The organism is Cyclobacteriaceae bacterium (assembly GCA_025808415.1).
Taxonomy (GTDB): Bacteria; Bacteroidota; Bacteroidia; order Cytophagales; family Cyclobacteriaceae; genus UBA2336.
The window spans coordinates 1,207,888-1,438,573 of sequence record CP075525.1 but is presented as its reverse complement, the minus strand read 5'-3'; the positions used below and the strand labels follow the sequence as shown (position 1 = coordinate 1,438,573).

Here is a 230,686-nt window from a genome sequence, read left to right as displayed (position 1 = left end):
AACTTCCGTCCGCATAAGTATATCTACATATTGAGCCCGTTTGTAGGCAAACGGATCAATCATATTTTCTTTGGATAAGGCACCTTTGAAATCATTAATCGATACATATCCCTTTCTGTCCATCCATTTTTCCAGATCATCCAGCATGGTTTCAATCTGGCTGATACCACGCTTGTAAATAGCACTTACCACCTGCACGGCATCGGCTCCGGCCAACAGCATTTTCACCACATCAGCTCCTGTAAAAATTCCGGTGTTGTTAATGATGGTGGCATCAATTTTACTGTACAGCAAACCTGCAAAGCGCAGCGCCAGGCGGTTATCATTTTCGCTGCTGAAGTTGTATGGAAAATGATGTCCCTCTTTTTCAATATCAATATCCGGTTGAAATAATCTGTTGAACAAAACAAAACCCGAAGCACCCAGCTTATCCATTTTTGAAATCACCGAAAGGGTATTGGTATAAAACGGACTGAGTTTTACAATTACCGGTATGCGGATGGCGTGTTTAACAGCCTGTAACGTTTCCAATTGTTTCTGCACGATAGCCGCACCGTCAGCTTCAAAGTCCAGTTCGCTGGCATAAAAATTCAACTCCAGGGCATCAATACCTGTTGCGGCCATCTTTTGCGCATACTCTACCCATGTATCTTCATACACACAATTCAAACTTCCGATTAACGGGATGGAGATGGCGTTACGTGCTTGCCGTAACTTTAATAAATGTTCAGAAGGACCTCCATGCTTAAGTTTTGGAAAAAAGGATTCATGTTCTGCATCCCAGTTGCTGTACTTTTCATGGGTTTGTTCCATATCCAGCGATTCAAGCTGAATCTGTTCTTCAAATAACGATTTATACACAATGGCAGCGGCTCCTGCTTTTTCAAGCTTCACCAGGTTATCCAGGTCGGTAACCAGGTTGCTGGCTCCAACAACGATTGGGTTTTTCAATGTTAACCCGCAGTATCTTGTTTTTAAGTCGGCCATAATATTTTGATTAAGGAGTTACTTGTTCTGATAAATGTTTGATATCCTGAAAGCGTTGCGTATTATCTTTCTTAGCCAATTCAGCTAAACGTTCAGCTTCTTCCGGATCGGACAGGTTGAGCGTTTTGTACCGGATTTCTGCTTCCAGATAATCGTTAAAGGTTACCACATCTTCAGTAGCAGGTACATCCCAGCTAAATGGATCCTGACCTTCAGCACGTAAATCGGGATTGAACCGGTACATCGGCCAGTAACCACACTTCACGGCTTTTTCTGATTGCTTTTTCGCAAACTTCATATCGTAGCCATGTGCAATGCATGGTGAATAGGCAATAATGATGGAAGGACCATTGTGTTTTTCTGCTTCTACAAAAGCCAACGCTGTTTTCTCCCGGTCCATACCCATGTTCACAACGGCCACATAAGCGTTGCCATAGGTTGTCATCATTAAGCCCAGGTTTTTCTTACCCATCTTTTTACCATCGGAAGCAAACTTGGCCACGGCTCCTCGCGGTGTTGCTTTTGATGCCTGACCACCCGTGTTGGAATAAACTTCAGTATCCAGCACCAGGATGTTTACATTTTTATTGGACGCCATCACATGATCAAGTCCGCCAAAGCCGATGTCGTAGGCCCAGCCATCGCCACCAAAAATCCACACACTCTTATCTATAAAATAATCCTGCAGTTCAATTACCTTATCCAACAAAGGCTTGTCTTCTTTTGCGATTGATTTTAATTCCTGTGCCAACAATGTTTTTAATTGATCGGCATGATCTTTTGCCTCATTGGTGTGTTCATTAAACAACGCGAGTGCTTTTTCAAGCGCTACTTTTACTTCCTTGTTTGTCAGCTTTGGCAATAATGCCTCTGCATTTGTCTTCAGTTGTTTACGATTTGCATCAACCGCCAGGCGCATACCAAAACCAAACTCGGCATTATCTTCAAAAAGTGAGTTGGCCCAGGCCGGACCCCTTCCCTTTTTATCTTTAGTATAAGGTGTAGTGGGGAATGTTCCGCCATAAATTGAAGTACAACCAGTTGCATTTGCGATGATCATCCGATCACCAAAGAGTTGCGTGGCCAAATGGATGTAAGGCACCTCACCACAACCGGAACAGCTTGGAGGATATTCAATGTACGGTTCCGCGATATACGGTTCCTGAACAAACGGAAGTTTATCAATCCAAATGGCAGGGTTGCCGGGCACACCGCGATACTCGAGTTTTTTGGTACCGGTGGGCACCGCGCCATTCAGCGGCATGCGCGACACCGGAATACTATCACCTTTTAGTCGAAGAATCGGGTCAATCACCAGGCGTGCATAATCATCTGAACCGGCTGGTATCAGTTCACTGATTTCAGCAAACTTTTCAGCTTCAGCCGGAATAGGCACTTCAATAATATTTTCACAGGTAACATCAATAGCTTTCCAGTTCATCTCCACTATTTCTTTTCCCTTGCGGGCGAATTGCTTTTCGATGTGATCTTTAATAAGTTCAATCGCCTCCTTCTCCGGCACAACACCAGAAACTTTGAAGAACGCTGTTTGCATAACCGAATTTATTCTTCCGCCCAGGCCAACACTCTTGGCAATTTTGGAGGCATCAATAGCGAAAACTTTTATTTTTTTCTTCCAGATGGTTTCCTGCATGTCGCGGGTGAACAACCGGAAAATATTTTCGGGTTTCTGACTGCTGTTGATCAAAAAGGTTCCGCCTTCGGTAATACCTTCCAGGATATCGTACTGGCCAATGTATTGCGGACGGTGCAGTGCTACGAAGTCAACCTTATTCAACAAGTACTCCGATTGAATTTTATTCTTACCAAAGCGCAGGTGTGAAACCGTATAGCCTCCTGATTTATTTGAATCGTATTGGAAATAGCCTTGAACAAAAAGATCGGTACTCTCACCAATAATTTTAATAGCGTTTTTATTGGCACTTACCGTACCGTCAGAGCCATAACCCCAGAACTTACAACGAACAATTCCTTCCTGCTCGGTATCAATCTCTTCCTTTACCGGAATTGATTTATGGGTAACATCATCGTTGATGCCCACCGTAAATCCATGCCAGCCATTGTTATCTAAATGATCGAATACCCCTTTTACCATTGACGGTGTAAACTCTTTGGATGACAAACCGTAACGGCCACCAATGATTTGAATTTCTGGTCGCGTGCGAAGTGCGGCTACTACGTCTAAGAAAAGTGGCTCACCCAGCGATCCGGGTTCTTTAGTACGGTCGAGCACAGCAATTTTCTTCACACTCGCGGGTATTACTTCCAGAAAATCTTCCAACGCGAAAGGCCTGTACAATCTTACTTTTACTGCACCCACCTTTTCGCCTTTCTTGGTCAGGTAGTTGATCGTCTCCTCAATGGTTTCAATCGATGATCCCATGGAAATAAGAATTTTTGTTGCTTTCGGATCACCTACATATTCATAGAGCTTATACTGCCGCCCTGTTTTTTTGGCAAACAAGTCCATGTACTTCTTTACAATTGCCGGGCAGGCATCATAATATTTGTTAACCGTTTCCCTTCCCTGGAAATATACATCCGGATTTTGTGCGCCTACTTTACACACCGGTGCTTCAGGCTTTAAAGCGAGCTTGCGAAACGCTTCAACATACTTCATGTCGAGCATGGCTTTCAACTCGCTGTATTCGATAGGAATTATTTTTTGTATGGAGTGCGATGTACGGAAACCATCGAAGAAATGAAGGAAAGGAATCCGGGCTTCTAAAGTCGAAAGGTGTGCGATCACAGCCATATCCTGCGCTTCCTGCACATTACCGGAGGCCAGCAAAGCGAAACCTGTTCCGCGGGTGGCCATCACATCAGAATGATCGCCAAAAATGGATAAAGCCTGGCAGGCCAATGATCGTGCTGAAACATGAAATACCGTAGGTATCATTTCACCGGCAATCTTAAACATGTTGGGCACCATAAGCATGAGCCCTTGCGAAGCAGTAAATGTTGTGGCCATGGCTCCACCCGACAGCGCGCCATGAATGGCACCGGCAGCACCGGCCTCCGATTGCATCTGCACTACATCCACACGCTCACCAAAAATATTTTTGCGTCCCTCGGCCGACCACCCATCCGCTCGTTCGCCCATATCGGAAGAAGGGGTAATAGGATAGATGGCTGCAACTTCGCTGAATGCATAGGCAATGTTGGCAACAGCAGTGTTCCCATCGGTATTAATGTAAGTGGATTTCTTTTCCCTGGCCATGGCAGTAATATTTAACAGCAGGAAGTTATTTCATAAAGAAGGGAGGTGACCTGTCGGTCATCAGAACAACGGATGATTTATGTCAGGTTAAATATTTCAACCGTTTTAAATGAATAATCTGAATGCAAAGAATTGAGAATAGGCGCTGCAATCCTTAACTTTCAGCAATCATCGCCACGTGATACCCATTAAATTACTAGAGCAGTACAACGCCCGTTCCGTGCGCATGCGGAAAGACCAGGTGCTTTTTGAGGAAGGCGATACCGCGCATGAATTTTTTCAGGTTGATGAAGGCCAGGTGCGCATGTACATTCTCAACCACGAAGGCCAGGAATTTACACAAGGCATTTTCAATGCGGGCGAAAGCTTTGGGGAGCCTCCTCTGCTGGGCGATTTCCTTTACCCCAGCACAGCCATAGCCCTAACTGCAGGAAAAGTGTGGCGTTTGCCAAAAAAAGATTTTCTGGAATTACTAAAAAACAATTTCGAGTTACACCTGAAACTCGATCATGTATTGTGCAACCGGCTTCAGTACAAGTCGATGATATTAACCGAAATTTCATCGCATGATCCCGAGCACCGCATCCTTACCATTTTAAAATACCTTAAATCAAAAATGAATGTTGCCCAGTCGGGCAAGATAGTAATGCCCTACACCCGCCAGCAACTGGCCGACATGACCAGCCTGCGTGTGGAGACGGTTATCCGTACCATCAAGCGCATGGAGAAGGAAGGGAAACTTGAGTTGCAGGGGCATAAGATTTTGTTTTAAAATCACAGCTGCCTGGATAGCGCTATTTGCATAAATTTGGTTTATGCTATACTTCACCCTTAGCATCATCATCCGCATTGCCCTGAAAATATTTTTCAGGAAGATTACCATTCACGGCAGGGAAAACATCCCCAAGACCGAGCCGCTTATTGTCATGGGTAATCATCCAAACACATTTATGGACCCCATTTTGGCAGCACTGGTTATCCTGCCACGGCAGGTCCACTTTCTGGCCAATGGAAGTATTTTTAAAACAGCCGCTGCGCGTTTGGTATTGAATCAGTTTAATACCATACCGGTATACCGCAAGCAGGATATTACCGATAACCGTGACGAAAAAAATTTATCAGCATTTCAAAAATGCTTCGAATTCCTGACCGGTGGCGGTATCCTGTTGGTATTTCCGGAAGGCAACAGCATTAACGAGCGGAAATTACGGCCCATAAAAACAGGAACCGCGCGTATTGCCCTGGGTGTTGAACAACAACAGGACTTTAAACTGCCGCTTAAACTTCTTCCCATCGGGTTGAATTATTCCAACCCTACCCGCTTCCGCGAATCGGTAGAGATAAACATTGGAAAAGCATTCGATGTTAAAAATTATCAGCAACAGTATCAACACGATCCGGTAGGTGCCGTAAATGCCCTCACGCAGGAAATTCAACAACGACTGGCTGAATTGATCGTAATCACGCAAGATAAAGAAGCGGATGACCTGGTGCGGAAAATTGAACTGATCTACAAGAAACAAATAAGCATCGACAGCACGCTTAAAAACCTGAACACAAACCTGACCCAAAACATCGTAAAGGCCTTGCATTATTTTCAGGATACCGATCCTAAACTAGTGCGTGAGGTGAAAGAAAAAATCGATAGCTATTTTGCCACCATAAAAGAATTTAAAGTAAGCGATTACCTGGTCGAGAAATCGGAAAAAATTGGTATGAGTAAACTCATCCGGTATGTATTGTACCTTATCAGCGGCTTTCCGGTCTATATAACGGGTCTACTCTTCAACTACATTCCTTTTATCATTCCTTCAAGAATCGCGCGATGGATTTCCAGCGATGAAGAATACCGGGCACCCATTATGATGACAGCCGGTATTTTTACCTTTCCAATATATTACGCTATCATGTACATTTTAGGCTGGCAGGTTGCTCCCGGCATCATCACCATGTTGGTGCTTACAGTGATCATGCCTTTAAGCGGGTTTTTTGTGCTTCGGTACTATAAACGACTTCGTAATTCACGAAGCACCTTTGCCTACTACAGAATTTTCAAAAAGGAAAAGAATGCGCTTCATTGGTTCAGTCAGCAGCGGCAGGAAATCATTGCCTTACTGGAAAGTGCACAACACCAATACCGGTAATATTCCATACAACAAATTAACTGTATAGCTTTTATCTTTACAGCAACTGCAGGTTATTAAACATGCCTCTAACCAACGTATAAGCATTTCATCTATTAACTTGAGCATATAAGTAAAAACAAGCAAATCTCTTAGTTTATGAAATCCCGTGTTGCCTTACTACTAATTTTCCTTACCCTTTTATCCTGTGCCCGACAAAATGTTGAGTTGAGGCAACAAGAAGTTGAATCGCTCATGCAGCAATGGCTTAAGCTTTGGAGCAGCTATGATACCAATCAGTTGGATGCCATTTTCTGGAACTCACCTGACCTTACCTATTTCTCATCCGAGAAAAAAGGGCTCATCAAAGGATTTGAACAACTCAAACCCCACCATGAAGGATTTGGATTTGTTACCGGTGGAAAGACTCCTGCCAAAGCTTTATGGCTTGATGAGATGAATATTACGTTGCATGGGAACACTGCCGTGGTAGATGGTATATGGTTGTTTGGCGATCAGCAAATGCCCCGGGATAGTGTACAGCAGGGTCCCTGTACTTTTGTCATCATCCGGGATGAAGAGGAAGAAGTCAAAATTGCGCATGTGCATTTTGGAAATTACTAGGTAATCAACATGCATTTTAGAACGAGCAAATCCTGTTTGGGACTGACTAATCCATTCTCCATTTTGATTATTTTGCGCACATCTATCACCTTCTTATGGAACCTTTTCATCTAAAAATCATTGAAACCGTATTAGTACTTGTTGGGTTGGTTATTCTTAGTTTTCTCATCAAAGGAGCCATTCAAAAGATTGGAAACCGATACCACCTTCAAAAAGACCGCACTGTTTTTACCCTTAAAGTAATAACTATCGGTCTGTATCTGGCGGCTGCAGTTACATTGCTTTTTATTTGGGGGGTTGACCAGAACGAACTTGTGTTGTTCCTGTCTTCATTTATAGCCATTCTCGGCATTGCACTGTTCGCACAATGGTCAATGCTCTCGAATGTGACCGCCAGCATTTTGTTATTTGTGAGTCACCCGGCTAAAGTAGGTGACAGCATCAGTATCTTAGATAAGGACTATCCACTCACCGGAAAGATAAAAGACATTGGCGCCTTTTTTACCATCATTGAAACTGAGACAAATGAAGTAGTCACGATCCCAAATTCATTACTGTTCCAAAAGATGATCAAGGTAATTTCGCTCTAGAAAAAATAATGGTAATCAAATTCGGCCAGGAGATAGCTTCTATTTTTCTAACAACCCCATCTTAAACTGAAACAAATCAGCCACCGTTCGGGCACGGTTCTTCGCTTCATTGGCGTTGAAGCCTTCAAAGTGCTCATCTACGGTCACCGTGAACAATTCCAGCCATCGTGTGAAATGCTCCATCCCTATTTTTAAGTTCATGTGTTTAGCCAACGGGTTTCCACTATACGACCTATCCCCCAACAATACCGATGACCAAAAGTTGTACATAATGGGTAGATGGTGCGGCCAGTCTACATGAGCAAATACCGGGGCCAACAGTGGGTCAGCATTAACCTTTGCATAAAATTGATCCACCAGCACTTTTACATCATTGTGGTTTGAAATATCGTGACGTGTAGTATTCACCATTTGATCAAGGCTGTTTTAATACTTCTGGATTCCGAGTCCGTCCACGCCATCATGGCGCCATCTTTTGTTTTGGTGAGCTGCGGAAAGCCGCTGGCACGAGCTTGTGACGAAGAAGCCACAATCATAGATTTTCCTTTTGATCCATTTTTATTTACCTGTAAAATCTTGATTTGCGAACCTTCCATCCAGCTTACCATTGCGGTATTTTCATCCAGCATCACCAAATCCACCCTGCCAATGGCTTCGCCATCATCAATTCGAATTGGTGCACTGAAAGTTTCGCCACCATCAGTTGAAAAAACAACCTTCACCGCAGGATCATTATTTGCCATAGTGAACCAGGCGATCGCTAAAGTATTCCCAATAGCTTCACAGCGAGGACCATTTACCGGGCAACCTTTGATTTCCCAATTATCCTGATAGATTGCCTTTGGTTTTGTCCATTGATTGTTAACCAATCTAACAATGGAAATATCGCGAACTTCTTCATCCGACCGATCACGATAGATCACTACAGGGCCGTTGGTTGTTATCGTAGAAGTTGTCTGGCAGCAATCACAGGTGCGTGTATCCAGTTCCCATTCTTCAATTTTCATTCCTTCAGTATTTAAAACGGCAGCACGAAGACTCATCTCGCCATGATGACCATGATCAGAGTGGTTGGTGGTATCATCACTAACTGTATTACGGCCATCAAGCCAGGAAACAAAAAAGTTTTCTCCGTAAGGAACCCACGAAACAAAACCATGCTCTGCTTCCTTTCCGTCATCATGAAGCGTAAATGGTGTTGACCATGTTATTCCATCATGAGATGTGGCGACTTTTACATCGTATGTAAATGTTCCGTCAGCGGATTTTTCAAGATAATGCGCAATAAATTTTTCCTGATCATTGGAAATAGCCATGGGGTAGTCGGCCCAGTTCACAAACCAGTTGGTGCCCGAAGTGATAAGGCGTGGCTCAGACCAGCCTTCACCTTCCCATGCAGCCATCTTCAAAAAGTTAATGGAATCCTGTTGTTCAATCCACGAAAGAAAAACCTTACCGGATGGAGCGGTAAAAAGATAGGGTTCTGAAGAAGGTGATTGCCCAGGTGAAGCAAATGGCAGAATGCTAGACTTTTCTTCTTTTGCCGTGCATGAAGAAAGTAGTGCTGTGATGATGAGAATACAGTGGCGAGTCATGCTTTAAAAATAAACAAACCTAAAGCTTAATCCGACTAATACAAAGGAAACAGCAAGGACAGTAACCAGTACAATGTGAAAAGCGAGTTGCGGCAATTTCTCAACCGTTAGTTTTGGGATAATAAAAAACCGGGCATGAACCGCCAACACTAATGTGCCTGCCAGTAAAGCAAATTTTGTCCATAAATATACATGATGCGGTGAGGCCAGTGTAAGCCAACAACTAACCGGAACATAGATTAACGCCATCCACACACCTGTTATCACTTGAATAAGCAAAGCCGGAATGCCTACACGCTCGTAATGTTTTTCAAAATTTTGAATAATGGAAAGGTCTCGATGCTTCAACGCTTGAGGCAAAAAACCAAGTGACAGCACCAAATGCCCGCCTGCCCACACACAAGCCCCGAGCACATGGAGAAGAACCAGCCATTTCATGTTAGAGATCTTTGCGCTTAAAAATATGAAGGGCAACTACCACTGGAAGTATAATCCAGATAGCTAATACACTTGTAGAAAAAATCACACCTAGCGAACTGCCGAAGAAATCTTTGTAGAAGGCACCGGTATACCCCATCAGCGCAGAGATATCCAGTTGCAATAGCATTAAAATCCTGGCCAGGTCTACCGGGTTAAGTGACACCAGGGCAAGCGTAACTTTCTCCAACGGATAATCACTGTAGGAATAGATAATCCACATTAATAGCCCATCGTAGATCAATGAAAAATAAAACCAGAATAACAGCGCTACCCCAATGGCTTTCGCCTTATCACGTGTAAGTACGGAGGATAGGAACGCCAGCGAAACAAAAACCAGTGTGAGCATTAAACCGGAATATAGTAATGTAAATCCCTGAATACCTGCTCCATACATAACCATGGGTATGCCTACACCTGCCGTAAACGCAAAACATAGCGACAAGGCTACCGCAAAATATTCACCCAGAAAAATTACCGGTCTGTTCACAGGCTGAGCCAGCATCAGTTCGATAAACTCATAGGAATTGTAGAAATGAATGGTTGTAAACACCACACTTACCAACGGAACCACCATGAGTACCACATTCATTAAACTCAAAATTACCTTCGAACTATCCGTGTCCAGTTGAAACATGGCGAAGGTGCTTAAGAGAAGAAACATCGTATACAGCAGAATGAATCTTGTTCGGAGGATATCGTAGAAAACGTATTTGATTATTCGGGGCATTTTCGTTGTTCGTTAATAGTTGTTGGTTGTTGGAATTTCTATCATTTCAAATTTATTGCTTCAGGTATTCTTTTTTTTTCCAAGCTACGGATCATTTGTGCTATGGCTTTACCCAGGCGTGCTTCACCGGTAATATCCTTCAAGTCAGCAATAGAATTGTTGTAGCGCACATTGCCTTCATGCAGGTATACTACTTCGGTTGCCAGTTCATCCAGGTCGTTCATAATATGGGAGGTAATAATCAACAGCTTACCTTTTTCCTTTTCCTGTTGGATTTTATCTTTCAAGATCTCCACTGAAACCGGATCTAATCCTGCCGTGGGCTCATCCAAAATCAAAATCGGTGGGTTGAATAAAAAGGCCAGTGCCGCGCTCACCTTCTGGCGTGTTCCACCAGAAAGGGTATGCATGCGCTTATCCTGTATAGCCGTTAAAGCAAAAGCTTCCATTAGCTCTTCGTCCAGTAACAGTGGATTTTTTCGGATGTTACGCACCATATCAAATAACTGGCCGATGCGCATGTTCTCCGGGTAGTGACCAATTTGCGGCATATACCCAATCTTCTCACGGTACAACCAACTGTTATGGATGTTCGCACCATCAACTTCAATTTTACCTGTGGTGGGTACTACCATTCCCAATACGCTTTTAATCAACGTTGTCTTTCCTGATCCATTGGGCCCGATGAGGGCATATGATTTACCCAACGTAAAATCCAGACTTACCTCATTAAGCGCGCAAAGCTTACCAAATTGCTTAGATAATTTATAGATTGAAATCATAGGGTTTCATTCGTGGAAAGTCATCTTTTAAATTTTCAGGTGTTACGGCCGGCATAATGCGTTCGGCCCGGTCGAGCAGGAAAACCAAAAAGCTACGCCACAACAATACGGCTGTTGGTATTCGTTCAACGATCATGGCATACAAGTTTACCGGACGAAAGGGTACATCTCCGATTCCATCACGATTTAAATCATAGCCCTGGTATTTGTCCCAATAGTTATGGCTGATCGTATTGAGCACCATCGTTCCATTGGTAACCATATCAAATGTATTCGATTGAAAGTTGTTTTCAGAGAAAACATTATCATCGCAACTCGCCTGTAGCTTTATGGCCCAGCCGTTTTTTGAGAAAACATTATTCTTAAAACTGGTACGGCTGGTGCCTTCCATATAAATACCAATCGTATTCTGGTCGAATAAATTGTTTTCAACAAAGCTATCGCGAATGTCTTTGAGCAATAAACCGTATGCCGATGTTCCCCAGTTTTTCTCAAAGCGGTTATTCACCATTTTTACATTCTTTGTGTACATAACGGCTACCCCTGCTCCATTATCTTTGAACGTGTTGTTGGTGTAGTCGTCATCGTTTGAAAACATAAAGTGCAGGCCATAGCGTAAATTACCTTCACTTACATTTCCATCAATTACTGAGTTTGTTACAAACTCAAAATATATTCCATCGCGATGGCCATGGATAAAGTTATTCTTAATAACTGCATTGGAGCATTGCCATAAATGAATGCCGTTTCCGGTTTCATGATCGCTTCTTACGATTGCCCGTAAGGCATTGTCAACAACTTTAATATGATTCGAGTTAGAAACATGAATACCAAAGTAAGTACCAACTAGTTCATTGTTTCTAACTACCAGAAAATCAGCCTCGACCGCACCTATACCAGCCGGATCGTGCATGCTTGCCACACGGCTATTAATAATTTTAAAACCACTGATGGTAACGTGCCGCGCTTTCACCGTGATGACTTCGTGCCGGAACTCAGCGTCCAGCACTGGCTTGCTCTCCCCAATCAATACCAGCGATTTATTGATAAGTATATTCCCTTCGCGATACGTACCTGGCTTAACCAAAATAGTATCCCCTGCATCGGCTAACGCAATAGCTTGTGTAATGGTGGCTATTTTTCCATTAGGCTGGACAGTTAACCTTGAAGGTTGGGCATACGTCCAACCAAGGGTAACAATAAGGGTGATATGAAGCAGCGTATATTTCATATTGCGTGGCGACAATACTAAACCTGCAGGCGCTATTTAAACTGTGTTGTTAGTTCGCCCCACGTCAGGTAAATACCTTTCCATTGCTGGTTGTATTCATTTTTAGATTCATTCGTTTCAAAAGAAGCTACCTGGCTGGCCATGGGGGTTCTTATTTCAGGTGATCTGATAAAAAAAGCCAACGGTGCATCGATCAATTTTTCAGGTTGCGAAAAATCAATTACCAGTTTATGGGCCACATCGCGTTCTTCCAGGTAGCCCGAATTCAAAAAATTGATCATGCAATTCACATCATCGAATTTATAGATTTTACCTTTTGTGGTTACTACTTCAGCGCCAAAATGCTTATCCATTATCGTCATCTTGCACAAATGACAATTATCCTTTCCGTAAACGATAGGTTCGGGTTTAACGCTACACGCAGCCCCCAAGGCTATAAAAGTAAGTAAGAGAAAAATTTGAATCAGGTTATCCTTTAGCTTTTCCATATTTAAATATTTCGAGACCTAATACGACAAATATTGTTACACCAATAACTACAAAAATCCAACTGCCGATATCTGGTCCGGAAAAGGCCGTGAAGTTTAACAGTTGCTTAGTACCAATTAATGGAGGCTGATACGACATACCTGGCACAACTATAGGTGCCGTAGGATCAAGGTTGTGGCCATAATCATAACCCCACATATAAAAATCAACAAGGGCAAGAACTCCGGTTGCTACAATCAATAAAGCAAAAAATACCAGTACAATCCTTCTCCCTATCAGTGCTGTTAACAAACCTATACCCATCAAGGCCATTACAATATACTTCATGTACACAAACTCCGGGAACATGCTTACTTCAATATGCTTCATGCCGATGTAGTGGTTCAATGCGCTGATGATTTTTACGTCACCGGTAATATCGTCAATCCAGATTTTCATCTCCAACCCTTCCGGATATTGTGGTGCCCACATGAGTATTTGCCACAGCGGCACATACAGTGCACTAAGCATGGCCAGTGAAGCCACCGCGATGATGATGCGGGTTGATGTTTTTAATTTTTTCATTTTTTTCAGTTTTGGTAAGCGCCCCATCCCGATTCCATTAGCACAGCACCAGGATCGGGGCGCTTTTTTCAACCTGCAAACTATGAAAACACAAGCCGGTCAGTGCCACTATTTCTGACCACCTGTATCCCCGGTTGAAAACTTCAGTGGTGTGTTTGAGCCTGCAGGTGATACACGGGCATAGCCTTGCATCTCCTGGTGCAATGCCGAACAAAAGTCGGTACAGTAGAACGGGAACACACCTGCCTTTAGTGGCTTCCATAACAGGGTTTGTGTTTCACCCGGCATAATCAGTATCTCAGCATTTGTTGCCCCTTTTACGGCAAAGCCATGCGGAACGTCCCAATCTTGTTCAAGGTTGGTTACATGGAAATAAACATTATCACCCACCCGTATACCTTCAATGTTATCGGGTGTAAGGTGCGAGCGTATGGCTGTCATATACACATGAACATCATTTCCTTTGCGTTCAACGCGCGCCATTTTTTCACCTTTGGCGGCATACGGATGTTCATTGTGTTCAATCGGATAGATCTTCACGGATTTATCTTTAATCAAACTTGCCGGCAACGCTTCGGCATAGTGTGGCTCACCGATGGTAGGGAAGTCAAGCAATAATTGCATCTTATCACCATCAATTGAGTACAACTGAGCGCTTTGTGTTAGTTCAGGGCCAGTGGGTAAATAACGATCTTTAGTGATTTTGTTATAGGCAATTACATATTTACCATGGGGTTTAGCTGTTGGGCCGCCTGGTACACATAAGTGACCAATAGAGTAATAGGTAGGAACACGGTCAAGTACTTCCAATGTTTTTACATTCCACTTAACAATCTCTGAAGAAACAAAGAAGGATGTATAGGCATTTCCGTTTGCATCAAATTCGGTGTGCAAGGGGCCAAGGCCAGGTTTCTTCACTTCACCATGTAATGCCGACTCATATTTGATTACCGGAATACCACCAAAATCACCCTCATAATCTTTATTGGTAATAGCCGTTTGGATTTTCCCGAAAGAGAATACCGGCATAACAGCGGCAAGTTTTCCGCTACCTACAATGTATTCACCGCTTGGATCAACATCGCAACCGTGTGGCGATTTCGGACACGGAATGAAATAAACCACATCAGGCAATTCCATAACATCCAACACAGTTACTTCTTCTATAATGTTGCTGGTTGCTGTGTGTGTTTTTTCATCATAAACATTATGGGCATATCTGACTTTTTCTTTCTTACCCTTTCCCTGGGCTAAATATTCCTCAGCTTTCTTCCAGTTTACGGCCATAATAAAATCTTTATCATTACGGGAAGCATTTACTTCCAATAATGTATAGGCCTGTTCGGTATTGTAGCACGAGAAGAAGAACCAACCGTGTGACGGACCCTTGCCGGCACGGCTCAAATCGTAGTTGAAGCCCGGGGTGCGTAACTGAAACTCAATGTTCATGCGACCGGTTTCGGGATTAACTTTAATGAAGCTGATAGAGCCTTTGAAGTTTTCTTTGTAAGAACTGATGGGTACATCGCGGTTTTCCCCTAGCGGAACGCTAAAGCGTGTACCGGCAACAACATATTCAGTATTTTCAGTAATGAAAGGAGATGAGTGGTTTCCTCCACTATTCGGTATCTCAATAATTTCAACGGTGCGGAATGTGGTTAAGTCAATTCTACCAACCCTGGGTGTGTTGTTGGCATTGCCAAACAACCAACGGCCGTCATGTTCGCCTTTGGTAGTTGAAAGGGCCGGGTGGTGTAGGTCATCCCACGGAACAAAACCATGCGAAGTATTTAACATCGCCTTTGTTTCTTCGCTATAGCCATAGCCACTTTCGGGGTTAACGGAAAATACAGGAATATTTCTGAACAATCTGCCGGAGGGCAAACCATACACCGCCATTTGGCCATTGAATCCCCCTGAAACAAAGTTGTAAAATTCATCATATTGCCCGGGGGCCACATAAACTTTTGATGCAGCATCGCCCGTGGTAACAGCACCCGGGCCTTTTGGTTTACAACTTTCCACGATATAGAGCATGGAAAGCAAACCAAGTGAAAGAACAATTCGGTTCATTATTTTCATAGCATTACAGGATTTTAAATTAGTTACAGGTTATTTTTTATCAGGTGGAAGCAGTACCGCATCAATAACATATACTGTTCCGTTCGATGCACTTACAGAACCAATTACATTGGCGCCATTAATTGTGATTTTTCCATCCGGTGAAACATTTAAAATGACATTTTCCAGGTTGACCTGATTCAGGGTCATGCCATCACGTATCTGCTCTTCGCGTATGTTGCCAACATAAACGTGATACTCTAAGATGTGTTGAAGTGTTGCTTTGTTCTCCGGCTTCACCAGGTTTTCAACCGTACCGGCAGGCAGTTTAGCAAATGCATCATCGGTTGGGGCAAATACAGTAAAAGGCCCCGCGTTCGACAAGGCATCAACGTATTCCGCAGCCTGCAGTGCTGCCACCAATGTTTTATGAACATTGGAGTTTACCGCGATGCGTACCACATCCGGTTTGGAGGTTTCATCCTTAACCGTGGATTGACCACCGCCTGCCGGGGCAGCGGCTGTTGCCGTGCTGCTGTCGGATGCTGGTTGTCCGCAAGCCATCAGCCACAGCATGGGAATGTATATAAATAAATGTTTCATATAAGTTTGGGTTTTAGTTGCTATTGTTCGCCATCGTTTTTCCGCATAAACTCCAGTACATCGCGGGCATCACCGATCGAAACATTTTGGTTAGGCATGCGGGTTAAGCAGAGTTCGAGTAATTTCTGTGCCTCCTCATCCTGGTCCAGCATCACATCCACATTGGTAATCATGTTCATGATCCATTCTGGTTTTCTGCGTTTGGTTACGTCCTTAAAGCCTGGGCCAACCACACGTTGATCATCCAGCTTATGGCAGGCTGAACATTTCATTTCATAAATGTCCAGGCCTCGTTGTACCCTTTCCTGATCTAACGGGTTGTGTAGCGTGACATTTTTTACCTGACCAATACCTTTGGTTGGGTCAACAACTTCTGCCACGGCACTTTTGCTTTTCTCGGCAGTTTCCAATTTAGGTTTGTCGGGTGCACAAGCAGCCAACATCACCAGGGCGATAAACAGAAGAATTACATTTTTCATAGGCATTTGTATTTAGTTTGCAGTTGAAGTCGCTTTAATTTTGGCTCAAGTTAGGTTTGCCAAAACGCCTAACCTTATGACCCGAATCATAAAGTCGCTTTGATTTACATCATCCTAAACCGGTCAAAACCAGAATAACATAAAACCGAAATGCAGGGCTTAATACCCGCTTACCAACTGTAATTTGAAAGCGAAAAGCGAAACCTGAAAAAAGAAAATGTTATTGAAACTTTCTATGACAAAAGTCAGGAAATCAGGCAGGGTATGGTTAGCCGAAAAATACGGTCTAAAAAATTTAGGATTTGGTTGCTTCCTCCTTTACATCAGATTTTTTCTTTGTCTTATCTTCGAAGAGCATCCTTACCGAAGGTGTGTAGGTGTCATCGTACTGTCCGCTCTTCATGCTCCAATAAAATATTAACAGGAAAATGAAAGCAATGGAGATACTGATAAATATGAGCAGGATAATGATGGACATAACTCAGGTGTTTACTGTATAGCTTTTTAGCTGACTTTTGGCGGCAATATTTACCGCAACGGTAGTGAACACCACTACACTAATGCTGCTAAGCGGCATAAGTATAGCCGCCACCAATGGGGTAAGATGACCTGACACTGCAAAACTCAAGGCAATGGCATTATACATAAATGACAATACGAATCCGGCTTTTACAATAGTGGTTGCCGATTTGGCCAAAGTCAAAAAACGATCCAGTATGCCAATCTGATCACCCTGTAAAATCCCATCGCAAGCTGGGGTAAACACCCCGGTATCATCGGTTACAGCAATGCCCACATCGCTTTGCTTCAAAGCTCCGGAATCGTTCAATCCATCCCCCAGCATCATAACCTTTTTGCCGGCATGTTGCAGGTTGCTGATGAAATCCAGTTTATCATGCGGGCTTTGATTAAAAAGTAGTTGAGCGGTTGGGTGAAACAATGTACTCATCAGCACCTTATCAGCTTTACTGTCCCCCGAAAGCATCGCCTCACATTTATCCCCCAACCGGCCCAACATATTTTGAATATTTTTCCGGACTGCGGTACGGATACTAAAGTACCCGCGAACCTCTCGATTTATGGCAACAAACACCGTTGATGACGCATCGTCTATCCGTTCGTGAAACCCGGTAAATGCTGCGGAACCAAGGCGTATAAAATTGCCTTGCAAGTTACCTTCTATTCCTTTACCCGGCAATTCTTTAAAACCGGTAACAAAGCCAGTTGACCGCCTAAGTATATTTTTATGAATTAATTTGCTTAACGGGTGGGTAGAGTACCCGGTAAGCGTGCTAATCCAACCCAATTCTTCGTCCGAAAGTTCTCCAGTAAATTCAACTTCCGGATCAGTTCCATGTGTTACAGTGCCGGTTTTATCAAACACCACCGAATTAACGGTGGCCATCCGTTCTATAACATCGGCATTCTTTAAGTAAAGTTTATTGCGACCAAACACCCTCAGCATATTACCATACGCAAATGGTGCAGTTAAGGCCAGCGCACATGGACAAGCCACAATTAACACCGAGGTTATTATCAGCCATACTTGCGCAGGATCAACAATGTACCAATAAAGGGCAGTAACCAGGGTCAATCCAAGAATCACCCAGGTGAACCTTCGGGCTGCCCGATCAATTAACCGCTTGTATTTGCTTTCTTCCGGTTTTTGAAAGGCTTCGTTATTCCATAAACTGGTTAGGTGGCTTTGTGAAGTTTTATTCTCTACCACTAACCTAACCGGTTGGCCAATCAGTTTGCCCCCGGCATACACCAGTTCGCCTTTGCCTACTTTTACTGGTTTAGATTCGCCTGTAACAAAACTGTAATCGATAAATGCTTCATCATCAAGCAGGAGGCTATCAGCCGGAATAATTTCCATGTTACGGATTTTTACCTGGTCGCCCTTGTCCAGGTCGTAAACAACAACCGGCACCCACTCGTTTTCAGGGGTCGTGTTTTTTTCAAGGCGCAAAACAGCCAACGGAAAGTAAGCCTTAAAGTCACGATCGAATGCCAGGCTCTCGTACGTTTTGTTTTGAAACCATCGGCCAATTAACAGAAAGAACACGAGTCCGGTGAACGAATCCATGTAGCCGGGCCCATAGCCGGTTACAATATCCCATGTGCTACGCAGGAACAAAGCAACCAAACCCACCGCTATCGGAACATCAATGTTGATCTGTCGCTGTTTGAAACTTTTCCAGGCTGCGGTGAGGTAATCGATGTCGCTATACAGAAAAACCGGGATAGCCAAAGCGATATTCAACCACGAAAAAATATGGATAAGGTCTCCGTCAGCGGCTTTATCCAACCCAAGATACTCCGGAAAACTCAGCAGCATGATGTTGCCGAAGCAAAAACCAGCGATCGACAATTTCAATAACAATGGCTTATCGAACGTAGCAGATGCGTAGGTTTTAGTTTCAGCATCCAGGTTGATTTTAGGGGCATAGCCAATCGAAGCCATCAGTTTGGATACCGTACTTAAGGCAACCGCCTGCGGTTTAAAATCAATGGTAACGGTTTTCTGCACAAAGTTTACTTCTGAACGCAGGATCCCCCGCTCTAGCTTTTGCAGGTTTTCCAGCAGCCAAATGCACGAAACGCAGTGTATGGCCGGTACATAAAACTGAACCCTCGCAAATGTTTCGGAATCAAAAGTCAATATTTTCTTCCGGATGTCTTTCTCATCCAAAAAAGTGTAGGTTTCTTCTGAAACATAACGCAGTTGTGTACCGGGGTTTTTCTCAAAGTCGTAGTATGCACACAAATCGTTTGCGCTAAGTATCTCGTAAACGGTTTGGCATCCGTAACAGCAAAACGATTTATCATCCTTCCATAACGTATCGTCACAAGGCTGGCCACAATGATAACACGTAAGGTCTGTCTTAATCAGCGTTTCCATCAGGAAGAAGTTCGAACCCCGGGTTGGTTAAAGAATATGGAATACTTTATTTCTTGATTGTGCTGGTCCAGATCGGGCATTCAACGTGATTGACAACATCTTCTGCCACGCTTCCGCTAAAGAAGTGTGCCAAACCTTTACGGCCATGGGTGCCCATCGCGATCATATCGGCTCCAATTTCCTGTGCGAAATTGTTAACCCCGGCTTCTTCGTATGGATCGTTGAAGACATTAATCGTAAAATCCTTAAGCATGAAACGTTTGGCAAAGGCATTCAGGCGTTTCAGCGTGATGGTATCACGTGTAAAATTGGTAGGGGTATTAATCCACACAATATGCAGGGTAGCCTTAAAGAAATTCTGTAAAGCTTTTACCTTCAAAACCAAATCCTCCTGGTTTTCAGTATTCAGGGTATTGGGAAATACAATATTCTTGATGGAAGTGCCCTTAACATATTTTTTAATGGCAATTACAGGAACCGGTGAATTGCGAACCATTTTCTCTGCATTTGAACCAATCAAAACCTCCCGCACACCACTGGCACCTTTGGTTCCCATAACTACAAGGTCAATACCCTTCTCTTCTATGTAATCAAACAGCATGCGGCTTACAGGACCAAAAATTACTTTGCTCTCCACCTTCACTTTACCGGCAGCATATTTGTCGATAATTTTTTTAAACTGCTTCTCAGCCTTTTCGCGCAGTTCTTTAAACAAAGCTTCCTCAAATGCCATTACGGGCATCAGCACTGAATCGTGCAATACCGGTACTTCAACAACATTGATTAAATGAATCTCGCCCTTTGCCTGGGTGGCAATATCGAATGCAAACCGAAAAGCATTTACAGCTTGTTCTGAAAAATCGCAGGGAACCAGTATCTTTTTCATGACTTTCGGGGATTTATTTCTGACCTAAAATTATTAACCTTAAATTCTGTATTTAGTGACTGTAATCATAGCTAAAACTGATTAAAATCAATTAAAAATAAGCCACAACCCGCTAATGACAGAATAGAAATTTTGTGGTAAAAATGCCTCTTAGGCCATTAATTGGCCGAAACCAAACAAAAGCACAAACAACAAAGTAGACAATGCCATTTGCTTGAGGTAGGGATCCAATTCGTGCTCAGCTTTTTTTTGAACAGCCATACCGTTGCGAACAAAAAGCGGCACAATTAACAAAAAAAGGAATTGCCAGGCTGACGAAAATGCGACCAGGTTATAAATCACTGCCGACAAAAGACCACCCATCAACAAAAGCCAATGATAGCGCGCAGCCTTTTGCTTTCCGATGCGAACAGGAATAGAAAATTTTCCGGCAATCCTATCGGATTCAATGTCGCGTATATTATTAATATTGAGTACACCCATTGAAAAAAAACCGCAGCTCATGGCCGGTAAAATCTGTAGCGGGTTAACCTGCCTGGTAAACAGGTATACCGAACCCAGCACGCCCACCAATCCAAAGAAGATCAATACAGAAACATCCCCTAATCCCATGTAGCCATAGGGCTTTCTTCCTACCGTGTAGGCTACTGCTGCTAAAATGCTTAACAACCCCAAGCCAAAAAAGAACAGAAAGGCATTCCAGTTAAATCCGAAAGAAAGGAGGAGTAAACTAATTCCACTGGTAAGGCACAAGCCCACGAAAACAAACACAGCATTTCTCATTTGTGTAGGTGAAATGGCCCCGGTTTGGACAGCCCGGTTTGGTCCCTTTCTTCCGGCATGGTCTGCTCCGTGCACAGAGTCGCCATAATCATTGGCCAGGTTAGACAATACCTGAAGGAAGATGGTGGTTAATGCACACAGGATAAAAATGTCTGTTCGAAATGCGCCTTGCGAAGCAGCTAAAAATCCACCCATACCGATGCAGGCCAATGCCAAAGGCAAGGTGCGTAATCGAAAGGCCGAAATCCAGTTTTTTATTTCCATGGTTGCAACAAAAATAATTATTTATTCCTTAGGGCATCTATGGAATAACGGCCAGGTCCGATGAGAAAGATTGCCAGGTAAGGTATTAGAAATGAAATAGCGTGCTCGCGCTCAATAATGGATTGGCCGGCATGGGCATAAAATGTTGCTACCAGCATGGTAATGATGGATGGAATGAGTGACAAACGCGTGAATAAACCAAGAACAATAAAAACCGGGCAAATCAGTTCTCCAAAAATGGTAAGGCCTAACGAGGCAGGGCTTCCAATGTGAAAGGGATCAGGGAAAGATTGGGCACGTTCCGCAAAACCGGTAAATTTTTTCCAACCGTAGTGCATCATGAACAGGCCAGAAAAAAGCCGGAGTAAAAGTACACCGGCATCGATAGAAAAGGGTTTTATACTTATTAATCGGCCTAACACTATCCTTACAGAATTTTATCCATAATAGGCTTTTCGAAAGCCTTTGTGCTGGAGTTAAAAAAAGTAACGGTTACCCCATCTTCACTTACCAGGTATTTTGCAAAATTCCAATCAGGGGTTTTTCCGGTCTTTGCTTCCAACCACGTGTATAAGGGATGTCTATCCTTTCCTTTTACCGAGATTTTCTCAAACATTTGAAACGTTACACCGTAATTACGCTCACAGAATTCAGCTATATCCTGATTACTACCAGGCTCCTGCCAAAGAAAGTTGTTAGCCGGGAAACCAAGCACAATTATTCTATCACCATATTGCTCGTGTAACTTTTGTAAATCGGCATATTGTGGTGTTTTACCACACTTCGATGCCGTGTTCACAATCAACAACTTCTTCCCCTTGAATTTCGAAAAATCGATAATTTCACCATCAAGGCCCGGAATTTTAAAATCATAGATTGATCCTGTTGCCTGTAAAGGTTCAGATTTCGAAAGTTTGTTCGATAAGAATGCAGCTAATCCCATAGCGATAACAGTGAAGAGTATGATCTTAGTTAATTTCATCCAGTATCTGCTTATCCATCGGATTCACCTTTGAAGCAAAAAACTTCACGGTACCATCAGGTTTAACAAGGTATTTACAGAAATTCCAGGAAGGTTCGCTTCCGGTTTTCTCTTTTAAGAATTTATAAAGTGCATGTTGGTCATCACCCTTTACCGAGATTTTTTCAAACATCTGAAACTTCACACCATAATTTTTCTGGCAAAATTCAGCAATTTCAAGATTGCTGCCAGGCTCTTGCCCCCCAAAGTTGTTTGCCGGAAATCCCAGCACCACGATTTTGTTGCCATGCGTTTCGTGAAGTTTTTCCAGGTCGGCATATTGTGGTGTATAGCCGCACTTAGAGGCCACGTTTACAATCAGCAGGGTTTTGCCTTTGTATTTTGAGAAATCAATCAACTCACCATCAATGGAATTGATTTTAAAATCATAAACAGAAGTTGCACTTAGCATAAAGGAAGCAAAAAGTGTAATCAATAATTTCATAGCGGGAAGGGTTATGGTGAATAAACAAGCAGGATTGACAAAATGTTCAGAAAATAAAGTTACGGCTTTTAAGGGTTAACAGGCCGAAAAATCCTGAAAATATAAACGGGTATATTCTTGTAAAGGCTTTGTTTTTCAATTGTCATACCGTTTTTAAGGGCAACCTTTTGAGAAGGAACGTTGGGCAAACTAATAATCGAAATGAGCGACTCAGCGAAATCATTTTCAAAGGCATACTCCTTGCATTTCATAGCCGCCTCTGTGGCATAACCTCTACCCCAATAAGTTGGCAAAAGTGAATAAGCGATTTCAAGTTCTTGCTTGCCATCAACTTCCTGAACCAATAACCCTGCATAACCCACCAATAACCCTGATGATTTTTCAATCAGCGCATTCATTCCACCGAGATCGTTTTCGTATCGGTAAGCCTGTTTTTCAAACCACTTACTGCATTCTTCCTCGGGTGTACCCCGCTCTTCCGGCCAGTACAGATGGTTGTTGGGGTCGGTAAAAAACGGAAACCACTGATCTGCGTCAGAGGATTGGATTTTCCGAAAAAACAATCGTTCTGATTGCTTGTTTTCAAGAAGGTATTTCATGGCGCTATTTTAATTACATGCGCTCTGGAACATGGATACCCAACAGGTTCATGGATTTTTTCAAAACATTGGCAACAACAGCCGACAAGGCAATCCTGAATTTTAATTTAGCCGGGTCTGTTTCATTAAAAATTGGAATAGACTGATAGAACTGGTTATAAATTTTTGCCAGTTCATAGGCATAGTTAGCCATTATTGCCGGGGAATAAGCAAGTGCTGCTTCTCGTAACTTATTTTCGAATGTACTCAGTAAATAGAGTGCCGTACGCTCAGATGGCTCAAGCGATGCAACCGATGAAAAATCACCTTCGGATGTAGTGATATTCATCGACTCAGCTTTGCGCAGAATAGCACGGATGCGGGCATGTGTGTATTGAATAAACGGTCCTGTAAAACCTTGTAGTTGTATTGATTCATTCGGATCGAACAACATTCGTTTTTTAGGATCAACTTTTAGCAGGAAAAACTTTAACGCGCCCAAGCCAATCATCTCAAATAATTGTTGCGCTTCATCATCACCAAAGCCTTCTATCTTACCTAACTCACGCGTTTGCTTTTCGGCCTCTTTAATCATCTCTACCATCAAATCGTCCGCATCTACCACCGTACCTTCACGTGATTTCATTTTGCCGGTTGGCAAATCAACCATGCCGTACGACAGGTGATAACACTTCTTTGCCCACGCGTAACCAAGCTTTACGAGAATCAGGAACAACACTTTGAAGTGGTACTCCTGCTCGTTGCCTACTGTATATATCTGGCCTTCAATTTTAGGAAAATCGCGAAAGCGAAGAATGGCGGTACCAATATCCTGCGTCATGTACACCGATGTTCCATCAGAACGCAACAGTACTTTCTGATCCAACCCGTCTGCCGAAAGGTCAACCCAAACGGAGCCATCCTCTTTTTTAAAGAACACACCGGAATCAACGCCTTTCAGTACTTCATCTTTGCCAAGTAAATAGGTGTCTGATTCGTAATACAGTTTATCAAAATCAACACCCATTTTTTTATAGGTGGCCTCAAAGCCTGAGTATACCCAACCGTTCATCAACTTCCATAGGGCAACGGTTTCTTCATCCTTTGCTTCCCATTTACGCAGCATATCCACGGCCAATTGCATTATGGGCGCTTGCTTTTCGGCTTCCTCCTGGCTTAATCCTTTATCGACAAGTTCCTTTGTTTGGGCTTTATAATTCTTGTCGAACTCGACATAGTATTTACCAACAAGATGATCGCCTTTGATACCGCTACTCTGAGGTGTTTCACCGTTACCAAAAAGTTTCCACGCAGCCATGCTTTTACAGATGTGGATACCGCGATCGTTGATGATCTGCACTTTATGAACGGTGTAACCGATGGCTTTGTACAGTTCGGCTACGCTCCAGCCTAAAAAATTATTGCGCAAATGCCCGAGATGAAGCGGCTTGTTGGTATTAGGCGAAGAATATTCCACCATAATTTCCTTTCCATTCGCTGGAAGGGTTCCAAACTGCTTGTTTGCATAAATCGTTTGAAACATGTTTATCCATGCAGCATCGGCAATTACCAAATTCAAAAAGCCTTTCACAACATTGTACCGTGTTACAATGGTTGTGTTCGCAACCAGGTACTCCCCTATTGCTTTCGCAGTTTCTTCCGGATTTTTTTTAGAAACCTTCGTTAACGGAAAACATACCAACGTATGCGATCCTTCAAACTCAGCATTGGTCGGCTGCAATTGAAACTGATCAGCTGTATTATTGAAAAGTTGTAGAACAGCTTTTTGTATTTCGGAGCGAAGGGTAATATCTAAATTCATTAAACAAGAGTTGTTAGTTATTAGTTGTTAGTTGTTCGTGCGACACCAATATCTAACAACTAACAACCAACAACCCAATTTTACATATCAAGAATGTACGCAAAAATCAACGGAGCAACAATGGTTGCATCCGACTCTATGATATACTTAGGCGTATCAATGCTGAGCTTACCCCACGTTATTTTTTCGTTCGGCACGGCTCCGGAATAAGAACCGTATGATGTTGTTGAATCACTGATCTGGCAAAAGTAACTCCAGAACGGAACGCCATCACGCTCTAAATCCTGGTGCAACATGGGCACAACGCATATCGGGAAATCACCGGCTATACCACCACCTATCTGGAAAAAGCCTATACCTTCGGTACCGGCATTTTCAGTATACCAGTCGGCCAACCAAACCATGTATTCAATACCACTCTTCATGGTAGAAGGTTTAAGTTCACCGGTAACACAATAAGAAGCAAAAATATTTCCCATGGTTGAGTCTTCCCATCCCGGTACCACCATCGGTAAATTTTTCTCTGCGGCAGCAATCATCCACGAGTTCTTCGGATCGATCTCGTAGTATTGCTTCAACTCACCACTGTTGAGCAGGCGGAACATAAACTCATGGGGGAACAACCGCTCACCTTTGTCTTCAGCATCTTTCCAAACTTTAAACAGATGGGCTTGTAATCTACGGAAAGCTTCTTCTTCAGGAATGCAGGTATCGGTAACCCGGTTCAAGTGGTTTTGTAAAAGGTCCCATTCCTGTTCGGGGGTAAGGTCGCGGTAATTCGGGATTCTGCGATAGTGCGAATGCGCCACCAAATTCATAATATCTTCCTCCAGGTTGGCACCGGTGCAGGAAATAATATGAACTTTATTTTGGCGGATCATTTCGGCAAAGCTGATCCCAAGTTCGCCTGTGCTCATAGCACCGGCCAGGGTAACCATCATTTTCTTGCCCTCGGCAAGGTGTTTTTTATAACCCTTGGCTGCATCAACCAGTGCAGCAGCGTTAAAGTGCAGGTAATGCTTTTCAATAAAGGCTGAGATGGGGCGGTTTTGGCTCATAATTCTGAAATTTTGTGGGTGCGAAAATACAGAAACCCAGCAACATTTAAGATGTTGAACTTTGAATAATGAATTTGAGATTACTCCACCGTTACCGGCCGGTTAATGATCGCTTGCGTAGTGGCCTCTAAAATTTCAAAAGCATTTTCAGCCATTTGATTCTGGCTGTCTAATGTCGGGTTTACTTCCACAATTTCCCATGCTACCAATTTGGGGCTTTTTGCCAACTCTGCATTAAGGGTTTTCGCCTCATCAACCGTTAAACCATTTGGTACCGGTGTGCCCGTTCCGCTTGATATGCGGCTGTCCATGCTGTCAACATCAAACGAAACATAAATGTGGTCGCAGTGATCGAGCATTTGAAGTGCTTTGTGCGCAACAACCGCGGGCCCAAACTTTTTCACTTCATCCGTCTCTATAAAATTAATGTTGTACTTATTGATCAGGTAGTTTTCAGGTTTCTCCAGGTCGCGCACCGCGATGTACACGATATCTTCGGGATATACCTTTGCCCCCGGCATACCTACGTTTTTTATTTGTTCCCAGTACTCCAGGGTTTCTCCCCGTGGGTCGTTTACCTTACACTCCAGGTTATCGATGCCGCATGCCATGGCCAAAGGCATACCGTGCATGTTGCCCGAAGGGGTTGTAAACGGTGTGTGGATGTCGGCATGGGCATCAATCCATATCACCCCGAGCCGGGCGCCCGGGTTTGATTTTTTAATACCGGCAATTGTTCCATAGGCTGTGCTGTGATCACCGGCAAGTATCACCGGGAAAAAATCATCCCAAATGGTTTCGTACACTTCTAAGCAAACGCGCTCCTCCATAATCATTACGCCATCAATAAACTTGGCATAGGCGTGCTTGGCGCCATCGAAAAGCAGCTCGTTTACGTGTTCCACTTCAACGGATTCGTGCTGTTTAAAAAAATCCGATTTAAGGTCAAGGCTGGCAATTTTCATAGCCTCAACACCTAAGCTTGCGCCCCGGGTACCTGCCCCGATTTCAGACTTTACTTCTATGATTTTTATGGATTTCACGACTAAAGAGTATTTAAACAAATCTTAAAACAAACCAACCAACATGGAAAAAACAGGATAAAGTTTATCCGCCCTTAGAAATCGGGCAGGGCACGTAACCCAATGTAAATCAGGTCTAAAGGCAGTTTGTTGTATCGATTTATCATGCTTAGAATGCGTTGCAAAGATGGCAAATTTATGGCAATATTGCATCCTTTTTTAATTCGTTAATGGTTGCTGGTTATTCGTTGGTCACCTTCTAAGGGCGGCAACCCTAACTAAATACCAATAACGAATAACGAATAACGAACCACCACAATGAAGAGCTACCGCGAACTGATTGAACAAACCTTTGAGTTCCCGCAAAAAGAATTTAAAGTACGCGATCACGAATTACTGTTTAATGATGTACCGTTGATGGACATTATAAAAGAGTATGGCACACCGCTGAAGCTCACCTATCTGCCCCGCATAAGTGAAAACATCCGGTACGCCAAGGCCACTTTTCAGGCGGCCATGGAAAAGTTCAAATACAACGGAACGTACACCTATTGTTACTGCACGAAATCATCACACTTTTCGTTTGTGTTGGAAGAGGCCCTGAAGAACGATGTGCATATAGAAACTTCATCATCGTTCGATATTCCGATTGTGCGAAGCTTATTTGATCAAGGTAAAATCTCGAAAGACACCTATATTATTTGCAATGGTTTTAAAATGCCATTGTACCGGCAATACATCACCGAATTATTGAACGATGGCTTCAATAATTGCATTCCGATACTGGACAACCTGAGCGAGATTGATCATTATGAAGCACACGTTAACAAACCTTACCAGGTTGGCATACGGGTAGCAGCGGATGAAGAACCTAAGTTTGAATTTTATACCTCACGCTTGGGCATTCGCTACAGTGACATTAATTCGCTTTATAGAGAGAAAATAGAAAAAAGTGAAAAAGCATCCCTTAAAATGCTTCACTTCTTTATCAACACCGGGATAAAAGACACGGCCTATTACTGGAGTGAACTAAGCCGTTTCATTTTTAAATACTGCGAACTCAAAAAAATCTGCCCAACACTTGACTCCATTGATATTGGTGGTGGTTTCCCCATCAAGCAGTCGCTTTGGTTCAATTACGATTACAAGTACATGATCGAGCAGATTGTAGAAAACATCAAGTGGATTTGCGAAAAGAACAATGTAGCCGTTCCGAATATCTTTACCGAGTTTGGAAGCTACACCGTAGGCGAAAGCGGTGCCGTGTTATACCAGGTGGTGGATCAAAAACTGCAAAACGATAAGGAGCTTTGGTATATGATCAACGGCTCGTTTATCACACATTTACCCGATGCCTGGGGATTGAACCAAAAATACATCTTGTTGGCGCTCAATAAATGGGATGATCCCTACCATAAAGTAAACATGGGTGGCTTAACCTGCGACAGCCATGATTATTACAACTCCGAAGCACATACCGGGGAAGTATTTTTACCAATGATCAACGATGAAGAGCCATTGTACATTGGCTTTTTCCACACCGGTGCATACCAGGAATCATTAGGCGGGTATGGTGGCATTCAGCATTGCCTGATTCCTGCACCCAAACATGTGCTGATTGACCGGAATGAGGATGGCGAAATTTCAACCAAGCTATTTGCACCTGAACAAACGCAGGAGAGTATGCTTAAGCTTCTCGGTTTTCAGAAGTAACCTGAACAACATTCATAAAATTAAAGTCTATAACAAAAAAGGCCGGTTGATTAAACCGGCCTTTCACTTCATTATTAAGCTCTACTAGAAGGAGATTGCACCTTGAATAACGAATCCTTTAAAGTTACCTTCAAAAAACCTGTTGTTGGCACCCGTGTTCGGGAAACCATCATAATTTTGGTTCACATACTCACCCTTCAATAAAATGTTGCGGGTAATGAACCAACCACCACCAATGGACAGACGGTCAATGGTAACATCATATTGAATGCCGGCATTCGCTGCGGTAACACCTTCGGCAACAGTGGCATTTACGGTTATGTAACGGCCACCGAAATAGAATTTTTCGTTCTTACCAAAACGGTAGAGGGCTTCAGCGGCAATCTGGTCGGCTTTGCGATCGTCAATGGCCGCGCGGGCAGGGTTAGTGCCCTCACCATTTTCAAATTGGTTTTTGCCTTTCGCAAATTCAAACGTCCCGAATACTTCAAGTCCGCTGAATTTTATAAAAGGATTGATCACAAAGGTAGTTACGTTGTCGCGGAAACCAGGGTTAAAGCGACCAGAGGTATAATTACCGGTAACCGTAACGGGTGCATTGTCCATAACAAACTGGTAATTGGAGCCCGTACGGTCGCCACCAAAAATGGTATTGTTTACAGAGGATTTTGTGGAATAGAATGACCCAGTTAAACGCACCCTTAGGTTATCTTGCAATTGTTTATCGTATCCCAGTTTACCATAAATGGCAGGTTTACGTTTTGCACCGGCCGGTTGTGAAGGAGCAGCAACGTTGCCTTGTATTTCACCATCGGTCATGGCTATCATGGCTATGATACCATCTTTTTTCCAGTATAACTCGGCACCAATTTCAGTAGTAAATGCATCCATGATGTTGTTTTCAATCCAGGGGTTCCATAACGTATGGCCACCATCGCTTCTGCGGAAGTGAGCATCACCATAGTTTATTTCCATGTGGCCTACTTTCAAGGTTAAGTTTTTCCACAGGTTGTTCATAAACTCACTATTCAGGAAAGTAACTTTATCTACTTGCAGGTAACCACCTTTCACCCAAAATTCGTTGTGGTGGTGAGATGACATGTAAGAAACAAGGTTCAATGCTACACCATCGTACAGTTGCACATCAATGTTAAAGTTAGCTTGTGCCAGCGGAAAACCTCCACCCATTTCATACAATCCGGTGGGATCAATTCCGTTTTTATGCTTCAATTTTTGATACCCTTGGGTAAAGCCCGCACCGATGCGAAGCTTGAAACCATCATACTCAACAGTATCTTCCTTAGTAGTTTCGAATACATTTATTCCGCGTTGGTCATACGGACGGAAATATTGTATGGCCGGTTGTTGGGCCATTACACGTGAACCAAAAACCATTAGCATGGCTATGCCCAATAGTTTTATTTTAGTGACATTGGTTTTCATATTTGTTTTATGTTAAAGGTTAATTGTTAAAGTTTAAAATTCAGTTTGGGTTATTTGTTTGGTGTTAAGGTGATATCAAACCTTACGGTTACTTCTTCGCCAACTTTTATGGCTCCCATCATGGCCGTAGGCGGTGTCATATTAAAGTCTTTCATGTTCAATTTTTGTGAGCCTGAAATCTGCACATCGCCATTGGCAAGCACTTTAGCCTTGGCAACAAGCTCAATGGGCTTGGTTGCTCCTGCCATGGATAAGTTTCCATTTGCCGTTACCGTATACTCGCCACTTCCTGAAATCCTGGCGCTGGTAAGTTTATACTGAATGGTGGGGTTTTTATCGGAGTTAAAGGCTTCATAGGTTTTATTATCCATGGTTCTGCCTTTGGTGCTTTTTATTCCGGTAACCGGCATTTTTACCACAACATCTTTAATGGCTGTAAGCTGGCTACCATCAAGGGTTAGCGTTCCATTGCTCTCTACCTGGGTTACTTCCGATTCCCATTCGTGCAGGGTTGAACTGCCAATAACCGACATTTTAACTTGCTTACCTTTATAAAGCGTCTGTGCCTTAAGCATATAAGAAAATAAAAGCAATCCGGTAAGCAGAATGAGGTGGGGTACTGTTTTCTTTGTCATGGTTTTCTCGACCTGTTTATGTGCATAAAATTAGGTGTGGCTACACCGCAGCATGCTGATGGTAGTCAGTATAACCCTTGATTTAAATCATTAAATAACGGTGTTTTTATCAGTTTAAAGCCATTTGAACTGAAGGTTCTGTTTTTGAATATTTATTCATAAATTCAATTCCCTTTTCTCAAAATCGTCTCACGTAACCATTTGCTTATGGAAAATCATTGTGAGCGCATTTCCACATCAAACTCAAGGTTGACACAACATACGTGTGCGCTATTGACAGGCCATACGGTCTTATCCCAAGTAACATTAAAACTTTATGACTATGAAGGTATATGACGAAAAACACCTGAAGAACATCGTACTGCTGGGCGCCCCAAAAAGCGGCAAGACCCTGCTTGCCGAAGACATGATTTTTGAGGCGGGTATCACCCATCGCAGGGGCACAATCGAAGGACAGAATACCGTTTCTGATTTTCACGAGATAGAACACGAACGCGGCAACTCAATTTTTGCTACAGTTTTACACACCGAATGGCGTGATTATAAAATCAACATTATCGATACACCCGGCTTTGATGACTTTGTTGGTGAAATGGTTTCGGCCTTGCGCGTGGCCGATACATGTGTAGTCGTGATCAACGCCCAGCAAGGCGTAGAGGTAAGCACTGAATTGATCTGGAATTATGCCGACCAGTTTAGTAAGCCGGTCATCTTTGCCATTAACCAGGTTGACCATCCGAAATCGAATTTTGATCAGGCACTTGAATCCCTGAAGCAATCTTTCGGCAATGCCGTAACCCAAATGCAATACCCGGTAAATCAAGGCGAAGGATTTAACGCCATCATTGATTTACTGAAAATGGTGATGTATAAATTTCCGGCAGAAGGTGGCAAGCCCGAAAAACTTCCTATCCCAGATAGCGAAAAAGAAAAAGCCAATCGTCTGCACAATGAACTCGTAGAAAAAGCTGCTGAGAATGATGAGAAATTAATGGAGAAATATTTTGAACAAGGCACGTTGGATGAGGATGAAATGCGTGCCGGGCTAAAACTCGGCATGATCCACCACGATGTGTTCCCTGTTTTTGTCATGTCAGCCAAAAAAAATATGGGCAGCGGTCGCATGATGGGTTTTATCGATAACGTTGCGCCCTCACCGCTGGAGGCAAAACCTGAAACTACAATCGATGGAAAAGAAATTGCTTTTGATTCAACCCAACCAACGGCACTCTTCGTGTTTAAGACACACCTTGAACCTAACCTTGGAAAACTTACCTTCTTCAAAGTAATTTCCGGAGAGGTCACCTCATCTTCCGAACTGATCAACAGCCAAACAGGTGCGGTAGAAAAATTCCACCAACTCTTTATAATGGACGGAAAAACACGAAACCCTGTCGATAAGCTTGTGGCCGGTGACATCGGTGCCACACTAAAACTTAAAGACACCTATACCAACCAAACCCTGCGCGCCAAAGGATTTGACATTACCATAAAACCGATTGAATACCCCGAGCCTCGCATACGGACAGCCGTTGTGGCACAAAGTAAAGGTGACGATGAAAAAATTGGTGAGGTGCTGAATAAAATACACCAGGAAGATCCAACGGTTGAAGTTGGTTACTCCCGTGAACTCAGGCAACTGATTATTGCCGCACAAGGCGAAATGCACCTGGCCGTTTGTAAATGGTTTTTGGAAAATGTTTACAAACTACATGTTGATTTCATTGCCCCGCGCATTTCGTATCGCGAAACCATTCGCAAACCGGCACAGGCCATGTACCGTCATAAAAAACAATCGGGTGGTGCCGGGCAGTTTGGTGAGGTGCACCTGAAAATCGAACCCTATGCTGAAGGGATGCCTGAACCCACAGAATTTTCCGTACGGGGCAAAGAAGTAATCGACCTGGAATGGGGCGGTAAGTTGGTATTCTATAATTGTATCGTGGGGGGTGTAATCGATACGCGGTTTATCCCTTCCATACAAAAGGGCATTATGGAAAAAATGGAGCAAGGCCCTGTTACAAATTCCTACGTACGCGATGTGCGCGTAATGGTGTACGATGGCAAAATGCACCCGGTAGACTCAAACGATATTTCCTTTAAAATTGCCGGCATGATGGCCTTTAAAGAAGCCTTTATGAATGCCGAACCTACCCTGTTGGAACCTATCTATGATCTTGAAATTCTGGTACCTGAAGAAATTATGGGTGAAGTTATGGGAGACTTGCAAACGCGAAGATCCATGATTATGGGAATAGACTCGAAAGGTAAATACCAGGTAATTAAAGCGCGTACGCCCTTAGCCGAATTGGATAGATACTCAACAACCTTACGTTCATTGTCGCAAGGGCGGGCCAGCTTTACGCAACGCTTTGCCGAGTTTGCACAAGTGCCGTTTGAAATACAGCAGAAGCTGGCGAAAGAACTGCATGAAGTAGAACTGGCGTGAGCTACACTTTTCGATAGCCGCTCATCGCAAACCAACTGGACGGGGTAAGCAAATTGATTAACTTTACGCAAAATTTGACTACCCCACATTGAGCAACGCTATAGTTATAATCCCTACGTATAACGAACGGGAAAACATCGGGTTAATGGTTAACGCGGTGTTTTCCCTTGATCGCCCCGTAGATATTTTAGTGGTTGACGATAATTCCCCTGACGGCACCGCACAACTGGTTGAAGACCTGCAAAAAAAATATAACCAGTTAACTACACGCCTGCATTTACTAAAGCGGCAAGGCAAACAAGGACTCGGTACAGCCTATATAGCCGGCTTTCACTATGCCCTCGAAAAGGGTTATGCCTTTGTTTTGGAAATGGATGCTGATTTTTCGCATGACCCCAAAGACCTCTTGCGGTTGATTGAGGCTTGTGAAACCGAAAATTACGATATGGCCATTGGTTCGCGTTACGTCACCGGGGTAAATGTAGTGAACTGGCCCATGGGGCGCGTACTGCTTTCGTGGTTTGCCAGTTGGTACGTTCGCCTTATTACCTCCATGCCCGTGCACGATACCACGGCAGGATTCATTTGCTACCGTAGAAAAGTACTGGAGACCATTCCCCTGCAGGAAATTAAATTTGTAGGGTATGCGTTTCAGATTGAGTTGAAATTCAAAACGTGGAAATACGGTTTCAGGCTTAAAGAAGTACCGATAATCTTTACCGAACGCACCCGCGGACAATCGAAAATGTCGGCCGGCATTTTTAAAGAAGCCTTTTTTGGTGTCTTGCAATTGGAGGTACAAAGCTGGTTTAAAAAATACCGTAAACTGCGAGCATGAAGAGGCTAAAGATTCTGCTGCGGATTTCAATACCGCTCATCGTAGCTTACTTATTGCTTATGATCCCCGATGGCGAGTCGCCATCCTTTCTTGTTGCCGAATCAGAACCCTTTGTCTGGAATATGGACGGGCATTGGAAAAGTCTTGAGGCAGAATTCACAAGTTTAAAAACCCGTTACCGTTCATTTGTGGATTCGCTCGAGTACACCAGACGAACTTCAGTAAACATTCTTTTTACACAACTGGAAAAAGACGACTCAATAAAGTTCAATGACAATCGACTCAAGCAGTTATTAATTGAATTTTTTGAATGGTCGGCCGTGGTGGCTGCCTCCGGTCAATCAAAAGAATACCTCGAACAATACACTACTATCAGGCATTTTATCAAACGACAATCCCGGTACTGGAATGTAAATGATCCTGCACAGCGTGCAACACTCTATTCATTACTCTATGGTATGCGGGCAGCCATAGAAGAAGTGTTACTACAAGCGGATACTGTGAACTTCAATCCTGTTCAATACGTAACAATCGAACCTTCTGTAACACCCTCCGCAACCCTACAAGGCATTACGGTGCATAGTGGCGACTTGTTTGTTTCGCGTGGTGGGGCTGAAGTATCTGCTTTTATTTCGCGTGGCAACGACTACCCGGGAAATTTTTCGCATGTAGCACTGCTGCATGTTGACGAAACGGGTAAGGCCAGTTTCATTGAAGCACACATTGAAAAAGGTGTAGCCATTGCCACGGCAGAAGAATACCTGGGAGATAAAAAACTACGCTTTATGGTTTTACGGCCCCGGGCTGATTTACCGCAATTGATCAACAACCCTATGCTTCCGCACCATGTTGCAAAAACTGCACTGGACGAGACTAACCGCAGGCATATCCCCTACGATTTTAAAATGGATTTTTACGATTCCTCAGCCATGTTTTGTTCGGAAGTTGGCTCTTTTGCCTACCAAAAACATGGGCTAAAATTATGGCGGGCTGAATCAACCATTTCTTCGCCTGGCACAGCAAAATGGCTTAACACCTTTGGCGTTGAAAATTTTGTTACCCAAATGCCCTCTGACCTCGAGTACGATCCGCAACTTTCCATAGTCGCGGAATGGAGTGACCCGGAAACACTTATGAAAGATCATATAGACAATGCCGTTATGGATGCCTTGCTGGAGCGCGCCAATGCCGGCATGGATATTTCCTACAACCCATTTCTATTACCGCTTGCCCGAATAGTAAAAGGCTATTCCATTTTACAGAACAAGTTGGGCAAGCCGGGCATTATCCCGGAAGGCATGAACGCCACCCGGGCGTTGAAGAATAATTCGTTTGTTGACATCTATCAAAAAGTAAAAATCCCTACGGAACAAAAAATTGCAGCGTTCATTGAAAAGAACGGGTACCGACCACCCTACTGGCAAAAGGTGGAGTTTGCACAAGAATCCTTTCCGCATTAATCAAACCGGATAGCCTTTATCGGGTTAACCCGGGCTATGATGGCCGTGGGTAAAAGCAACACTACAGAAACCACAAAAAAGGTAAGCACATTAAGGATGACTACCATCTCCCAATGCCAGCTAATGGGCACAAAACTCATGTAGTAGTCTTGTGGGTTAAGGGAAACAATTTTAAACCGATCCTGGATAAAACACAAACCCAGGCCAATGAAATTACCCAGCAACAATCCTTTTAGTATTAAACCCACACCATTGTAAACAAAAATACTTCTGATCAGGCGGTCGTGAGCGCCCAGGGCTTTTAACATGCCAATCATTTGGGTGCGCTCCATCACCAATATTAAAATGATAGAGATCATATTAACACATACAACCGCCAGTATCACACCCAGCAATATATTTACTTGCCTGCTTAAGAGGTGAAGCCACTCAAATACCTGGATATACTTGTCGTTTACCGAAACAATGTTTAGATCAAAATCTATCCTCTCCCCTATGGCATATCCAACATCATCAATTTTATTATTATCCCGAACAAAAACTTCAATGCCCCCCGCCACACTGTCAGCCCATTCATTCAGGCGGGCAATCATCCGGAGGTCGCCAATCACCATTTTACCATCAAAATATTCGGAAAGGTTTGTTTCATAGATGCCTACGACTTTTAACCTCCTGAAGCGGGGTGGGTTCTGAAAAAAATGGATCACCACCTGGTCATCCAGGTTGGCTTTGATTTTATTCGCAATCGTTTTGCTGAGTACAACTTCATTGGCATAACCGCTGTCGGGCAAATGGATAAACCTGCCCAGTACCATATTGGATTGAAAGGTGGTTGTATCATAACTTTTGCCTACTCCTTTTACCACAACACCCAGCACTTCGTCATCAGTTTTAATCAACCCGGCTTTGTGTGCATATTCCTGAACATGCCTTACCCCGGGATAAGCTTGCGGGTTATTGTATATATCGATGTTGGTTAACATGGGCGTTTCCTCCATCGAATTATTCATGGTAAACTTAGTAATCAGCAAATTGCCACTAAAGCTGTAAATTTTGTTTTTGACGGTGTCCTGGAATCCCCGCATCACCAAAAAGGCAACAATTGCGGCACCCAACCCAATACCAATGCTGGCAACCGCTATTTTATAAATTGTTGCTGCAAAACCTTCTTTGGTTTGTCGACTTATCCGTTTGGATATGAAGTATGAGAGGTTCAACTTTGGTAAAATATTTTAAACCGTGGGCAAGATAAAGTTTTTACTCTTTCTTTTAATAGCCTTTCAATGCGGCAACAAGCCGCAAGCTGTTTCCGTGCCATCTGCCTCAAATATCGCGGTCGAAAAGGCCGATGTTATTACCGGGGCGCAGCAGCTTAACCTGCTTTTACCAACTATCGGATCGCAGCGTATAGGCATTGTAGTCAACCATACTTCCTTAATCGGTAAAACACACCTGGTCGATTCCCTGAAATCGCGTGGTGCAAACCTCGTTAAAATTTTTGCGCCCGAACATGGCTTTCGCGGAACAGTTGAGGCTGGTGAAGAGATAAAAGACGGCTATGATAGCAAGACGGGATTGCCCGTAGTATCGCTGTACGGCAACAACAAAAAACCAACACCCGAACAACTCGGTGATATTGATTTGATAATCTTCGACATTCAGGATGTTGGCGTGCGTTTCTATACCTACATCAGCACACTTCACTATGTGATGGAAGCGTGTGCCGAAAATAACAAGAAGCTAATCGTGCTTGACCGGCCCAACCCCAATGGGAGTTATGTTGATGGACCCATAATGGAAAAGCAGCACATGTCATTTGTTGGGATGCACCCCATTCCCATTGTACATGGCCTTACCATGGGAGAACTGGCGAACATGATTAATGGTGAGCGCTGGCTTGGAGAAAATAAGAAATGCAGCCTTGAAGTAATTACACTAAAAAACTGGAAACACAGTGACACCTACTCCTTACCGGTGAGACCCTCACCTAACCTGCCTAATGATCAGGCGATTAAACTTTATCCATCGATATGTTTATTTGAAGGCACGGTGATCAGCTTAGGCAGGGGAACCCAAATGCCCTTTCAGATTATTGGCCATCCTGAACTAAAAAATATGCCGTTTCAATTCACACCGGTAAGCATTGAGGGTATGTCGAAAAATCCACCGTTGGAAAATAAATTGTGCTATGGGTTAGACTTACAACACGTAAACGTTAAACCTTATATTGACTTAAGCTACCTGATTAGTTTTTACAGGGCTTTTCCGGATAAGGATAAATTCTTTAACAACTACTTTGAAAAACTTGCGGGCACCTCAAAACTCCGTGAGCAAATCCGTCAGGGTCTTGATGAAACGCAGATCAGGGAGAGCTGGCAAGATGAATTGAACCATTTCAAAGAACTTAGAATAAAATATCTTTTGTATAAGTAGCCACGAGCTGCGAGCTACGAGTTTAGGGTAGTAATACAAAGCTTGAAGCTCGCAACTTGTAGCTTGGAGCTTTATAACCCATGACCAAATCCGAAAAAGTAAAAGACATACTCAGGCTGTTGGATAAATACATTCCGGAAGCACCGGTACCGCTCCATCATAAAGATGCCTACACCTTATTGATTTCTGTTTTGCTTTCCGCTCAATGCACGGATGAACGTGTGAACAAAACCACCCCGCATTTATTTAAGCTGGCGGATAATCCGTACGACATGATCAAACTTTCAGTGGAAGAGATCAGAGAAATTATTAAGCCCTGTGGATTATCGCCTATGAAATCAAAAGGGATTTACGGTCTTTCAAAAATCCTGGTAGAAAAATACAACGGTGAAGTTCCTGCCTCTTTTGAAGCCCTGGAAGAACTTCCGGCTGTTGGACATAAAACAGCATCCGTAGTAATGACCCAATGGTTTGGCATACCCGCCTTTCCGGTTGACACACACATTCACCGGCTTGCCTACCGCTGGGGACTTTCCAATGGAAAAAGTGTTGAACAAACTGAGAAAGATCTAAAGCGATTAATTCCGGAGAATAAATGGAACAAAGCACACCTGCAGATTATCTATTACGGTAGAAAGTTTTGCCCGGCCCGTGGGCATAACTGGAAGGAATGCCCCATCTGCTTGAAATATATGCGAAGGGCTTTGAGGGATTAAATACTTGTTAGTTTTGCGTTGATTACGATCAGAAATTAATGAACATCTTAAAAATCATATTCATGGGCACCCCCGAATTTGCTGTGCCCAGCCTTGAAATACTGGTTGAAAATAAATTCAACGTTGTAGCTGTAATTACAGCACCCGATAAACCCCAGGGACGTGGACAAAAAATTAGCTTCTCGCCTGTAAAGGAATGTGCACTTAAACATAATATTCCGGTACTTCAACCAACCAACTTAAAGTCACCACAGTTTTTAGAAGAACTGAAAAGCTACCAAGGCAACCTGCAGATCGTTGTTGCGTTTCGCATGTTACCCGAAGTAGTCTGGTCAATGCCTGAATTTGGTACTTTTAATTTACATGCTTCCCTCCTGCCTCAATACCGTGGCGCTGCACCCATCAATTGGGCCATTATAAACGGAGAGAAGGAAACCGGGGTCACCACATTTTTTCTCAAACATGAAATCGATACGGGCAGCATCATCTTCCAGGAAAGCGAACCCATTTATGCTTCAGACGATGCCGGGTTGCTATATGAAAGATTAATGAAAAAGGGTGCCTGGCTTGTGCTGAAAACGGTACAAGCAATAACTGACGGGAATTATCCATCACAGCCGCAGCCTGAATCGGTTCCGATCAAACACGCTCCGAAAATTTTTAAGGAAACGTGTCAGATAAACTGGAATCAAACCGCTGAACACATTCATAATTTTATTCGTGGATTAAGTCCGTACCCCGGGGCCTGGACTTTATTAAATAATACAACCTATAAAATCTTCAGCACTGAAATTGTAAATGATTTGGAAATTATTCCGGGACAATGGAAGACCGACAATAAAACGTATTTTTATGTTGGTACTTCAAAAGGTTCAATTTCTATAAAACAACTTCAACCCGAGGGAAAAAAACGGATGACAATTGAAGAGTTTTTCAGGGGAAATAAAATTTAAGATATGAACAAAACCATACTGTTGATTCTCTTCCTGTTCCCAGTTGCCGCGAATGCACAACTTCGCAAATACGATTGGTGGCTGGCCGGAACAGCCGAGCGCGCAGACTTCCAAGGTTTCCGTGCTTACAACGCAATTGGCATACGCGGAGAGGTTATGCTTACCAAGGTATGGGGAATTGAAACCGGGCTTGCCGGTGGGCAGGATTATTTTCACCTCAACCCGGGAACGGTGGTAGCGCCAATGTTGATACTTTTTTTAGCAATTTCTAATGGTAGCGAAAGTGAGGGAAGCCTGGGAGGTCTTGCTTTACTGCTTCTTTCCATAGCCTCTATGGCCGAACATTCAAACTTTCACATACCGTTAGGTGGTGGCGTAGAAGTTGTGCCATTCTTTAGCTTAATCCGATACCGTTACATGTACGATATGCAGTTATCCCCGGCAGGCGGACACAATTATGCTTCATGGTCGGTAGGCTCAAAGCTTAGTTTTATAAGCAGCAAAAACTGGCTGGTAAATGCAAGTATAGAGCGCAGCCAGTTGTATTACCCGGGAAGACCCTATGGGATTCACGCAGGTATTAATATCGGATATATTTTCAGGAGCAAGTCTGAATCAAAATTTTTAAAGTAACCCAATCTTTTTTCAATACGGTAAATGACTATCTCTATTATTGCAGCACTCACTCAAAACCGCGTAATCGGAAAGAACAATGACCTGCCCTGGCACCTGCCCGATGATATGAAGTACTTTATGCAAACCACCAAGGGGCACCCCGTAATTATGGGAAGAAAAAATTACAAGTCCATTCCTGAAAAATTCAGGCCGCTTCCCAACCGCACGAACATTGTTGTTACACGCCAGAAAAATTTCACTGCTCCAGGCTGTTTGGTCACGCATTCGTTGAATGAAGCACTTGATGCTGCGGCATCGGCTGGGAGCGATGAAATATTTATTATTGGTGGTGCCGAGATTTACCGCGAAGGCATGCATAAGGCAAACAAACTTTACCTAACCGAAATAAAGGGAACTATAGAAGGCGATACATTCTTTCCGACATACGACAGCAGTCAGTGGAATGAAATATCGCGTCTCCATCACCCGGCTGACGTCCGGCACCGTTTTGCGTTTGACTTTGTTGTGTATGAAAAACCGAACTAACCCGTGTGCTCTATGGAATCGCATAAAAAAATATTAGGCATCCTGTACATTATTTCCGGAATGCTTCAACTTTTCATATTCGGTTTGTTAGCCACATTTTTGGCTTCCTTATTTCCCTTTCTTGCAAATGAAGCTGGCCCTGATGGCGCGTGGGCGTTGGAGTGGTTGGGGGCATTTATACCCATTTTATTATGGGGACTTATTATCCTCTTTGCGGTGCCGTCCATCATCGGAGGTATTGGTATGCTCCAGCAAAAGTCGTGGGCGCTTACCTTGTTGTTAATAATGGGGTGCTTCAAATTATTTTCATTCCCGGTAGGTACCGCGCTTGGCGTTTATACCATTTGGGTGTATGCCGAATGCAACAAAAAATAATCTAATCACTAACTTTCTTCATGACTAAACTCAAAAACAAAGTAATCTGGATAACGGGAGCCTCCTCCGGCATTGGCGAAGCGCTTACGTACGAACTGGCCAAACGCGGGAATAAACTTATCTTATCCTCGCGTAGAAAAGAGGAATTGGAACGTGTGAAAGGAAACTGCCCGGCCCAGGCGCAAGCCGATATCCGAATCCTTCCACTTGACCTCGGCCAGCCCGAAACACTTCAATTATCTGCACAGGCAGCCATTCAAATGTTTGGCCACGTGGATGTGCTGGTGAACAATGGTGGCATCAGTCAGCGTAGTTTGGCCAAAGACACCATACTGGATGTTGACCGCAGGGTAATGGAAGTAGACTACTTTGGGCAGATCGCGTTAACCAAAAATCTTATCCCACACTTTATTGAACGTAAGCGAGGCCACTATGTAACGATCACCAGCATTACCGGAAAAGTGGGTACACCGTACCGCACCGGTTACTCGGCTGCCAAGCACGCCTTACACGGTTTTTTTGATGCGTTGCGTGCTGAACTCTGGAATGAAAGCCCGACAATTTATGTAACACTGGTATGCCCGGGGTGGATCAGGACAAATGTTTCGATCAATGCACTCGTAGGCGATGGCTCCATAAACCATAAAATGGACCCTACTACTGCGGCCGGGCTTCCGCCCGAAGTACTTGCCGTAAAAATGGTTCGCGCCATCGAAGCAAAGAAGAATGAAGTGTACATTGCAGGTTTGAAAGAAACTACAGCAGTTTATTTGAAACGCCTGTTCCCTGGTTTATTGGCGAGCATAATTCGTAAAGCACAGGTGCGTTAAGCTTCCTTATTTCGTGCATGGAAATCCTTAACGCTGCCTTTCTCATTTTCATAGGGTTCATCTCGGGCTTCCTGAATACCGTGGCCGGTGGGGGCTCCCTCATCAGCTTACCGGTTTTGATTTTTATGGGCTTGCCTGGTTCAGTGGCCAATGCCACCAGCCGTGTGGCCATACTTGCCCAAAATATTTTTGCCGTTACCGGCTTCAACAGCAAAGGTATTAAGCTTCCGTTTCCGTATAGCCTGTACCTTGGCCTTGCATCGCTTGCCGGAGGATTTGTTGGTGCTAAACTGGCCGTTGATATCAGCGACTCGCTGTTCAATCGCATACTCGCCATAATTATGGTGCTGGTGGTAATAAGCATTGTGGTTGAACCGAGAACCAAAAAAGCCGATCAGCCCGAACGACTTGGCGTAAAACACCAGGTGTTTGGTGTACTGGCCTTTTTTCTATTGGGTGTTTATGGCGGATTCATCCAGGCGGGCATTGGCTTTTTGGTAATTGCCGTGCTTACCAACATTAACCACTTTGGGCTTGTAAAAACAAATTATGTTAAAGTGTTTGCTGCCATTGTGTACACAGGCGTAGCCATCGTAGTTTTTGCTATTGAAGGAAAAATTGAATGGCTTATGGGGCTTACCCTTGCCGTAGGCCAGGGATTTGGAGGTTGGTATGCCAGCCGTTGGAGTGTAGACAAAGGTGAAGTTTGGATAAAACGCGTACTGGTGGTTACTGTTATTGGTTTGGCTGTTAAACTTTGGTTTTTCTGATGGTTGATATTACCCTGCTTACAGATGCACGCTATGTTAATCCGGTCAATCCGGATTGGTACAAACAAAATATTCTGGATGATGATAAACGGGTGCGCGATGCATTGGAAAAAAGGGGGCTGACCGTTGCACGCACCAACTGGGACAACCCGGCATACGACTGGTCGCAAACGCATTTCGCAGTTTTTCGTACCACATGGGATTACTTCGATCGCTTTCAAGAATTTTCAACATGGTTAGACCGCATAAGTAAACAAACAAAACTCATCAACCCATTACCGTTGGTGCGTTGGAATATCGATAAGCATTACCTTCATGATCTGGAGCTGCACGGTATTCGAATTCCACCAACCGTATTCATTAAACCAAGAACCTCCAAATCACTAACTGAAATTGTTGAGCAAACCGGCTGGACGGACTGCATACTAAAACCAGCCATTTCCGGAGCAGCCCGTCATACTTACAGACTGAATGCTTCAACTTTGACCGATCATGAAATGATTTTTCGGAAGTTAATTACACATGAATCCATGCTTATTCAGGAATTTCAAAAGCCCGTGCTGGAAAAAGGTGAGGTAGCCTATATGTTATTTGGTGGAAAATACAGTCATGCCGTGCTAAAAAAAGCCAAGCCCGGTGACTTTCGTGTACAGGACGACTTTGGCGGAACCGTGCATGAGTACATACCCACCCAAAAAGAAATTGAGTTTGCCGAACGCGCAGTAGCCTACTGTAACCCTGCGCCTGCGTACGCCCGTGTAGATGCTATTTGGGATAACCATGGACAACTTTGCGTTTCCGAGCTTGAGTTGATTGAACCGGAACTTTGGTTCAGGAAACACCCGCCTGCAGCAGAAATGTTTGCAGAGGTGTTGGGTAGATTACTTTAAAGTCAGGCACGCTTTTTTAAGCGCAAATGGTATATTGGAAATATATTCAATGAATATACCCCGGTGTTGTGCACCATGCGAATTGCGGGCTTCGCAATGGGTGACAACATTGAATTCATAAACCGTTTTTCAATCGTAGTTTTCGGCAGACACGCTTTCTATTCCATTCATCTCCACTGCCATCGCGCGACAATAAAGTTTCAAAATTATGTTTGCTGACTGCGAGACAATGTCGGCTTCGGTAGACGGCTCCGCGACTGTATCAAAAGACAAATTAAGACACGTGTGCGCAGACGGTCTTCGGTTTGATAATCAAAATTATCGTCCGCAGATAGTTTAGGCTTTTGCCCGCGCGCACGTGTTGACACCGCACATCTGTCTACTTCGGGCGACAAGGACTTGGTTTCATGATAACGTTTGGTGACGGTAGACAAACCCGTTTCTTTATAACGTTCGACAGAATGCACGGTGCACAACACTGTGCATATTGCATGGCGGGGGACGCTTGGCTAATTCGCGCTTCTCTCCTATCTTCGTTCTGCAACGGTGGACATTGCGCATTTCATAAACGCCACGCAATATGCACCCACGTTGGCGGTCAGGCTGTAACGACATTCAGGACTACGGACAAACAGACAATGAAAAAAGTAATTTGGATAGGATTAACTTTAACGACAATAATTTTATTATCAATGGGACTATTTAGTTTCTTAAAAAAATCACCGACAACGACTGACCCGTACAAGGACAGCGCTACGAATTTGATTTATAACTTGTTGTTCTGTGACAACATTGAGTTATTTAAAGCAAACACTCAGACACCGCACACTTATCCGTTTGACATTTTATTCTCAGAGACAAGTACAATTGAGGACTATCAAAAAATTATAAACGACCCAAATTCGGACTCAAGACTAAGAGTGCTCGCTTACAACGGACAACTTGTAAAGGGACACAAATCAGAGAAAAAAGAATTACTGGGAGTAATAATTGAAGTTGGACTTGATGACGGACTTGACGTTTTAGCTTCATTCAGTGACGGGACGGCTCGATACATTAATCAGACTGGTAAAATGATTATTTGGGAGACGACTGACGAAACTTCAAATAAATTAACGAGTGACTTATTTACAAAGAGTCAAGAAATTGTAAAACAGATTGGCCCTTGGGACAAACCGAGACGGCCACATCCGACAAAAGGAACAGTGAGAATTACATTTTTAGTTTCAGACGGACTTTATTTTGGTGAAGGACCAATGGACATTCTTTCCAACGACCCATTAGCAAGTCCAGCATTGACAAGTGGGACGGAATTGATGCAGTATTTGATGAAGAAAGTGGAGAACAGCCCGAACCGCTAACAAAGTGCATAATCAATGGCGGGTTCAGTGTAAATTTGTAGTTTAGTTTTTCAAAATACGTTTGGTGTCGTGGGACAGTGACGCGCTTCGAACACCCGCCACTGCTTATGCACAAACGTTAGCGGTCAGGCTAAATCACAACCAACAATAAAGATGAAAGAGATATTAATGCAATTTTTATCCCAGTTCAAGGAACTGTCTCCAGACCAAGTCCAAGAACTGTCGCGACTCATGACCACCATAGAAGCCAAAAAAAATGAGACTTTGGTCAAAGATGGTCAGTTGTGCAACTTGTGTTATTTTGTGCTTAGGGGTTGTTTGAGACAATATGTAATCATAGATGGAGCCGAAAAAACCATTTCGATCTACACCGAAAACCAAGCCGTAAACTATTACACCAACCAAGGCACGCAAAACAAATCTGACAGCTACCTTACCTGTATCGAAGACTCCATTTTATTGGTCGGAAACCCGGCAAATGATGCAAAATTGTTTTCAAACTACCCTGTATTAGCAGAGATAACAAGAAAAATGATAGAGTCTGATTTTGGAAAAACTCAAAATACACTTGCAAAGTTTATCACTTCTACACCCGAACAACGATATTTGAATCTGCTCAACGAAAAACCCGCACTTTTGCAACGAGTACCACAGCATATTATTGCCAGCTATTTAGGCATGACACCAGAGTCTTTGAGTAGGATAAGAAAACGCCTTATAAAAAATAAATGAGCTGAGCATTGACTTGCACCTCCCTATTTCCTCTCTTTTTAGCCTGTATTTATGTAGCGATGAGCTTCTGGTATGTTATACACTGTATATATTCTATTCATGCCTGGATTATAAAACCCCGTTTCAAATAAATTCTTCAAAAACATAATTTGAGATATACTTTCCAGGGCACAATCTAGTCCGACTGTACTTTTAGAACATCCCATTTTTCATTTTTATGACTATTAGAATAAAAATTATGGTTCTCTTCTTTACCAAGTAAGTTTTTCGCTCGGTTTCTTAAATCAATATTCCCAAATTAACACGTTGTACTCAGTAGGAATTTGAACCCCTTTAAAATTATTGGTCAGTCCATAAAGGATTATAAGTGTCAAAAAAATTCCAAAGGTCAGAATAAACTTTGATTGTTGATTTGGTGTAAAGCCAAATAGATTTTTTTGCATTTTGGTGCTATGGATAGCTGAAATATGTCCAAAGAAGAAAATGATTGCCAGTGAATAATAAGGTATAAAAAACAAGTTGATCGGAAAACTATTCAGTCCTGCCACACCAAAGTAAAAGTTGGTGTCAATATGCAACAAAAGCCGTCCTGCAAAAACAGCACTCAGGTGAATCACAAAAAAAACGGCTAAATAAAGTCCGGACCAAACATGCATTTTCTCAAATACTAGTTGGGCAACTTTTCTTTTGGCTTTAAATAGTCTTAGCCCTGAATAAATTTGTATGGCAACTGCTAGAAGCAAAATTATCTCCACAAAAATGTTTCGATATACAGATCGAAAAGTTGCCATTACTTCAATGTGCTTGTCTGCACCGACAATGCTAACGCAGTGATTAAATAAATGCAGCCCAACAAAAAGTGCAATTATCAGTCCTGAAATGTGATGCATTTTTCTAAGGTTCATATTTTCTTTAAATTTTTGATTTCCTTTGAATGATGTTGCGGTGATATCTTAGTAACAGATTACTTTATTTCTTAAATTATTCCGATGCACAGTTGTTTCATTAATGCTTGTCAAAATATATAGTAACGCCAAAAGCATTGCACCTGGCAATAAGTATACAGCGACAAACACAATTCAAAGTTTCCTAAGACTGTAAAGGCCTGGAATTATTTCAACACCATCTTCTGCAAAAGTTGATTTTATTTCCAAGAAGGCAGCAATTGAAGCAAAATAAAATCCATTCCACTCTTAAAACTCGTGCTGTTTTCTACAAACGCATCTTTCCAAGCACAACAATATGAACTACCTCAAATAAAATCCATATAAAACCATGTCACACAGCTTTATTGTTCTTTAATCCTTCCTCCTTTAAGAATCATCCACAATGCAAACAGGATTTCTCCTAATATCTGGGGCACAATAAATACAGGCTGTATTAAAGCCGTGAAGGCTACGGGATTTGCAGTAAATAATAATCCAACATTTAGTAACATATAACCAATACCAGCAATGATTAATAGCGATTTAATAGTGTAATTAACCCATTTTTTACCGCCTTCATTATTAAAAAGTATCCCTAATGCTACGAGATGAATTCCAAAAGCAATAAGACCAAGTGACCAAAATTTATTGAACATTGCTACATTACCTAACATATGATAGCCTATGCCAACACCAAAAATTGCGGAATAAATTAACCGCAAATAACCAGTTGCTTTTGCAAGTTTCGGTTTCTCGTTTCTATAGTATCTAATAATCCCAATTGAAATTAATACATCAAGAAACAAAATAGCTACTAGACCTATACTCGCAGTAGATGTTCCCAAAACAGGGATAGAAATACCCGCTAATAGGGCCATTAAAATAATTGCTCCACCTTTGAGGATTGCTCCTTTCCGTCTTGATTTTTTATGATTTAAAGCATCTTGGATAGTGTTGAGAGTTTCCTTTTTTTCAAAAACCTCATTTAGAGACAAATATGAAGTTGTATTAATAATTTTTATTTTTTTATCTAAATTCAGTTTTCTTAAATTCTCCACTTTATTTTCGTGACGATGATTCTGCTCGATTAAATTAGATAGAAAGAAATCGTGTGAATCAATTTCCTTATTTGATGCTAATAAATCTAATTCTACGACACCTAAACCTTCAAAATGGTTATCCACGAAATTTGGACGTGATATTTTTTCCCGTTTAGACTTACTTCCTGTGTTTAAAGCAAATGCCTTACGTATTTTAAAAGTGCTAATTCCACTTTTGTACTTCTTGCTTTTGGTCACTTTTCCTGAGCCAAAAGATGGGCAGCCGACATTACTTGGAGTAGCACATGAGGACAAAATGAGTACTGCGAAAGTTATTACGATTTTTGTACTCCTGAATATTCTCTTCATTAAGAGTATTAATTATTTTCACAAAGGTACCTTTGCAAAAAATTCCATTCATTGACTTAAGATAAGAAATGTATATGGAGGAAAATGACTAACAAAAAAGCCCGAACCGCTAACACGGATTTTGCGTCAGGCGGGGTGACGTGCAAACTTGGAGCTTTGTGCTTCTATTCAAGTTCAGTGCAGGTTGACAGTTTTGTGCTCCTCTGCCTGTGTGACGCAGTCAGGCAGGGAAACCCGCCACTACGCCAAGCCGAAAAACGTTAGCGGCAAGTGTAACAAATACGACAGCGAAACATAATTTGAAGTGAAGATTATAATTACAATACTCGGACTTTTAAACGGTGGCTTCATGCTACTTGACGGAATATTTGTAACAGTTAAGGTGAAATACATTGGACCTGAAAAACCTGGGCCTTGGGCTGAGATTTTCTATAAAATGAATGTTAATGTTTTTAAACTTGGGTGGCTTTTTATTTTGTATGGAATACTTTGGCTTATTTGGATTTATGCTTTATGGACAAACAAAGATTGGACTTATTTATTTGGACTAACAATCAGTATTTTAACAATGTGGTATTTGCCTGTGGGGGCATTGATTTCTGTTGTAGTTTTAGCAACACTTTTATTTTGGCGACATAAAATCGGGGCCATGAAAGTATTTATCATTGACTTTTCAACCGACACGGAAATCGAAAAACGAATTTCAAACGACATAGAAATTCATAGAGAAAGTATTGACGGTGGACGGGCTTACAAGTCAATTAGCGAGATAATGCCTGACCTAATATTGGTAAACTATAATAAAAAACCAAGTCACGGATTACAAACAGCAATATCAGTAAGACAAAGAAAAAAGACTTCAGAAATACCAATAATATTTATAAACAACGGCAAAAAATATGATGAGAAAGCGGACGAAATTGGGGATGTAATAACGTATGACCATATCGAAACCTACATTCATAAGACAAGAAACACCAGCCGCTAACACGGGTTTGCTTCAGGCGGGGTGACGTGCAAACTTGGAGTTTTGTGCTTCTATTCAAACAGCGCCAAGCCGCAAACCGTTGGTAGCAAGTGTAACAAACAATCGTAACCAAACTAAATAATGCAAAACAAACTATTTGACTTTATCTCAAAATACATTTCCCTGACAGAAGAAGAAGAGAAAGCTATCTTTTCTTTGGACATATTTCGCTCCGTAAAAAAAGGCACGATTTTATTGCGCGAAGGACAAAAATCAAAAGAAAGCTACTTTGTACTTAATGGATGTATCAGAACATATTTCATAGTGGACGGTGAAGAAAAAACAACCGCGTTCTATACAGAAATGGAGGCTTTGACTCCTCCGTGTGTGATAAGCCAAACTCCCTCTGAGTATTATGTAAGTTGTTTAGAGGACACTATTCTCGTTGCTTCAAATTCCGATATGGAAGCCGAAATGAACAGTAAATTTCCAAAGTTTGAGATTATGTGCAGAAAACTCTCAGAAGAACTATTGGCAAAAGAAAGGATAGATTTTGACGAGTTCAAAACATCTTCTCCCGAACAGCGATACCTGAATTTATTGCATAAACGCCCCGACCTTATTCAACGAGTGCCACAACACCAGTTAGCAAGCTATCTTGGCATAACACCGCAATCATTAAGCAGACTTAGGGCAAGAATTATGGAAAAAAGCAAGGGCTAATTTCGTTTCTTAACTTAGGTGAACGAATTATTGTAGGTCGCCAATCTACTTTTGCAGTATCGTTTAACAAGTAAAAAATACAGATATGCAAAAGAAATTTTTTTGGATTGGACTTGCCTTTGTTTTGGCTAGCAGTTTACAAGTGAATGCTCAATATTCCAAAACAGACAGCACCTACAAAAAGTGGTTTATTGGGACTTCTTTATTTGTTCTACTAGGTAATTTTGACAAAGAAAACCCACCCAATTTTGCTCAATTAGATATAGGTTATCGGATTACAGGAAAAGATGTAATTAGATTATCTCCGAAAACCTGGAAATATGCCTGGCCCAATGGTATTCACCCATTTTTAAACAAAGCCTACAAAAAGCCTGAGGAAAAATTTCCCGGGTATGTCCGTGAGATAGGTATAACAATGTCATACCAACGATTTTTATGGAAAGGTTTATATGCCCAATTAGACGTAATGCCCACCTGGCAAATTTTTGTGAATGACAATGGCAACAAAATAAAAGACGGTTTTCAGATTTTCAATTCTTACCGTTTTGGTTATCACATCAAACTCTTTAAAGACAAATTTTTCTTCCAACCCTCAATATGTGTAACCCACCGTGCTTATCATACAGAATTACCCGCTGGGTTTAAGGAGTTAGATGATAAGTGGTCTAAGTTTGTCTTTCCTGAACCGGGGTTTAATATTGGATTTAATTTTTAACAAAAATGAAAGCAGCCATTTGCACAAAATATGGCTCACCTGAGGTAATAACCATTCAGGAAGTATCCAAGCCGATTTCTGCCAAACATCAAATCCTTGTCAAAGTGATGGCAACGGCTGTCAATTCGGGTGATGTACGTACAAGAAGCCTTGATGCAAAGGGGATTTTGAAATTTTTGATGAGGATAGTTTTAGGTTGGTCAAAGCCAAGAAAATCAATTCTGGGAACGGTGTTTTCTGGCGTAGTTGAAAGTATCGGTAGCCACGTTACAAAATTCAAAGCAGGTGATAAAGTCTTCGGCATGACGGGTTTTCAATTTGGCACCCATGCAGAGTATATAGTCGTCAATGAAAAAAGCCATACGCTGCCAATACCAATAAATGCAGGTTTTGAGGAAGCGGCAGCTATTATTTTTGGCGGGCAAACCGCAATCTATTATTTACATAAAGCTAAAATCAATCAAAAACAGCAACCAAAGATGATGATTTTAGGGGCTACGGGTTCGGTAGGTGTTGCTGCCGTACAAATCGCTCAATATTACAAGGCTAAGGTAACTGCCGTTTGCAGTTCGGAAGGTAAGGAATTGATAAAAGATTTGGCAGCTGACAGCATTTTGCTTTATGACAAAGTAGATATTGCTCAATGCACAGAAAAATTTGATATTGTTTTTGATGCCATTGGAAAGTATCATAAAAAACAATACAAGCGTCTATTGAATGAAAACGGTGCTCACATAAGTGTAAGCTCAGGCTATGCTTCTGAAAGCCTTGAACAATTACAACTGTTGAAAAAACTTTTTGAGCTTGGACACCTAAAAGCGGTTATAGACAAAACCTTTTCGTTGGATCAAATAAGGGAAGCCCACGGCTATGTAGATACAGGACATAAAAAAGGTAATGTGGTAATAAAATTTAATTAAAAATACAGTAGTTAGTAGTTATCGTAAAGCGATAGTACTTTAACATGAAGGATAAAGAAATGAAAAAGAAGATAATAACTTTCATCTTACTACTCAGTTCAGTCTTTGCGTTTGGACAGGTAAATTATGTATCGGACAAAGAGAAGATTCAAGGCGTGATTACCGACTTTATGGAAAGCATAAAAACGAAGGATAGCTTAAAATTTTATAGCCTTTTTCATGAAGAGCCTGTCTTGTGGTTAGGCATTGCAAAAGAAAAATCTTATCTGGCAGATTTAAAGCATAACCCAAATGTAAAAGAATACTTTACCAGCTCTTACAAAAGGTTTTTTAAGAGTATTTCAGATAGCAATAATGTTTACGAGGAAAAATTTTATAATATTCAGATTGTAGAAGACGGCAGCATAGCAGATGTTAGTTTTGATTACTCCTTTTGGAAAAATAATAATAAACAAAATTGGGGCAAAGAAAGCTGGGGGTTAATTAAAACAGACAATCAGTGGAAGATTTGTAGTGTGCTATTCTCTTATGAATATGAAACTATTCACCCACAAGATCCTGAAGTTGAAACAAATAGAAATAATAGCCAATTGGTTAAGCAAATGGCTAATGAACTTTTGAATATTGCACAGCTACCGGGGTTATCAATAGCCATTCGTAAAAAAAACGAAATAATCTTTGCTGAAGGATTTGGCTACGCTGATTTAGAGAAAAAAACACCTGTAACTGCTAACACACAATTCAGGGCTGCTTCCACTTCAAAAGTGATAACCGTAACAGGCTTAGCCAAAATGATGCAAGATGGTATAATAGACATTGAAGCGGAAGTTCAAAAATATGTTCCTCATTACCCTTTGAAGGCATATCCCATTACCTTAAAACAGCTTGCAGGCAATATATCAGGAATGCCCCATTACCTCAATACTGATAAACTTGAGGACAAGTTTTATTCAAACACCAAAGATGCGTTAGGCGTTTTTTCGCATCACCCACTACTTTTCAAACCACAAACCAAATACAGTTATTCGTCTGCTGGTTTTGTGTTATTATCTGCGGCAATGGAAGCTGCTTCGGGGATAAATTTTATAAGCTATTTACAAGATAAAGTCTTTAACCCATTAGGCATGAAAAGCACAGAGCCTGATATGAGAAAGTACAAAGTGATGCCACATTTAACTACATACTATGAGAAAAAAAACGATGCCTATGTTGCCATTTTAAATCCCCGAGAGATGAGTTCTATTTGGGCAGCAGGCGGATTTGTAACTACACCCACAGATTTGGTAAATATGACCAAAGCATACTCCAATGGGTACCTCAAAAGCAATACAGTTAGAAAGATGTTTGAAAGCCAAACTTTGTTATCGGGCGAAAAAACAAATGTGGGCATTGGTTGGCGTATAGGTATGGATATGGAAGGAAGAAATATCCTTGAACATGCCGGAGTTACAGAGGGCACAAGGTCGGTTATCAGTTACTTTCCTGATGAGGATATAGCTGTATCTGTTATGACAAATACAGAATGGGTAAGCTCAATTGAAGAAACAGCCCATATGTTTGTATTACCCTTTCTGAAAAACAGTAAAAGTAACTCACAACTTGATGGAACCTACCCTATCAACGCACAACTTACACAAAACGGCAAAGAAAAAGCTTTTAAAGGTAACCTGTATTTTGAGAATGGAGTTGGAAAATTGACTTTAGGAAAAGACATTGTGTATTCAATTATCCATATAAGTGGAGATACGTATGCGCTCATCAGCAATCAAGGCATTTACTATTTGACAATAACGATAAATGAAAACAAGGTAATTAGTGCAAGAGCAACGATGTACAGAACACCCATGACAGAGACACCAGCAAACACAAAGCCCTTTATTACATTTACAAATGAATAAAAAACAACTAACCACCCACATGATAAAACACATAAGACAAATAATGAATACGCTGAGATGTGATAAGCTCATTCTGATAATTGTTATATTCTATGTAGTAATAAACCTGAGTTCATGCTCAGAAACTGACATTAAAGACAATGTAGAGATTATCAAAATGTATCAGAAAGACATTTCTATCAGAGAGTTAGATGCCAAAACAGACACCGTAAATCTGGAAGCGTATGATAAAGTGCATAGGGAAAGAGTGTTTGAACTACTTGCCGAAAATAAGGTGCAAACGCCCTTAGATAAGATGCGTGCAGCCTTGATATTACAACACACGGCTGCCAAAATTTGTGATGGAGAAGTGGCAAGTATGAGTCCTGAAAATTTTTTATTGGCCTATAAATTATCTTCAGCTTCACTGAAACAACTTCTTGAAAAGAACGATACGGCAACTGTAAGAAAAGAAAATATCAGACGAATGGTAGCTCTTAATTACGACAGGTATCTTTTATACACGTTAGGTTATCAAAAATTCGGGACTCAGTTTGTGTTTGATAACCAAACTAATGAGATGTTGCTGGCTCCCATTGATACTTCATTGTGCAGTGATGGGCAACGAATACAACACCAGGTAGAGCCATTACACATTTTGCTCAAAAAATATAAAATGAAGCCACTAGCAAAATAAAAAAGCATTTTTGATTACATAAAAAACTTCGCTACCTGTCTGGGGTTTGTAATACCCCCCTATAAGTTGGGCAGAATTATAAACCTGATGAAACAAGACCTGAAACTCTTGGCATTGGGGCTTGAAAAACTGAATAACGAATAATTCATTAAAGAGGCACTACCAACAGAATTTACCTGTCGGTAAGAAGACTTTATCAGGAAAGGCGTTAAAACTGCAATTACGATCACGTTTAGTTTGCACTACCATACCCGAAACCGTTTGCGGTTCAGAAAACAAAAGGCCACCCTATCACATTAGTTAAAATATACATTCAAATTGATATTTTAGCCGCATGAAAACCATAAACGAAATCAACTTCTCAGGCAAGCGTGCCCTTATCCGCGTAGACTTCAATGTACCGCTTGATAAAAGTTTTAACGTAACAGACGATAACCGCATTCGTGCTACCATACCTACCCTTAAAAAAATCCTTGGCGATGGCGGCAGTTGCATCCTGATGTCGCACCTGGGCCGCCCAAAAGAGGGGCCGGAAGAAAAATATTCCCTTAAGCATACCCTCAAAACCACCGAAGCACTACTCGGTAGGCCACTCAGGTTCGCCCCGGATTGTATAGGCGATGAAGCCTACACCTTGTCAGCATCGCTTAAGCCTGGAGAAGTATTGTTGCTTGAAAACCTGCGCTTCTATAAGCAAGAAGAAAAGGGCGATGTTGATTTTGCCAAAAAACTCGGCCAACATGGTAACGTTTATGTGAACGATGCTTTTGGTACAGCCCATCGGGCGCATGCCTCCACTACCATAGTTGCCCAATTCTTCCAGGAAAAATGTGCCGGTTACGTGATGGCCGCAGAACTGGACAATGCCAAACGGGTTCTGGAACATGCCGAAAAACCTTTTACCGCCATTATGGGCGGAGCAAAAATTTCGGATAAAATACTCATCATCGAACAACTGCTGGACAAAGTCGATCATTTGATTATTGGTGGCGGAATGGCCTATACTTTTTTTAAAGCCCTGGGCGGTGAAATTGGCAACAGCCTGGTAGAGGCCGATAAGCTTGACCTGGCAAAAGAACTCATCCAAAAAGCAAAAAGCAAAGGCGTTGAACTGCACCTGCCCATCGACTCGGTGGTGGCCGATAAATTTGATGCTCAGGCCAACACCCAGGTGGCCAACAACCACAACATTGAGACCGGATGGATGGGGCTTGACATTGGCCCACAGGCAACCAAAGTGTTTTCGAACGTTATTGCTTCGTCAAAAACCATTTTGTGGAATGGCCCTATGGGTGTTTTTGAAATGGAAAAGTTTGAAAACGGTACCAAAAAAATTGCTGAGGCTATCGTTGAGGCCACCGGCAAGGGAGCCTTCTCGCTGATTGGCGGGGGCGACTCCGCGGCTGCCATCAGCAAGTTTAACCTTACCGAAAAGGTAAGCTACGTTTCAACGGGTGGTGGTGCCTTGCTGGAATATTTTGAAGGAAAGGTGCTGCCGGGAGTAAAGGCGCTGGACTAAGCTATGTACGGGCGGGCTTAAAGGCTGTTTTTAACATCAAATTATTTTTATATTTGATTGGCTGATCAGCGCATGAACTGGCCTGCCGAAAATTTCAACTTAATTTCTTTGTATCATGAACATTTTTGTTGCCAAGCTCAATTTCAAAACCCGTACGGAAGATTTGCAAAATGCCTTTGCCCAATATGGTGAAGTTTCATCTGTTAAAATCGTCAAAGATCGCGACACCGGTCGCTCCAAAGGATATGGTTTTGTGGAAATGCCCAACGATGCCGAAGCACAAGCCGCCATTGATGGATTGAACGAAAAAGAACTGGATGGCCGCACCATTGTGGTAAAACCGGCCAATCCCAAATCGCCCGGTAATTAATGCCGGTAATTTTTATTGAAAATCAGTAACCCCGAAAACCTTCGGGGTTTATTTTTACCCTTAAGTTTACCCAATACAAATCACGTGACCACTTCAAAACGCATTGGCTTTTTTTTGGGCCCTTCCCTGTTCATCCTCTTATATTTCTTTTTCCCGGCCCACCTTATTTCACCGGCAGCACCTAAAGTGCTGGCGTTAGCGGCATGGATGCTTACCTGGTGGATTACGGAGGCTGCCCCTATACCGGTTACTGCGTTTTTACCGCTGGTAGGTTTTCCGTTGCTTGGTGTCATGAAGATCGGACAGTCAACCGCACCCTACGCCAACCCGGTAATCTTTTTGTTCATGGGCGGATTTATGATTGCGCTGGCGCTTGAGAAACACAAGCTGCATGAACGCATAGCCCTCAAGCTGATAAAACTTACCGGAACTTCCGGCAATGGAATTATCCTGGGTTTTATGTTGGCCTCCGCCCTGCTCAGCATGTGGATCAGCAATACCGCCACAGCTATGATGATGCTGCCGATAGCCGTTTCGGTTGTCCACCTTATTTTACATGATGTTAAAAACCTGAACGAACTTGATAACAAGCGGGAACGAAATTTCGCCATTGGGTTAATGCTCTCCATTGGATATGCCTGCTCACTGGGTGGAATGGCTACCATCATCGGCACACCCCCCAACGTTGTGTTTGTAGGCTTGCTAAATGATTTCTATGGGATTAAAATATCCTTCGCCCAATGGTTAATTGTCGGTTTTCCGGTAGCCACCATTCTTGTGCTCGCAAATTACGTTTTGGTAACCCGCGTGCTCTTTCCCAACAAACTCGAAAAAATAAAAGGTTCGGAAGAGTTAATTGCCAAACGGTTACAAGCCCTTGGCCCCATCCGAAAAGAAGAAAAGCTTGTGCTCATCATATTTTCACTTACTGCATTTTTATGGATGTTCCAGCAACCCATTAATGCCGTGCTAAAACTTGAACTGCTTAACGATACCATAGTGGCCATGTGCGGGGGGTTGCTGATGTTCATCGTTCCTGTTGATTTCAAAAAAGGTGAGTTTGTGCTGCACTGGTCCGATACTGAAAAACTGGCCTGGGGCATTCTGTTTCTTTTTGGCGGTGGATTGTGCCTGGCCGAGGGGTTGGATAAATCCGGGATTATACCGGCTGTCGGCCAGTGGATTGGCGGGCACAGTGAATTCTCCATCGGCCTTACCTTAATCCTTATTGTTATATCAGTTTACCTGTCGGAAGTGATGAGTAACGTAGCGTTGGTAAATGTGTTTGTTCCGGTGGTATTTGGCATTGCCAATGTAATGGAGGTTAACCCTATACTAATGGGCCTGCCGGTTACTTTGGGCGCCAGCATAGCGCTGATGTTCCCCATCGCCACGCCTCCCAATGCCATTGTATTTTCAAGCGGCTACATTCGGATTCAGGACATGGTACGGGCTGGCTTTTGGCTCAATATTGTTTCCATACTGATCATTTGGGTGTTTTCCATTACACTGGTAAACTGGCTATTCCTTTAAAAGAAAAAAATCTGTGACGACTGAACACAAGGGTTCATCGAACACAGATTATCTTTTCAGGCTGTTAATTTTGTTGCTGGCGTTCTTCTTTTATTTTTTTCTCCTCAATCAGGTAAGCTGCCCCAAGGCCAAGGCCACCAAAAATGAAGAGCATAGAGAAGTAGGCTACCTCTTCCATATTATAAGTACGGTCAAGGAGGTAGGCAATCAGTAACCCCACACCTGCCCCAATAAAAAGTAAGGATGCCCGCAACGTTCCCGATGTGCCGCCACGCTGCTTCTTGGTAAACAATGATGGGTCAACACCCCGCTCAATCATTGCCATGCGTTCGGTGTTTTCATACCTGCGCAAATAAATAATCATCGTAAATACGCTAATGATCGCTACTATGGGTATCATTACGCCTAATACTGCTGGATCCATAATTCAAGGTTTTAAGTGAAATCTGTGCCTATGACGCTGGATTTTCACCTCAGGTTACAAGTCATCACCAACCTGTACAGGCCTTATGGTGCTTTAGTATTGTATTCGTCATTATTCCTGTAACTTTAGGTTAAAGCGCTGCGTCCAAGCGATGTCATGACAGACCCGGATTTTGCTATTATCGATCGGATTATTGCCGGTGAGCAGCCAATGTACGCTGAACTGGTGAACCGGTATAAAAGTTATGCCTTTACCCTTGCGCTCAAAATCCTGGAAAACAAGCCAGAGGCTGAAGAAGCTGCACAGGATGCTTTTATAAAAGCCTTTCACCACCTGGGTAACTTTAAAAGGGATTCAAAATTTTCAACATGGCTTTACCGCATTGTTTTCAATACCGCGGTAAGTTATAAACGCAAACGTAAAGCTTCGTTTCAAAGCATTGAAAATACCATTGTTGAATATGGGCAGGAGGCGGAAGGCATATTGGAGCGGAACGATAAAAAAAAGTACATCCAGCAGGCCATGGCAAAATTAAACGAAGCCGACAAAGTGGCGATAACCTTGTTTTACCTGGAAGAATTCTCGCTTGAAGAAATAGCGGACATTACCGGTATGCAGGCGAATACGGTGAAAGTACGTGTACACCGCGCACGTCAGCGATTGGCGGATGAATTAACATTGATCTTGAAAAAAGAAGCATTAACTTTATAAGAGAAGTTATGGACAAAATACCACAACCTTTAGATAACCAACTGCTTGACCTTATTGATGGCACACTGTCGGCCAGCGATAAAGAAAAACTGGAGCAGCAACTGGCCGCATCACCCGAACTGAAAAGGCGGTTTGATGAACTTGTTCAAGTGAATTATACCTTAAAAAGCTCAGTACCTGATCAACCCTCAAAAACCTTTACCCAACAGGTAATGGCCAAACTCGACAGTTACCCGGTGCCCACGGGCCTTTCGGCCAGAAATGGATTGTTATTGTTGGCCGGTGTGCTTGTTGCCATCGGCATTGGTTCATTATTGCTGGCCAACGGTGTTTTTGATTCCCCCGGCTCTATTGATTTAAACAACATGGTGCTGCAAAATCAATACATGAAGGAGCCCTTGCCTTCTATACCGTTTAATGGAAAGTTGGTGGTGAACATTATTATCATGTTAAATATTATCCTTGCTTTCCTGGTACTGGACAGAACTATTCTAAAACCCTGGTTTGATAAACGGGCCGATATGCACTATTGAATTTTGACTCGTTCACTTCTCAGCCACAAACCAACACCCAGGTATAATAGCGAAGGAACAACACCGCTAATGGGTGAAATAAAGATTAACGACTGCGGGGCAATTGAAATGTATCCATCAATCACCAAATGATTGATTAACGCATCTTCAACGGCATGCAACAGGATAACCGGCCAGATAGAGTTGGTCAACCGGAACAATTCGGTAAACATAACCGTCCAGGCCAGCATATTAACTAAAGCCACTACCAGAAACCCTACCCTGCCTATTGGTAAAACTGCATTGATCATCGACTCGGGAAGAAAAACAAGGTAATACGGTGCATGCCACAAACCCCACACTAAGCCGGCCATCAGGTAAATGACATAATCCTGTAAATTTAATTTCACCAGTTTCGATGTGAGGTAGCCTCTCCACACCGATTCTTCAAATACATTTTTAATGATGTTGAAGCCCAGGAGGCTGAAAAACATTGTAAAAAAGGCAGCAGTATTAAAATTTGAAAAACCAATCCACCCGGTGAAGTAACCAACCAGTAGTGTAACTGCGGTAACAACCGGAAAAATTAAAAGTGAAACCAGGTACCATTTGAGATTGCCCAGCAGGTTAGGTTTTAATCCGGCATCTTTCCAACCATCGCCCATAAAGGTGCGCAGCACAATAACCACCGCCAGTGGAACAGTAAGCCACAGGGCCATGCCCAGCGTCTCTTCTTCGGTTTGATCGGGTATGATGGCAGAATCTATCCACACGCCCAGCCAACCAATAGAAAGGGTTACCGTAATAAAAATGATAAGGTTTTTGATTGACGGTCTTTCCATGAGCTTATCAATTTGAGCAAACTTTTAGATTACAGAAAAACCGCTAAAACTACCTGCCGTCCTTTTTTGCTTCACACTCAATCTTCCAATCTTTGGCAAGTGCCAGCTTCCCTATTTTAGCCTTTTTGATGATGTCTTCCTTTTTTGTTTTGCAGCCATTGTCAATAAAATGGTAGCGTATACCGTTGATCGTAAAATTGTAATGGCAGGTTTGCGTGGACATTTGTTTTTTTACGCAGGTCAATTCTACCTCGTCTTCAACGGAAGAAACCGTAAATCCCGATAGCAAGAATAAAATTATAACGGTAACAACTATTCGGTTCATGGTGTAAAGATAAGCGCAGGCATAAAAAAACCCTGTATTGCTACAGGGTTTTAGTTTATCAATTATCAAACCAAAATTAATAGCGGTAGTATTCGGGCTTAAAGGGGCCTTTTACTTCCACACCGATATATTTTGCCTGCTCAGGAGAAAGCGTTTCCAGTTCAACACCTATCTTCTTCAGGTGAAGCATGGCAACTTTCTCATCCAGGTGTTTTGGCAGCATGTAAACTTTGTTTTCATAGTTGCCGGCATTATTCCACAATTCAATCTGTGCCAGGGTTTGGTTGGTAAACGAATTTGACATCACGAAAGAAGGGTGGCCCGTAGCACAACCCAGGTTTACCAGGCGGCCTTCCGCTAAAAGTATAATCTGGTTTCCGTTTTTCAGTGTGTACAAATCAACTTGTGGTTTAACCTCATCGCGGCTGGCATTGGCCTTTAACCAGGCTACGTCAATTTCGTTATCGAAGTGACCGATGTTACATACGATGGTTTTGTCCTTCATGGACTGGAAGTGGCGATCTTTCACAATACCGAAATTTCCGGTAGCGGTTACAACAATATCGGCTTCTTTAACGGCATCGTCCATTTTTTTAACGGCATAGCCATCCATCGCTGCCTGCAAAGCGCAAATAGGATCGATTTCGGTTACGATTACCCGTGCACCTGCACCACGCAATGAAGCGGCCGAGCCTTTTCCTACATCGCCATAGCCGGCAACCACCGCTACTTTTCCGGCCATCATTACATCCGTGGCCCTGCGGATGGCATCAACTAACGATTCCTTGCAGCCATACTTGTTATCGAATTTCGATTTGGTTACCGAGTCGTTAATGTTAATGGCAGGTAGTGGTAATTTACCGTTATTCTGGCGTTCAATCAGTCGGTGGACACCGGTGGTAGTTTCTTCTGAAATACCTTTGATACCCTGTACCAGTTCAGGATAACGATCCAGCACCATGTTGGTGAGGTCGCCACCATCATCCAGGATCATGTTCAACGGCTTGCCGTCTTTAAAAGCAAATAAGGTTTGTTCAATGCACCAATCGAATTCCTGCTCATTCATGCCTTTCCAGGCAAACACCGGGATGCCGGCCGCAGCAATGGCAGCTGCTGCATGGTCCTGCGTTGAGAAGATGTTACAGCTAGACCATGAAACTTCGGCCCCCAGTTCAATAAGTGTTTCAATCAATACAGCCGTTTGGATGGTCATGTGAAGGCAGCCGGCAATGCGTGCACCACTCAATGGTTTCTGCTTTCCATACTCTTCGCGAATGGCCATTAAGCCAGGCATTTCAGCTTCAGCCAGTTTAATTTCTTTACGGCCCCATTCGGCCAGGGAAATGTCTTTTACTTTGAATTTCAACGTTTCAACCATCATTTTAAATGTATTTTCGGGGTTTTAATTAAGTATATGCTCGTTAAGCAAGGGCAAAAATACCATAAAGGTTTTAAATATCCTTATACGCTTTTAAGCATGCTGTAATAACTGCAATGTCCTTAAATTGTTTGAACCTTAATTGAAATACTCCTGTTCACTTGTCATTATTTTAAGCATAATCCATGAAGCAAAGAATTAGGATTGACGTTGTGTCGGATGTGGTTTGTCCGTGGTGTTACATCGGTAAACGAAGGTTGGAGAAAGCCCTACAAAACCTGGCCGGGAAATATGACTTTGACGTTACGTACCATCCCTTTGAACTTAATCCGCAGCTGCCGGTTGAGGGTGTAAATCAAAAAGAATACCTGGTAAATAAATTTGGGGGCGAGGAACGCTACCACCAAATCACTGCGCATGTTACCCGCGTTGCGGCTGAAGAAGGCCTGACTTTTAATTTTCAACAGCAGGCTGTTTCACCTAACACACGCCATGCACATCGCATAATCCAGTGGGCGCTGCCGTTTGGTAAACAGGCGGATGTAAAAGAGGCTTTGATGAAAGCTTACTTTACCGAGGGTATTGATTTAAGCAAACCTGAAAACCTGGCCTCAGTTTCTTCATCTGCCGGGCTGAATAAAAATGATGTGGAAGCCTTGCTTCAAACATCAAACGGACTGGCAGCCGTGGAACGTGCTGGAAAAGAAATGCAACAACTTGGTATAACCGGGGTGCCTTTTTATATCATCCAAAACAAGTATGGCTTGTCGGGCGCTCAACCAACTGCTATTTTTATGGAAACCATTGAGGAGGCCGCAAAACAAACCACGGAGTAAAATCTACTTTTTCTTCTTTTTGCCGGTTTTAGGTTCTGGTTTGAAGCCGGCCAGGTCCTCGTGCCTGATTATGGAAGCCCAAATACTGGTTTTGCCATTATCCATGCGCGTCCACACCGGTATAATGATTCCATTGTTGGCCGCGATACTTATTTTTTTTCCGAAAGGAACATCAGCCGAAGGCAGGAATGGTTTGTCGCTGATTTTTACATTTTTAAACGAAGCACCGTTGTCAATCGAATAGGCTAAGTAAACATCCGTTTGGTTGTCTTCATGGTCCCTGCGATCATAGTAAACGATGTAAATAAAACCACTGACATGATCAACCGCCATGGCCGGCATAAACTGGTAGCTACCGGGGTCATCATCATTTATCCGCAAGGGCTGTGTCCAGTTATCACCAAAGTTAAGTGAGCGCATAAAATAAATATCGGTGTCTTCGGCCATGCTTTCTTCCGACCACACCATATACAACGCTCCATTGAAAAGACTTTTACTGTTGTCGCACACCAGTGTAGGCAAACCCATTACTTTCTGTATCCCGGGCACAGAAAAACTACTGCCACCGGCCTGCTCGGTTACGGCAATATCACTCGACAGCCAAGTGTTGCCACCATCGAAGGAACGATCGATATAGATAACGCCATCGTAAGTCCACGCTACAAACAGGCGCCCTTCGCCCGATATTGCGGGCACGGCACCTCGCGGTGTTATATCATTATCATTACAACCTCCCGCTTTAGAAATAACTACCGGCTTCGACCATTTTGACCCACCTGACGACTTGCTGAATAAAACCTGGGCTTTACAGCCTTCATCCGTATTTCCATATTTGTCCATCTGCGTCCAGGCAACAAAAACATTTCCTTTTCGGTCGGTTATGGCACCGGGGTTGTATTGATCCTTTGGCGGATTAAAACCAAGGGAGTTGCCATCATCCCAGGTTGTGCCTCCATCTTTTGATTTTTTTATCACTATGCGATCAAGCCTTTCGCTGCCGGGCTTGTTTTTTCCTTCAGGATTTGCGTGATGGATATAATACATGCTGCCTGAAAAATCAGAAACCAATACAGGGTTATCCCAAACTCCAAAAGCAGCGCGCGATTTTGATTTTGTCCACGATAAGCCACCATCGTTTGAGGCATACACGTGATCGGGAAAAGCCGCCACCACAATGTTATCGGGTGTTTTATAATTGATGGCAATGGTCGGCTCAACCGGGTAACGGCCTTGTTTGTCGGCCATACTGTCGAGCAGTATATTTTTGAATTGACCATAACCGGGGTTCATTAACCCAATCGCAAACACAAAAATCATTGTACCTCTTATCATGACTCACCTTTAAATAGTTTTTTTACGAAGTCGCCAGCGCGGTTCAAATTTTCTGTAATGGGTGCTGCCAGCGGAACATCAAGGAATTCAAGGTTGTTGGCGCCCTCCGGAACATATTGTTCCGGATACACTATAAGAATATTGTTTTCTTTGAAATACTTGGATAACTGATACGGCAATTTATCGAATGCTGCCACATATGAAAGTGTTGCTTTGCGGGCTGATACGATTACAAACAAATCATCGGATTTAACTTCTCGCGCAAGCACTAAAAAATCTTCCCAATCATCAAATTCCTGCACCTTCATGTCCATCGGGTTTTTGTACTCAGTATTGAGCTTCAGGGCCGCATCCAGGGAAGATCGGGAACCATAGAAGGTAACTTTTGATCCGGTTTGCAAAGCCAGGTTATGTATCCGGTCGAATAATTTTTCAAAACCTGATTCGTACTCGGCCTTTTCCGGCATGGCCACAATAATTTTTTGTATCGTATTGAGTGGTTGCACCGACTTGTAAACAAAAATCATCTTGTCGATAGCCCGCAATAAAGCATCTGATTTTATTCCTAAAAAAGAATCAATCAAGCCGCTCTTGTTGTGCCAGCCAACAATAACTTCAGAAATATCCTTCTCTTTAACCGTATGGGCAATGCCACTTGAAATCTTCAAATCGTAACGGATAATCGTTTCAAAACGTTGGTCCGAACCGGCTGCATACTTAGCGGCCTGCTCCATAACTTTATCGGCTTTCTTGCGCCTGTTTGTTGCCCTGTCTTCATGGTCATCAATTACATGCAACGCATAAAGTGGTTCTTTATTTTTTGGATCCTTTATAAGGGATGCCAGGTTGATGGATTCTTCAAGTGAATCAGGATTAGCAATGGATATGAGTATCTTGTCGCGTGGGATATCTTTTGTTGAAATGGCGGCTTCTTCTTCCGTAACCGCTATTTTTCGGGCAGCGCGTTCAACGGCCATAGAAGCCACGGTGCAGGTTACCAGAATCATAAGAATGGTACCGTTAAGTACATCTTCATTCAATAAGCGGATGGGTTCTCCCGTTTCGGCTTCCCCTAAAATGATATTATAGCCGACCATTACTGCCGCCAGGGTTGCTGCCGCCTGCGCACTGCTCAGGCCAAAAATAATTTTACGTTCATCATCGGTAAGTTTAAAGGTGCGTTGCGTGGCATAAGCCGCTAAAAATTTTGCCAATAGTGCAATGCTCGTCATGGTTACCGCAACAATAAGTGCCATCGGGCCTTTTAACATAACCCGCAAGTCAACCAACATACCCACGCCAATCAAAAAAAACGGGATAAACAATGCATTGCCCACAAACTCAACACGGTTCATTAAAGCAGATGTATGCGGGATGAATTTATTTAAGGCCAGCCCTGCCAGGAAAGCGCCAATAATAGCTTCCACTCCGGCCATTTCGGCAAGGAAGGCAGCAAGAAAAACCATGCCCAGCACAAAAATGTATTGCGATATCTGGTCATCGTAACGCTTGAAAAACCAGCGCGCCAGAAAAGGAAAGCCAATGAGAACAACGGCTGCAAAAATAGTTACCGATATACCAAGCCGCAGCCAAAAACCTTGCCCGATATTGCCATGCGCCATGCCGGCTATTACCGCCAACACCAACAGTGCCAGTATATCGGTAATCATGGTGCCGCCTATGGTAATAGTAACGGCCCTTGTTTTTGAAATACCCAAGCGACTGGCAATTGGATAGGCCACCAGCGTATGCGAAGCAAACATACTGGCCAGCAGAACAGAAGTCATTAAACTGTATTGAAGCACCAGGTGGCTTACCACGGTACCTAAAATCATGGGGATTAAAAAAGTAAACAGGCCAAACACAATACTTTTTTCCTTATTCTTTTTAAAACCGGCCACATCCATTTCAAGCCCCGCCAGAAACATGATGTATAACAGTCCAACCGTTCCGAACAGGACTATACTGCTATCGCGCAACAGGAAATTAAATCCGTGGGGGCCAATCAACACACCGGCAATGATCAGGCCTATGATGTGGGGGATTTTAAATTTATTCAAAAGAATAGGTGCAAACAAAATAATAAACAACACCAGTGAAAAAATGAGCACTGGGTTCTTTAGCGGAAGTGAAAAATCAATGATGGCTGCAAGCATATATCAAGCCTTGAATATATGTAAAATAGAAAGCAGGATAAAGAAAAAATACCGGGGTTGTTTTCAGGAAATCTCTTCTCCTGGTTTTGTTTTCCAGCGTTCGTGCAACCATAACCATTGATCAGGATATTTTCGCACTTCCGCTTCAATTACATCATTAAGGCGTTGCGTATTCACCAGCATATCGGTGGTTTCGTCTCCGGTTTTAACCAATTCCACTTCGGGGTAAAAATTTACTTCCTGCATACCATCGTCACGCATGTGATAGAAAACCGGCACAATCGCAGCACTTGTTTTTAATGCCAGCAAGGTTGCACCAATGGGTGTTGCGCACGGCTTGCCAAAAAAATTGGCAAATACACTTTTTACTTTGGTGTCCTGGTCGATGAGTATGGCAATCGTTCCACCGGATTTGAGGGTCTTGATAAGGCGCACGGTTTCCTTACCACGTTCAATAGCCGATGCCCCCAGTTTGTTCCGTTGTTCCCACAGCAGGTTGGTGAGCCGCTGATCTTTCATCGGTGTACCAATGATCAACGGTTTGTAACCGCGAAATGCCAGTTCGGTGGCCACAAACTCAAAAGCCCCCAGGTGTGCCGTAAGAAAAATAACTCCCTTGCCTCGTGCATAAGCTTGTTCGGCTATTTCAGCACCGTTAGCTATGCGGATTTTCTCAAAACGATCCAGTGTGTCGATCGGAAATGCGCGAATAATATCACCGGCATTCTTACCCATCTTAACAAAAACACTTTTTGCCAACTGTGCAATTTCACGTTTGGATTTTTCATTACCATAGGCCAACGTTAGGTGCGTTTTGGTAAGCTTTCTGGAGCGTGCTGCAAAGTGATAGGAAAATCTACCCAGCAAACCGCACAAAGCCAACCATGCTTTGCGCGGAAACAATCGGGAAACAAAAATCATAAACCGGATGGCACCCAATAAAAACGGGTAGCGTATTTTTCTGCGGATATGTTTAACTTTCATTTCCTGTAGTTACAGGCGGCAAAGATACTATTTCCAAGCTTCTACTGATGAAAACACTGATTCTGGTCCGGCATGCAAAATCAAGTTGGAATGACCCGGCCCTGAGCGATTACGACCGGCCACTAAATCAACGTGGGCTGCACGATGCCCCACGTATGGCCAAACGGTTTAAAGAAAAGGAAATTACACCCGACAAGCTTGTTACCAGTTCGGCCAGGCGCGCCCAGGACACCTGCAACATAATAGCCGGTATTATTGGCTATCCGGCAACAAGTATTATTTCCACCAGGGCCCTCTATCATGCCGATGAAGACCAAATACTGGCCGTTGTGAAACAACTGGACGAACCCGATGATGTTATCATGTTGTTTGGTCACAATCCCGGATTCACCGATTTTGTAAACCGATTAATGAACATCCACATCGACAATATACCCACCTGCGGTATGGTTGCTTGCCGCCTGCCGGCAGACGCATGGAATAACGTAAGCTGGGGATCGGGAAAGTTGCTCTTCTTTGAATTTCCTAAGCAAACCAATTAAATGCCTATCGGAACAAGTTCCTGCGGTTTCTTTTTCAGCATGCCAACTTTATTAAACCGATACCCCATGGCAACCCGAAAAAGTGATGTGGTAGAAGTTAACCGCACCTGGTCGAAGTTAGCGCTACGGGTTTGCACAGCATAACCCACACCACCAAAAACCCGATCGCTGTTATATCCCAAACCCAACCGAAGGTTGGTTATCAGGTTCATCATGTTTTCGGTTTGCAGTGTACCGGGTTTCTCGTACTGTATCCAATGATTGCCCGGCCCGGTGGTAAGCGTTCCATTCACAAAAAAATCGCGATACACTAACGTGTAGGAATATCCTGCCGACAAGGCTAAGGTTGTATTGGATACCAACTCAAAACCCGATCCGGTCGGATCACCCTGGGGGCGCGTTGAAACAATTGCGGTGTCAGCCGAAACTTTGAGCAAATTCAATGATCCGCCTATCAAAGCCGATCCTTTACTGACCAATTGCCGATCGATATAATTGAATGCCGAACGCAGGGAGAACCTGCGGTTGTTCAGCACGTATATGCCGGCCAAACCTGTATTGCGGGTACTTATATCCGGACGTTGCGGGTAAGGTTGACCGGCAGGAATACTCACCGACTTATCATCAATGTAAAACCCCTTGTACTTCTGGTAGTAGGCATCGGCCATAAATTTTTTCGCCAGCATGTTAACCTGTAAGTCACGGGCATCGGACTCCCCGTAAATAGTTTTGCTTCGTTCGCTTAGTGGTATGGCAAATGTTGCTTCCAACACGACATCAAACAAATAAGCGCCAAAGCCAAAAGTAAATGAGTTATTGGTGGCATAACGTATGCGTTTGGTAATACGCTTTTTATCACGAACAGAGAAATTCAAATCGCGTTGCTTCAAAACAGGCCACACGGAGAATCGTTCCGGGAATTCTTCTACGTAAACTGCCCGTAGCGAATCCGTTACGGGCTGGCTGTAGGCTGCCAGCGATAGTAAAATAAAAACTACCGGTGTGGCTTTTTTCATTTAAAGAATGTACTCGCTTAAGTCCTTATTTTTTGCCAGGCCGCTTAGCTTTTGCTGCACCATTTCGGCATTGATGCTGAGGTGTGAATTGGCCGGTATTTTATCGGGTACATCAAACAGGAATTCATTTAAAAGCCGGCTCATTACCGTATGCAGCCTGCGTGCCCCGATGTTTTCGATTTCGGTATTGATGGTGAAAGCCGTTTTGGCCAACTCGTCAATGGCTTCATCGGTAAATAAAATATCCACGCCTTCGGCAGCAAACAGTGCCTGGTATTGCCGGGTTAAAGCATTCTTAGGTTCTTTTAAAATGCGTATAAAATCTTCGTGGGTAAGGTTGTTCAACTCCACACGAATAGGGAAACGCCCCTGAAGTTCAGGTATCAGATCGGATGGTTTACTGATGTGAAAAGCACCGGCCGCGATAAACAATACATGGTCGGTTTGGATAACGCCATATTTTGTATTGACCGAACTACCCTCTACGATGGGCAATAAATCGCGTTGAACACCTTCCCGGCTTACATCGGGGCCACCACCACCTTTTTTTGAGCCCGAAGCGATCTTATCAATTTCATCAATAAAAATTATCCCTGCATTTTCTGCGCGCTGAATGGCTTCCTCTTTTACTTCATCCATATCAATAAGCTTGGAGGCCTCTTCCTCCAACAATATCCTGCGCGCTTCGGCCACCATTACCTTTCTTTTCTTCGCTTTCTTCGGCATCATGCCGCCAATCATTTCCTGAAGGTTCATCATGGAAACTTCATCGATCATGCCCGCCCCAATCATGCCAATGTTTGGATTGCCGGAAGGCTTTATGTTAATATCGATTTTACGTTCCTCCAGTTCACCATTCTTCAATTTTTCACGAAACAGTGCGCGGGTGCGTTCATTCAACTCCACATCACTTACCGGTACATCCTGTGGGTTGTTTGCCGAGGGAATAGGAAACCCGCTTTGCACAGGTCGCTGGCGCATGGGCGGGATGAGCGAATCGAGAATAATATCCTCAACAATCAAGGCAGCTTTTTCTTTTACCTCTTCCTTCTTTTTAGCTTTTACCATATTCACCGACTGCTCCACCAGGTCGCGCACCATGCTTTCAACATCGCGCCCAACATAACCTACCTCCGTAAATTTCGATGCTTCAACTTTCACAAAAGGCGCATCGGCCAGTTTAGCCAGCCTACGGGCGATTTCTGTTTTGCCTACACCGGTGGCACCAATCATCAATATGTTGTTCGGAACAATTTCGTTGCGCATTTCCGATTGCACATTCATTCTCCTCCACCGGTTGCGCAGCGCTATAGCAACATTTCGCTTGGCCTCGTGCTGGCCGATAATATATTTGTCGAGCTCTGTTACAATTTGCTGAGGCGTTAAATACTTTGGATCCATCATAATACTCGCTTCTTAAAAATCATTTCCTGAAGATTGGCCGCTAATGTAACGGAATAATTTGCATTACCCACACTGTACCGGCTCTGGCTAACAACCACATCAATCGATTTTATTTTAGCGGCCAGCCCAACACTAAATCCACCTCCGCCTCCACCCTGCTGTGCTTTCAATTCTTGCTGGCGTAGTGAATTGTAACCCACTAAAACATTAATGTTGCGGTGAATCAATAGCTCCGTACCTATGGTTAAATGGCTGAATATTTTGTTTAACGTGCTTCGCACTTCTCCCTCACCGTATACATCACCCGGCCTTACCAGGTTGTTTGCCGTAAAGGAAAAACGTAACGGCATATGTTCAGGTTTAAAAGTAGCACCCAGCTGGACATCGAAAGGTAAAGCGGGTTGATTGGTCTCACTATAATCTGAAAAGTGAAACCCAAAATTTTTAATAACTAATCCAACCGTAAAATCACGCTCGGGGTGAACAAATAATCCACCCAGGTCAACTGTGAAAGCTGCGGCACGAAATCCAGCCAGGTTGGAAAATAAAAACTTTGACGTGGCACCGACACGGAAATTCGAAACACGATGGCTCATAGAAAAGAGCAAGGCTGTTTCACCTGACCGGAAAGTGCCGGTTGAAAGACCCGTGGCATCGGTCCCTTCCAGTTCACCGTAGTTCAAATGCTGAACGCCAACAGAGCCTACAAAATTCCTTCCACGCCTGAAACTCCCGGCAAAAGAAGCCTGTCCAACATCGGCCACATAAAACATATATCCAGCCGATGCCCAACCGATAAGGGAGTCGCCCGCCAATGCAGGGTTACTGAAAAAGAAATTCACATCGGTGTCGGTAAGCGAAACGTTTACCCCACCCAACGCAGCCAGTCGCGCGTTTTGCGGAAGCTTTAAAAAAGAATATGAGGTTGTGCCGGATTGTTGGCCGAAGGTTACACTCACCGATAACCAAGCCATAATCAACCACCACGCATTTTTTACCAACCGCAATTTTCTGTTGTTTATTTTGACTCTCTAAACTAACGAAGGCAATTGGGTTGATATTTCTCAAGCCGTAGCCTTTGCTTCTGTAAAGGTAAACTTCATCGGGTTCTTTACCTTGTCTTTTAGCAGGGCAATTTTCAATACATCATCAACCGTATCGACATAATGAAAAATCAACCCCTTTATATAATGCTTTTCGATTTCGTCAATATCGCGTTTGTTTTTTTTGCTGATGATGATTTCCTTGATACCGCTGCGCTTGGCCGCCAAAATCTTTTCTTTAATGCCACCTACCGGTAATACTTTGCCGCGTAAAGTAATTTCACCCGTCATGGCAACTTTCGACTTTACCTTACGCTGGGTGTAAATGGAGGCAAGCGAAGTAAACATGGTAATGCCTGCAGAAGGGCCATCTTTTGGAACAGCCCCGGCCGGAACATGGATGTGCAAGTCGTATTGCTGGAAAACACGATGGTCGATGCCTAATTCTTCAGCATGCGATTTCAGGTACGACAGTGCCGCCATGGCCGACTCTTTCATAACATCGCCCAACTGGCCGGAAATAGTAAGGCCACCCTTGCCTTTGCTCAGGCTTGATTCAACAAATAAAATTTCACCGCCTACCTGGGTCCAGGCCAAACCGGTTACAACACCGGCAATTTCATTTCCCTGGTATAATTCTTCATCAAAAATTTCGGCCCCTAATACTTTGCGGATGGTATCGTCCGTGATCTCCTTTTCAAATGTGTCTTCCATCGCTACCGATTTGGCGATATGTCGTACCACACTTCCGATTTTACGCTCGAGATTGCGCACACCGGATTCGCGCGTGTAACTTTCAATAATTTTAGCTACAGCTTTCTTATTGAATTTTACATCTGAATTTTTCAGGCCATGCTCCGCCAGTTGTTTGGGCACCAGGTGCCGCATGGCAATTTCAATTTTTTCTTCCTGTGTGTAACCGGTTATTTCAATAATCTCCATTCGGTCGCGCAAGGCCGGATGAATGGTATCCAATGAATTGGCGGTGGCAATAAACAATACTTTCGATAAGTCGTACTCTACTTCCAGGTAGTTATCACCGAAGGTACTGTTTTGTTCGGGGTCTAACACTTCAAGCAAGGCTGATGATGGATCGCCCCGGAAATCGGAACGTACTTTATCAATCTCATCTAAAATAAACACCGGGTTACCGGATTGCGCTTTTTTTATGTTTTGCAAAATTTTTCCGGCCATGGCACCAATGTAGGTCCTGCGGTGGCCGCGGATTTCAGCCTCATCGTGCACGCCACCCAACGACATGCGCACGTATTTTCTGTTAAGGGCAGTGGCAATAGAACGGCCTAACGAAGTTTTACCCACACCCGGGGGGCCGTACAGGCAGAGTATAGGGCCTTTCATGTCCTGCTTTAATTTCAGCACTGCCAGGTACTCCAATATTCGCGTCTTAACTTTCTCTAATCCAAAATGATCTTTGTCAAGTATTTTACGGGCCTTCTTCAGGTCGAAATCATCTTCAGTGAATTCATTCCAGGGCAAATCCAGGATGAACTCCACATAATTCATGGCAATGGGGTAATCAGGTGCAGCCGGATTAGTGCGCAACAATTTATCAAGCTCTTTATTAAAGTGGTCGGCAACAGCCTTCGGCCATTTTTTGGCTTCACCTTTTTTGCGCAGGGCTTCAATCTCTTTATCGGGTGTATCGTAGCCAAGTTCGTCCTGCAGCACTTTTATTTGTTGCCGTAAAAAATAATCGCGTTGTTGCTGATCAATGTCGGTGTGCACCTTCTTTTGGATTTCGCTTTTGATTTCCAACATCTGGATTTCGCGAAGCATAAATTGCAGTAATAAAGTACCCCGGTCCACAATGTTTTGGGTTTCCAGGATGCGTTGCTTTTCGGCTACTTCAACGTTAAGGTTGGAGGCCAGGAAGTGGATCAGAAAAGGTGTGCTTTGAATGTTATCCAATGCTACATGCGCCTCTTGCGGTATCTCCGGGTTTAACCTGAGTATTTTAAATGCAGCATCGCGTAAAGATTGAACCAGGGCTTTAACTTCTTTTCCGTCAAGTTCAAGGGCGGGCTCGGGTTGAAGTTCAATGGTGGCGGTTAAATAAGGTTCTTCTTGCAAAAACTCCTTCACGTGAAAGCGGTTCTTTCCCTGTATGATAATGGTAGTGTTGCCATCGGGAAGCACCAACATTTTAATGATGCGCGCCACCGTACCGGTTCGGTAAATATCTTCAACGGTTGGCTCTTCGGCCTGCGCATTTTTTTGTGCCACCACCCCAATAATGCGGCTACCCTGATAGGCCTTCTTCACCAGTTTAATCGACTTTTGGCGGCCAACCGTTATGGGAATAACAACACCCGGAAATAATACCGTGTTTTTGATGGGCAGTATGGAAAGTTCATCCGGAAGATCGGCTTGTTTTAGATCCGTGTCCTGTTCAGGATTTATCAGTTGTATCAGATCATCCGTTTCGTCCTGAACCATTTGAATGGGTAATGCCTTAAACATGAAGATAGGTGTCAAATTGGCACAAAGCCAAAGGTATTAGTAATAATATCAATAGTCCGCTTATTCGACAATAGTAGTGCCAAGCCCACCGGCCAGCCATCCGGGCTGGTTGTAAAAGAAGCAAAATTGTTTCAACTTTAAAGATAAGGTAAGTGGTGATCTAACCCTTATGACGTGAAAAAGCATTTTTTAATCTTCTCAGCAGTATTTTTTCAATTATGGTCACTTTCTGTCGCGGCTCAAAAGCCCGACAGGAAGTTTAAGAGCGGTGGTGTGGTTCAACTGAATGATAGCCTGACAACCTACGGCCAATCTGACATTTTTAACTTCCCGAATGTGAACAAGACACCTTACTATTTCGATAAGGTGAAGTACCAGAAAATTATTCAGCCGGGTAACACAACCGAAAAAGAACGCTACCATTTACTGAAAGGTTACGTGCAGAATTTTGGTGTTGAGAACTTTTCACGAAATACAGACCTGATCTGGAAGCTGGCCAAACTTTCGGAACAACATGGACCACCGGGAGAAGCGATATTGTTGTACAAACTGGTGCTTAAACACCACCAATATGATATTGATGGAAAGAAAGTGCGCCAGGAGTATGACTCCTTGATGAAAAACAAGAGCGATTATTTTGTTCCGCTAAAGTATTATTATGAATTAGTGGCCTACCGAAAAGAAATTGACACGCTTCGACCACCACACGGTGTGCTCATTAACATGGGGCCTGGCGTTAACTCCCCAAAAGCAGATTACGGACCAACAATCGGTAATGTTGATACCATACTCCTGTTCACTTCCAAGCGCAACATTCACCCACAAACACTGGAGCGGAAATACGATGAAGACCTCTTTTACAGTGTGCAGGAATTTGGCTTGTGGATGGATGCCGTAGAATTTAAAACCATCAACACCAGTTACAACGAGGGTTCGGCCTGCCTGAGCAAAGATGGGAAACACCTTTACTTTGCCCGTTGCGATTCACCCGATTCAAAAGGAAGTTGTGATATTTTTATTGCCGACCTTAAAGCAGACAACACGTGGGGAAATGTACGCAACCTGGGTGCGAACATAAATTCCATTTACTGGGATTCACATCCATCGCTTTCACACAGTGGCGACACCTTGTTCTTCTCATCTGACCGCAAAGGCGGATTTGGCATGACGGATATTTATTATTCGGTAAAAGATTTGAAAGGCGAATGGCAACCCGCCAAAAACATGGGGCCGATCATAAACACACGTGGGCAGGAAGTGAGCCCCTTCTTTCATCACAAGTTTAAGGTACTTTATTTTAGCTCAAACGGTCACCCACTCAACTTTGGTGATTTTGATATTTACAAATCGTACAAACAAGGTAACAACTGGGCTGAACCAAAAAATGTCGGGCCACTGGTAAACGGACCAGGCAGTGAATATTACTTCACCATCGATTCAAAATCAGAAAAACTTTATTACGCCCGCTCGGAAGGTGATGACCCTGCCAATTTAGATTTACATTCTTTTCCTGTTCCGATGGAAGCACAACCGGAGGCGATTGTAACCTTAAAGGGATCATTGACCAACCGACAAACCGGTAAACCTTTAAAGGGAATTGTTTCTGTTATCGATCTGGATTATGGCGTTGAGGTTTCTCCTAAATTCTTACGACCCGATGGAACTTTTGATTTCAAGTTGATTAATAAACGTAACTACCTGCTCATCATTCAGGGTGAAGATTACTTCCGTATGGAAGAAATATTCTTTTTGGATGGCGATATGGAAATCAACAAAGAAACCGAACCACTGGAAAGCAAGATTGCCTTCAAATCATTGGAGTTTGAAAGTGGCAAAGCCGATATACTACCCGCCATGCACCAGGATTTAAATATGCTGGGTAATTTCCTGATCGACCATCCTTACCTGAACCTCACCATCAGCGGTCATACCGATTCGGAAGGCCGCCCCGATGCTAACCTTAGGCTTTCGCAGGCAAGAGCCGATGCTATTCGCGCTTACCTGATGTATGAATTTAAAGTTGACCCGAATCGGATCACCGCTACTGGGTATGGCGGAACAAAACCAATTGTTGATGAGCGAACTGAGGACGACAGGAGACTAAACAGAAGAGTGGAGTTTGAAATCAAGAACAAAAGAGAGTAACTTAGAAGCATGAGAATATTTATCACACTTCTGATAGGCTGCAGTTTTGCATCTGTATCAGCACAAGAAATTCAATCAAATACTGCCACTATAGCGTTGAAAAGCGAAATAAAGCCGTTATTTGTTGTCAATGGTGTACCTACTGCTTACGATGATCTGAGTTTTGTTAAACCAAACGACATCGAGTCGATTGAGGTGCTGAAAAATCAAAAGGCGATTGATCGGTTTGGTGAAGCTGGGAAAAATGGTGCGGTGCTGATTACCCTCAAAAACTTCAAGAAGCTGGAAATAGATGACAAGCCTGACAATCATACTTCCACGATAAAATTGCATTCGCTGTCAACTGGTGTTCAACCACTTTTTGTGCTTGACGGGAAAATTATTCAGCAAAAAGAGGTTGAGAAAATCAATCCTCAAAGTATTGAATCCATTGAGGTTCTTAAAGGTGAGAAGGCCACAAATCAATTCGGTGATAAGGGCAAGAATGGAGTGGTCGTGATTACCTCCAAAAAGCCGCCAATAAAAATACAATTGGAGGAAAATTAATTGTAACTGAACTTTATTAAATAAAAAAGCCCCTTAACTCGGGGCTTTTGAATTCTATGCTCTTTGTGATCAGAATAACTTAATAATATCGTTCGCAAAAATCAGCACCATCAGCGTAAGCAAAAACACCATACCAATTTTTTGTGCTGTCTCCAGAAATTTATCGGAGGGCTTTCTGCGGGAGATCATTTCGTAACTGAGAAACATCACATGTCCGCCATCCAAAGCAGGAATCGGCAACAGGTTCATAAAGGCCAGCACCAATGAAAGCACTCCGGTTAACGACCAAAACCGCTCCCAATCCCAGGTTGATCCATACGCCTGCATAATGCCAATCGGCCCCGACAATGATTCGCGTGGGGAAAGCACCCCGGAAATTACTTTGCCAAAAGCTTTCACCTGCACAATAAGTGTAGTGAACGCACGCTTTGTGCCCAATGGAATGGATTCAAAAAAACCATAGTCCATTTGTTTGGATATAGAGGTGAGAAAAGATTCTGCATCGGCACGGAAACCAATGGCTGTTTGGTCTTTGAAAGATTCTTTGAAGGTTAGTGTTTCACCGCCCCGCAACACACCTAATTGAATAGAGTCGCCTGTAGTTTTTACGGCAGCGTTTACTTCATCAATATACTGAACAGCAGCACCGTTCACTTCAACAATCTTATCACCGGTTTTCAACCCTAACCGTTCAGCCAATGAACCTCCGGAGATTTCGGCAATAACCGGAGGAACCCGGTAAGTTATAAATGTTCCAACGCCTTCTTTTTTATTGAACTTCTGGATAAAATCAGCTGGAATGCTGATGTCGATTAATTTCCCATCGCGTTCAACGGTATAGTAAGCATTATCCGATAGTAATGTTTCAGGCTTCAGAATATCCTGCAGGTAGTCAAAATCCTGTCCGTTGATCTTCACAATCTTGTCTCCGGTTTTTAACCCGATGCTTTCGCCTACCGGCCCTACCAAAAAGCCGCCATTGCTATTAATGGCATCTTTCATGAAGTACATTTCTCCAAAAGCAAATGTAACCCCGATAAAGATCATGATGCCGACCACCACATTTACGATAATTCCACCCAGCATAACAATCAGGCGCTGCCAGGCCGGCTTGGAACGAAACTCCCAGGGTTTGGGCTCCTGCTTCATGGCTTCTGTGTCCATGGATTCATCAATCATCCCGGAAATTTTTACATAACCGCCCAGCGGAATAGCACTTAAGGCGTACTCTGTTTCACCTTTCTTAAACGAAAATATTTTCGGTGGGAAGCCGATTGAAAACTGTTCCACACGCATGCCGAAATATTTTGCGGCCAACAGGTGGCCCATTTCGTGCACAGCAACCAAAATTGAAATGCTCAACAACAGTTGAGCGAGCGATACCATCCAATCCATCAGTTTATCAGTTCTAAAGCTATAATTCGTGTTTCTTTATCCGTTTGTACGTAATCCTCCAGCGAAGGATGCTGCACATAACTCATTTTACCCAGGCATTGCTCCACAATGTCTGTCATTTGAAGGAAACCAATTCTGTCCTTTAAAAATTCAGCCACTACCACTTCGTTGGCTGCATTTAACACACAGGGCATGTTTCCGGCCCGTTTCAGTGCCTCAAACGAAAGCGCAAGATTACGAAAAGTTTCCATATCGGGCTTTTCAAATGTGAGGGCCGGGTAGTTAACAAAATCGAACCGGGGCAAATCAGATTTAAAACGGTTGGGGTAGCTTAATGCAAATTGAATGGGCAGGCGCATATCGGGCAGCCCCATTTGGGCTTTCATGGAGCCATCCTGAAACTGAACAATTGAATGTATGATGGATTGCGGATGCACGATAACCTCCACTTGCCCGGGAGAAAGACCAAAAAGCCATTTAGCCTCAATTACTTCCAGCCCTTTGTTCATTAATGTAGCTGAATCGATGGTGATTTTTGCGCCCATCGTCCAGTTGGGGTGCTTGAGGGCCTGGGCTTTGGTTACCGATAGCAGTTCATCACGTTTCTTGCCCCGAAAAGGGCCACCGGAAGCCGTGAGGATTATTTTCTCAATGGGGTTATGGAATTCGCCCACGATGCATTGAAAAATAGCCGAATGTTCTGAATCAACCGGATAAATATTCACGCCATTTTCCTTTGCCAGTGAAGTGATTAACTCACCGGCCACCACCAGCGTTTCTTTGTTGGCCAAGGCAATATTTTTTCCGGCCTCTATGGCCTTAATGGTAGGTTTTAATCCCGAGTAGCCTACCAATGCCGTTAACACCATGTCAATGCTATCCATTTGAACAACGGAAGCCAAGGCATTCTCACCCGTATAAACCTTAATATCATGTTGCAGCAACGCATCCTTAACTTGTGGATATTGTTCCTCATTGCCAATAACCACAACATTGGGTTTGAAGGCAATGGCTTGTTCAATCAACAATTCGGCATTGTTGTTGGCTGTAAGCACTTCAACTGAAAATTCATCCGGATAGGCCCTAACAACCTCGAGGGTTTGCCTGCCGATAGAACCGGTAGAGCCAAGAATGGCTATGTTCTTTTTAGGGTGCAAAATCAAATTGTTCTGAATGATTACTTAAACGAGTACCGCGCAAATTAAACAAAATACTTTGGGTAAGGTTTTAGGCAAGCCTTACACTTGACGTAACGCTCTGCTATCGATGTTTGGCATCGGCAACCGCATGGCTCAATGGCGGAAAACTGCTTGCATTAAGTTGATTGCATATCGCATAAAGTCCTTCCATGCCAATACCCTCACCGGTAAGCACAAGATAGAACCGGCCGTGCACGCCCAAAAAAAGCTGTGAATAGTTCCTTATTTTATCATAATGCTCCCAACCTTCTCCTCCTTCAAAAGGGTATGGCCCCTGTTTCCGAATCTCATTGTCTTCGCTAACCTGGTTTGCCCACTTACCAGTGGCCTGCCTGTACATGATGGAAGCATTGTTATAATCGAATAATAAGATGGTAACTTTTCGCTTGCTCTTGCTGAAACCACGCTCAGTCATGGAGTAGGTTAATGTACCGATCTGGATCATGCGGCCTTTGTTTTGTTCAATGAGGTTAAAACCTTCCAGCCTGGCTGGCAATAGCCTGGCTAATTCATCGGGTGAAAGTAACGTATTGTTATCCGATGGGGTACGGATAATCATAGTTTGAAGGAATAACATCCCCAACAGGATAACTTTTAGTAATAGGCCCATAGCCCGGTTTTTAAACCGAACCTTAAGATAAGCTAAACTTTGCTAATTCATCGGCAATTTTGCGGTCGTTCGAAAGCCGTGGCACCTTATTTTGGCCACCCAGCTTGCCCTGCGACTTCATATACTCAATAAAAGATTGTGGCCGGAGCGAAGTAATTTTAAGTGTCCTGAGGATGCTGCCGGTAATCAGATCATCGTAATACACATTCAACGCCCGCAGTTGGTTATCAAGTTCAATTTCAAATGCTTCGCGGTTGGCTGGTGGATTGGAAAATTCCACAAACCATTCATGGTGCGGTAAACCAGCCGAAGGTGTTACCTGGGGCGCCACCGTAAACTCAACCAATTCCACTTCCGGAAATTGATTCATGGTTTGCCGCATGGCCTTTTCTACTTCCTCACCAATCACATGTTCACCAAAAGCAGAGATAAAATGCTTTATCCTTCCGGTAACCAAAAGCCGGTATGGGTTTTTTGATACAAACTTCACCGTATCGCCAATGGAGTATCCCCACAACCCGGCATTGCTGTTAATGATCAATGCATAGTTCTTTCCAAGTTCTACTTCACCAATGCTGAGCCGTGTGGGGTTTTCGTTGAAGTACTCTTCAACCGGAATAAATTCATAAAACATACCGTTGTTAAGCAACAACAATAAGCCCGGGTTGTGTTGTGAATCCTGGTAAGCAATAAAACCTTCCGATGCGGGATAGGTCTCAATGGAATCTACCTTCTTTCCAATGGAATCTTCGAGTTTGGCACGATAAGGCTCAAAATTAACCCCACCGTACACAAACACTGAAAAGTCCGGAAAGACATCTTTTATCTTTTTGCCGGTACGGGCTTGTATGCGGTCAAAATACATTTGCACCCAAGGCGGTATGCCTGAGATGAGCGTCATGTTGGCACCCAGTGTTTCATCGATTATGCATTCAAGCTTTTCTTCCCAGTCTTCAATGCAATTGGTTTTGTAGGAGGGCTTTTGATTGGTACGCAGGTACGAGGGTACAAGGTGGTTTGAAATACCTGACAACCTACCGGTTTTTATTCCGGCTGTTTCTTCCAACTCCGGGCTGCCCGAAAGAAAAATTAGGTTTCCGTCCAGAAAGGAAGCATTGCCGGTTTCATGAACATAACTTAGGGTTGAGTTACGCGCACTTATAAAGTGGCTGTATTTCGATTCGTTTGAGATAGGGATATACTTCGTGCCCGAGGTAGTGCCCGAAGTTTTGGCCAGGTAAGCGGGTTTACCTTTCCATAACACGTTGGCTTCCCCTTTCAATATCCGCTCCACGTAGGGTTTTAATTCTTCATAATCCCTCACCGGAACTGCCTTTTTAAAATCCTCGTAGGTCTGAATGGAACTAAAATGATGATCCATGCCAAAAGCTGTGTTTTGTGCCTGGGCAACTATGCTTTGTAATGTTTTTTGCTGAACAGGAACAGGATTTAAGAACCATTTTTTGGTTTGGGCTGCTACATAGGCAGCAAACGGCTTGGCCAGAACGCTTCGAATACCCATATCCGGTAAAGGTACTGAACGAATTTGGAATAATAGCTCACCAAAACCTGCCTGAACTTCATCGGTAGCTTAACCGTTATTAATGGCAGGATTTTTTTAACCGGCTCAACTTTTGTAATGTTCGGATCATCGTACCAGAATTAAATTATTGTTATGAAAAGTTTTTTAAAAATAATTATTGTTGGGTTTGTTGGCGGATTAGCCGGTGCCTACACCATGTTTAACTACCTGGTCAAATCGTCTGAGGACCTATCTAAACAACAACCAGCCTTTTCCACAACCAGTTATGATTCACCGGCTTTGGTAAGCCCCAACCTGGTAGATGCAGACGCCATGGGATCGCTTGAACTGGTGGATTTCAGTGCGGCTGCCAACAAGGCAATCCCCAGTGTGGTTTATATCAACAGCATTTTCAAGGGCACCTCTTACTCAGCCTTCGATTGGTTTTTTGGTGGCGGTGCCACTACCCAAACACGGGTAAGCAGTGGCAGTGGCGTGATCTTTACAAAAGATGGTTACATCGTAACCAACAACCATGTGGTGGAAGCCGCTGAAAAAATTGAGGTGATGCTGAATAAAAAAGTGTACCCGGCAGAATTGATTGGAACAGACCCCTCAACGGACCTGGCTGTTTTAAAAATCAACGAAACCAATTTACCCGCCATAACTATTGGTTCATCAAAAAATGTACAGGTTGGCGAATGGGTGTTGGCGGTTGGCAACCCGTTTTCACTTTCCTCTACCGTAACGGCCGGCATTGTAAGTGCCAAAGGCCGCAGGATTGGAATATTAGAAGACAAATTCCCGATCGAATCATTTATTCAAACCGATGCTGCCATTAACCCGGGTAATAGTGGTGGGGCGTTGGTAAACAAAAACGGTGAGTTGGTGGGCATCAACACAGCTATCCTGTCGCGCACAGGAAGTTACACAGGGTATGCCTTTGCCGTTCCGGTTGATATCGCCTACAAAGTATTTGAAGACCTTGTAAAGTACGGAGTTGTGCAGAAAGCGTTGTTTGGTGGTAATGTGGTAGAATACAATTTTCAGAATGCGAAGAAGTATGATTTAAACACCAATGTCTCAAGCTTTGAAGGCGTGTTGGTGGAAAGCCTGGACAAAGAAGGGCCTGCGTTTACTGCGGGCTTGAAGCCGGGCGATGTTATCACCAGGATTGACGGCAAAGCCATTAACAGCCAAAGTGCATTTGAAGAGGAATTGGCTTACCGCTACCCGGGCGATGTTATTACCGTATCCTATCAACGCGATAAAAAAACAAATTCGGCCACCATTAAGCTGGTCAATAAATCAGGCACAACCGAAATTGTTAAACGAAAGATTTTTGTTTCCTCCTCCATAGGTGCAGAGTTTGAAGCAACCGACTATGGTGTAAAGGTTTTTAAAATCAATGATAGGAGCGTGCTGAAGCAAATCGGTATACCTGAAAATTTCACCATCATTGCCATAAACCGTGTTAAGGTTAAAGAGCCTCAGGAAGTAATTGAATTTTTTGAAAAGTTTAAAGGGCGAGGCTACGTATATGGATTGAACAGTTCAAGGCAACAAGTGGAGATACCTTTTATTATAAGGTAAGTAAAGAGATATGAAAACAGAAAATGCGGATGTTTAATTCATCCGCATCTTTAACTTCTTGCCCAGTTCTTCTACCGAGGCCTTAAAGTTGGAGTCGGTCTTCATCATATCTTCTACCGATTCCAGTGCATGGATCACCGTACTGTGATCGCGACCGCCAAAATTTTCGCCAATCAACGCTAATGTAAGCTGTGTGTAACGCTTGCAGAAGTACATGGCAACCTGGCGAGGGATTACAATTTCGCGCTTCTTCACTTTGCCTTTCATGGCATCAAGGTTTACCTTGAAATATTCTGAAACGGTTTTCTGAATAAAATCAACACTTACGTCCGACTGGATTTCTTTGATAATGTTTTTCAATACTTCTTTGGCCAAATCAAGATCAATCTCTTTCTTCAACAAAGTTGCGTGAAAGATCAACGAATTAAGTACACCTTCCATGTCGCGAAGGTTCGTATCCACACTATACGCCAGGTACTCCGCCACTTCGGTTGGTATATCAATACCATCGGCTTGCATCTTACGGTGTATGATGGCCAGCTTGGTTTCAAAATCTGGTTCCTGCAAATCGGCCGTAAGGCCCCACTTAAAGCGCGAAAGCAATCGCTCCTGAAATCCTTTCATATCGCGCGGGGGGCAATCGCTGGTCATGATAACCTGCTTGCCGGATTGATGAAGCTGGTTGAAGATGTGAAAAAACATTTCCTGCGTTTTTTCACGGCCAGCCAAAAACTGAACATCATCCAAAATCAATAAATCTACCTGCAGGTAAAAATTCTGGAACTCCTGCAGTTTATGGTTTTGAAGTGCATTTAAGAATTGCGTTGTAAAATCGTTCTGATCGACATACAGAACAATTTTTTCAGGCATGTTATTTTTTATCTCATTACCGATGGCCTGAACTAAGTGTGTTTTACCTACCCCTACTCCACCGTAAAGCATTAAGGGGTTAAACGAGGTAACACCGGGTTTTTTCGCCACGGCAACACCGGCCGAGCGAGCCAGGCGGTTGCAATCACCTTCTACAAAATTATCGAACGAGTAACTTGGGTTAAGCCTTGAATTAACAATTTGCGGGTTAAGCGCACGGAAAGTAAAAGGTGAATAGTCGCCATCGTGGCCGTTTCCATTGGTTCGTTTGCCGGCCATGCCGTTCGGATAGTTTACGGTAACCGGTGGGTTTTTCGTATTGCCACTGTCAACAATTACTGAGTATTCCAAGCGACCTTCCGTACCCAACACTTTGTGGATGGCTTTCTTCAAGGTGGTTACGTAATTGTCTTCCAGCCATTCGTAGAAAAATTGTGAAGGAACCTGAATGGTGAGCACATCACCTTCTACACGCAACGGAACAATCGGTTTAAACCAGGTATTGTAATTCTCTTCCCCTACACTCTCCCTTACTATTTCGAGACAATCATTCCATACTGTTGTGCAGTCAGCTACCATTTATTTTACAAGGTTTGAATTTTTCGTTTCCTGCAGCGGAAAGGGAGACAAAGATGTAAAAAAAGCTTTTAAGAAAACAATACCCGGTTTACTTGACTTTGCTAAAAAAATTACCGTTATAAAAAGAGAAGAAATCTTCCAACAGTTGTCGGCCAAAAAATATCTTCATGCAAGAAATTGATCTATAAATAATCAATCGATTGAGTGTTTGTTAAATTGCGTAAATGAATAAACACACCGACTTATTTTCAACCTTTCCACCGGCCGGCAAAGCGGCATGGACAAATGCCGCAAGCGCTGAAATTGAAGGAAAAAACCCATTTGAAGCCCTTGCGTGGGAAAATCTTGGCGTGAAAGGAGCACCCCATTACGATGCCAGCGAGCCGCGCAATGAAAAGTTTAACTTGCCTGTTTCCGATGAGCCCTTCCTGGGGCCACGTTGCTGGTATAACATGCCTGTAATCAAAGTTTTAGATGAAGAAAATGCCAATAAAGCCGCGCTGAAAAAGTTAACGGGTGGCGCTGATGGAATCCTGTTTGATGTTGTAAAAAAAGAATCACTATGGCTTGATACGTTGCTGAAAAACATCGATTGGCCGTTCTGCCAGGTAAGTTTCATAATCCCCGACAATCCGGAAATTTTTTTTTCATCGTTGGAAAATTTTCTCAACGAAAAAAAGTTTGAACCCGGGTCGATCAAGGGTTTTGTCTTGTTAAAAACTTATCCACATCATCCACAATCTTTGCACAAAGTTGTGCACAGCCTCAATTCTTACAGAAATTTAAAGTTGGTTGGTATTACCTCAACGCACGCCAACCCTACCGAACACATCAGCGATTTGCTGGCAAATGCTGTTACTAAAATTGACATGCTTACCGAATCCGGGCTAACACCCGATGCAGCATTACGCCAGGTATTTTTCTCCATCGATGCTGGTAACGATTTTTTTATTGAACTAACCAAACTAAAAGTGCTGCGGATATTATGGGAACGGATAGTAACCGCGTATAAATCAGCACACCCTTACGATGCTTATATCCATGTTTTTTGTAAAGCCTGGCACAATGAAGCTTTTCAACCACACGAAAATATGCTGGCGGGTACTACCCGCGGCTTATCGGCTGTGTTGGGTGGTTGCTCATCGTTAACGCATGAGGCAGCTGCACCCGAAGAGCATTTGGACAGGATTGCACTTAACATATCCAATATTTTGCGCGAGGAGTCACACATCAATAAAGTAGCTGACCCTACCGCTGGCGCGTATTACCTTGAACACTTGTGTAACGAACTTTCGGATGCGGCCTGGACAAGTTTCTTAACCAAAATAAATCAAGCATGAAACCGGATTTTTTAAAACCCGAGCGTACCGGTTGTCAACCTGCGGCAGCCGGGCATGTCGCACGCAAACCGTGGCTTAGTGCTGAGCAAATTGAAATAAAACCTGCCTATTCTGCGGATGACATAAAACAACTTCAGCACGTTCACTTTACGTCAGGCATTCCACCCTACCTGCGTGGACCATACGCGACCATGTACACTACGCGACCATGGACCATCCGTCAATATGCAGGCTTTTCAACGGCAAAAGAATCCAACGCATTTTACAGGCGTAACCTTGCAGCAGGGCAGCGCGGCTTGTCGGTTGCTTTTGATTTGGCTACCCACCGCGGCTATGATTCCGACCATCCGCGCGTGGCTGGCGATGTGGGCAAAGCCGGTGTGGCCATTGACTCGGTGCTGGACATGAAAATACTTTTCGACCAGATACCGCTGGATAAAATGTCGGTAAGCATGACCATGAACGGGGCCGTAATACCCATACTGGCATTTTACATTGTGGCTGCCGAAGAGCAAGGTGTTAAACCCCATCAACTTAACGGCACCATACAAAATGATATACTCAAAGAGTTCATGGTGCGTAACACCTACATTTACCCGCCCGATCCTTCCATGCGTATTGTGGCCGATATTTTTGAATACACGTCACGCCATATGCCCAAATTCAATTCCATAAGCATCAGTGGTTACCACATGCACGAAGCCGGTGCACCGGCACATATCGAACTGGCCTATACGCTGGCCGATGGTTTAGAGTACCTGCGCACCGGGCTAAAAGCCGGAATTGCCATTGATGATTTCGCCCCACGACTTTCGTTCTTCTGGGGCATCGGCATGAACTTCTTCATGGAAATTGCCAAGATGCGTGCCGGCAGGTTACTTTGGTCGAAGATTGTACAACACTTTAACCCTAAAAATCCAAAATCAATGGCGCTGCGAACGCATTGCCAGACATCCGGCTGGAGTTTAACAGAACAAGACCCGTACAACAACGTTACACGCACCTGCGTGGAGGCACTGGCAGCCGTGCTGGGCGGTACACAATCGTTGCACACCAATTCGCTGGATGAAGCCATTGCCCTGCCAACCGACTTCTCTGCCCGCATTGCACGCAACACGCAATTATTTATTGAAAAAGAAACAGGCATCACGCGAGTGGTCGATCCGTTGGGCGGATCGTACTACGTAGAATCCTTAACGGCCCAACTTGCCGAAAAAGCCTGGAGCCTGATCGATGAGGTTGAAAAACTTGGTGGCATGACCAAGGCCATTGAAAGTGGTATACCTAAAATGCGCATTGAGCAGGCTGCCGCTGCCAAACAAGCGCGCATTGACTCCGGGGTGGATGTAATCGTAGGTGTAAACAAATACCAAACAACCGAAAAACCCGACTTCGATATCCTGGAGGTTGATAACACCGCTGTGCGCCAGGAACAGATTGACCGCCTAAACAAATTAAAAGCAGAACGGAATGCCACGGAGGTGGAGCAGGCCTTGATTGCCCTTTCCGCAGCAGCCAAAAACAAAACCGGCAACCTGTTGGAACTGGCCATTGATGCAGCTCGCAAGCGTGCCACGTTGGGTGAAATATCAAGCGCCATGGAAACTGCTTTCGGCAGATATAAAGCATCCATTAAATCCATCACGGGTGTATATTCGAGTGAAATGAAAAACAATTCCCATTTTGATGAAGCACGAAAACTTGCGGATGAATTTGCCACACTGGATGGGCGAAGGCCACGCCTATTGGTAGCAAAAATGGGGCAAGATGGCCACGACCGTGGCGCTAAGGTAATTGCCACCAGTTTTGCCGACCTGGGTTTTGATGTTGACATCGGCCCGCTATTTCAAACCCCCGAAGAAGTGGCCATGCAGGCGGCAGAAAACGATGTGCACATTGTTGGTGCCTCCAGTTTGGCCGGAGGGCACAAAACATTGATACCGGAACTGGTTACAGCCTTAAAAAAAATCGGGCGGGAAGACATCATGGTTGTCGCGGGCGGTGTAATTCCCGAAAGGGATTATGCTTTCCTGAAACAAGCCGGGGTATCGTTCATTTTTGGGCCCGGAACGGTCATTCCTGATGCCGCCAGCGAAATACTAAAAACGCTGATGGCCACGCGGTAAATCCACATGCTTATGCGGGTGCACATTTGCGCAAAATGTTTCCGAAAGCCTGCGTAATTAATTAGATTCGAAGTCCGGAATTCAAATAAATATTCTAATTCTAAAAAGATGAAAGCAATGCGGTTGATTGTGATAGGATTTCTTTCTGTTCTTTTAAGTACAGCCTGGGCACAGAAAAAATTTGACAAAGCCTTGGCTAAAGCCGACAAGAGCTACAACAGCGGAGACTATTCCAAGGCGCTGAAGGCCCTGACCAAGTACAAGTCGATGGTAACTTCCAAACTCGGCCCTTCAAATGCATCCATGCCGGGCTACCACACACGTTTTGCAAAATACAACCTTGCCTATGGTGTGCTTACCAATTTTGAAACAAGCCTCGACCAGGCCATTACCATAAGCACCAATGTTTTTGGTGAGAACACAACAAACCATGCCAACACCCTTATTGATGTTGCCGAAGTATACAATCAATATGGGTATTACCGCAAAAGCCGGGAGTTGCTGAACAAAGCATCGGACATCGTAAGTAAAGAAGAACAAGCCGACCCTGTACTAAAAACAAAGCTCGTGCTTGAAATGGCCGAAGCCATGATCGGTCAGGGATTTTGCAACGATGCCTTAGCGCTGCTCCGCGCCAACGAAAGCTTTTTGGCCAGCCGTGCGGTAGATAAGGAAACATCAGTAGTTGATGGCAAATTAAAAACGGTTCGTGTGCCGGAGGAAGAATGGAAACCCAGGTATTCGAGTTATGCCCGCATGTTGTCACTCATAACACTTGCCTATGGCAAGAAAGGTGATATTGATAGCGTTGACATTGCGCATCGTGCCTCGCGGCCGTGGATTTCTAAAAATCAAAAAATGATTGGCGAATCAAGTCTCCTGCTTGTACAGGCCGATTATTGGTATACCTTGATGTACGCTGAAAATAATGACGGTGTTGTACCACCTAAATTAACTAAATCGGAAAAGTATGCTGATTTTGGCGATCAACTTTCCGAACTTAAAAAAAGAACATCCCCATCAGTTCCCTTAGGCCATAGTCTTTACCTGGCCGAACTTGGTCAACTTCAACTGGCCGATAACCGCTCGCGCTATGCCAACCTGAAGGCCGAATACGACCGTATGCTTGGAAAATATTTTACCAAGTCAAGTTTGTTGAACGTTAACCTTAAGGCCGTTGAGTTCGATAATAAACTTTCAAAAGACAAAACACGAACCCTCGAACGGGACGCTGAACGCGTACTGAACAACGAAGCATTGCCACAATACTACAGCACCCGTATCCGAATACTTGAATTTCTTTACGGCCTGTATGAACAAGCCAAAAGATACGCTAACGCGGAATCAACCCTGAACCAGATCAGCCAGATAAAAAAAGAATTATACGGTGAAAATTCACCGGAATATCATCTGTCACAAATTGCTTTGGCAAATTTCTACCTCGATTTTACAAACAAAGTAGAAGCAGCGGGGAAAATTTACGAGAACAGCTACGAGAAATTGCTCGCGAAGGAAATACACCTCAAGCATAAAGATCATCTTACCATGCTCTATCATATTGCATCGTATTATGAACTAACCGATAAATTTTCGCTGGCATCAAAAACACTGGAAAAAGCATCTGATGCGGCACGTACCAAATACACCAACACTGACCCTACTTTTGCCATTGCGCTCAACCAAATGGCTAAACTGAGAATTAAGATTGGTGACTACGACAATGCCGATGTAGATATTGACCGGTCATTAAAAATCTTCGACTTAAAAGAAAACCGCGATGACAAATGGAAGGCCGATTACATAAGCGCCATCGAAACACAAGCCAAACTATACGGCATTAAAGGTATGTTCGATGAAGCCCAGGGCAACCTGGACCGTACCCGTAGCATGATCCGTAAATCGAAAGTACCCATTGGGAACGAACTTTCTACAGCCGAGGAACTCTCCAGCCTGCTCATCCAATTGGGATCTTACGCGCAAACCGATGAATTGTTGGGCAAACTGATACCGGAATACGAGAAACTTTATGGCACTGAATCCATTCGGTTAATAGACCCTTTGACTAACCGCGGCAGGTTGCTGCTGGCCCGTGGCGATTATACCGAGGCTGAACGTGTTGGCCAACGTGCCAACCAAATTGCGGTAAAAACCTATGGTGAAAGTTCAACTAAGGCTGCACCAACACAACGTTTGCTCAGCGACATCAACTACAGCCTGGGCGATTACGACAAGGCCGAAGAAAACATCCGAAAAGCACTGACCAGCCTGGAAAAACAATTTGGCAGGCACCATGTAGATGTTGCCCGTTCACTTTCGCAGTTGGCCCTGATCAAGTTCTATGATGGCGATAACAGGCGTGAGGTTGAAAAAATTATGGTAGAAGCCCGTGATATCATAGCCGATAAGTTGGGTAAAGACAATCCACAGTATGCCGAAATCCTGAAGAACATCGCGCAACTGTATATCTCTGAAAAGAAATACGACATCGCATTCAATTCATTGACCATTGCCGAAAACATCTGGTTGCAAAAAACCGGTAACAAACGGAACATCAACACCGCCAGCATTTATACGCTTACCGGTGATGTTTATTACCAGCAAAAAAATTACAACAAAGCCGAAGAATTTTATAACAAAGCCCTTACGGTTTACAGCAAAAACAGCTTCAGCAACTCCCATCCTGAATATGTTAAAGTGCTCTCCAAGCTAAGCAAGGTGTACTACATGAAGAAGGATTACAAGCGTGCCAAAGTGAACATTGAAGGCGCCTTGAATAATTATGAAAACTTCATTAAGCAATTCTTTCCGGCTTTGAGTGAACGCGAAAAAGCAAAATACTGGAATACCATTAAAGGCGACTTTGAGTTTTACAACACCCTCGCGTTTGGCAAATTAGATGAGTTTAAAGACCTCGGTGCCAATGTTTACAACTATCAATTGCTGACGAAAGCCCTCCTGCTCAGTTCATCCATCAAAATCCGTGAACGCATTATGAACAGCACGGATACCGAATTGAAAACGCAATACGAAAACTGGGTTCAGAAAAAAGAACTACTCACCCTTGCCCTATCGCTAACCCCTACACAACTGGCTGAAAATGAAATCGACCCGGCTGCCCTCTCTGCAGAAGTAGAACGGTTGGAGCGTTTCCTTAGCCAGCGTTCCGAATTGTTCGGGCAGGCTTTTGAAAGTAAACGCATAACCTTTGCCGATGTAGCCAAATCGCTCAAGCCAAATGAAGTGGCCATTGAAATGGTTCGTTTCAGGGTGTTTAACCATGCCTTTACCGACTCCGTAGTGTACGCGGCCATGTACGTGAAAAACGACAGCAAAAAGCCCGAAGTTATATTGCTTAATGACGGAGCAAGGATGGAGGGACGAAACTTCAGGTTCTACCGAAATGCCATTACCGGTAAAATCGAGGATACCAATTCGTACAATGTTTATTGGGGCCCCATCCAAAAACAACTGGGCCAGGTTTCAACCATTTACCTTTCGGCCGATGGCGTGTATAACCAGATTAACCTGGAGGCTATTCCAACACCGGATGGAAAGTATATCTTGGATAACTCCAATATTGTTTTGGTTAGTAATACAAAAGATTTATACCTGAACAAGGTGAAGTCACGCGCAGTACCCGACAACACAGCCTCAATGTTTGGTAACCCAACCTTCTACCTCACCGCTTCAAAAGATAATATGCCAATCGCGCCACTTCCGGGAACTGAATTGGAAATTAACCAACTGCAACAACTGTTGAAGCAAAAAGGCTGGATCACCGAGCAATACCTGGAAACTAAAGCCACCGAAGAAAGAATAAAAGAACTTAACAGCCCGAAAATTTTCCACGTGGCCACCCACGGTTTTTACAAACCAACCCATGAACTAAAACCGGAAGACGAAATGCAAGGAAACGAGTTGGCCTTGACCCAAAACCCTTTAATGCGCAACGGGTTGCTACTGAAAGGTGCAGGGGACTTATTGGATAAAACCGATTATAACTACAACATGGAAAACGGTATCCTCACCGCCTATGAGGCCATGAACCTTAACCTAGACCGCACCGACCTGGTGGTGCTAAGCGCCTGCGAAACAGGTTTAGGCGAATTGCAAGCCGGTGAAGGTGTGTTTGGCTTGCAGCGGGCATTCCTTGTGGCGGGTGCAAAAATCCTGATCATGAGTATGTTTAAAGTAGATGATGAGGCAACCCAAAAGTTGATGCTTAAATTTTATCAAAAATGGCTCAATACCAACAATATGCGCCAAAGCTTTATTGAGGCCAAAAAAGAGCTTCGTGCCGAATACCCCGAACCTATTTACTGGGGTGCATTTATGATGATCGGGCTGGAGTAGCCAAGCGTGGATGGTACAGGGTAATAAGTTATTGACCCTGTACTATTGACTATATCACTACCCTCCTTCTATACTTGTTTCATGAAAGCTTTTGCCAGCGACAATTATTCCGGTGTTCATCCGGAAGTTATGGAGGCGCTCAACCGCGCCAATCATGAACATGAAAGATCGTACGGTGCCGATGACATCACACAGCGTACCATCAACATCTTCAAAAATTATTTTGGTAACGACATCGAAGTGTTTTTTGTGTATAACGGCACGGGTGCTAATGTGCTCGGCCTGCAGGCATTAACACAATCTTTTCATTCCATTATTTGTTCAGCGCTTGCGCACATCACTGTTGACGAATCCACTGCTCCCGAAAAATTCACCGGATGCAAACTGATCGGGATACCCACCTCGGATGGTAAAATCTATCCGGACCAGGTGGAACAAAAAATCCAACGACTGGGCGACCAGCACCACCCGCAAGCCAAGGTAATTTCCATATCCCAATCAACGGAATACAGTACGGTTTACAGCGTTGAAGAAGTTAAAGCACTCGCTGCAGTAGCTAAAAAGTTTAACCTTTACCTGCATATGGATGGTGCGCGCATCAGTAACGCGGCTGTTAGTTTAGGGAAAGATTTCAGGGCATTTACCACAGATGCCGGGGTGGATGTACTATCGTTTGGGGGGGCAAAAAACGGAATGATATTCGGTGAAGCGGTTGTTTTCTTTAATCGTGAAATGGCTAAGTACTTCCCGTACATCCGTAAGCAAGGCATGCAACTGCATTCAAAAATGCGGTTTATCAGTTCACAATTTGAGGCACTGCTCTCGAACGACCTGTGGAGAAGAAATGCCACGCACGCCAACACCATGGCCAAAAAACTGGAAGAAGGACTTAGCCGAATCCCGCAAATCAAAATCACGCAAAACGTTGATGGCAACGGGGTTTTTGCCATTATGCCCGAATCCATCATTGAAGGGTTGCAAAAAGAGTTTCATTTCTATGTATGGAACGAGCGCACAAACGAATGCCGGCTGATGTGTTCTTTCGATACGAAGGAGGAAGAAATTGAGCGATTGGTAGAAAAAGCGAAAGCGCTGTGTTCAGCGCTTTAAGAATTTGTAGGTACCCTTAAACTTTGTTTCATCATCCCGAAGGGCCAGCAGGTAATATCCTGCAGCAAAGTCCTTTACACGAAGCCTGATCTTATGGTCATCAATAATCTCTGACTCTACGGCCACTTCATTACCTATGATATTATAGAGGGAAATTTTTACAGAACTGGCGTGAAGGTGATCAAGGTTAACTTCTACGTACTCCACGGCTGGGTTAGGGTACAACGAAATGGACTTACCCAACGAAAATTTTTCCGACAAAAGCACACCCTCCTGACCAAACACCATAAGGCTTGAAAACAAGCTTATGGAGAGAACGGTAAAGGTTTTAAGTACTTTCATATGGCTTAGTTTACGCAAAATCCACACCAAAAGTTGGCCTGGAACACCATTTAGATGCACAAAGTCCCAAAAAGGTTTAAATCGTCAACAAAATTCAGTTCAATTTCCCAAAAGCGTCAGGGATGTGATCAATTATATCCGAGGCCAGCACCCCACGAGAACCAATTCTTTTTCTGGCTTCATCACCGGCCAGTCCGTGCAGCCATACCCCCAATTGGGCAGCTTCATGGCAAGTATAGCCTTGCGCCAGCAGGGCTGTTAGCATTCCGGTCAACACATCGCCCGAGCCTGCGGTTGCCATTACAGGGTTGCCCGTGTTGTTAATAAAAAGGTTGCCTTCGGGAGTTGAAATGGTTGTATGCGCCCCTTTTAACACAACCACAACCTTATGTTCTTTTGAAAATGCCTGCTGGCGATCCAGTCGTTCAAAACCACTTTTTGAAACCCCCGCCAGACGCTCAAATTCTTTTGGATGAGGGGTAAGGATAGTACCCTGTTTCATCAACACAAGCAACTCACGATTTTCACTCATGATATTCAGTGCATCGGCATCCAGCACCATAGGCATGTTGGCTTTCTCCAGCACATCGCCTAATGCCTGTGTTGTTTTTTTATTCTTGCCTAAACCAGGGCCAATACCAATAGCCGTATAAGCTTCTACATCAGGGCATATCGAAAACCATTCTTCTGATCGATCAACACTCACCATAGCTTCAGGTATGGTTATTTGAATAATTTCATATCCGTTTGCAGGAACATGTGTTGTGAGCAATCCGGCACCCGTTCGTAAAACAGCGCGGGAAGCCAGCACGGCAGCACCCATTTTGCCATAGCTTCCGGCAATGAGCAACGCGTGGCCACGCGTGCCTTTATGATCGAACTTCTTTTGAGGTTTAAGCAGCTTTCGAACAGCTTTCTGTGTAAGTAAAAAAGTATCGGATTCTGCCTGTTGTAGAAAGGATTTGCTCAGGCCAATATCCACTGTAACCCATTCACCAACATAGCCGGCATTTTCGGCCAGGAAGAATGCACGTTTAGGTAACTGAAAAGACACGGTGTAGTCGGCTTTTACGATTGGCCCTGTTGATGCCTTGTCGGCCAAGAGGCCTGAGGGCATATCCACAGCAATACGCAAGGCTTTTGCCTGGTTAACTGCATGGATGGTATCGGCATAAATCCCTTCAACAGGGCGCGACAAGCCCGTTCCAAACAAAGCATCGATCAACACGTTGCATTCGGAAAAAACTGAAGAAGAGACTGGTTGCTCAAGGTAGGTAACGCTGTTTTTTAACCGCTGAAGGTTCGTTTCAAAATCATCGGTAACTGGTGCTGAGTTTCGCACAATCCAAACCCTAACGTTGTAATCAAATCCTGCAAGCAAGCGCGCTATCCCTAAACCATCGCCTCCGTTGTTTCCGGTACCACAAATTATCCCAACCGTTGTTGCAGGATCAACCCGCTCGGTAAACCACGAACAAAACGCACGGCTGGCCCGCTCCATTAAATCGATTGAAGCGATGGGCTCATGCATTATGGTGTAGGCATCAAGCTGTTTGATTTGCTGTGCGCTTAAAATTTTAATCATGTACGGGCACCAATAAAAATGTCCTGTAACAAATGTACAGGACATAAATAACATGTTTACTGATCACCATCAGGCAGGAGGTTGAACACCAAAAAACTCATAGTTCTTAGGGATGTAACTTTTCCACTTTTCGGGTACCTGGCTCTCTTCAAAAATGGCTTCCACAGGGCAGGCCGGCACACAGGCATCGCAATCAATACATACTTCGGGATTGATGTAAAGTTGTTTGCCTTCTTTTTCAAACCCTGGTTCTTTCACCTCTGAGCCACTTCCGTCTTTACTAATGGGGCCATGTATACAATCCACCGGGCAAACATCTACACACGCGGTATCGCAGGTACTTACGCAAGGTTCGCAAATAATGTAGGGCATAATGATGAATTTAATGGAACGATATGACCATTGTCATGTTTGAAGATAAGGAATAAATATAAACTAGTCCAATTTTGAACCCATAGCTAATATGGCGCGGGTAGTGTAACTTAACAGACAAAAAATTTCGGGGCATGAGTGAAACAGCAGTAAACGGTAAGAAAACGACTAAGGAACTGGAAAAAGTGGTTATCCGGTTTGCAGGCGATTCCGGGGACGGAATGCAGCTAACCGGTTCGCAATTCAGTTTTACATCCGCTTTGTGGGGCAACGACCTGGCTACCTTCCCTGACTTTCCGGCCGAAATTCGGGCCCCGCAAGGAACCGTTGAGGGCGTTTCCGGATTTCAGGTGCAAATAGGAAAGATTGACATTTATACCCCGGGCGATCAAGCCGATGTGCTGGTGGCCATGAACCCGGCAGCCTTAAAATCAAACTTGCAATTTGCGCGGAAAGGCGGAAACATTATTGTAGACCTTGACGCTTTTGTTGACCGAAACATTGAGAAAGCAGGCTTTGTAACCAATCCGTTAGAAGACGGGACTTTGGCCGACTATAATGTTGTTGAAGCACCCATCTCTTCGCTTACCAAAACTGCACTGGAGGGTTTACAACTCGACAACAAAAGCATCATGCGTTCAAAAAACATGTTTGCTTTGGGCATGATGTACTGGTTATTTGATCGGTCATTAAAGGAAACAGAAAAATATATTGAGGATAAGTTTAAGAAAACTCCGGCATTGGCCGAGGGTAATAAGCGCGCTTTAAATGCAGGCTTCCACTATGCCGAAACCATTGAAGCCCTGCCGGCCATGTATAAAGTTCCGCCTGCGCAGATTGAAAAGGGAACCTATCGACATATTTCTGGCAACACCGCCACGGCATGGGGGCTGATGGCCGCAGCGGAAAAAACAGGCAAGAAACTTTTTCTCGGCTCCTATCCGATCACTCCCGCCTCCGACATCCTGCATGAACTTTCGCGCCATAAAAATTTAGGAGTTATTACCATGCAGGCCGAAGATGAAATTGCCGCGGTGTGCTCCGCCATTGGCGCAAGTTATGCCGGACAGTTGGGTGTAACTACATCCTCCGGCCCGGGCATTGCCCTTAAAGGTGAAGCCATAGGACTTGCCGTGATGGCGGAGATTCCTCTTGTAGTAGTTGATGTGCAACGCGGTGGACCTTCAACGGGTTTGCCAACAAAAACTGAACAAGCCGATATTAATATAGCGGTGTATGGCCGTAACAGCGAAAGCCCGGCTGTGGTGTTGGCCGCCAGCACTCCGGCAAACTGTTTCGACTTTGCTTACCAGGCTGCTAAGATTGCTATAGAACACATGACACCGGTAATACTTTTAACCGATGGATACCTGGCTAATGGTTCGGAACCTTGGAGGTTCCCGAAAACGGCTGATCTCCCTCCGATTAAAATCCGTGAACCCCAAAAGGATAATGGGGTGTACTATCCTTATGTACGCGATGCCGAAACCCTTGCCCGGGGCTGGGCCGTGCCCGGCACACCTGGCTTTGAACACCGCATCGGAGGTTTGGAAAAACAAGACAAGACCGGAAATGTTTCATACGATCCGCAGAACCATGAAAAAATGGTGCGCACCCGAGCCGAAAAGGTTGACCGTGTGGCCAACTACATCCCTGATTTAGAAGTTCAAGGCAATGGCGATGGAAAACTATTGGTCGTTGGCTGGGGCGGAACTTATGGCGGGCTGCGAACGGCCGTGACTGAACTGCAACACAGCAACCGGAAAATTGATTTTGTACATTTCAATTACATCAATCCGCTACCAAAAAATACAAAAGCTGTTTTTGAGAAGTATAGCAAAATACTTGTGTGTGAATTAAACATGGGCCAATTCGCCTCCTTACTTCGGAGCAAGTTCCCAGGCATGAATATTTTATCGTATACAAAAATCCAGGGGCAACCCTTCCTGGTTACTGAACTGAAAGAAGTTTTCTTGGAAAACCTTAAAGACTGATTACATGGAAAATACAATCGATATACCCCAACAAAAACCCCTTACCAAAAAAGATTTTGAAAGCGATCAGCTGGTGCGATGGTGCCCCGGCTGTGGCGACTACTCTATCTTATCCGCCATGACCAATGCGTTGCCTCAACTTAATATTCCACGCGAGAATTTTGTATTTGTATCCGGCATAGGCTGCGCGGCCCGCTTTCCTTATTACATGAATACCTTCGGGTTTCATACCATTCACGGGCGAGGCCCGGCTGTGGCGACCGGTGTAAAGCTAGCAAACCCAAAACTAAGTGTATGGGAAATACAAGGTGATGGCGATGCTATGGCGATTGGAGGTAATCATTTCATACATGCCTTACGCAGAAACATTGATATCAATATTATTCTCTTTAATAACGAGATCTACGGGCTAACCAAAGGCCAGTACTCACCCACTTCGCCTACAGGTTTGGTTACCAAGTCTACTCCCTATGGTTCTGTTGAGCGGCCGTTCCAGGCGGCAGAGCTGGTGATTGGGGCACAGGGTACATTCTATGCCCGTACCATTGACACCAACCCCAAATTAATGACTGAAATATTTGTTCACGCTGCAAACCACGTGGGCACATCGCTGGTAGAAGTATTACAAAATTGCGTCATCTTTAACGATGATGCCCATGCTGCAGTTACCGCCAAGCAAAACCGTGATGACTTTCAATTGCACGTAAAGCATGGACAACCTCTACTCTATGGTAAGGATAATAAAAAAGGTATCCGGCTGAACGGTTTAAAACTTGAAGCTGTAACAATTGGCGAAAATGGCATTACCGAAAATGACATCCTTGTTCACGATGCACACCATGAAGATCCAACCCTACACCTGATGCTGGCCCGGATGGCTCCGCCTCACTTCCCCATGGCACTTGGCGTAATACGTGAAGTGAGGGCTAAAACATACGATGAAGCCATAGCAGAAGAACGCGAAAAGATAACTGCAAACGCCCGTTACCATTCCGTTGATGATTTGCTTAAGAGCGGTGAGGTTTGGGAAATTAAGTAAGCGAATGAACGCGTTGTGGACAACAAGCAATTGCCTGATTTGTATATTTGACATTCGATAAAAATTCAAGCGAATGAGCAGCGAAGCACTGATTATATTTTTCGTTGGCGGGGTGATTATGGTGGGTGCAGGTATCCTGGCGGCTGATCTCTTGGCACCGAAATCAAAAAACACACAAAAAGCCGAACCGTACGAGTGCGGGGTTCCCACGCAAGGCAGTTCCTGGATACAGTTTCGGGTTGGCTATTACCTGTTTGCTATCCTCTTCCTCATTTTCGATGTAGAAACAGTTTTTATTTTTCCCTGGGCGGTGGTCATGAAAAAAATCGGACTCTCCGCCTTTATAGAAATTTTAATTTTCCTGATCATTCTTGGCCTTGGGTTGTTATATGCCTGGAAAAAGAAAGCATTAAAATGGGAGTGAACCAAAACACCATAAGTCCGCAGCAACACCAGGAACTGTTGAAAGATTTTCCCGGAGAAGTTGTGCGTGGCCCGGGAAGCAACATCGTAATTACTTCTATTGACAGTGTTGTAAACTGGTCGCGTGCAAATTCACTCTGGCCCTTGGTATTTGGTACCAGTTGTTGCGCCATTGAAATGATGGCTACCGGTGCCAGCAGACATGACTGGTCACGGTTTGGAACCGAGGTAGCACGCGCTACGCCTCGGCAAGCCGACTTAATTGTTATTGCGGGAACCATCGTAAATAAAATGGCACCGGTGCTGAAAAGACTTTATGATCAGATGGCCGATCCAAAATATGTAATCGCTATGGGGGCCTGTGCAACGTCTGGCGGGCCATTCTATTATAATACTTATTCGGTTGTAAAGGGTGCTGATCATATTATCCCGGTGGATGTATACGTGCCCGGTTGCCCACCACGACCGGAGGCTTTGTTGTATGGTATCATGCAACTGCAGAAAAAAATTAAAGGAGAATCGCTGGCCGAGCCACGCGACCCGATGAAGGATTTTGTTTAACCCAATGTCAGGTTGAGCCTGTCGAAACCTGACGGAATTTTGTATCATCCTTCGACAAGCTCAGGATGAAAATTTTGATAAAATGGATAACGAAGCATTAAAGGATTTCATCCTGCAACGAGAACCTGAAGCTGAACTAGCGCAGGGCACTCAATACTTACAAGCCGTTGTTCCTGCTGAAAAAGCTTACACCTTCCTCTCCGAACTCAAATCCAATCCGCAAACTTCTTTCGACTATCTCTTTTGTCAAACCGGTGTTGATTGGCCACAACACATGGAAGTAGTCTATCATTTAAAATCCACCACACTTAACCATGTGCTGGTGGTAAAAGCCAAAATAAGTTCACGGGAAAATCCGGAAGTGGATACCGTGTGTAATCTCTGGCGTACAGCCGAATTTCATGAACGTGAAATATTCGATTTATATGGGATTGTTTTCAAAAGCCATCCCGACCTGAGAAGATTGTTGCTCACCGATGAATGGGTGGGCCATCCGTTGCGAAAAGATTATATCGATCCCGTAAACATGATTGCCTATTGATGGAAGATGTAATCACCAAACCACTCGAATCGCAGGAGTACTTCATCAACATGGGGCCGCAGCACCCATCAACACATGGCGTATTGCGGCTGGTGCTTTCGCTGGATGGTGAAATTATACGGAATGTTGAGCCGCACATTGGCTATATCCATCGTTCTATCGAAAAAATGTGCGAACACGACAGCTATCAGCAAATCGTACACCTTACGGACAGGATGGATTACCTTTCGTGCCACATCAACAACGAAGCGGTTTGCCTGGCCGTGGAAATAGGCCTTCAACTGGAAGTTCCGGAACGTGTAAAAGTTATTCGCACCATTATTGCTGAACTTACACGGCTATCATCACACCAGCTATGGTGGGGTGTAATGGGGATGGACTTAGGGGCTATCACCACATTTCTTTACGGCTTTCGCGATCGGGAAATGATCACGGATATTTTTGAAGAAACCTGTGGCGCCCGCTTAACCATGAACTACAATGTACCGGGCGGGTTAATGTTCGACATCCATCCTAACTTCCAAAAACGCACAAAGGATTTTATTGCCCATTTCAAAAAGAAATTACCGGAATACGATGACCTGCTCTCCAACAATGTCATCTTCCGTCAGCGTACCATGGGCATTGGTAAACTCTCAAAGGAAGACGCCATTTCTTTTGGTGTAACAGGCCCCACCGGGCGCGCCTCCGGATTTTCCTGCGATGTACGAAAGCATCATCCCTACAGCGCTTACAATAAAGTTGAATTCAAAGAGATACTTCGTACCGAGGGAGATTGCTATGCCCGTTACCAATGTCGCATTGATGAAATGTGGGAGTCGCTTTCTATTGTTGAACAACTGATCGACAACATCCCGGAAGGACCATACAAAGCCCCAACCAAGGCAGTAATCAAATTACCCAAAGGAGAGTTTTATCAGAAAGTTGAAACTGCGCGAGGTGAATTTGGCGTGTACATCATAAGCGAAGGTCAAAAAAGTCCGTACCGCTTAAAATTCCGTTCACCCGGCTTCAGTAATTTATCAGCGCTCAACCACATGGCACAGGGCTGTAAAATTGCCGACCTCGTTGCCATTATGTCGACCATAGATTTAGTAATACCCGATATAGACCGATAACATGAAGTGGCTCTACGACTTTTCCTACCTCACGCGCGCCATCCATGAAGGATTATCTGAGCGATTTGAGCCAGCCACCGTAGTGATACTGGAAATGGTGTTGGTGGGGATTACATTCATGTTGCTGTTTGCCGTGTTGGGATTAGTGCTTGTATATGCCGAGCGAAAAGTAAGCGCTGTTATCCAGCAACGACTTGGCCCGATGCGGGTAGGGAAATGGGGAACTGCGCAAACGCTGGCTGATGTTATCAAACTTCTGCTGAAAGAACCCCTGATAAACAAAGACGCTGACAGATTTTTGTTTAACCTTGCACCCTTCGTTATCATGATCGCAGCCTTTATGGCTATTGCCGCCCTACCGTTTGCCAAAGGTTTGCACGCTATCGATTTCGATATTGGTATTTTATATATAGCTGCCGTTTCATCATTGGGTGTAATTGGAATTTTGTTAGCCGGATGGTCATCCAACAATAAATATTCACTGATTGGTGCTATGCGCTCCGGTGCACAGATCATCAGCTATGAACTTTCGGTTGCCTTATCACTCCTCACCATTGTGGTACTTACCGGAAGCTTGCAACTCAGTGTCATTGTAGAATCGCAGGCCGATGGGTGGTGGATTTTTAAAGGTCACATCCCGGCCATGATTGCCTTCCTGATTTTTTTGATTGCCAGCACTGCAGAAACCAACCGCGGGCCATTTGATTTGGCAGAAGCAGAATCGGAATTAACTGCAGGATTTCATACCGAGTATTCCGGATTGAAATTCGCGTTTTTCTTTCTGGCTGAGTTTGCCAACATGTTTATTGTGGCGGGTATTGGCGCAACTGTTTTCCTGGGAGGCTGGATGCCCTTTCACATCGGAACATGGGAAGGGTTTAATGTCGTGATGGATTTTATTCCTCCCATTGTGTGGTTCTTTGGCAAAGTTGGTTTTATGATTTTTCTAATGATGTGGTTTCGGTGGACATTTCCGCGGTTACGCATTGATCAATTATTGACCTTGGAATGGAAATATTTACTGCCGATAAATTTGATGAACATTGTGCTGATGGCATTTTTGAGTTTGATGGGTTGGCATTTTTAGCTATGAGCTTTTAGCTGCCAGTTTCCAGCAGCTCGCAGCTAAAAGCCAGTAGCTTGATTGATATAAAAATGAAAAGTATAGTAAACTACTTTAAGGAAATCTTCTCCGGACTAAAGTCACTCGTTACCGGGCTTAGGGTGACAGGTCATTACTTTACCCATCCAAAAGAAATCATTACCCAACAATATCCTGAAAACCGTGAGACATTAAAGATGTTCGAACGCTTTCGTGGCGAGGTGGTGCTTTTGCACAATGAAAACAATGAACATAAATGCACGGGCTGTTCGGCATGTGAAGTGGCCTGCCCGAACGGAACCATTGAAATTATCCATAAACGCGTGGATGTAGACGGAAGAAAAGTAAAGGCGCTGGACACCTTCGTTTATCACTTACAAATGTGCACCATGTGTGGTTTGTGCATACCTGCCTGCCCCACCGATGCCATTGTAATGGCCAATACATTTGAACACGCAGTTTTTGATAGGTCAAAACTGACCAAAGTCTTGAATAATCCTGGTTCTAAAATTATGGACGGCATTAAATAATGGCAACGAGCGCAATTATATTTTACACCATTTCAGGAGTGATGATCATCTTCTCCCTGCTGGCCGTTACCAGCCGGAGAATTCTTCGCGCTGCTGTTTACCTGCTTTTTGCATTGGCCGGAACAGCCGCGTTATATTTTATGGTCGACTACCAGTTTTTAGCGGCCGTTCAGCTTATCGTATATGCCGGTGGTATTGTGGTGTTGATCATTTTCTCCATTTTATTAACCACCCACATTAATGAGAAACTTGAAAAGCCAGCCTGGGGCAAAGTATTCATTACAGCAACGCTTGCATTAGGTGGGTTGGTACTTACGCTATTTATATTAACCAATCATGAATTTGTTTTAGGTACTGAGCCTTTAGCCGAAGCAACTGTAAGTGTTATTGGTGAACGCTTGCTGGGTTACAAGGCGGGTGGGTATGTGCTTCCCTTCGAGGTAATCAGTATTTTATTATTGGCCGCTATGGTTGGCGCTATCGTTATCGCTAAACGTAACGCAACAAAATCATGATGGAGCATGTACCCATATCACATGTTTTGATGGTTACGTCTACCATGTTTTTTATTGGCGCTTATGGCTTTCTTACCAGGCGTAACCTGGTGACTATGTTGATTGGTGTTGAACTCATGTTGAATGCAGTGAATATCAACTTTGTGATTTTCGACCGGTACCTTTTCCCCAACCAGATTGAAGGTCACTTCTTTGCCTTGTTTATTATTGCCATTGCTGCCGCTGAAGCAGCCGTGGCCATAGCTATATTCATTAATCTGTATAGAAATATTCGTTCTATTGATGTGGAAGAAGTTGATAAAATGAAAAACTGACCATGGGTTATTCTGTTACCATATTCATTCTGATACTTCCGCTTACCGTGTTTGTTTTAAATGGACTATTGAGTAACAAACTTCCTCAATGGCTGGCCGGTTGGCTGGCTACGATAAGTATCGGAGTTGCTACTGTACTGGCTTGGCTCACAGCATACAACTATTTCTTTCAATCATCTTCTTACGAAAAATTAATTCCAGTTCGCTTTACATGGCTTCGGTTTACCGAAACCCTGCAAATTGATATGGGTATTTTACTGGATCCCATTTCGGTAATGATGCTCGTAGTGATCACTACAGTTTCCTTGATGGTATTTTTGTACAGCATGGGCTACATGCAAGGCGAAAAAGGATTTGTTCGATACTTTTCCTTCCTTTCCCTTTTCAGCTTCTCCATGCTGGGATTGGTGGTGGCTACCAATTTGTTTCAACTCTATATGTTCTGGGAATTGGTGGGTGTTTCTTCTTATTTGCTCATTGGATATTATTACGATAAACCTGAGGCAGTTGCTGCCGCAAAAAAAGCATTCATCGTTACTCGCTTTGCCGACTTTGGCTTTCTTGTTGGTATTCTCCTGCTCTCCTACTACACGGGTACATTTGACTTTACCGAAATCACTAATCCAGAAAATGCCACCATTGCCGGTATGACTGGAATCTCCTTTATGGGATTGTCCGTTCTTACCTGGGCGCTCATACTCATCTTCATGGGCGGTGCAGGTAAATCAGCTATGTTTCCATTACACATCTGGCTGCCTGATGCCATGGAAGGGCCAACTCCCGTTTCTGCCTTGATACACGCTGCTACCATGGTTGTAGCCGGTGTGTTTCTGGTAGCACGCATGTTTCCGGTGTTTAGCTTTCATGCTCCTGAAGCGCTGGATGCCGTGGCCTTCATTGGTGCTTTCACGCTTTTGTTCGCGGCTATCATTGCGTGCACCCAAACCGATATCAAACGGATACTTGCCTTTTCCACCATGTCGCAAATCGGGTATATGATGCTGGCGCTTGGTGTATCAGGTTATGGCAGCGATGGCCTTGGTTTTACAGCCTCGATGTTTCATTTGTTTACCCATGCTTTCTTTAAAGCCTTATTGTTTCTTGGGGCCGGTAGCATCATTCATGCAATTCACAAAAATGATATCCGTGAAATGGGCAATCTGCGAAAGCATCAACCCATTACCCACATCGTATTCTTAATAGCTTGTTTGGCCATTGCGGGAATTCCTCCGTTTGCCGGATTCTTTAGCAAGGATGAAATTCTTGCGGCAGCCTTCGCTTCAAATCCCATTTATTTTGGCATTGCCACATTAGCCGCAGGGCTCACCGCATTTTATATGTTCCGTTTATACTTTCTGGTATTCTGGGGCAATGAACGAAACTATGAACACAACCCACACGAATCATCGGCACTTATGCTCATACCCATGATCGTGTTAGCAATTGGATCCATATTTACCGGATTCATTCCCTTCGGAAACTTCGTATCATCTGACAACCAACCACTACATGCACATCTCAATGTAACAGTCGCCATCATCTCCATTGCAGTAGCTATTTTGGGTATTGCTGTGGCGTGGGGCTTTTATAAAAAAGAATCTGTACTACCTGAAAAAATATCCAACACATTTGGCGCACTTTATCACGCAGCGGTTCGGAAATTCTATATCGATGAAATTTACCTTTTCATCACCAGGAAAATTATTTTCAATTTAATTTCACGGCCTATTGCCTGGTTCGATAAGCACATGATTGATGGATTCATGGACTTTACTGCCTCAGCCACCAACTGGGTCTCAAAGGAAATCAAGGGCCTGCAATCAGGGCAACTACAGCATTACGCCTATATATTTTTATCGGGGGTTATTCTTATCGTATTGGTAATGATTTTTACAAACACCTGAGATTATGTTGCTGATACCCCTCATTGTTATTCCTGCCCTTACTGCACTAGCAGTTATGTTCGCGCGTAATGCGCAGCAGGTTAAAACACTGTCAGCAACGGGCATGAGCATTCAACTTGTTCAATCTTTCTATCTGTTGTATGAATTTCTGAAAGAACGGTCTGCCGGAAATACAGAAACCGTTTTATTTGGTAACCGGTTGGAGTGGTACCCCAGTTTGCATATTTCATTTGATTATGGTGTAGACGGTATTTCCGTAGCCATGATCCTGCTGACTTCCATAGTAATCTTCACCGGGGTTTTTGCCAGTTGGGAAGTAAAAGATCAGGCCAAAGAATTTTTTGCTTCCCTGATCATTCTTGCCACCGGTGTATTTGGGTTTTTCATTTCCCTTGACCTATTTGTGATGTTCTTATTCTTTGAACTGGCGGTTATCCCGATGTATTTGTTGATCGGCATTTGGGGCAGTGGCAAGAAAGAATACAGTGCCATGAAGCTTACGCTGATGCTGATGGCCGGGTCTGCCCTGTTGGTTGTCGGTATACTCGGTATCTATTTCCATTCCGATGTAAACGGTTCGCACAGCTTTAACATCATTGACCTGGCCAACCAAAATTTCCCAATGGAAATGCAACGCATTTTCTTTCCACTCACCTTCATTGGCTTTGGCGTGATAGGTGCGTTGTTTCCTTTCCACACCTGGTCGCCTGATGGTCACAGCTCCGCACCCACTGCCGTTTCCATGCTGCATGCAGGAGTATTAATGAAGCTTGGCGGATATGGTTGTTTGAAAGTAGCCATCTACTTAATGCCACAAGCCGCCAACGATATGGCCTGGATATTTTTAATTCTTACTTCCATTTCGGTGATCTATGGCGCATTGGGTGTGATTGCACAAACTGACTTAAAATACATCAATGCGTATTCTTCCGTAAGCCATTGCGGGTTGGTATTGTTTGCTTTACTGATGCTGAATAAAACCGCCAGCAATGGGGCGGTGCTTCAAATGATTTCGCACGGATTGATGACCGCACTTTTCTTTGCCTTGATCGGCATGTTGTATTCACGAACACACACCCGTATTGTGCATGAAATGGGTGGATTGATGAAGGTGTTACCTTTCTTATCGGTGTGTTATGTTATCGCGGGTTTGGCTTCACTCGGTTTACCCGGGCTGAGCGGTTTTGTTGCCGAGATGACGATTTTTGTGGGCGCGTTCCAGCATCCGGATATGTTTCATCGGGTGATCACCATCATTGCCATTTCTTCTATTGTGGTTACAGCCGTTTATATTCTCAGGGTTGTGGGTGGATTACTGATGGGGCCGATTAAAAACCAGGAGTACCATCATCTTAAGGATGCCACCTGGTATGAAAGGCTGGCAACCGTTACGTTGATCGTGGCTATTTTGATTATAGGTATTGCACCCTTGTGGCTTTCGGATATAATTATGGAAAGCCTGGGGGTAATATTAGATTGATGATTTTAGATTTTAGATTTCGGATTTGTGAAGATCTTAAAATCTAAAATCATCAATCAAAAATCGTAAATTAAAAAATATGAGTCTGAATGAACTCATGATTATGCGACACGAATGGGCCTTGGTGGCTGTCGTATTGCTATTATTGATTTTTGAAATCGCTCTGCCTGATGATGGTAAGAAGAAAATAAACTTTATTGCTGCAATATTGGTGGCTGCTGTAACCATTATTGGATTTTTACCAGCCGAATCGGGCTCGTTGTTCGGGGGCATGTATGTAACCGATCCGCTTCGCATGTTCATGAAGAACATTCTTAACATCGGTGTGTTGCTCATCATTTTACAAAGCGTGAACTGGCTCAGCCAGGAATTATACAACGATCGCTCCTCAGAGTTTTATATGCTTACGTTCTCGAGTTTGATTGGTGTAAGTTACATGATCTCTTCTGGGCACTTTCTTATGTTTTATCTTGGGTTAGAACTAACCACCATTCCCATTGCGGCATTGGCTTCGTACGAACAATTCAAGACCAAATCGGCAGAAGCGGGCATTAAGCTAATTCTTTCATCGGCCTTTTCATCTGCTATCCTGCTCTTTGGTATTTCTGTATTATTCGCAGCTAACGGAAACCTGTATTTTGAATCGTTCCAGCTATCGGATTCTGTTATGAATATTTTAGGCTTTATCTTCTTCTTCTCCGGGCTTGCTTTTAAGATTAGTATTGTTCCCTTTCATTTATGGACAGCCGATGTGTATGAAGGTAGCCCAACCAATGTTACGTCATACTTATCCGTTATTTCCAAAGGCTCCGCCATTTTCATTTTGGTTATCGTATTGTTCACGGTGTTTAATTCCATTCAAATGCTGTGGCAGGATGTGCTCTACGCTACCGCCATCCTTACCATGACGATCGGTAACCTGTTTGCCATCCGGCAGCAAAACCTGAAGCGCTTCCTTGCCTTTTCCTCCATTGCCCAGGCCGGGTTTATTATGCTTGGCGTTATCAACGCATCAGCATTAGGTATGGCCACGGTAATTTATTTTATAGTGGTTTATGTTTTCTCCAACCTGGCGGCCTTTGGGGTTATTCAAACCGTAGGACATGCATCCGGCAAAGTTACCATTGATGATTACAACGGGTTGTACAAAACCAATCCGCAACTAAGTCTGGTAATGATGCTTGCCCTTTTTTCACTGGCGGGCATTCCCCCGTTGGCCGGATTTTTTGGAAAGTTCTTTTTATTCACTGCAGTGGCTGAAAGTGGATTCTACGTACTCTTAATGATAGCCGTACTTAACGCGGTAATCTCGTTGTATTATTACCTGCTGGTCGTAAAAGCCATGTTTATCAATGTCAATGAAAATCCGATTGCCCCTTTTAAAAGCGATTATGGGATGCGGATATCCTTGGTGATTTGTGTTGCGGGTATACTGGCAACCGGATTTTACAGTCCGGTGTTTGAATACATTAAAAACCTTTGCGAAACTTTCTGATGGCACTTGATAAATTCCAACACCCCACCAAAGAAATTGACGGCAAGACTTTCCGCATTATTGAAACGGGTATTTCTAAAAGCCGTGCCGATTTTCTTATTCAGTTACTCATGCATAACAAACTGGAAACTATACTGGAAACTGATCCTCCAAAAGAAGGTACAGAACAGACCTACACGATTATCACGCCTGATGTTACGTTCAACCCCATCGTAAAAGTTTACAACCGTGAACTGCGCACATTAAGCGGCCACCGCGTTACCCCCGACATCTGGAACCAGCTAACCGACAAACCAGAGCCGAATTATTGGGATCTTACTAAGAAGTAGGGCAGTCTTTTTGATCGCATCACTCACCCTCTAACGGCCGCTTCTTGATCATGCCACCCTTAATATCGTTAACACTGTTCTCTACCACGAAAGCATTCTCATCAATCTTGGCAATTTCAGTTTTCATTTTCTGGAGTTCCAGGCGCGTAATAACGGTATAAATCACATCATAATCTTTGGTACGATGCCCGGTTTTTCCGTATCCGCCACTACCTTTCAAAATAGTTACTCCCCTTCCCATTTTACCGGTAATGGCACGCTTGATTTCATCACTGCGCTCGGAGATGATCATCACACTGGTGTATTCTTCAATACCGTGTACAACAAAGTCAACTGTTTTGGAAGCCACCAGGTAGGTAAGTATGGCATACAAGGCCGTTTCAATATTGATGACATAGGCTGCCACCGAAAAAATTACAATGTTGAAAATCAGGATGAAGTCACCCACGGTAAGAGTGGTTTTTCGGCTACTGTAAATGGCCAGCACTTCAGTACCATCAAGTACACTACCACCGCGTATGGAAAGGCCTATACCGGCTCCCAGAAAAAATCCACCAAACACGGAGATTAACAATTTGTCGGAAGTAATAATAGGAAATTCAAGAAAGCGCAACACAACAGCCAACAGAAAAATTGCGAGTAATGTTTTTGCAGCGAACTTTTTTGACACCTGTGTGTAGGCTATTACCACAAAGGGTAAATTAATAATGAATACGAGGTATGCTAAATTTATTTCGGTGAGAACATTCACCAGTAAGGAAATACCCATTACTCCTCCATCCAAAAATTTATTTGGAAGCAAGAAGCCCTTCAATCCGAACCCAGCCGCCAAAACACCCGAGGAAATAAACAGGGTGTCTTTAATCATCCGCTCAATGTTGATTCTGCGGATGCGTAGTGCGCTTAACTGATTCCATCGCTGCTGACTGCCCATAATGCTAAAAATAACACTTCGATGGTCAATTCGCCAATGGGTTAATTGGGCAATTCGTTGATGCGTTGATTTGATGCTGAAAAAGTCAACCTCAAAATGATTACTGTTTGATGTGCTTAATAATTAACCTTCGCCCTATACCCGTACAGACACTCTTCTCCTAGAAGAGAGGGGAAAGGATGAGGTAATCAAGGGATTATGCTGAATAAAAAATGTGAGCATCCGATTTATATCCCAAACTTTGGTTCCCGCTGATCCCGCGAATCTTCGCAGAAAACTATCTGCGTTTATCAGCGAAATCCGCGGGGTAATAATAGCAGACAATGGTTTAGGGTATTTTTGCTAAGACTCAGATAAAAAAAGCCAACCTGAAACATCAGATTAGCTTTTTAATCCATCAGCTAATTAACAAATTAGCTAATCATCTCATTAACTTATCATTTCTTAACACCAGGTGAACGTTGCAAAAATTCATCGTACAACTCCGTCTGGCGGCTTACCATCGGCATCTGCCAGCCTTCAATAAACACATGTTGTACCTGCGTTTTTGTTTCGAAAGGATCGCCATCACAAACAAAAAGCGTGGCACTCTTACCGGTTTCGATGGAACCTAACTTATCGGCCACACCAAAAAGTTGTGCCGGCACAATGGTAACGGCCTTCAATGCTTCTTCCCGTCCCATGCCATAGGCAGCAGCAAAACCTGCATGATAGGGCAAGTTGCGATAGTTCATGTTACGATCACCGGCCTGAAGGGCAACGGTTACACCTGCCTTACGCATTAACCCCGGGTTGGCATACGGACGATCATAACGATCATACTCACGGGTCGGCAAGCTTTGTACCGGACCGGCAATTACCGGAATTTTTGCTTTGGCAAGTTCATCGGCCACGCGCCAGCCTTCTGAAACACCGGAGAAGATCACTTTCTTCACCTTCTTTTCCTGAACCCATTTAATGGCAGCCTGAATATCCTTTGAGGCATTAACATCGACTAGCAACGTACGCTCACCGCGAACAACAGGTAATAGGGCAGCAAGCTGAGGATAGTATTCAACCTTGCCCTTATTGGCCGAATCCAGTTTATGGTATTGAACGGCCTTCTCCCACACCTCGTTTATTTTTGCCAGACTCTTTTCATTGGCCTTTTTAATATCCTCATCCGATCTGCGATCGAAGAATCCTCTTCTTCCGGTGGCCGGAAAATTCATCACTACCGCATCGAACCCGGCATACATTTGATCGGGTGTGTAGCCATGCAGATTGATCAGGGAAGCCGTTCCGGAAAACAATCCGCCTTGCGGAACAACCAATGTTGTGGTCACCCCGCTCACACGTGTAATGGGTATAGCAACTGCGTTGGGGTTAACAGCGGCAAGAGCTTTCATCTGAGGAATCACATCGCCAACTTCGTTGTAGTCGTTAGTGCGGGGATCGGAGCCTACTTCAGAAAGACCAAGTATGGAACCGCCATCAATCATGCCCGGGTAAATAAATTTTCCTTTACAATCGATAACCGTAGCACCTTGCGGAATGGTAACGTTGGTTCCCACTGCCGTAATTTTTCCATCACTGATAACCACCGTTCCGTTTTGGATAACACCTTTGGTTATGGTTTCAATGGTGGCTCCTGTCAGGGCAAATGTTCCGCTTTTACCTTTAGGGCTTTGCGCGTGTAGCGTATGGGTCAGGACTGTAAAAATTAATAGAAGTGCCGACAATTTTATAATTGTAGTTCTCATTTCTCCAAAAGGTTAAAGCCAAACAATTTTGCGGTTTCATACACGGCACCTTGCATGCAACTTTCATGATCATGACCGGAGCTGGTGTGCAGCGTAACATCAATGGTCTGCCTGGGATCAACATAAATGCGCTGATCATCGGCATCCTTTTCGCGATCAAAGCGAACTATGCCATCCACAATCGTGACCATAGGAATCGTATAAATGGAAAGCGGATGGTTTTTGAAGATGGCGATATCTGCTTCCTTGCCCACTTCAATGGAACCCACCCGACTATCAATACCCAATTGTTTGGCTGGGTTAATGGTAATCAATGCCAATGCTTCATCATCGGTAAGCTGACCATACTTTTGTGTTTTGCCCGCCTCGTGGTACAAGTGGCGCATCAGTTCGCCATCATCGGAGTTGATGGAGGTTGTAACACCATTGCGGGTTAAAATGGCCGCGTTATAGGCTGTTGAGTAATACACTTCAAACTTATATGCCCACCAATCGGAAAATACGGATGCCCCTGCACCGAATGCAGCCAACTCAGGTGCTACTTTAAAGCCTTCATTTACGTGCTGGAACACCAGGCGCTTAATACCAAAATCTTTGCAAACATTTAACAACATGTAAATTTCATCGGCCCGATACGAATGGCAGTGAATGATGATGTTGCCGCGTAAAATATCGGCCATGGTTTCAAGGCGTTTGTTGTAGGCTGGCGGTGTGCCCCGAAAACCTTTTTGCACTTTGGCTTTGTTGTAGGCATCCCATGCTTCCATATAAGCCTTGCCTTGTGAGAAAGCCTCACGGATAACAAACTCAACGCCCATACGGGTACGCGGTACAATGCCGTTGCCGCTTCCATGGACACGCGTAGGATTTTCACCCAAAGCAAACTTAATGGTTCGCGGGGCACCTTCCATTTTCATGGCTTCCGGATCTTTTACGCCATAGCGAAGCTTCAATGTTTCACATTCACCTCCAATGGCATTGGCCGAGCCATGCATGGCGTGAATAGCGGTTACACCTCCGGCCAAAGCCCGGTATAAACCCACCTGAAATGGGTTCACGGCATCGCCCGTGAAAACTTCGGCCGTTACCGGTGCAGTAGCTTCGTTGATGGCATCAATACCGGCATGCGAATGCGCATCAATAATGCCTGGCATTACAAACATGCCGGCAGCATCAATAACGCGAAAACCAGATGGTGCGGCAATTGCTTTTCCAATCTGGCTGATCTTACCGTCACGCACCAATACATCGGTGTTTTCAAGGGTTCCTTTGGTTACGGTTAATACCGTGCCTCCTTTTATCAGCACGTTGCCACGTTCCACTTGTGCCTGCACAAGGCTTACCGAGGCGAAAACTATACATGTTATTAATATCCTTTTCATAATGCTTGCTGATTATTGGTTAGGGTCTTTTGAACCTTTCATCGGGAAACTTCCGAAGTTGCCTACCGACATGGTTCCTTCAAAGTCGTTGCCATCAATAGTAAGGCTCACTTCAATGGTCATGGTGCCTCCACCCGCATTAAAACCGAACGTAAACGTCATGGAATTTCCTTCTACCACAATGGAGTTCAATTCCGTTTCCTGACCACTCATGCTGTTGGTAATCGTGCCGGAATACGATCCGCCATCATTTTTGATTTTAATTACACCGGTTGAGTTACCTTGTGGTGTTTCGGTGGTGTATGACCACTTGCCGTTCGGATCGGCCTTTTTACCATTTCCGTTTTTGGCATCCGTCTTCTTCTCCTCTTTAACTTCATATTTGTACATCACACCATCCACAAACACATAACGCACTTTTGATTTTTCGTTAAAGTATGACTTATCGGTAATGACCAGGTTGGCGATTTTTCCATTGTCTACCGTACCCACACGGTCAGCAATGCCCAGCAGTAGTGCCGGTGTGGTGGTAAGTGCCGCAAGGGCCTGGTCTTCGGTTAAACCGGCAGCGATCATCCTGCGCAGGTTGGCGGGTATATCTTTTGCTTTTGCAGAGGCGGTAGAAAAACCAAACGTAATACCGGCTTTCTGGAAAACCGATGCCTGTGCTGTATACTGTGCAATAGTTTCGGCTTTTCTTTTTTCGAGTGCTTCCTTTTCGGCATCTGCCGGTTTTTTTGATTCCTCTTTCTTCTCGTCTTTTTTCTCTTCCTTAACAGCTTCAGGCAAATCAAGACTTAAGAAAACTTTTGCATTGGCTGCTTTAATTTTATTGAGCATATCCCAACCTTCTTTTACATCGCCCAATACAACGTTAAAGCCAAGGTCTTTTTGCAAAAGTATTATCCGATTGATATCAAGGTTGCGTTCGGCCTTAAACAACACAGGCACGCGCTTATCGATAACCGGGTAAAATGCTTCCAGTATTTTATCACTAACCGGCCGCTCAAGGCCAGCACGGTTAGAAGCATACAAATTCTCGTACGCTTTTGCCTGTGAGGCTTGACGGTACAACTCACGGTATTTGGACATCACACCAATAACGGTATTTGGATAAACACGCTGGGCAGGAGTCAACTCTGAATAAAAAGCAGAATTGCCCGACAACACCATGTCATTGGCAGAAGCCCCACCCAATTGAATGATTGCCGCGCTGCCTGGAAGCATACCACCATAGGGTACAACCTGTGCCGTGGTGAATCCAAGTGCACGTAAATCCTCAACGGATTTCTCTGCAGGGTTTAATGAAGTGCGAACATCGTTTTGTGGAGTAATTCCTGCCTGTGCAGGCTCCGGATTACCCGGATCTTTCGGACGCTCACGATTAGGCTCCTCTTTAGGCTTAGTAACCCCCACGCGCGAATAGCCATCAATAAAACCGGCATATACATACATACTGTCGGCCTTAATAACTATAGCATCGGCAGGGATGGCCAGGTTCTTACCAACATTTTGAATAATGCCGTTACGGATAATAACGGTGCCCATATCTACCTTTCGGCCGGGGCCCTGATAAATGTTTACATTGGTGATGGCATACGTTCGGGTAACGGGGGCCAACTTAACCTCCTCCTGCGCATATACGCCCAGGAATGTCCAGCAAAGCAACAAGGCAAGCCATTGCCGGGGTATTCGGTAAAATCGATTCATGAAACTTAGTTTAAGATTAGGAACTACCCCGGCAAGATAGAGCGATTGGCTTATCCGGTCAACCAGAATACATGGATGGCTTATTTTTTCATTCGATGGTCATGACTGCAAGAAAAAGCATGTTTAGAGCTATTTAAATCCTGTTAACAAAAATCTGTCTGTTATGTGACTTAAGTCATACATGAGCCGTTGGCACCAAAGCATATTTGTTGAAAATAGAGCAAATGAATACCAACCATTCGTATACCGTAAACCTGGGCTGGCGTCACGACCGGCAGGGTATTTTATCATCCGAAGAACTGGATAATACCGTTGAAGTTGCCACACCCCCACCCTTTCCCAAGGGCGTTGAAGGTATTTGGTCACCCGAGCACTTATTTACAGCAGCAGTTAGCAGTTGCCTCATGACGACCTTTTTGGCAATTGCCGAAAACTCAAAGCTGGAATTTGAAAGTTTTACCTGCAAGGCAATTGGCACGCTTGCCTTGGTTGATGGCAAGTATAAAATGACAGAAATCTTGCTGGAGCCTCACTTGGTTATTGTGCATGAAAAAGATGGTGATCGGGCTGGACGGGTTTTGCAAAAAGCCGAAGCAGCCTGCCTGATCACAAATTCAATTACTGCCAGGGTAATTATGAAGCCCACCATCATGCTCGGTGGGTTGATTCCCGAAGTTTAAACCCATTCATATTGTAGTGTTCTTTCAAAAGCCTCAATCAATTGCTTTCCAAATTGAGTTGAATGCAGTCGAAATGCACCTTACCCCAAATGACGGGCAAATGACGGGGTAAATCCGCTATCCCCAACGGGTATTAGCCGTATCATTGCAAAGCTAAACCGTATTGTACAATGCAACAGCCCGAACTCGGCAGGCGCTTAACCGCCCTGCGAAAGGAACTAAACCTCACCCAGGAAGAACTTGTAGAAAAAAGTAATGTGAGCGTGCGCACCATCCAACGCATAGAAGCAGGGGAAGTGTTGCCGCGCGTATCCACTGTTAAAATCCTGCTGAACGCCTTGGGGGAATCGCCTGAAACATTTTTAACGAAACCCACTAACATGGAAACAAAAACTGAACAATTGGAACATTCCGGTCGCGGTATACTGCTGACGTCTGTGATTGCCGGAGCCATTTATCTTGCGGTAGAAATTTGCTTAACCGCGATGGATATTGCATGGCTGACGAAGGATCGTTCATGGGAACAATGGATTAACCTGGTGTACATAGGCTTAAGCATTGTTATGATGACTTCGTACATCTTATTTGCCCGTGGATTCATCCTTTTAAGTAAACTCTTCGAAAACAAATTACTTACCCTTGGCGCCTACCTGATGATGGCAACTGTACTGGGTGTTGGTATACTGGATAGTGTAACACTTTTCTCTGATAGCACAGAACAATTATGGTTGCCGTATTCCATAGCAGCCATTGTTTCGGGAACATTAACCATTGTATTTGGTATTGCACTCCTGCGCCTTCAGGATGGTATGGGTGAACTGGCGCGTGCTGCAGGCATTCTTGAAATACTTATTGGTTGTACGCTGGTTACGGTATTGCTTTTCTTTATTGCTTACGTGATTATGATTCCGGCCATTATTGTAGAGATACTGGTGCTGTACCGGGGGTATGAGTACTTATCCAAATCACCAACAAGCCAGGTGGCGCTGAGTGCTTGATATTTTAAGCGCGCAAAAACCAAGATTTTAACCACATAGAAACATAGAACACATAGTTGATCAATGCTATGGTTCTATGTGGTTATACCTTTCACAAATCTTTTTCAGTGAGTAAAGAATTTTGTATGAAAGAAAAAATCATCAAATATGCCATTGCTGTAATCATCCTCTCCTTCGTCTGGACAAGTATAACAGTCTATGGTTCATTAAACGGCTGGTGGCATAAACCCCTCACAAAAAACATTGACTCAGATTCATTTGCTACCGCAGTCAAAGAGATTTGTCATAAGGAATTCATTGGAAACTTTGCCATGGCAATCATGAAGAATGGTGAAGTTGAAAAGGAGCTTTTTTATTCCCATAATAAACCAGTAGACAGAAACACAATTTTTCAGGTCTCATCTCTTTCAAAATTTGTATCTGCCGTGGGGATAATGAAACTGACTGAAATGGGAAAAATAAAACTGGATACTCCTGTTAGTATATACCTTACAAGGTGGCAGTTACCACCAAGCAAATTTGATATTGAACAAGTAACCACTAGAAAACTTCTTAGCCACACCGCTGGTTTAACGGATGAACTTGGCTATAGTGGTTTTGCAAACCCAGATTCAGTGCAAACGCTCGAAGCATCACTTACCAAAGCAAAAGATGCAGACGAGGGGAGAAGTGGTAAGGTAGAAGTTGGGATCCAGCCCGGCTCCCGGTGGAAATACTCAGGTGGTGGTTATACCCTCCTGCAACTATTGGTGGAAGAAACAAGCGGTCAATCATTCAACGATTTTATGGTGGGCAATTTGTTCAAGCCGCTGAACATGACCAGCAGCACGTTCATAATGAATGATACTTTAAATAACAGGCTATGTGAGTTCTTCAATAGTAACAGGACGTCCGCGCCTCATTTCTACTACTCATCGTTAGCTGCGGCATCACTTTACACATCACTAGCTGATTTGGAAATTTTCTTTCAATTATTTCTACGTGGCAAGAATGGAGAACCCATCGGTAGAGGTCTGTTGAGCCCTTCAACCCTAAAGTCCATGAGAGAGGCCCACTGGGACATCATGGGTGAAAAAATATTTGGCTTAGGTTGCATGCTCTATATAGGTATAGAAAATAATGAAGACATCTTTGGGCATGATGGAAAAAGTACACCACCAATCAACACAGCCATTAGGATCAACCCTGTTACAGGCGATGGAATAATTGTTTTGGAAACCGGCAATCCCGATCTGGCAACCCGAATAGCAAGCGATTGGGTATTTCTGAAAACAGGAAAAGTTGACACGTTGCTCTTTACCATGCAATTGGGTAAACTGGTTAACATGTTACTCATCGGAGTGATTTTAATTATGCTTGCTGTTATAGGAATGGGGTTGAAAAGAAATTGATTCAACCCACCCGCTTCGCCTTATACCCATCCTTCACCAACAACTGCACCACACGGTCGCGAAAATCACCTTGTATAATAATTTCACCATCTTTCACTGAGCCTCCGGTACCGCATTTGTTCTTCAGGTTTTTTCCAAGTGTTTCTAAATCAGCTGCCGTGCCGATGAAGCCGGTAACCAGTGTTACTTGCTTGCCCGCCCTGCCGCTTTTGTCCAACATAACTTTCAGTTGCTGTTGTTGCGGAGGTAAGGTTGTGGCTTCGACATCATGTTTGTAGTTATAGTCAAAATCCGAAGCAGTAGAGTACACTACACCTTCGCGGTTTTTCCAGTCGTTTTTTTTGGCCATGATCATTCAATAATACCGCAGTAAAAGTAATGAGGAATATAGTGATACGATATACCCTGAAGGCCGTTATCTTTGAAACGCCTTACAAACACTGCTTTAAATATATGAATAGCCGAACTACGTTTACGATCGGTGCTGCATTAGGAATGTTGGGTGTAGCCGTAGGTGCTTTTGGCGCACATGCAATAAAACCCATGCTTATTGAAACTGGTCGCGTAGATACGTTTGAACTGGCCGTACGTTACCAGTTTTACCACGCGCTGGCCTTATTGGTTGCCGGTATACTGCAGCATCTATTTCGTGTTACACTTTTTGCGTATGCTTCGCGCTTGTTCGTTGCAGGCGTTTTCTTATTCAGCGGCAGTTTATACCTGTTGTGCTTTACACAAATTAAAACCTTTGCTATGATCACACCCATAGGCGGTGTGGCATTAATTGCCGGTTGGCTATGCCTGCTGGCAGGTATTTACAAAATACGCTAACAAAAAAGCCATCCTTCACAGAATGGCTTTAGCTGATTCTTTACCCGGACGGAGTTAATTTGGGTTCTTCGCCAGGATGTTGGTCACAAATGAAATCAGGTTGTCGTCATTCACGGCATTGGAAACTACCGTAACCGTTTTGTTTTGGCGACCCATTTTGCCCGTGCTGTTAAACCCAATTTTTATTTCTCCCTTTCCACCCGGGGGGATTGGGTTTTTAGGCCACGAAGGGGCTGTGCAACCACAGGTAACCTGAATATTCGAAATGATAAGCGGCTCGTTACCGGTATTGGTAAACTTAAACACATGCTCCACCTGGTCGCCCTGGAAAATATCCCCAAAATCGTGGGTGTTTTTTTCAAAGGTGAGTACAGGGCCATTTGTTTTGGAAGTAGTGGCTTGCTTATCCTGCGCATATGTGCCTGAAGCAAGGGCAACCATCAGTAAGAAAACAAAGAACTTTTTCATGGGATTAATTTTTTCAAAGTTACAATCGCTGAACAACTATTTTGCCAATAAAGTGCAAATTTCTAAAAGATTCGTGACTTTGCCGTCCATCTTGAATTATCCCCGCAGGTAAGCCACATGGATAAGAATGTTAATACCCTTTACGGCAATAAGGTACGTGTTCGTGTTTCCGGGCTTTGCTGGGAGGAAAATTCACTGCTGCTGGTCAACCATAGCTTGTATAAAGGCCAGGATTTTTGGGCACCCCCGGGGGGTGGCCTTGATTTTGGCCAGCATATGGAAGACTGTTTGAAACGGGAGTTTATGGAGGAGACAGGATTACATATAAAAGTTGACGGTTTCCGGTTCGTGACCGAGTTTGTAAACCCTCCCCTCCATGCCATTGAATTGTTTGCCGATGTAAGCGTTACCGGAGGCAGGCTAAGTACAGGTTCGGACCCTGAAATGCAACCGGAAAATCAGATTATCAAGTCAGTAGAATTTGTTCCCTGGGATGTAATTATGGCCATGCCCGAGGCTGAAAAACACGGCATTTTGAAGCATTGCAAAACCCATGAAGAATTAAAAAACCTGACCGGTTTTTATGGAATATAATTCTCCAAACACGGATTTTACCTTGTTTTTTACCCCTTAAAATAATTATACTTGTGACCTTAAACCGAAACTGATGAACCTTTCAAAAATACTCGCTTACGTTCTTTTTGCCGTTAGCTTAGCCTTAGCCTATTACCTGTATAACAGCATTAATTCAACTATTGAGTTTCGCGAGAAAATCGTTTCCACCGAGCGGCAAATCACCGATAAACTCTCGGTTATCCGTGAAGCCCAAAAAGTATACCTCGAACAGCACGGTAAGTACACCAGCAATTGGGATTCGCTTATCAACTTCATCGAAAATGGTACTGTGCCCATCATCGTTAAAACCGAAACCATCATCCCCAAAAGCTATGGTGTTGATAGTGTATTGGTTAAGATAGATACCATCGGCCAGGTATCTGCAAAAGAAAAAATCTTCAGGAAAACATATGCTGTAAATGCTGCTGACAATGGTACTTTTCTGGGCTTTTTGAAAAATGAGGGTGACTATGTGGTGAAAGGAACAAAGTCGTATCGCTTGCGCAGGGAGTCAAACGACCGTGTGGAAGAATTCAGCTTCCTGGATAAAGGAACCATCAGCAGCCTGGCTAAAATCAGTTCAGGCGATAAGGTAAAAAAGGGCCAAAACCTCATTACCTTCTGGGATTACCAATTAAACCCTGATGTTGACATCAAAAACCTTTCGAAAGTTCCGGGCTCCGACAAGAGCTTTGACATTTTTACCAAGCAAATTGATCGGAACAACATTAAAGTTTGGGTTATTGAAGTAAAGGATCCTGCCCCGATCAATCCTGAACGCAGGGAGGAGAACGAAGCCAAAAACAGAAAGCCACTGCGCTTTGGTTCACGCACTGATGTAACCACAGCCGGAAACTGGGAATAACTTGCAAAGCCTTGCCGCGTTTAAGCTGATAAAAAAAATCAAGGATGATCGTTTTGAAGAAGACAACATCCACGACTACTCCTTATTGGTAAATGTTGGCGCGCGCGATGTTCAGGTTGCCGTTGTAGACGGGGCTGACAAGCGGATTTTATTCCTGGAAGACTATGTTCTTCCATCCGTGTCTTCCAATGAAGATTTACTGAACACCCTCGATCAACTGTTTGACCATCATGCCTTTTTAAAAGCAGGTTTCTGGAAGGCCATAAAACTTGCGGTCAAAAATCAAAAACTGGTTCAGGTACCACAAACCTTGTTTGCCCCGGAATCAGCAGCCGACTACCTGAAATTTAATGCGCATGTAAATAAAAACCGCGAAGAAGTTTTGGCCGTGGCCATGAAAAACAGCCAGGCAGTAACTGTATTTGCCGTTCAAAAAGAAATGACCGCCTGGCTGGAGGCACTTTATCCGCAAAAACAATTCACCGTCCTCCACCAATCGGCTGCCCTTATTGAAGGGGTGATGCACTATGCTGCCTCACGAAACGACAACCCTTTGTACCTTTATGTTGATCGGTTCAAGCTGCACATTTTATCGGTTAACGAAAATAAACTGGTGTACTACAACCAGTTCAGCATCCTTAGCTTTCAGGACTATATCAAATACATTATGCTGGTTATGAAAACACTGGAAATGGACCAACAAACCAGCAAAGTAATTATGTGGGGATATATTGGTAAAAACTCACCCCATTACCATGAGTTTTACAAGTACATTCAAAACGTAACCTTTGGTGAACGGCCCACGCACCTTACGTTCGGATATCTGTTTGATGAAGTTCAGGACCACCACTTTCTGGACCTCTATAGCATTGACCTGTTTTAACCACTTTGGTTATCCGTAAGCATTTGCCGACCTTTAACCGATAACTCCTGCCCCATGAAACGTATTGCGCTATTCCCCGGCTCATTTGATCCCTTTACGAGAGGCCATGAAGATATTGTTTTAAGAGGCCTTAAACTTTTTGATGAAATCATTGTGGCCATCGGCTACAACAGCGGCAAAAGCGTTCGCTATTTTGAAATTGAGCTGATGCTGGAGTGCATCCGCAAAACATTTGTTAACTATCCCAATATTTCAGTAGTTACCTTCTCGGAACTTACCGCTGAATTTGCGCGCAAAAACGGAGCAAAATACTTACTCCGTGGCTTGCGCAACACCACCGACTTTGAATATGAAAACAGTATTGCCCAGGTAAACCGCTACCTGAATGCCGAATTGGAATCCGTTTTTTTAATTACCTCACCGCAGTTTGCATCCATCAGTTCGTCCATCATACGTGAAGTGCACCGCTACAAAGGCGATGTTTCAAGTTTCTTGCCGTACAAACTTTAAGAAATTTCAGCGTGGGGATTTGATGTCCACCAAATCGTAGTACCGCTCAAAAACATAGCGGATCGACTTGTAGGAATGCTCAAGGGCATGGTACACTTCTTTGGTCTTCATCCAACGCAATTCTTCAATATCTTCCTCCCCCATCGGCTTCATTTTAGAATCATCGATCAGGTCCATTGCATACCACTTTGTTTTTTTCAACATGGCCCTGCGGTTCATGGTATAGGTGTGCCAGGTGGTACAAATTTTTCCGGCCAACTTTACTGAAACATTGCATTCCTCTTCCACTTCGCGAATAGCGGCCTGCGGGTATTTTTCGCCACGCTCTTTCTTGCCCTTGGGCAAATCCCACTTCTTCATCCGGTAAATCATCAAAAACTTATCCTTTTTTCGCACCAGCCCGCCTGCAGCCTTTATAACCTTAAACTTGCTGGTCAGTTGATTTTTCAAGGCTGTATAATCGTATGCACTGATGTGCAGGGAATGAAGCCCTATGGGCACTTTGGAATTGAGGTATTCCAACAGCATTTCAAACTCGGGTTCGCGCACATTTTTAACCCAAACGTGCTGTACCAGCCTGGCACGCGTAACCGGTTCGTGCGCAGCATCTATAACATGATTAAAATGACCGTCTACCGGACTTTCATCGGCTTTGTACAGACTTACCGGGATATCATTGATAAAAATTATCATCCGGGAAACAATAGAAGGCGCACCATGCGTGCAAAAGAATAAATATTCTCTAACCCCACAAGGGGGGACTAAAGTTTTTTGCCCAATTTGGCTACCAAACTTGATTTAACCGACCGATTACCGGATTTTTCGGGAAACATTATTTGCGGTATGCCCATTGTTAAAGTTGAAGGAAAAACGGCCGAGCAGGTGGCCACCATGCTCTTGCAGATTGAAGCCATTAAATTAAATACGCAAAAGCCCTTCACCTGGGCCTCAGGATGGAAGTCACCCATCTATTGCGACAACCGGCTGGCCCTATCCTACCCTGAAATAAGAAATACCATAAAAGCAGGATTGATTTCTATCATCAAAGAAAATTATGGTGCCGTTGAGGCCATTGCCGGTGTGGCTACAGCCGGTATTGCACAAGGGGCACTTGTGGCTGATGCCCTCAATTTGCCTTTCGCCTATGTAAGGCCAAAGCCGAAAGACCATGGCATGGAAAACCTGATTGAGGGGCGCATCCAAAAAGAGCAAAAAATAGTAGTTATTGAAGACCTGATTTCAACCGGGGGAAGTTCCCTGAAAGCCGTTGAAGCCTTGCGCCAGGCCGGGGCAAATGTTTTGGGCATGGCCTCCATATTTACTTACGGATTCGACATTGCCATCAATAACTTTTACCAGGCCAATGTTTCGATGGTTAGCCTTAGCGATTATAACTACTTGTTAAACTGTGCCCTTAAACAGCAATACATCAACGAACAAGAATTGACATCGTTGAAGGCCTGGCGTTACGACCCATCGCGGTGGACAGCCTGATACCAAAAGTTTATGACGGCCAATACATTTTCACCTGTTGTCGGTAAAGCACCCGCAAAAAAAATTGAGCCCCTGCCACCGGGCAGCAGTATTGCAGTGATTGGTGCCGGTGCTTTTGGCGGATGGGCCTCCCTCTTTCTGCTCCGGCAGCATTATAAAGTAACACTTATCGATGCCTGGGGACCCGGCCATTCACGCAGCAGTTCGGGCGATGAAACGCGGGTGATACGCTCTACCTATGGCGCCAACGAATTTTACTTCGATTTAAATGTGCGCGCATTAACCTTGTGGAAAGAACATGAACAGCGCTGGAACAGAAAACTATTTCAAAACAAGGGCATACTGTGGATGTGTTATGACGAAAAAACCCCGTTGGTAGATGATTCCATCCCCTTTGCAAAAAAGCATAAGATGGAATATGAAAAGCTATCGGCACAGGAACTGGCAAAACGATACCCCATTGTTAACACCGAAGATATCCATCATGGTTACCTGGATCCTTACGGTGGATGTTTGCGCGCCCGCGAAGCTTGCCAGGCCGTGCAAAAAGCCTTTCGGGATGAAGGCGGCACCTATATTCAGGCTTATGCTTTACCCGGAAAAATTGATGACAACAAACTCACCTCTGTTAAACTCTCCAACGGGCAATCCTTAAAGGCCGATTGTTTTATTTTCTCCTGCGGTTCGTGGCTGGGTAAAATTTTTCCTGATGTATTGGGTCAAACCATTACCTGTACAAAACAAGAAGTGTATTATTTTGGTGTTCCCCCCGATCAGGCACAGGCTTACGAAAACTTTCCGGTATGGGTGGATGTAGACGGAAAAGATTTTTATTATGGCATACCCGGCAATGCATACCGCGGTTTTAAGATTGGCGTGGACGAACGTGGCGTTCCGTTCGATCCAACATCGGGTGAGCGGATTGCTGATACCAGTGTATTGGCCAAGGCCCGAAAATTTATTGCCCATCGTTTTCCGGGGCTGGCGCACGCACCACTGGTTGAGAACCGCGTGTGCCCTTACGAAAATTCACCTGATGGTAATTTTATTTTCGATCACCATCCCGAAGCAGGTAATCTTTTTTTCCTGGGCGGTGGTTCAGGCCATGGTTTTAAACACGGACCAGCTCTGGGCGAATTAATTTCAGCTATTGTAAGCGGTGAAGCCGCTATCCCTGTGCATTTCCTGCTGGCGAAATAAAGCTTACGAAGCCATACGGGCTATCAGCACTACATCATCAAATTCAACCTGTGTTTGCTCAAGGGAATAAAACAGAAGGCGCACCTCTTTCATGCTGAAGTCGTTGTCGGCTTGCGCCAGTTTATACAGGTGGGCAAAAACCTGAAGCTTCTCCTCATCGGTGCACTGGTTAAGCAACCGCACACCGTGCTCGTACAATTCGCGGTTGTTTGAAAATGAAATACGTGAGGTAAACGCGTTGAATACCGCATCGGTAATATGTTCTTCTTCGCGTATGCGCTGGAGCATGGCCAACTCCTGGTCGTCAACTACATCATCGGCATGCACCAGCAAATGCACCAGGTGCAACAAAGCAAGTTTATAGGTTAATGTCGTTTCCATAATCGATAGCATTCTACACTACCCAAGCTAATACGCATTTCTAAAAAGATTTTTTATTTCCCTGCCCCGAATGATTGGCAAACACTATTAATTCAGCAAAACGCAATCCTTTTGCTGCGCAATAGTTAATTTTTTGGCATTACAATAGTAAAATTTGCGCGCAGAAATAGTATAAAAATACACTTGTGAGAACAACTTAGATCGGCATGCACTTAAAGGAATTGGGACAAATCCAGTATATTGAAGAGTGATTAAACCTATACCTGAAACGATCGACCTGCACCGGGTGCGCTACCCGAAAGTGCGAAAATTCCTGGTCGACTACCAATTGGCAAAGCCGCAGGACTTTTCGAAGCTAAGCGCCCTGTGTTATGACCCTTCAGGAAAAGATTACCATAGCCACCTGAAGACCTATTCATTTAAGCACCCGATTCATGAGGTATGGAATGCCTACAAAACCATCCGTCCCGACCAGGTTTGGCGGGGGGCAATGGTAAAGTTTGGAATGCAATACACACGGCACGATCACAGCATTACCTATGCAGGAGACTTACACTATGAAGGACTAAAAGCCGGGCAGTTAATAATCCTTAACCTTAGGCTGCTGAACGGCTTGGTTAACCTGGCTGTAGGGCATGAAGTGATGCACGTGTGCGATAAAACCAAAGCCATACGCATTAGCTACCTTGAAAATTCGGCCTCGCAAGGCTCGCAGTTTATTTCACTGACCCCCACAGCCAGGGGAGGCACTCAGGTAACACATAAAACTTTGTACAAAAGCGGTTCGTGGTTCCGCGATAAAATACTTTACCCAGGCCTGCATACAAAAGCGATAGGTGAGTTTCATGGTAACGTACGGAAGATGTTGGAAAATAACGGTCAATCAACTAGTGATATTTAGGAAATATGTGTAATAAACATATACGGTAGTTGCCAGCAATTGCGTTAGACAGAATAAGAGTTTATGAAACATATAATATTAATAGTTCTATTAGCTGGACAACTAACTAATGACAAACCAGACTTCTTTTTGTTTGACCAGAAAAAAGTTAAAGACATCACGACAATTGAGGAATCGTTCAAATCACAAAAAAGGGAGACAAGAAAAGTGACAGTTTCTGACGACTTTTTTCCTGGAGCAACAAAATACGACCTCGAATTTCCAATTACGTTTGACAGAAAAGATAAAGAATTCAATCCGTTTTCTGTAGTTCAATATTATTACACCCCAAATGACTCATTAGTAAGACTAATCGTTTACGACTGGGACAAGACACAAATCATAAACAACTTCATAGACTTACAGAAAGAGTTAAAGAATGAATCGAAAAGAATAAATGAATACAATACAAAGTATGACGAGTTGTTAAAAAATATAACAGACAAACTTGGTAGACCAATTTCCGGAGACGGAAAAATAAAAGAAATCAAGGACGGTCAATCAAGTTACATAGAAAGAAAAAGTAAATGGACACGTGACAACTGCACTGTTGAATTAAACATGATTTTCACAACAGACAACAGGACCATGGGAACATTTAGAATAAGAACAAAAATATATTGGGACTAAACGCAACAGCTGGCAACACCGTGTTTATGCCAGCTGCGGGTGACGTGTTGTTATGAAGTTTAGCTTTCTTAAATTCGTTTCGGCCACGTGGGACAAAGACGCGCTTCGAAAGCCGCAGCCGTCATAAACACAAAACGTTGGCAGCAAGGCAATTGACAATTATGAATAGAAAGGTATTTACAATTTTTATCGTTTATTTTTTAATGACAGTAATTTCTGGACTTGTATCCTGTAATTGCGGACCATTCCCAGATAAATTTAAGGTAACTTCAATCGACTGGAATACTTATAAAGCGACTTTGACAGCCGAAAATCTTACATTATCTCAGATAACAAGCGGAGTTACCTATAATGAACTTGGTATTAATCTAAAGCCAAAAACTCAAAGTTATTTCTCATTAATTAAAAATAATTACGTTCTTACAACAGGACTTTATGCATGTAGCGAATTACTTCCAACTACTGACGATAAAATAATAGATATTAAAATAACCACTAACAAAGACTTTTCTGACGAGTACCCTCAGGAAACTGACATCTCGGAACTATTTGATATAGTAATTAATGACTGGTACAATGGCATCGCTGCAAACAAGTATGACTTAAAAGAGTACCTTCAGACAAATCCCCTTGTTCCACGGGAAATGACACTTATTCTTAAGCAAGCTCCACAAATAACAGACGAGTACCGATTTACAATCAAATATTTTCAAGATGGTGTTGACTTAGACTACTCAGAGTTTACGACTAGCGATATATTGGTAATAAAATAATTGCCCAGCTGCCAAACACCAGGTTTGTTTAATGGCGAGCGACACAGTCGCCCGTAGTGTCAGCAAGTTTATTTATATTCGTGTAGGCGGACAAATCCGTTGGATTTATCCGTCACTGCACAAACCAAAACGTTGTGTGCCGTAGGAGGACAGATCAAGGAGACATCAACAGTTTTTAAGTAAAGGAATGACAATCCTAGTTGCAACTTTGTTAGTTGTAATCACCATAAGTGATTCCTATGGACAGTCGAGAAAGTTTAAGATGATTCAAAAAAACATCAATAAAGCTACAGCAGGGAACCTAGTTGGGGTAGCTGTCTATATAAAAACACCTAAAGGAGTTGAATGGGAACAACCACAGACCTTTTCTATTTCCCGAATCAAAAAATGACAGTAGGAATATTTTGTAACACAGGTATACGACAAACCTCACCAAATAATCAAGAAAGAATATCTGAGATTGAGAACCAAATTGTTAAGAGACTATTTCTTTTCCGGGTTTAGCGTACTAATAGCCGCACAACCCCTTATGCATTTATCTTGCCATTGCAATCCCGTGGTGGCTTGAGTACTATTTCTCCGCTTACATTTTCAGTACGTTTACGATTTTTACCACCATTACCCGCAAAGGCAGGCGGTGACGCTGAGATTAAGGGACAAAATTTTGTAGCTTAGTTTAAAGAACCTAACCCCAAACCTTTATGCTAACCTTACTCACCCGGTTTACCAATATTATTATTGCAGCTCTTCTGGCAGGAACAAGTTTTGGAATATGGATTGGATTCAACCCTATGAATTACTCAGCTTCCACGTATGTTGAGCAACAAAAAAACCTGGTGTTATCCCTCAATACCCTAATGGTAACACTGGTGATTGTCGCTACCGTTGTAACGGTCTTGTCAGCGTATCTTCAAAGAAAGAATAAAACAATATTTTTTACCTTGATTATTGCGGCCGTTAGTTTTGCATCCTGCATTATTATATCACGATTCGGCAATTTACCCATTCAAAAAGAGATGCTGGCATGGGACGCTGATTCCCTCCCGACCAACTGGACTGATTTAAGGGATAAATGGTGGTCGTTCCATATTATAAGAACAATTGCTGAACTTGTTGCATTGGTTTTAGTATCCTGGTCAACCGTTCAAAAACCAAACGATCATCTGTGAAATCACCATCCACCGGGAATGTATTTATAATTAGGGGGCCTAACGCCTCAACAAAACCTTGCCATACCCGCCCTTAAAAAAGGTTTGACCGGCCGGAACCTGTATGGAAAGTTCGCGGCCATCTTTCACCAGCGTAAGCTTATAAATGTACAAACCACCGGGCAATGGATGGCCCTGGTCATTGGCCCCACTCCAGGTAATGCGGTTGGTGCCAATATAGAACTGTGTAACATCAATTGAAGCGGCCGGTGTGCCGGTAGCAGAAATAAGCTGCAGGCGGGCATAGTCGGGTATCATGTCACCGGTAATTACCAACTCAAAGCGCACTTCGGTTGACGATGGGTTGGGGTAAGGTGGCAACAACATAATACCGCTTTCATAGGTAACCCTAAACTGAATGCTGTAGGGCACAACCCCGCTGTTGTTGTTGCGCACATCACGCGCCTCAACGGCTAAAGTATACAAGCCTTCAGGTAAATTTTGTGGTGTAAATACGATACGAAAGCGCTCAGTATCGCTCTGCGGAAACCACATCACATCGTCCCGATCGAAGGTAATATCCGTTGCGGTAGTGGCGCCCGGCCAGGTAAGCCTTATCTTCATGCCCTCCGTATCGGTTTTCCGGATAAAAGAGTTATCATCCCACAGGGTGATCGCAATTTCCGGATCAGGCGAAACAAAATCACCATTAGCCAGGTATCGGCCATCTACTGTAACCTCCAGTACCGGGTTAAACACATCGGCCTGTACCTTCAGGTATTGGCTTAGCTTTAACACATTGTTTTCGTAATACTGCTCGGGTACTAACCGGGGGTTCACAAAAACATGCACATCGTTTAAACCGGCTTTGTTAATGGTTTCTGGCTGCACCGAAAAAGAAGTGGTTTCGCCCGGTGCTGGCGCTTTTATTTTTGAATACTGCCGGGCAACCGTGCGGTTGGCAGCGTTAACCATTTCGAACTGCACCGTAAGGGAATCGGTAAATGCATGTTGCGAAATGTTTTTAAAACCATACACGCCTGTCCATACTTCTCCTTCCTGCAAGTGTTGCTGTTCAATAGAGCCGTTAAATAACAATACCCCTTCGGCAACCGGAGTGTAAAACACCATCCATTTCTTCAACTGTGGTGGCGTGAGGTTTACTTCATCACTGGTTTTGTAAATAATTTTTAAGTACGGATACTCCCCGGCATCAACAAAAGAAAGATCAACCGTGCCGGTTACATCATTCAACAATACTTGTTCATCACCGGTTAGCGTAAGGCCAACCACATCAAAACTATAGGTATCTGTTTGCGGCAGTTCCGAAACGCGTGCCTGTGTTATAAGATTTTGCCATTGTTGTGCCGGGCCGACAAGGGTGGAGGTCATGGTACCGGAATCGAACCGGCCGGTAATGGTACCGCTTACATTGAGTAGCTGCTGGTTAACAGGTAAACCTGTTGCCTTAAACACACGGGCTGAACCTGGGGCGGCTCCCTTCTTGCCAAAAATCACTGCGGGCTCTCCGGGCTGGATGGCATTAAGTTGCGCGGCCGAAATGCCCAGGGCTTCAAATTGTTGTTTGATGGAAGCTGACCATGAGGCCACGCCCGGATCACCAATAGTGAACAACACCACCGAATCGCCTTCGGGCACGTTTTGCATATAAGAAAAAATGTCATTGCCTAAACCGGTTTGCAGTTGGGCCGTTGTAAAGCTGTTGATTACTTGCGGCCGTCTGCCGCACGCACGGCCATCAAACGGGTTGAAGAGTACAGCGGTGTAGGGAATGGTAGATTGCTTATCGAATGCAATCAGGTTAATGGTGTTATTGCGGCACTTAATGCCCAGGTCGGCCGGGTTGTATTCGGCACTGTTGATTTTAACCGAAACATCAGTATAGGGTGCAGGATGGTCAGCACCATAAGTAAGAATATCAAAACTCAACACTGACTCCACATAACCGAAGGTGCGAAGCTGCGGATCTTGTACTAATCCAAACGATTGATTTTTTGCATACTGCGGAAAGTGAACTTGTGCCCAGCCTTGTGGTGCATTGTTTATATAGGTGAATGATGAGTTTACCCACTCGGCCACTTCACCTTCCTGCGGCTCTTTAAAGCGTGTGCGCCAATAATACGCCAATGAATCTTGTGCAAGCAAACTAATCGGTTGTTCACCGATAACACCATTTACGGTAAAAGCTTTTTTAAATGGACTGTTAAACGTGTTTACCGTATCAACCTCTACTTCAAAATTTCGTGCAATGCCCAATATATCGGTGCTTGAAAACGTGAGCGTAGTGGCGGGTTGGTTTACAATGGCATAATCGTACGGGAAAAGGTTTTTAGTTACGTTAAGCGGAATGAACAGGTTAAAACTGGCTGAATTATTTTCGTTGTTCAATTCGGGCAACAGGTTAAACGGATCGATCTCAATTTGAAAAATATTATTTCCAAATCCTTTATTGCGTTGCTGCCGGATGGTAAACGCCAGCGTATCGCGATACAGAACTGGTGGGTACAGGGTATCGTAGGTTTCCGTTGAATTATCGTTGAAAATGCGTGTTACCCGAACATGGATGGAGTCTTCTTTTGCTCGGCCAAAGTTTTGTGCCAGTATAATAAGCCTGAACGATTCACTGAGTGCAGTTATCGGCTCTCCATTTGTTGATTCCGCAACTACGTTAGCATTGTTTATTTCATAATCCGGCTTGGCAGCACCAAAAACATTTACAGCCGGATCGCCCAGCAACAACATCTGGCTAACCTGCGTTGTGTTGCCCTCGCTGGGAAACTGGGTTTCCATATACCGCCTGGCCACTTCCCTTTGTATTTCGCCCACGCCTTTGCCCATAAAAACAGAATCGGCAAAAGCCAAGCGGTAAAACAATTCAGAATAAAATCGCAAGGTATTGGCATAGCCAAAGGATGTGTGCGCCATAAAACCGGTAGCCCCGCGGTTGTTCGCCAGCACCCAATCTTCACCAAAGCGAATGGCGGTGGTAAAAAAATCGGCAGCGTTGCAGCCGTTGATCAGGAACATCGGGTACTTGCCCGGGTTGTTGTAACCCAAGGCGGGGTTGGTTACAAAGCCCACTTCAAAATCGTTGGTCTCCGGTGAGGAGTGCCCGAAAAAGGTAATCAGGTTTAATCCGTTGTTCACTTCATCGGATATGTTGATAAGCTCGCCAACATTAGTCGTGTTTTTGGCTTGCGCCTTAACACGGCCACCGAGGTAAAAATCTTCAGCAATAGATTGATATCCTTCCAGGTAATTCCTGAACAACGTGGTTTCGAACGGAGTAAGCCCGCCACTCAGGTGTATAATATTTTTTCGCCACAGCGCATCAAAGGGCAAGGCTTCCATTTCCTTAACCTTGTTTAAGTAAGCGGCTACCTGTGCGGGTGCTGTGGCCGAAATCCTTCCGGTGGCAACTGCTGGTTCGTACACCGTGCCCCCCAGGCCAATGGTGTAGTACATATCGGAAGCCGGTTTGCCGGCTGAAGGAACCAGGTCTTTATAAATTGCAAAGGCCGATGCGCCCGGGTTGCGATGATAGTTGAGCGACCAATCCAATCCCTTACCGATGATGAACAGATGTTTTGGGGCGCCATTGTTCACCATGTATTTCATAAACCGGTGAATGGCCATCGGGGAAATTTCACCGTAGTTGAATTGGTTGTAGAGTTGGTGGATATCAACCACCAGCGTATCGTACAAACCACCAGCTTCCGAAGCGCGGTAACCTGCGTATGCGCGCACTACATCGCTGTATCCACCGGCAGGTTTCATCAGCATCGGGTGACTGATAACAAGGTAATTGTGTTGTGCTGCATTGATGTTGCGGAAGGTTACACGTTTTATCCCGGTAACCGAACGTGTTGTATTGGTTAAGAAAAGTTTCCGCGAAACTTCTGTATTGGAAATCACCGGGTTAAACACGGAGGCCGGTGGTTGGTACCACAGCACGTTGGCCGGATCGGTAACATCAAACAAGCGGCTGTTGGGCGGCACGTTGGTTAGGTTAATAAATGATTTACCGGAGGCATTTTCCGCAAGCTGAAAATATTTTTCAGTAGCACCAGCGGCATCAAAATTTTGCGGGTAATTGATTTTAACATAGGAAACACTGGCGCGTGCAGCCGTTCCGGTAGCCAACACACGCAAGCGCACTGTCATGCGCCCATCGGCACCGATATCTGTCCAGTTTATAGGTTGGTTGATTTTTTCAACGTTGAAGTTTACCACATCACGGGTAGCGACCAACCGCAAACCCGCCACGGTTGGGCCAACATAAATTTCTGCGCGATGGGGTGTTGAAATTTCTGCGCGTCCGGCAACCATCACTTCCAGTTGCGGGAGGCCCGATGCCGGTACACCATTAGTCAATCCCTCCAGTACATAATCAATGGTTTGGTTCTGCGAAAGCATAATACCGGTCCATCCTTCGCCCACATCAAACGATGTTTTGCGAATATACTGTTGGTATGCAATGCCATCGGAATGTTGTTGAGTGTTGACCAGTAACTTTTCATCGGTGTGCGCAGTTTGCTGCGGAATGCTGGTTACGTTTACTTCCCAGGTTTTAGGTATGCGCTTGCCCAACACCGCCAGGTTGTTATACGTTAAAAAGTAAACCGTGGTATCGCTGTAGAGATTGTAGTACACGTGCGGCTGCGTACTGGCGGGTTTATAGAGTTCCGTATCGGAGGTGCCATCATTTTTGCGGCCGTAAAATTCAATGTAATCAGCGGGGTTGAACACCGCATCATTTTCGCCCTCTATATAAATGGCCTGCTCAACGCCACGATGAAAAAGCTGAAGTCTGCGGGGGTCAACAGAACCTACCGGAAAACCAGCTGATTGTAAATCGGCATGCGTAATGCGGTAAAGGCCGGTTTGCGCTACCGGGATTTTAAAATAGAACTGGTTAAACTGAATCCACTCGTTGCCTACCTGGGCACTAACCCGAAAGAACAGCAAGCAGGCGGTGATAATAAGCCCGAAACGCTTCCAAAAAGGTTGTATTCTCCTGATCACCAACTTCTTCACGTTGCAATATACGGCAGGTTTGGGTTTTATACCGGATAGGCTAATTAAGTAAAAGGTTTTGTCTTTCGGATAGTATATTTCGGTAACCTGTAATGTCACGTGCCTCATCTGATTTCATTAGCTGCATTGTTGGTCAACAAAAGCCATTGGAGGGCTGAACCGTTTGATTTTTATGAGTGGAGAAAAAGTAACCTGCTGGAATTGGGGCACTTTCTACCCCGATCAATCAGTCCACCATCATCGTCACCATGGTTCATCCGTTACCCTGTAGTAGCAAACCTGATCGGTACTGCTGCTTTTGTTAAACGTGCTTATCAGAAAAAAGCAGGGCACCTCGTGGCCACTAATCAAAAACTATTTTATGTACGCATACCGAAAGCTGCCAGTACATCTGTAAGCAGCGAAATGCTGAACCTTATCACACCCAACCTAAAAAACGAATCATTTAATTCAACCCAAATCAATTTCCTGGCAGATGCCTGGCTGCAAACTTCATTACCGGATCAACTTAAAACTTTTACGGGATTTACGGTGGTACGAAATCCGGTTGATCGCATAATTTCTGTTTACCGCGATTTTTTTTCTACCGACACAAACAAACCATTTATTTACCAGAACTATTTAGGTGGCATTTTGCCCAGACCCCTATCGTTTGATGAATTCATTGCACGAATAAGCCGCATACCCGACCGGTTTAAAGACCAGCACTTCAAACCACAATACCTGTTTTTAAAACCTTATCAGCAAAAACGGATAAACGTCAGCGTGTTTAAACTGGAAGAACCCGAACGGTTACAGGAATTTCTTCATCCATTTAACCTGGCGCTCCCGCACCTGAACAAATCACCCGAAACGATGGCCGTTGAATGCAGCGATAACACGCTGAACGCCATCCGAAGAATGTACGCTTTTGATTTTAGGGTGTACGGTTATGACCAGAAAACCGCTCGCTAAAGTTTTTTCCTTTAACGATCAGGGTAAAAAATCATTGAAATCAGCTCAAATTAAGCGCTTTTAAAAAATTTTATCTTTTTTGGCTTAGTACTTGGTCATGCACAGTACTTCTTCGTTAGAAGGCTTAACTGGAAAAAATTGGTGAATTATGGATCTTGAAAATACACAAGTGCAGATGCGGAAGGGCATTTTGGAATACTGTGTCCTTCATATAATATCGCGGGGCGAAGTTTACGCCTCCGATATGCTGGACGAACTTACGGCCGCAAAAATGATTGTGGTGGAGGGAACACTCTACCCCTTGCTGACACGATTGAAAAACTCCGGGTTGCTGGAATATAAATGGGTAGAGTCCAAAGCAGGGCCTCCTCGCAAATACTACAAACTTACTTTGGAAGGAAGGCATTTTCTGGAAAAACTTACCGAGACCTGGGAAGGCCTCATCCACTCAACGGAAATGATTACCTCAAAAGCCAACACAACTTTGTAAACCAACTCCTGACTTTGCGATTACTATGAAAAAGAATATCAGTATCAACATCAGCGGCATCATCTTCCACATTGAAGAAGATGGATACGAAGTCCTGAAAAAATACCTGGACTCCATAAACAAATACTTTTCCACTTTCGAGGATAGCAGCGAAATACTGCCCGACATTGAAAGCAGGATTGCTGAAATATTCCTGGGCAAGCTCAACGAAGGCAAGCAGGTTATTACGCTGGAAGATGTAAACAACCTGAAAGCCACCATGGGCAGCGTAAGCGACTTTAAGGCAGCCGAACAGGAAGACTATGCCCAGGCCGATGCACCACGTGATGAAAAGAAATCAGAGAGCACCGGCTATTCATCAACCGCTTCGCGGCAGTTTATGCGCGACCAGAAACGCAAAATATTGGGTGGGGTTTGTGCCGGGCTGGGCAATTACTTTAATGTGGACCCGGTGTGGATCAGGCTACTGTTCGCGCTCCTCACCTTTGCGTATGGTATCATCCTTATCGCCTATGTGGTACTATGGATTATCGTGCCGGGCTCCGATGACCTGGAAGAACCCACCATCACCAAAAAGCTCTTTCGCAACACCGATAAAAAAGTGATTGGCGGAGTGGCCAGCGGGCTGGCTGCGTACCTGAAAATGGATGTCATCATCGTCCGGTTGATCTTTATAATAACAGCATTTTTCGGAGGCATTGGGTTTATTGCCTACATCGTGTTCTGGATCGTGGTGCCCGAGGCCCGATCCATAACCGATAAAATGCAAATGCAAGGCGAGCCGGTTACCCTTTCCAATATCGAATCGAACATAAAAAAAGGCCAGGATGAACAACCAGCCGAAGAAGAAAGTGTAATCACCAAAATTCTGTTGTTCCCTTTCCGTGCCATTGGCTGGGTGCTAACCGGGTTGGGCAAAATCATCGACCCTATTGCCGATGTATTGCGCGTGGGTATCGGTATTTTCATTATGCTGTTTGGGCTTAGCCTGGTTTTATCCGTGCTTATTGCCGGTGGGGCGTTGTTCGGATTGTTTACATTTTCTTCCGCATGGGTGGGCTGGCAGGATGTTAGCCTGCCTATGGAAGCTTTTAGCAGGGCCGTACCACCCATTACCGCAGTAATGGCCTTTATCGGTGGGCTTATCCCCGGCATTATCATTATGCTGTTGGGTATTTCAACCATCGCTAACCGCATTGTGTTTGGTGCAGCCGTGGGCTGGAGCATGTTCATTATGTTCTTCCTGTCCATAATTGTGCTGAGCTTTTCCGTTCCCAAAATTGCCATTGCCTTTAGGGAGGATGGTGAAACCAAAGTAGAGCAAACCTATGACTTGGGTGGCAAAACAGCCGTGCTCAACATGCGCGAAACCGGGCTTGATGACTACAAAGTAACTTCGCTAACCCTGAAAGGATATGAAGGCACTTCGTTAAAACTGGTACAACTGTTTGAAGCCCGCGGCAGCTCGCGCTTAAAAGCAATCGAGAATGCGCAAATGGTCGAGTATATGGTTGCCCAACAGGATTCCATCCTCACGTTTGATTCAAACATTCGCTTTAAAGATGACGCAATCTTCCGTGCCCAGCGTTTAAACCTTACACTCTACATCCCGTACGACTACCCGTTTGTGCTGGATGGTGACATCTGGCGACTGGTTAACCAGTATATCGATCGCGATAGCCGCAACGGCAATACGTGGGTTATCGGTAAAGATGGCTACTTAACCTGCACCACATGCCCGGAACAACAACGCAGTGAATCATCCTTCGAGGATCAGGATTGGGAAAACGACATTGATGAAACCGATGGTGTAACAACAAGCAACCTGACCGATTTTAATGAGTTGGAGATCAGCGGACTGTTTGATTTGTATATCAAGCAAGGAAACGGATATGAAGTTGAGCTGATTGGCCCTGCATCGGAGAAAGAAAAGTATAAGGTGGTGCGCATGGGAAACACGCTGGTTATTGATTACTCGGACGAGAAAAGGTTCAGGTTAAGGAAAAACCCGTTGCGGTTTGAAGAAATGAAAATCAACATTACCATGCCCGAAGTAGATAAAATTAATTTGAAAGGGGCCGGTAAAGTATTTGTGAACGGATTTACCGAAGACAACCTGAAAATAAAAGTACTGGGTGCTATAAAAGTGAAAGCCGATGTGAATGCCCGTAACCTGGCCTTGTATTTAAGTGGCGCCTCCGAACTTTCGCTTTCCGGTGAAGGAACAAAGATGGATGCCAAAATCATTGGGGCATCGAAGTTTGATGGTTATGACTTTAAGGTTAAAGATGCGCTGGTGGAAGCCAGTGGCGCTTCCAAGGCCAGGGTTTACGTTATCGGCCGGCTGGAAATTGACGAAGGCCTGGCCAGCAAAGTGAGTTATAAAGGCAACCCCACCGAAGTAATTAAAGACTAAACCCATCATACCCTATGCTTATTTTACTGTTCCTGATTTTCATCTTTTTCATCGGCATGGTTATCGGTTCACTCTTTAAGTGAGCTAACTTGCCCTATGAAAAAACTTTTACTTGCACTCATACTGGTTTTGCCCGCCATTTCTTTACTAGGCCAGCAAGGCATTAAGGGTAAAGTTGAGTGGGTAAGCGGAAATCAAATGCCGGGTCCGGATGGACCTGCCAGCAAACCTTTGGGTATAAAACGTGAGATACTGGTCTATCAGGCTACAACACTTACTCAGGCCTCAATGGATGGCGTTTTTTTCTACCACATCCAGACGGTACTCGTGAAGAAGGTTAAAAGTGCAAAAAATGGATTTTTCAAAGCCACCTTGCCACCCGGTGAATATTCCATCTTTATTAAAGAAAAGAATGGCCTTTTTGCCAACCGTTTTGACAGCCAAAACCGCATAAACTGCGTTATTGTTAAGCCCGGGCAATTCACCGAAATTACAATCCGGGTTGATTACGAAGCGGCTTATTAAGGTTGTTAATTTTTTAACTACCCCATGCAACCTGCCGCAGGCATTTACCATCTTATTGGCGAACCGTTTAAATGGAATTTAAAATTTACCGGGCTACTGAAGAGGAACTGTTAAAAGGGTGCAAAAAGCGCGATCAACAGGCGCAAAAGCGCCTTTATGACACCTATTCGTCAAAAATGTACGCCATATGCTATCGGTATGTTAAGGACTCCATGAATGCCGAAGATGTACTGGTAACAGCTTTTACCAAGGTATTTGAACGGATCGATCAGTTTAAAAACGAGGGGAGTTTTGAGGGATGGATCAGGCGGGTGGTCGTAAATGAAGCCCTCACCTACCTTAGGCGTAACCGCTCCATGTACCTGGAAACAGAACTGGAAGTGGCCGATCGCGAACCAGACTATAACAGCATAACCGATCACCTGGAAGCCGAAGACCTGATGAACATGATACAGGAGTTACCGGTTGGGTACCGCATGGTCTTTAACCTGTATGCTATTGACGGTTACTCGCATAAAGAAATAGCCGAACAACTGGGCATAAGCGAAAACACATCCAAATCGCAATTAAGCCGTGCCCGAACCTACCTGCAAAAGCTTTTAACAGAACGTGACTGGACTATTCAACAACAACGCCATGACACAACAACCTGACAAATTATTCCACGATAAGCTGGAGCACTTTCAGCTCAAGCCTTCGGCTGATGCGTGGAACCGTATTGAAGCCAGTTTAGCTAAACCCAGCAAAAAATTGCTATGGCTCAAAATTGCTGCAGGGTTAGTTTTGCTTTCGGTGGCGTCAGTCATGCTTTGGAATATTTCCGCTGAACAAAATCAAAGCAACATAACAGCACATCAGGAAAACAGTAAGAACCATGTGCCCGACATAACAACCAATGATAAGTCCTCAAATACTGAACATTTATTGGCTGAAGAAAGTCAAATTTCAACTTCAACTGAAAGAGAAAAAATTAAAGAGGCAATTGCAACCTCTATTCCGAAGCACACTGAAGCAGAAAAGCAACCGGAAGAATTTCTGCCTGACACAGAAATTGTAAACACAGGATTATTGTTGGCACAAACGGACAACACGTTGGATAACTCATCAACCAGTGTTTACCTGGTGTTGACGGCCGATGAAGTAAATCAAAAATATTTACGCCAACAACCTGAACCTGAAGCAACCCAGGAAGAAAAAAAATCATCTCGTATGCAAATGCTGATGAGCGTAGCGTATAACCTGAAAAACGGTGAGCATGCGCTAGGCGATCTGAGGCAGATGAAAGATGAAATTTTTGCGCTGAATTTCATTGATGAAAAAAAGCAACAATCGAAAAAAAATTAAAACGAGATGAAGACATTCTTTTTAACACTGATTACCCTTGGCCTGATGCTGACGGCACATGCCCAACAGAAACCCGACACCGTAGTGGTTGAACTGGCCAAAACCAGTCGGGTGGTTTTTACCATTAAAGACCGAAAGGATTTACCAACACTCAGGCAATATGATTTCCAGGCGCTGTTCACCGATATTCTAAACCGGATTGAAAGCAAGCCAACGGAAACTCAAACCGAGCCGGTACAAGAGCCCGTTACCCAGCAACCAGAGATCAGGCGTGAGTACGAGGTTATTACCTGGGATAATGACGACAACGATGAGCAATGGCGCAAAGAACGCAGCATTCGGTACGCCCGTAGGAGCCGCCACTCCATAAACTTCGATCTTGGCGTAAACAACTACCTGAACGAAGGAAAATTTCCGGATGACAACAACGAATTGTATGCCGTGCGCCCGTGGGGGTCGTGGTATGTGGGCATTAACTCTGTACAGCACACACACGTAGGCGGTAAGCTCTTCATTGAGTGGGGTGCAGGATTAAGCTGGTACAACTTCAAATTTCAAAAAGACAATATCCTTCTTTCAAAAACAGAAGATGGAGTTCAATTTTCAGAAGACCCGCGCGATGCAAACTTTATTAAAAGCAAGCTTACCGGAACCTATGCCAACATATCCTTTATCCCGATGCTTGATTTTGGCGGACGCGGTAAAAAAACACGCATGTGGAACGCATACGGCAGCTCATTCCGGATTGGTGCAGGGCCGTATGCAGGGTACAGGCTAGGCAGCCATTCTAAACAGGTGTATAGTGACGGAGGACGTGAAAAAGATAAAAACCGCGACAATTTTTACCTCAACAATTTTCGGTATGGTGTTCGTGTGCAACTCGGCATCCGTTCTACTGATTTCTTTTTCAATTACGACCTGAATGAATTGTTCAGTACCAACAAAGTTGATAACCCTAAGTTAAATGCATTTAGTTTTGGTGTCATTTTTTAAAAAGAACTGACGCTCTTGGGTACATGTCGTTCGGGTTATTCCTGAACGACATGTTTTTTTATTCGTACTCCATCCAAAGGCATTTGCAGGACATTCACATTTTTCAATAAACCATCAGAGATCATCCATCTTGTAATACACCATCATCCGTTCATCGGCCTTTAATTTAAGATGACGGCAAACACGGGCGGGTACAGGCCAAAAAAAAGCGGGTATAAATAAGCTAGTCATAAAAGCAATTGTCAGCCATGGGTTCTCAGAAAAAAAATAACCCACCGTAAGCATGAGCAAGCCAAGCGAAAATAAAACTGAACGTACGATAGTTAGGTTAGCATACCGGCTTAAACGTTCACCCAAACTAACTACCTTTCGAATAGCCTTTAGCCTGTTGTAAAAAACCATAAACGCTACACCCCACACAACACAAACTGCAATGCCAGCTACAAGGGAGGTATAATCCGCAGGAAATAAATGACCTGGCGTTGTAACCATCTTTACACGCAAGGCCTGATATAAAAGAATAAAGAAAAGGATAGGCACCAACATCACTATGAAGAGTATGGCGTACAATTTATAAAAGTATTGCCCGAGGGAGTGATAGTTCATTGAATCAGTTCATTCTGTCAGGCAAATTATAGAAAGGAAGTTTCAGCGTGTAACTATTTTCTTATATTTTTGAAGGTTAGAATCTATGGCAGAAGCAATTTCAAATCTTTCGCGAAAAGAGCAGGTAATCCGGATGGCCGCAGAGCTTTTCAAGGAGAAAGGATACTCGGCTGCTTCCATGCGCGACCTCGCCCAAAAGCTGGGTATTGAAGCTGCCAGTTTGTATTCGCACATCAAATCCAAAGAAGAAATCCTGCGTACCCTTTGCTTTGATATGGCTGCCGATTTCAGGGCCTCATTGCTGGAGGTGGAGAAGAAAAACGTTTCGGCCAGCGAAAAACTAAGGTTGGGTATAATCGGGCACGTAAAAGTTATGGCCCGCGACCTTACCGCCTCTGCCGTGTTTATGAACGAACACCGCCATTTAAGCCAGCCCTACTTACGCGATTTCCTCTTGTTGCGCATCAACTACATCAACCGGTTTAAAACCATAATTGAAGAGGGTATATCAAGCGGTGGTTTCAGAAAAGAAATAGATACCAAACTGGCCGTGATGACGCTCTTCTCATCACTTAACTGGATGCCTGCATGGTTTAGCCCCGACAGCACCATTGAACCCGAAAACCTTGGGCAGCAATTAGCCGATATGCTTATTAACGGGTTGAAACAAAAAGGATAGCCACCTTGTTCTTCCACTAACAGTTGTTAGTTTTGCTCATATTAAATTTTTCCGACTATGTATGGAGGAGGCAACACCTTTGAAGGTATAAAAACTGATGGCCTGGCCCAGGAAGACCCAATAAAGCTGGCCGAATTTGAAGCCCGCATTGAACGGGGCGAAAAAATTGAACCCACCGACTGGATGCCCCAGCTCTACCGAAAGCAACTCATTCGCATGATCGAACAGCACGCGCATAGTGAAATCATTGGCGCGCTTCCGGAAGGCACCTGGATTACACGTGCGCCCGGATTTAAACGTAAACTTTCGCTTATGGCAAAAGTTCAGGATGAAGTCGGTCACGCCCAATTACTGTACAGCGCTGCCGAAACCCTGGGGAAATCGCGGGAAGAAATGATCAACGACCTGATCACCGGAAAATCCAAATACTCCAACATCTTTAACTATCCTGCCTTTACATGGGCTGATTCATGCTTTATCTCCTGGCTGGTAGATGCGGGGGCTATTGTAAACCAATTGGCCAATGCAAAAGGAAGTTATGGACCTTACTGCCGCGCGCTCGACCGGATTTGTGCTGAAGAATCCTTCCATTTAAAGTACGGCCACCACTGTGTAATATACCTGGCTACCGGCACCCATAAGCAACGCGAAATGTTTCAGGAAGCCTTGAACCGGTGGTGGGCTCCTATGATGCATTTTTTTGGGCCTTCCGATAAAATCTCGGCCCATACAGAAATACTGATGAAGTGGAAAGTAAAAATGTCATCCAACGATGATATGCGCAATCAATTCCTGGATATGTACGTGCCCAAAATATGGGAGCTTGGCTTTACCATACCCGATCCTAACCTGAAGAAAAATACAGAAACCGGCCGCTGGGAATATACCGAACCTGATTGGGAGGAATTCAAGCGGGTGATTAATGGAGATGGCCCTTGCAACAAAGAACGCCTTGAAGTACGAAGGATAGCCGAAGCGCGTGGCCGATGGGTGCGCGAGGCATTAAAGTCCCCCAAAACCACTTATGTTACTCCGTTAGCTTGACGGTGTTCCGTTACTAAGCTGTTTGCCGTTCAAGCTATTGCTCGTAACCAACTATGAATTCATTAGATCCAAGAGTTAAGCGACTCCCAAAAATTGGGCAACCCGGGCAGGTGGAGCCAAAAGCCCCACTTGATCAGTTTGGTACTTTTGAGGTTTTTGTTCAACCAAAAGAAGGTAAACCCTTTCAGCATGAAGGCATCGTACATGCACCCAACCTGGAATTAGCTTTTGTACTGGCCAAGGAAGCCTTTACCCGAAGATTTACCTGTGTTTCCATTTATGTGGTCGATACCAGGAATGTTTATACATCACCCATGACGGAGGGGAACACGAGTGTTTTTGAATTTATTCATGAAATACCGGCACAGCCCGGAGAAAAAATAGCGTACGAAATTTATCAACTTATAAAGCGTGGAAAACAACACATCCATGCCGGAACGGTGCAAGCCGTTACCCCTCAGGAAGCCATGAGTGAAGCCAAAAAAGTTTACAATACCGGTAAAGTCATTTATAACCTTTGGGCCATTCGCACCAGCGATATCAGGTTTACAAAACCCGAAGAACAAGAACTATGGTTAACCTTGCCCGAAAAGAAATTCAGGGATGCATCAGCATACAAGGCGGGCGATAAACTGACAGAATTTTTGGACAGGCAAAAAAATTAAAAGTCTTTTGGCTCACAAAATTTGAAAGACAGGACCGGAAAGCTATTTCAAAACAACCATGAATACTCTCGCGTTAAAAGAACTCCTTTATAAAATAGCCGATGATCAATTGATCCTCGGTCACCGTAACTCGGAATGGACAGGCTTTGGTCCTTTGCTGGAAGAAGACATTGCCTTTTCTTCCATGGCACAAGATAAAGTGGGACAAAGTCATGCCATATATTCCATTTTGCATTCGTTGGGTGAACAGGAGCCGGATACAATTGCCTTTACCCGAAATGCCGACCAGTTTCACAATTGCATTTTCACGGAGCTTCCCAATGGCGAATATGATTTCAGCCTGATCCGTCATTTCCTTTACGACACTGCAGAGATCATCCGCTTCGAAATGCTTATGCAATCATCGTATTCTCCTTTGGCAGAACTGGCCGTTAAAATCCGAGCCGAACTTCGCTACCACACCCTGCATGCCAACACCTGGGTAAAACAACTTGGCAGTGCCACCGAAGAAAGCATTAGAAGGCTTCAACGTTCACTTGAGTACACCCTTCCTTATGCCTTGGGTATTTTTGAAGAATCACCTTATGAACAGGAACTCATTGCCGAAGGCATTTTTGGTGGAGAACAAACGCTTAAAGAAAGGTGGTTGACCAAAGTGGAAGAGGTTATTAACCAAACACAACTTCATTTGCCGGATTGGAAAACAACGCAGCCCATTCTTGGCGGAAGAAACGGAAAACACAGCGAGCACCTTCAGCCTTTGCTGGATGAAATGAGCGAGGTGTTTAATATTGATCCAACAGCCGAGTGGTAAAAAATCAACAACCATGGGTAACCTTTCAGTAGAAGAAATCAAAAGCTGGTTGGAAGAGGTAAAAGATCCGGAGATACCCGTATTGTCATTGGTCGATCTTGGGGTTATTACCGATGTAAAAACTGAAAATGAGGCCGTTTATATTGAAATGACGCCAACCTTTGTTGGCTGCCCGGCCATGGACATGATGAAACAGGATGTTATTGAAGTTTTGAACCGAAAAGGGATCAGTAAGGTTAATGTGAACATCTCCTTTAAAGAGCCCTGGACCTCCGATAAGATATCCACAAAAGGCAGGTTGGCATTGAAAAAATTTGGGCTTGCCCCGCCCCCATCCGGAAACCTGTTTACCGATATCGATATACTGGAATATGCCCAATGCCCACGCTGCAATGGCACCAATACCGAACTAAAAAACCCATTTGGCCCAACCCTGTGCCGGTCTATACATTATTGTAATAACTGCCAGGAGGCCTTTGAACAATTCAAGCCTCTTTAAATAAAGCAGTGGTTTTTGCTATTTTTCATGATTTTAGCACCTGCATGACAATTGTCACTAAGCTGGTCATAACTTTTATTACTTTCGGCCGTATTCGATAGAGTGTCCGGTATGGAAAAGTATCAGTTTTTAATAAGGGTAGCGCTGATTGGCCTGGTAGGTTATGGAAGTGGATGTACTTCCAGAAACACCAGCGAAATGGCTTCTGCCTTTTCCATCACCGATTCACTTACCGAGGTATACCTGAACCTGCAGGATAGTATACTAACTTCCTGGAACCTGATGATCAATGACGATAATAAAAAAATCAAGTCCATGCACTACCTCGTGCACGAACTACAAGTTACCGGACAGTTTGATGCCGATAAATTAAAAGCACTCGATCAACGCATCGAACAACTCAAAAGGATTCGTTACACACCCAAAAGCCTTGGCAATTCAGATGTAGTTGATGAGTATGATTTTGCCTCCAATTCATTAGTGACCGAACTGGTTGTACTGGCCGAATCGTATTCAGCCTATGCCTATAACACCACCATGCAAAATCTGGTGGAAGACATCAGGACAGCCGAACAACGGGTGGAAAACTACCGCTCAGCTTATGATGCGGTAGTTAACCAGTACAATAAGTTCATCCTGGTAAACAAGGAACACCTCAAAGAAATCGATAACACCACAACCATCGAAAGGAAACCGGTATTTCAAATAGCTTCCGATTAATCTATCGCTCGGAATTTCGAACCCGCCTTTGTAAATTTCGTTTATGGGAAGTTTTAAAAAGATAGGTTTTTTTACAGCCTTTATCCTGCCTGCCTTAGTTATACTTGGTTATTATGCAGGCGGTGCCTGGAATTTTATGGCCGTAGCCTTTGCCTTTATTATCATTCCAATACTTGACCACCTGACCGGGCTAGACACTTCCAATGTTGAGGCCGATCAGATGAAACTTGTCAGCGAAGAAAAGTATTACCGCTTTGTTACCTACATCTGGACATACGTTCAATTGCTTTTCGTAGTGTGGGGATGTTATGCCATTACCCAAGGCAAACTCCAATCTTTGCCAGAATGGGCAGGCTTTGTGCTTAGCTTTTCATTAGTTACAGGGGGAATTGGCATAACCGTAGCGCATGAATTAGGCCATAAAAAGTCATCCCTTGAACGATTTTACAGTAAGCTTTTGCTGATGACGGTTTGCTACATGCACTTTTATATTGAACATAACCGCGGGCACCATGTTTACGTAGCCACACCGGAAGACCCGGCAACAGCCAGAAAGAACGAAAACTTTTATGCATTTTGGTTTCGTTCTGTTTTTGTTGGCTATTGGCATGCCTGGGGCCATGAAAAATCATCCCTGCATAAAAAAGGGATCTCCGCTTTCCATTGGAAAAATAGCATGATCTGGTTTACCGTACTACCGGTTTTATTTTGCGGAACCTTAATGCTTGTTACACATTACCTAACCGGTTATGCAAGCTGGCAAATTCCTGTATTTTTATTTGCGCAAAGTTTTTTCGCTTTTACGTTGCTTGAATTAGTGAATTATGTTGAACACTATGGCATTGTGCGAAAACAAGTTGCCCCTGGCAAGTATGAACGTGTGAATCCATTACACTCATGGAATGCCAGCCATTTAATCAGTAACTTTTTTTTATTTCAACTGCAACGTCATTCCGACCACCACGCCAATGCGATAAAGCGTTACCAGGTACTGAACCACTACAATGAAAGCCCACAGCTTCCTTACGGCTACCCTACCATGATACTGATGGCGCTAATACCGCCTCTCTGGTTTGCGTTTATGAACCCACGCCTCGAAAATTGGTCCACTAAAATTTATCAGCAGGCTGTTCCTCAGTAAACCGAATTTCAACCCTGCGGTTGAGGCTCCTGGCCTTTTCGGTTTGTTCGTTTACCAGCGGCCGTGATTTGCCAAAGCCAAAAGAACTAATGCGCTCTGGTTTAATGCCTTTTGTTATCAAATAATCGGCAACACTGCGTGCCCGGTTTCTTGAAAGCAGCAGGTTGTAATCATCTGAACCAACGAAATCTGTGTGACCTGATAAACGAACCTGAAAAGCCGGATTCTCCATCAGGATGTTGACTATTTCATCCAGTTCCGGGTGCGAAGATTTCAACAGTGTGTAGCTGTCAAATTCAAACTGGATATTTTTCAGTATATAATCCTTGTTCAATTCAATATTCTCCGACTGAAATTGTTGGCTTGAGGAAACAACAGGCAATGGATCAAGTGGTGTAACCGATACATCATCCACATAATAATATGCACTGGTAGCCAGCATACTATTACTACCGATGCGATGCGATAAACGGGCATGTTTGGTTAACTTGTCATTAAAAAAATTACCGATCGTCAGGTAGCGCTCACCACCGGTTGCCGTATACTCCAGCAAAGCCTCTTCCCATTTTCCTGTTGCCATATCCAGGGCAGTGTCCTTTTCAACAGATAATGTTGGCACAAGATCAATCACACGATCGTGGTTAAACTCAATTTTTTCGGTTGTTAATGCTAAACCCATTCGATTAATCGTATAAACAGAATTGGATGCCAGCTTAAAGAAAAATGATATGCGGTAGCGTGCATTGGCCGTTAGGGGCTCGGCTATTTCACATTGAATATACTCGCGGTAATTGCTGCCGGTGCTCATCCAAACATAAATTCCTGCATACCCCTTACCTGTTTTGGCATTCGATGATCCGGCCCAATTGTACGGCACATCAGCCTCTCCCCAGCTGCAGGCATGAAACAAGTCGGGGGTACCTTTGGTAGGCGATGTCCAACCGGGCACCATAAAATCGTTACGGGTAGTTGAAAAACTATGCGGGCACCGGATTAATTCCTCAAAGCTTGGGTTTGGTACAAGGTTTTGACTAACCAGGCTTACTGCCCGGATAAATAAAATAAAACCCGCTACACATCGCTTCATTTATAGTATGTGACCTCAACCCGGAAGCGTGGATCGATGGCACCTAACCGGTCGTAAGCTGATTTTGAGATTTTTATAATCAGTTTATCCGTAAGCGCTGTATCCGGAAGTTTGCCCACAACACGAACAAACACTTCGCGGTTGTTCATTTCATTACGGACCTTAAGGATGGTACCTACCGGTGCCGTACGATGAAGTGCGAGGTATTTTCGGTTGGCTTCTGTTCCGTCAATCAATTCGGCAATACCCGATTGCTTCACTTCATCTTTATTGGTTACCGATTCGGAAATGGTTATAACCGGGCTCTTCTCTTCAACCGATGTAACCCTTACTTCCGGTTGCTTAACCTCAGGTACTTGTGTTGGCGGTGTCACCTCAGTTTGTATTTTAGTCACTTTCTCCTCTCCTGAGTAAACCGGGTGCGTCAAAAAAAGTGTTTGCCCGATGTGGAGTGCCTCAGTAGTCAGGTTGTTCCATTCTTTAAGCTGTTGCACCGTTACACCATACTGACGTGAAATGCTGAACAGTGTTTCTTTTTCGGCAACGGTATGTACTAATCGCAAGGATTTTGGTTGCAGGTCGGGCGGGGAGGATAAAACATTGTTTGTTGTATTGGTTGATTTAATCACAAGCTCCTGCCCGAGCGCCAACGTATTATCGGATAGGTTGTTCCATTGTTTTAGTTCATCAACCGTTACACCGTATATTTTTGAAATTGAAAAAAGGGTTTCTCTTTCGGCCACTTTATGTAGGGTTGTACCTTTGGCAACCTTCGGTTTTGGTACATACGGAACTTTCAATATTTGCCCGATTTCTAATCCGGCATCAGCGGTTTTATTGAACTCCAGGATTTGGTTCACCGTAACACCATAGCGCCTTGAAATAGCGTAAAGAGTCTCCTTCTCGCTCACCTGGTGAACAATAAAAGTTTTGCCGTTTATGGTCTCTATCCCAATCGAGTCGGCCCGGGGATTAAAAAATGAGAGACCGGTTATTACCAAAAGTTTAAACATACCTCTGTAACGAACCTGTCGTTTACTTATTTGATACGAAATTACACAAACTTGAAGGCTGAAAAAAGGTTCCTGGCATAAACCTTCCCACCTTTGTATTAGCTGTAATCAAATATGCAGCCAAATCAACGGGCAGGAAAAAACCTACCCTTGGCCCGAACAAGAAGGAACCAGCCGGGTTGTATTATGGTTAATTTTGTGCGTATTTACCTTCAAAACTTTTAGCATTCACATGAAGTACCTCCTTTTCGGACTTATTCTTTTGACCAGCCTTGCAGCCCGGGCGCAACAAACCAAGGTTATGGTAATGGAAATCAAGAGTGAAATTGATCCCCGCACCAATCGCTATGTGGAATTGGCCTTAAGCAACGCCCGAAAAATTGAAGCAGATGTGGTTATTATCGAAATGGATACCTATGGCGGCATATTGACCGATGCCAAAGAAATTGTTGATAAGATCATGAAATTCAAAAAACCGATATGGGTATTTATCAACTCCGATGCCGCCTCAGCCGGTGCCCTGATTTCCATTGCCTGCGATAGTATTTATATGTCGCCCGGAGCCAGTATTGGCGCGGCTACCGTGGTTACCGGAACCGGTGAAAAGGCCCCGGACAAATATCAATCGTACATGCGGTCCATCATGCGGTCAACCGCTGAAGAAAAAGGAAGAAACCCACGCATTGCTGAAGGCATGGTTGATGAAGATATTGCGATTGACAGTGTAACGCAAGCCGGTCAAATTATTACGTTCTCAACCTCTGAGGCCATTAAACATGGATTTTGCGAGGCGAAAGTGGAGTCCATCGAAGAAATCCTGAAACGCAACAACATTGATAACTATCAAATTATCAAATTTGAATTACGGCCAGCCGACAGGATCATAGCTTTTTTCCTGAACCCTTTTATCAGCGGCATCCTCATCCTGATTATTATTGGCGGCATTTACTTTGAACTGCAAACACCGGGCGTGGGTTTCCCGATTTTAGCATCCGCCATTGCCCTTGTACTGTATCTTGTTCCTTACTACTTAAACGGACTTGCAGAAAACTGGGAGATTATAGCGCTGTTTGCAGGGCTTGCCTTAATTGGTGTTGAAATTTTTGTGTTGCCCGGGTTTGGAGTTGCCGGTATTGCGGGCATATCCTTAACAGTGATTTCGCTAATCCTTATCATGATCAATAACGATGCATTTGATTTCAACTTTGTTCCAGCCAACGATTTACTCTACGCAGTAGCAGCAACTTTTGGCGGAATGTTGGGTGGTATTATCCTGTTGTTTGCCGGAGGAGCCCGCTTATCCAGTTCAAAATTTTTCAAGCGGGTTGCCCTCACCGATACCCAGGAACGGGAAAAAGGTTTTACCGTAAGCCCCTCTGTTACTTCCCTAAAAGGTAAACAAGGCATAGCCCACACGGTATTGCGTCCAGGAGGAAAAGTTATGATTGACGGCCACTTGTATGATGCTTTTACCAGGGGCGAGTTTATTGAGAAGGGAGATACCATAGAGGTGTTGGATGACGAAACTACTTCATTACGGGTCAAAAAAATTTAGAAATGCCTGCCATACTCGGAATAATCCCCGCCCGCTACGCCTCTACCCGCTTTCCAGCCAAAGCCTTGGCTGATGTGGGTGGCAAATCCATGATCCAACGGGTATATGAACAAGCTAAAAAAGCAAAGTCATTGACTACGGTTGTTATAGCAACCGATCACAACCTTATTTATGATCATGTTAAAACATTTGGTGGAGATGTTTGCATGACCCGTGAAAGCCATGTAAGCGGAACAGATCGTTGCTTTGAGGCGCTTACCCTTCAAAAAAAACCATTCGATTACGTTATCAATATTCAAGGCGATGAACCTTTTATTCAACCGGAGCAGATAGACTTACTGGCATCGTTACTGGATGGAAACACAGAAATCGCAACCTTGAAAAAAAAAATATCGGATAGTGAACAAATTACCAATCCCAATACTGTTAAAGTAGTTTGTTCGGTTGCAAACCATGCATTATACTTTAGCCGTTCACCCATTCCACACATTCGGAATATTGAACACGGTCAATGGCTGAGTGCACATACATTTTACAAACACATTGGAATGTATGCTTACCGTACTGATGTTCTTGAAAAGCTGACCAATCTTCCTCCATCAGCTTTAGAAAAAGCTGAATCATTGGAGCAGCTTCGGTGGCTGGAAAATGGATTTAATATTAAAGTTGCGGAAACCTTGCAAGAGACCATCGGGATCGATACACCCGATGATCTCAGAAAAGCCCTTGCTCTGTTTAAAGCTTAAAAATCTTTATAGGCAGTACCATTCAGGAAATCGGTACGATAGTTATTGTAAACATCGCGTACACGATAGCTAAACGAAACCCGGTTTCCATAAACCGTACCTACACCCTCTACTTCATAGCCGTTTACGGTTTGCCTTGGTATGGTAACCTTATCGTAATTGATCGTTGCCCGTACGCGGATATTCACCGCGTAAAAATTATCAATCCAAATAGCATCAGAACTTCTGCCCGATCGTTCAATCCAAATTGTGTAGCGGGTAAAATCATTATAGGTTTCACTATACTCTTCCATGTCATATCGCCCGATGATTCGATCGCGGGAATCGTATACTGGTTCGGTGTAATAAAACTCACAAGCTGACAACCCCAGCAGCAAGAGGAAGAAAATAAACCGTTTCATAAACATTGAATTTGGTTTATACTCACTTACACAACTATGAGGCCAATCTTCAATACCCATTCGTGTAACCTTTTCCGGATCGTTTGCGTAAGGTCACAAAATAAAAAAGCCCCAACCGTCTGTCGGGGCTTTTCAAAGGTAAAAAAGTAATCAGGCTAAGTGCCCGACTTGATAAAAAGGCATACCGGTGCCGGCAAAAAATATTTACCACCAACAACCACTACGAATGGAGTAAAATACCAGTCACACCGGAAATGCCATACCTTTGAAATCATGGATTGCAATCGAATCATGTTTAAATAGATCCGTGCTAGTCTACGTTATCGTGTAAGAATTTATTATTACCCAAAATGTTGTTGTCGTCATTCAGGTTGAATTTCGATATAAACGTTTCAGATGAATGTGGCACGTTATCCATTTTAATGCCTCGCCTCAGGTATGCCGGTAATGCCCACTTCTCATTAAATTCTTCTTTGGTCATTTCCTGCTTACGGGCATGTTTCAGTTTCTCCTTACGTTCGCGTGCCTGGTCTTCAAGTCGCTTGCGCGTATTGCGGAGTTCCATCATACCCTCCTCGTTGATTACCTGATCGCTGTACTTCTCAGGCTCACGATCAAATTCATCATCGTGCAGATCAAACAACCCGGCTTCACCTTCTTCATCGTCTTCATCCGTCAGGTCCGTATCAATCCTGCTAAAGGGCGCCTTGTAAACAACTTCTTGCCTGGCGGGCGCTTCATCATCATGGGTTTCATTTTTTACCTCCTCATTTTTTTTTAATTCAACTTCACGGGGCACGCCAAGGGGTTGGTCCTGCTCGAACAACCAGATTTGGTTACGTTCCAGGTCATGGACTTTTCTAGTCTCTACCACCGGTTTTTTTTCCGGAAGTTCAATACGCTCCTCTTCCTCGTGTTCTTCTTCGTGGTCGAAGCCTGTGGCGATAACGGTTACCCGTAAACGATCACCCAGGGCAGCGTCAACACCATGTCCGAAAATAACCTCGGCATCCTGTCCGGCCTGTTGTTGGATGTACTCGGTAATTTCCATGAGTTCATCCATTTGCAACTCGGCTTCAGCACCAGAAATGATGGAGAGCAGAATTTTCTTGGCACCCATAATGTCGCAGTTGTCGAGCAGAGGCGATGCCAACGCACCGCTGGCCGCATTGCGTGCACGGTTTTCACCTCGTGTTTCGGCAGTACCCATAACGGCAGGGCCTGCATTGTACATTACAGTACGCACATCCTGGAAATCAACATTCACATAACCGGTAAGGGTAATGATCTCGGCAATACCCTTTGCCGCTGTTGTCAATACATTGTCGGCCTGGGCAAAGGCTTTTCCGATGGCCAGGTTGCCGTAAATCTCGCGCAGCTTATCGTTAAGGATAACCAACACAGTATCACAGCTTCTGCGCAAAGCCCTTATGCCGATTTCAGCAAGTTCTCTTTTCTTCTTGCCTTCGAACATAAACGGAGCCGTAACAATACCCACGGTAAGTATGCCCATGCTCTTGGCAATTTTTGCAATTACCGGTGCGGCACCTGTTCCTGTACCACCGCCCATGCCTGCGGTTACAAATAGCATTTTAGTGCCCTCTAAAAATTCACGGATTTGTTCTTTGCTTTCAATCGCTGCGCCTTTACCAACTTTAGGATTGGCTCCGCAGCCAAGCCCTTCTGTTAGGTCAACACCGATTTGTAATTTGGTAGGAACAGGACTGCTGTTAAGCGCCTGCAAGTCGGTGTTACATACCACAAATTCTACGTCTTTAATTCCCTGACGGAACATGTGGTTCACGGCATTACTGCCACCTCCACCAACACCGATCACCTTGATAATCGAGCGTTGCGAGCCCGATTGGTGTTTGGGGATGTCGAATTGGTACGATCCGGTTTCAATCATGATTTTATTGTTTTAGTGGTTGATTCATTTTAGTCCGTTGACTTTTAATATTCATTTTTGCTGTCGAGATCATCGATCAGCAAACTTTTTGTTTTGGTTAAAATATCATTGAAGAAATTTTTGGACGCAGCCGGGCGCTTGGTTTTGGTTGTTGCCTTAACCATTTCCCTGGCTTCGCGATAACGGTCTTCCCGTTCATCAAGTGAACGGAAGCCGGCTAACACAAGACCAACGGCCGTAGCATACATCGGGCTTTTTACCGATTCGATTTTACTTTTGCCCAGGTGTTCATTCGGATAACCGATGCGGGTATCCATGCCGGTCATATATTCCACCAGTTGTTTCAGGTTGCTGAGTTGTGCACCGCCACCGGTAATGACAATGCCCCCCGCCAACCGGTTTTCAAAACCTGAACTGATGATTTCGGCATGCGCCATTTCAATAATCTCTTCCATACGCGCCTGGATAATGTTTGCCAGGTTTTTCGTGGATATTTCCTTTGCAGAACGATTGCGTATGCCTGGGATAGATACAATTTCATTCGGGCTTGCTTCTTCTGATATTGCCTTCCCAAACCGTGTTTTCAACTGCTCGGCCTGTTGCGGCAACACCATTAACCCTTGCTTGATATCATGCGTTACTATATTTCCACCAAAAGGTATTACAGCGGAGTGGCGGATGATATTATCATAGAAAATGGCAATGTCAGTAGTACCACCGCCTATATCGATCAGGCAAACACCGGCTTCTTTTTCTTCTTCACTTAACACCGCAAGGCTTGACGCAAGGGGTTCAAGAATGAGATCTTCAATTTCCAACCCAGCCCTGCGTACACATTTGTTGATATTATTGATGGCATTGGTTTGTGCCGTAATAATATGGAAGTCAGCCTCCAACCGAACACCCGACATGCCTACCGGTTCTTTGATGCCTTCTTCGTAATCAACCATGTAATCCTGGGGCATCACATGAATAATCTGGCTACCCGGGGGTACCACCATGCGGTACATATCCTGTGTGAGTCGCTCCACATCAGCAATGGTAATTTCTTCTTCTTTGCCTGACCGGGTTATGCCACCATGCTGGATGAAACTGCGGATGTGCTGACCGGCAATACCAACGTTTACCACACCGATATCAATGCCGGCCTGATCGCCCGCTTCTTTAATGGCTTTTTCAATGGCGTAAACTGTTTTATCGATGTTGAAAACGATACCTTTTACTACGCCCTCGGATTCGGCTTTGCCCATACCTAATACTTCGAGTTTACCAAACTCGTTTTTGCGACCTACGATCACACAAATTTTTGTTGTGCCTATATCTAGCCCGACAATTATTTTTTCCTGTTCCATGATTGTATTATTTATAGTGGTTGTTTCATTTAGTCATTTTTATTCGGCTACAATTTGACCTTCAAATTCAAGGCTTACACGTTTATATTTATTCCAGCCCATTTGGGGTAATATGTCCTTATAAAAGATTTTCAATTTGCGCAGCTTGGTCTCCAGCTTATCGGCTTTCCCGAACTCGATTGTCTGGCTGCCCACCTGGGGCATAATGTAAATCCTTCCCTTGTTATCGATATCCAACTGCGCAATCTGTGCCCGCCAGAAATCATCCTTACGAATGGTATGCAACATGGCCATCAGTTCCGGGCCGTCATCATGCTTTCGAATGTTATCAACCAGTAAAAACTGCCGCACATAAGGACCACTGATGAGTACTACCCGCGCTGTGTACTTTTCTGATACCGGCATGATGGTGCCGTCTTCACCGATGTAAGCATCGGGGCCATCGGGACGAACAATGCGCGCTACCGGCCTGCGAAGGGTGGCCTTTACAACTAAGTTGCCCTTTACATCGCTGTACAACTGGGCAGACTGGATGAACCTGTCAGCTTTAATGCGGTCCTCAATTTCCTTCAGGTTTAGCCGATTGAGGTTAGCGCCCTTTAAGTTGGCATAATCCAGTTGCATCAACTCAACAATATCCTGCTCATCGATGAAATGGTTTTCGTGAAGGTTTTCAATTTTAATAACAACCTCCCTTACCGTAACATCACTGTTCTGGCGTTCGCTAAAACCAATAACACCAAACAGTACCGCCAATACGATGGCTATTTTAAGCTTCTTACCAATGTTGAATTTAATTTTCATAGCGCTTCTCCAACATAGTTTTAATCGGTTGTACAAACGTATCGATGTCACCTGCACCTACTGTGGCGATCAACTCTACCTCGTGTTGGTCAAGTTTTTCCATCAAGTCGGTTTTGCCACAACGTATTTTCACCGGGCTGGTAATTCCATTCATCAGCATATCAGAATCAACACCGGCAATCGGTAATTCCCGGGCCGGGTATATGTCCATTAAAAACAACTCATCGGCCAGGCTCAGGCTTTTTGAAAACCCATCAGCAAAATCACGGGTGCGAGTAAACAAATGCGGCTGAAACACCACAGTAAGTTTTTTACGTGGATACATGGATTTTACAGAGCGAAGAAACGCTTCGATCTCCGTAGGATGGTGAGCGTAGTCATCAATAAAAATTACCTTATCGTTTCGGTAAACAAATTCAAACCTGCGCTTAACACCATGAAAGGTCTCCAACGCTGTTTTAATTTCAGCCACCTGTAAACCACAGGCCTGTGCAGCAAGAGCAGCCGCTACGGCATTTTCTACATTATGAAAACCGGGGACACCGAGCCTGATCCGTTCAGCCTTGGGGCCGAAGCCCATAAGGTCAAATTCAAAAAATCCGCTATGCGCGGTAATGTTGCCGGCAAAAAATTGTCCCCGGCTCATACTGTAAATATTTTTTGTTAGCGAGGTTACATCACCTGCTAACTTTTCGGCAATGGATTCATGTATAATTAAGGTGCCTTTTGCACTGATTTGCTTTATAAAATCTTTGAAAGAAGTGATCATGCTTTCATGATTGCCGTAAATGTCAAGATGATCCGGATCGGCTGAGGTGATGATGGCGATTTCAGGGAAAAGTTTTAAGAATGAACGATCAAACTCGTCCGCCTCAGCCACAACAATGGTATCTTCACCCACCTTACCGTGCATCACCAGGTTTGATTCGTAATTAGTGGTAATACCTCCCAGAAATGCAACCATGTTTTTCCCTCCAGACTTAAGAATATGTGCCACCATGGATGATGTGGTGGTTTTTCCATGTGTACCGGCCACGGCTACAGTTTTGTAGTTTTTAGTAATCAGTCCTAATATTTCAGATCGTTTAAGAATGGTATATCCTTCCTGGAACAAGTAGTTATACTCTTTATGATCCTTGGGAATGGCCGGTGTAAATACAACCAACGTGTTGTCATGTTCGCGAAGAATCTCTTCGGGAATGTTACTTACCGAATCATCATAGTGCACATTCATTCCCTCTGCTTCCAATTGCCTGGTTAAGCTGGTAGCTGTGCGGTCGTAACCCGACACCTTTACTCCCTTTTTGATAAACCAACGGGCAAGCGCACTCATACCGATACCCCCAATACCGAGAAAATAGATGTTGCGATATTTATCTAAACCATTCATTCTATCAATTCACTAACATGGTTAAAGGCTGACCGCTGTTGCTTTTCTTAGCCGGCATATCATCAGCACCAATCAATTTTTCGATTTCATTTACGATATCGCGTGTGGCATTTGGTTTGGCCATCAGGTTTATATTCCCTTTCAGTTTTGCAGTTAGTTGATCATCAAACAGTAGCTTCAACGCTTCTTCCACCAATTTTATACCGGCTTCTTTATCGGTTACGATTAAAGCGGCATTCCGATCGGCCAGGGCTTTTGCATTTTTTGTTTGGTGATCTTCTGCTACGTTGGGTGATGGAACCAGTATGCAGGCCTTACCGGTAACACATAGTTCTGATACGGCTAGCGCTCCTGCACGGGAGATCACAACATCAGCTGCGGCATAGGCCAGGTCCATTTCTTTTAAAAAGTCATATACCCGAATTCTTCTTAAATCGTATTTCTCAAGACTTGCCCGGCAGTTTGTATAGTATCCTTTACCCGTTTGCCAGATAACTTGTATTTGTGCATCAATCAACTTTTCAATGCCCTTTAAAATGCTTTCATTGATGGTTCGTGCACCCAGGCTTCCGCCTATGATCAACAGCGTTTTAGTACCGGTATCAAATCCGAATTGATTCAAGGCACGCTCACGCTTTCCGTTCACATCAAGAATATCTTTACGAACCGGGTTGCCGGTAAGCACAAGTTTATGCTTTGGAAAATATTTCTCCATGCCCTCATATGCCACACACACTTTACTCACACGTTTTGCTACTTGCTTGTTGGCCAATCCTGCAAATGAATTTTGCTCCTGAACAACCGAAGGAATTCCCAACCGTGTGGCAGCCATCATTATCGGGCCACTGGCATAACCGCCTGTTCCAATTACGATATGAGGTTTATATTCCTTCACGATCATCATGGCGCGGATGTAGCTTACCACCAATTTAACCGGGAATAACAGGTTTGATAATTTCAATGAACGTTGTAAACCACTTATCCACAAACCAATAATCTTATAGCCCGCTTCCGGAACACGTGTCATCTCCATACGCCCCTGGGCACCCACAAAGAGTATCTCCGCATCTGGATGACGCTCCTTAAACTCATTAGCAATGGCCACTGCGGGGAAAATATGCCCGCCCGTTCCGCCTCCACTGATGATTAGTCGATATGGTTGGTTACTTTTCAATTCTTTCTTTTAATTTTCTTTAAGCTTTTAGCTTCAAGCTACTAGCTAGCAGCTAGAGGCTTGAAGCTTCTAAGCTGCCTTAGCTTCTATATTCTTATTTTCCTTTAGTTCAGCTCCAGTTGATTTTCGTTCCCACACATCATCACGTTCACCACGGCTTACACTTAATATTATTCCAAGGGACAAACCCGTAAACACCATAGACGTTCCCCCCATACTGATCAACGGTAACGTTTGTCCGGTAATCGGTCCCAATCCAACCACAACACCCATGTTTATCATGGCCTGACAGACGATATCAAAACTTAATCCCGCGGAGAGTAAACCGGCAAAAGCGCGTTCACTGTTATAGGCTGCTTTCATACCGCGATGCAATAACACCAGGTAAAGTAATAGCACGACTACGCCACCAATCATTCCATATTCTTCAATCAAAATAGCGTACACAAAATCAGAATACGGATGAGGTAAAATATTTCGCTGATCACTGTTACCCGGGCCCTTGCCGGTTACACCTCCGGTAGCCACAGCAATGTGCGCATGTTTGGCTTGGAAGGGAAGTTCCTTCTCACCCTTTACATACTCAACAAAATCAGTAATACGAGTAACTACTGTACCTCCGCGTACACCAAACTTAAACGCCAAAGACCCAAACAGAACACCAACAAATAGCAACATGGCGAGATACTTTGAAGGAACCCTGCCGATAAACATGATTAACATGCAGGTCATGAGCAGCAGTACGGCAGTCGACATATTGGTTAAGGCAATCAATCCGCAGATGATTCCACACCAGAATAATATAGGAATCAATGACTCTTTAATGTCATCAATGTTTTGCTGCCGCTTCGATAGCATGCTGGCCAGGTTTACAATCAAGGCCAGGCTTGCAAAATCAGAAGGCTGGAATGAACCTATAATCGGAATCTGAATCCAACGGGCAGCATCATTAATGGTAGAGCCGTTTGTGAACGTGTAAATTAAAAGGGGTACACTAATCCAAAGAGCTATACGTGAAAGACGAGAATAATACCGGTAATCAACCCGATGAGCAAACCACATGGCTGTTAAGCCAATAAGCACATGCATGGTGTGCGTAAACAAATATTTTTCAGGACTTACCGCACGCTTGTAGGCGAGCGTACCAATGGAGCTATATACTACTAAAATGCTGATCATCGATAGGATGAATACTACCGCCCAGATCACTCGATCGCCTTGCAGATTTTCATCAGCCCATGTTTTTAGTTTATTCATACCAATTGATTTTCAACTTCCTTCTTTAATTCTTGAACTGCTTTACGAAACTGGTCACCCCTGTCCTCATAATTCTTAAACAAATCAAAACTTGCACAGGCGGGTGATAGTAACACAACATCACCAGGCTTAGCTTCCTGCAGTGCCATGCGAACAAGCGCTGAAACATTTTGCGTTTCAAGAATGTTTTTTACCACACCACCAAAAAAACTCCTGAGCTTCTCGTTTTCTGTTCCGAGGCAGATAAGTGTTTTAACCTTCTTGCTTACGTCATCTTTAATAAGATTGTAGTCATTGCCCTTATCAATACCACCGGCAATCCAGATAAGTGGTTGATTGTAGCTGCCGAGTGCATATACAACCGAATCGACATTTGTGGCTTTTGAGTCATTAATAAAATCAACACCATTTATTGTACCCACGTGTTCCAGTCGGTGAGGAGCATTCCTGAATGTCTTCAATCCTTCACGAATAGATTTAAGCTTTGCGCCAGCCAAATGAGCAGCCGAAACTGCAGCCATCGTATTGATGAGGTTATGCGGTCCTTTAAGTGTGGTGTCGGATTGTTCAACACTGAAACTTTCATCAAAACCAAATTGCATTACCGCTCCATCGTAGTAAACCTGATTCTTATCCTTCAAACTAATAGTCACCAAATGTGGGGTTGGCCTTTGAGTTCTCAGCGCTGAAGCAATCACGGTATCATCAGCATAGTAGATGAAGTGATCAGCAGCATCCATATTCTGCATGATGCGGAATTTAGAGGCTACATAATTCTCCATTTTATACTCGTAGCGATCGAGGTGATCGGGTGTAATGTTTAGTAAGATGCCAATAGCAGGCTTGAAGGTTTTTGTGCCGTCCAACTGGAAACTGCTGATCTCCAGCACATACCAATCGTGATTGCCGTGGGCTACTTTGCGCGCCAGGCTTTCGCCTACATTACCGGCAAGCGCAACATTAAAACCTGCAGCTTTTAGTAAATGATAAGTAAGTAACGTAGTGGTTGTTTTTCCATTGGTACCGGTAATGGCAATTACCTTTCCATGGATAAACCGGAATCCAAACTCAATCTCATCAATGATTTCAATTCCTTTTGCTTTTATCTTTTTGATGATTTCAGCTTTCTCCGGAATACCGGGACTCTTTATTATTAATGTTGCGTTTAAAACTTTTTCTTCAGAATGCTTACCCTCTTCAAACTCGATTTTATTCCGGATCAGGTCATCGCGATAGTTATCCTTTATCGCACCCTGATCAGACACAAAGACTTCGTAACCTTTTGCTTTTGCCAGCAAGGCTGCTCCTGTTCCGCTTTCTCCAGCGCCTAATATGACTACCCTTTCGTTCATCGCAATTTCAATGTGGCTAAGCTTAGTATGGCCAATAAAATCCCTACAATCCAAAACCGTGTTACGATTTTAGCTTCATGCAAATTCTTTTTCTGGTAATGGTGATGCAGAGGCGACATCAGAAATATTCTTCTGCCTTCTCCATACTTTTTCTTTGTGTATTTGAAGTATGATACCTGAATGATCACTGAAAGATTTTCGATCAGAAAAATTCCGCAGATTACCGGAATCAATAATTCCTTGCGCACCGCCAGTGCCAGCACGGCAATCACTCCGCCAATGGTTAAGCTTCCGGTATCGCCCATAAATACCTGTGCCGGATACGCATTGTACCATAGAAAACCGAGGCAAGCACCAACCAACGCAGTTGTAAAAATCACCAACTCGCTTAGGTTGGGTATGTACATAATGTTGAGGTAGCTGGAAAAATCGACACGGCCGGAGAGGTACGCGAAAATGGCTAACGTAAGCGCAATGATTCCGGAAGTTCCCGCTGCCAAACCATCTATGCCATCGGTAATGTTGGCACCATTTGATACTGCTGTAACCACTATAATCACTACCAGTACATAGGTAATCCAGGTATAAGTATCGGGTATAAACGGAAGAACGTTTTTATAATCAAGCTCATTATTCTTCAGGAACGGAATAGTTGTTTTTGTTGACTTTACATCTTTGTATTTCAGTAAACGCTCCTGGCTTTCCTCCTCATCCTGAAACAACATTAAAGTGCTGATACTGGCCAGCGATTCGGGTTGCACCTCACGCACAACAACAGCATCACTAAAGTATAAGGTAAGTCCAACAATTAATCCTAACCCAACCTGGCCAACTATTTTGAAACGGCCGGCAAGACCTTCTTTATCCTTTTTAAATACTTTGATATAATCATCCAGAAATCCGATGAATCCCAACCAGATTGTTGCCACGATAAGCAGGATCACATAGATATTATCCAATCGTGCAAACAATAATGTAGGCACCAGAATGGCCGCGATGATAATGAGCCCGCCCATGGTCGGGGTTCCCTTCTTTTGTATTTGACCTTCCAAGCCGAGGTCGCGGATATCTTCACCTACTTGTTTTTTTCGCAGCAGGTTAATTAAGGACTTTCCTAGTGTAATGGTGATCAGCAACGAGAAAAATGCAGCCATACCCGCCCTAAAGGAGATGTACTTAAATACACCGGCTCCCATCAGGTCGAATTGTTTGTCTAAATAATCGAATAGATAGTACAGCATTTAATTAATTTTCAATTCGTCAATTAGCCAATTCTCAATGCAGATCATTTACTTCCCTTTTTTGAGGTTGACACAATCTTGTTTATTACTTTCAAAATACTTTCTATATCACTAAGTAGTTTTCCGGGTTTTGGGTAACTTTTTGAGAAATCACATAATTCTAACCAGTACTCAGTCTCCTCTGCTTCCTTCTGTGCTATCTTCATTTTATGAATAAAGTCAGCTTTACTTTCTGCCCCTTGTGCCTCTCTCACATTAGCCCCGACAGAATCCGGATCGCAATACCTGATCAGCAAAAGCAAATCGCTTTTTGTCACGTAGTATCTCCGAAAATTCCATTATCTCCAATGCAAACTGGAAAGTCATTTTTACAATTATGTTTTCACTATAGTTCCTCATGTTAATTGTCTAATTGACTCATTAAGAATTGATCATTAACTATTAACGAGTTTTAACATACGTTCCACCACTTCTCTGTCGTCAAATGGATGTTTCACACCCTTTATTTCCTGATACGTTTCATGCCCTTTGCCTGCTACCAGTATGATGTCCTTTTCATTGGCCATCATGCAGGCGGTTTTAATAGCTTCTTCACGATCGGCTATCACTAATGTTTTGCGTGCATCACTTGGACCAATTCCGGTTTGCATTTCGCGAATGATTTCCATGGGGTCTTCATCGCGTGGATTATCAGATGTGAGTACAACTTTATCACTAAACCGAACGGCTATACTGGCCATTAGGGGGCGCTTTGTTTTATCACGATTTCCTCCACAGCCAACTACAGTAATCACCTGCTCATTGCCCGTGCGGAAAGATTTAATTGTTTCCAGTACATTCTTGAGTGCATCGGGTGTGTGAGCATAATCCACAATGGCAATAATTTTTGAACCGGGTAAAACCAACTCAAACCTGCCGGGCGCACTATGAAGCGATGAAAGAATGGTAAGGGTTTGATCAGGATCCTGATCAAATAACATAGCCGCACCAAACACTGCCAGGATGTTATACGCATTGAAATCACCAATCAACTTAAACCAGATTCGTTTGTTCATCAGCTCCATTTCCAGGCCCTCAATGGTGTTGCTGATCATCCTGCCTTTGAAGTCGGTTAACTTCTTCAACCCAAAGGTGTACTTGGTAGCTTTTGTGTTTTGAAGCATTACCATGCCGCGTTTATCATCAGCATTTACAAGTGCGAAGGCATCACCACTTAATTCATCAAAGAATTTCTTCTTTGCCTTGATATAGTTTTCAAAGGTCTTATGGTAATCCAGGTGATCGTGGGTGATGTTGGTAAAAATTGCCCCGGCAAACTTCAACCCCGCAATGCGTTCCTGATCGATGGCATGTGAACTGACCTCCATAAAGGCGTAAGTACAACCAGCATCCACCATGTTCTTAAGAAGTTCATTGAGTTGAACCGGATCAGGTGTGGTATGCGTAGAGGGCAACACCTGGTCAACAATGCGATACTCTACCGTGGAAATCAAGCCGCACCGATGACCTAACGAACCGAACAACTTGTACAACAATGTAGCCACGGTTGTTTTTCCGTTCGTACCGGTTACACCAATCAGCTTTAATTTTTGTGACGCATTGCCAAAAAAGTTAGCAGCAATAATTCCCAGCGATTTCGCGCTATCTTTAACTGTGACGTAGGTTGTTTTTTCATATAGGGTTTCAGGTAAAGTTTCACAAACAATTGCGCTCGCTCCTAAATCCACCGCTTTTGAAATAAACTGGTGCCCGTCCGACTGTGTGCCTTTAACAGCCACAAATAAAAATCCGGGCTTTACTTTTCGTGAATCAAAGCATATACCGCTCACCGCTACATCCATATTACCGGAGGTTGAGGTGAGTGACACTTTGTATAATATATCCTTCAGTTCAGTCATTTCTTTTCAATACTGGCTACCCCAGTTGTATATAAATTCTGTCGCCTTTTGAAACTTTACCGCCTGCCGTAATCGACTGGCTCTTTACCCTTCCCTTTCCTTCATATATTACTTTCAAACCCGCTTGCTCCAACAAGTAAAGGGCATCACGAAAAGTCATTCCTTCTACATCGGGCACAATACCCTGCCCGATTGTATTCTTCTTCCAACTGATTGAATTGCCATTGATGGAGCTTCTTACCCAATCTTCCTCAGAAGATGAATGATTTGAAATGCCGAGCACATTACAAAGCATGGTTAACTCCTCCTGATTACCTGCGCGGATAACCGGAAATACACCGGGCTCAACATATTTTTTCTCCATCGCCAATTGCAGGTTGATGTCGCGGGAATAAATGTTGTCGGCAATTTCTTTAAAGACCGGGGCGGCTACATTACTTCCGTATTGATGCCAGCCACGTGGATTTTTAATCAGCACAATAGCTGAATACTTTGGTGCATGTGCCGGGAAATAACCAACAAAAGATGTGATGTACTTCTTGGTATACTTACCATTCTCCAGAATTTGAGCCGTTCCGGTTTTTCCAGCAATACGATAGTGTGTTCCCTTTATTCCTTTAGCTGTGCCGTTCTCCACCACACCCTCGAGCAAAAGCTTAACCTTATTCAAGGTTTTGTCAGAACAAATTTTGCTTACAATCACATCGGTCTCATAATTTTCCTTTTCGCGATCAGCCCGTTTTACAGACTCCACAAAAACAGGCCTGATCATTTTTCCATTATTGGCAACTGCATTGTACATAGCCAAGGTATGTAAGGGCGTGATTTCAATTCCATAGCCATACGCCATCCACGGTAAACTGATACCACTCCAACCTTTTTGTCCGGGCCATTTGAATTTAGGGTGAGGCTCACCCGTTATCTGAATACCCAAGGGTTGATGGATTTTCAAACGTTCAACATGATCCATGAATTTCTGTGGGCGTAAACCAAAATTTTTATCGGCCAGCCTGGCCATGGCTACGTTGGATGAATGCTCGAATGCCTGACGAACAGTTATTTTTCCAAGGCCACCCTTTTCATGATCGCGAACGGTGTTTTTATAAAACTTAAATTCACCATTGCCGGTATCAATACTATCCGACAACTCCATGTTACTGTCTTCCAACAGGGCAATCATAGTAATTAACTTGAATGTGGAGCCCGGCTCAAACAACCCACCGGTAGCATAATTGAATTTTTCGTAAAAGTTTCCACGGCCATCACTGCTCAGGTTGGCAATGGCTTTAACAGCGCCAGTTTTTACTTCCATCACCACCACCAGCCCATCATCAGCATTGTGCTGCATCATCGCCTTATGCAATGCCGTTTCGGAAACATCCTGAAGGTTGATGTCTAATGTTGTCTGAATATCCAGGCCATTAATGGCTTTTACGTTTTCAGTATCAAAAACCGGTTTCCAAACCCCACCCGCAATTTTCTGATAGTACGCATAGCCATCCTGACCGCTTAGCTGATCATTAAAACTGTATTCCAGTCCGGCACCTTTTTCGTTTTCATTTACAAAACCAATAGTGCGCTTACTCAGGTTAGCAAACGGACGATACCGGATATCCACTTTTTCAAAAATTACGCCTCCACGCAAGCGACCTTCACGAAAGATTGGCCATTCAGTCATCATTTTTTTATCCTGATAGCTGATTTGCTTACGATTAACAATGATGTACTGCTTGCCCGATGTGCGGGCATCAATGAGAATACGCTTATAGTCGAGGTAAGACTTATCTCTATAGTATGAAGCCAGTTTGCGCGCCAGAGAATCAACACCTTCTTTAAATACTTTTTCGTTTGGAAGGGTGGCATCAAAAGCAACCTTATAAAAAGGCAGGGAGGTTGCCAGTAAACTTCCATTATCCGAATAGATGTTACCACGGGTAGCTTTAACTTTCTTATAGTCAAAAGAAATCTGCTCGCCCATTTGCACCCACTTCTCTCCTTCAACCATTTGTATGTGGCTGATTTTCACCACCACAGCAATGGCAAACAACAGCACAAACAAAAAGGCTACACGAACACGCAGTAATATCGATTTCTTAATATTCACTTTTCTTCACTACTACTTTATAAGGTGGTTTCAAGGTTTCTTTCAATCCGTGGACGCTAACCTTACGCGCCACTTCCGATTGCTTGCTGGCATACATCAGGTCGGCTTTTTTGGTTGTATAGTCGGCCCGCAAATCTTCCACTTCAGCCTGCATAGCATTTATCTTCCTTACGGTCTTTTCTGCATAGTGTGTATTGCTGATGTACAACAGCCCCAGCACCATTACAAAAATTATCTTCGGCAGATGTTGAACCGGAAAACCCTCCTCAAAGTAATTTTCAAGCTTAAGCTTTTTTTCAATTGTCGAGAACACACCACTTCCAACACTTCTTCCGGAGCTTTTTAGTTTTGGTTCAATTCTGAATTTGTTGTCGGCCATTCTACATCGTTGTTCGTTGTTCGTTGTTGGATGTTCGCGAATAACGAACAACCATCAACGATCAACTATTTCTTTTCTGCTATTCTAAGTTTTGCACTTCGTGCTCTTTTGTTTTGTTCTATCTCTTCTTCCGAAGCTTCAATCGGTTTCCGGTTTACAGCTTCGAAGGGTTTGAGTACGTTTCCGTAAAAATCTTTCTCCACTTCTCCGTACACCTTTCCTTTGTTAATAAAATTTTTTACCATCCTGTCTTCCAATGAGTGGTACGACATCACCACCAATCGTCCTCCGGGCTCTATCACTTCGCCCGCCTGGTGCAAAAAATCTTCAAGCGCCTGCATTTCGTTATTCACTTCAATGCGCAACGCCTGAAACACCTGGGCGAAGTATTTATTTTCTTTTCCACGCGGAGCAAACCGGCTAAGCAACTGTCTTAAATCTTCGGTACGTGTAATTTTTTTTGTTGCACGTTCCTGAACGATAGCTTTGGCAACTGTTCTGGCATTTTTCACTTCACCATACATGCCCAGTATTTTATGCAGCGCTGCCTCATCATATTCGCTTACCACTTTGGCAGCGGTTACCGGGCCGTTTTTATCCATTCGCATATCCAGCGGGCCATCATACCGGGTTGAAAAGCCGCGTGTCGGTTCATCTATCTGATGAGAAGAAATTCCAAGATCGGCCAGTATGCCGTTCACTTTGGTTACTCCATTCAACTTCAAAAACCGTTTGAGGTGCCTGAAGTTGGCGTGACAGAATGTGAAAGAACGGTGCGTGATTTTTGTTGCCTCACGCTGGGCATCTTCATCCTGATCGAAAGCGATCAACCGACCGCCTTTTATGTGTTCCAACATAGCCAGACTATGTCCGCCACCACCGAAAGTCGCATCTACGTACGTTCCTTCGGGGTTTATCTTTAGTGCATCAATGCACTCTTTTAACATTACCGGCTTGTGATAGCCATGAGTTTCGAGTTTCAAGTTGCTAGTCATCCAATCTTTACTTTTTGTATAAATGATTGAATCATTTTTTGCTCTTCATCTATACCCAAAAGCAACCTTTTTCTCAACTCACTATCCCCATAATTCAGCATGTCAATTATCAATACCTGAGTCTCCAGTTCAAAAGCAGATCCCATTGAATACTCCAGAAACTGCACGTACTCCTTCTTACTGTTTTTTGCACTGCCTTCTGCAATGTTTGAAGGAATTGAAACTGCCGCCCGAGTCGTTTGGCTTTTCAAGCCAAATTGCTCCTCTTTCGGAAGTTTACCTGCCAACTCATACGTCAGAGCCACCAACTCCATTCCTTTCTGCCAGATTTTAAGCTTCTTAAAATTTTTCATCGCTTACTATCTAGAAGCTAAAAGCTTGCGGCTTGTAGCTAATGGTCTAAGTATTTCTGCGCCAGTTTCGACAACTCACTTGGGTCTGCGATCAGGTGTTTCTCGTAGAGTGTGGGATTCCAGATTTCAACTTTGTTGCCCATTCCTACCAGCATCACATCTTTTTCGAGTTGGGCATAGGTGAGCATGTTTTTGGGAAGTAAAAAACGACCGTTGCCATCAAGCTCAACCGTGGCCGTGCCACTGAAAAAGTTGCGCTGAAGCGTGCGGTACTCCTCGTTAAACTCGCTCAATCCGGAAATTTTTGAGAACACCTTCTTGAATTCCACCATGGGATAGAGTATGAGGCAACGCTCAAACCCCCTGCGCAATACAAGCTCACTATCCCCTTCGGGCCCGCCTGACGGACTGGCAGGCAGTTGAGCCTTTACGCGCGCAGGCAGAACCAATCTGCCTTTGGCATCGAGCTTACTTTCATATTCACTGGTGAAAAAGGTCATTGACGTAGTGGTTGTCCATTCCTTATTAAACAAACATAAGTATTTTTAAACCACTTTCAACCACTTTCTCCCACTTTTTTACATTTTATGCCAAAAATCCCGTTAAAATCACCTGATTTTGGGCCAACACACCTCCCATGCTGACTATTGAAATTTGGCAGGCGAGGGTCATATCGGTTAATGATCTGATTATTGCTATTTTTAACTAGTGCGTTCTACATCCCCTTACCAACAAGATTTTGACCCTCTATGAAAACACTAAACTTAACCCTTGTTATTCTTGGTCTGCTGATGATCAATGAGTTACAAGCCCAAATGGGTATACAGGCGGGCGCCACTGCCCTTAATGGAGATTCCTTTTTAACCGATGATGGGGAAGACCTGGTAGGGAGTTCTGTTGGGTATACTGTAGGGCTGACCTATAACAAAAGGATTGCGCCCTTTCTGGTGCTTCAACCTTCATTGAATTTACTGAATAAACGTTGGCGGGATGAATTGGATGACGTTAATGGTGATATAACCGTCACCCTGATGAGCATTAACTATATTGAAATTCCCGTTCAGCTGATGTATAAGCAAAATAAGGTAACCGGTTTTTTTGCCGGAGGTGGACCGTCCCTTATCTATGGCATTTCAGGTAAGCGCAAAATCACCTTCAATGGCGATTCATCCAGTACCGACTATGAGTTTGGGGATGCTGAGGGTCAGGAAAATCCACTGACCATTGCAATTAATATGATGGCCGGCTACTCGTTTCGTACTATTCAAATAGGACTGAACTACACCCATGGCCTTACCAATCAATCTGGTGATGAACAAACTCAAGGTAATGCGCAGCATGTGGCTCTCCGTATTGGCTATGTTTTTGGAGTACGGTAAGCTTCGAGTTTACCAATGAGTTTGCCGGTTATCCTCGGGACGCAGTTTTGTTGGTGAAGAACAAGTCGAGTAAGCAAGGTCATTTCAGCCCAAGCTTCTCACAGAACCGTGCGTGAAAGTCTCCCTTCACACGGCTCTTGTTATCCAATCACGCTGTTATTCCCTGCTTCCAATGATAAAACAAGTCAGGATTTGCCGTGAGTATCTCCCGATACTTCTTATACAGCTTATCCTTACCCAGTATTTTATGCGTGTTCTCGATCCATTTCCGAATCAAGCCATTCAAGTAATAAAATACCTGACGTGCTTCATCTCTATCAAATTTGGCGTAGTAGTTCAGCCATCCTCGGATTTGCGGGTTTAACTGCCTGGCAAAATCCAGGAGCGTTACATTGCTCCATTTTGTCCGCAGTATATCCCGTAATTTCATCCTGATGCTGGCTTTAGCTTGTGTGCTAATCGCTGCCCGAAAAACAATTACCCGTTTCGTCTTGTCGAACTTGCTTCGAATTGTCCGGGGTTGAAAACTGTAGCTAAGAAAAGTGAAGCTCTCATTCTCATGGCTCTCTTGCCGCTGATAATTTTTGCAGTACACAATCTTCGTCTTCCCCGGATGTAGTGTGAGTTTAAATGTCTCCATCCGTGACTTCAACTGGGCAAGCAATTGCTCCGCATCTTCTTTACTATGACAGTGAATGACAATATCATCTGCATACCGCTCAAACGGGTTGCGCTTATGATGTTCTTGCATCCACTCGTCAAAGGCGTGATGTAGATATACGTTAGCCAACAATGGACTTATTACACCTCCTTGCGGTGTGCCTTTTGTCCGGGTTGCTATGCTCCGATCTTCCTGTTCCACGCCTGCTTTCAACCAGCGCTCTACATATATCAATACCCATTTCTCTTGGGTGTGTTGTTGTAGAAGCTGCATCATGACCTCATGGCTGATGTTATCAAAGAACCCTTTAATATCCACGTCTAGCACCCAGCCATACTGCTGACAGTGCCTTTGGCATTGGGCTAATGCATCATGTGCACTCCTGCCTGGCCTGTAACCAAATGAACTGTTGTGAAAGATCGCTTCCATTGTAGGTTCCAGATAATCTTTTACCACCCCTTGAGCAATCCGGTCGCTTACCGTGGGTATGCCTAACGGCCGCTTACCGCCTTGCTTCTTGGGAATAAGTACCGTCCGAACCGCAGGTGGAAAATAACTGCCCGATGCCATGCGATTCCAAAGTTTGTACAGGTTGTCGGCCATGTTCAGATTGAACATCTGAATAGTCTCGTGGTCGATTCCTGCACCTCCGTCTTTCGCAACCACCTTCAGGTAGCTGTTCCATACCATACGTTTACTGATCGGTAATGATTTTGTCATTTTCTTCCGTCTTCCTCCCCCGACTTTCGGGGTTGTTACAAAATACTTCTAACTGGATAACCGAAGCCCTTCGCTCCATCTTCATTACAAAGACTTCTTCACTAATATGGCTTCGACCGAGGCTCTTTGTTGCTTCTCCCGACTGTATCAGGATTGAGTTGCCGTCTGAACTGTTGTCTTGCTGTCCAACAGTCCTCCGATGGGCCATCAGAGCTCCGGCAAAGCTTTTCTGCGCATCAACAAAGCAGCTTCTCACGTTCCGAATAAAAGCCTGTACATAGTTCCTGCCGCCTTAATGCCGGTTGATCTGTAACCAAAACACAGATGATCGTTACAGTTTGTCCCAGTAGCTGTTGGAAACCTCTGGTTTTATCAACAAGGTGCCGTTTCGACACGTCATGAGCGGTTCAGTGAAATTCAGCTCCCATGTACGCACCTGATCCCGTCTTACCGAAACCTTTTGCCTGAACGTTCAGCACCATACCTTTTGAGCACAGCACCTTCAGGTGGTTTAGTATCTGTGTCTGCTCACCGATACTGGTAGACCATGCCTACATTCCCTTTCGGTTGAAGGCTACTACCATCTTTTATTCAGCATTCAAAGAACATCCTATTCTTCAATTCGTGACACACCCAACAAAGGCTAGAAATCTCCTTTAAAGGCTTTAAAAGGGCAAGAAATGGCTCACTATCTGAAATATTAGCGGAATGACCGATTATGAAAGGCCTTGGTGCTCATTATAAACACATCTCTAAATGAAAGTTGAATTCAGTAAATTAATTAATTCTCAATCCAGGTGTCGTCAATCCAGTCGGTCATTTGTAAAAATGCAGGAATAGAGCATGCTATAGCATTTCGGATATGTTCCGGAAGATCATTACGTAACCATAATGTTCGGTTGTAATCATTAAAAGACAATTGGAGAGCACCTGCGCACTTGTCATTATAATAAAAGTGAAAACCATAAAACCCACCATCATTTCCGAAAATAACAGGGGGTGATCCTTTCTTCCGGTCCTGCACTATAGAAATCGTAATCGTGTCTTGTTGATTATAGAGTTTGCCCAAAAATTCATAAAAGCCCTTAGCCTTTAATTTTGAACCATGGGCATGGGTAGATTCAATCTTCCAACCTACGCCTGAATTATTAAATAGTTTAGCCATAAGGTTAATTCGGTATTCCCGTGTGTTTGTCCAAGTGCTCTTGTTCAATTCAATATTGCGGTTATCAGAAAAAGCCTGCAAAATAAAATTACACTGCGCTTTAAAATCATTCGGCCCTGAAAGTGCATAATAATGCTTGCGGTCATTCCAACCACGCTCGGCAAAACCTTCGGTAATAAATGTAAATCGAGGAGTCCAATCTAATCCCTGCACGGTCATCCATTGCGTTTTTGATTCTGTGACTGAATAATCTCCCATCCGCCAAAGCGGAACTGATTTAAAGGATAACTTAGATACTTCTAAAAAACAACTTGTACTATTGACCTCAAGATCCTCATCAATTTTCATTAAGCCAATACGTTTTTGCCGCTGTGCAAAAGCAAAATTTATTGTACTAAAAAGTACTACAAGAAAAAGGAATTGTTTTTTCATGATCAATAGTCTTTAGGTTAATAAGACTAGAAAATTGTTATTACTAAGAAATCATAACTTTTCTTAAAATTCTGTCCCAGCAGAGTCCCTTGCAGGAGACTCTGCAGAGAAGGAAGCGTTAACAAGTAACAAACATGTGTAAAGTACTATTCTCATTCTTATTCTTATTCCCTTTACATACTATATATTAATTCCCTTACTGCTTTATTTGCTTATGGTGTTTTTAATGCAGAACTATTTCTTCACCCTCTTAAAATACTCCTCCAACGATAAAGTTACCAATGTATCAATCACCTCCTGAGGTACTTGGTAATGTAATTGCTCTCCTCGTTCACTGAATACTTCCGTCCAGTGGGTTCGATTGTCCATGTAAATCAGTGTATCGTTTTTGTAAATTGATGTAATCAGTTTGTATTCCAGAAGGTGTTTGTCATCACCCATGTCTTCCGAAAATCCCATTGGACCACCCCAGTATACACTCTTTATAGACTTTGAAAGTATTCTTAGTTGCGGGATAATAATGTTACTGTAACGTTCTGAAGAATCATTTTCAGAAATTTTAAAGTTTTGGGGTAAGACTTTTGCGGCAAAATGGCAATTTGCATCAAAGGAAGTTTTGCTATTCGACACAAATTTTACATCACTAAAACTTTTAGTATAAGCCATTACTATTGAATTTTCAACTGACGATCGGTTAAAACGTATTTCACCGGAAGTACGCAATCGGTTTGTAGATTCTACTTGGTGGCAAATATTACTACGATGTACAGAGTATCCTTTTCCGGCCATATAAGTATCAAGAAATAATCGAGATTTCGTGTCTACTCTAGTGTAGAGGTCTGTGTAAAAAAATGAATTTTTACAAGACATAAAACACAAGAAAACAAAAACTAGGAAACAGAAATTCTTCATCGAAGTTCAATATGTTGTTAACATATATTCTAACCATTTTAAGTAACTTAGCCCCAACTTATTGGCTTGAGAACCATCAATCTTAACTCCATAATAATTCTTTTTAATAACTCCATTTACAATCCAGTCCATGCCAACATAAAGTAGGGATTGACCAATACCAATTTCTTTCTCAAAGGAAATACCTTGGAATGTACTACTCAACCCGCCCCAAACAAACAAATCCACATGTCTCCATCCTCTCGACCTAAAGTCTTTTTCCTTGGAATAGGCAAAATCAAAAGCCGTGTTTTGCAGGCCGTATTTGATAAAGTTGTCACCGTGCTTCATTAGTGCGTTAGTCAGTACATTCTTCTTCTTAAACTTAACTAGTGTCTCCTGCCCTTTAGCTTGTTTGAAAATGGTGTGTCCCTTCACAGCCTTGCCAATGCCCACATAGGTTGAAAGTGCGCCCCCCACAAATTCCTGGGCTCCTTTATAGTCAAAACTTGCACCATTAACAGCCCATGTTCCAAACCCTCCGACACCCATTCCCCATAATTTGCTTTGAAAACCTACACCAACTGCACCACCAAGATATCCCGCAGCGAAATCACCTAATGTATGCCAACCAAGACCTTTTTTCTCATCAAAGTTAGAAATGGTGTTGATAACACCAGCCTTTAAACCGGCAGCAATTGCTTTCTTTGTAAATATCTTGGCCAATGTGGTTGCGAAAAAAGCCCATTCCCCGTCCGGATCTACCATCATTACAGGATTGTTCCCCATAGCCAAATACGGGCTAGCAAACTGAAACTGAGGGTCAGCGGAGTGAAACCTGCCAATGATTCCGTCATAGTTGCCTCTTCCTGAGAACCTGCTCCATCCTGTTAACTTCTCAAACTCAGCAAATTCTCCCTGGTATAGGTAACTATTTAGTGGCCTGCTGATATCCACATAATGTGTACCATCCAGCACAACTCCAAAAGGATCGTAATCAATGCTCCGCCCTTGTTGGTGTTCTTCACCAACAAGGAATTCTGTGCCGAATGCATTATCCATCAACATGCACAAAAATTCCCAATACTCTTGATTCTTCCACTAGTAATTTGCACCAGAATACTTGTAGGCCCAAGGTTGTTGAGAGTGACCATCCGGATACTGCTTAACGTGTAGAACCATATTTTAAAAATACGATTTTACCGATTATACTATTACGTAGTTTTGTTTGTGAAAAACTCCAACAAGACGTCTTAGCCCGCGAACATTTTCACGCAAAAGCCTGTTCTTCACCTTTAACCTACTATTCTATGCGCTATTTACCGGTATTATTCCTCCTTTTAATGGCTTGCTCAGGTGCAGAAAAAACAGAAGTACACACAGGAACCTGGCGGGGCATGCTTGAATTGCAAGGTCAGGAGTTGCCTTTCACCTTCGATTTGGAGAAAAAAGAGGACCAATATGTAGCCTGGATCATAAACGGTAAGGAAAGGTTATACCTCGATGAAGTCCTTGTAACGGCAGATTCCATCACGCTAAACGTCCATATTTTTGATGCGGTTTTTAAGGCCGCTATTAACGGATCGGAAATGAATGGACTTTTCATTATTCAATATGCTGACAATTACCGCATTCCGTTCAGGGCCACACACGGTAAGGACTACCGGTTTGCGCCAACCGACACCATGGCATCTGTTGTCGATTTTTCCGGAAAATATGCCGTTCAGTTTTTCAATGAAAACAATACCGTTGATGCATTAGGCATTATCACTCAAAAAGGCAATTACGCTGAAGGAACCTTCCTTACCCCAACCGGTGATTACCGGTACCTGGAAGGAAACGTGTTAAACGATACGCTCTGGCTCAGCGGGTTTGATGGTAATCACCTCTACATTTTTAATGCAGTAAAGTCAAACGATACCCTTTCGGGGATTCATTGGCTTGGAAAATCGCGTAACCGGAAATGGACAGGCGTTAAAGATGACCAGGCCAAACCTCCGGTTTCGGAATCGCTAACCTATTTAAAGGAAGGGCTTACCACATTGGAATTTACCTTTCCGGATGTGGAGGGAAAGTCCGTCTCGCTTCAGGATGAACGCTTTAAAAACAAAGTTGTGGTGGTTCAGATTCTTGGTTCATGGTGCCCAAACTGCATGGACGAAACCCGCTTTCTTACCGAATGGTATCCTAAAAACAAAGATCGCGGCATCGAAATTATTGGCTTGGCTTACGAACAAAAGGCCGATTTTAATTACGCCAGCGGAAGGGTTAAGAAAATGAAAGAAAAACTAAACGTTCCCTATGACATTCTGATCGCAGGAACCAACGCCAACGCCAGCGAGACGCTTCCTGCTCTCAATCGGGTAATTGCCTTCCCAACCACTATCTTTGTGGGAAAAGATGGCCAGGTGAAACATATACATGCTGGTTTCTCCGGACCAGGAACGGGCGTCTATTATGAACAGCAAAAAGAACGGTTTAATGAAATGGTGAATCAGTTATTAAAATAGCTATTAGTCACTAGCTTCTAGCTGCAAGCCTAAGTCAACAACCTATAGGCTAGCAGCTAGAGGCTAGTAGCTTGCAGCCTAAAGCCTAGTATGAAAAAAAGAGTTGTAGTCGGTTTATCAGGTGGTGTTGATTCAAGCGTAGCCGCTTACTTATTAAAAGGGCAAGGCTATGAGGTGATCGGCATGTTCATGAAAAACTGGCATGACGACTCAGTAACCATTTCCAACGAATGCCCCTGGCTTGACGACAGTAACGATGCCATGATTGTGGCGCAACATCTTGGTATTCCCTTTCAGGCCATTGATCTCAGTAAAGAATATAAAGAACGCATTGTCGATTATATGTTTGCTGAGTACCAGGCCGGGCGCACACCCAACCCGGATGTGTTGTGCAACCGTGAAATTAAATTCGATATTTTCCTAAAGGCTGCAGTAAAGCTTGGCGCTGATTATGTTGCCACCGGACATTATGCGCGCAGAGATGAAATTGAGATAAACGGTAAAAAAGTCTACCGCTTGATGGCCGGAAAAGATCCGAACAAGGATCAAAGTTATTTTTTATGCCAGCTTACGCAGGAGCAATTATCAAAAGCACTTTTTCCCGTAGGAGAACTGCTGAAACCGGAAGTACGTGAAATTGCTAAAAAAGCAGGACTGGCCACGGCAGCGAAAAAAGATTCGCAAGGGTTGTGTTTTGTCGGCAAAGTGCACCTCCCTGAGTTTCTGCAACAACGACTGGAACCTAAAAAGGGAAAAGCGATTGTTATTCCAGAAACTGCAAATGCATACAGTAATGGGCAATCATCGGATGAATTGATTTCGTCAACTCAACCTTATGTCTATCATCAAAGTGAAGGGGAAGTAGTAGGTGAACACAACGGAGCGCACTACTATACCATTGGTCAGCGTAAAGGCTTGAACATTGGTGGCCAGCCGAAGCCCTTATTTGTTATTGGCACAGACACCGAACATAACATTTTGTACATGGGCATGGGTGAAGATCATCCCGGTTTATATCGCAAGGGTTTGTTTGTACCAAATGAAGATGAACATTGGATTCGTGAAGATTTGAAATTATCCGTAGGCGAATCGAAAAATTATAAAGCGCGCATTCGCTATCGCCAGCCGCTTGAGCCTTGCACACTCCATAAAAAAGAAGAAGGCTTATACATTATCTTCGAACGACCGCAAAAAGCCATTACCCCCGGCCAGTTTGCTGCCTGGTATGAAGGTGATGAGTTGATCGGATCGGGTGTGATTAGTTAATTCGTTAATTGCTCAATTAGTTAATTAGCCAATTGAACAATTCCACAATTCAGAGACTAATCAACTGGTAAACTTTTATATTTATATTGATAGAATGAAGCACCTTTCTCAAATCTTTGCACTACTGCTGCTTGCAAGCTGTACACAAAAAATTAAAGAAGATAACATATCCTGGCAACTCGGTCCCTTTGTAAAAACTGATTCGCTAAACCCGGTACTGGAACCGTTAGCATATACTTCTTTTTATTGTCCGGTGAGAAAAGACACTGTGCGTTGGGAAGAGAAAGATGTGTTCAACCCCAGCGCGGTGGTGCGTGAAGGAAAAGTATACCTCCTCTACCGCGCAGAAGATACGGTAGGAAAATATGCCGGCACCTCTCGCCTCGGATTAGCAATTAGTGAAGATGGATTGCATTTCAATCGCATGCCCAAACCGGTGTTTTATCCGGATGAAGATGATATGAAAAAATTAGAATGGGAAGGTGGCGTGGAAGATCCCCGATTAGTGGAAGATGAATCCGGAAGATATATCCTCACCTACACCTCATATGATGGAAACATCGCCCGGCTGTGCGTGGCAAGTTCTACAGATTTAATTCACTGGACAAAACACGGGCTTGCATTTAAAAATCATCCAGAACTGTGGTCGAAATCGGGGTCGATTATAACTACACAGCAGAATGACCGGTTTATCACTACGAAAATCAAAGGGCAATATTATATGTATTGGGGCGATACGGATATTTTTCTGGCCACATCCGATAACCTGCTGGATTGGGCACCGGTATATGATGGGGATGCATTATTGAAAGTATTCAGCCCGCGGCCCGGTAAATTCGACAGCGACCTGGTAGAGCCCGGACCACATGCCATGCTTCGTACTGAAGGCATTATATTGATCTACAACAGCCGGAATAAATTAGATAAGGGTGATCACAATTTGCCCGATGGCAATTATGCAGCGGGACAGATTTTGTTGGATAAAGAAAATCCGGCAAAGGTGTTGAAGCGATCTGAAGATTATTTCATTACGCCCGATAAAGATTATGAAATTACCGGGCAAGTGAACAACGTTTGTTTTGTGGAAGGATTGGTGTATTTCAAAAACCGTTGGTTCCTGTACTATGGAACTGCCGATTCAAAAATTGCAGTGGCTGTTACTGAATAGCATCTATTCCTTTGAAAAACCTGAAACCCCACCCGACACCACATACTTCATGGCCACAGGGCCTGAGATATCTAACGGTGTAACCCTGTCCTTTGAAATCACAAAATGATCGCCTGAAAAGTTATAGGCATGTGGCAAATAGACAGAAATCATGTCGCTCAATCCCAACTCGCTTAAATCGCTCTGCGTTACAAATCCAATCTGATGAAGGTTATTCTCTTTGTTTAATAACACCAGCACAGGCCTATTGAACTTTTTCTTATCGCCAACAAAGGCTCCAATCAAATCTTTAATAGAAGAATAGATCAGTTTTACCATAGGAATTCGGTTAATGATATGATCAAGCCAGGTGGAGATCGTTTGAAACGCGAGGTTTGATGTTAGGTAACCAAACAAGGTAATGGCCGCTATAATAATAATAAAACCAACGCCCGGGTACGGAATACCCAACAAGTTATCAAGCCATGAAAAGGAAATAAAAATCACATAACCGGTGGCCGCGACCGGCACAATAAACAACATACCGCTAAAAAAATAGCGGATAATTTTACGAAAATTGGTTTCCATATTTTTGAGTTTTTAAAATCAGTTTTAAAAAGTTCGTCTCCATATCCCACCTTCTGCAGTAGAGATTTTTTTGGTTAGGCCAATTCAATAATCCTCTTTTCACGGTGGCTGTCAAACGCAGCATCAGTAATGCGCATAACCTGTACGCCTTCATCGGCTGTTACCGGTAACGGCCCATCGTTGGCAAGAGAACGATAGATGCCGTCATAATATTCCATGTAGTTACCGGGTAGTGTTTCAATCTTATCACGAACAACCTTGCCATCAATTTCTGTATGAAGTAGTCCCTGCTCCTTTTCAGGCTCAACCCCCCACCCCTTGCCGGAAGGTTTTTTACCAGCCTGCAAATCAGTTTCCTGCACATCGGCACGCGTTTTCAAGAACGATCCTTTTGTACCATGCACAATGTATGACGGAGCAGGTTCCCGAACAAAATACCCGGCCCTGAGCCGCACCCTCAGGGAAGGATAGAGTAAGAGAATTTCAAAATAGTCATACACCTTAGACGAAGCACGGGTAATGGCTAAATCTGCAAAAACAGCCTGGGGCATTTTAAATAAAACCAAGGCCTGGTCAATTAAATGCGGACCGAGATCGTGTACAACACCGGCTCCCGGTTGCACTATTTCCTTATGCAGCTTGGGGCTGAGGGCAGGGTTGTAACGGTCGTAGGAAAACGAAACTTCTACCAAATCACCAAGAACACCTTTGCTGATAATGTGCTGAACCGTTTTAAAATCACTGTCCCATCTGCGGTTCTGAAAAACCGACAACTTTCTATTCACTTCGGTTGCCAGTGTTTTCAATTCCTCTGCTTCAGCTGCTGTGGTTGTGAAAGCCTTCTCAACAATTACATGCTTCCCGGCTTCAAGCGCCCTTCTTGTAAATTCATAATGTGTATAGGTGGGTGTGTTTACCACAACAAGCGCTATGGAATCATCGTGCAATAATTCTTCCAGCGAAGAGTAACTTTTAGTTTCAGGATAAAGCTGCTGTATGTTTTTTGCCGATCGCTCCCAGGCTCCTGCAAGTTCAAATCCGGGATGCGCGTGAATAAATGGGGCGTGAAACACCCTGCCCGACATACCAAATGAAAGAAGGGCTGTTTTGATTCTCTGCATAATGAATAACGTTAAGCGTAAGTTTTATACTTCTGGCTTAAAAAACAAAAGGCCTCTGCCGTAACAGAAGCCTTTTGAGAAATCAATATCGTAAGGCTTTATAGGGAGAAACCCATGAAGCTCAGAAAACCAAGCGACATTAAGCCTACCAAAATAAACGTGATACCTAATCCACGAAGCGGCCCGGGCACATTAGAATACTTCATCTTTTCACGAATACCCGCCAAAGCTACAATGGCCAATAACCATCCAATACCAGAACCCAATCCAAACACGGTGGCTTCAGGTAATGTGTAGGAACGGCCAACCATAAACAATGAACCACCAAGAATGGCGCAATTCACAGCAATCAACGGAAGGAATATACCAAGCGATCCGTAAAGTGCCGGTGAAAATTTCTCAATCGCCATTTCGGTTAACTGAACCATGGAGGCAATTACGGCAATGAATACAATAAACTGGAGGAAGGTCAGGTCAACCGTAGCCAGTTCAGGACTGATCCACGCCAGTGAACCCTGGTTTAAAATATGGTTTTGGATAAGCCAGTTGATGGGCACGGTGAAACCTAACACAAATATTACGGCAACACCTAGCCCAAAAGCAGTTTTTACTTTTTTCGATACGGCCAGGTACGAACACATGCCTAAGAAATAGGCAAATATCATATTATCGATAAAAATGGAACGTACGCCAATGCTGATTAAATTTTCCATAATGCTTTTCGATTAACCTTCGCGATAACCATTTAATGAACGTTGCACCCAGATAATTACCCCCACCACAATACACGCACCGGCAGGTAACAACATCAATCCATTTCCGGGATAGTGCAAACCGATCGATTCAAAAACTTTAAAACCAAACAGGGCCCCGGAACCCAATAGCTCACGGAAGAAAGCCACGATCATCAGGATGATACCATACCCTAATCCGTTACCTAAGCCATCCATAAAAGAAGGGCCTAGTTTGTTCCCCATGGAAAATGCCTCCAGGCGACCCATTACAATACAGTTTGTAATGATAAGTCCAACGAATACGGACAGTTGTTTTGAAATATCGTAAACATATGCCTTCAACACCTGGTCCACCAGGATTACGAAAGTTGCAATAACAGCCAATTGAACAACAATACGAATGCGCGAAGGGATTGTGTTGCGAATCGCAGAAATTACAAGGCTTGAAGCAATCAACACCACCACCAAGCTCACCGCCATCGTAAAAGCAGGTTTCATCTGGGTGGTAACCGCCAGGGCCGAGCATATTCCCAATACCTGAACAGTAATCGGGTTATCGATATCCAGCGGGTTGGTTACCAATTTTCTGTTTTTCTTCGAGAAAAGCGGCTCGCTCTTCTTTACTTCTTTTACTTCAGCTACTTCCGTACTCATAAATCTACAGCGTTAGTTGCCTTGATGTTCTTTAAATAATTCTCGTATAATGAAAGATACTGCGACAGCATATTGTTTACCCCTTTGGCCGTAAGCGTAGCGCCCGACATGCCATCCACTTTGTGTTTATCACTGGAATAGTCAACGCCTTCGCCTTTCATCATTACCACCGAAACAAGGTTGTCGTTATCGTAAATCGATTTTCCCTTGTAACGGTCCTGGATTTCCTTTGAATCGATGCGCGCGCCAAGGCCTGGTGTCTCGCCTTTATGTTGATAGGAAACTCCCTGGATGGTATTCAAGTCTTCCTGCAAGGCTACAAATCCCCAAATGTTATCCCACAATCCAAAACCAAAAACGGGTAACACCACGAAGTCAATTTTTTCAGGATTACTTTCATTTCGGAATTCGTACACCGGTAGCATGCGCTGATCAGCAGGTTTTTTGTATTCAGCCAACACCACTACATCTTTAGCCTGTGCACCTTCTATTGTTTTACCTTTTGAATCCACAACAAAAGATTTCACCTTTTTGGCATACAACTCTTCAATGTTTGCACCTTTCGGTAACTCCATCACGGTTGAAAGAATGTTCTTCTTCTGTTCAAGCTCAATGTTCGCTTGTTGCTTTTCTTTCAATCCTTCGGATGCAAGCGCCAGCAAACCTCCGCACACAACGGTGAGGGCAGCGGCATATAGTACAATGTATAAGTTAGACTGTCGCACGGCTTAATCTGCGTTTTTTGTTTGCACTTACTACAACATAATCAATCAGTGGCGCCATTACGTTCATGAATAATATAGCCAGCATAATACCTTCCGGGTAAGCCGGGTTAAACACCCGGATCAACACCGTCAGTAATCCAATTAGTAACCCGTAAACCCATTTACCGGCTTCAGTTTGGGTTGCCGTTACCGGATCAGTAGCCATAAACACAGCACCAAAAGCCAATCCGCCTATGACTAAATGATAGTGGGCGGGCATGGCCATAAATTCATTAACAGCAATAAGGTTCAGGAAAGCGCCCATACCCCATGCGCCTAAAAACACACCGGCAATTATTTTCCAACTACCTACTCCGGTGGTAATCAAAATAAAGGCACCGATCAAACACATCAGTGTTGATGTTTCGCCAATACACCCGGGCATAAAACCAAAAAACATGTTGCTGAAGCTGTAAAGATTATCGGCCCAGCCGGCACCGAATGAATTGAACGCCTGCACTACACTCTCACCTTCGGTTGAGGCTTGTGCGGCAACCGCTAACGGAGTGGCACCTGAATAGCCTGCCACTGTTTTTGCACCGGAAGGAAGATAGGTCCAAACCTCACCGGAAATATTGAGCGGATAAGCAAAGTATAAGAATGCACGGGCGGTCAACGCTACGTTAAGGATATTCATACCGGTTCCGCCAAACGCTTCCTTGGCAATGACCACTGCAAAAATACTGGCCACGGCAACCTGCCAAAGCGGAATATCCGGTGGCATTACCAATGGAATAAGCATACCGGTAACCAGAAATCCTTCATTGATCGGGTGCTTACGGAAAATCGCAAATACTGCTTCCACCAAACCACCGGCCACATACGCAACCAGCACAATGGGTAGAACCTGGATTAATCCTACAGTAATAATATCACCGGCAGAAGCAGACTGACCTAACGCTAAAAAATGCTGGTAGCCTACATTCCACACACCAAAGGCAAGGCAGGGGATCATGGCAATCACCACGGTCATCATCAAGCGCTTCAGGTCAACGGCATCGCGTATTTGTGCACCGGTGGCCGGTGTAACCGTGTTGGGCGAAAAATGAAAGGTATCTAACGCTTCAAACACGTAATAGAATTTGTGGTACTTGCCACCTTTCTCAAAGTTGTGCTTGGCTTTATCTAATGTATCGCGTAAAAACTTCATATCAACTGTTTGATATTAAATCAATTCCTTCTCTCAATATAGACTGAACATTGTGCTTGGAAACATCTACAAATTCGCACAGTGCCAGATCTTCTTCTATTACTTCATAAATGCCCAACGCTTCCATCTCATCGTAATCTTCAGCGATTATTGCTTTTAACAAGTACGTTGGCAAAATGTCTATCGGTGTTACTTTTTCGAAAATACCGGTTTGTACGAATGCGCGCGGCTCGCCACGGTTGTTGCTATCCAGCACAAATTCTTTTTTCGGATTGAGGAATGACAACAGGCCAAAAGCGCGGTGAAAACTCAATTTGTTCACGGTAGGCTTTAACCATCCCATAAACTCAAAATAATCACCTTCCGGGATTACCGTTACCAACTGATCGAAGAATCCAACATAACCTTCGGTTCCGATACTCGTACCCGTTAGTACATTGCCCGACACCACCCGTACATGATCCTGCTTCAGGTTATTGGCCAGGAATTTCTTCACTGAAGCGCCAGTGTATGTTGCGTAATACTGTGGCTCTTTAACTTCAGAACCCGCAACAGCAATAACCTTTGAGGCATCATAAATCCCGTTGAGGAAAAGCTTACCTATTTGGATAACGCCAAACGGTGAAATTGTCCAGACAATGTCTCCTTTGTTTATAGGGTCAAGATGATGGATTTGAACACCAACACAACCTGACGGATGCGGGCCGGAGAATTTGTTTAACTCGGCACCCTTTACCTGTGAAAAAACAGGGGATATCTCCCTTTCCGAATGAACATTTACATGGACAGGCCCTGAGGTGAACTTCTTTAATATATCCACACCTGCCTGGAAATAATGTTCCTGACCCTTATAAACAATATTGTAATCGGGAGCCAGGGGGCTTGAATCAAACGCAGAAATAAAAATTGATTTGGGCTTTTCATTCGGATCGGCAACAACGCCAAACGGCCGTTGAACAATATTTACCCAAACACCACTTTTCAATAATTGCTCCTGTGCCTTTTCGCGTTTCAGGTTAACAATGTCTGAAACAGAGTATTTGTCGAACTGAATATACTCTACAGCTTTATCGGCCAGTATCCTAACTTCCAATAGCTTACGCTTTTCACCCCGCTTCACTTCAACCACCTCTCCGCTTACCGGAGCAGTAAACACAATGTTTTCGTGTTTCTTATCGTGAAAAAGAACAGAGCCGGCTTTAACCGAATCGCCCTCTTTTACCACCACTTTAGGCATATAAATGCCGTGAAAATCGGTAGGTTTTATGGCGAATGTTTCAGGCTGTTCGATGGTAGCTACTTTCGGTGTGGCTTTACCTGCAAGATTGATGTTGAAGCCCTTCTTTAACCGGATGAATTTGCCCATGAGTACGGGTTAATTTTTGTTAGATCGGGGGCAAAATTAGTGATTAATCTGACATTAAAAAGGCTTTTTGGTGCCAGGCGGATCACAGAATTTAACCTTCAAACGATGAACATTTTCAAGGCGAAAATGTTCGAAAATTTAGGCTCCGACAATCTTTGATATGGCCATCCGGATGACCTGGTCAACCTGCTCATCGATGGTAATGTGGGTAGTGTCAATCACCACGGCATCATCGGCCTGCCGCAGTGGGCTTTCGGCCCGTGTAGTGTCGATAAGGTCACGCTTTTTAATATTTTCGATAACATCATCCAGGTCAACCAGGCGATCTTGATCAAGCCACTCGCGCTGCCTGCGAAAAGCCCGCACCAGCATATCGGCCGTCATGAACAATTTAAGTTCGGCTTGCGGAAAAACCACTGTTCCGATATCGCGGCCATCCATAACAATGCCCTTATCCTTACCGAGTTTGCGTTGCTGGGCAACCATAGCCTCGCGCACGGCTTTCAGGGTGCTTACCGGGCTTACCTGCTCCGACACCCGCAGCTGACGGATTTCCTGTTCAACGCTAAGTCCGTTTAAGAAGGTTTCGGTGACTTTTTTTGCATTAACCTTAAACGAAATATTGATTTGTTTCAGTGCCCGCTCTACTTCCTTGGGGTTGGTTAATGCTACGTGATGATCTAAAAAGTAAAGTGTTACCGCGCGGTACATGGCACCCGAATCGATGTACCGATACCCTAGAATTTTGGCTACTTCCTTGGCTGTTGTGCTTTTTCCGCAGGCTGAGTAGCCATCAATGGCAACTACGATTTTATTCAGCTTCATCAGCAATCTTTTTGCGGACAGGGAATGGGTTTACCGGGCTTGAGGCGCTTGTGCTTCTTCTGTGAGGCACAATCCGAAAACATGATCGCCAACAGTACCAATAGTATTGGAAAAATTCGCTTGAAAGAAAGGATGCTTTTCATGCTGGCAAGTTAGGATGAAACCGGAACTTTGAAAAACCAGTTCAACCCTTCGTCTTGTCCTGATAACTCATTTTAAAACCGATTTTCTGACCTCCGCCCAGATCGGGGGTATGTTCAATTTTCTGGTGCAAGGTGATAAACCTCACTTGCGGATAAGGCGGGGCCATCAGGTCGTTTTCAATGGCTATGGCCACGGCCAGCTTTACCAGGGCATTCAGGTTTTCGGGTTGAAGCGGGGCATCCGAAACTTTATTGAACAAGTAGGCCAGCCTTCCTTCACCTTCAACGAAAAAACGATTTTCATGATTAACCATTAACCGCGCCAGCAAATACCCCGGGTCGTTGATGCGGTTGAACTTGAGCGAGTCGGACATGAAATTGTAAATCATGATCTGACCATAGTACTTATTGAATTCATTTTGCTGCGTGTACGGATCTTTCATTACAAAATGTTCAGCATCAAACGTAACCACGTTGGTGTGCAAAACAAAGATCAGCAGGTCGCCTGCCACTTTAACATGAAACTCATGATCACCGACTTGTTTAAAATACACGGTAACATCATCATCGGCAGGGTGAGCTTTTTTGCTGAGTTCATTTACAATCCGTTCCGATTCACTGGCCAGGATTTTAAATGCCGCCAACAAATGTTTGTAGGTTTTTTGCTTGGCCGTTGATTTACTCTCCAGCAATTGCGTAATGTAGGCAATATGATCCTGATCCGTTTCCATACTGTTTGGGTTTGAGGCTTGCAAAATAATCAAAATACCTCGTCCTTTTAGGGCAAAGGAAAAACGCCAGCTCCAGGTTTTGCGTTACAGCAATATCCGATTTAACTTGACAACACTTTAACATTAAGAAGTATGGCAGAACAAACAAAAGAAGGTCAGGCAGAGAAACTATTTCAAAAGTTCGGCAAAAAAGTAGATAAATTTCTGGAAGAACTTGATGAGGCAGGCGGCAAACTTAATAAAGAGTTTGAAGTAAAGTATGAAGAACTAAAACAAGCCGCTGAAAAACTAAAAAAGGAAGCAGAGAATAAAGAGCGCTGGAAAGAAGTTGAAGCCAGCCTGAAAAAAGCCGGTAAGGAATTGGAGAATGCTTTGAAGGCTGCGTTTAAGAAGAAGCAGTAGGTAAGTTGTTCGTTGTTGGTTATTAGTTGTTGGTAAATACAATCGCATGATTATAAGCTAACAACTAACAACTAACAACCACCAACTAACAACGATCACCCCTAAACCTTCACCGTCTTCCACTTGCCCCTTCTGAAAATGAGTATGCCCACCACCGCCAGTGCCGACTCGGCCACAACAATAGCCACGTACACTCCTTTCGGCCCCATGTTTAGTAAAATTGCCAATGCATACGCCAGCGGAATCTGAAACATCCAAAAAGCAAAGAAATTTAAAATGGTGGGCGTGCGTGTATCGCCCGCTCCATTAAACGATTGCGCTACCACCATACCGTAAGCATAAAAAATGTACCCTATTGCCACAATCTGTAAACATTGTGTTGCATTAGCCAGTACTACAACCTCGGTGGTAAATAATTCAACAATGGGTTTGGCGAGTGTCAAAAACGTTACCGTGATAAACGCCATAAACAACATGTTAAAAAACCCGGTGCGCCACACCGATTGTTCCGCACGCTCCGGTTGTCCGGCCCCCAAATTCTGCCCGACTAATGTTGCCGCTGCATTGGCCATACCCCATGCCGGTAAAATGGCAAAAACAATTACGCGTATAGCAATGGTATAACCAGCCAGCGCTTCACTACCAAAGGTTGAAACGATCCGAACCAGGAAAATCCAGCTTGCAGATGCAATGATAAACTGGCCCGTTCCGCCTGCAGAGACTTTTATCAGTCGCCCGATCAGACCAAAATCGATCGGAAGGTTCTGACGATGAATTTTGATCAATCCCTTTCCATATATTAAATGTGATATCTGATAAAGTACACCAATGCCCCGGCCAATGGTGGTGGCAATGGCTGCTCCTTCAACACCAAATGCGGGTATCGGACCGAAACCGAAAATAAAAATCGGATCGAGAATAATATTCAATGCATTGGATAGTATAAGCACCCGCATGGCCAGGGAAGCATCACCGGCACCGCGAAAAATGGCATTGATCAAAAAGATCAGCATAACGGTTATGTTACCGCCCAGCATCCAACGGGTATACCCTGAGCCTGATGCGATAACCGATTCGGATGCACCCATCAGACCCAGAATATTTTCTGCGAAAAATAATCCAACGATGCTTATGGCAATAGAAATTCCTATTGCCAGGTAAATGGCCTGCACACCGGCTTTTGCTGCCGCAGGAATATCACCTTCGCCCACCCTGCGTGCAACCATAGCGGTAGCGCCCATGCTCAACCCAATGGCCAGTGAATACACCAGCGTTAGAACCGATTCGGTGAGGCTAACCGTAGCCAACGCATCAACACCAAGCCGGCTTACATAAAAGGCATCCACTACGGCAAATAGCGATTCCATCGACATCTCCAGGATCATCGGTATCGACAACATGAAGATGGCCTTGTCGATACTGCCGGAAGTATAGCTTTGCTCCTCGCCTTTGAGGGCCTGTTTGAATAAACGAAATATTGAAATTGCTTTTGTGAAAAAAGACATACCTATGAAGTTAAAGAATGATAAATAAGGAATACAAAAAAGATTTGGTGCGAAACCAAATCAAATCCAGTGACAGCTCCTGACAGGATGCCGCACGGATTTTAGAAGGTGGACTTAATGAGCTTCATAGGCAAAAAGGGCTGTGGCTTGTAAGGCCGATGGCAAAGATCACGAAAAAGCGGAGAAAAGGTTACGGTGAGCTGCTTTATTTTTCCAACTTTTATGGCTGACAAAGGGTCTATTGATGTGCATGGATACCTAAACGCACAAGTCCGATGAAAAGAATAGTTCTGATTCTACCTTTAATTATTTCGTTTGCCTGTCAGGATGCAGGAGTTTCACCCGACAACCCGCCTAACCTGAGGACACTTTCTGCGGCTGAGGTTCAGGTGTCGAAGAGTTCAAATGACTTTGCGTTTAACCTTTTCAGAAACCTGCCTACACCGGAAACCGACAATGCATTCATTTCGCCACTCAGTGTAAGCATGGCGCTTGGCATGTTGCTGAATGGTGCCGAAGGTGATGTGCGTCAGAGCATACTCAATACCATCGACTTTAAGGATTATACGGCTGAAGAAGTGAATGAAGGATTCAGAGATCTGACCAAACTGCTGTTATCCATGGACAGGAAAATAAATTTCGGCTTGGCTAATTCAGTTTGGTACCGAAATGATTTAACCGTTAAAAATCAATTCTCATCCGTGATCCAAAACCATTATGATGGGATAGTAAAGGGTCTTGACTTCGCCAATCCTGCCTCAAAGGACATCATCAACCAGTGGGTAGAAAGTAAAACCAACAACCGTATTAAAGACCTCATTAACCAAATTAACCCGAATGAAGTGATGTTCCTGGTGAACGCCATCTACTTTAAGGGCGACTGGACGCACCAGTTTGATAAATCGAAAACAAAGAAAGCACCCTTTACTACTTTGAGTGGAGCAACAACCCAGGTTGACATGATGTTCTCAAAAGGTGTGTCGATGAAATACAAATCCACACCAGATTTTCAGTTGTTGGATTTGCCTTATGGCAATGGCCAGTTCAGGTTCACGATTTTGATGCCGCATGAGCATTCAGGCATACTGGATTTAACAGAAACCATCAATGCCCAAGCGTTCAACAGCACTATTCATTCAGCAGACTCCATCAGTGTAGAACTTGAACTACCAAAGTTTAAAATGACCTGGAAGGATGATCTCAAGCCATCCCTCACAAAAATGGGAATGCTGATGGTTGGCTTTCCGCTTCTTTTTGAAGGGCCAACTCCCCCTATTCAGGTGGGTCGGGTAATTCATCAATCGTTTTTAGAAGTTAACGAAGAGGGTTCAGAAGCTGCCGCTGCAACGGCCATAGGAATGGTGTTCACCAGTGTTGGACCTTCAAAGCCAACTAAAATCACAATTGACAAACCCTTCCTGTTTATGATCCGGGAAAAACATAGTGGCGTGATTTTGTTCATGGGCCAGTTAACCAATCCGGCCTCGTTGCAGAACTAAACCGTTGTGGTGTCGTAAACAACTACCTTGATCCACAACGAAGAACATTCCTCAACAAATTTCTTGTGAATCGGGTGTTCCTGGTAGTTGTTCTGGCCTTCCACATCGTCAAAGAAAATCAGTTCTGATACACTAAAACTGTTGTCGACTACTTCGCGCTTTTCAGTTGAGGCGGGTACACCAATGTGTAGTTCACGAACCGTTTCAATACCACGCAAGGTGCGTATACCGGCAATAAGCTTATCGCGATCAGCTGTTGATTGCGGATTTTTCAACCAGAAATATACCTGGTGCAGGAGTTTTGATTTTTTCATTAACGATGTTGGCGCAGCCACAGCACTTACGCTGAGCAGTGAGGCTGTGGTGATAAAGGTTTTACGGTTCATGATATGAAGTAAAGTATTTTTTATCAAACCCCCTCTATTCCTCCCCCGATTCGGGGGAGGTGTCCGAAGGACGGAGGGGGTTTTCCTCGAATTCACTATCTTTTCCAACTCATTCAAATACACATGCACTTTTTCCAAACCGATAAAACCAAGCATTTCATTCCTCAATACAAACAATTCCTGGAAGAACACCTTTACCCGATGGAATTGGATGTACTGACAAAACCCTTTCGCCAATCGCTACCAAAACTCCAAGCGCTTCGAACAAAAGCAAAAACTTTAGGATTGTTCAATCCGCATCTTGCAGAAAAAGACGGTGGCCTTGGACTCACTCTGGTTGAGTTTGCTCAAGTAAGTGAATTGCTGGGCACATCACCACTCGGTCATTATATTTTTAACTGCAACGCACCGGATATTGGTAACATGGAGCTGATGCATGAATTTGCTTCGGATGCATTAAAAGAAAAATACCTTAAGCCTTTGCAACGTGGTGAAATCCGCTCATGCTTTGCCATGACCGAACCTGAATTTGCCGGATCAAATCCGGTGAACATGGGCACAACAGCCAAACGGGTTGACAATAACTATGTTATCAATGGTCATAAATGGTTTACCTCCAGTGCCGATGGTGCAGCCTTTACCATAGTGATGGCAGTGACTGACCCGGACAATAAAAATCCATATGAGCGTGCCAGCATGATTTTGGTGCCGTTACCACATAAAGGCGTTGAATTGGTTCGAAATATTCCGGTGATGGGCGATGCCGGTGAAGATTACCTTAGTCATGCCGAATTGAAATTCACCAACTGCACGGTACCCGTTACCAATCGCATAGGTGAGGAAGGAAAAGGTTTTGTGTTAGCCCAGGCTCGCCTCGGGCCGGGCCGCATTCATCATTGCATGCGGTGGATCGGCATCTGCGAACATGCATTCGATATGTTGTGCAAGCGTGCCGCCACCCGACAACTCGATGAACACAAAATGCTCGGTCATCAGCAGGTAATACAACACTGGATTGCCGAATGTCGTGCTAACATTACGGCAGCGCGCCTGATGGTGCTGCACACGGCACATGCCATGGAAGCACAAGGTGCAAAAGCCGTAAAAGAGGAAATTTCTACCATCAAATTTTTTGTTGCAAATGTATTGATTGACGTGCTCGACAAAGCCATACAAGTACACGGAGCATTGGGCATCACCGATGATACACTCCTCTCCTTCTGGTATCGTCATGAACGAGCAGCACGCATTTACGATGGACCCGATGAGGTGCATAAATCGGCTCTCGCAAAAAGTATTTTGAAACAATATGGATTGAAATTTTAATGGAACAACTGACACCAGACCAACCCGTTACCGGGCGTGAACATGAGATGCCGGATGTACGCAAGTTGAATACTTATCTCAAAAGTATAGCACCTCATTTCGGTGAAGTGCTGGAGATCAAACAATTTCCAAGCGGATATTCCAACCTCACCTTCTGTTTAAAAACAGCAACGCAGGAATATATCTTACGCAGACCACCACTTGGTGCTAATATTAAATCCGCACACGATATGGGTCGTGAGTTTGTGGTGCTTACGCGATTAAAGGTGCATTTCGGAAAAATTCCATCACCCATTATCCATTGTGAAGATGAATCGGTGATTGGTGCTCCGTTTTACATCATGCAGCGGTTGCACGGCATCATTCTGCGGGCCAGCCATGCGCAACAACTCAAGCTTTCACCAGAAATTCTCAAATCCATTTCAGAAGCATTGGTGGATACATTGGTGGAACTTCACGCCATTGATATTTACAAAACCGGGTTAGATCAACTCGGCAAACCGGAAGGCTATGTGCAACGACAGGTGGAAGGCTGGAGTAAGCGTTACTATGCAGCCGAAACGGATTCAATTGACCACATGAATCAACTGGCAGATTGGCTGAAGCAACAACAACCTTCACCACAACAGCCCGCATTCCTCCACAACGATTTTAAATACGACAATGTTATTCTTGATCCCGATAACCTGAGCAAAATTATCGGTGTACTCGATTGGGAGATGGCCACCGTGGGCGATCCGCTTATGGACCTTGGTGCAAGTTTAGCCTATTGGAGTGAAGCCGGTGACAATCCGGTGTTGCAAAGTTTTAATCTTACGGCACTACCGGGAAATTTAACACGACAAGAAGTGGCCGCCCGATACGCCACAAAAAGTGGTCGTGATGTTTCGGGTATTCATTTTTATTATGTGTTCGGATTATTCAAGAATGCGGTAATTGCACAACAGATTTATGCGCGTTGGAAACAAGGCTTTTCAAAAGACCCGCGCTTTGGCGGACTGATCCACGTGATCAAAGCGTTGGCCAAACAAGGTGTGGAATCAGTGACTACTCAGAAAATATAATAGTCTCAGTCTTACAATTCCTGGTGATGTGTAACTATCAACTATCAACTATCAACTAAGAACTAAGAACTAATGTTAATATTAACCAAACAATTCCCACACAAGCGCGCCTTTATTACCGGTGCGGCTTCCGGATTAGGCAAAGCACTGAGTCTTCATCTGGCAGTCGATGGCTGGACAATTGGGATCAGTGATGTAAATATCGAAGCACTAAAGGCTACGCATCATGAAATTGAACAAGCGGGCGGCAAAGCGATTTCCTTTCAACTTGATGTATCCGATAAAGTAGCATACAAAAAAGTTGCTGATGATTTTTTAAAGCAAACCGGAGGAATAGATTTACTCGTGAACAATGCCGGTGTGGGCGATGGCGGAAAGTTTGAAGAGTATTCCCTTGATAACTGGGAGTGGATGGTTCGGATTAATCAGTTTGGTGTTATATACGGCTGCCATCACTTCATTCCCACCTTTAAAAAACAGCAATCGGGGCAGATCATGAACATTGCCAGCATTGCCGGTGTAAGTTGTGCCCCACAAATGGGCGCCTACAACATGACTAAGGCTGCCGTTATCGCTATGAGCGAAACACTGTATGGTGAATTAATGGACGATAATATTCGCGTATCATGCGTTATGCCCTCGTATTTCAAAACGAACATCGCTAAGGGTGTGCGCGGAGGTGACCGGATTAAAAAAATTACGCAAACATTCATTGAACGCTCAGGATTTCAGGCAACAGAAATTGCACAGGAAATTTTAGTTCGTGCCGGAAAGGGAGAACTCTATATTATCTTACCAAAAGCGGCACGCAAAATATGGATGATGAAGAGACTTATGCCAACCCGGTTGAGAAGGATAGTAAAAGAAAAGTATATGCAAGCGATTGGGAGGATTCGGTAATAAACAAATTACCGCTACTCAGGCACTTGTCAGGCTCACCCCACCCCTAACCCCTCCCCTGTGGGGAGGGGAATTAAAAATGAAATCCACGAGCAGGCTCAGTCTTTACAAATTAATTCACTCATTAAAGTACTCCTCTTTACTCCCCTCCCCTGTGGGGAGGGGCTGGGGGTGGGGTTCACATTTCCAACCTGAGCTATCTACTTTTATTTCTTATACTCACCAGGTAGTCTGGCTAATATTTTTAGCAGCTTTTAAAATATCCCTGCGGCTTACTTGCCCTATCAGCACACCATTATCCACAATGGGTAATCTGCGAATCGGGCTGTTCAAAAATTCATTGGCGGCTTCAACCACATCGCTGGTGGATGATAGTGTTTTCACTTTTGCTGTCATGTAATCCGAAACCTTGCGGTCGGAAGTGGGCAGGTTATGGTAGGCCTGATCAACGATAATCCGCAGGCAATCTTTCTCTGAAATAATACCCACAAGTTTGCGATCTTTATCCAGCACTGGAGCACCGGATATGCCTTTATTAATGATGATATCAATTACTTCCTGGATGGTTTGGTCAGGTGAGAAGGTTATTAAGCTTCCAGCGTTTACCATGTACTGGGTTACCGATTCATACTTGGGCTGTCCCGCAGCCATTTCTTCCTTCGATTTCATTGCCGGTTTAAAATTCATAAGGCGTAATAGGTTTAGTTGTGGGGTTTAGTTTTGCTGAAATACGGGCTGAAAATCAATTTTAATGGTTCAGTCCTATTCCTTGTTTTTATGAATGTACAAAAAAAATCCAAACGAAAAATGCGCCTGTTAACATACCGGGTATGCTGTTGATGAATATCAAGCCAAAAACATGACGATAATCATAAGAATTAATGCCTGGTACCTATAGTTTTAAACTTAATTAATCCCACCCGATATGAAAAAAGATATTATTTCCATTCTGCTTGCCGGAGTACTTGTACTGTTAGTAAGCATGGGTATGTTATACATGGCCATCTTCTTCTTTCCAACACTTATGGAAGAGTATTACAATGCCGTGTTCAGGTCTTCATCATTTGAAACCGACTGGTTGTTTTACGCTCATCCTTTTGTACTCAGCATTGCCCTGCGGTGGTTCTGGGAGCGCTACAAGGACTTGTTTAAAGGAAGCGTGGTGTTACGCGCCCTGGAAGTTGCATTGGTTTACGGTATAGTCGCCATGGTGCCTGTATTATGGCTTACCTTCAGTGCTATTGATATTTCCTTTGTAATGATTTCTACCTGGCTGGCGTATGGTATCATGCAGGCTTTCGTTGCCGGAATTGTTTTTGCCTCGATGAAACCGAGCGCTTAAGCAAGTACTTCAGGAATTTCAAATTTCACGGTAGTTCCATGACCCTCTTGTGATTCGATGGCCATTGAACCATGAAGTTTTTGCAGTGTCTCCTTAACAATGTACAAGCCCAGTCCTGAGCCCGCACCTTCATCGGTAGCACGATAGAACATTTTACCGAGGTTGGATAGATGCTTTTTCTCTATCCCCTTGCCGTTATCCTGAATGCTAAGGTTTACCTTATCGTTAGTGATGCGGGCATTTATTTTTATTACCGGATCCTTTCCGTTTTTATAACGGATGGCGTTTGAGATTACGTTGTTCAAAATTATTTTAAGCCTCCACTTATCGCAATAAAAAGGCTTTTGCTGATCAACCGAAATAACTTTCTCTACTGTTTTGCCATTAAGGTTTGAGTAATCCAACTGTTCGAAAGCTTCTTCAATCAGTGACTCAAAGTGAACCGGTTCACGCTTAACCTCCAGTCGGGCATTTCGCGATTGATCTAAGATTTCTTTAATAAAATAATCTTGCTGCCTGGCACTTTTCTCCATCATATCCAAATACATGGTTTTGAGGTTTTGCCCCTTATCCGATTTCGCCAGGTTAATAAGCCCTAAAATAGAGGCAATAGGTGCACGTAAATCGTGCGAAACGCTATAAACAAAATTATCCAGTTCTGTATTTCGCTTAATCAACTCTTCATTGGTGAATTGCAATTTTTGCTGAGCCGATTTTCTATTTTGAATTTCTTCTTCCAGTTCTTTCGTACGCTCATGAACCATTACTTCCAGATTCTCATTAAACTTTTTTAAGTCTTCCTGTGCTTGTTGCCGCTCATGAACAGCCGATGACAAAACAAGTGTTGACACGGAAATAACGAACACATAAACCTGCACGAGTAAAATAGAATCACCTGTTAGCTCGGGTAAATAAAATGGGCCGGTTTGTTTACTGGTAACATAAATGGCCGTTAACGCAACTGTCATGTACCCAAGAATGGCAACAAAACCTTTAAATCGAAAAGCCAGCCATAACATAAACGGAATAGCTACAAAAGCCATGGCAAATGGTGCTACATGTTTCAGGGCTTCAAGTTGTAGCAACATGTAAACACCTGTAACTCCTGCTATGAACAATAATCCCTCACCTAACTTCAGAAGCTCAGGTTTTTTTAGTTGTATCGTAGAAACAGAAAGCAGTATAGGAGCAAACAATAAAATACCAACCACATTTCGGGTCCATAATGTAAAGGTAGCGTTAACCCATTCTGCCGATCCCAACACATCAGCAAAACCAAGCGCGAGTAAACTCCCGCCTGTACTAATCCATGAAATGATCAGCGCAATAAAAACAAAATTAAAAGCATGAATGGCCTTGGCAAATGGAAAAGAACTTTTGACAAGCTTCTTAAAAAGAACTTCACCGGCTAATGCCTCAAGAATAACTGACGAGGTGATAATAGAGACCACCATCATTAGCAACTGCACGGAATCAATAGAACCAAACCAGGCACTCTTAACAATAATTATCAACGAGCCTATGGCAATGCCAGGCCATACTTTGCGCCCATAAAGAATGACCAACGCCAGGGCAACGCCAGCAGGTGGCCACAGCGGCAACGAACTGGTATGCTCAAAGGCAAGAAAAAAACCAATTTCAGCGGATAGGTAGTAAAACAAGGCAACTACCAGAATGCTGAAATCAACCGACCGAATGATGCTCTTTTCCATAAGGGGCATTTATCCAAGCTACATACTAAAGAAAAAGCCCGTAAAAAAGCCCCAAAATGCAATCAACGGCTCTTTCGAACGATAGAAGGTTAAATTGCTCGTTAACAAGCATGTAGCATTAACCGCTTAGCGTATTAAGTGAAGTGATTTGGTTACTGAAAGGGTAGGTAAAAAATCTTTGACCGGGTTGACACAGTTCGTACTTTTAACGCATGAGAAAACTACTAATACTCCTCGTTCTGATTTCAGGTTCAATCATCGCTCAGCCTACTTCGTATGGAAATTTCAAAGTGGCCGATCAGGAGATCATCTACCAAAAAGTATTTACCGAAGATTCCATTACCGCAGCAAAACTTGCCGAGCACTATAAAAAACTTGATTTCGTGTCCAACCTCAAACAGACAAGCACTGGGGTTCAGTTTGATATGAATGACCTAATTGTTGATTACAAAAAGTTCCAGTTCAGTCAGGTGGGCACCCCGCCCATCATTCAAACCGGAAAATACAGCGGCAAAGTATCCGTTGATGTACGCGATGGCCGCTACCGTGTTACGGTTAACCAAATTCAAATGACGGGCAACATCGGTTACAAAAACATAACCGCCAAAGAGAACCTTACGAATTATGCCACTAAAAACAGCGGCACCTTACTACACCCCGATTGGTGCAAGCCCAATACGCTGGGGTTATTAGACCAGGCCTTTACGGATAAGCTTCAATACCCGGGCAAAGGCAAAGAGGATTGGTGATTAACCTGAAGGTTATTCAATTTTCTTTCGCCACTGCTTTTTCTCACCCCGTTGTTTCTTTTCCTGAATGCGCTTTTGAATAGCCGTTTTGGAAGGTTTAGTAGCCTTGCGTGCTTTTCGTATTGAAAAAGCCTTCTTTAGCAGTTGATCCAATTTCTGAAGAGCCTCCTCTTTGTTTTGAAGTTGGGAACGCTTCTCCTGGGCAGTTAATAAAAGTACGCCATCTTTTGTCAGGTAGGTTTTCAGCTTAACCAGCAAAATTTCACGCTGCTCATCCGATAGCGTGTTCGATTGCTGAACGCTCCACTTTAGGGTAACCTTACTGTTTACTTTATTTACATTTTGCCCGCCAGGTCCGCTGCTGCGAGAGGTTGTAAAAATCAGTTCGTTTTGTATTTCAGCAATTGTTGGTCTTACATTCACATGGGTTCAGCTTTGTACAGGGAAAAAAACATGTATCCGGTTATTCCGCCTAAAATAACAACCCGGACTAAATAAGGCAGCAATTTACCCGTACCCAGAATCACCACAAAATACAGAATCAACAAACCAGCAATAATCAACGACAACAAACCGACCATAAGCATATCAAGCGCCCCCTCCGCTGCCGTGAGTACAAAAACAATTCCCACCAGGCTTACGGCAGAGCTAATGTTTATAACCTTTATGCCTACGGTTGCAAAAAGTAATGGCAATTCTTCATCAGGCACAAAGAATGAACTAAGAAAATAAAACCCGGCCAAGGCAAAAGCAAACAACACAACAGCCTGTTCACTGCCTTCAATGGTAGCATAATAGTGGAGTAATGCAGCTGCCGCCAACAAAACCACTAACACTATTTCTATTTTAGTTTTATTTTCTCGCAACCAATTTACTATCAGCATAGGTATAAAATTTAATTCAGTATCATTTGCATTTGTTTGTCTTAACCGAATCTACTGCATCTTCGGATCCAAGTTTTACGGCTTTTAGCAAATCATTGCACCCCCCTTTTTTATCGGCCAAAATAATTTTACCCAACCCCCGCATATGGTAGGCCTCTGAAAACCCCGGTTCAAGTTCAATTGCTTTATCAAAGTCTTTCAGTGCATTCTTAACATCAAAAGAAACCTGGTAAATAGTGCCCCGGTAAAAGTACCCGCCATAGTATGAAGGAGCCAATTCAATTACTTTATTCATATCAACCAACGCACCCTTTTTATCACCCATTTCATAAAATAAGGTTAAACCCCGATGAAGGTAGGCCTCTGTCAGATTGGGAGAAAACTCAATAGCCTTGTTAAAATCTTCAATGGCTTCTTTGTTTTTATTCAATTGTTCATTACACCGGGCACGAAAAAAATAAGCATCAGCCCATTCGGGTTGCAAGGCAATAGCCTGTGAATAATCATTTATCGCATGTTGAAACTCTCCCTTTTCCATAATGGCCAATGCTCTGTTATAGTATGCCGTTTCAAATTCTGGATTTAGTTTAAGGGCAGCGCTATAATCGATAATTGCCCCGTCTAAATCATCTAATCTGTATTTTGAAAGGCCTCTCAACAAATAAGCCTGCTGCGTCCCAGGCGATATCTCTAATGCCCGTGAACAATCGACTATGGCTTTGTTAAAATCATTACTATCAAACCACGCATCACCTCGCGCAAGGTAGGCATCTGCAAAATCTGCTTTAAGCTCAATGCACTTTGAAAAATCAGCAATTGCGCCCTTGAAGTCACCAGCTTTTGCTTTTGCCTTTCCCCGATCATAATAAGCAACGGCATCCTGGCTGTATGCAGGTATGGATGATAGAATAAAAATAATACCCCACGAGGCGAGGTAAAAATGTTTTCGATTATTCATAAGGTTTAGGTTAGCGAAATTCAAGTTATCCTGCACCTTACACAGTAGCAATATCCCCCCATCATTATGTAGGGGCCCCAGGTGCTCTTAAAACATACTGTACAAAATAAAAATAACCGCCAAAACTATGGCCAACCAAATCCATAACGGATTTTTATGCGGAAATTCATACCCGCAAATCGGGCATGCTTTGCTTTTTGAATCAATATCCATAGCACATGACGGGCATTCGATTTTCTTCATCATAATACGTTTATGCTTCCGCATTACCTTGTATGTTGATAAAGCTGAAACTGATTTGATGCGTGTGTCACAGAAGTAAGGCTTTTGATTATTCTTTCCTATAAACAACACCATCCTTCATAACAAACTTTACCTTTCTTAAGTCTGAAATATTTTTGGAAGGATCACCTGTTACAATAACGATGTCGGCCAGAAATCCTTCCCGCAGAAACCCTAACCTGTCTTGCAGGTGAAAGGCCGTGGCGTTTATACTGGTGGCTGCTTTCAATACTTCAAAAGCTTTCATTCCATACTCTACCATAAGCTCCATTTCCAATACATTTTCACCGTGCGGAAAAACCCCAACGTCACCTCCCATACCAATGGTTACGCCCGAGGCCAATGCCTCTTTAAAACTTTTTTTCTTGTTGGTTACATTGACAGGCTCCGGTGAACTTCCCTTCTTCCATCCCCGGTATTGCGAAATCATATCCACGGCTGCCAACGTTGGAAAGTAAGTGACGTTATGATCGCGCATTAAAGTTCCTGTTTCCAGGTCGATAAAATCACCATGTTCGATCGTTTCGGCACCAGCCAGCACAGCTCTTCTTATCGCTTCTTTCGATTTTGCATGGCACACCATTGGCCTGCCACTGCTACGGGTAACTTCGTTTATAAGCTTGAGCTCATCCAGCGTAAATGAGGGTTGGTCTTCACCATGTAGCCCCCATCGGTAATCGGCATAAACTTTTATAAAATCAGCTCCTTTCCCGATCTGGTCACGGACCACACGAACCAATTCGTTTGCATCGGCCGGCTCAGCACCTAACATAATTTGCTGGTCGTGATCATAACCTTTTGGACCGTATGATCCTGTGGATACAATTGCGCGGCCTGCCACCAAGAGGCGCGGTCCGGGTATTATACCTTCATGTATGGCGCGTTTCAATCCAACATCCGAATAACCGGCACCTTCTGTGCCCAGATCGCGTGCCGTGGTAAATCCAGCCATCAGTGTGTTTTTGGCGTGTACTGTGGCGCGCACCGTGCGATACGAATCGGTTTCTTTCAACACCTGTGTGTCCCAATCCGTGATGTTATACGGGTAAAGAAACAAATGCGAGTGCCCCTCGATTAAACCGGGCGTTAACGTTGAGTTTGGATAGTTTATTTTAACTGCACCTGTCGGTTCTTTAACCTGGGTGCCGGGCCCGACTGCTGTAATTTTATTACCCTCCACTACCACGGCCCAACCTTCGTGCATCAATTCCCCATCAAAAACCTTGTCGGCAGTAAGGTAATAGCGTGTTGGGGTTTGCGCATTAAGGGCTAAAATTGTTACTGCTAATGCTAACACTGAAAAAAATCTCATCATTGATATTTTAGGTTTTATAGTGATATTTCTTGAATTGCCCTGTACCAGTTTAAATTTCTACCGCACGCCCGTCTTCCCAGGTTAAACCAACCTGCGCACCATACTTCTTTACCCAACTTTTATCGGTAGCAAAGTCGAAGAGCTCGATCAGGCCTTTGGTTTTCATTTCGAGCAATTGCGTATCGGTTAGTCCACGCATACCAATGTACCCGCCATCGGCAAAGAAAAACTCTGCACCAAAGCCTTCCCCCTTCTGTTGCAGGTAATTTCTGAGTTCTATTAAACGGGCAGCAATTTCTGCCTGTATTTCCAGCGTGTTATCCAACACGTTATGGATGTCGTCAATTTCACCATCGTTATTAAAATCCCCGCCACGTAAAACAGCAACGGGGTTTATTCTTATTTCGCCAGCATACCGGTTTACCATAAACAAGTTAAAATTTATCCTACAAGGTACGCAAAATCAAATCCCCTGACTTTCCATGTTTTGATAGGCTCAAAGGGCATTATAAGCTTCGGGCTGATACCGGAAAAACAATATCTTTGCGGCCTTATTTGAATGACTATGATTTCAGTAGATGCGGTAAGTGTGGAATTTAACGGTTCGGCCCTTTTCAGCAACATTACCTTTAATATTAACGAGAACGACCGGATAGCCCTGATGGGTAAAAACGGTGCCGGCAAATCTACCTTGCTAAAAATTATTGCAGGGGTGAATAAACCTACCCGTGGCAAAGTATCTGCACCTAAAGATGCAATAATTGCTTACCTGCCCCAGCACTTGCTTACGGCCGACACGGCTACGGTTTTTGAAGAAGCCTCCAAGGCTTTCTCAAAAATCAATAACATGAAAAAGCGTATTGATGAGCTCAACCATCAGTTGGAGACACGTACCGATTACGAATCGGACGATTATGCCAGGATTATTGAAGAGGTGTCTGAGCTCAGTGAGAAATATTATTCGATCGAAGAAATAAACTACGATGCCGAAATCGAAAAAACACTGATGGGCCTCGGGTTTTTGCGCTCCGATTTTAACCGGCCTACCGGTGAATTCAGCGGGGGTTGGCGCATGCGCATTGAGTTAGCCAAAATTCTGTTACAAAAACCCGATTTGATTTTATTGGATGAACCTACCAACCACCTGGACATAGAATCGGTGCAATGGTTGGAGGATTTTTTGAAGAACAATGCCAAAGCGGTAATCGTGATCAGCCACGACAAAACTTTTGTCGACAACCTGACCAACCGGACCATTGAAGTAACCATGGGCCGCATTTACGACTACAAGACCAACTACAGCCATTACCTTCAGCTTCGAAAAGAAAGGCGTGAGCAACAACAAAAACAGTTTGATGACCAGGCCAAACAAATTGCCGAGATCAAGGAATTTATTGAACGGTTTAAAGGCACTTACTCCAAAACTTTGCAGGTGCAGTCGCGGGTAAAGATGTTGGAGAAAATGGAAATTGTTGAAGTGGATGAAGTGGATTCATCGGCATTAAACCTGAAGTTTCCCCCGGCCCCACGTTCCGGAAATTACCCGGTAATTATCGACAGCCTTACCAAAAAGTATGGCAACCACACTGTTTTTTCAGATGTTTCGCTAACCATAGCGCGAGGTGAGAAAATTGCTTTTGTAGGAAAAAACGGAGAAGGAAAATCAACCCTGGTAAAAGCCATTATGGGCGAAATTGACTTTGAAGGTAAGTGCCAACTTGGTCATGGTGCATTGATCGGATATTTCGCACAAAACCAGGCCTCGTTATTGGATGGTGACCTTACCGTGTTTGAAACCATCGATCAGATTGCCGAGGGCGACATACGCGCTAAAATAAAAGACATTTTGGGCGCCTTTATGTTCAGTGGCGATGCCATCGATAAAAAAGTTAAAATGCTGTCGGGTGGCGAAAAAACCCGGTTGGCTATGATCAAGCTTTTGTTACAACCGGTTAACCTGCTCATCCTGGATGAACCAACCAACCATCTGGATATAAAAACCAAAGACATATTAAAAGACGCGCTCAAGGCTTTTGACGGAACGCTTATACTGGTATCGCACGACCGCGATTTTCTGGATGGCCTTGCTACCAAAGTATTTGAATTCGGTAACAAGCGAGTGCGTGAACATTTCGAGGATATTAACGGATTCTTGCGCAATAAAAAACTGGAGAACCTAAGGGAAATTGAGCGTTCGGTTACCAGCTGAACCTACAAACACCAGGCGGTAGGTTAATTCCATGCAAAATCATGCACTTAAGTTAACCTAAAATCAGAAAAAATTAGCTTTTAAAATTCATTCTGATTTTGTGTACTTTTCAGTATGATCAGATCTGTCCTAGGCCTACTGTTTATTTTAATACTGCAGACAACAACATTTGGTCAACAAACCATTTTTGATAGCCTGGAGTTAAAACTAAAGGGGTCATCATCGGATTTGGAACGGGTTGATCTGTTAAATGAATTATCGAACAGGTACCTCGCTTACCAACCACAACAATCCAAACCATTAGCCGAAGAAGCATTGGCCATTGCCAAAACTATTGGCTATAAACGTGGTGAGGCTGTAGCACTAAACCGAATAGGAGAATATGAATTCAGGCAAAGCAATTACGCCCGCGCGGTTGAGTTCACCACGGAATCGTTAAGGCTGGCCGAGCAACTAAAGGATTCTTCGATTATGGCCATGGCCTACCGCGTGCTAGGCAATACAAATACTTTTGGTTTTAAACGCTTCGGTCAGGCCTTACAATACCAACAAAAAGCTTTCGATATCTATAAAAAGCTAAACGACAAAAGAAACATTGCATCGTTTTGCGGCAACATAACCTGGATATACGGCACAACTGGCGAAAACCTGGAGGAGGGCCATACGCTGGCTAACTGGGGAATACATCTTTCCGATTCGCTGAAAGATTACCAGTTGCTTAGTTACAATTACAATTCAAAAGGCCTATTGTACCTGAAACAAAATCTGCTCGATTCTTCCTTAACGTATTTAGCCCTCTCTAATAGCGCGGCTGAAAAATCCAATGACCACGCAGTTATTGCCTATAATAAAAGTATTATGGGCGATATTTTTTTTAGAAAAGGCGATATTCAAACCGCGTTGCGTTTATTCACGGCTGCAGCTACTGAAAGCGGAGAACTGAACCTGAGGGAAGTGGTAAAAAATTCTTACTATGGACTGTCGCAATGCTATGCCCGTCTAAAAAACTTTGAACGTGCCTATCACTATCACATGCTTTATGATGAATTAAACAGCACACTTTTAAATTGGGAAACAACACAAAAAGCGCTGATAACCGAACTTGAGTTTGCCGAAGAGAAAAAGGAACAAAAAATTGCCGAACTGGAACTGGCCAATAAAAAAGCTCGCCAGGAAAAATTCATCTACATTATCCTATCCGCTGTTTTTGTGTTGTTCATGCTTACCATTACTGCCCTGGTTATCCGGAACAATCGACAGCGCATCCAATCCAATAAACTCCTGCAGGAAAAGAACTATGAAATAGCCCGGCAGAATGAAAAGTTAAAACAATCCAATACGGTTAAGGATAAACTCTTTTCCATCATCAGTCATGATTTACGAACGCCACTGGCGAGTTTAAAAGGTTTATTGGCCATGGCCTTACGAAAAGATATTTCTGATGCAGAGTTTAGAGGGATCATCCCAAAACTCAACAACCTCGTAATCGGCACTAACGAAACCCTGGAAAACCTTTTCCTGTGGTCGCATTCGCAAATGAACGGATGGTCCTTTCAACCGGGCAACATTAACCTGAAACAATTGACCGAACGTTGTCTCTCCTTATTTTCTGAATCTGCCAAAACAAAATCCATTAATCTGGAAAGTAAAATCCAAAGCGATGTTTATGCCCTTGCCGATGAAAACCAACTTGAACTGATTTTGCGTAACCTGTTGAACAACGCTATAAAGTTTACCCAACAGGGCGGGCAAATTACCCTGGAAGCCGAGGTAGAAAATAATATGGTAGAAGTAAGGATAACGGACAATGGCATTGGCATGGAGGCCAAACAACTGCAAACTTTGTTTGATAAGAAAAACACCCAAACTACCCGGGGTACCATGGGCGAAAAAGGTACCGGATTGGGACTGCAATTGTGCAAAGAAATGGTTGAGATAAATAGCGGAACCATTGCCGCTGAGAGTATTCCCGGCAAAGGAAGTACTTTTAAGGTTAAGCTTAAGGCCGTTAAGCCAGGCTCAAACCCTGTATAATCTTATCGGCACGCTTATGCGCAAGCTTCTTTTTAAAGGCAAACCACTTTTCATCATTCAATTTGCGCATAATGTTATCGGTAGTACGCTGAACGGTCAGGTTCCATAAACCACGGGCTTTCATAGAAAGACCATAAGGCAATGTTCTCACAGAAAGACCGAAACCTCCTTCCATGTATTCAATGTGGTGCCAATAACCGCTTGGCATAAAAATCGTATCGCCATGTTCAATTACGGTGCTCATACCCTTCACATAATTCAAACCTGGGTAAGAATCGTAATCGGGGCGGTCTACATCAACGGTGGAGTGAACGTTGAATGGCAAGCGATAAAGTAATTCCGATTGATCAGGGGCAAACAATACCACTCTTTTCCTGCCGTGAAACTGGGTAAGGAATACATTGCTCATGTCAATATCCTGGTGCATGCGCACAATGGAATTGGCAGGTCCAAAAAACATAAAGGGTATTTTAATATAACCCGATGCGATTTTGGGATAATCAAAATCTTTTAACAACTCGGGCTTATGCTTAAATACAGGAAAAAGAAACAAGCGCAGGTCAGTCGGCTCACGTTCAATCAGGTTTAGGTACTCATCAAAACGCATAACGGCATTGGGCACCTGCAGTGTTTTGGAAAGATCCTCTTTACGATTACCGTACAAACCTACCTCAATGTTGCCCATGCTTTCCTTAAAAAAGTCCATGGTCCACTTGGTGTAGGCAGGGTATTGCTTCCACAAGCCGCGCAATACTACGGGCTTTTGTGGCTTGTAAAATTCGCGTTGAAACTCTTCGCGGGTAATCGTGGTGCCGTCTACTACAGGAACAGGTGTTTTTATGTCCAAGGGCATAGTGTGAAAATAATTATTGCATAAAATTAACCAAGTATTCGCGACAAATTGCCGTAAGCCCACACAAATTTCCACAGGAAGAATAAAAAAGGAGCCACGTGGCTCCTTTTTTATTAAGTAGCATTTTTTTGATTATCCAATAGAAACACGCTTGAATGCTGCAACCGTTAATCCTTTGGTTACACTGTCAAGATACTGCGCCACTGTTTTGCTGTTATCCTTAACAAAAGCCTGGTGCAGCAAGGTGCTTTCTTTGAAGAATTTATTCAGTTTGCCCTGGGCAATTTTTTCAACCATATTTTCGGGTTTGCCCTCGGCCAGAATTTGAGCTTTGGCAATTTCAAGTTCTTTTTCAATAATGGCTTTGTCTACCGATGTTTCATCAACGGCCACCGGGTTCATGGCGGCAATCTGCATACCCACATCCTTTCCGGCATCGGTAACGTCTTTCCCGTTTACACCTTTCAACGAAACCAACACGCCAAGCTTTGCGCCAGCATGGATGTAGGGCACAACGGCTTCGCCCTTCATGTGAACAAATTCGCTCACTTCAATTTTCTCCCCGATTTTTCCAACCAATTCAACAATTTTGTCATTCAGGGTAAGATCACCCACCTTTTGTGTCAATAATGCATCCTTATCGGCCGGCTTATTGGCAAATGCCGTATCGGCTATAAGCTTACCAAGCGCCTGAAACTCTTCGTTCTTTGCAACGAAATCTGTCTCGCAATTCAGGGCAATCAAAATGGCTTCTTTCTTATCATCGCTTACGTTCACAAACACAGAACCCTCTTTGGCTTCTTTGTCGGAGCGGGAAGCAGAAACTTTCTGGCCTTTCTTTCTTAATATTTCTATGGCTTTCTCAAAATCGCCAGCGGATTCGGTAAGGGCTTTCTTACAATCCATCATGCCGGCACCGGTCATTTGCCTGAGTTTGTTTACATCTTGTGCTGAAATTGACATCGCTTTAAAATTTAAATTTTTATGACTCTACTACTTAAGGGCTTAAAAAAATAAACACCGACTGCGAGGCCGATGTTTATGGTGATGATAACTGACTAGTACCGGTACACCCGGTAGTTTGCCATTTTATTTTGCTTCTTCTACGGCCGCGTCTACTTTTCTCTTTTCGTCCTCTTCTTTCTTCAAGGAAGCTTCTTCTTTCTCTTTCTTACGCTCGTTCAATGCTTCTTCAATTACGCTTCCGATATAACCGGTGATCAGTGAAATTGATTTGAAGGCATCATCATTGGCAGGAATCGGGAAATCAACAGAAGAAGGATCTGAGTTGGTATCCACCATGGCAAACACAGGGATATTCAACTTTTGCGCTTCCTTAACGGCAATGTGCTCGCGCTTTACGTCAATAATGAAGAGTGCTGCCGGTAAACGATTTAAATCCACAATACCACCCAGTTGCTTTTCGAGCTTTGCTTTTTCGCGGGTAAGGGTAAGGCGCTCCTTCTTTTGCAAATTGGCATAAGCCTCGTCTTTCATAAGCTTTTCAATCTGCGAAAGTTTTTTCAACGACTTGCGTATAGTGGCGAAGTTGGTAAGCATACCACCCAACCAACGTTCTGTGACGTAAGGCATGTTGAGGCGCTTTGCTTCTTCGGCTACAATATCTTTAGCCTGTTTTTTTGTAGCCACGAACATGATTTTTCTTCCTGAACGAACAATGTTCTTCATCGCGAAAGCGGCTTCTTCAAGCGCAGCCAGCGATTTGTGCAAGTCAATAATGTGGATACCATTGTTTTCCATGAAGATGTACTCGGCCATCTTCGGGTTCCACTTGCGGGTCAAGTGTCCGAAATGAACACCTGCTTCCAATAAATCCTGATAAGTTAATTTCTTTGCCATGTGATGTTTACGATTAACGTTTGCTGAACTGGAATCTCTTTCTGGCCTTCCTTCTGCCTGGCTTCTTGCGTTCTACCATGCGCGAGTCGCGGGTAATGAAACCTTCTTTTCTCAGCACCGGTTTGTTTTCGGCATTTACGGCCACCAAGGCCCGCGAAATACCCAATCGAACGGCTTCGGCCTGGCCTTTAATGCCACCGCCTTCAACGTTAATGGTTACATCGTACTGATTCTCGGCTTTAAGCGCCACAAGGGGTTGCTTAACCAGTGTCTGGTGAATCTCAGATAGGAAGTATTCCTTGAGATCACGGGCGTTTACCTGAATGTCACCTTTGCCAGGCTTTACATAAACCCTGGCTACAGAAGTCTTCCTTCTACCCGTTGCGTTGAAAATCTCCATGAATTATAGTTTTATTTCTTTTGGTTGCTGTGCTACATGTGGATGTTCGGTACCTGCATACACGTGCAGGCTGCGGAACAACTCGCGGCCTAACCTGTTCTTGGGCAACATGCCCCGAACGGCATGCTCCACCAGGCGCTCAGGGTGTTTAGCCCTAATGTTGGCGGGCGTGTGCTCGCGCTGACCACCCGGATAACCTGAGTGGGTAAAAATCACACGGTCAGTCCATTTTTTACCTGTCATTTTTACCTTATCGGCATTTACAACCACCACATGATCGCCACAATCGACATGCGGTGTATAGCTGGTTTTGTGTTTGCCCTTAATAATATGGGCTATTTGACTTGCCACACGTCCCAATACCTTGTCTTTGGCATCTACCAAAACCCAGGCTTTTTCAACTGTTGCCTTATTGGCGTGGGTTGTTTTATAACTTTGATGATCCACGGTTATCTGCTTTTAAAATCAATAAAATACACCCTTCCTTTAAAAAGGGACACAAAAGTAAGAGGATGTGCCATGAAATGCAAACAACATGTGGTTTTAGCCTTTCAGTTTTAGCGGCTGACAAAGCCTTTACCTTAGCGGTTCAACTCCAATTGGCGTATAAGTGCCTGTAAATCTTTGGGATATGGAGCCTCTACCGAAATTGACTCCCCATTAATTAATCGAAAAGTCAGTGACCGGGCATGCAAAGCCATCCGCTTCATCAGGGGTTGTTCATCTGAATATTTCTTTAAGTTAAAACCCTTCTTTACGCTGGAAAGGAAAAATGGCTTTCCCCCATACTGATCGTCCCCGGTAATGGAGGCCTTTAGTGTAGCCAGGTGTATGCGTATTTGGTGCATCCTGCCCGTAACTGGCCGACACTCAACCAGGGAATGCTGCCTGTAAACCTGCAGGGTTGTAAAATATGTTTGGGCTGGCTTCCCATCCCGTTTGCTGATTTTAACGATACCATCGTCCGATTTTGCGATGGGGGCATTAACAAGTTCATTTTTGAAATCGTGGATGCCGTCAACTACCGCGTGGTAGATTTTCTCAACTTCACGTTTTTCAAATTGAATGCTAACATGCCGGTATGCTTCCGGCCGTTTGGCAAACAGGATAACCCCAGAGGTGTCTTTATCTAACCGGTGGCAGGCCTGCAGGTGCTGATTGGATTGGCGGGCGATCATTAAAAGATTTAGCTGCCCTGTTCTGTCTTCGAGTGTGGAAACAAAGGGAGGTTTATTGAGCGCAACGAAATCCTCGTCTTCCCAAATTATTAACTCTTCAAACTCCAGTTTATGCTTCACTGCTTTTTGGGTGCTTCTATTGATCAGATTTTGATTTTAATGATTCAAGGTTTTCCTGCCCATCAGTCTTTACACGAGGAAGCTTAAAACTAAAGGTAGAACCCTTTCCAAGACTGCTTTCTACTTCGGCCTTGGTATGATGGTTTTCAAGTATGTGTTTAACGATGGCCAAACCAAGGCCAGTACCACCTTTTTCACGGCTGCGGCTTTTATCTACCCTGTAAAAACGTTCAAATATGCGCCCCAGGTGTTCAGGCGGTATTCCTTCACCAAAATCGCGAACATGGGTAGTCACAAATTTTTTGCTGACATCAAAACTCACCTCAACTTCGCCATGCTCATGTGAGTGTTTGATTGCATTTGAAACCAGGTTGGTCATTACCTGAAAAATCCGTTGCCAGTCTGCATAAACAATTTCTTTGCTGGGGTTGCCCTCTAGGCGCAGCCTGATGTTGCGCTTATCTGCCTTTTCTTCAAATTGCTCAAATACTTCTTGGGTAAGTTTGTACAAATCTATGCTTTCAAAGTGCATTTTAATTTGGCCGGTCTCAATGTGCGAAAGCGTAAGCAAATCCTGCACAAGGGCGTCAAGACCGTCCAGGCTTTTGGCAGCTTTTTTCAAAAACTTGGTGCGGACGGATTTGTCATCCATGGCGCCATCCAATAAGGTGTGGACAAACCCCTGTGCTGCAAAAATGGGTGTTTTCAACTCGTGTGAAACATCGGCAATGAATTCCTTTCGAAAAGCTTCCAGTTTACGCAACTCATCAATTTCTTTTTGCTTTAATTCCGCGAATGAAAAAATCTCTTCGTTTATTTTTTCCAAGGGGTTAAGTGCGCCTGATTTTTGTTTACTGAGTTTGTTGAGTTCCCTTTTTCGCAATTTTTCCATGAGCCGATAGATTTTGTTGATTTCACGAAAAATCAAAAACTCCATTACAATAAAAATCAGGATGTAGGATACCGAAAAACTAATACCGAATGCGACAAACAACAGGGTGGTGTTGGCATCTTTAAATAAAGTAAGAAACAACGTGGTGATTACAGCAATGCAAATTGCGAGCAGTAAAGCCAGTACCCTGGAGCTGTATACCATGATTGAGCGTGAAACTCAAAATTCAGGATTCATCCGATAATATCAAAGCTAACCTTAACCGGATAAGGCAATGGTGCAGGGATTATACTTTGTTGATTAGTTTAAGCTGAACTTGTAGCCCACACCTTTAACGGTGGTTATGTAATCTTCACCGATTTTCTCCCGCACTTTACGGATGTGCACATCAACCGTCCGGGCCAATACATATACATCCGAACCCCAAATGTTTTGGAGGAGATCTTCACGGCTGAATACCTTGTTAGGATTTTTTGCCAAAAAGTAGAGCAATTCAAATTCTTTCTTGGGCAGGTTAATTTCCCGTCCATCAACTTTAATGGTGTAACTGGTGCGATCGATGGTAAGATCACCAACCGAAATAGAACTTGACGGACTGGTTTTCTTTACCTCTCTTCTGAATAAGGCGCCAATGCGGCTGATCAAAGCCCTTGGCTTAATGGGTTTTGTAATGTAATCATCTGCACCCACATCAAAGGCCGCTACCTCCGAGTACTCTTCCGAGCGTGCCGTAAGGAAAACAATGAAAGTTTTTTGCAACTCCGGAATTTCGCGCAACAGCCGACAGGTTTCAACCCCGTCCATCTTCGGCATCATAATATCGAGCAATACCAGGTCGGGATGGAATTTTTTTGCAATCTCAACAGCCTTGGCACCATCACCGGCTGTTTTTACTTCATACCCATCTTTTTCAAGATTGTACTTAAGAAGTTCCTGGATCGGCTCTTCATCGTCTACCACAAGCACTTTGTGCGCAGGCTTGTTTCCCATAGGTTAACCTGATTTTGGGGTAAAAGTAGGCAGAAATGAGGGGTTAAAAAACCACTCACCTATTCTTAACAATTCCTTAATGGCTTTAAAAACAGCCATTGTTTACAAGAAAGGGTACTGTTGGCTCAGGTATAAAATATAGGCTTTCAAGTCGCCTTTGAAATTTTCCTGCCATTCCTTATAAAAGTTATGTTGCTTCGACTGGTACCTTCTAAACGACATGAAGTAAGCGTTGTTGGGCAATACGTTTGCATGTTTTTTAGAGGGGTGAAGTAATACCGTGAACGAAAGTGTATCGGCAGCCTCCATGACCTTTCGAATAGACGCTTCTTTGATTTTCACTTTTTCTTGGTATGGCTTGCCGGCAATGGAAGCATACACACTGTCTAGATAAACACAGCCGCGCAGGATGTGATCAACATAAGCCAGAAATTCCTTGTCTTCCTGGATGTAGGATTGATAGAGTGAACTTTCGCTACCAAACTTACTGATCAAAAACTGCTCTGCGCCACGATCGCCAATAAACGAAGCCAGGTTTTCATTGAAGTCGATACTGTCTTTCACAAAAATGGTAGCATGCACCATTTCATGGATGATCAGACTGGCCAGGTCGCCATCAGATTTCAACAGCATGTTACTTAGTATCGGATCAGTAAACCATCCCAACGTAGACCATCCACCCGGATTTCGAACGTTCACATCAAATCCTTCTGCCTCCAATGTGGCCTGTTCGTTAAGCGCGCGCTGCTTATCGAAAAAACCTTTGTAGGGCACGCTACCCAAAACAGGAAACTTCCATTCCTTCTCCTTTAATTCAAATGGTTCACTGGCCGTTACTACCCACATAATCTCTTCCCCCTTTTGATCGAACAATGTTTTGTAGTTTTTTGAATCCCTCAACCCCAGTGAGTCGATGGCATATTGCCTTACTTCTTCAACCAATCGAAGCTTCAGCTTTAGTGAATCCGGAAAAGCAGGATCGGCCAGGAAAACCTCAACCGGTTTAGCATTCCATACGATATGCAGTTGACCGCTGGCCTGGCGAAAGCCATAAGAAACCAGGTCCCAAAAGATGACGGATAAAATAACCAACACCGATGCAATACCGATGAGAGACCATTTAATAATCCCGAAAAGTAGCCTTCGCATATAAACAATACGTTTCCTGTGCAGTATACTTACTTTTTATCAGCCAAACATAAACACCCCCCACTGGCATACAGCACCGAAAGCTACTGACAACTTATGTCGCTTAAAAATGCTTGCGTTTGTTTTTGGCCGTCTTCGTACTAATTTCAACCCGCAATTAAAATTAAGCTCACAACCAACTTTTATAACCATACCATGAGTGACGCAAAAGAAAAATTAAAAGCATTACAGTTAACGCTCGATAAACTGGAAAAGACATACGGCAAAGGCACCGTAATGAAGTTAAGCGATGAAAAGGTGATGGATGTTCCGGCCATCTCCACCGGTTCACTCGGCCTTGATATAGCCCTTGGCATTGGCGGCATTCCGCGCGGTCGTGTTACGGAAATTTATGGCCCTGAATCATCGGGTAAAACCACCCTTACGATGCACATGATTGCCGAGGCGCAAAAAAAGGGCGGATTGGCTGCCTTTATCGATGCCGAGCATGCTTTTGACAAGACTTACGCAGAAAAACTTGGTATTGATACAGAGAATTTACTGATCTCCCAACCCGATAACGGTGAGCAGGCCCTTGAAATTGCCGACCATCTGATCCGTTCGGGTGCTATCGATATAATAGTAATCGACTCTGTTGCTGCCCTTGTGCCCCGTGGCGAATTGGAAGGTGAAATGGGCGACAGTAAAATGGGCTTACAGGCACGCTTAATGTCACAGGCACTTCGAAAATTAACCGGAACCATCAGCAAAACCGGTTGCGCGTGTGTGTTTATCAACCAGCTTCGCGAAAAAATTGGGGTGATGTTTGGGAATCCTGAAACCACCACAGGTGGTAATGCCCTTAAGTTCTACGCATCCGTTCGTTTAGACATCCGCAGGATAGGGCAAATAAAAGAAGCTGCCGATGATATTACCGGTAACCGTGTGAAGGTGAAGGTGGTGAAAAATAAAGTAGCACCTCCGTTTAAAGTTGTTGAATTTGATATCATGTATGGAAGAGGCATCTCCAAATCAGGTGAGATTGTGGACCTTGGGGTTGAACTGAACGTTATTCAAAAATCAGGTTCATGGTTCTCCTACAATGGAAACAAACTTGGCCAGGGCCGTGATGCCGTTAAACAACTCATTGAAGATAATCCGGAACTCATGGAAGAACTGGAAGGAAAAATAAAGGAGAAGATTGGCGGGGAAGAAAACAAAAAAGAAACTGAGGTTAAAGAGAAATAATCCTTGACATTAGTTACGGGTCATTTAGTCATGAGTTATTCTATTGACTAATTGACCCGTGACCCGTTAAGCACGTATAGCAATTACCGGATCTAACCGGGCCGCCATAGCTGCTGGTACAATACCGGAGACAAGTCCTATTACGGTGGAAACTCCGATACCCAATACAATATTTTTTATCGATAAGGTAACCACCAGGCTGCCCATCGGGATAAACGTTATCAGGTAAACCAGGAACAACCCGGCTAACCCACCGATTAAACACAGGAAGATCGCCTCGAACAAGAATTGAAATAAGATGAAATAATTTTGGGCACCCACTGATTTTTGTAATCCGATAATAGGCGTGCGCTCTTTCACAGAAACAAACATAATGTTGGCGATACCAAAACCGCCAACCAACATGGAAAACCCTCCGATGATCCAACCCGCTATTCCAACAATATCAAATACACCGCTGATAACATTCAAAATTGCCTCGGGCCGGTTCAAGGCAAAACTGTCTTTTTGGGTTGGCCTTATGCCGCGTTTACTTCGCAACAATCCCCTCACCTCGTTCTCCAACTCCACTAAACCAATATCCTGATCGGTACCTTTTAACGCAATACTGGAGGGTGCTTCATTCCACCGGCCTGTACCGGTAGGGTATAATTTACGGAATGCATTATACGGCACAATGGCCCCATAGTCATTTGTGGTGTTGCCAAAAAATCCTTGTCCCTCCTGCTTCACCACACCCACTACCGTAAACTTCATGTTCTTGATTTTAATTGCTTTCCCTATGGCATCTTCGTCACCGGGAAACAGTGCCTTTGCCACCTCATAACCAATCACCACCGAGTTTCTTCCGGCTGCGAGTTCATCACCGGTAAGGTATCTTCCCTTTTCAACGGGCACTTCATAAACAAGCTCATAGTTCTCCGACCCGCCCACTACGCGTACCTGCCCGATGCTGTTATTGTCTCTTTTAAGTATGGAATTATTGCGGTCGGATAGTATTGTAATGGCCGAAATAGTCTTTAAGTTCTCTTTCAAAAATCGGTACTCGGCATACGATGGATTAGGCCTGCGAAAATATTCCCACCATTTATAGTCGCCTCCTGACTCAGGCAACCAAGGCATTTTTTGAACATAGATAACCCCGGTGCCCACAAAGCTTAAACCCTCCTTGATATTCTTTTCGAGCGAATCAACCAGGGTAAGCACAGCAATGATAGCGAATATGCCAACCGTTACGCCCAGCAAAGACAGGATAGTACGTAACAGGTTGGATTTTAAAGCCGACCAGGCAAAACGAAAACTCTCCAATATTTGACGTATCACTTTCATGGTTATGCTTAAACGCCCGAAATTAACGTTTGGTTAGTCGGCATTAGTTGTACTGAATTACGCCAATTAGACTAAAAATAGGGGTATTTGTTACGAATGTGAAAAAGATGCCCCTACCTTCGCAAATATCAACTATTGCCTTAATTTTGCAGCCTTAAAAAAATTAACTGTTCATTGGGCATACTTTGCATTTAAAATATGAAGCTATCCGAATTTAAGTTTGACCTCCCCAACAACCTGATTGCACTCCGACCTGCCGAAAACCGCGATGAAGCCCGCCTGATGGTGGTTCATAAAGATTCCGGCAAAATCGAACATAAAATTTTCAAGGATGTTGTCGATTACTTCGACAACGGGGACGTTATGGTAGCCAATGATACTATGGTATTCCCGGCAAGGCTTTATGGTCGAAAAGAAAAGACTGGCGCTAAAATTGAAGTTTTTCTATTGCGCGAACTTAATGCCGAAATGCACCTGTGGGACGTATTGGTAGACCCCGCACGAAAAATAAGGGTTGGCAATAAACTCTATTTCGGAAATGGCGACCTGGTGGCTGAGGTTATTGATAACACCACCTCACGCGGAAGAACAATACGCTTTCTTTTTGATGGAGATGCCGAGGCGTTTGATAAAGTAATTGAAACCCTTGGCGAAACCCCGCTTCCCAAATACATAAAACGTAAAGTAGAGGCGGAAGACAAGGAAAGGTTCCAGACCATTTTCGCCAAAAACAAAGGAGCCGTTTCAGCACCAACAGCCGGTATGCATTTTACCCGCCAATTGGTTAAACGCCTGCAACTTAAAGGAGTTGACATGGCCTACATTACCCTGCACATCGGCCTGGGCACTTTCCGCCCGGTAGATGTGGAGGACCTTACCAAGCATAAAATGGATTCCGAAAATTTTATTGTAGGCCCCGAGGTTGTTGCTAAAGCAAACAAGGCCCTGGACAACAAACACCGCGTGTGCGCCATCGGAACAACATCCATGCGTGCATTGGAATCGGCTGTTTCGGCCACCAACCGGTTAAAGGTTAAAGAAGGCTGGACCGATAAATTTATTTTCCCGCCTTACGATTTTAAGATCTGCAATGCCATGATCACCAACTTCCACATGCCCGAATCAACTTTATTGATGATGGCTGCTGCTTTTGGAGGCTTTGATTTGATTATGGAAGCATACAAGGTGGCCAAGAAGGAGAAATACAAGTTTCTTACTTACGGTGACGCCATGCTGATTATCTGATCATCCGGTTCTCGCGAAAAGGCAAGCCTTATCACACCGCATACTTATATTCACTTTTGAGGGATTAGTGTCTCGTGCGTTTGTGGCCTGAAATCTCCAGACCGCTAAAACACAAAATCACTAAACGCCTAGGACCCGGTGGCCACCTCGCGTATCAGGTAAAGGAAAAGTGAAATAGCCACAGGGTAAATCATGAAGTAAATAAAGGAAGCGTTCATAATACCGAAAAACATACTGAAAGGTGCCAATAATAGAACAACCCCGGCACCTACAAGCAGTGCTTTTCTCCCTTGTGTCATATATGGATCCTTGATGACCTGAAACATACGGTATACCAGGTAGGTTACTACCGCTACATTAAATGCTATCAGTAAAAGTCGAAGAATCACCATAAGTATTGGTATTTTTGCAGACACTAAAGATATGAACAATAACGAATACGCCCTTATTGTTGCCGGTGGAAAAGGTACCCGCATAAAAAGCAAAGTACCCAAGCAATTTTTAGATATTGATGGTTTGCCCATTCTTATGCACACCATTAATGCATTTTACACTTACTCACCAACCATAAAGGTTGTTGTGGTGCTGCCCGAAGATGATTTTCCGCTGTGGAATGAGTTGTGCCTGCTCCATAATTACCACAAACCCTTGATGCTTGAAAAAGGTGGTGAATCACGTTTTCAATCTGTTCGAAATGGTTTGGCAAAAATCGAAACTGATGGATTGGTAGCCATACACGATGGAGTGCGCCCGCTGGTTAGTTCAGATATTATTGCTGCATCGTTTCGCCTGGCGGCCGTTCATGGATCAGCCGTTGCTGCCGTACGGTTAAAAGAATCCATTCGCATGACCGATCAGGACAACACCAAAGCCATGGATCGTTCGAAATTCAGGTTAATTCAAACCCCGCAAACCTTTCGCGTTAATTTAATCAAACACGCTTACGAATTAAAAGAAGATGCGAGCCTGACCGATGATGCCAGTGTTGCGGAAAAAGCAGGACACACCATATCGCTTTTTGAAGGCAGCTACGAAAACATAAAAATCACTACTGCAGAAGACCTGGTGATTGCCGAAGCCTTGTGGGCATCAAAAAAATAAAGCCGGGATACCCGGCTTTATTCGTAAAAATCAGGATTTAATTTTTTGCTCAATATTCGTCTTCATTGAAGAAGAAATCTTCCTTGGTAGGATAATCCGGCCATATTTCTTCGATGCTTTCATAGGGTTGGCCGTCATCTTCCAATTCCTGCAAGTTTTCCACCACCTCCAGCGGGGCGCCCGAGCGAATAGAGTAATCAATCAACTCATCTTTTGTTGCCGGCCAGGGGGCATCTTCCAGGTAGGAAGCAAGTTCAAGGGTCCAATACATAGTTATGTTCTCCTTTAATTTTCCGCAAAAATAGAATTAAATAATCCATAGTCAATACCCTTGAACGCTCAAGCCCACACGGATGTTCCATTGAAAAAAAAGCAAAAAAGTAACCCCATTGCCCAATTCGGGTAACTATGCACTATCGGGTAAAAAAGCCATATTTGCGGCTGCTTGCAGGTACAAGCGTGTTATACTGAATACTATGGCTGACGAAAAAATAATTTTCTCCATGTCGGGTGTGAGTAAAATTTACCCGCCCAACAAACAGGTTTTAAAAGACATATACCTCTCCTTCTTTTACGGGGCGAAAATTGGTGTGCTGGGGTTAAATGGTTCCGGTAAATCGTCCCTGCTGCGCATCATTGCCGGCATCGATAAAGAATACCAGGGCGAAGTGGTATCCGATCTCGGTTATTCCGTAGGCTTACTGGAGCAGGAACCTCAACTGGATAAGACTAAAACGGTTAAAGAGATTGTTGAAGAAGGTGTTCACGAAACGGTGGCCTTGCTGAAGGAGTTCGAAGCCATTAACGAAAAATTTGCCGACCCTGCGCTGATGGATGACCCGGATGCGATGGACAAACTTATTCAACGCCAGGGCGAAGTGCAGGAAAAGCTGGATGCCGTTGGTGCGTGGGAACTGGACCATAAATTGGAGCGTGCCATGGATGCACTGCGTTGCCCACCACCCGATGCAAAAGTTGAGCACCTCTCAGGTGGTGAAAAGAGGCGCGTAGCCTTGTGCCGGTTGTTATTGAAAGAACCCGATGTGTTGTTGTTGGATGAACCAACCAACCACCTGGATGCTGAATCGGTGCTGTGGCTGGAAGAACACTTACGTCAATACAAAGGAACAATTATCGCGGTAACCCACGATCGTTATTTTTTAGACAATGTTGCCGGTTGGATCCTTGAGCTTGATCGCGGGGAAGGTATTCCATGGAAAGGAAATTATTCATCGTGGCTTGACCAGAAGCAAAAACGATTGGCCCAGGAAGAGAAAACAGAATCCAAGCGCCAAAAAACGCTGGAGCGTGAGTTGGAGTGGGTGCGTATGAACCCCAAAGGCAGGCAAGCAAAAGCCAAAGCGCGTTTAAGTGCCTATGAAAAATTGTTGACACAGGAAACAAAAGAGCGAGAAGAAAAACTGGAATTATACATCCCTCCGGGACCACGTTTGGGTAACAAGGTTATTGAAGCCCATGGTGTTGCCAAAGCCTATGGCGACAAGCTCTTATATGAAAATTTAACGTTCTCCCTGCCACCCGCAGGTATTGTTGGTATTATTGGGCCGAACGGTGCGGGTAAAACCACATTGTTCAAGATGATCGTTGGCAAAGAAAAGCCCGATGCCGGAACATTTGAAGTAGGCGAAACCGTACAGATTGCTTATGTAGATCAGGAGCATGACGATTTGAAACCCGAGGATACCGTATTTCAAGCCATAACAGGTGGTAACGATCTCATCATGCTGGGCGGAAGGGAAATGAACTCACGTGCCTATGTTGGTAAGTTCAACTTTAACGGAACCGATCAGCAGAAAAAAGTGAAAGAACTTTCCGGTGGTATGCGCAACCGTGTACACCTGGCCATAGCGTTAAAGCAAGGTGGTAACTTATTGTTACTGGATGAACCTACCAACGATTTAGATGTAAACACCTTGCGTGCACTGGAAGAAGCGTTGGAGAACTTTGCAGGCTGTGCCGTGATTATCTCTCACGATCGTTGGTTCCTTGACCGGGTATGTACACACATCCTTGCCTTTGAAGGTGACTCGCAGGTATTTTGGTTTGAAGGAAGCTTCAGCGAGTATGAAGAGAACAAGAAAAAACGATTGGGCGATGATCAACCGCATCGGATTAGATATAAGAAACTCGTTAAATAAATGTTATTTGTTGTTCGTTGTTGGTTCTTCGACCTTAACCAATTTATAAAACAACGAACAACTAAGAACCTATAACTAACAACGTTTAAGATGAAAGGTGTTTACACCATAGTCCTTCTTATTCTGTCCAACGCCTTCATGACTTTCGCCTGGTATGGGCATTTGAAATTCAAGGAAATGAAGTGGAGTGCAAGCCTGCCTCTCATTTCCATTATCCTCATCAGTTGGGGTATTGCCTTGTTTGAGTATGTACTGCAAGTACCTGCTAACCGAATAGGTTTTAAAGGTTACGGTGGACCGTTTTCACTTATGCAGCTTAAGGTAATTCAAGAAGTTATAACACTGGTCGTATTTGTGGTCTTCTCAATCGTTTTCTTCAAGAACGAATCCTTCCGAATAAATCACCTTATTGCATTTATATTTTTGGTATTGGCTGTATATTTTGTTTTCAAAAAGTAATATGATGTTCATCTTTGAATGAACATTCAAAGACAGATCCCTCCATTCAACTAAAATACCTGCCATTAATCTGCCATACGGCCTACACGGCTTACGAAAAACCTTTTCATTTCGTTATTACAGGGTAGCCTAAATTCAATTTTATGAAAACATTGAAAGTAATTTTGTTACTGGTCTTCAGTGCAGCATTGTTGACCAATTGCGACACCAAAGAAAAACAACAACTGCAATCGAAAGTAGATTCGCTGCAGGTTGAATTACAAACTGCCCAACAAATGGCATCTACCCTGCAGGAAGTTGGACAACTTATGGATGAAATTGATGCAACCCGAAATGTGCTACGGGCAAACGTGGTAGAAGGCACAACACACAACGACTACCAGGCGAGGATGACAGAAATCCACTCGTACATTAAGGATATCCAAAACCGCATTACTGAATTGGAAGCCACAGCAAAGAAAAGTACTGTTAACTATGCAGCCACTATAAAACGTCTAAAAAAAGATCTTGAACTTCGTAATGAACAACTCTTGGCTTTACAAGAGGAAGTAACCCGTGTACGTAATGAGAATGACTTGCTCACCGTTTCCATAAACCAAAAGAATGTAACCCTGGCCGAACAACAGCAGATTATTAAACTGAAAGAGGACGATGTAATGAGGCTTGAAAAGAAATTAGACCAGATTACGATTGCCTCACAAACCAGTAAAGCAGACCTATATTTTGCTCAAGCGAGGGCGCTGGAAACTGCAGCTGAACGCACCAAATTTGCCCCGAAAAAGAAAAAAGAAACACAGCGTGAAGCATTGGAACTTTACCGACAGGCCCATTCGCTTGGAAAGCAAGAGGCGCAACTAAGGATTGAAGAACTTGAGAAAATTTTAAGTTAACGTGCAGGGTCGGTTTTGGATTGAAATGGCGCTTCGCAAGGGCGCCATTTCGTATTGTTTACCGCTATATTGCAAGGTGAGTTTTTTAACCGTTATGCCCTTTTGAACCCAAACGGACAATGCCTGCATCCGCTTTGGCAACAGAAGCCCCGCTTCTTATGATATGATAGGCAGCCGTAAAAACTAAAAACCTATTTTCGAAATAATAATCAGGTTCAACGACTTGTTTTCGTTCACCTGATTTCTTTTCACTATCCTTTCCACTTGCCATACCAATTGATTTACGACTTCCCCTGTGTGAATTAGAATTGTGCACGCACTCCTAACATGGCGTTAAACTGCTGGGTGCCATACCCATACACTTCGTAATAAGCCTGATCAAGCAGGTTACGGAAGTCACCAAACAATTTTATCCGGTTGTTGATCACAACATACTCCATATAAACATCGAGCAACTGGTATGCACCTAACACCACCGGGCTTGTGGTAAACGTGTTAAAATCGAAAAACAAATCATTTCGCTGGCCGAAGGTCTTCAGGTTTACACTGGCCATCAACTTCTCAGTAGCCTTAAAGCCAATGTTTATACCAACCGAATGTTTGGGCCTGCGCAGAAGATCGTTGGGTTTTGTTTCAGCACCTGCACCTACCGGTGTAGTAACTTCTCCTCCTACGTAAGCATAAAAGCCTGTGATGGTAAGCCTATTCAGTTTATAAAATGCCTCCACTTCAACGCCCTGGTCATCCAGTTTGTCCCAGTTTATATAACCGTTGGTGTACGCAATCACGTTATTAATTTTTCTATTGAAATATGTTAACCGTACATCCAGCTTTCCATCCTCGCCAAACCATTGTAATCCGCCTTCAAAACTTTTACTTTCTTCTGGTTTCAACTCCTCATTGGCACCAAACGGGCCATACAATTGCGAAAGTGTAGGCGCTTTGAAGCCTGTGCTGTAGTTAGCGAATAGCTTAATTTTTTCATGGATCAGGTATGAAGGATTAACACTGTAAGTAAAATTATTTCCATATACCGAATGGCTGTTCAACCGCCCCCCCACCTCTGTTGAAAACCCCTTTAAGTTGTTAATGAAAAATGAAACGTAAGGACTTGTGATGGTTGTTTCAGGATTTTCAATAGTGGTATTCGTGGCCATCATTTTAAACTGTTGGTACGAAAGCCCACCCAGTATTTGCATATGGGCGGATAGGTTGATTTGAGCAAAAATTTCACCGTGGTCAAAGCGGCCCTCATAATCGTTGGCACCAAACATATCCGAAAATGTTCTTTCGGTTTTATTATGTGCATACATTACCGATACAGAACCATTTGTTAACCGGTAATCCGTGTTTAGTCCATACTGCAAGGTGGTAGCATTATATTTTGCCCCTGCATCATCGGTAAATGCACCTAAATCATAGTCACCATTAAAATGGTTAAACCGCAAAAACGGACGCAAAGAAAGATTTTCAACCGGCTTGTAACCCACGTTAACCTGAACAGCGTTTTGTTCCGCACCATCCTTATCAAAATTGTTGGTTCCAGTGGGGTCTTTTGCTTCGCTTATCCCATCGGTTTGAAAGCGTGTGTAGCCCAGGTTGTAATCAAATTTTTTTGTGCTGCCCGAAACACCGGCATTCCCCCGAAAGGTATTGTAGCTGCCATAGCTTACCGTGCCTGATCCACTTACGGGTTTATCTCCTTTCTTTTTGGCGATGATGTTGATCACCCCGGCAATGGCATCGGTACCGTACAAGGTTGACTGGCTTCCTTTTAAAATTTCAATGCGCTCGATCTGGTCGATAGAAAGCAAGCGCAAATCAAATGCACCGTCAATGCCGGAGGGATCGTTTACCGGAACACCATCCACAAGAATAAGTGTGTACTTACCGGCTGCGCCACGCAAAAAAACCGATTTATCCTTGGCGGGATTACTGTTCGCCCCGTTGATGACCAGGCCAACCTGTTCATTCAGCAATTGCGACAAGTCCTTACCGGCACTGCGCGATAATTGCTCCTCATCAATGATGGTGAGCACTTTTCCAGTTTCAGAAACATCTTTCGGGAATTTGGTGGCCGTTACTACCACCTCACGAAGTGTTGTAGTGGAAAGTGAATCTTGTTGGGCATTTGTTTGCGTTGGCGCCCAGAACCAACAGGCAATCATGGTCATTGCCCAGACTTTGATCTCTTTTTTCATAATTGAAAAAGGTTTAATGGTTTGAAAAAAGAGTAAAGGCTGAAAATGAGTCGTGCGGAGTGATGGTTTGATCATATCATACCCATCACATAAATCACAAGAATCAGAGTAGCTTTTACCCGAAGCACTGAACTAAAATGTGTATGGGCAGGTCTCCTGACTTACATCGCTTGTCTTCGCCTTCCCATGCTGACGGTACCGTCAGCACAGTGGCTTGAAGATTTAAGACAAGCAACAATGATGCTTACAGTTGCGGGAACAGTCCCCGATTTTCACGGGGTTCCCTTTTAATCTGTTCATATTATATTAACTGAACGAGAACCTATACGGGTGCAAGTATACGGATTCAGGGTTCAAGATTCAAGATTCAGAATTCGAAATTCAACAGACTATTACAGTTATAAGCGTTTCGAATCTTGAATATCGAATAATGAATTTTGAATTTAACGAAGCGTATACCGGACTCCAAGAAATCCCCTTAACCCTTGAACAGGCGCAAAGTTGTAGGCGGTGTCGAACGTGTAACCATTTGGGTTGTCCACATTCGTATTGCGATCAAATGGATCGAACGGACGCATAAGCGGATTGTCGGGTAAGAAGTTGAACAGGTTTTTAATACCGCCATACACTTCCCATCTGTTCTTCCCATTTTTATCATTAATCATGCGCGTAACCTGAACATTCATGAGCGGCACTACGGGCGACATGGCCGGACGAAAATCATTTTGCTGAACCGGCAAATGCATCGGCCCGTTAAAACGCCCGGTAAGATCAACCATCCACTTTGAATTTCGCGAAGCGTACGATGCCGCCAGTGTTCCCGAATAGCGAGGCGCGAACAACTGCGGAACTTTTACTTCCTCATCTATGGTGAATACATCCATGATGGTTACTCCGGCCATCAAGGAAAAACCGGATAATAACTGAACATCTGTATTCAGGGTTATTCCTTGCGATACCGCGTAGCCGGATAAGTTGTCGTAAATAATTTTATTCTGATCAGTCAAAAAATCACCAACAATCTTGTTGCTGAAATGGGTATAGAATACGGAGGCATCAATGTTCCAGAAACCGGAGGAGAAAGTAATGGCTTGCGTAAAGTTTACATTGAGATTCCATGATTTTTCTGGTTTGAGTTCATCCAGTAAAACAACTTCGCGTGCGCCCGTAAGGGCAGCATGATCTTCCGTAAAAAGGTTAACCACCCGATAACCATTTCCACCCGTTACCCGCAAGACGCCCGCATCGGAGATCCGGTAACGAAAACTTAATCGGGGCGTAACGATGTTTCCGTGAACATTATGATGATCGTAGCGAACACCAAGAAGGGATGAAAGCCTGTCTGATAATTTTATTTCATCCTGAATAAAAATACCCGGGAGAAAAGTTAGCGCAGGTGTGTTGTCACCGGAAAGTTCTGCCGTTCCTGGTGTATTGTCATCGTAACGGATAAAGCGAATCGGGGTACCCGCCAAAACATCATGCACACCAACATGCTTATTCCATCGAAGCTGTGCGAAAGCAACATGCTGATCGGCCAGAAATTTTACCGTTCCGTAATAAGAATCCTGCAGGTGGTAGTTATAGGAATAATCAATACGGGTATTCTCATTCAGTGCATGAGTGCCAATAACTTCCCATCGATTGGTATAAATCGACTCTCCATAATAAACATCCGATCCGCGGTATTGGCGGGTCCATGGCAACTCGCCACCCCACCGATCCTCATAAAAATATCGCCAGGCAATAGAGCTCTTTTGATTTTTGAAATCCCATTTATTAAAAACAGAGAATCGTTTTTGCAGGGTAACATCGGTAAAATTATCGTTGTTAATGTCGCGCTTTTGATCGTAAAAAAAGTGATTGATGCCCAGCAATGTTGTAGCCCTGCCTATTTTTTTTACCGCTGAAAGATCCATGTTAAATTCTCCAACGGATGTTCCGAATACATCCACCTGCACAGGTGCCAACATAGAAGGCTCTTTGGTAATGATGTTGATCACACCGCCCACAGCTTCGGAGCCATATAAGGTTGACGCAGGACCTTTCACCACTTCAATACGTTTTACCAGACTGTTGGGGATGCCCGCCAAACCATACACGGTTGAAAGGCTGCTGACTATCGGCATACCGTCAATCAACACCATCGTGTACGGGCCTTCCAATCCATTAATATGAATGTCGCCCGTGTTGCATACGTTGCAATTTATTTGTGGCTGAACACCGTTAACCATATTCAAAGACTCAAAAATATTCGGTGCTGGATTTTTCTTGAATAGTGTTGGCGAATACACCTCCACCGGAATGGGCGATTGAAGTTTCGTTACTTCTTTCATCGTGCCGGTCACTACCACTTCCTCAAGCTGACTGACATCTTCCTCCAATGTTACCGTTATATTGTTAACAGATTGATTGAGTTGAACCTGTTGCGTACGTTTTTTATACCCCACGGCAGAAACTTCCACTGTATAGGATCCAGGGGATATACCGTTTAGCTCGAAAAAGCCATCAGCGTTTGTAACCGAACCCTTATTGGTGCCGCGCACGGCAACCGTTGCGAATGGTACCGGTTCTCCACTTGCCTTTACCCACCCTTTCACAGCAGCCTCTTGCGCATTGGACTGAAACGCCAATCCCAATACAATACCCACCAAAACCCAAACTGCCTTCTTCATAATTTTTAGACTATTCTAAATTTTTGTTTATACAACACTAATTAAATAATTTGATGTGTGCAACTTCCGTATGTATCTGTCTTGCCGACAACCCGAAATGAGGATATATTCAATGAACAAAAGCTTACCGCCCAATGGAAACCTCTGCCGCTTCGTTATTGATTCGCAACAGATTACCCGCATTTGCCTGTTTTTAATTGCCGCTATTGGTATTAGTGGCGGCCTGCTTCAGCTATACCTGGGCCAACCTGAAACCACGGCCCGGTTGGATAATGTTCACCGCTTCATGGTCGGCATATACGTGGGGTGCGGAATTATCTCGTTGTGGGCCGGCATTACCATTGCGCGACAAAACACGTTGGTGTTCTTGCTGGCATTGGGTGTAAATAAGAAGCTAGCAAAACAATAAGGTAATATTGAGTATAGAATAAATATATTCGGAAGCTATGTCAGCTTGCCCAACAGAAAAAAGCAAGAGTAAATTTTGTAACTTAGGACTGAAAAATGGAATTATGATATGACCACAAAAGATATAAAATCAGAGATACAAAAATCACTGGACAAGGTACCTGAAAGCGTGCTTAAAGATATTTTGGACTTTCTAAAACAAGTTGAAAACCAACCGATTGAAAAGGTGAACCTGACAAGAAACTTAAGAGACATCTTACTTGAAGATAAAGAACTTCTGGAAAGACTTGCCAGATGATTGACCTTAGCGAAGTTGAAAAAATACATGACATCCTTATAGAAAAGTTTGGTGGAGCAAAGGTATCCGGGACATAGGGCTTCTTGAATCTTCCATTAATCGACCTTATCAAACTTTTGATGGACAGGAACTATATCCTGATCCGGTAGATAAGGCAGCAGCTATTTTTGAAAGCATCGTAACAAATCACCCGTTCATAGATGGCAATAAGCGGACAGCATATGTACTTACGAGATTAATGCTCAAGAATTATAGTATTGACATTAACATAGGGCAGAACGAGAAGTACGATTTTGTTATTAAAGCAGCAAGCGGGCACATAACATTTGACCAAATAAGAACCTGGATAAACGATAGTTTACAGTAGGCCACGCACCACAACACCTGCTTTACCCCAATGCCAGATGGCAAAGAACCCAAGGTATGGTTTCACGACATTTTCAGGAAGGATGGAACACCGTATAAGAAAGAAGAGGTTGAGCTTATTAAGATGCTCACCGGGAAGAAATAAAGACTGCATCGCGCTAATACATAATGCATTAAGAGAACTACGCCTTAATCTCTTTGAATCAACTTCACTTTCGGCATCAAAGGATCGGTCTCTATAAGCTCAAGCGATTTGACCATGTGAAGCGTACCGTCTTTGTATTTAAGAAAGTGAGGTGTTTGAATATGAGATCTGTACGCATTCATGTCTTTGTAGATTTCCAAGATAGTGATGTGATTAGGGTTTTCCTTTTCTGATACGGCATAAAGTGTTAACACCCCCGGCTCTACACGCAGGGAAGTTTCAATTTCCTCCTTCAGAAAAGCTTTATAAGCCTCCAGGTGCGTTGAATCAATTACAAGTTTTGCCATTCTAACTAATTGCTCCGTATCCTGCGCGGTGGTTTTATGAAACACGAATTGTGTAAGTAATACTACAAGAATGAACCTGATTGATTTCATGCTAGTGAGATGATAGAAATGATAAATACTGATTAACTCATCGAACTCCTGTATTCTATTGGCGACACGCCCACTTGTTGTTTAAAGACCCGACTGAAATGCTGAGGGTATTTGAATCCGAGACCATAAGCGATTTCGCTTAATGATTTGCTGGTATCAAAGATTCTTTCTTTAGCCACATTAATCAATTTAAGTTGAATATATTCCTGGGCTGATTTTCCGGTTTCCTTTTTAATCAAATCACCAAAGTAATTGGATGATAAATTCAATTCACCGGCACAATAAGCAACTGACGGCAAGCCTATTTCCTGCGGCTTGTCCGAAGTAAAAAAGTCATTGAGCAATGTCTCAAATCTCTCCAGAATTCCTTTAACAGAATTCTCGCGGGTTATAAACTGGCGATCGTAAAACCGTACGCAATAGTTGAGAAATAATTCAATGTTGGTGATGATAAGCTTTTTGCTGTGCTTATCAACACCTTGCTCCAGCTCAAATTTGATTTTTGCAAAGCAATCCAGAATTATTTGTCGTTCCCGTTCCGATAAGTGAAGGGCCTCATTCGTGGTGTATGAAAAAAAAGTGTAGTCATTCATCTGGCGACCGAGTGAGGTACCGTGTATGAAATCGGGATGGAAGACCAATGCGAGACCTTGTGGTTGATAATACTCTTCACCGTACGAGCCGATTACCTGATTGGGAGCAAGAAACACAAGGGTGCCTTCATCGTAATCATAATTGCTGATGCCATATTTAAGATCGCCACACTTTATCTCTTTCAAAAACACGACATAAAATCCGTAGCTCATTCGCCTGAGTTGCCTGGGTGCTGCTTTCGAAAGATCAACTACACTCACCAACGGGTGTAGCGTTGCATTCTTATTGAAGGCATTGTACTGGCTAATGGTGTCAAACTTTAAAATCTCTTCCATTCTTCATGATTGTGACTCAAAATTAAGTGGTATGAGTATGGTTTTTACATCAAATTCTCCAAATCTGTAAAATTGGTAGACAATTCAGTAATCCGTATACGTCAATTCCACCCCAAAGGGGGCACCTTTGCAGAGGTAATCAGGAAAATGAAGCAAACGACAAATCAGCTATGAAAAAAATAAAATCAATTGCATTAGCCATGTTAACCGTTTTGAATATCGCAGATGCTCAAACCACCAAAAAGTCACAGCAACAAAATCCCTATACGTTGGTGTATGAGGGTGCCATTTCCGAAAATGTAATGGGTCAGGTTAACATCCATCCCGTAACGTATACGATTAAAGGCATTAGCATAGCGGCCAACGTGTACACACCGCCAAATTATGATCCTTCTCAACAATATCCAGCTATTGTGGTAGCGCATCCCAATGGAGGAGTGAAAGAACAGGTTGCAGGTTTGTACGCGCAACGCTTAGCGGAGCAAGGTTATATTACTATTGCAGCCGATGCTGCCTATCAGGGTGGTAGCGGAGGCACTCCTCGTTATGTCGATAAACCGGCCAACCGGATTGAAGACATATTTGCCATGGGTGATTACATCTCCCAGTATAAAGGTGTTGATAATTCCAGGCTTGGTTTACTGGGCATTTGTGGCGGTGGTGGATATTCATTAAAAGCAGCGCAAGCAGACAAGCGGTTTAAAGCAATTGCTACTGTAAGTATGTTCAATTCAGGCGTTGTAAGACGCAATGGTTTTATGAACTCACAGGTTGCAACCATTCAAGATAGATTAAAGCAAGCATCCCAAGCTCGGGCTTTAGAAGCAGCAGGTGGAGAGGTATTGTATGCAAACAACAGCACCACTCCGTTAACGGATGAACAAATTTCAAAACTTCCTTTCGATTTATATCGCGAAGGGTATATCTACTACAACAGAACACATGCGCATCCTAATTCCAGTAGCCGATACACACTCAGTAGTCTGATGGACTTAATGACCTTCGATGCAAGTACCAATATGGATTTGATAAACCAACCTTTATTGATGATTGCCGGAAGTAAGGCTGACACCTATTACATGACAGATGATGCCTTTGGCAAAGCTGTTAATGTTAAAAAGAAAGAATTATTTCTCATTAATGGAGCTTCGCATATCGAAACCTACTGGAAACCCGAATATGTTTTGCAGGCCGTGAATAAGTTGGCTAACTTTTACCAGATCAATCTTAACAATCAAAATGATGAATTTTAAAAATTTAGCTGGAATCTGTTTTATCATGTTGGTCACCATGGCATGCGAGCAACCTAAACAACAGACAACCATTTTCCCTCAAGGAGAGAAAATCACCAATGACAATTTTACCGGCACGGCTTATTTGCAAATGCTCATGGACGCTGATAGCATTAACCCCACTACCGTGGGCAATGTTACCTTCGAACCAGGTGCACGCACGAAGTGGCATCTGCATCCGGGTGGGCAAATACTTTTGGTGACTGAAGGCGTTGGGTATTATCAGGAACAGGGACAAGCTAAGAAAATACTTCGCAAAGGCGATGTGGTAAAATGTCCAGCGAACGTACCGCACTGGCATGGCGCAAGTGCCGACACAGCCTTTGTACAGGTTGCCATTACCAATCGTCACCTGGGGCCAACGGAATGGTTGCAGGAAGTAACAGATGAAGAGTATAAAAAATAAAGTTGAATCCATTATAATTATGAAATACAACTCAAGTAATTTATTTATCATAGCTACTCTACTTCTTACATCTTTCATTGGTTATTCACAAAAGAAACCAATGGTGATTCAGGAGCAGGGAAGCTTTGCTGTTGGTGGAACCGTCATCACCAACCCGGGAACGTATGACAACATCAAACGCACACCAGAAGGACAGACGTTTCATGGTGACCACACCTACGTATTTTATCAAATTCCTGTGAAAGCAAAAAAACTTCCACTGGTATTCTGGCATGGCATCGGCCAGTTTTCAAAAACATGGGAAACCACTCCGGACGGACGTGAAGGCTTTCAGAACATTTTCCTGAGGCGTGGCTTTGGCGTGTACATACTTGATCAACCCCGAAGAGGCAGAGCGAGCCGGAGTACAGAAGCTGCTATGATTAACCCTGTACCCGATGAGCAGATGTGGTTTGGAACCTTTCGCGTTGGCATCTGGCCGGAATATTTTCCCGGTGTACAGTTTGCGAAAGATCCGGAAACACTCAATCAGTATTTTCGGCAGATGGTGCCAAACATAGGTGGGATCGACCCAAACTTAAATGCGGACGCAACCTCCAAGTTGTTTGATAAGATCGGGGAAGGAATTCTGGTGACGCATTCACACTCCGGTGGAATGGGATGGCTTACCGCTATTAAGAACAATAGAGTAAAAGCAATTGTATCGTATGAACCCGGAAGCGGTTTCATCTTTCCAGAAGGTGAAGTGCCTGCTCCTATTGAAAGTTCATCTGGCCCGGTTGCTGCTATTGGTAGGCCGATGGATGAATTTATTAAACTCACGAAAATTCCCATCATCATTTATTACGGAGATAATATTCCCGCAAAGCCTGATCCCAATCCCGGAGCGGATGGCTGGCGCGCCCGGCTTGAAATGGCACGGCTTTGGCGCGATGCAGTGAACAAACATGGCGGTGATGTAACCGTAGTTCACTTACCTGAAATCGGAATTAAAGGCAATACGCATTTTCCTTTTTCGGATTTGAACAACATTGAAATCGCTGACCTGATGTCGAAATGGTTAAAGGAAAAGAAACTGGATAAATAACAACTAAACAAACTAGATAACACTATGAAAAAATCGCTGCTCATACTTTGCGTGCTGGTAATATTAGCACTATCGTCTTACGCTCAAACACCGGCTTCTGTAAGCTACACAAAAGAAGAACAGGAACTGGTCACTCTTTCCAAAGACAAATGGCAATGGATGGCCGACAAGAATGTTGACAAGCTCGCTCCATTATTTCACGACAAATCAAAATTTGTACACATGAGCGGAACCTGGAAAAAAAATGAAGAGCTTGAAATCATTAAAACGGGAAGTATCTGGTATAAGAAGGCTGATGTTAAAGATGTTGCTGTTGAGTTGGTTGATAATACTGCAATTGTGTGGAGCCGCATTACGCTAACGGCTGACGTTCGCGGCAGTGAAGTGGTGACTGAGTTTACTGTAACGGAAGTTTATAAAAAGGTAAAGAAAGAATGGAAAATGTTAGCC

224 protein-coding genes, 3 pseudogenes and 1 riboswitch (2 of these 228 running past the window's edge) are annotated in these 230,686 nt (G+C 43.7%); of the genes and pseudogenes, 110 read left to right on the top strand and 117 right to left on the bottom strand.

Features of this window, described 5'->3' with window-relative positions; all coding sequences use genetic code 11:
- Together KIT51_06800 and nifJ are read right to left on the bottom strand one after the other, a co-directional pair.
- A protein-coding gene (locus tag KIT51_06800; protein ID UYN87954.1) for a dihydroorotate dehydrogenase-like protein crosses the window boundary here: on the bottom strand, window positions 1–987 show its 5' portion. Its footprint begins 60 nt before the window's first position; 987 of the gene's 1,047 nt are visible here — the first part of the coding sequence; its start codon is at window positions 985–987; its stop codon lies beyond the left edge, outside the window.
- A gap of 10 nt (window positions 988–997) precedes the next feature.
- A complete protein-coding gene (gene nifJ, locus KIT51_06795; GenBank protein UYN87953.1) occupies window positions 998–4,228 on the bottom strand; it encodes a pyruvate:ferredoxin (flavodoxin) oxidoreductase in 3,231 nt (1,076 codons plus the stop codon).
- Between the two features lie 178 nt (window positions 4,229–4,406).
- On the opposite strand from nifJ, the gene KIT51_06790 reads away from it, so the two are divergent.
- From KIT51_06790 to KIT51_06775, 4 genes are all read left to right on the top strand, one after another.
- Window positions 4,407–5,000: a Crp/Fnr family transcriptional regulator gene (locus KIT51_06790; protein ID UYN87952.1), complete on the top strand. Its 594-nt coding sequence runs from the start codon at window positions 4,407–4,409 to the stop codon at window positions 4,998–5,000.
- A 43-nt stretch (window positions 5,001–5,043) separates the two neighbouring features.
- Window positions 5,044–6,372 carry a 1-acyl-sn-glycerol-3-phosphate acyltransferase gene (locus tag KIT51_06785; GenBank protein UYN87951.1) on the top strand — a complete coding sequence of 443 codons (1,329 nt, stop codon included), beginning with the start codon at window positions 5,044–5,046 and terminating at the stop codon, window positions 6,370–6,372.
- Between the two features lie 138 nt (window positions 6,373–6,510).
- The gene (locus KIT51_06780; protein UYN87950.1) at window positions 6,511–6,975 is read left to right on the top strand and encodes a hypothetical protein; all 465 of its coding nucleotides are present in this window, start codon (window positions 6,511–6,513) and stop codon (window positions 6,973–6,975) included.
- Between the two features lie 95 nt (window positions 6,976–7,070).
- Window positions 7,071–7,565, top strand: a complete 495-nt coding sequence (locus KIT51_06775; GenBank protein UYN87949.1) for a mechanosensitive ion channel family protein — start codon at window positions 7,071–7,073, stop codon at window positions 7,563–7,565.
- Between the two features lie 39 nt (window positions 7,566–7,604).
- Here the strand turns inward: KIT51_06775 and KIT51_06770 are convergent, their stop codons facing one another.
- The 22 genes from KIT51_06770 to KIT51_06665 all read right to left on the bottom strand — a co-directional run bounded on the left by KIT51_06770 (window position 7,605) and on the right by KIT51_06665 (window position 27,381).
- Window positions 7,605–7,976, bottom strand: coding sequence for a group III truncated hemoglobin (locus KIT51_06770; GenBank protein ID UYN87948.1), 372 nt, complete (start codon window positions 7,974–7,976; stop codon window positions 7,605–7,607).
- Window positions 7,970–9,160, bottom strand: coding sequence for an exo-alpha-sialidase (locus tag KIT51_06765; GenBank protein ID UYN87947.1), 1,191 nt, complete (start codon window positions 9,158–9,160; stop codon window positions 7,970–7,972). Before KIT51_06765 ends, KIT51_06770 begins: the two co-directional genes overlap by 7 nt.
- A gap of 3 nt (window positions 9,161–9,163) precedes the next feature.
- On the bottom strand, window positions 9,164–9,598 hold the full coding sequence (locus KIT51_06760; GenBank protein UYN87946.1) for a CopD family protein: 435 nt from the start codon (window positions 9,596–9,598) through the stop codon (window positions 9,164–9,166).
- Between the two features lies 1 nt (window position 9,599).
- Complete coding sequence (locus KIT51_06755) at window positions 9,600–10,367, bottom strand: ABC transporter permease subunit (GenBank protein UYN87945.1); 768 nt, start codon at window positions 10,365–10,367, stop codon at window positions 9,600–9,602.
- Window positions 10,368–10,408: 41 nt separating this feature from the next.
- Entirely contained in the window at window positions 10,409–11,149 is a 741-nt protein-coding gene (locus tag KIT51_06750; GenBank protein UYN87944.1) for an ABC transporter ATP-binding protein, read from the bottom strand.
- Window positions 11,133–12,380, bottom strand: a complete 1,248-nt coding sequence (locus KIT51_06745) for a nitrous oxide reductase family maturation protein NosD (GenBank protein ID UYN87943.1) — start codon at window positions 12,378–12,380, stop codon at window positions 11,133–11,135. Before KIT51_06745 ends, KIT51_06750 begins: the two co-directional genes overlap by 17 nt.
- Window positions 12,381–12,412: 32 nt before the next feature.
- A complete protein-coding gene (locus tag KIT51_06740) occupies window positions 12,413–12,868 on the bottom strand; it encodes a nitrous oxide reductase accessory protein NosL (protein UYN87942.1) in 456 nt (151 codons plus the stop codon).
- Complete coding sequence (locus tag KIT51_06735; protein UYN87941.1) at window positions 12,849–13,433, bottom strand: hypothetical protein; 585 nt, start codon at window positions 13,431–13,433, stop codon at window positions 12,849–12,851. Before KIT51_06735 ends, KIT51_06740 begins: the two co-directional genes overlap by 20 nt.
- A gap of 108 nt (window positions 13,434–13,541) precedes the next feature.
- Complete coding sequence (nosZ, locus tag KIT51_06730; GenBank protein UYN87940.1) at window positions 13,542–15,506, bottom strand: Sec-dependent nitrous-oxide reductase; 1,965 nt, start codon at window positions 15,504–15,506, stop codon at window positions 13,542–13,544.
- A 39-nt stretch (window positions 15,507–15,545) separates the two neighbouring features.
- Window positions 15,546–16,097, bottom strand: coding sequence for a fasciclin domain-containing protein (locus KIT51_06725; GenBank protein UYN87939.1), 552 nt, complete (start codon window positions 16,095–16,097; stop codon window positions 15,546–15,548).
- Window positions 16,098–16,117: 20 nt separating this feature from the next.
- Window positions 16,118–16,576: a cytochrome c gene (locus KIT51_06720; protein UYN87938.1), complete on the bottom strand. Its 459-nt coding sequence runs from the start codon at window positions 16,574–16,576 to the stop codon at window positions 16,118–16,120.
- A 295-nt stretch (window positions 16,577–16,871) separates the two neighbouring features.
- Window positions 16,872–17,054 (bottom strand): cbb3-type cytochrome oxidase assembly protein CcoS, encoded by a 183-nt coding sequence (gene ccoS, locus KIT51_06715; protein ID UYN87937.1) that lies wholly within the window; start codon window positions 17,052–17,054, stop codon window positions 16,872–16,874.
- 3 nt (window positions 17,055–17,057) lie between these two features.
- Window positions 17,058–19,481: a heavy metal translocating P-type ATPase metal-binding domain-containing protein gene (locus KIT51_06710; protein UYN87936.1), complete on the bottom strand. Its 2,424-nt coding sequence runs from the start codon at window positions 19,479–19,481 to the stop codon at window positions 17,058–17,060.
- A gap of 46 nt (window positions 19,482–19,527) precedes the next feature.
- Window positions 19,528–20,367 carry a universal stress protein gene (locus KIT51_06705; protein ID UYN87935.1) on the bottom strand — a complete coding sequence of 280 codons (840 nt, stop codon included), beginning with the start codon at window positions 20,365–20,367 and terminating at the stop codon, window positions 19,528–19,530.
- A gap of 150 nt (window positions 20,368–20,517) precedes the next feature.
- Window positions 20,518–21,414, bottom strand: coding sequence for a 1,4-dihydroxy-2-naphthoate polyprenyltransferase (locus KIT51_06700; GenBank protein UYN87934.1), 897 nt, complete (start codon window positions 21,412–21,414; stop codon window positions 20,518–20,520).
- A 17-nt stretch (window positions 21,415–21,431) separates the two neighbouring features.
- Entirely contained in the window at window positions 21,432–21,755 is a 324-nt protein-coding gene (locus tag KIT51_06695) for a DoxX family protein (GenBank protein ID UYN87933.1), read from the bottom strand.
- 86 nt (window positions 21,756–21,841) lie between these two features.
- Window positions 21,842–22,396 (bottom strand): glutathione peroxidase, encoded by a 555-nt coding sequence (locus KIT51_06690; GenBank protein UYN87932.1) that lies wholly within the window; start codon window positions 22,394–22,396, stop codon window positions 21,842–21,844.
- Entirely contained in the window at window positions 22,383–22,847 is a 465-nt protein-coding gene (locus KIT51_06685) for a glutathione peroxidase (protein ID UYN88518.1), read from the bottom strand. Before KIT51_06685 ends, KIT51_06690 begins: the two co-directional genes overlap by 14 nt.
- A 101-nt stretch (window positions 22,848–22,948) precedes the next feature.
- The gene (locus KIT51_06680; protein ID UYN87931.1) at window positions 22,949–23,479 is read right to left on the bottom strand and encodes a GNAT family N-acetyltransferase; all 531 of its coding nucleotides are present in this window, start codon (window positions 23,477–23,479) and stop codon (window positions 22,949–22,951) included.
- A 13-nt stretch (window positions 23,480–23,492) separates the two neighbouring features.
- Window positions 23,493–25,280 carry an arginine--tRNA ligase gene (locus KIT51_06675; protein ID UYN87930.1) on the bottom strand — a complete coding sequence of 596 codons (1,788 nt, stop codon included), beginning with the start codon at window positions 25,278–25,280 and terminating at the stop codon, window positions 23,493–23,495.
- 80 nt (window positions 25,281–25,360) lie between these two features.
- Window positions 25,361–26,338, bottom strand: a complete 978-nt coding sequence (locus tag KIT51_06670) for a deoxyhypusine synthase family protein (protein ID UYN87929.1) — start codon at window positions 26,336–26,338, stop codon at window positions 25,361–25,363.
- 80 nt (window positions 26,339–26,418) lie between these two features.
- Window positions 26,419–27,381, bottom strand: coding sequence for an arginase (locus tag KIT51_06665; protein ID UYN87928.1), 963 nt, complete (start codon window positions 27,379–27,381; stop codon window positions 26,419–26,421).
- 297 nt (window positions 27,382–27,678) lie between these two features.
- On the opposite strand from KIT51_06665, the gene KIT51_06660 reads away from it, so the two are divergent.
- A complete protein-coding gene (locus tag KIT51_06660) occupies window positions 27,679–29,073 on the top strand; it encodes an arginine decarboxylase (protein UYN87927.1) in 1,395 nt (464 codons plus the stop codon).
- Window positions 29,074–29,157: 84 nt separating this feature from the next.
- Here KIT51_06660 and KIT51_06655 read toward each other — a convergent pair whose 3' ends face one another.
- Together KIT51_06655 and KIT51_06650 are read right to left on the bottom strand one after the other, a co-directional pair.
- Entirely contained in the window at window positions 29,158–30,447 is a 1,290-nt protein-coding gene (locus KIT51_06655) for a hypothetical protein (protein UYN88517.1), read from the bottom strand.
- Window positions 30,448–30,566: 119 nt separating this feature from the next.
- Window positions 30,567–31,151 (bottom strand): YceI family protein, encoded by a 585-nt coding sequence (locus tag KIT51_06650; protein ID UYN87926.1) that lies wholly within the window; start codon window positions 31,149–31,151, stop codon window positions 30,567–30,569.
- 322 nt (window positions 31,152–31,473) lie between these two features.
- Between KIT51_06650 and KIT51_06645 the strand changes: the two genes are divergently transcribed.
- The 3 genes from KIT51_06645 to KIT51_06635 all read left to right on the top strand — a co-directional run bounded on the left by KIT51_06645 (window position 31,474) and on the right by KIT51_06635 (window position 35,898).
- Window positions 31,474–33,600: an elongation factor G gene (locus KIT51_06645; protein UYN87925.1), complete on the top strand. Its 2,127-nt coding sequence runs from the start codon at window positions 31,474–31,476 to the stop codon at window positions 33,598–33,600.
- 88 nt (window positions 33,601–33,688) lie between these two features.
- Window positions 33,689–34,438 carry a polyprenol monophosphomannose synthase gene (locus tag KIT51_06640; GenBank protein UYN87924.1) on the top strand — a complete coding sequence of 250 codons (750 nt, stop codon included), beginning with the start codon at window positions 33,689–33,691 and terminating at the stop codon, window positions 34,436–34,438.
- Window positions 34,435–35,898 carry a hypothetical protein gene (locus KIT51_06635; GenBank protein ID UYN87923.1) on the top strand — a complete coding sequence of 488 codons (1,464 nt, stop codon included), beginning with the start codon at window positions 34,435–34,437 and terminating at the stop codon, window positions 35,896–35,898. The genes KIT51_06640 and KIT51_06635 overlap by 4 nt, the downstream gene beginning before the upstream one ends.
- Here the strand turns inward: KIT51_06635 and KIT51_06630 are convergent.
- Window positions 35,895–37,115 carry an ABC transporter permease gene (locus KIT51_06630; GenBank protein ID UYN87922.1) on the bottom strand — a complete coding sequence of 407 codons (1,221 nt, stop codon included), beginning with the start codon at window positions 37,113–37,115 and terminating at the stop codon, window positions 35,895–35,897. The genes KIT51_06635 and KIT51_06630 overlap by 4 nt on opposite strands.
- A 55-nt stretch (window positions 37,116–37,170) precedes the next feature.
- On the opposite strand from KIT51_06630, the gene KIT51_06625 reads away from it, so the two are divergent.
- The 11 genes from KIT51_06625 to KIT51_06575 all read left to right on the top strand — a co-directional run bounded on the left by KIT51_06625 (window position 37,171) and on the right by KIT51_06575 (window position 46,119).
- On the top strand, window positions 37,171–38,331 hold the full coding sequence (locus tag KIT51_06625; protein UYN88516.1) for a DUF1343 domain-containing protein: 1,161 nt from the start codon (window positions 37,171–37,173) through the stop codon (window positions 38,329–38,331).
- Between the two features lie 80 nt (window positions 38,332–38,411).
- Entirely contained in the window at window positions 38,412–39,047 is a 636-nt protein-coding gene (nth, locus tag KIT51_06620; protein ID UYN87921.1) for an endonuclease III, read from the top strand.
- Between the two features lie 38 nt (window positions 39,048–39,085).
- The gene (fmt, locus tag KIT51_06615; protein ID UYN87920.1) at window positions 39,086–40,000 is read left to right on the top strand and encodes a methionyl-tRNA formyltransferase; all 915 of its coding nucleotides are present in this window, start codon (window positions 39,086–39,088) and stop codon (window positions 39,998–40,000) included.
- 3 nt (window positions 40,001–40,003) lie between these two features.
- Window positions 40,004–40,633 (top strand): hypothetical protein, encoded by a 630-nt coding sequence (locus KIT51_06610; GenBank protein ID UYN87919.1) that lies wholly within the window; start codon window positions 40,004–40,006, stop codon window positions 40,631–40,633.
- 24 nt (window positions 40,634–40,657) lie between these two features.
- Window positions 40,658–41,161 (top strand): dihydrofolate reductase, encoded by a 504-nt coding sequence (locus tag KIT51_06605; protein UYN87918.1) that lies wholly within the window; start codon window positions 40,658–40,660, stop codon window positions 41,159–41,161.
- Window positions 41,162–41,173: 12 nt separating this feature from the next.
- Entirely contained in the window at window positions 41,174–41,536 is a 363-nt protein-coding gene (locus KIT51_06600) for a hypothetical protein (GenBank protein ID UYN87917.1), read from the top strand.
- A gap of 20 nt (window positions 41,537–41,556) precedes the next feature.
- Window positions 41,557–42,366, top strand: coding sequence for an SDR family oxidoreductase (locus KIT51_06595; GenBank protein UYN87916.1), 810 nt, complete (start codon window positions 41,557–41,559; stop codon window positions 42,364–42,366).
- 17 nt (window positions 42,367–42,383) lie between these two features.
- Entirely contained in the window at window positions 42,384–43,136 is a 753-nt protein-coding gene (locus KIT51_06590; protein UYN87915.1) for a sulfite exporter TauE/SafE family protein, read from the top strand.
- Window positions 43,136–44,026, top strand: coding sequence for a hypothetical protein (locus KIT51_06585; GenBank protein UYN87914.1), 891 nt, complete (start codon window positions 43,136–43,138; stop codon window positions 44,024–44,026). The genes KIT51_06590 and KIT51_06585 overlap by 1 nt, the downstream gene beginning before the upstream one ends.
- A 638-nt stretch (window positions 44,027–44,664) precedes the next feature.
- Complete coding sequence (locus tag KIT51_06580; protein ID UYN87913.1) at window positions 44,665–45,387, top strand: hypothetical protein; 723 nt, start codon at window positions 44,665–44,667, stop codon at window positions 45,385–45,387.
- Between the two features lie 153 nt (window positions 45,388–45,540).
- The gene (locus tag KIT51_06575; GenBank protein UYN87912.1) at window positions 45,541–46,119 is read left to right on the top strand and encodes a Crp/Fnr family transcriptional regulator; all 579 of its coding nucleotides are present in this window, start codon (window positions 45,541–45,543) and stop codon (window positions 46,117–46,119) included.
- A gap of 284 nt (window positions 46,120–46,403) precedes the next feature.
- Here KIT51_06575 and KIT51_06570 read toward each other — a convergent pair whose 3' ends face one another.
- Both KIT51_06570 and KIT51_06565 read right to left on the bottom strand, forming a co-directional pair.
- Window positions 46,404–47,024, bottom strand: coding sequence for a hypothetical protein (locus KIT51_06570; protein ID UYN87911.1), 621 nt, complete (start codon window positions 47,022–47,024; stop codon window positions 46,404–46,406).
- A 383-nt stretch (window positions 47,025–47,407) separates the two neighbouring features.
- On the bottom strand, window positions 47,408–48,454 hold the full coding sequence (locus tag KIT51_06565) for a DUF4386 domain-containing protein (protein ID UYN87910.1): 1,047 nt from the start codon (window positions 48,452–48,454) through the stop codon (window positions 47,408–47,410).
- Between the two features lie 349 nt (window positions 48,455–48,803).
- On the opposite strand from KIT51_06565, the gene KIT51_06560 reads away from it, so the two are divergent.
- From KIT51_06560 to KIT51_06520, 9 genes are all read left to right on the top strand, one after another.
- Window positions 48,804–49,442 carry a hypothetical protein gene (locus KIT51_06560; GenBank protein ID UYN87909.1) on the top strand — a complete coding sequence of 213 codons (639 nt, stop codon included), beginning with the start codon at window positions 48,804–48,806 and terminating at the stop codon, window positions 49,440–49,442.
- A gap of 120 nt (window positions 49,443–49,562) precedes the next feature.
- Window positions 49,563–50,144 (top strand): Crp/Fnr family transcriptional regulator, encoded by a 582-nt coding sequence (locus KIT51_06555; protein ID UYN87908.1) that lies wholly within the window; start codon window positions 49,563–49,565, stop codon window positions 50,142–50,144.
- A gap of 85 nt (window positions 50,145–50,229) precedes the next feature.
- Window positions 50,230–50,859, top strand: coding sequence for a hypothetical protein (locus tag KIT51_06550; protein UYN87907.1), 630 nt, complete (start codon window positions 50,230–50,232; stop codon window positions 50,857–50,859).
- A gap of 5 nt (window positions 50,860–50,864) precedes the next feature.
- The gene (locus KIT51_06545) at window positions 50,865–51,779 is read left to right on the top strand and encodes an NAD(P)-dependent alcohol dehydrogenase (protein UYN87906.1); all 915 of its coding nucleotides are present in this window, start codon (window positions 50,865–50,867) and stop codon (window positions 51,777–51,779) included.
- A gap of 44 nt (window positions 51,780–51,823) precedes the next feature.
- Window positions 51,824–53,677, top strand: a complete 1,854-nt coding sequence (locus KIT51_06540) for a beta-lactamase family protein (protein UYN87905.1) — start codon at window positions 51,824–51,826, stop codon at window positions 53,675–53,677.
- A gap of 19 nt (window positions 53,678–53,696) precedes the next feature.
- Complete coding sequence (locus KIT51_06535; GenBank protein ID UYN87904.1) at window positions 53,697–54,353, top strand: hypothetical protein; 657 nt, start codon at window positions 53,697–53,699, stop codon at window positions 54,351–54,353.
- Window positions 54,354–54,687: 334 nt separating this feature from the next.
- The gene (locus KIT51_06530) at window positions 54,688–55,872 is read left to right on the top strand and encodes a phosphoglycerate kinase (protein UYN87903.1); all 1,185 of its coding nucleotides are present in this window, start codon (window positions 54,688–54,690) and stop codon (window positions 55,870–55,872) included.
- A 115-nt stretch (window positions 55,873–55,987) separates the two neighbouring features.
- Window positions 55,988–56,242 (top strand): RNA-binding protein, encoded by a 255-nt coding sequence (locus KIT51_06525; GenBank protein ID UYN87902.1) that lies wholly within the window; start codon window positions 55,988–55,990, stop codon window positions 56,240–56,242.
- Between the two features lie 84 nt (window positions 56,243–56,326).
- Entirely contained in the window at window positions 56,327–57,775 is a 1,449-nt protein-coding gene (locus KIT51_06520; protein UYN87901.1) for a DASS family sodium-coupled anion symporter, read from the top strand.
- 64 nt (window positions 57,776–57,839) lie between these two features.
- Here KIT51_06520 and KIT51_06515 read toward each other — a convergent pair whose 3' ends face one another.
- The gene (locus KIT51_06515) at window positions 57,840–58,199 is read right to left on the bottom strand and encodes a hypothetical protein (protein UYN87900.1); all 360 of its coding nucleotides are present in this window, start codon (window positions 58,197–58,199) and stop codon (window positions 57,840–57,842) included.
- Window positions 58,200–58,355: 156 nt separating this feature from the next.
- Between KIT51_06515 and KIT51_06510 the strand changes: the two genes are divergently transcribed.
- A complete protein-coding gene (locus tag KIT51_06510) occupies window positions 58,356–58,910 on the top strand; it encodes a sigma-70 family RNA polymerase sigma factor (GenBank protein UYN87899.1) in 555 nt (184 codons plus the stop codon).
- An 8-nt stretch (window positions 58,911–58,918) separates the two neighbouring features.
- Window positions 58,919–59,443 carry a hypothetical protein gene (locus KIT51_06505; GenBank protein UYN87898.1) on the top strand — a complete coding sequence of 175 codons (525 nt, stop codon included), beginning with the start codon at window positions 58,919–58,921 and terminating at the stop codon, window positions 59,441–59,443.
- Here KIT51_06505 and KIT51_06500 read toward each other — a convergent pair.
- The 3 genes from KIT51_06500 to ahcY all read right to left on the bottom strand — a co-directional run bounded on the left by KIT51_06500 (window position 59,437) and on the right by ahcY (window position 61,967).
- Entirely contained in the window at window positions 59,437–60,264 is an 828-nt protein-coding gene (locus KIT51_06500) for a CPBP family intramembrane metalloprotease (GenBank protein ID UYN87897.1), read from the bottom strand. The genes KIT51_06505 and KIT51_06500 overlap by 7 nt on opposite strands.
- Before the next feature lie 49 nt (window positions 60,265–60,313).
- Complete coding sequence (locus KIT51_06495) at window positions 60,314–60,589, bottom strand: hypothetical protein (protein ID UYN87896.1); 276 nt, start codon at window positions 60,587–60,589, stop codon at window positions 60,314–60,316.
- 76 nt (window positions 60,590–60,665) lie between these two features.
- Window positions 60,666–61,967, bottom strand: coding sequence for an adenosylhomocysteinase (gene ahcY / locus KIT51_06490; GenBank protein UYN88515.1), 1,302 nt, complete (start codon window positions 61,965–61,967; stop codon window positions 60,666–60,668).
- A 185-nt stretch (window positions 61,968–62,152) separates the two neighbouring features.
- Here ahcY and KIT51_06485 point away from each other — a divergent pair, with 185 nt between their 5' ends.
- Entirely contained in the window at window positions 62,153–62,803 is a 651-nt protein-coding gene (locus KIT51_06485) for a DsbA family oxidoreductase (GenBank protein ID UYN87895.1), read from the top strand.
- Between the two features lie 3 nt (window positions 62,804–62,806).
- On the opposite strand, the gene KIT51_06480 is transcribed toward KIT51_06485, so the two are convergent.
- From KIT51_06480 to KIT51_06470, 3 genes are all read right to left on the bottom strand, one after another.
- Window positions 62,807–64,093: an exo-alpha-sialidase gene (locus KIT51_06480; GenBank protein ID UYN88514.1), complete on the bottom strand. Its 1,287-nt coding sequence runs from the start codon at window positions 64,091–64,093 to the stop codon at window positions 62,807–62,809.
- 38 nt (window positions 64,094–64,131) lie between these two features.
- Complete coding sequence (locus tag KIT51_06475) at window positions 64,132–66,291, bottom strand: cation:proton antiporter (GenBank protein ID UYN87894.1); 2,160 nt, start codon at window positions 66,289–66,291, stop codon at window positions 64,132–64,134.
- 63 nt (window positions 66,292–66,354) lie between these two features.
- The gene (locus tag KIT51_06470; GenBank protein UYN87893.1) at window positions 66,355–67,275 is read right to left on the bottom strand and encodes a lysophospholipid acyltransferase family protein; all 921 of its coding nucleotides are present in this window, start codon (window positions 67,273–67,275) and stop codon (window positions 66,355–66,357) included.
- A 47-nt stretch (window positions 67,276–67,322) separates the two neighbouring features.
- Between KIT51_06470 and KIT51_06465 the strand changes: the two genes are divergently transcribed.
- Window positions 67,323–67,817, top strand: a complete 495-nt coding sequence (locus KIT51_06465; protein UYN87892.1) for a histidine phosphatase family protein — start codon at window positions 67,323–67,325, stop codon at window positions 67,815–67,817.
- Here KIT51_06465 and KIT51_06460 read toward each other — a convergent pair.
- The 4 genes from KIT51_06460 to lon are packed head-to-tail and all read right to left on the bottom strand — an operon-like array spanning window position 67,814 to window position 73,761.
- Window positions 67,814–68,833 (bottom strand): DUF4421 family protein, encoded by a 1,020-nt coding sequence (locus KIT51_06460; protein ID UYN87891.1) that lies wholly within the window; start codon window positions 68,831–68,833, stop codon window positions 67,814–67,816. The two genes, KIT51_06465 and KIT51_06460, sit on opposite strands and share 4 nt — an antisense overlap.
- Window positions 68,834–70,237, bottom strand: coding sequence for an ATP-dependent protease ATPase subunit HslU (gene hslU, locus KIT51_06455; protein UYN87890.1), 1,404 nt, complete (start codon window positions 70,235–70,237; stop codon window positions 68,834–68,836). It lies immediately after the preceding gene.
- Window positions 70,234–71,244, bottom strand: coding sequence for a type IX secretion system protein PorQ (porQ, locus tag KIT51_06450; GenBank protein UYN87889.1), 1,011 nt, complete (start codon window positions 71,242–71,244; stop codon window positions 70,234–70,236). Before porQ ends, hslU begins: the two co-directional genes overlap by 4 nt.
- A 57-nt stretch (window positions 71,245–71,301) precedes the next feature.
- Window positions 71,302–73,761 (bottom strand): endopeptidase La, encoded by a 2,460-nt coding sequence (gene lon, locus KIT51_06445; protein UYN87888.1) that lies wholly within the window; start codon window positions 73,759–73,761, stop codon window positions 71,302–71,304.
- 174 nt (window positions 73,762–73,935) lie between these two features.
- Here lon and KIT51_06440 point away from each other — a divergent pair, with 174 nt between their 5' ends.
- The gene (locus KIT51_06440) at window positions 73,936–75,906 is read left to right on the top strand and encodes an OmpA family protein (GenBank protein UYN87887.1); all 1,971 of its coding nucleotides are present in this window, start codon (window positions 73,936–73,938) and stop codon (window positions 75,904–75,906) included.
- 9 nt (window positions 75,907–75,915) lie between these two features.
- Window positions 75,916–76,452, top strand: a complete 537-nt coding sequence (locus tag KIT51_06435) for a TonB-dependent receptor plug domain-containing protein (protein ID UYN87886.1) — start codon at window positions 75,916–75,918, stop codon at window positions 76,450–76,452.
- 69 nt (window positions 76,453–76,521) lie between these two features.
- On the opposite strand, the gene rseP is transcribed toward KIT51_06435, so the two are convergent.
- The 4 genes from rseP to KIT51_06415 form a co-directional block, all read right to left on the bottom strand.
- On the bottom strand, window positions 76,522–77,847 hold the full coding sequence (rseP, locus tag KIT51_06430; GenBank protein UYN87885.1) for an RIP metalloprotease RseP: 1,326 nt from the start codon (window positions 77,845–77,847) through the stop codon (window positions 76,522–76,524).
- On the bottom strand, window positions 77,847–79,004 hold the full coding sequence (locus KIT51_06425; GenBank protein UYN87884.1) for a 1-deoxy-D-xylulose-5-phosphate reductoisomerase: 1,158 nt from the start codon (window positions 79,002–79,004) through the stop codon (window positions 77,847–77,849). Before KIT51_06425 ends, rseP begins: the two co-directional genes overlap by 1 nt.
- A gap of 103 nt (window positions 79,005–79,107) precedes the next feature.
- Window positions 79,108–79,656 carry a hypothetical protein gene (locus KIT51_06420; GenBank protein ID UYN87883.1) on the bottom strand — a complete coding sequence of 183 codons (549 nt, stop codon included), beginning with the start codon at window positions 79,654–79,656 and terminating at the stop codon, window positions 79,108–79,110.
- A gap of 22 nt (window positions 79,657–79,678) precedes the next feature.
- Entirely contained in the window at window positions 79,679–81,178 is a 1,500-nt protein-coding gene (locus tag KIT51_06415) for a GH3 auxin-responsive promoter family protein (GenBank protein ID UYN87882.1), read from the bottom strand.
- A gap of 153 nt (window positions 81,179–81,331) precedes the next feature.
- Here KIT51_06415 and KIT51_06410 point away from each other — a divergent pair, with 153 nt between their 5' ends.
- On the top strand, window positions 81,332–82,771 hold the full coding sequence (locus KIT51_06410; GenBank protein ID UYN87881.1) for a trypsin-like peptidase domain-containing protein: 1,440 nt from the start codon (window positions 81,332–81,334) through the stop codon (window positions 82,769–82,771).
- 33 nt (window positions 82,772–82,804) lie between these two features.
- Here the strand turns inward: KIT51_06410 and dnaA are convergent, their stop codons facing one another.
- Window positions 82,805–84,220 (bottom strand): chromosomal replication initiator protein DnaA, encoded by a 1,416-nt coding sequence (gene dnaA, locus KIT51_06405; GenBank protein UYN87880.1) that lies wholly within the window; start codon window positions 84,218–84,220, stop codon window positions 82,805–82,807.
- Between the two features lie 224 nt (window positions 84,221–84,444).
- On the opposite strand from dnaA, the gene KIT51_06400 reads away from it, so the two are divergent.
- The 4 genes from KIT51_06400 (at window position 84,445) to KIT51_06385 (ending at window position 93,149) form a co-directional block, all read left to right on the top strand.
- Complete coding sequence (locus tag KIT51_06400; GenBank protein ID UYN87879.1) at window positions 84,445–85,560, top strand: hypothetical protein; 1,116 nt, start codon at window positions 84,445–84,447, stop codon at window positions 85,558–85,560.
- Window positions 85,557–87,686 carry a methylmalonyl-CoA mutase gene (gene scpA, locus KIT51_06395; GenBank protein UYN87878.1) on the top strand — a complete coding sequence of 710 codons (2,130 nt, stop codon included), beginning with the start codon at window positions 85,557–85,559 and terminating at the stop codon, window positions 87,684–87,686. The genes KIT51_06400 and scpA overlap by 4 nt, the downstream gene beginning before the upstream one ends.
- 108 nt (window positions 87,687–87,794) lie before the next feature.
- On the top strand, window positions 87,795–92,039 hold the full coding sequence (locus KIT51_06390; GenBank protein UYN87877.1) for a CHAT domain-containing protein: 4,245 nt from the start codon (window positions 87,795–87,797) through the stop codon (window positions 92,037–92,039).
- An 81-nt stretch (window positions 92,040–92,120) separates the two neighbouring features.
- Complete coding sequence (locus tag KIT51_06385) at window positions 92,121–93,149, top strand: low specificity L-threonine aldolase (GenBank protein ID UYN87876.1); 1,029 nt, start codon at window positions 92,121–92,123, stop codon at window positions 93,147–93,149.
- On the opposite strand, the gene KIT51_06380 is transcribed toward KIT51_06385, so the two are convergent.
- From KIT51_06380 to KIT51_06370, 3 genes are all read right to left on the bottom strand, one after another.
- Entirely contained in the window at window positions 93,138–93,491 is a 354-nt protein-coding gene (locus KIT51_06380; GenBank protein ID UYN87875.1) for a T9SS type A sorting domain-containing protein, read from the bottom strand. The genes KIT51_06385 and KIT51_06380 overlap by 12 nt on opposite strands.
- Before the next feature lie 94 nt (window positions 93,492–93,585).
- Window positions 93,586–95,073, bottom strand: a complete 1,488-nt coding sequence (locus KIT51_06375; protein UYN88513.1) for an NAD(P)H-hydrate dehydratase — start codon at window positions 95,071–95,073, stop codon at window positions 93,586–93,588.
- 72 nt (window positions 95,074–95,145) lie between these two features.
- The gene (locus tag KIT51_06370; GenBank protein ID UYN87874.1) at window positions 95,146–95,448 is read right to left on the bottom strand and encodes a ferredoxin family protein; all 303 of its coding nucleotides are present in this window, start codon (window positions 95,446–95,448) and stop codon (window positions 95,146–95,148) included.
- Window positions 95,449–95,582: 134 nt separating this feature from the next.
- Between KIT51_06370 and KIT51_06365 the strand changes: the two genes are divergently transcribed.
- The 14 genes from KIT51_06365 to KIT51_06300 all read left to right on the top strand — a co-directional run bounded on the left by KIT51_06365 (window position 95,583) and on the right by KIT51_06300 (window position 108,793).
- Entirely contained in the window at window positions 95,583–97,442 is a 1,860-nt protein-coding gene (locus KIT51_06365) for a 2-oxoacid:acceptor oxidoreductase subunit alpha (GenBank protein ID UYN87873.1), read from the top strand.
- A gap of 4 nt (window positions 97,443–97,446) precedes the next feature.
- Complete coding sequence (locus KIT51_06360) at window positions 97,447–98,481, top strand: 2-oxoacid:ferredoxin oxidoreductase subunit beta (protein ID UYN87872.1); 1,035 nt, start codon at window positions 97,447–97,449, stop codon at window positions 98,479–98,481.
- A gap of 73 nt (window positions 98,482–98,554) precedes the next feature.
- A complete protein-coding gene (locus KIT51_06355; protein ID UYN87871.1) occupies window positions 98,555–98,905 on the top strand; it encodes an NADH-quinone oxidoreductase subunit A in 351 nt (116 codons plus the stop codon).
- Window positions 98,896–99,465, top strand: coding sequence for an NADH-quinone oxidoreductase subunit B (locus KIT51_06350; GenBank protein UYN87870.1), 570 nt, complete (start codon window positions 98,896–98,898; stop codon window positions 99,463–99,465). The genes KIT51_06355 and KIT51_06350 overlap by 10 nt, the downstream gene beginning before the upstream one ends.
- Before the next feature lie 82 nt (window positions 99,466–99,547).
- Window positions 99,548–100,006, top strand: a complete 459-nt coding sequence (locus KIT51_06345; protein ID UYN87869.1) for an NADH-quinone oxidoreductase subunit C — start codon at window positions 99,548–99,550, stop codon at window positions 100,004–100,006.
- Window positions 100,006–101,124, top strand: coding sequence for an NADH-quinone oxidoreductase subunit D (locus tag KIT51_06340; protein UYN87868.1), 1,119 nt, complete (start codon window positions 100,006–100,008; stop codon window positions 101,122–101,124). Before KIT51_06345 ends, KIT51_06340 begins: the two co-directional genes overlap by 1 nt.
- A gap of 94 nt (window positions 101,125–101,218) precedes the next feature.
- A complete protein-coding gene (gene nuoH / locus KIT51_06335) occupies window positions 101,219–102,211 on the top strand; it encodes an NADH-quinone oxidoreductase subunit NuoH (protein UYN88512.1) in 993 nt (330 codons plus the stop codon).
- Window positions 102,212–102,279: 68 nt separating this feature from the next.
- Window positions 102,280–102,756, top strand: coding sequence for a 4Fe-4S binding protein (locus KIT51_06330; GenBank protein ID UYN87867.1), 477 nt, complete (start codon window positions 102,280–102,282; stop codon window positions 102,754–102,756).
- A complete protein-coding gene (locus KIT51_06325; protein ID UYN87866.1) occupies window positions 102,756–103,271 on the top strand; it encodes an NADH-quinone oxidoreductase subunit J in 516 nt (171 codons plus the stop codon). The genes KIT51_06330 and KIT51_06325 overlap by 1 nt, the downstream gene beginning before the upstream one ends.
- Complete coding sequence (gene nuoK / locus KIT51_06320; GenBank protein ID UYN87865.1) at window positions 103,268–103,585, top strand: NADH-quinone oxidoreductase subunit NuoK; 318 nt, start codon at window positions 103,268–103,270, stop codon at window positions 103,583–103,585. Before KIT51_06325 ends, nuoK begins: the two co-directional genes overlap by 4 nt.
- Window positions 103,582–105,489 (top strand): NADH-quinone oxidoreductase subunit L, encoded by a 1,908-nt coding sequence (nuoL, locus tag KIT51_06315; protein ID UYN88511.1) that lies wholly within the window; start codon window positions 103,582–103,584, stop codon window positions 105,487–105,489. Before nuoK ends, nuoL begins: the two co-directional genes overlap by 4 nt.
- 4 nt (window positions 105,490–105,493) lie before the next feature.
- Window positions 105,494–106,969 carry an NADH-quinone oxidoreductase subunit M gene (locus tag KIT51_06310; GenBank protein ID UYN87864.1) on the top strand — a complete coding sequence of 492 codons (1,476 nt, stop codon included), beginning with the start codon at window positions 105,494–105,496 and terminating at the stop codon, window positions 106,967–106,969.
- Window positions 106,970–107,048: 79 nt separating this feature from the next.
- Entirely contained in the window at window positions 107,049–108,464 is a 1,416-nt protein-coding gene (locus tag KIT51_06305; protein ID UYN87863.1) for an NADH-quinone oxidoreductase subunit N, read from the top strand.
- The gene (locus KIT51_06300; protein UYN87862.1) at window positions 108,449–108,793 is read left to right on the top strand and encodes a hypothetical protein; all 345 of its coding nucleotides are present in this window, start codon (window positions 108,449–108,451) and stop codon (window positions 108,791–108,793) included. Before KIT51_06305 ends, KIT51_06300 begins: the two co-directional genes overlap by 16 nt.
- Window positions 108,794–108,812: 19 nt before the next feature.
- On the opposite strand, the gene KIT51_06295 is transcribed toward KIT51_06300, so the two are convergent.
- The 4 genes from KIT51_06295 to KIT51_06280 form a co-directional block, all read right to left on the bottom strand.
- A complete protein-coding gene (locus tag KIT51_06295) occupies window positions 108,813–109,727 on the bottom strand; it encodes a YitT family protein (GenBank protein UYN87861.1) in 915 nt (304 codons plus the stop codon).
- Window positions 109,728–110,164: 437 nt separating this feature from the next.
- The gene (locus KIT51_06290; protein UYN87860.1) at window positions 110,165–111,469 is read right to left on the bottom strand and encodes an amidohydrolase family protein; all 1,305 of its coding nucleotides are present in this window, start codon (window positions 111,467–111,469) and stop codon (window positions 110,165–110,167) included.
- On the bottom strand, window positions 111,466–112,851 hold the full coding sequence (locus tag KIT51_06285; GenBank protein UYN87859.1) for an amidohydrolase family protein: 1,386 nt from the start codon (window positions 112,849–112,851) through the stop codon (window positions 111,466–111,468). Before KIT51_06285 ends, KIT51_06290 begins: the two co-directional genes overlap by 4 nt.
- Window positions 112,852–112,863: 12 nt before the next feature.
- Window positions 112,864–114,561 (bottom strand): amidohydrolase family protein, encoded by a 1,698-nt coding sequence (locus KIT51_06280; GenBank protein UYN87858.1) that lies wholly within the window; start codon window positions 114,559–114,561, stop codon window positions 112,864–112,866.
- A gap of 224 nt (window positions 114,562–114,785) precedes the next feature.
- Between KIT51_06280 and KIT51_06275 the strand changes: the two genes are divergently transcribed.
- From KIT51_06275 to KIT51_06265, 3 genes are all read left to right on the top strand, one after another.
- Complete coding sequence (locus tag KIT51_06275) at window positions 114,786–115,241, top strand: OsmC family protein (GenBank protein ID UYN87857.1); 456 nt, start codon at window positions 114,786–114,788, stop codon at window positions 115,239–115,241.
- Window positions 115,242–115,411: 170 nt separating this feature from the next.
- On the top strand, window positions 115,412–116,239 hold the full coding sequence (locus KIT51_06270; protein ID UYN87856.1) for a helix-turn-helix transcriptional regulator: 828 nt from the start codon (window positions 115,412–115,414) through the stop codon (window positions 116,237–116,239).
- 311 nt (window positions 116,240–116,550) lie between these two features.
- The gene (locus KIT51_06265; protein ID UYN88510.1) at window positions 116,551–117,630 is read left to right on the top strand and encodes a serine hydrolase; all 1,080 of its coding nucleotides are present in this window, start codon (window positions 116,551–116,553) and stop codon (window positions 117,628–117,630) included.
- 1 nt (window position 117,631) lies between these two features.
- On the opposite strand, the gene KIT51_06260 is transcribed toward KIT51_06265, so the two are convergent.
- Window positions 117,632–117,979: a translation initiation factor gene (locus KIT51_06260; GenBank protein UYN87855.1), complete on the bottom strand. Its 348-nt coding sequence runs from the start codon at window positions 117,977–117,979 to the stop codon at window positions 117,632–117,634.
- 104 nt (window positions 117,980–118,083) lie between these two features.
- On the opposite strand from KIT51_06260, the gene KIT51_06255 reads away from it, so the two are divergent.
- Window positions 118,084–118,461, top strand: a complete 378-nt coding sequence (locus KIT51_06255) for a DUF423 domain-containing protein (GenBank protein ID UYN87854.1) — start codon at window positions 118,084–118,086, stop codon at window positions 118,459–118,461.
- 54 nt (window positions 118,462–118,515) lie between these two features.
- Here the strand turns inward: KIT51_06255 and KIT51_06250 are convergent, their stop codons facing one another.
- On the bottom strand, window positions 118,516–118,929 hold the full coding sequence (locus KIT51_06250) for a DUF1573 domain-containing protein (GenBank protein UYN87853.1): 414 nt from the start codon (window positions 118,927–118,929) through the stop codon (window positions 118,516–118,518).
- Window positions 118,930–119,046: 117 nt separating this feature from the next.
- Between KIT51_06250 and KIT51_06245 the strand changes: the two genes are divergently transcribed.
- The 4 genes from KIT51_06245 (at window position 119,047) to coaD (ending at window position 121,802) form a co-directional block, all read left to right on the top strand.
- Window positions 119,047–119,523, top strand: coding sequence for an NUDIX domain-containing protein (locus KIT51_06245; protein ID UYN87852.1), 477 nt, complete (start codon window positions 119,047–119,049; stop codon window positions 119,521–119,523).
- 73 nt (window positions 119,524–119,596) lie between these two features.
- Entirely contained in the window at window positions 119,597–120,409 is an 813-nt protein-coding gene (locus tag KIT51_06240; GenBank protein ID UYN87851.1) for a hypothetical protein, read from the top strand.
- Between the two features lies 1 nt (window position 120,410).
- Complete coding sequence (locus KIT51_06235; GenBank protein UYN87850.1) at window positions 120,411–121,292, top strand: DUF3822 family protein; 882 nt, start codon at window positions 120,411–120,413, stop codon at window positions 121,290–121,292.
- A 54-nt stretch (window positions 121,293–121,346) separates the two neighbouring features.
- On the top strand, window positions 121,347–121,802 hold the full coding sequence (gene coaD / locus KIT51_06230) for a pantetheine-phosphate adenylyltransferase (GenBank protein UYN87849.1): 456 nt from the start codon (window positions 121,347–121,349) through the stop codon (window positions 121,800–121,802).
- 6 nt (window positions 121,803–121,808) lie between these two features.
- Here the strand turns inward: coaD and KIT51_06225 are convergent, their stop codons facing one another.
- A complete protein-coding gene (locus KIT51_06225) occupies window positions 121,809–122,495 on the bottom strand; it encodes an NUDIX domain-containing protein (protein UYN87848.1) in 687 nt (228 codons plus the stop codon).
- A 150-nt stretch (window positions 122,496–122,645) separates the two neighbouring features.
- On the opposite strand from KIT51_06225, the gene KIT51_06220 reads away from it, so the two are divergent.
- Both KIT51_06220 and KIT51_06215 read left to right on the top strand, forming a co-directional pair.
- Entirely contained in the window at window positions 122,646–123,296 is a 651-nt protein-coding gene (locus tag KIT51_06220; GenBank protein UYN88509.1) for an orotate phosphoribosyltransferase, read from the top strand.
- A gap of 12 nt (window positions 123,297–123,308) precedes the next feature.
- Entirely contained in the window at window positions 123,309–124,496 is a 1,188-nt protein-coding gene (locus KIT51_06215) for an FAD-dependent oxidoreductase (protein UYN87847.1), read from the top strand.
- Between the two features lie 3 nt (window positions 124,497–124,499).
- On the opposite strand, the gene KIT51_06210 is transcribed toward KIT51_06215, so the two are convergent.
- Window positions 124,500–124,877 carry a TerB family tellurite resistance protein gene (locus KIT51_06210; GenBank protein ID UYN87846.1) on the bottom strand — a complete coding sequence of 126 codons (378 nt, stop codon included), beginning with the start codon at window positions 124,875–124,877 and terminating at the stop codon, window positions 124,500–124,502.
- Between the two features lie 247 nt (window positions 124,878–125,124).
- Between KIT51_06210 and KIT51_06205 the strand changes: the two genes are divergently transcribed.
- The 4 genes from KIT51_06205 to KIT51_06190 all read left to right on the top strand — a co-directional run bounded on the left by KIT51_06205 (window position 125,125) and on the right by KIT51_06190 (window position 128,389).
- Complete coding sequence (locus tag KIT51_06205) at window positions 125,125–125,778, top strand: hypothetical protein (GenBank protein ID UYN87845.1); 654 nt, start codon at window positions 125,125–125,127, stop codon at window positions 125,776–125,778.
- A gap of 63 nt (window positions 125,779–125,841) precedes the next feature.
- Entirely contained in the window at window positions 125,842–126,447 is a 606-nt protein-coding gene (locus KIT51_06200; protein UYN87844.1) for a hypothetical protein, read from the top strand.
- A 161-nt stretch (window positions 126,448–126,608) separates the two neighbouring features.
- Window positions 126,609–127,220: a hypothetical protein gene (locus KIT51_06195; protein ID UYN87843.1), complete on the top strand. Its 612-nt coding sequence runs from the start codon at window positions 126,609–126,611 to the stop codon at window positions 127,218–127,220.
- Window positions 127,221–127,921: 701 nt separating this feature from the next.
- The gene (locus KIT51_06190) at window positions 127,922–128,389 is read left to right on the top strand and encodes a DUF1772 domain-containing protein (protein ID UYN87842.1); all 468 of its coding nucleotides are present in this window, start codon (window positions 127,922–127,924) and stop codon (window positions 128,387–128,389) included.
- A gap of 39 nt (window positions 128,390–128,428) precedes the next feature.
- Here KIT51_06190 and KIT51_06185 read toward each other — a convergent pair whose 3' ends face one another.
- Window positions 128,429–133,534 (bottom strand): hypothetical protein, encoded by a 5,106-nt coding sequence (locus tag KIT51_06185; GenBank protein ID UYN87841.1) that lies wholly within the window; start codon window positions 133,532–133,534, stop codon window positions 128,429–128,431.
- Between KIT51_06185 and KIT51_06180 the strand changes: the two genes are divergently transcribed.
- From KIT51_06180 to KIT51_06150, 7 genes are all read left to right on the top strand, one after another.
- Window positions 133,526–134,380: a sulfotransferase family 2 domain-containing protein gene (locus KIT51_06180; protein UYN87840.1), complete on the top strand. Its 855-nt coding sequence runs from the start codon at window positions 133,526–133,528 to the stop codon at window positions 134,378–134,380. The genes KIT51_06185 and KIT51_06180 overlap by 9 nt on opposite strands.
- Before the next feature lie 148 nt (window positions 134,381–134,528).
- Entirely contained in the window at window positions 134,529–134,870 is a 342-nt protein-coding gene (locus tag KIT51_06175) for a PadR family transcriptional regulator (GenBank protein ID UYN87839.1), read from the top strand.
- A gap of 25 nt (window positions 134,871–134,895) precedes the next feature.
- A complete protein-coding gene (locus KIT51_06170; GenBank protein ID UYN87838.1) occupies window positions 134,896–137,286 on the top strand; it encodes a PspC domain-containing protein in 2,391 nt (796 codons plus the stop codon).
- Window positions 137,287–137,382: 96 nt separating this feature from the next.
- Complete coding sequence (locus tag KIT51_06165) at window positions 137,383–137,811, top strand: carboxypeptidase regulatory-like domain-containing protein (protein UYN87837.1); 429 nt, start codon at window positions 137,383–137,385, stop codon at window positions 137,809–137,811.
- A gap of 71 nt (window positions 137,812–137,882) precedes the next feature.
- Window positions 137,883–138,464 carry a sigma-70 family RNA polymerase sigma factor gene (locus KIT51_06160; GenBank protein ID UYN87836.1) on the top strand — a complete coding sequence of 194 codons (582 nt, stop codon included), beginning with the start codon at window positions 137,883–137,885 and terminating at the stop codon, window positions 138,462–138,464.
- A complete protein-coding gene (locus KIT51_06155; GenBank protein UYN87835.1) occupies window positions 138,421–139,155 on the top strand; it encodes a hypothetical protein in 735 nt (244 codons plus the stop codon). Before KIT51_06160 ends, KIT51_06155 begins: the two co-directional genes overlap by 44 nt.
- 6 nt (window positions 139,156–139,161) lie before the next feature.
- Complete coding sequence (locus KIT51_06150) at window positions 139,162–140,148, top strand: hypothetical protein (GenBank protein ID UYN87834.1); 987 nt, start codon at window positions 139,162–139,164, stop codon at window positions 140,146–140,148.
- Between the two features lie 114 nt (window positions 140,149–140,262).
- Here the strand turns inward: KIT51_06150 and KIT51_06145 are convergent, their stop codons facing one another.
- A complete protein-coding gene (locus tag KIT51_06145) occupies window positions 140,263–140,754 on the bottom strand; it encodes a hypothetical protein (GenBank protein ID UYN87833.1) in 492 nt (163 codons plus the stop codon).
- An 85-nt stretch (window positions 140,755–140,839) separates the two neighbouring features.
- On the opposite strand from KIT51_06145, the gene KIT51_06140 reads away from it, so the two are divergent.
- The 7 genes from KIT51_06140 (at window position 140,840) to KIT51_06110 (ending at window position 146,316) form a co-directional block, all read left to right on the top strand.
- Complete coding sequence (locus tag KIT51_06140; protein ID UYN87832.1) at window positions 140,840–141,433, top strand: TetR family transcriptional regulator; 594 nt, start codon at window positions 140,840–140,842, stop codon at window positions 141,431–141,433.
- 57 nt (window positions 141,434–141,490) lie between these two features.
- Complete coding sequence (paaA, locus tag KIT51_06135; protein UYN87831.1) at window positions 141,491–142,477, top strand: 1,2-phenylacetyl-CoA epoxidase subunit A; 987 nt, start codon at window positions 141,491–141,493, stop codon at window positions 142,475–142,477.
- Between the two features lie 53 nt (window positions 142,478–142,530).
- On the top strand, window positions 142,531–143,142 hold the full coding sequence (locus tag KIT51_06130) for a phenylacetic acid degradation b (protein UYN87830.1): 612 nt from the start codon (window positions 142,531–142,533) through the stop codon (window positions 143,140–143,142).
- Between the two features lie 58 nt (window positions 143,143–143,200).
- Window positions 143,201–143,956 carry a phenylacetate-CoA oxygenase subunit PaaC gene (gene paaC, locus KIT51_06125; GenBank protein UYN87829.1) on the top strand — a complete coding sequence of 252 codons (756 nt, stop codon included), beginning with the start codon at window positions 143,201–143,203 and terminating at the stop codon, window positions 143,954–143,956.
- Between the two features lie 13 nt (window positions 143,957–143,969).
- Window positions 143,970–144,455 (top strand): phenylacetate-CoA oxygenase subunit PaaJ, encoded by a 486-nt coding sequence (gene paaJ / locus KIT51_06120; GenBank protein UYN87828.1) that lies wholly within the window; start codon window positions 143,970–143,972, stop codon window positions 144,453–144,455.
- Between the two features lie 111 nt (window positions 144,456–144,566).
- Window positions 144,567–145,175 (top strand): LemA family protein, encoded by a 609-nt coding sequence (locus KIT51_06115; protein UYN87827.1) that lies wholly within the window; start codon window positions 144,567–144,569, stop codon window positions 145,173–145,175.
- 43 nt (window positions 145,176–145,218) lie between these two features.
- Complete coding sequence (locus tag KIT51_06110; protein ID UYN87826.1) at window positions 145,219–146,316, top strand: alkane 1-monooxygenase; 1,098 nt, start codon at window positions 145,219–145,221, stop codon at window positions 146,314–146,316.
- Here KIT51_06110 and KIT51_06105 read toward each other — a convergent pair.
- Window positions 146,285–147,403: an OmpA family protein gene (locus KIT51_06105; GenBank protein ID UYN87825.1), complete on the bottom strand. Its 1,119-nt coding sequence runs from the start codon at window positions 147,401–147,403 to the stop codon at window positions 146,285–146,287. The genes KIT51_06110 and KIT51_06105 overlap by 32 nt on opposite strands.
- Window positions 147,400–148,416, bottom strand: a complete 1,017-nt coding sequence (locus tag KIT51_06100; GenBank protein UYN87824.1) for a LysM peptidoglycan-binding domain-containing protein — start codon at window positions 148,414–148,416, stop codon at window positions 147,400–147,402. Before KIT51_06100 ends, KIT51_06105 begins: the two co-directional genes overlap by 4 nt.
- Window positions 148,417–148,648: 232 nt before the next feature.
- Here KIT51_06100 and KIT51_06095 point away from each other — a divergent pair, with 232 nt between their 5' ends.
- Window positions 148,649–149,971 (top strand): nodulation protein NfeD, encoded by a 1,323-nt coding sequence (locus KIT51_06095; GenBank protein ID UYN87823.1) that lies wholly within the window; start codon window positions 148,649–148,651, stop codon window positions 149,969–149,971.
- A gap of 2 nt (window positions 149,972–149,973) precedes the next feature.
- On the top strand, window positions 149,974–150,717 hold the full coding sequence (gene kdsB, locus KIT51_06090) for a 3-deoxy-manno-octulosonate cytidylyltransferase (protein UYN87822.1): 744 nt from the start codon (window positions 149,974–149,976) through the stop codon (window positions 150,715–150,717).
- On the opposite strand, the gene KIT51_06085 is transcribed toward kdsB, so the two are convergent.
- The 16 genes and pseudogenes from KIT51_06085 to mraZ all read right to left on the bottom strand — a co-directional run bounded on the left by KIT51_06085 (window position 150,714) and on the right by mraZ (window position 167,826).
- Entirely contained in the window at window positions 150,714–151,118 is a 405-nt protein-coding gene (locus KIT51_06085) for a hypothetical protein (protein UYN87821.1), read from the bottom strand. The two genes, kdsB and KIT51_06085, sit on opposite strands and share 4 nt — an antisense overlap.
- A gap of 310 nt (window positions 151,119–151,428) precedes the next feature.
- Window positions 151,429–153,027, bottom strand: coding sequence for a cell division protein FtsZ (ftsZ, locus tag KIT51_06080; protein ID UYN87820.1), 1,599 nt, complete (start codon window positions 153,025–153,027; stop codon window positions 151,429–151,431).
- 44 nt (window positions 153,028–153,071) lie between these two features.
- Window positions 153,072–154,379 carry a cell division protein FtsA gene (gene ftsA / locus KIT51_06075; GenBank protein ID UYN87819.1) on the bottom strand — a complete coding sequence of 436 codons (1,308 nt, stop codon included), beginning with the start codon at window positions 154,377–154,379 and terminating at the stop codon, window positions 153,072–153,074.
- 39 nt (window positions 154,380–154,418) lie between these two features.
- Window positions 154,419–155,183, bottom strand: a complete 765-nt coding sequence (locus KIT51_06070; protein ID UYN87818.1) for a cell division protein FtsQ — start codon at window positions 155,181–155,183, stop codon at window positions 154,419–154,421.
- Window positions 155,173–156,573 carry a UDP-N-acetylmuramate--L-alanine ligase gene (locus KIT51_06065; GenBank protein UYN87817.1) on the bottom strand — a complete coding sequence of 467 codons (1,401 nt, stop codon included), beginning with the start codon at window positions 156,571–156,573 and terminating at the stop codon, window positions 155,173–155,175. The genes KIT51_06070 and KIT51_06065 overlap by 11 nt, the downstream gene beginning before the upstream one ends.
- Before the next feature lie 4 nt (window positions 156,574–156,577).
- Window positions 156,578–157,747: an undecaprenyldiphospho-muramoylpentapeptide beta-N-acetylglucosaminyltransferase gene (murG, locus tag KIT51_06060; protein UYN87816.1), complete on the bottom strand. Its 1,170-nt coding sequence runs from the start codon at window positions 157,745–157,747 to the stop codon at window positions 156,578–156,580.
- 69 nt (window positions 157,748–157,816) lie between these two features.
- Window positions 157,817–159,004, bottom strand: coding sequence for an FtsW/RodA/SpoVE family cell cycle protein (locus KIT51_06055; protein ID UYN87815.1), 1,188 nt, complete (start codon window positions 159,002–159,004; stop codon window positions 157,817–157,819).
- On the bottom strand, window positions 159,001–160,356 hold the full coding sequence (gene murD / locus KIT51_06050; protein UYN87814.1) for a UDP-N-acetylmuramoyl-L-alanine--D-glutamate ligase: 1,356 nt from the start codon (window positions 160,354–160,356) through the stop codon (window positions 159,001–159,003). The genes KIT51_06055 and murD overlap by 4 nt, the downstream gene beginning before the upstream one ends.
- A complete protein-coding gene (gene mraY / locus KIT51_06045) occupies window positions 160,353–161,597 on the bottom strand; it encodes a phospho-N-acetylmuramoyl-pentapeptide-transferase (protein ID UYN87813.1) in 1,245 nt (414 codons plus the stop codon). Before mraY ends, murD begins: the two co-directional genes overlap by 4 nt.
- A gap of 44 nt (window positions 161,598–161,641) precedes the next feature.
- Window positions 161,642–161,996 (bottom strand): annotated as a pseudogene (locus tag KIT51_06040) (four helix bundle protein).
- Between the two features lie 35 nt (window positions 161,997–162,031).
- Window positions 162,032–163,495 (bottom strand): UDP-N-acetylmuramoyl-L-alanyl-D-glutamate--2,6-diaminopimelate ligase, encoded by a 1,464-nt coding sequence (locus tag KIT51_06035; protein UYN87812.1) that lies wholly within the window; start codon window positions 163,493–163,495, stop codon window positions 162,032–162,034.
- Between the two features lie 16 nt (window positions 163,496–163,511).
- Window positions 163,512–165,599: a transpeptidase family protein gene (locus KIT51_06030; protein ID UYN87811.1), complete on the bottom strand. Its 2,088-nt coding sequence runs from the start codon at window positions 165,597–165,599 to the stop codon at window positions 163,512–163,514.
- Window positions 165,589–165,978: a hypothetical protein gene (locus KIT51_06025; GenBank protein ID UYN87810.1), complete on the bottom strand. Its 390-nt coding sequence runs from the start codon at window positions 165,976–165,978 to the stop codon at window positions 165,589–165,591. The genes KIT51_06030 and KIT51_06025 overlap by 11 nt, the downstream gene beginning before the upstream one ends.
- Window positions 165,979–166,043: 65 nt before the next feature.
- A complete protein-coding gene (rsmH, locus tag KIT51_06020) occupies window positions 166,044–166,973 on the bottom strand; it encodes a 16S rRNA (cytosine(1402)-N(4))-methyltransferase RsmH (GenBank protein ID UYN87809.1) in 930 nt (309 codons plus the stop codon).
- A complete protein-coding gene (locus KIT51_06015) occupies window positions 166,970–167,326 on the bottom strand; it encodes a four helix bundle protein (GenBank protein UYN87808.1) in 357 nt (118 codons plus the stop codon). The genes rsmH and KIT51_06015 overlap by 4 nt, the downstream gene beginning before the upstream one ends.
- Before the next feature lie 38 nt (window positions 167,327–167,364).
- Window positions 167,365–167,826 carry a division/cell wall cluster transcriptional repressor MraZ gene (gene mraZ / locus KIT51_06010; GenBank protein ID UYN87807.1) on the bottom strand — a complete coding sequence of 154 codons (462 nt, stop codon included), beginning with the start codon at window positions 167,824–167,826 and terminating at the stop codon, window positions 167,365–167,367.
- Between the two features lie 249 nt (window positions 167,827–168,075).
- Here mraZ and KIT51_06005 point away from each other — a divergent pair, with 249 nt between their 5' ends.
- A complete protein-coding gene (locus KIT51_06005) occupies window positions 168,076–168,705 on the top strand; it encodes a PorT family protein (protein ID UYN87806.1) in 630 nt (209 codons plus the stop codon).
- A gap of 148 nt (window positions 168,706–168,853) precedes the next feature.
- Here the strand turns inward: KIT51_06005 and ltrA are convergent, their stop codons facing one another.
- The 5 genes from ltrA to KIT51_05980 all read right to left on the bottom strand — a co-directional run bounded on the left by ltrA (window position 168,854) and on the right by KIT51_05980 (window position 173,636).
- On the bottom strand, window positions 168,854–170,086 hold the full coding sequence (ltrA, locus tag KIT51_06000) for a group II intron reverse transcriptase/maturase (protein UYN87805.1): 1,233 nt from the start codon (window positions 170,084–170,086) through the stop codon (window positions 168,854–168,856).
- Window positions 170,061–170,342 (bottom strand): hypothetical protein, encoded by a 282-nt coding sequence (locus KIT51_05995; protein ID UYN87804.1) that lies wholly within the window; start codon window positions 170,340–170,342, stop codon window positions 170,061–170,063. Before KIT51_05995 ends, ltrA begins: the two co-directional genes overlap by 26 nt.
- Window positions 170,343–170,867: 525 nt before the next feature.
- Entirely contained in the window at window positions 170,868–171,683 is an 816-nt protein-coding gene (locus tag KIT51_05990; protein UYN87803.1) for a hypothetical protein, read from the bottom strand.
- A 234-nt stretch (window positions 171,684–171,917) separates the two neighbouring features.
- Window positions 171,918–172,349, bottom strand: a complete 432-nt coding sequence (locus KIT51_05985) for a hypothetical protein (GenBank protein UYN87802.1) — start codon at window positions 172,347–172,349, stop codon at window positions 171,918–171,920.
- A 252-nt stretch (window positions 172,350–172,601) separates the two neighbouring features.
- Window positions 172,602–173,636, bottom strand: a complete 1,035-nt coding sequence (locus tag KIT51_05980; protein UYN87801.1) for a hypothetical protein — start codon at window positions 173,634–173,636, stop codon at window positions 172,602–172,604.
- A gap of 248 nt (window positions 173,637–173,884) precedes the next feature.
- On the opposite strand from KIT51_05980, the gene KIT51_05975 reads away from it, so the two are divergent.
- From KIT51_05975 to KIT51_05965, 3 genes are all read left to right on the top strand, one after another.
- Window positions 173,885–175,084: a TlpA family protein disulfide reductase gene (locus KIT51_05975; protein UYN87800.1), complete on the top strand. Its 1,200-nt coding sequence runs from the start codon at window positions 173,885–173,887 to the stop codon at window positions 175,082–175,084.
- 90 nt (window positions 175,085–175,174) lie between these two features.
- Complete coding sequence (gene mnmA / locus KIT51_05970) at window positions 175,175–176,350, top strand: tRNA 2-thiouridine(34) synthase MnmA (GenBank protein UYN87799.1); 1,176 nt, start codon at window positions 175,175–175,177, stop codon at window positions 176,348–176,350.
- A 94-nt stretch (window positions 176,351–176,444) separates the two neighbouring features.
- Window positions 176,445–177,518 (top strand): glycosidase, encoded by a 1,074-nt coding sequence (locus KIT51_05965; GenBank protein UYN87798.1) that lies wholly within the window; start codon window positions 176,445–176,447, stop codon window positions 177,516–177,518.
- 3 nt (window positions 177,519–177,521) lie between these two features.
- On the opposite strand, the gene KIT51_05960 is transcribed toward KIT51_05965, so the two are convergent.
- The 10 genes from KIT51_05960 to KIT51_05915 form a co-directional block, all read right to left on the bottom strand.
- Window positions 177,522–178,085, bottom strand: a complete 564-nt coding sequence (locus KIT51_05960; protein UYN87797.1) for a DUF502 domain-containing protein — start codon at window positions 178,083–178,085, stop codon at window positions 177,522–177,524.
- Between the two features lie 74 nt (window positions 178,086–178,159).
- Window positions 178,160–179,206 carry a Gfo/Idh/MocA family oxidoreductase gene (locus KIT51_05955; GenBank protein ID UYN87796.1) on the bottom strand — a complete coding sequence of 349 codons (1,047 nt, stop codon included), beginning with the start codon at window positions 179,204–179,206 and terminating at the stop codon, window positions 178,160–178,162.
- A 98-nt stretch (window positions 179,207–179,304) separates the two neighbouring features.
- Window positions 179,305–179,919, bottom strand: coding sequence for an NADH:ubiquinone reductase (Na(+)-transporting) subunit E (nqrE, locus tag KIT51_05950; GenBank protein UYN87795.1), 615 nt, complete (start codon window positions 179,917–179,919; stop codon window positions 179,305–179,307).
- Between the two features lie 12 nt (window positions 179,920–179,931).
- Window positions 179,932–180,594 (bottom strand): NADH:ubiquinone reductase (Na(+)-transporting) subunit D, encoded by a 663-nt coding sequence (locus KIT51_05945; GenBank protein UYN87794.1) that lies wholly within the window; start codon window positions 180,592–180,594, stop codon window positions 179,932–179,934.
- The gene (gene nqrC / locus KIT51_05940) at window positions 180,591–181,319 is read right to left on the bottom strand and encodes an NADH:ubiquinone reductase (Na(+)-transporting) subunit C (GenBank protein UYN87793.1); all 729 of its coding nucleotides are present in this window, start codon (window positions 181,317–181,319) and stop codon (window positions 180,591–180,593) included. The genes KIT51_05945 and nqrC overlap by 4 nt, the downstream gene beginning before the upstream one ends.
- A complete protein-coding gene (locus KIT51_05935; protein UYN87792.1) occupies window positions 181,306–182,508 on the bottom strand; it encodes an NADH:ubiquinone reductase (Na(+)-transporting) subunit B in 1,203 nt (400 codons plus the stop codon). The genes nqrC and KIT51_05935 overlap by 14 nt, the downstream gene beginning before the upstream one ends.
- Before the next feature lies 1 nt (window position 182,509).
- Window positions 182,510–183,874: a Na(+)-translocating NADH-quinone reductase subunit A gene (locus KIT51_05930; protein UYN87791.1), complete on the bottom strand. Its 1,365-nt coding sequence runs from the start codon at window positions 183,872–183,874 to the stop codon at window positions 182,510–182,512.
- A 138-nt stretch (window positions 183,875–184,012) separates the two neighbouring features.
- Window positions 184,013–184,693, bottom strand: a complete 681-nt coding sequence (gene cmk / locus KIT51_05925) for a (d)CMP kinase (protein UYN88508.1) — start codon at window positions 184,691–184,693, stop codon at window positions 184,013–184,015.
- Window positions 184,694–184,698: 5 nt separating this feature from the next.
- On the bottom strand, window positions 184,699–184,842 hold the full coding sequence (locus KIT51_05920; GenBank protein ID UYN87790.1) for a hypothetical protein: 144 nt from the start codon (window positions 184,840–184,842) through the stop codon (window positions 184,699–184,701).
- A 41-nt stretch (window positions 184,843–184,883) separates the two neighbouring features.
- Window positions 184,884–185,573, bottom strand: coding sequence for a hypothetical protein (locus KIT51_05915; GenBank protein UYN87789.1), 690 nt, complete (start codon window positions 185,571–185,573; stop codon window positions 184,884–184,886).
- 132 nt (window positions 185,574–185,705) lie between these two features.
- Between KIT51_05915 and KIT51_05910 the strand changes: the two genes are divergently transcribed.
- The gene (locus tag KIT51_05910) at window positions 185,706–185,975 is read left to right on the top strand and encodes a hypothetical protein (GenBank protein ID UYN87788.1); all 270 of its coding nucleotides are present in this window, start codon (window positions 185,706–185,708) and stop codon (window positions 185,973–185,975) included.
- A gap of 101 nt (window positions 185,976–186,076) precedes the next feature.
- Here the strand turns inward: KIT51_05910 and KIT51_05905 are convergent, their stop codons facing one another.
- Entirely contained in the window at window positions 186,077–187,480 is a 1,404-nt protein-coding gene (locus KIT51_05905) for an MATE family efflux transporter (GenBank protein UYN87787.1), read from the bottom strand.
- Window positions 187,481–187,755: 275 nt separating this feature from the next.
- Here KIT51_05905 and KIT51_05900 point away from each other — a divergent pair, with 275 nt between their 5' ends.
- Window positions 187,756–188,979, top strand: a complete 1,224-nt coding sequence (locus KIT51_05900; GenBank protein UYN87786.1) for a serpin family protein — start codon at window positions 187,756–187,758, stop codon at window positions 188,977–188,979.
- Here KIT51_05900 and KIT51_05895 read toward each other — a convergent pair.
- On the bottom strand, window positions 188,976–189,365 hold the full coding sequence (locus KIT51_05895) for a Dabb family protein (GenBank protein UYN87785.1): 390 nt from the start codon (window positions 189,363–189,365) through the stop codon (window positions 188,976–188,978). The genes KIT51_05900 and KIT51_05895 overlap by 4 nt on opposite strands.
- A 123-nt stretch (window positions 189,366–189,488) precedes the next feature.
- Between KIT51_05895 and KIT51_05890 the strand changes: the two genes are divergently transcribed.
- The 3 genes from KIT51_05890 (at window position 189,489) to KIT51_05880 (ending at window position 192,655) form a co-directional block, all read left to right on the top strand.
- Window positions 189,489–190,691 carry an acyl-CoA dehydrogenase family protein gene (locus tag KIT51_05890; GenBank protein ID UYN87784.1) on the top strand — a complete coding sequence of 401 codons (1,203 nt, stop codon included), beginning with the start codon at window positions 189,489–189,491 and terminating at the stop codon, window positions 190,689–190,691.
- A complete protein-coding gene (locus tag KIT51_05885; protein ID UYN87783.1) occupies window positions 190,691–191,755 on the top strand; it encodes a phosphotransferase family protein in 1,065 nt (354 codons plus the stop codon). Before KIT51_05890 ends, KIT51_05885 begins: the two co-directional genes overlap by 1 nt.
- A gap of 72 nt (window positions 191,756–191,827) precedes the next feature.
- Window positions 191,828–192,655 (top strand): SDR family NAD(P)-dependent oxidoreductase, encoded by an 828-nt coding sequence (locus tag KIT51_05880; GenBank protein UYN87782.1) that lies wholly within the window; start codon window positions 191,828–191,830, stop codon window positions 192,653–192,655.
- 219 nt (window positions 192,656–192,874) lie between these two features.
- On the opposite strand, the gene KIT51_05875 is transcribed toward KIT51_05880, so the two are convergent.
- Entirely contained in the window at window positions 192,875–193,342 is a 468-nt protein-coding gene (locus tag KIT51_05875; protein UYN87781.1) for a CBS domain-containing protein, read from the bottom strand.
- A 238-nt stretch (window positions 193,343–193,580) separates the two neighbouring features.
- Here KIT51_05875 and KIT51_05870 point away from each other — a divergent pair, with 238 nt between their 5' ends.
- Complete coding sequence (locus KIT51_05870; GenBank protein ID UYN87780.1) at window positions 193,581–193,997, top strand: hypothetical protein; 417 nt, start codon at window positions 193,581–193,583, stop codon at window positions 193,995–193,997.
- On the opposite strand, the gene KIT51_05865 is transcribed toward KIT51_05870, so the two are convergent.
- Window positions 193,994–195,709, bottom strand: coding sequence for an MASE1 domain-containing protein (locus KIT51_05865; protein ID UYN87779.1), 1,716 nt, complete (start codon window positions 195,707–195,709; stop codon window positions 193,994–193,996). The two genes, KIT51_05870 and KIT51_05865, sit on opposite strands and share 4 nt — an antisense overlap.
- A 212-nt stretch (window positions 195,710–195,921) precedes the next feature.
- On the opposite strand from KIT51_05865, the gene KIT51_05860 reads away from it, so the two are divergent.
- A complete protein-coding gene (locus KIT51_05860; protein ID UYN87778.1) occupies window positions 195,922–196,458 on the top strand; it encodes a hypothetical protein in 537 nt (178 codons plus the stop codon).
- A gap of 12 nt (window positions 196,459–196,470) precedes the next feature.
- On the opposite strand, the gene arfB is transcribed toward KIT51_05860, so the two are convergent.
- Genes arfB through KIT51_05845 form a run of 3 tightly spaced genes read right to left on the bottom strand, consistent with a single transcriptional unit; the run spans window position 196,471 to window position 198,300 of the window.
- Window positions 196,471–196,881, bottom strand: coding sequence for an aminoacyl-tRNA hydrolase (gene arfB, locus KIT51_05855; GenBank protein UYN87777.1), 411 nt, complete (start codon window positions 196,879–196,881; stop codon window positions 196,471–196,473).
- Window positions 196,878–197,342 (bottom strand): hypothetical protein, encoded by a 465-nt coding sequence (locus tag KIT51_05850; protein ID UYN87776.1) that lies wholly within the window; start codon window positions 197,340–197,342, stop codon window positions 196,878–196,880. The genes arfB and KIT51_05850 overlap by 4 nt, the downstream gene beginning before the upstream one ends.
- Before the next feature lie 22 nt (window positions 197,343–197,364).
- Window positions 197,365–198,300 carry a tetratricopeptide repeat protein gene (locus KIT51_05845; GenBank protein ID UYN87775.1) on the bottom strand — a complete coding sequence of 312 codons (936 nt, stop codon included), beginning with the start codon at window positions 198,298–198,300 and terminating at the stop codon, window positions 197,365–197,367.
- 127 nt (window positions 198,301–198,427) lie between these two features.
- On the opposite strand from KIT51_05845, the gene KIT51_05840 reads away from it, so the two are divergent.
- Window positions 198,428–198,622: a hypothetical protein gene (locus KIT51_05840; protein UYN87774.1), complete on the top strand. Its 195-nt coding sequence runs from the start codon at window positions 198,428–198,430 to the stop codon at window positions 198,620–198,622.
- Between the two features lie 9 nt (window positions 198,623–198,631).
- Here KIT51_05840 and KIT51_05835 read toward each other — a convergent pair whose 3' ends face one another.
- Window positions 198,632–199,894, bottom strand: a complete 1,263-nt coding sequence (locus KIT51_05835; protein UYN88507.1) for an amidohydrolase family protein — start codon at window positions 199,892–199,894, stop codon at window positions 198,632–198,634.
- A gap of 52 nt (window positions 199,895–199,946) precedes the next feature.
- Complete coding sequence (locus KIT51_05830) at window positions 199,947–200,324, bottom strand: hypothetical protein (protein UYN87773.1); 378 nt, start codon at window positions 200,322–200,324, stop codon at window positions 199,947–199,949.
- 138 nt (window positions 200,325–200,462) lie between these two features.
- Here KIT51_05830 and KIT51_05825 point away from each other — a divergent pair, with 138 nt between their 5' ends.
- Both KIT51_05825 and KIT51_05820 read left to right on the top strand, forming a co-directional pair.
- Window positions 200,463–202,106 carry an ABC-F family ATP-binding cassette domain-containing protein gene (locus KIT51_05825; protein UYN87772.1) on the top strand — a complete coding sequence of 548 codons (1,644 nt, stop codon included), beginning with the start codon at window positions 200,463–200,465 and terminating at the stop codon, window positions 202,104–202,106.
- A 114-nt stretch (window positions 202,107–202,220) separates the two neighbouring features.
- Window positions 202,221–204,140 (top strand): tetratricopeptide repeat-containing sensor histidine kinase, encoded by a 1,920-nt coding sequence (locus KIT51_05820; GenBank protein ID UYN87771.1) that lies wholly within the window; start codon window positions 202,221–202,223, stop codon window positions 204,138–204,140.
- On the opposite strand, the gene KIT51_05815 is transcribed toward KIT51_05820, so the two are convergent.
- The 9 genes from KIT51_05815 to KIT51_05775 form a co-directional block, all read right to left on the bottom strand.
- Window positions 204,115–204,993: a cupin-like domain-containing protein gene (locus KIT51_05815; protein UYN87770.1), complete on the bottom strand. Its 879-nt coding sequence runs from the start codon at window positions 204,991–204,993 to the stop codon at window positions 204,115–204,117. The two genes, KIT51_05820 and KIT51_05815, sit on opposite strands and share 26 nt — an antisense overlap.
- A gap of 132 nt (window positions 204,994–205,125) precedes the next feature.
- Window positions 205,126–205,956 (bottom strand): elongation factor Ts, encoded by an 831-nt coding sequence (locus KIT51_05810; GenBank protein ID UYN87769.1) that lies wholly within the window; start codon window positions 205,954–205,956, stop codon window positions 205,126–205,128.
- Window positions 205,957–206,082: 126 nt separating this feature from the next.
- Complete coding sequence (gene rpsB, locus KIT51_05805) at window positions 206,083–206,853, bottom strand: 30S ribosomal protein S2 (protein ID UYN87768.1); 771 nt, start codon at window positions 206,851–206,853, stop codon at window positions 206,083–206,085.
- 13 nt (window positions 206,854–206,866) lie between these two features.
- Entirely contained in the window at window positions 206,867–207,253 is a 387-nt protein-coding gene (gene rpsI, locus KIT51_05800) for a 30S ribosomal protein S9 (protein UYN87767.1), read from the bottom strand.
- A 3-nt stretch (window positions 207,254–207,256) separates the two neighbouring features.
- Entirely contained in the window at window positions 207,257–207,700 is a 444-nt protein-coding gene (rplM, locus tag KIT51_05795) for a 50S ribosomal protein L13 (protein ID UYN87766.1), read from the bottom strand.
- A 134-nt stretch (window positions 207,701–207,834) separates the two neighbouring features.
- Window positions 207,835–208,551: an RluA family pseudouridine synthase gene (locus tag KIT51_05790; protein ID UYN87765.1), complete on the bottom strand. Its 717-nt coding sequence runs from the start codon at window positions 208,549–208,551 to the stop codon at window positions 207,835–207,837.
- Between the two features lie 16 nt (window positions 208,552–208,567).
- A complete protein-coding gene (locus KIT51_05785) occupies window positions 208,568–209,647 on the bottom strand; it encodes a two-component sensor histidine kinase (protein ID UYN87764.1) in 1,080 nt (359 codons plus the stop codon).
- Window positions 209,648–209,743: 96 nt separating this feature from the next.
- Window positions 209,744–210,433: a response regulator transcription factor gene (locus tag KIT51_05780; protein ID UYN87763.1), complete on the bottom strand. Its 690-nt coding sequence runs from the start codon at window positions 210,431–210,433 to the stop codon at window positions 209,744–209,746.
- Between the two features lie 102 nt (window positions 210,434–210,535).
- Complete coding sequence (locus tag KIT51_05775; protein ID UYN87762.1) at window positions 210,536–211,582, bottom strand: aminopeptidase; 1,047 nt, start codon at window positions 211,580–211,582, stop codon at window positions 210,536–210,538.
- A 195-nt stretch (window positions 211,583–211,777) separates the two neighbouring features.
- On the opposite strand from KIT51_05775, the gene recA reads away from it, so the two are divergent.
- Entirely contained in the window at window positions 211,778–212,809 is a 1,032-nt protein-coding gene (gene recA / locus KIT51_05770; protein UYN87761.1) for a recombinase RecA, read from the top strand.
- Window positions 212,810–212,875: 66 nt separating this feature from the next.
- On the opposite strand, the gene KIT51_05765 is transcribed toward recA, so the two are convergent.
- Window positions 212,876–214,138: an ABC transporter permease gene (locus KIT51_05765; GenBank protein ID UYN87760.1), complete on the bottom strand. Its 1,263-nt coding sequence runs from the start codon at window positions 214,136–214,138 to the stop codon at window positions 212,876–212,878.
- Window positions 214,139–214,336: 198 nt separating this feature from the next.
- Between KIT51_05765 and queA the strand changes: the two genes are divergently transcribed.
- On the top strand, window positions 214,337–215,383 hold the full coding sequence (queA, locus tag KIT51_05760) for a tRNA preQ1(34) S-adenosylmethionine ribosyltransferase-isomerase QueA (GenBank protein UYN87759.1): 1,047 nt from the start codon (window positions 214,337–214,339) through the stop codon (window positions 215,381–215,383).
- Window positions 215,384–215,511: 128 nt separating this feature from the next.
- On the opposite strand, the gene KIT51_05755 is transcribed toward queA, so the two are convergent.
- Complete coding sequence (locus KIT51_05755) at window positions 215,512–215,775, bottom strand: hypothetical protein (GenBank protein UYN87758.1); 264 nt, start codon at window positions 215,773–215,775, stop codon at window positions 215,512–215,514.
- A 31-nt stretch (window positions 215,776–215,806) separates the two neighbouring features.
- Here KIT51_05755 and KIT51_05750 point away from each other — a divergent pair, with 31 nt between their 5' ends.
- The gene (locus KIT51_05750; protein UYN87757.1) at window positions 215,807–216,484 is read left to right on the top strand and encodes a 2-C-methyl-D-erythritol 4-phosphate cytidylyltransferase; all 678 of its coding nucleotides are present in this window, start codon (window positions 215,807–215,809) and stop codon (window positions 216,482–216,484) included.
- A gap of 49 nt (window positions 216,485–216,533) precedes the next feature.
- Here KIT51_05750 and KIT51_05745 read toward each other — a convergent pair whose 3' ends face one another.
- Window positions 216,534–216,755, bottom strand: a complete 222-nt coding sequence (locus KIT51_05745; GenBank protein ID UYN87756.1) for a DUF2795 domain-containing protein — start codon at window positions 216,753–216,755, stop codon at window positions 216,534–216,536.
- 205 nt (window positions 216,756–216,960) lie between these two features.
- Here KIT51_05745 and ettA point away from each other — a divergent pair, with 205 nt between their 5' ends.
- The 3 genes from ettA (at window position 216,961) to KIT51_05730 (ending at window position 219,992) form a co-directional block, all read left to right on the top strand.
- Window positions 216,961–218,643 carry an energy-dependent translational throttle protein EttA gene (gene ettA, locus KIT51_05740; protein UYN87755.1) on the top strand — a complete coding sequence of 561 codons (1,683 nt, stop codon included), beginning with the start codon at window positions 216,961–216,963 and terminating at the stop codon, window positions 218,641–218,643.
- Between the two features lie 90 nt (window positions 218,644–218,733).
- On the top strand, window positions 218,734–219,102 hold the full coding sequence (locus KIT51_05735) for a DMT family protein (GenBank protein ID UYN87754.1): 369 nt from the start codon (window positions 218,734–218,736) through the stop codon (window positions 219,100–219,102).
- A 143-nt stretch (window positions 219,103–219,245) separates the two neighbouring features.
- A complete protein-coding gene (locus KIT51_05730; GenBank protein ID UYN87753.1) occupies window positions 219,246–219,992 on the top strand; it encodes a hypothetical protein in 747 nt (248 codons plus the stop codon).
- A gap of 92 nt (window positions 219,993–220,084) precedes the next feature.
- On the opposite strand, the pseudogene KIT51_05725 reads toward KIT51_05730, so the two are convergent.
- From KIT51_05725 to KIT51_05715, 3 genes and pseudogenes are all read right to left on the bottom strand, one after another.
- A pseudogene (locus KIT51_05725) lies at window positions 220,085–220,263 on the bottom strand (hypothetical protein).
- A gap of 31 nt (window positions 220,264–220,294) precedes the next feature.
- A complete protein-coding gene (locus KIT51_05720; protein UYN87752.1) occupies window positions 220,295–222,193 on the bottom strand; it encodes a TonB-dependent receptor in 1,899 nt (632 codons plus the stop codon).
- A gap of 128 nt (window positions 222,194–222,321) precedes the next feature.
- Window positions 222,322–222,534, bottom strand: a riboswitch (cobalamin riboswitch).
- Window positions 222,535–222,636: 102 nt separating this feature from the next.
- Entirely contained in the window at window positions 222,637–224,868 is a 2,232-nt protein-coding gene (locus KIT51_05715; GenBank protein UYN87751.1) for a TonB-dependent receptor, read from the bottom strand.
- 112 nt (window positions 224,869–224,980) lie between these two features.
- Between KIT51_05715 and KIT51_05710 the strand changes: the two genes are divergently transcribed.
- The 3 genes and pseudogenes from KIT51_05710 (at window position 224,981) to KIT51_05700 (ending at window position 225,941) form a co-directional block, all read left to right on the top strand.
- On the top strand, window positions 224,981–225,277 hold the full coding sequence (locus KIT51_05710) for a DUF4345 family protein (protein UYN87750.1): 297 nt from the start codon (window positions 224,981–224,983) through the stop codon (window positions 225,275–225,277).
- A 108-nt stretch (window positions 225,278–225,385) separates the two neighbouring features.
- Entirely contained in the window at window positions 225,386–225,574 is a 189-nt protein-coding gene (locus KIT51_05705; GenBank protein UYN87749.1) for a hypothetical protein, read from the top strand.
- Window positions 225,571–225,941 (top strand): annotated as a pseudogene (locus KIT51_05700) (type II toxin-antitoxin system death-on-curing family toxin). Before KIT51_05705 ends, KIT51_05700 begins: the two are co-directional and overlap by 4 nt.
- 188 nt (window positions 225,942–226,129) lie before the next feature.
- Here KIT51_05700 and KIT51_05695 read toward each other — a convergent pair.
- Both KIT51_05695 and KIT51_05690 read right to left on the bottom strand, forming a co-directional pair.
- The gene (locus tag KIT51_05695; GenBank protein ID UYN87748.1) at window positions 226,130–226,522 is read right to left on the bottom strand and encodes an antibiotic biosynthesis monooxygenase; all 393 of its coding nucleotides are present in this window, start codon (window positions 226,520–226,522) and stop codon (window positions 226,130–226,132) included.
- Between the two features lie 32 nt (window positions 226,523–226,554).
- Window positions 226,555–227,451, bottom strand: coding sequence for an AraC family transcriptional regulator (locus KIT51_05690; GenBank protein ID UYN87747.1), 897 nt, complete (start codon window positions 227,449–227,451; stop codon window positions 226,555–226,557).
- Between the two features lie 170 nt (window positions 227,452–227,621).
- Between KIT51_05690 and KIT51_05685 the strand changes: the two genes are divergently transcribed.
- The 4 genes in view from KIT51_05685 to KIT51_05670 are tightly spaced (at most 24 nt apart) and all read left to right on the top strand, a layout consistent with a single transcriptional unit that may run on beyond the window.
- Window positions 227,622–228,704, top strand: a complete 1,083-nt coding sequence (locus KIT51_05685) for an alpha/beta hydrolase (protein ID UYN87746.1) — start codon at window positions 227,622–227,624, stop codon at window positions 228,702–228,704.
- A complete protein-coding gene (locus KIT51_05680; protein UYN88506.1) occupies window positions 228,694–229,149 on the top strand; it encodes a cupin domain-containing protein in 456 nt (151 codons plus the stop codon). The genes KIT51_05685 and KIT51_05680 overlap by 11 nt, the downstream gene beginning before the upstream one ends.
- Window positions 229,150–229,168: 19 nt before the next feature.
- Window positions 229,169–230,236: an alpha/beta fold hydrolase gene (locus KIT51_05675; GenBank protein UYN87745.1), complete on the top strand. Its 1,068-nt coding sequence runs from the start codon at window positions 229,169–229,171 to the stop codon at window positions 230,234–230,236.
- 24 nt (window positions 230,237–230,260) lie between these two features.
- Window positions 230,261–230,686, top strand: the 5' portion of a protein-coding gene (locus tag KIT51_05670) for a nuclear transport factor 2 family protein (protein ID UYN87744.1). The gene runs 45 nt beyond the window's last position; 426 of the gene's 471 nt are visible here — the first part of the coding sequence; it begins with the start codon at window positions 230,261–230,263; the stop codon falls past the right edge of the window.

Coding starts and splice junctions, on each gene's coding strand:
- KIT51_06175 (UYN87839.1), top strand. CDS start 134,529: ATGGATCTTGAAAATACACAAGTGCAGATGCGGAAGGGCATTTTGGAA.
- KIT51_05685 (UYN87746.1), top strand. CDS start 227,622: ATGAAAAAAATAAAATCAATTGCATTAGCCATGTTAACCGTTTTGAAT.
- KIT51_05720 (UYN87752.1), bottom strand. CDS start 222,193: ATGAAAAAAGAGATCAAAGTCTGGGCAATGACCATGATTGCCTGTTGG.
- KIT51_06720 (UYN87938.1), bottom strand. CDS start 16,576: ATGAAAAATGTAATTCTTCTGTTTATCGCCCTGGTGATGTTGGCTGCT.
- KIT51_06470 (UYN87893.1), bottom strand. CDS start 67,275: ATGAAAGTTAAACATATCCGCAGAAAAATACGCTACCCGTTTTTATTG.
- KIT51_06475 (UYN87894.1), bottom strand. CDS start 66,291: ATGCTTGCAGCCATCATTGATTTTTCACTTCCGCTAAAGAACCCAGTG.
- KIT51_06670 (UYN87929.1), bottom strand. CDS start 26,338: ATGAGCCAAAACCGCCCCATCTCAGCCTTTATTGAAAAGCATTACCTG.
- KIT51_06345 (UYN87869.1), top strand. CDS start 99,548: ATGGATAACGAAGCATTAAAGGATTTCATCCTGCAACGAGAACCTGAA.
- KIT51_06605 (UYN87918.1), top strand. CDS start 40,658: ATGACTATCTCTATTATTGCAGCACTCACTCAAAACCGCGTAATCGGA.
- KIT51_06140 (UYN87832.1), top strand. CDS start 140,840: ATGGCAGAAGCAATTTCAAATCTTTCGCGAAAAGAGCAGGTAATCCGG.
- KIT51_06555 (UYN87908.1), top strand. CDS start 49,563: ATGCAAAACAAACTATTTGACTTTATCTCAAAATACATTTCCCTGACA.
- KIT51_06170 (UYN87838.1), top strand. CDS start 134,896: ATGAAAAAGAATATCAGTATCAACATCAGCGGCATCATCTTCCACATT.
- KIT51_05905 (UYN87787.1), bottom strand. CDS start 187,480: ATGTCTTTTTTCACAAAAGCAATTTCAATATTTCGTTTATTCAAACAG.
- KIT51_06085 (UYN87821.1), bottom strand. CDS start 151,118: ATGAAACGGTTTATTTTCTTCCTCTTGCTGCTGGGGTTGTCAGCTTGT.
- KIT51_06545 (UYN87906.1), top strand. CDS start 50,865: ATGAAAGCAGCCATTTGCACAAAATATGGCTCACCTGAGGTAATAACC.
- KIT51_06420 (UYN87883.1), bottom strand. CDS start 79,656: ATGGGCCTATTACTAAAAGTTATCCTGTTGGGGATGTTATTCCTTCAA.
- KIT51_05765 (UYN87760.1), bottom strand. CDS start 214,138: ATGAAAGTGATACGTCAAATATTGGAGAGTTTTCGTTTTGCCTGGTCG.
- KIT51_06600 (UYN87917.1), top strand. CDS start 41,174: ATGGAATCGCATAAAAAAATATTAGGCATCCTGTACATTATTTCCGGA.
- paaC (UYN87829.1), top strand. CDS start 143,201: ATGAATACTCTCGCGTTAAAAGAACTCCTTTATAAAATAGCCGATGAT.
- KIT51_06580 (UYN87913.1), top strand. CDS start 44,665: ATGAAAAAAGTAATTTGGATAGGATTAACTTTAACGACAATAATTTTA.
- KIT51_06390 (UYN87877.1), top strand. CDS start 87,795: ATGAAAGCAATGCGGTTGATTGTGATAGGATTTCTTTCTGTTCTTTTA.
- fmt (UYN87920.1), top strand. CDS start 39,086: ATGAACATCTTAAAAATCATATTCATGGGCACCCCCGAATTTGCTGTG.
- KIT51_06005 (UYN87806.1), top strand. CDS start 168,076: ATGAAAACACTAAACTTAACCCTTGTTATTCTTGGTCTGCTGATGATC.
- KIT51_05810 (UYN87769.1), bottom strand. CDS start 205,956: ATGTCAATTTCAGCACAAGATGTAAACAAACTCAGGCAAATGACCGGT.
- KIT51_05825 (UYN87772.1), top strand. CDS start 200,463: ATGATTTCAGTAGATGCGGTAAGTGTGGAATTTAACGGTTCGGCCCTT.
- KIT51_05850 (UYN87776.1), bottom strand. CDS start 197,342: ATGCTGATAGTAAATTGGTTGCGAGAAAATAAAACTAAAATAGAAATA.
- KIT51_05875 (UYN87781.1), bottom strand. CDS start 193,342: ATGAATTTTAAACCGGCAATGAAATCGAAGGAAGAAATGGCTGCGGGA.
- nuoK (UYN87865.1), top strand. CDS start 103,268: ATGATGGAGCATGTACCCATATCACATGTTTTGATGGTTACGTCTACC.
- KIT51_06160 (UYN87836.1), top strand. CDS start 137,883: ATGGAATTTAAAATTTACCGGGCTACTGAAGAGGAACTGTTAAAAGGG.
- KIT51_06745 (UYN87943.1), bottom strand. CDS start 12,380: ATGAAATATACGCTGCTTCATATCACCCTTATTGTTACCCTTGGTTGG.
- KIT51_05895 (UYN87785.1), bottom strand. CDS start 189,365: ATGAACCGTAAAACCTTTATCACCACAGCCTCACTGCTCAGCGTAAGT.
- KIT51_06025 (UYN87810.1), bottom strand. CDS start 165,978: ATGGCCGACAACAAATTCAGAATTGAACCAAAACTAAAAAGCTCCGGA.
- KIT51_06115 (UYN87827.1), top strand. CDS start 144,567: ATGGAAAAGTATCAGTTTTTAATAAGGGTAGCGCTGATTGGCCTGGTA.
- ccoS (UYN87937.1), bottom strand. CDS start 17,054: ATGTCCATCATTATCCTGCTCATATTTATCAGTATCTCCATTGCTTTC.
- KIT51_05690 (UYN87747.1), bottom strand. CDS start 227,451: ATGGAAGAGATTTTAAAGTTTGACACCATTAGCCAGTACAATGCCTTC.
- KIT51_06725 (UYN87939.1), bottom strand. CDS start 16,097: ATGAAACATTTATTTATATACATTCCCATGCTGTGGCTGATGGCTTGC.
- rsmH (UYN87809.1), bottom strand. CDS start 166,973: ATGACTAGCAACTTGAAACTCGAAACTCATGGCTATCACAAGCCGGTA.
- KIT51_05860 (UYN87778.1), top strand. CDS start 195,922: ATGAGAAAACTACTAATACTCCTCGTTCTGATTTCAGGTTCAATCATC.
- KIT51_06540 (UYN87905.1), top strand. CDS start 51,824: ATGAAGGATAAAGAAATGAAAAAGAAGATAATAACTTTCATCTTACTA.
- KIT51_06530 (UYN87903.1), top strand. CDS start 54,688: ATGAAAACCATAAACGAAATCAACTTCTCAGGCAAGCGTGCCCTTATC.
- KIT51_06165 (UYN87837.1), top strand. CDS start 137,383: ATGAAAAAACTTTTACTTGCACTCATACTGGTTTTGCCCGCCATTTCT.
- KIT51_06250 (UYN87853.1), bottom strand. CDS start 118,929: ATGAAAAAGTTCTTTGTTTTCTTACTGATGGTTGCCCTTGCTTCAGGC.
- KIT51_06325 (UYN87866.1), top strand. CDS start 102,756: ATGGCAACGAGCGCAATTATATTTTACACCATTTCAGGAGTGATGATC.
- KIT51_06210 (UYN87846.1), bottom strand. CDS start 124,877: ATGGAAACGACATTAACCTATAAACTTGCTTTGTTGCACCTGGTGCAT.
- KIT51_06100 (UYN87824.1), bottom strand. CDS start 148,416: ATGTTTAAACTTTTGGTAATAACCGGTCTCTCATTTTTTAATCCCCGG.
- KIT51_05745 (UYN87756.1), bottom strand. CDS start 216,755: ATGTATTGGACCCTTGAACTTGCTTCCTACCTGGAAGATGCCCCCTGG.
- ftsZ (UYN87820.1), bottom strand. CDS start 153,027: ATGATTGAAACCGGATCGTACCAATTCGACATCCCCAAACACCAATCG.
- KIT51_06515 (UYN87900.1), bottom strand. CDS start 58,199: ATGGATCCAGCAGTATTAGGCGTAATGATACCCATAGTAGCGATCATT.
- KIT51_06215 (UYN87847.1), top strand. CDS start 123,309: ATGACGGCCAATACATTTTCACCTGTTGTCGGTAAAGCACCCGCAAAA.
- KIT51_06240 (UYN87851.1), top strand. CDS start 119,597: ATGAACCTTTCAAAAATACTCGCTTACGTTCTTTTTGCCGTTAGCTTA.
- KIT51_06330 (UYN87867.1), top strand. CDS start 102,280: ATGAAAAGTATAGTAAACTACTTTAAGGAAATCTTCTCCGGACTAAAG.
- KIT51_06695 (UYN87933.1), bottom strand. CDS start 21,755: ATGATGCACTACGGTTGGAAAAAATTTACCGGTTTTGCGGAACGTGCC.
- KIT51_05880 (UYN87782.1), top strand. CDS start 191,828: ATGTTAATATTAACCAAACAATTCCCACACAAGCGCGCCTTTATTACC.
- scpA (UYN87878.1), top strand. CDS start 85,557: ATGAAACCGGATTTTTTAAAACCCGAGCGTACCGGTTGTCAACCTGCG.
- KIT51_06460 (UYN87891.1), bottom strand. CDS start 68,833: ATGAAAAAAGCCACACCGGTAGTTTTTATTTTACTATCGCTGGCAGCC.
- KIT51_05975 (UYN87800.1), top strand. CDS start 173,885: ATGCGCTATTTACCGGTATTATTCCTCCTTTTAATGGCTTGCTCAGGT.
- KIT51_05915 (UYN87789.1), bottom strand. CDS start 185,573: ATGGAAACGGATCAGGATCATATTGCCTACATTACGCAATTGCTGGAG.
- KIT51_05815 (UYN87770.1), bottom strand. CDS start 204,993: ATGCCCTTGGACATAAAAACACCTGTTCCTGTAGTAGACGGCACCACG.
- KIT51_06575 (UYN87912.1), top strand. CDS start 45,541: ATGAAAGAGATATTAATGCAATTTTTATCCCAGTTCAAGGAACTGTCT.
- KIT51_06610 (UYN87919.1), top strand. CDS start 40,004: ATGAACAAAACCATACTGTTGATTCTCTTCCTGTTCCCAGTTGCCGCG.
- KIT51_06270 (UYN87856.1), top strand. CDS start 115,412: ATGCAACAGCCCGAACTCGGCAGGCGCTTAACCGCCCTGCGAAAGGAA.
- KIT51_06195 (UYN87843.1), top strand. CDS start 126,609: ATGAATAGAAAGGTATTTACAATTTTTATCGTTTATTTTTTAATGACA.
- KIT51_06465 (UYN87892.1), top strand. CDS start 67,323: ATGAAAACACTGATTCTGGTCCGGCATGCAAAATCAAGTTGGAATGAC.
- KIT51_05980 (UYN87801.1), bottom strand. CDS start 173,636: ATGGATAATGCATTCGGCACAGAATTCCTTGTTGGTGAAGAACACCAA.
- KIT51_06740 (UYN87942.1), bottom strand. CDS start 12,868: ATGGAAAAGCTAAAGGATAACCTGATTCAAATTTTTCTCTTACTTACT.
- nqrE (UYN87795.1), bottom strand. CDS start 179,919: ATGGAAAATTTAATCAGCATTGGCGTACGTTCCATTTTTATCGATAAT.
- KIT51_06495 (UYN87896.1), bottom strand. CDS start 60,589: ATGAACCGAATAGTTGTTACCGTTATAATTTTATTCTTGCTATCGGGA.
- KIT51_06145 (UYN87833.1), bottom strand. CDS start 140,754: ATGAACTATCACTCCCTCGGGCAATACTTTTATAAATTGTACGCCATA.
- nuoH (UYN88512.1), top strand. CDS start 101,219: ATGGTGTTGGTGGGGATTACATTCATGTTGCTGTTTGCCGTGTTGGGA.
- nth (UYN87921.1), top strand. CDS start 38,412: ATGACCAAATCCGAAAAAGTAAAAGACATACTCAGGCTGTTGGATAAA.
- KIT51_05840 (UYN87774.1), top strand. CDS start 198,428: ATGGCCAACCAAATCCATAACGGATTTTTATGCGGAAATTCATACCCG.
- KIT51_06780 (UYN87950.1), top strand. CDS start 6,511: ATGAAATCCCGTGTTGCCTTACTACTAATTTTCCTTACCCTTTTATCC.
- KIT51_06485 (UYN87895.1), top strand. CDS start 62,153: ATGAAGCAAAGAATTAGGATTGACGTTGTGTCGGATGTGGTTTGTCCG.
- KIT51_06750 (UYN87944.1), bottom strand. CDS start 11,149: ATGATTTCAATCTATAAATTATCTAAGCAATTTGGTAAGCTTTGCGCG.
- hslU (UYN87890.1), bottom strand. CDS start 70,237: ATGATGGATCCAAAGTATTTAACGCCTCAGCAAATTGTAACAGAGCTC.
- KIT51_06760 (UYN87946.1), bottom strand. CDS start 9,598: ATGAAATGGCTGGTTCTTCTCCATGTGCTCGGGGCTTGTGTGTGGGCA.
- KIT51_06700 (UYN87934.1), bottom strand. CDS start 21,414: ATGGAAATAAAAAACTGGATTTCGGCCTTTCGATTACGCACCTTGCCT.
- KIT51_06275 (UYN87857.1), top strand. CDS start 114,786: ATGAATACCAACCATTCGTATACCGTAAACCTGGGCTGGCGTCACGAC.
- KIT51_05965 (UYN87798.1), top strand. CDS start 176,445: ATGAAGCACCTTTCTCAAATCTTTGCACTACTGCTGCTTGCAAGCTGT.
- rpsI (UYN87767.1), bottom strand. CDS start 207,253: ATGGAGATTTTCAACGCAACGGGTAGAAGGAAGACTTCTGTAGCCAGG.
- KIT51_06065 (UYN87817.1), bottom strand. CDS start 156,573: ATGAATGGTTTAGATAAATATCGCAACATCTATTTTCTCGGTATTGGG.
- KIT51_05885 (UYN87783.1), top strand. CDS start 190,691: ATGGAACAACTGACACCAGACCAACCCGTTACCGGGCGTGAACATGAG.
- KIT51_05955 (UYN87796.1), bottom strand. CDS start 179,206: ATGCAGAGAATCAAAACAGCCCTTCTTTCATTTGGTATGTCGGGCAGG.
- coaD (UYN87849.1), top strand. CDS start 121,347: ATGAAACGTATTGCGCTATTCCCCGGCTCATTTGATCCCTTTACGAGA.
- KIT51_06295 (UYN87861.1), bottom strand. CDS start 109,727: ATGGGCAGTCAGCAGCGATGGAATCAGTTAAGCGCACTACGCATCCGC.
- KIT51_06635 (UYN87923.1), top strand. CDS start 34,435: ATGAAGAGGCTAAAGATTCTGCTGCGGATTTCAATACCGCTCATCGTA.
- mraZ (UYN87807.1), bottom strand. CDS start 167,826: ATGACCTTTTTCACCAGTGAATATGAAAGTAAGCTCGATGCCAAAGGC.
- KIT51_06185 (UYN87841.1), bottom strand. CDS start 133,534: ATGAGGCACGTGACATTACAGGTTACCGAAATATACTATCCGAAAGAC.
- KIT51_06690 (UYN87932.1), bottom strand. CDS start 22,396: ATGAAATTAACTAAGATCATACTCTTCACTGTTATCGCTATGGGATTA.
- KIT51_06355 (UYN87871.1), top strand. CDS start 98,555: ATGAGCAGCGAAGCACTGATTATATTTTTCGTTGGCGGGGTGATTATG.
- KIT51_05845 (UYN87775.1), bottom strand. CDS start 198,300: ATGAATAATCGAAAACATTTTTACCTCGCCTCGTGGGGTATTATTTTT.
- KIT51_06410 (UYN87881.1), top strand. CDS start 81,332: ATGAAAAGTTTTTTAAAAATAATTATTGTTGGGTTTGTTGGCGGATTA.
- KIT51_06415 (UYN87882.1), bottom strand. CDS start 81,178: ATGGGTATTCGAAGCGTTCTGGCCAAGCCGTTTGCTGCCTATGTAGCA.
- kdsB (UYN87822.1), top strand. CDS start 149,974: ATGCCTGCCATACTCGGAATAATCCCCGCCCGCTACGCCTCTACCCGC.
- KIT51_06035 (UYN87812.1), bottom strand. CDS start 163,495: ATGACTGAACTGAAGGATATATTATACAAAGTGTCACTCACCTCAACC.
- KIT51_05990 (UYN87803.1), bottom strand. CDS start 171,683: ATGAAAAAACAATTCCTTTTTCTTGTAGTACTTTTTAGTACAATAAAT.
- KIT51_06310 (UYN87864.1), top strand. CDS start 105,494: ATGTTGCTGATACCCCTCATTGTTATTCCTGCCCTTACTGCACTAGCA.
- KIT51_06710 (UYN87936.1), bottom strand. CDS start 19,481: ATGGAAACGCTGATTAAGACAGACCTTACGTGTTATCATTGTGGCCAG.
- KIT51_06650 (UYN87926.1), bottom strand. CDS start 31,151: ATGACAAAGAAAACAGTACCCCACCTCATTCTGCTTACCGGATTGCTT.
- KIT51_06435 (UYN87886.1), top strand. CDS start 75,916: ATGAGAATATTTATCACACTTCTGATAGGCTGCAGTTTTGCATCTGTA.
- paaA (UYN87831.1), top strand. CDS start 141,491: ATGTATGGAGGAGGCAACACCTTTGAAGGTATAAAAACTGATGGCCTG.
- KIT51_06550 (UYN87907.1), top strand. CDS start 50,230: ATGCAAAAGAAATTTTTTTGGATTGGACTTGCCTTTGTTTTGGCTAGC.
- KIT51_05930 (UYN87791.1), bottom strand. CDS start 183,874: ATGGGCAAATTCATCCGGTTAAAGAAGGGCTTCAACATCAATCTTGCA.
- KIT51_06070 (UYN87818.1), bottom strand. CDS start 155,183: ATGAAAATTAAATTCAACATTGGTAAGAAGCTTAAAATAGCCATCGTA.
- KIT51_06655 (UYN88517.1), bottom strand. CDS start 30,447: ATGGCCCAACAACCGGCCATACAATATTTCCGTCCGTATGACCAACGC.
- KIT51_06285 (UYN87859.1), bottom strand. CDS start 112,851: ATGAAAAGGATATTAATAACATGTATAGTTTTCGCCTCGGTAAGCCTT.
- KIT51_05910 (UYN87788.1), top strand. CDS start 185,706: ATGGCAGAACAAACAAAAGAAGGTCAGGCAGAGAAACTATTTCAAAAG.
- KIT51_06645 (UYN87925.1), top strand. CDS start 31,474: ATGAAGGTATATGACGAAAAACACCTGAAGAACATCGTACTGCTGGGC.
- KIT51_06590 (UYN87915.1), top strand. CDS start 42,384: ATGGAAATCCTTAACGCTGCCTTTCTCATTTTCATAGGGTTCATCTCG.
- KIT51_06340 (UYN87868.1), top strand. CDS start 100,006: ATGGAAGATGTAATCACCAAACCACTCGAATCGCAGGAGTACTTCATC.
- KIT51_06370 (UYN87874.1), bottom strand. CDS start 95,448: ATGCCCTACATTATTTGCGAACCTTGCGTAAGTACCTGCGATACCGCG.
- KIT51_06095 (UYN87823.1), top strand. CDS start 148,649: ATGAAGTACCTCCTTTTCGGACTTATTCTTTTGACCAGCCTTGCAGCC.
- ftsA (UYN87819.1), bottom strand. CDS start 154,379: ATGGAACAGGAAAAAATAATTGTCGGGCTAGATATAGGCACAACAAAA.
- KIT51_05730 (UYN87753.1), top strand. CDS start 219,246: ATGAAAACATTGAAAGTAATTTTGTTACTGGTCTTCAGTGCAGCATTG.
- KIT51_06015 (UYN87808.1), bottom strand. CDS start 167,326: ATGAAAAATTTTAAGAAGCTTAAAATCTGGCAGAAAGGAATGGAGTTG.
- lon (UYN87888.1), bottom strand. CDS start 73,761: ATGTTTAAGGCATTACCCATTCAAATGGTTCAGGACGAAACGGATGAT.
- KIT51_05780 (UYN87763.1), bottom strand. CDS start 210,433: ATGGGAAACAAGCCTGCGCACAAAGTGCTTGTGGTAGACGATGAAGAG.
- ahcY (UYN88515.1), bottom strand. CDS start 61,967: ATGGTTGAAACGTTGAAATTCAAAGTAAAAGACATTTCCCTGGCCGAA.
- KIT51_06290 (UYN87860.1), bottom strand. CDS start 111,469: ATGAGAACTACAATTATAAAATTGTCGGCACTTCTATTAATTTTTACA.
- KIT51_05675 (UYN87745.1), top strand. CDS start 229,169: ATGAAATACAACTCAAGTAATTTATTTATCATAGCTACTCTACTTCTT.
- nosZ (UYN87940.1), bottom strand. CDS start 15,506: ATGAACCGAATTGTTCTTTCACTTGGTTTGCTTTCCATGCTCTATATC.
- queA (UYN87759.1), top strand. CDS start 214,337: ATGAAGCTATCCGAATTTAAGTTTGACCTCCCCAACAACCTGATTGCA.
- nifJ (UYN87953.1), bottom strand. CDS start 4,228: ATGGCCAGGGAAAAGAAATCCACTTACATTAATACCGATGGGAACACT.
- KIT51_06055 (UYN87815.1), bottom strand. CDS start 159,004: ATGAATAAACTAAAAACATGGGCTGATGAAAATCTGCAAGGCGATCGA.
- KIT51_05695 (UYN87748.1), bottom strand. CDS start 226,522: ATGAAATCAATCAGGTTCATTCTTGTAGTATTACTTACACAATTCGTG.
- KIT51_05705 (UYN87749.1), top strand. CDS start 225,386: ATGACCACAAAAGATATAAAATCAGAGATACAAAAATCACTGGACAAG.
- KIT51_06305 (UYN87863.1), top strand. CDS start 107,049: ATGAGTCTGAATGAACTCATGATTATGCGACACGAATGGGCCTTGGTG.
- KIT51_05920 (UYN87790.1), bottom strand. CDS start 184,842: ATGAAAAGCATCCTTTCTTTCAAGCGAATTTTTCCAATACTATTGGTA.
- KIT51_05715 (UYN87751.1), bottom strand. CDS start 224,868: ATGAAGAAGGCAGTTTGGGTTTTGGTGGGTATTGTATTGGGATTGGCG.
- ltrA (UYN87805.1), bottom strand. CDS start 170,086: ATGACAAAATCATTACCGATCAGTAAACGTATGGTATGGAACAGCTAC.
- KIT51_06260 (UYN87855.1), bottom strand. CDS start 117,979: ATGGCCAAAAAAAACGACTGGAAAAACCGCGAAGGTGTAGTGTACTCT.
- KIT51_05985 (UYN87802.1), bottom strand. CDS start 172,349: ATGGCTTATACTAAAAGTTTTAGTGATGTAAAATTTGTGTCGAATAGC.
- KIT51_05775 (UYN87762.1), bottom strand. CDS start 211,582: ATGCGAAGGCTACTTTTCGGGATTATTAAATGGTCTCTCATCGGTATT.
- KIT51_06400 (UYN87879.1), top strand. CDS start 84,445: ATGAATAAACACACCGACTTATTTTCAACCTTTCCACCGGCCGGCAAA.
- KIT51_06385 (UYN87876.1), top strand. CDS start 92,121: ATGAAAGCTTTTGCCAGCGACAATTATTCCGGTGTTCATCCGGAAGTT.
- KIT51_05835 (UYN88507.1), bottom strand. CDS start 199,894: ATGAGATTTTTTTCAGTGTTAGCATTAGCAGTAACAATTTTAGCCCTT.
- mraY (UYN87813.1), bottom strand. CDS start 161,597: ATGCTGTACTATCTATTCGATTATTTAGACAAACAATTCGACCTGATG.
- dnaA (UYN87880.1), bottom strand. CDS start 84,220: ATGGTAGCTGACTGCACAACAGTATGGAATGATTGTCTCGAAATAGTA.
- KIT51_06585 (UYN87914.1), top strand. CDS start 43,136: ATGGTTGATATTACCCTGCTTACAGATGCACGCTATGTTAATCCGGTC.
- KIT51_05830 (UYN87773.1), bottom strand. CDS start 200,324: ATGGTAAACCGGTATGCTGGCGAAATAAGAATAAACCCCGTTGCTGTT.
- KIT51_05870 (UYN87780.1), top strand. CDS start 193,581: ATGAAAAAAGATATTATTTCCATTCTGCTTGCCGGAGTACTTGTACTG.
- KIT51_06110 (UYN87826.1), top strand. CDS start 145,219: ATGGGAAGTTTTAAAAAGATAGGTTTTTTTACAGCCTTTATCCTGCCT.
- KIT51_06365 (UYN87873.1), top strand. CDS start 95,583: ATGAGTGAAACAGCAGTAAACGGTAAGAAAACGACTAAGGAACTGGAA.
- KIT51_06735 (UYN87941.1), bottom strand. CDS start 13,433: ATGAAAAAATTAAAAACATCAACCCGCATCATCATCGCGGTGGCTTCA.
- KIT51_06705 (UYN87935.1), bottom strand. CDS start 20,367: ATGAAAAAGATACTGGTTCCCTGCGATTTTTCAGAACAAGCTGTAAAT.
- KIT51_05820 (UYN87771.1), top strand. CDS start 202,221: ATGATCAGATCTGTCCTAGGCCTACTGTTTATTTTAATACTGCAGACA.
- murD (UYN87814.1), bottom strand. CDS start 160,356: ATGAACGAAAGGGTAGTCATATTAGGCGCTGGAGAAAGCGGAACAGGA.
- KIT51_06535 (UYN87904.1), top strand. CDS start 53,697: ATGATAAAACACATAAGACAAATAATGAATACGCTGAGATGTGATAAG.
- KIT51_06220 (UYN88509.1), top strand. CDS start 122,646: ATGCCCATTGTTAAAGTTGAAGGAAAAACGGCCGAGCAGGTGGCCACC.
- KIT51_05900 (UYN87786.1), top strand. CDS start 187,756: ATGAAAAGAATAGTTCTGATTCTACCTTTAATTATTTCGTTTGCCTGT.
- rpsB (UYN87768.1), bottom strand. CDS start 206,853: ATGGCAAAGAAATTAACTTATCAGGATTTATTGGAAGCAGGTGTTCAT.
- KIT51_06560 (UYN87909.1), top strand. CDS start 48,804: ATGCTACTTGACGGAATATTTGTAACAGTTAAGGTGAAATACATTGGA.
- KIT51_06200 (UYN87844.1), top strand. CDS start 125,842: ATGAAACATATAATATTAATAGTTCTATTAGCTGGACAACTAACTAAT.
- KIT51_06500 (UYN87897.1), bottom strand. CDS start 60,264: ATGGAAAGACCGTCAATCAAAAACCTTATCATTTTTATTACGGTAACC.
- KIT51_06280 (UYN87858.1), bottom strand. CDS start 114,561: ATGAATCGATTTTACCGAATACCCCGGCAATGGCTTGCCTTGTTGCTT.
- KIT51_05680 (UYN88506.1), top strand. CDS start 228,694: ATGAATTTTAAAAATTTAGCTGGAATCTGTTTTATCATGTTGGTCACC.
- KIT51_06105 (UYN87825.1), bottom strand. CDS start 147,403: ATGAAGCGATGTGTAGCGGGTTTTATTTTATTTATCCGGGCAGTAAGC.
- KIT51_06265 (UYN88510.1), top strand. CDS start 116,551: ATGGCAATCATGAAGAATGGTGAAGTTGAAAAGGAGCTTTTTTATTCC.
- KIT51_05865 (UYN87779.1), bottom strand. CDS start 195,709: ATGGAAAAGAGCATCATTCGGTCGGTTGATTTCAGCATTCTGGTAGTT.
- KIT51_06505 (UYN87898.1), top strand. CDS start 58,919: ATGGACAAAATACCACAACCTTTAGATAACCAACTGCTTGACCTTATT.
- KIT51_06675 (UYN87930.1), bottom strand. CDS start 25,280: ATGAATTTAGATATTACCCTTCGCTCCGAAATACAAAAAGCTGTTCTA.
- KIT51_06755 (UYN87945.1), bottom strand. CDS start 10,367: ATGCCCCGAATAATCAAATACGTTTTCTACGATATCCTCCGAACAAGA.
- KIT51_06570 (UYN87911.1), bottom strand. CDS start 47,024: ATGAACCTTAGAAAAATGCATCACATTTCAGGACTGATAATTGCACTT.
- KIT51_06765 (UYN87947.1), bottom strand. CDS start 9,160: ATGACTCGCCACTGTATTCTCATCATCACAGCACTACTTTCTTCATGC.
- mnmA (UYN87799.1), top strand. CDS start 175,175: ATGAAAAAAAGAGTTGTAGTCGGTTTATCAGGTGGTGTTGATTCAAGC.
- KIT51_06770 (UYN87948.1), bottom strand. CDS start 7,976: ATGGTGAATACTACACGTCACGATATTTCAAACCACAATGATGTAAAA.
- KIT51_05750 (UYN87757.1), top strand. CDS start 215,807: ATGAACAATAACGAATACGCCCTTATTGTTGCCGGTGGAAAAGGTACC.
- KIT51_06150 (UYN87834.1), top strand. CDS start 139,162: ATGAAGACATTCTTTTTAACACTGATTACCCTTGGCCTGATGCTGACG.
- KIT51_06130 (UYN87830.1), top strand. CDS start 142,531: ATGAATTCATTAGATCCAAGAGTTAAGCGACTCCCAAAAATTGGGCAA.
- KIT51_05935 (UYN87792.1), bottom strand. CDS start 182,508: ATGAAGTTTTTACGCGATACATTAGATAAAGCCAAGCACAACTTTGAG.
- KIT51_05735 (UYN87754.1), top strand. CDS start 218,734: ATGAAAGGTGTTTACACCATAGTCCTTCTTATTCTGTCCAACGCCTTC.
- KIT51_06480 (UYN88514.1), bottom strand. CDS start 64,093: ATGAACCCCGGTTATGGTCAATTCAAAAATATACTGCTCGACAGTATG.
- paaJ (UYN87828.1), top strand. CDS start 143,970: ATGGGTAACCTTTCAGTAGAAGAAATCAAAAGCTGGTTGGAAGAGGTA.
- KIT51_05755 (UYN87758.1), bottom strand. CDS start 215,775: ATGGTGATTCTTCGACTTTTACTGATAGCATTTAATGTAGCGGTAGTA.
- rseP (UYN87885.1), bottom strand. CDS start 77,847: ATGGATTGGATGGTATCGCTCGCTCAACTGTTGTTGAGCATTTCAATT.
- KIT51_06245 (UYN87852.1), top strand. CDS start 119,047: ATGGATAAGAATGTTAATACCCTTTACGGCAATAAGGTACGTGTTCGT.
- KIT51_05890 (UYN87784.1), top strand. CDS start 189,489: ATGCACTTTTTCCAAACCGATAAAACCAAGCATTTCATTCCTCAATAC.
- KIT51_06775 (UYN87949.1), top strand. CDS start 7,071: ATGGAACCTTTTCATCTAAAAATCATTGAAACCGTATTAGTACTTGTT.
- KIT51_06510 (UYN87899.1), top strand. CDS start 58,356: ATGACAGACCCGGATTTTGCTATTATCGATCGGATTATTGCCGGTGAG.
- KIT51_06595 (UYN87916.1), top strand. CDS start 41,557: ATGACTAAACTCAAAAACAAAGTAATCTGGATAACGGGAGCCTCCTCC.
- KIT51_06680 (UYN87931.1), bottom strand. CDS start 23,479: ATGAAATACCTTCTTGAAAACAAGCAATCAGAACGATTGTTTTTTCGG.
- KIT51_06350 (UYN87870.1), top strand. CDS start 98,896: ATGGGAGTGAACCAAAACACCATAAGTCCGCAGCAACACCAGGAACTG.
- KIT51_05785 (UYN87764.1), bottom strand. CDS start 209,647: ATGGTATACAGCTCCAGGGTACTGGCTTTACTGCTCGCAATTTGCATT.
- KIT51_06525 (UYN87902.1), top strand. CDS start 55,988: ATGAACATTTTTGTTGCCAAGCTCAATTTCAAAACCCGTACGGAAGAT.
- ettA (UYN87755.1), top strand. CDS start 216,961: ATGGCTGACGAAAAAATAATTTTCTCCATGTCGGGTGTGAGTAAAATT.
- KIT51_06565 (UYN87910.1), bottom strand. CDS start 48,454: ATGAAGAGAATATTCAGGAGTACAAAAATCGTAATAACTTTCGCAGTA.
- KIT51_06225 (UYN87848.1), bottom strand. CDS start 122,495: ATGATAATTTTTATCAATGATATCCCGGTAAGTCTGTACAAAGCCGAT.
- KIT51_06785 (UYN87951.1), top strand. CDS start 5,044: ATGCTATACTTCACCCTTAGCATCATCATCCGCATTGCCCTGAAAATA.
- KIT51_06255 (UYN87854.1), top strand. CDS start 118,084: ATGAATAGCCGAACTACGTTTACGATCGGTGCTGCATTAGGAATGTTG.
- KIT51_06685 (UYN88518.1), bottom strand. CDS start 22,847: ATGCTAAGTGCAACTTCTGTTTATGATTTTAAAATCAATTCCATTGAT.
- recA (UYN87761.1), top strand. CDS start 211,778: ATGAGTGACGCAAAAGAAAAATTAAAAGCATTACAGTTAACGCTCGAT.
- KIT51_05960 (UYN87797.1), bottom strand. CDS start 178,085: ATGGAAACCAATTTTCGTAAAATTATCCGCTATTTTTTTAGCGGTATG.
- KIT51_05945 (UYN87794.1), bottom strand. CDS start 180,594: ATGAGTACGGAAGTAGCTGAAGTAAAAGAAGTAAAGAAGAGCGAGCCG.
- KIT51_06660 (UYN87927.1), top strand. CDS start 27,679: ATGAAGAGCTACCGCGAACTGATTGAACAAACCTTTGAGTTCCCGCAA.
- KIT51_05710 (UYN87750.1), top strand. CDS start 224,981: ATGAACAAAAGCTTACCGCCCAATGGAAACCTCTGCCGCTTCGTTATT.
- KIT51_06360 (UYN87872.1), top strand. CDS start 97,447: ATGGAAAATACAATCGATATACCCCAACAAAAACCCCTTACCAAAAAA.
- KIT51_06380 (UYN87875.1), bottom strand. CDS start 93,491: ATGAAAGTACTTAAAACCTTTACCGTTCTCTCCATAAGCTTGTTTTCA.
- KIT51_06190 (UYN87842.1), top strand. CDS start 127,922: ATGCTAACCTTACTCACCCGGTTTACCAATATTATTATTGCAGCTCTT.